Below are 225837 nucleotides of genomic sequence, written 5' to 3' on the forward strand. Positions count from 1 at the left end.
GTGGCGAGACCCAGAACATTGATGTGCAGCATCTCGCCCGCCCGCCGCGCCGCCTCGAGATCCTCGCGGCTGTAGTTTCGCAAGCCCAGGTCCAGGCTCTTTCGCGCCGTCGACTGCTTGACCACGTCGGCATGGCGTTCGAGCTGGTTGCGGATGGCGGTCCGGATGAAATCCGTGCGGTTCGAGTAGAAGCCTTCCTGCACCATTAAATCGACCTGACCGAGATCGACAAAACCAAGATTGATCGTGATTTTCTCCGAGTCGGAGGGCTTTGGTCGGATCTCGTACACGTTGCTGGCCATCGTTACCACCATCCTTTCGCCATCTGACCAGATGGTATATGGATGGAATTTGTCAGCCCGCAAGACCCCACCCGTTTGCGAAAGTGCGATCCGTCGGGACGGCCAGTGCTACCCGCATCGCCTTCTGCAGTAGCAGCAGCCGGAGGCTGCGGCTGATTTCGGGAGCAGCTCATCGACAGATTAGAGGAGCAGAGGCGTGACGCTCCGGAGGGTTAGGCCCGCGATCGGGCGTGGCGGCCCCCCGGATTCCTACGGTCGTCTCGCTGCGTGATCGTTTACGATCCGCGATTATATTTCAGCCCATGGAGGTACAGTACGATCCCGAGCGCGAGGCGTTTGCGGCCATGAAGCTCGCTGCCGAAGCCGATGGAGCTGAACGGCAGAGATGGATCAACGCCGCGCTGGCGTGGATCGAACTCATTCGCCTTCGTGCCTCGGCTTGCTGCGAGCGCGGCATGACGGACGAGGCGGCTTAGTCGGCCTCGGGCGGGCACTCCGGGCAGGTGTCGCCGATCGAATCCAGGACATCGCGCACCTCGGCCACGGCTTCCTCCGGAGAGACATCGGGCAGCTGGTCCTGCCGCGCGATGTCGAAGGCGCGCTCGCGGGCGTGCGGGTCGGCACGGTCCTGCGTCCAGCCGTGTGGTCACCCAACGTTTCCTCGATGGCTCGCCGGACCCTGGGGAGCCGTTCCTTGATGTGCTCAATCATGGCGTTCTTCCCCAGACGGGTTCCCCGAGCGACGTGGAGCGTAACGTTGCTGTAGTCGCGCGCATGACTGGGCACGGGAGGGCACACATGCCGCTCCTCAAACAAGTCCCACAGGAAGTTGCTCTTGGCGGTCGCATCGAGCACCACGGGCCCAGGGGTGTTCAAGGGCACGGCCAAGGCTGCGGAGTTGATCGAATGATATTTCCCCTCCTCGGCGTAGTAGGCGAATTGGTCTAGGCACGACTGAACGGCCTCCAGCGTCTCTGCTACACGAGCGGCCAACCAAGCATGGTTCTTGTGGTTGCTGCGCGTGCCCACGAGGCGGTCATAGCGCAGCTCGCTCATCGCGGCTCGGAGCGGTGAGAGGTCTACGGCGCCTGGGGCTTCCCTTTCTCCCCAGATCATCGACATTGCACTGTCACCGTCTTGCTCAGACACATAGGAACGTGCCCACGTACGATATCGGCATCCGTTCACGCAGTTGAAAGAACAGGTCTGCGACATCGAGCACCACCGCTACGGCATACCGCTGTGTTTGTAGTGGCAGCTGTTGGCTCTCGTCTTCGAACATTCGGCGCCCCCTCGGCTTCCTAAGGTCCGCAATGAACCACAGGATGGCCGAGGGGAGACCAATAGCTGCCAGATGGTAACTACTTTCCCCAGTTCTGCGCAGGCATCAGGTCTTCACAGCGAACACGAAGGCGATTGCTTCAGGGCGCGTCTCGGTCGTACCGCTGTTCGCAGGGGTGCTCACGGTGACCGTGTGGTTGTGTGAGGATGAGCGTCCTGACGTGGTGCCGCTGAAGGTGTGCTGGTGATCCGTGTTCGTCGCTGACGTCGAGAGGCCACTCTGCTGCGGGCCGAATGCACCACCACCACCGACACCCCCGCCACCAGCGTTCATAACAGCGCTGTAGGTGTGGGCATGCGATGCGTTCTGGTTCATCGACCCAGTCGTTCCTGAGAACGAGTGCGTATGCTCCTGCGTCTCCGCAGCAGTCGTAGCGGTCACATCGGGATGAACATGGGGACCCCCGGTGTTCGCTTGAGCCGTGCGCGCAGCAACCGTCGAGGTGCGTGAGCGCGGGAAGCGCCCGGTCGTGTACATGTCGTCGAGCGTAAAGGTGCCAGAGGCAACTCCGAGGAACGTGGCGAGTGCCGGGTAGTCGCTGACGTTGTAGCTCGCCCCATTCAGCTCCAGCCAATCCTTGCCGGTGTCGGCGGTAGTCCGGCCGAGGCTCGCGGGCTCCTTGAGGAACATCACGACCTCGCCGACTTCACGGGTGCCCTTCAGCTTGCCGCCAACCACCGACATTGTGCCAGCCGCGCTGCGCTGGATGCCTAGCGTTGGCTCCGCAGCGAAGCTGTATGCCGGTTTAGTGAACGTTCCACCAGCGGGGATCAGCTGGTTGTCGGTGTTCGTGAGCTGGCCAGTGTGGGCCAAGGTGTTCTTGAGCGTCGCCTTGATGAGGCGGAGGTGGTCGTCGGCTCCCGCCAACGGGTCCGAGGCGGCCGGATTGGACTGGACCAAGTCCGAGATGTAGGTGGCAATTTCTAAAGGCATAGGTTGATGAATGTTTCTTAGGGTAGCTTCGTTGTCGGATGATGGTGGCGGAGAGACGCCAAGGTCTCCACCGCGGACGGATGATCGGCGCCTTTCTCGATGGCATATCGATAGGAGGCGCCTGTGGAGTGGGTCTGCCTGGGGGAGCGCAGTGCTGCCGGGCGAACTCAGCGAGTTCAGAAGGTGACCACCCGGCCCTAATGAAGCCGCCGAGGGCTTCGCGCTGCTGGATGGTGCAGAGGAAGGAGCGGACTTTCTTGAAGTCGGGCGCCGCTGGTGGCCCAGTGGGTGTGGATGACGACGGTTCAGTGTTCACGATTGAGGGTTGAGCTGAGCGTAGGGGCGAGGGGCAGCCTGAGGTGTCCATCGGGTGATGGTGGCTGCGTTTCTGGTGAAGGTGCGTGGGCTTGGTCGCTAAGTGCTTGGCATCGTGGTCGAAGATGCCCAAAAGAGCGGCGTTTCATATGCAGCTAACGAAACGGCGCGATAAGGCCTTCCCGCCTCTCTGGCCAGAACGCCGGGGGTTTGGTCGCTAAGCGATTGAACCATCGTTCAAACAGCCGCAGTACCGTGCTTGTTGTGTGTAGCTAGCGAAACAGTGTATAGGGGCGCTCGCCAGAACACCGGACCGCTCATCGTTCATGCCGTCTCCCTTTGAAGACAACACCGCGGCCCGTGCTCTCTTAGAGCGCCTAAGGTGGTCCGGCGATCCCCAATGCCCTCGCTGTGACGCAAAGGAGCGCCAGGTATTCCTGATCGGCGGAGAAAAGCACAGCCACCGAGATGGGCTCTATCAGTGCAAGCGGTGTCGCAAGGGCTTCAGTGTCACCGTGGGCACGCCCTTAGAGCGCCTGCGTATCCCGTTGAGCACTTGGGTGCTCGCGGCTTATGCCTTTAGCTGTGATGTCAAGCTGCCGCTCTTGAAGATACAGTCGGAGCTTGGGGTAAACTATAGAACCGTCCTGCGCATGCGGGATGTCATCAAGCGTGCCGTAAAGCCCTATCGGGGACTGAAGCGCGTCTTTGGCGGATGGCCTCGTGACCTGATGGTCCATCAAAGGGAGAACCGCGAGAAGACACTGAAGGCGAGCGGGGCGCTCAAGGAGATGCTGCCGGCCCGCAGCGCAAAGGACATCCTGATGCGCACTGAGTGCTTGCTGATGCTCCTGCTACAGGCGCCGAGGGGCAAACCGCGCAAGAAGCGGCGGCGCTCTCTGGTATAGGTGGGGGTGCTTGACCAGTAAGTCATTGGCGCAGCACGTAAAGACATCCGAAAGAGCGGTGTTTTGTGTGCAGCTAAGAAAACGGGCCTGCGACACGCCCCGAAGGCCTTGTGTGGGGTGCCAGCGCGTGCCTAACCAGCAACATTGTTGGGCCATGCGTCCAGATCCGCAGCGGCACGGCCCTTGCGTTTTCCTCTTTGCCTCCCCCAAGTCTCTCGCTCTCCCAGCCGCCTCGTCCGAACCTCGCCCAGCTGGCCGAGGTTGCAAGGAGCAGACGTCGGGCGGCTTTCGTTATTTCTGGGGTGCTGAGCCGTCCTTTAGGGACGCGTTGTAGTCGGCCTGCGAACTGTTCATGTTGGACTGATCCGTGGAAGTGCTGCTGCCACTCGACGCTCCAACCGTGTTTGTTGACTCTCCTGCTGCATGAGAAGCCGCGCCGGGTTTGTCCTGATTGGCAACATAGCCGGATTCACCAGAATTGCGCGTTTTGATCCCCTTATCGGCTTCCGTTTGCAGCCGTTGGTCCACCCCGGCCTGGGACGGTGAGCCGGTTTGCTGCTGAGCGGCAGCGGGTACCGAGATTAGCGCAAGCGACGCGAGTACTGCCATAAAAAGTGGGCGCATCGGCTTTCCTCCGTTGATCCAGCCCCACGCGTCAACGTGCGCATCTCCGAACATTTCCGCCAACGCTCCCAAAAAACTTGCGACTGCATCGCTGACACAGTTCTCCCATGGACTGGTAACAGGGGAGCGCGAGGACAGTGGTTTACGCGTCCGCACCTCGCGCACCGAGAAGCATCGCAACGAGCATCCGTCCATGTATTAGACGTACACTTCTTCTGGATGAATGACACTGCTTCTGGATGAATGACACTGCGGATAAAGGGAGGTCTCGTGACTACGTCCCGCTCCTCTTGCGTACTCCAGGGGAACCAGTGACCCAGTCTTTCGTTAGGTGATCGAAAAGCGAAGGAGCACCGTCATGGACCGCGAACATGTTAAGGGCGCTGCAGACAAAGCAAAAGGCGCAATCAAAGAAGGTGCTGGCAAAATTACTGGCGATAAGGAGATGGAAGCCGAAGGCAAGATCGATAAAGCCAAGGGATCTGCTCATAACGTCGCGGGAGATGTGAAGGATGCTGCGCGGAACGCGGCTGACGCTCTCAAAAAGTAAAGCATAAGGTTAAACTGCCTTCCCGGTTGCTGCCTCACTTCCAGCCTGCGTCTCTGACGACTGGGCAAGACTATGTCGCCCTCGCCTGATCATATACTTCCGTCATGTCCCAGCTGCGAAGCTTGGCCGATGGCCATCTCGGGTCCTGTCGCGGGGGGGGGGGGTGGCCGCCAAGTTGAGTTTCGCTGCCCGCGGTGCTCGCGCCGCGAGGTGTTCGACCTGCAATCTTCTAACGTCCTTGCCGAGCATCGACCGGCGACCACAAGAGCCTTTCGGAGTGCCGTGCGTTTTCGCTTGTCGCAGTAGCGACGCTGCCTCCGCGCTCTTACATTGGCACCCATCCGTCCAGAAGCCTTCCGTCCCACGAGATGACGCCTTCGTCTTGTTTGACGGAATGCTCTCGGTAGTGCGCGGCCCAGGAGGGGTCCCATTCAATGAACTTGTTGTTTAGTCCGTCGTGAACGCGGCACGGCTCGTCGGGATTAAACGTGTCCATCGGGTTCATGCAGAACCAACATTCAGGGAAGTTAGCTCGTTCCAAGCAAAAGGCCCCCAGCGAACCGAGGGCCTCAGCGATATCTAGGTGTACATCCGCTCTTAGTGGTGCCAGAAAAGCGCCAGAAGCAGAATGATCGGCAGCGGAATGCCGAGAAGCCAAAGCAAAGCACCTCTACCAAATCCCATCTCGTCCTCCTCAGTTGACTACCAATAACTCGGAAGCCGGGCCAGACGTTCCACTTTTAGGAACTACGGATGGCTCCGCGGGTTGTGCGCCGGAGAACAAGATGGCTGTTAAGCGCAATAAGACGGGCGGACAGTTTATGGTCGTCAAGGAGACGGCGAAGCCCGAGGGTGTTCGGTGGCTGGAGTCATGGCAAAGGTCGTCATAGCCGGCGTGGTCTTCCTCACCCTACTTATCGGATTTTCCGTGTGGGTGATTGGGCTATGACCTGCGACGTGTGCGACGCTTTGTGGCCTTCGGTACGGTCATAGGCGCATGGGACGGTTAGAGTCAGTCAAAGAACAGCCCCGCGACCATGTGAGCGAACGTTATAACGAGGCCGGACATGCAAACGGCTATAGCGATGTCGATGTAGAACAGCAGCCACTCGCGGACCTCATTGCGCATCGGCCTCTTTGTCCAACTCCTTGCGAACCGTAGCTGCGGAGTTGCCCACCTTGTCGATTGCTTTCTGAAGCTCCTCATGGGTCACCCCGAGCGCATGGGTCCAGTACTTCACCTCGTGAGCCTCATGCATGTGTATTTTGCTGCGGTCGGGCTGGCCTCGCTTGGTGAGATTATCCGTCACTTTTTGTCCTCCCTATTTGGGCCTGTTGCGCTACTGCCTTTTGCGACAGCAGACGTAAAGAGAGAGGCTGTGTTCGGTCCGATTTGGGGGCGAGACGGTAGTTTGGTGCCCTTGGCGGGCGTCTCACGCGGCGATTGCGGCCCAGCGCCTCATGTTGAACGCGATAGAGGCAAGCAGGATTTGTCCGCTTGCCTTGGCGAGACCGACGTAGCGGATGCGTGAGCCGCATCCGGCGTTTGAGGGTAGCGAAGGTCGTCTCCACCGTTGCCCGTCGTCGTGCGATGAGGCGGTTGTAGCGCTTGAGCCTCGGCGGCAGCTGCGGGTGATGCCGGTTCGGACGACGTGCGATGCGGGGCTTCTTGCCTTCCGCTTTCAGCCGAGCCCGCCGGGCATGGGTGTCGTAAGCCGCATCGGCCCACACCACGGCTTCATCGCCGCGGATCAGTTCGTCGGCCGGCGTCGTGTCATTGATGTTGGCGGGCGTGGTTAGGACTGCGCGGATCAGGCCGGATCCCTCGTCGACACCCATGTGAGCCTTGTATCCGAAGGTCGAACCACCCTTGCCCTGTCGCTTGACGAACCGGGCATCTGGGTCGTTTGACGGACGATCCTCCTTCGGAGGAACTGAGACGGCTTGGATCAAGGTTGCATCCAGCATCGTGCCGCGCTTGAGGATGACACCAGCATTCTCAAGCTGGCGATCCAGCTCGCCAAACAACTTCTCCAGAAGGCCATGTTCAACGAGCTGGTTCCGGAAGCGGTTCAGAACCGTATGGTCGGGCGTCGCATCCTCAAGGCTCAGGCCGACGAAGCGCTTGAACGACAGCCGGTCGCCCAGCGCCTCCTCGAGCTCGCGCTCCGAAAGACCATAGAGTGACTGCAACAACAGCGCGCGAAACAGCACCAACACTGGGTAACCCGGCTGGCCTGGTCCCTTCTCATCTCGCAAATGACCGATCAGCTTCTCGAACCGGTACCATTTGACCAAGCCTGCCAGCCGATCCAGAGCCGCATTGGCGCCGGCTCCCTTCGGCATCAGCGCGTCCACAAAGCTCGGTTGGCCCGTCTGCTTCACCGCCATCATCATTCCCCCAAAAGCCTCGCCTTAGGGAATCACAATTGGCGAATTACGCAACTGGCCCTATTTTGGAGAACTGAACGCAGCTAGGAACGGCGCGTTCCTTTGCTTAGTCCCTTGAACGAGCTGGCGCGGAGCAACCCCTCAGAGGTGATGTCCCGATACTCGACGTCGGCATAGAACTTCGGCTCGACCCAAGTGGCCTTGGGCTTCTTGACGGGCAAAGTGAGCTTCTGCTTTGGAGTGACGACGGTATCCAAGGCCTTCCGGATCTCCGCCGACTTCGTTCGGCTCCAACCCGTCCCAACCTTGCCCATGTAGCGCAACTCTTTCCCTTCCATTTTGCCGAGGTAGAGTGCCGCCACGCCGGTCGGGTCTTTGATGAAGCCGACTACTGGGAATTTCTCGCGCTGGACTGCCTTCACCTTGTGCCAAGCTTCCACTCGCTCGGACCGATACGGCGCATCGATGCGCTTTGAGACGATGCCCTCATAGTTCAATCGGCTGGCTGCAGCAAACAGCTCCTGGCCGTCGCCTTCATGATGCTCGCTATAGAGAATAGGCGGGTCCAGCAAATCGATCAGCTCTTTCAAACGCTGCTTGCGGGCAATCTGGGGCTTGCCCCGGAGGTCCTCGCTGTTGTGGAAGAGAATATCGAAGGCATAGAACAGCATCCGGTCTTGCCGGCCCTGAGCAAGATCTGCTTGGAGTTCTGAGAAGTTAGTCCGCTGCTCATGCACCACAACAATCTCGCCATCGAAGATAGTCTGGCTCTTGAGCCTGAACGATCCAGCGATCCGCGAGAACCGGTGAGTCCAATCGTGGCCGTTGCGCGTGAAGATTTTCGAGGCGCCGCGGTCCACGTGCACTTGAGCCCGGTAGCCGTCGTATTTGATTTCGTGAATCCATTGGGCACCCGAAGGTGCATTGTCCTTCAGGGTCGCCAACTGGGGTTTGATAAACCCCGGCATTGACGCCTTGGTACGCTTCGCCACGCTACGCAACCCACAAAAATTCCGCCGCTGGAGGCGGGCAGTGTACTCGACTCTTTCCCGTGAGACTCCCCAACGCTCAGGGTATGTCGCTGTTCCTGCGGCTACCGCCGATGCTATAGGACTTGTTGAGGAAAAACTCGCGATTGCCCAGCGCTGCCTCGGCGTACTGATCGATAGCGAAACGCAGAGTCAAGAGGCCGCTGTCCAAGAACCAGGGCAGGTGCGCTCTCGCTGCAACAAAGGGCTGCTCAGGACTCGCCGGCACGCAGGGGCCACCGCAGCCTATTCAATTACCTCGTCGGCGCGAGCGAGAAGGGCGGCTGGCACGTCAAGATCGAGAGATTTAGCGGTCCGCACGTTGACTACTAATTCGAATTTTGTCGGTGCTTGGACTGGTAGTCCGCTTGGCATCGTTCCCTTTAAGATGCGGTCCACGTAGGGAGCAACCTGGCGGAACAACTCCCCGACCTCTGGTCCATAGGACAGCAAGCCGCCATCGGTTGGAGCGACTCGAAACGGGTATACCGCCGCCAGTCTATAGCGAGCCGCCTGTTCGATCACAGTTCTACGATGCACCGCCATGAAGCTGGCAGCCATGATCACAATACCTGCACCCGGTTCTTTGGCCGCTGCCGAAATTGCAGCAGCGATCTCAGCGTCACTTCGAACCGGATTGAGCATTGGCGTCATTGCAGCGCGGCGGGCGGCGTCTTCGAACGCGCGAGCAAAGAACGAGCCGCCATTAGGTGACGCATCGGGGTTAAAAAGACCTGCCACTCTTGAACACGACGGTCGATTTCTTTGAGAAGGCTCAACCACTTTCCTGCCAAGGAGGCTTCAAAATTGACAAAGCCGGTCATGTTGCTGTCGGGACGCGCCAAGCTCTGTACAAACCCTTCGCCGATTGGATCAGAGACAACCGTGAAAACTATCGGAATTGCTTGAGTTTCGCGCTTGACGGCGGCGGTGGTAGGGGTGGATGTGGTGACTATCACGTCGGGTCGCAAAATGACCAACTCCTTTGCGAGCTGTGCCGTTCGCCCTGCATCAGCCCCACCCCAGCGAACGTCGATGAGCACGTTCTTGCCGTCTACCCAGCCGAGGATCGCTAAAGCTTGCTCGAATATCTTGAAACGAGCGCGCCCCAAGGGGTCGTCCTCGGAGTAGAACATCAGAATCCCAATGCGGCGAAGGCCGCGCTCCTCCCTCGCCAGCGCCACCCGTGTCGGAGAAGCGGCCACAGCACATAGGATACCGATTATCTCCCGCCTGTTCACGTCGCCTCCTGAGGCCAGGGATCGCTGATATTAGCCGAGAAGGTCTCCATCTCCAGAGATAATGTGTGAGTGGCTCATCAAGCGGAAACCACAATGGCCGTGAGCTAGACAGCTAAGGAGCTTTGTGGCGCCCGAGGCTATGAGCGATGCACCCTGTAGGACAGCGGTGGTCCTGAATGTCTCACTTGTCCTTTTCGCTGGTCCCGACTGCGCGCAGCGGTGCAGGCTTATTCGCCCGCGGGTTGGTCGCGTCGACAACCAAGCTGTCAAGCTCCATGTTAGGAGCAGCCTTGATCACGAGATCCTTCGGTGTGCCCTCGGCGGGCTCATACCAGGGCGATTTTTCGATTGCACCGCCCTCAAGCGCTTGAGCCATCAACTGCCCGATTTCCGGCCCCGTCAGCGGGACTAGGCTGCCGTTCTCGTTTTTGTAGAGCTGAGGACAAAAATAGAGTGCATGTATCCGTGGATCATAGCCGTCTATAACAACGAAATACTGCGGCTTACCGAATAGCCTGCGTTTCTTTACGAGCTTCCGCTCTTGCGTGGTCAGTGCCACCCGGAGCTTGTCACGTTGCTGGCCAACGATGGTGGCCGCCTCCAGAAGGACAAGCCAATCTTTTGATTTAGCGTTGTCTGCGTGAACGGGGACCAGAGTACCGTGCTGCTTACCGAAGATGCTCATGCGGCCAGCCTACCAACGCGCCCTGTGACGTCAAGGCCAGCGGCAGCAGCGCCAAAAGTAGGTTCAGGATGCACACTTTCGCACATGTAAGTGGACCGCTGCAGCAGGCCGCCAGTGAAGTCAGCTCGGCGGCGGCGAACCTTTAGTGGAGGAAATTTGAAGTCGGCAGGGGGGCGACGCCAAATTAGGATCCCCCACCCGGGATGGGACCCAAGGTTTGACTAAGTGTGTCCCAGCCTTGCCTGGATACGCGATCCATAATCCTTTGGTAGTGCAGTCGAGGCGACCTGCAGAGCATCGCGGTCAGGTGCCACACGTCACCCCGAGACGAGAAGCATGAAGCTCGGCAACCCAAAGCGACGCGATGGGCTCTTCCTTTTTCTCCTTGCGTGCCCGAGCTTGGGAACCTTTGGCCGGTGGATTGATCGCTGCCGCAGAAATCAGGCGACGATCCAACGGTGCTTCCAAGATTCCGTGGCTTGGCTGGGCGTTGGTCGCGGTTTGTATCGTCTATCCGCTCCCTGAATCGCGATGGCCGGGCGTTCCTACAGTCCTGCCGATTCTGGGCGCAGCAATGATAGTCAGGGCGCGGCAGTGGACCGGGGAAGCGAGCTTGCTCGGGATGTCTGCCATTCAGCGCTTAAGCGATCGTACAAGCCGGGGCCTTGGGAGGGCGTGCTGCGCAGATATGAGCGGATACCGGCGCTGGCCGGGCGAGCTACATCCGGATCGCCTGACCGTCGGCGCCGCCGCTCGCGAGCGCAACGAGATACAATCGTTAGTATCACTTGGATCGTTTAGTCCGCCGGTCGCTTCACTGCTGGCTTGCGCGAGATGATCGCCTCCACCTTCTTCAGCGTCTCTGCAAACTCAGCTCGGAGATATTGTTCGTGTTCTCGGTCTTTCGGCTCCGAGAGGAATGCGACCTTCACGAGGAAACGGTTTAATAGCGACGCAATGGCAAGATCGTCAGAGTGTTGCGAGCGCAGGGCCGTGAGTTGACGACGCATCTCGATGAGATCAAGTCCGTAGTCTGACTGCTGTTTCAATAGAATAGCCTGCAATGACAACGAAGCCGCCGCGTCGAGTATGATGGCGCGACGGCTTCGCCATCGGGGGGCCGGACCAACGGCAATGTCCGGCCGTGAGAAGCTAACGCTCCGCAGCTTCGCTGCAATCAAAGTCTGGAATTAAGCTTGATGTCGCGGTGGCGGGTTAATTCCGGAACCGCGACGGTGAGCATTCAAACGCGACCGAGTTGTTTAGACCGCGGCTCACACGATGCACGCACCTCTGCTCGTTCCCGCTCGACTTCCTCAGCATCCTTGTCATCAATATTCATAAGCGAGTTTTTGGCGTCCCCATGAACCTTCAGGAGTTCGTCCAGCTTGGCATGAATGGCTTGCGTGTCGCGGTGCTCGGCGCGCTGGATCACGAGGGTCATTCCCCAGGTCGCGAGAGTGGCAAGCGAATGCCACTCTAGGCCCTTGCCGAAGACCATCCAAAGCGCGGCATAAACGAGAAACACGACGAACGCGGCTGGCCGCGCAGCCAGCACGCCGATATTGGTCAACCAGCCTCGGACTTCCTTCAGGGCCATGGCAATCAACGTGGCGCTGCTTTTGTCGGTTCCACGACCCTCTACAGTTCGAGATGCCGGCGGCTCTTCACCTTGATCCAATGCTTTCGGCGCCCGAACACGCGGTAGGTTCCTGAGCCAGAGCGAAATTCCCATGGCCGCGCCGGGGAACGGAGCGTGACCTCGAGCGGTTCATTGACTTCCAACGAGCGAGGATGGTTATGACGACGAAGACGAAAAAGGATCTGGCGGTTTTGACCCTGAGTACATTGGCAGCTCTGCCGGCATTCGGCGCTGTTGGCCTTTTTATGTTGGGCGTAATTGCTTGGTAATGTCGGTTGGCTGGAGGGCACGCGGGCCCATGCCATCCGAAAAAAAACGACGACGGGTGCTAGCGGAAGCTGAACCATCATGCCGTCAGCGAACGCCAATGCCGTTGTAGGGGTCCTGTTGGTCGCGGCGCTCCTTTATCTCGTTTTTGCGCACTGATTACCCTCGACCGAACGACGCCGGATCGCGCCGAGGCGCGTCCAGCCAATCAGCGCGCTGCACGCCTTAGTTAGCGCTTGCTCTTCGGAAACGCTCCGCAGAGCTTCTGAGCGCGCCGTGCCCTATCGCAGTAAATCGAACGGAAGCGGCCTTGCTAAATAGACTTTGCACCCGCTGCTGCAACAGCAGACGGCTAGCACAATGTTCATGTGACGTTGCGGACGAAAGGTTACGCGGCGAGATCGAAGGACGCGATCAGGGCACGCATATCATCAGCCAGTTCACGATAGTGCCGGCTAGCCCGCCGGTACAGATCGCGATTGCTTCCTTCCGATTTCTTGGCAATTTCCTCGCACTCGGCGGCGAGGCACTCAAATCGATCCAGTTTCGCCTGAAAAGCACTCATGAAAAACGCCTCACACATTGGTGATCCGACGTTTAGCCGCAGCGATCGGCGAGAGTAAACACAATTCGATGCTGCGCTGCGGCGGCTGATGGTTCTCAGCCATGGGAATCGGGTCGGCACTTTATACCGACCTAGCGCGGGCCTCCCTCGCGCCGGATAGGCGGCGAGCAGCCGCCGGCTCAAACTCTGCTATCGTTGACGGCGGCTCCCGCGTGGGCGCGATCGGGCACCGATCCTTTGCCTATCTAGCGACCGCCGACAACAAGGCCCCAGAAAAGTGCCTTCAGTTATTCTCAGCTCTTTCTCCGGCAACTGAGCCCGGCGGCGGCTTCAATTGCTCCATACCTGCTTCAATGATCGCGAGTTCGTCTTGGACATCCTGAATGGCCTTCGCGGCATCGACGCTAGAGATGCCGCGAAGGTCGTCGAGCATTTTGCGCCGGTGTGCAAGCAACTCGGAGAGCGCTCGTTCGTCTCTTGCAGTGACGTATCCGGCGACAATCAGCTCCATCGCTTTCGACATTTGGATCGCTCCTTGGCGCCGGCTAATTCCTGGTCTTTGAAAGGTGGACGGCTGATGTGTGGCTGCGCCGTTCCTTTGCTTCGGTGCTGAGGCGCGCGACCGTTGTGACAATCGCCGCAACGAGCGCGATCCAGAAACAGACACCGAAGATGTACAAAAGCAATTTGCGCATATCGCTTTTCGCGCATAGGGACGGAGCCGACGCGCCGAATATAATGGCGCGCCGACTTCGCCACGGGGGCCGGACAAGCAACATCCGGTCGCGGTAAACCTAGTGGAGCCGGCTGCCGTCGCAACCAAAGTCGCGAATTAAGCTTGATGTCGCAGCTGCGAGTTAATTCTGGAACTGCGAATTTGATGCACGGCAGTCTTTGGTACGTCCGTGATCTGATGACCGATAAAAGCTGCCGCGAGCGAGGGCCTGTTTTGATTGAGGAAACGAGCGCGCACGCAAGCTGCGCGCGGCGCCTACTCCTATTCAAGGGCCGCCGATGTCAAACGCGCCGAGGCGAAAATCCTCGTCGGACTGCTCCACCGTGGAGCCCGCGATTAAAGTGAATGCAGCTTCCGGGTAGCAAGCCCAGACTTCGATGTCCTCTGACGTGACGGTTTCGGTCCCGCAATCTCCGCACGGCGAGTGCTGGGATGTCTCGACAATCCAGACTCCCGATCAGAGTAAAGTCCTCATCACCCGCTTGGTCCAGGCAAATCGAATCTAAGATTTGTTTGCGAACGTGCTTGGTGCGATCATCAAGCGACGAAAAGGTTTCGCTCTCATCGTAGTACCATTCTACAAGCCATCGAAGCGAACCGGTGGGCGCCTTCTCTTTGGCTTTGGCCCTCGCTGGCAGCTAGGGTTAAATCCGGACGAAGATTCCGGCTTCTAGGCGGTGACCAAGCATTTGAGAAACAAGGCGGGAGGTGACAGCTCTCTGTGCGAGGCGCTTATGCGCAGTGATTAGGGAAGGTGCCCCCGTCCGAGTTGTCAACTGTGTCGGAGCGAACGAGCACGCGAGCGCTTCGCCGATACTGCGTGGAATGCACCTTATCTGAGAGCTAGTGGGAATTCCCGCTCCGACAAGCAACGCAAAGTGCACGAATGTCCACTTCATTCTGCGTTCTGCTTCGAAGCAATCCATAGTGCAGCAGTTCTGGCGTAACCGTCCGGTGAGGGCCGCGGGATGATCGCGCGGTGCGGTGGCCCGATCAGGCTGCAGACTGAACGGGGCTATTCTTCCATTCCCAAGGCAGCAGCTCATTGACCCGACCTTGCGGCGTGCTGGCGATGCGGGCCAAGACGTCCGCCAGCCAGGCTTGCGGATCGATGTCGTTGAGCTTTGCCGTCATGATCAACGTCGCCATGATGGCGGCGCGGTCAGCGCCGCGTTCCGAGCCGGCGAACAGCCAGGACTTGCGGCCGAGAGCAAAGCCGCGCAGCGCGCGCTCCGCCGCATTGTTTGTCAGGCAGATCCGCCCTTCATCGATGACGCGAGTGAACCGATCCCAGCGGCGCAGCATGTAGTCGATTGGCTTGGCGACCGATGAGGAGCTCGATAACTGTCTGGCCCTTGGCCAGGATCGGCACCGTGGTGTCATCGCCGTGCAGCCGCTCGGCGGCGAGGACATGGCGCTCAATCAGCCCATAGATCGGCTGTAAGGCAGCCGCGCAGGCGCCGACCTGATCGGCCAGTGTCGACAGGCTCAGATCGATGCCCTCCCGGGCGTAGCGCTCGCTCTGCCGGTTCAAGGGCTAATGCTGGCCGAACTTCTCGAACAGGATCATGGCCAGCAGGTTGGGCCCGGCAAAGCCGCGCGGCGTCACGTGGAAGGGGGCCGGCGGCTGGGTGATCGTCTCGCAGTCCCGGCATGAGAACTTCTCGCGCACCGTCTGGATCACCTTCCACTGCCGGGGAATGACCTCCAGCGTCTCGGTGATATCTTCGCCCAGCTTTGATAGCTTCGATGAGCCGCAGCAAGGGCAGCTCTGCGGTGCGGCGACCACGACACGCTCGCGCGGCAAATGGTCGGGGAACGGTTTGCGCGACGGACGCTTGCGCTGGAAGGATTGTACCGTCTGCGCCTTGGCTGCCGCCCTCTCAGCCGCCAACTCGTCTTCGGTTGCGGTTGCTTCCAGCTCTTCGAGTTGAAGCTCCATCTGTTCCAGGAGCCGTGCCTTGCGCTCCGAGCGGCTGCCATAAATATGGCGACGCAGCTTCTCGATCTCGAGCTTGAGGTAACTGATCAGGGCCTCGGCCGCCGCGTCGGCAGCTTCCGCTTTGGCGCTCGCCGCGACCGCTTCCGCTTGAAGACGAGCGGCGCGCTCCGCCAGGATCATCGCATGCGCGGCGGCAAGATCGGTGGGGAGCGATTCAGATGTGGTCACGACGATGATGGAATCACATCCATCACAACCGCAAGCTCAAAGCCTCATCCGACCGATGTCGGCCGCCACGTCTCTTGTGGGTGCCGCCAGTCGATCCCGGACAAGAGATAACCGAGCTGCGCCGACGAGATCGTCACCACACCCTCCGCCGAGCTCGGCCAGATGAAGCGCCCCCGCTCCAGGCGTTTCGTGAACAAACAGGCGCCCTGGCCGTCATGCCAGATGACGTTCAAAAGATTGCCCCGGCGACCGCGGAAGCAAAACAGGTGGCCGCCAAGCGGGTCGCGATGCAAGATCTCCTGAACCTGCAAGGCTAGCGACGGAAAGCCCTTCCGCATGTCGGTATGGCCGGTCGCCAGCCATACCCGCACGCCGGCAGGCAACGGGATCATCGTGGCCGTCCATCAGCCAGCGCCGCCACGACTGCGCTCAGCGTCGCCGCGTCAACCGCGCCTGTGATCCGCATCCGAGCCCCGGCCGCGAACTCAATCTCGATCGCACCGCAGCTTCCTGAGGGCGCCCTCAACGGTTGCCGGTCTGGCGCAATGGAGACTGCCGCAAAACGGACCTCGTCATCCTGCCGCTGTATTGGCTCGGGCCCGCAAGCGAGGACGCCGGTCCGCGCCTGCCGTCGCCAAGCCGTAACCAAATTGCGGTGAACGTCATGCCGTCGAGCGACCTCGACAACACTGGCCCCCGGCGCCAGACTCTCCTCCACGATCCGAAGCTTCTCGGCACTCGTCCACCGCCGTCGCCGCTCAGGACCGGACAGAACCGTAACCGTCGTCACGTTTGCTCATTTGCTTGCGAATTAATGAGCAAACCATCTCACGCTCGAGCGCTATCCGGGAAGGCGGCCTTCACCGGAGGCTTACGTTCTGGCTTCAAGGTGCCTGGGATTAGCCCGGCAAACTCTGATCGGATTCAATTCAGAGAACACATTGGAACAATCAAGGCCTGCCGCTCTTAAGAAGGCAGGAGGCCGGCTATGTTGCGAGCAAAATCGTCTCGCCCGATCCGCACGACGCTCAACCTCGCCGACGCAAAGCAGGTGAAATCTGTTCGGAGGCGGCTAGACATCTCTGATGCCGACTTGGTTCGGATCGTGAATAAGATCGGCAACGCCTTAGCTGCGATCAGCAAGGAGGTTGAGCTCGAGAGGCTTTCGGCGCTTGAGCAATCCATTTCAAAGAAAGAACCCGTAGCGTTGGCATAGGGCGCTCTCGACCCAAGGAGAAAAGCGATGAACGGTCTCATCTATCTAGTAGGGTTGATCGTCGTCATCCTCGCCATTCTTTCGTTCTTGGGCTTACGATAACGCCGGGCAAGACCAGAGTGTCCGTGCCCGCTTGAGGGAGCCGCCTCTAGCGGCGCAGCAAATGGATGATCCGCACCAGGTGAACTCCATCATTGCCACGGCAATTTGTGCTTTTTTCAAAGGACATCCCGACGCGCAATGTGGAATTGAAGAGGCCAAGCTTCTTGGAAAAGCAAATTGTTGAGGCTCTAAATGAAGCGGGCCTGCGGATTACCCCGATTGATCCGGAGCGGTCCTCTCGCTAGCTCTGCCCTGAAACGATTTTGGCGACGGATTAACATGAAAGTCGTCATAGGTTAATCAGCAACTTAGCGAGATCCGAGTGTGTTTGACTGGATTAAAACTGACCCCCGGCGGAAGGTAATCCGAGAGGATCGGAGATACGTGGTTGCCCGAACGCGGCGTTTTCTGCGAAGTTACTTATCAGCAGACGAACCACGCAAACAGCAATTTTACGAGGCGGTTGAAGGCGCATCCGCCGCTTGCCGTCCAGTCATTGATCCGTTTGCCGATGACGCGCAGATCGCCAGAGACACTGCTGAAGCCGCGCTTGAGGTTGTAAAACGACGCAGCCAACGAGGAAATGACGGCAATGACCGTTTGGCAATATTCATCACCGATGCCTACGCCACAGTAACGATGGCATATCACCGCGCCGCGGGCATATACACGCTCGATAAAGAAATGCAGCAGTTGGGCACCGCTGCCGTCCATCTTCTGACGATTGCAACATCCTACATGACAGCCTACCCACCGGCCGAAGCACCTCATGAGGAAGCCAGGCCAAGCTCTACCGGCTAGCAGATTGTAGATTTGAGCTGGAGCAGCCGGCGGCTCCCCAATGCGCGATCTTGGTCGTAGGCTCGCCGGCTGTGCTGCAATTGATGCTTGGAATTGGACGGAGGCATGCTGGGCTGGTGGCCGAAGCTGCCGTAGTTCATCGGCCGACTTCTTCCATAACGTATGATAGGCGAAAGGCCGGCGGGTGCAGCGATCCTCAAGCGATTGCTCACCTTCCGTCGGAGCCTGTGATTAGCACTCGCCGCTTAAGGTGTAACAGTCACGCTCTTAAACACTGTCCCACCATTGTTGGACCAGCCGACAAAGCGGACGGTCTGCGGACCTCGCGCGTTCGCACTGAACTTCCAGAGCGCGGAACGCGTATCCGCCTCCGTTACAGTACCGAGTGTGAGACTGGCAGCATTTGGAAAATCCATCGCCACCCCGTCCTCGCGAGTCGTCGAGACTCCAAGCAGGCTTATCCCGCCTGATGCAGCGGCCGCCGATACCTGAACCCCGTACGCCTCGTAACTCGGGTTGGAGATGGTTGTTCTGATTGTGAAAGTCGATCCGACCGCAGGGGACGTTGTGCTCGGAGTAGCAGTCATAGAAATCGCAGGGGTTGGATCGCCACGAATGATCTTGGCCGCGATCGCAACCGGTAAGCCGAATGATGGGGCTCTCCAGTTGATCGCTTTGAGCCGAAGAACGCCTGGAGGTGGATTGTCAATAATAAGATATTCGACGTTGTCGATGTTAGACTGCGAAGCCCACGCGCCGCATTGTCCAACTGCGTCCGGCGTGCAGCTCGCGCCAGGATCGGCCCACAGGTCGACGTCGTATGTCACCGCCTGTGATGCTCCCGCACTCGCCTCGGGCTCGTCCCAGGTCAGTACGGCGACAACGCGCTTGGTTCCTCGAGGCACGTCGATGTCGAAAAAGCCCCAAGACTTGTCCGTGATCGTCATCCACGCCCAGTGGCCGCTCCAGCCATTGGGGTCGAGCCGCGCCCAGTGCGATTGATAGTCGGAGACGCGTCCGAGCCCAAAATCATTGCGTCCACCGCCGGTGTTGTTTGACGGGCTGGCTTCGTCAGAATGCAGCATAGCGGAAGCCATGAGGTGGGCACGAAGTAGGTGTGGTCGATTTCTGAAATCGGGATAGTGCTCTAGCAGCGTCGCCGCAATGCCACTGACATGTGGCGTCGCCATGCTGCACCCGCTTTTATCCACATAGCCATCCGTCGTTCCCGCTTGCGCGGAGGTAACCACCGCGCCCGTTGCAACGAGGTTTGGCTTCATCCGATTGTCGCCGGTCGGGCCTCGGCTGCTGCTGTTGGACAATTCGCCAACTTGGCTTGATCCTGAGTCCTGCACGTTCCCGACCGTCAGCGCATTCTTGGCAACGCCAGGAGACCAGATCGATTGCGCCCCCGGACCGCTGTTGCCCGAGCAGACTATATAGGCCTGGCGTGTTTCCCAGACTCGGGCATCTAGCTTGCGCGATTCGGAATCGGTCCCCGTCTGTCCCGAGCCGCTCGCCCCACCGCTCAGATTGATGACAGAGGGCCTTGGCGCACCGCAGCTGGTCGCGTCCGCCATGTAGTCGATCGCGTCGCGCAACCAAGAGTTCTGTCCCGTATTAGTCGATTTCCAAATCTTTCCGACCCGGATCCGTTCGCCTGAACCAAGAGCAGTTGCGACGCCGCGGAATCGAGCTTTTGCGGTGCCTGTCCCCGAAATGGTCGCAAGAACATGAGTGCCGTGGCCATTCTGATCGTTCCAAACGCCTGCTGCGTCAGTGGTGAAGTTGATCCCACATCCGTTCTTGTTGAGATCTCGGTGCATGGTCGCAGCCGCGCTGCCCAGCATGGCGCCAGTATCGAGCAAGCCCAAGACGGTTCCAGCACCCAGGAAGCCAGACGCGCGAATGTAATCAACGCCATTCGTAGCCATGCTCTGATCGTGCCCCCCACCACCTCGGCGCTCGACCTCGATGAACAGGACGAAGTCCAAGCCGGACAGGGAGCGAATTTGGTCGGGCGTTGCGAGAGCCTCATAGCTTCGCAATCGTGGATCGTACCGACCGATCTCGGCACCAGCTGCCCGGAGCCGTTCGGCGAACCCTCCGTTGAAATCAGTCTCGAACAAGCTGATGATAATTGGGAACCGAGCCACCGCGGCGCCGAGGCGCTCAATCGCAGATTTCAGCTCCGGCGCTAATTTTTGATCGGGGGAAGGGTAAGTCAGCGACTTAAACCCGGGCAATCCAGCGATGCCCTCCAACGTTTGTGCACTTAAGAGGAGCCGAACCTTGAGTGCGGTTCCATGCAGTCCTAACGATGCGACGCCGAGCTCGCTCATCAAGGCGCGCTCAGTAGACGCGTCGGGGAGGGATTCCATCAGCAGAAAAGCATACGTTTCCGTCCGCTCGCCTGCCGCAAGATCGGATCGTATGCGTGGGTCGATCCCGGGGGGCGGTGTTGTTGATCCTCCCGAGAATCCGATGCGATAAACATCGAACGGCCGAACTTCCGTGTCGCTGCGCGAAGGATAATCGGCCGGCGGGGCCGGCCGAGCTTTCGGCGCAGACACCGGCCTGTTAGGTGCTTCTGTCCGGACTGCCGTCGCTTCCACGCCTTCGTGGGGTAGTGCGTCGCGAGGCGGCTTGCGATCAATAGGGGGGAGGGACCGATCTGCCACTGCACCGTCGGACTTACTCGCGCCCATATCGCCCCGTTTGACTAGGTCTTCCGCACCTGTCGCGCCAAGTGGCCCAATGTCAGTCTGCCGCAGCTGAAAGTTTCTCACCCCCTCTTGCATCGCTTCGAGCGAAATGGGGTCTCCCTCGCTATCCCGCTCGAGGGGCATGACGCCACTCTGACCGGCAGTCCTTTCGGAGTGAGTAATGGATTGCGCGGACGCAATAGCCGTAGGCCCACAGGCTAATAGGACCGCGATTGGCATTCTCGATAGCACCAGACGGCAGCAATCAGCCAAATTGTGGGGCAAGAAGACTTCGTACATTGGCGCTCCTCCAAATGAACATCTCTTACGAGCCTACTTGATGAGTTGAATCCAGATTGGTCGGTAACGCCGACAAGCCCGGAGGGACTAACTCTATCCGAACGTAACCGCTCGCTACGCCTCACTCCACCGTTTTGCATGGTAGCAAATTGATAAGCGGACCCTAACAGCATAAACAGGAATTATGCAGTGATCCAATTCACAAACGGTCTCGATGCGCGACCCAGAGCCTCACGAGCAGCACGAACAAGGCGAGCCAGAGCAGGATGATGCCGAGCGCTACAAACCAAATCGTTGGCAATCAAGCTTCGCCATCTTCCCTTGAGCAGTTCTTACGTCCCCGCAAAACGGACGGGCTCCAGCCTCTGGATGATGGCTGGAGCCCGCAGAGCCGCCGTTGGGCTTAAGCGGCTCGACCGGGTGAACCGGATGGGGGACCCCGGTCGCGTTAAATCATCGGGATTGCCAGAACGTCGGCTTGACCTAGGTCAATCGCGCCGCGTGCGGTCCTAAGTTTTCCACTGATCGCACAGGGGACGGCCCCAGCCAATGGGGCTTGGCCGAGGCCGCATTCCAGAGCCACTCCAGGTCTGTAGCTCACCGGGTTTGTCAGCAGCCCGGTGCAGCGAGGATTCAAATTGCCAGATGTTCCCGCTATACTTATGCAAAATGTAAGTTCGTTTTTTGCTGTTCCCGACCGTCTCGTAAATCGCTAGAGGGCGGATTGATGCGCCAGAACGGATATGCCGCCAGTTCTTTCGAATGCTGCCCGAACATATCGAACCGCCTGTTTGTAAACTCCGTAATCACGCCGAAAAATTCAATTGGTGACCTGATCGACGCAAGTCTGAGGCCGAATTCAAAAGCTAACTGCGCGTTGGCCCCGGCAATCTCAAGAAGCTTCGCTTGATACGTCTGCATGTTTGCGGTCGCTAAAGCAAAGCCTTTCATTCGATCGCTGCCCGTCATTCTCTGACTGAGGTCATCAGGTAAGGTATCTACCCGAGGCTCTTTAGGATCATCATGAAGCCCAAGAGGCGGCTCAATCGGGAGTGCCGTAACAGAGCGAAGTAAATCCTCTTTCTGGCTTCGAACAAGGGCCTGCTTGTTCCGTTGGGCCCGAGCGGCCGATTTCGGATTGCGGGCGCGCTTCAGCGCTGTCGCCGGTTTGCGTTTGCTCATCTGACGCTCCAAGAAATGGGGGTGCGACTTCATTTCTGAAGGTCAACAGGCACTGTTATGAGGCGTTCCAAACCGTGGATTGTTGGGAGTCTCCCTTCGAAGCCGTGTCGGCTCTTCCATGTCAGAGCAGGATGAGTTGGACGTCGGGTCGACCATGGGCGTCGAGGAACGCCTCCAGCGATGGCGGGACGTCACCACGCGCGGCGCAGCGCTGCTGCAGCTCGTCGGCGATCTCCTCCGAGGCATCGCGGCTCCAGCCCTCCGAGGTGTTGAAGCTCACCACGCGGACCGGGTTGCTGTACTGCCCCTCCAACAGGTGCCGCACCAGCGTCTCGCGGTCGGTGTGCTCCTCGTCGGTCTCGGTCCATGCCCGGCCAAGGTGGCCGCCGAAGTCATCGAGCACGAGATAGATGTCCCGGTCGGAGCCGGGCACAATCGACGGGGAAGAACGCATAACACAGCTCCACCGAGGCGAGATCGATCGATCCAAGCGGTCGCGCCAGATGCGTCAAGCTCGGCTATTGTTTCGTGGCCTTGCGTAGAAATGGACGCATGACGTCGGTGGTCGTAAAGCCGGTCTCGAACCCGTTTGGCAGCAACGGCAACTCGTCGGGCCCGACCCTGTTGCAGACGGGGCAGATCACACCCGCGCCGCCGCAGCCGCAGGCGTTGGGCCCTTCCCACGGGCGCTCGGGGTGGTTCTCGCAAACCCAGTGCGTGCCGTCGCAGCGCGCGCAAGTCATGTCGGACCTCCCTTCAATGCTATGCGCTCGGTAATCTCAGCCCGAGAGTTCTCTTCGTCTGTACGAAATGGACCGGATTGGAGATTAAATTCGAGGCGACCGGCTTTGAGGACGGCTCCGGTTGATCCGGCAAGGACCCGGAGCCGCCGCCAACCCTTCATGCCAGCCCGCGTGAAGGGCTAACGAGCAACCAAATTTTTCCGCCCGTGTGTTGTTCCTGCTGGGCGCGATGAAGAACAGCGCGATGTGATTGAAGCGGCCCCGGCCGCCATGACTGGAGGGGACAGGTCGGTCGGTCCGGGGCCGCGCTTGCTGGCTTAGCGGCGAGCCAGTTGAGCAAAAAATGGGACCCGTTGTGCGTCGTTCCTATCTCCGTTCTGACCGCGTTACCTTGTCCCAGTCAGATCCGCTGACGTTAAAAAAGATCGGCCATTCTTGAACCACCGCAGGGTGTCCGCGAGACCTACGTCCGAGGGGCTGGGATGGAGAGTTTCCATGACCAAGCAAATTGCCGCCTTTGCTCTCGTTATTGCTGCCGCCGTGACTGCGGCCATGGTTCCTATTCACCGCGCCGTGCCTGCGAGAACGATATCTGTTGCGGCACTAACAGCAGCCGCAGGCAATCTCCCAGTCAGTGAATTCGAGGACCGATCAGTGATTTTTCTCACGGAGCGCTAGGTGACGATCGGACTGGCGATCACGCTACATCGGATGCCTGCAAGGCTCAGAAGATGACTGGGTCGTCAGGCTTATCGCGTAGCCGCACATAGGTGCCGCTCTCGTGCAATTCGAGCCAGCCCTTCTCGATTGCATACTTGATCCCAGCGCCGAACTCCGGACCGCTCGCCTTGAGCTGGAAGAGGAACGGTGGGTTGATCTTCTCGATGTGAATGCGCCCATCCTGAACCGGCGGGATGCTGGCGGCCAGCTCGATCGGTTTGCGTGCGGCTGCCTCCGGGTCGGCGTAGGGACGGTCCCCAACGTGCTTCATGCGCCGATCCCCCGGTGAGCGGTGTGAACGTGCAACTCGCAGGCAATCGGGATCAGCTCTCCGCAGAAGCACCTCGACCAGCCGTTGGCGCTTTGCGTTGGCATCCGGTACCCCCCAGCTTGCATGCGATACTTCCACGAGTGGAAGTCGCGGTCTCGCCGCCAAGCTTCAAAATCGTCCTCGCGAAGCGTCGGTTCTACGTCCTGCCACGCGCGCTCGAATGCGGCGCGGGCTTCATCGAATGTCGCGGACGAGCCGGAGCGCTGCGTGCCGGGTTCCATGCCCGGATAGAACCCAAGTTTCCAGCCCCACTGATCACCGCCTGTCGGAACGCCAGCGCGGATGCCGATCGTTCCGATGAGGACGTCGCCGAAATAGATGTGCCAGGTCTCGTGTTGGTCGTTGTCGCTTCGGCGATGCGTCAGATCGGTCATGGCGGCGTATTAGCAGGAACGGAACCGATCGCGCCACCCATACATCTATTGCCATATCGCCCGAACTACCGCGCCCCGTACACGTTGGGCTAGTGACCAGCATGATCTGGCTGGTACCTGCGTGTGATTGGCCCCAACTCCGCCCCCCTGAGTTGGGGCCACTTTTTTTCGATCCGCGATCAGCACCGGTCGAGGTCTGCTTCGGCACCAGTCCGAGCCAGGCGCCGAAGTCGCGGCCTTTCGAGAACACCTCTGCAGTGCCGATCGCGGCCACCATTGCTTGAGATAAGCGGGCCAATGCCGAGCACCGTCATCAGTCGCTCGCAGGCCTTATCTTGACGGGCCAGTGTTTCGATCTCGCTAGACAGCCCCTCGATACGTGCATCCAGCCGGCGCCAGTCGCCCGCCAGATCCTCGATGATGCGCAACATGCGAGGCAAGAGCACATCGGTGCGCGTCGCGAGGATACCCGGCAACTCGGACCGCAGGGAATGCAGGCCTTGCCGCACGGCGATGCCCCGCTCCAGCAGGAACGCACGGATCTGATTGATGACGCCGGTACGCTGACCGACCAATCGATCGCGGACACGGTGCAGCGCCTGAAGGTCGAGCTGATCGGCGGTCCTGCTCGCGACGAACTTCATAGTCGGGCGTTGGACAGCCTCGCAGATGGCTTCCGCATCTCGGAAGTCATTCTTCTGGCCCTTCGAATAGGAGCGCACGTATTTCGCCGGCATCAGGCGGGCGTCGTGGCCAAGCCTTTGGAGCCTGCGACTGAGATGATGGCGCGCCGACGCAGGCCTCCATACCGATCAAGCACGGCGCCAGGTTTGCAAGCCGCGTTTCCACCTGGCCGCGTGACCACTTCTGCCGCAGCACGATGGCACCGCGCTGATTCTGGCCAACGATGTGGAACGAGTTCTTGCCGATATCGATGCCGATCACGGTGATCGATGCGTTGAGTTTCTGAGACATGGCGCGCTCCTTGTCTTGAACGCCCCTTGCCAGCTTCTCGTGCTGGCAGGGCCGGAGCACGGCCGGACCATCCCATTAGCAGTCAAATTAGGGCCAAACCCCTGTGGCTGGCCCGATGCTCCACCGTCGTGCTTAAGAACATTTCTCCCGTCGCCGTCAGGAGCAATCATGAATCGTCAGGACTGGCGCTTTTACGGATTTGTGGGCGGATGCCTGAGTTGAGGTTGTTGCGCTGCATGGTGCCGTTCCTGACACCAGCGAGCGTCGACATGGCTGGGCGGAAACCGCGACCGGCTGCGGTTCGCATAGTCTGCTCCGTGGTTCGCTCCGGTCTAAGGATGTACAGGGTTTCAGCGGTGGCGTTTCAGGGGTCGCAGCGAGAGGAGGCGTTCTAGTCTTGATCCAGAAGATGCTGATTTTGGCGGGAAATCTCGCGCGCGTGTCTGACTCTGCCGCTTCAATTCAATTATCAGCGCCTCTTGTTCGGCCAGTCGTCGCTCCCCTTCGACGACAGCAAGTTCAAGTCGCCGCTACTCGTCATAAATCGGAGCTCTGTCCAGAAGTACGCTCCGCGGCGCAAACGCCGCGCGGCGCCTTCAAGCGCGCTGGGGATCGGCTCCGCGACGCAGGCATCATCGGAATTCAGAAACCATTTTGGTGGGCCACCGGCAAACCGGTCGCTGGGATGGGGGGCTGACCATGCCGGTGATCAAGGTGCAGTTGCCGGTCGCGACCAACGACCCGACCAGGAACGCGCTGGCGCTCATCTATGCGGAGGGCCGCAAGTTCATGAAGCAGCAGGTGCTCCTATCAGGCGACCAGGGCTCTCACGGGCTCCGACGTCAAGGCGTTTTTCGACGGCAACTGCCGCCGAGGTCGCTGGGACATCGGCAAGCGCATGGAGGATCAGGATTGGTGATGCTCCGCCGTGAACGCAAGGGGCGCATCATCTTCGAGAAGCTGAGATCGCGATGACCGCTCGCGCGAGTGGACGTCATTGACGCAAAGCGCTGCACCGCCGCTTCAAATGACGAAGGCCGCAGCGAACTCAATCGCTGCGGCCTCTGTCATACCAAAGACCCGGGTGAAACGATTCTTACGTGAACTATGCGCCAGCCCCGGTATTGCCAAGTTTTCCCGATGCTTGCCGTTCCCGCTATTACATACGTGAATCCTCGGGTGCGAAAGCGCTACGCTCTCCTGTTGGGAACAGTGCGAAAGCGAACTGAGCGCCTTTTGATCTGGGAGTAGCCTTGCCTCCGCTTGGTGAAACCGACCAAGCACCTCCAGTTGCGACCGGTCAGTCAGTCTGCCAACTGTACTGACTGGGGCGTAACAGGGGCGTTTCCGGACGCGAAAAAAAGACCCCGCCGAATTGGCGGGGTCTACTTCGTTCCACGGCGTTCCGCCGCAACCGCGCGCGCGTGATCCGAGTTTGCGTTCATCCTTTGCCGCCAGTTATCATCCCGGCAGACCCGTGTTCCCTCGGGGCGGATTGATGCGCCAGAACGGATATGCCGCCAGTTCTTTCGAATGCTGCCCGAACATATCGAACCGCCTGTTTGTAAACTCCGTAATGACGCCGAAAAATTCAGTTGGTGACCTGATCGACGCAAATCTGAGGCCGAATTCAAAAGCTAATTGCGCGTTGGCCCCGGCAATCTCAAGAAGCTTCGCTTGATACGCCTGCATGTTTGCGGTCGCTAAAGCAAAGCCTTTCATTGGATCGCTACCCGTCATTCTCTGACTAAGGTCATCGGGCAAGGTATCTACACGAGGCCCTTTAGGATCATCATGAAGCCGAAGAGGCGGCTCAGTCGGGACTGCCGCAACAGAGCGAAGTAAATCCTCTTTCTGGCTTCGAACAATCGCCTGCTTGTTCCGTTGGGCCCGCGCGGCCAATTTCGGATTGCGGGCGCGCTTCAGCGCTGTCGCCGGTTTGCGTTTGCTCATCTGACGCTCCAAGAAATTGGGGGTGCGACTTCATTTCTGAAGGTCAACAGGCGTTGTGATGAGGCGTTCCAAACCGTGGATTGTTGGAGACTCCGCGAGGCGCGCAACGGCGTGCGTGCAGCCAAGGCCTCGCTGGAGGCCGCACGGAGGATCACAAATGACGAGCCGAGCTGATGGCAAAAAGCGGCCCCAACTCGCTGGCGGGCAAAGCTGGGGCCGGAGCACAGGCCCAGCCACTTCGCTAGGCCCTATGAAAGCATGCACCGGCACCGAGTCGATTCGCGATATGCCAAACGGATATCTGCGAGCCGCTTGCGCGGCGAGATCGAGGACGCGGCGGAAGGCGTCGCCAGTCGCTTTGCGGGCGTTGGCGGGTGCGGTCGGTGCTGATCGCGGATCGAAAAAGCGGCCCCAACCCGGGGACGGAGTTAGGCCAATCACACGCAGGGACCAGTCAGATCATGCTGGTCGCAAGCCCAACGCGTACGGGGCTCGGTCGTTCGGGCGATATGGCAATAGATGTACGGGTTGGCTGTTCGTGAGCCTGTGGTCGCGTGTCGATTGGTGATTTTCTTCAACAAGGTGCTCAACCGAACAGAGGAACGGCGCGCAGGTCCAGTAGGCTTCGAGCTACTTGGCACTGGCACTGGCAATGCGCCAAGTCGGCGGTCCCGGCCTCAAACCCTCAACCGCGCCCACGGCCGGGGCCGTTCCAGTGTCTTGCGATGTCCAACATGAAGCCTGATGCGGGAGAACGCGCGCGCACTTCAAAGGTCGAAGGCCGCAGCGAAACTCCGGACGCTTGCTGTCCCCGTTCTAACCTAGGTGAATCGCGTCGCACGTTCCTTCGGGGGACAGTGCACAAGTGAACAGAGCGGCGCTTGGATCTGGGAGTAGCGTGATCTTGCTTGGCTGCAACCCAAGCACCTCGCGTCGCGGCCCCGGCACTCTCCTTCAGCAGCATTGTCCCTGCGTTGGCCGGGGCCGTCGTCGAGATGAAAAAAAGGGCCGCCGTTGTGAGCGGCCCTCTGTCAGTCCAGCGCCTCGATCTCGCGCATGAAGCGCATCACGTTCTCGCTGAAGCCGTCGGTATGGGTGCTAGACCTCACGCGCCGCCGGTCAATCTGTCCTCGGGGTCACCACGGCACAACGAACAACATGACCAAGATCACGGCGATCGGAAGGACGAGGCCGAGTGCTACAATCCAAAACGTGGCTGGAGCCCGCAGAGCCGCGGCTCGACCAGGCGAACCGGATGGGGAGTCCCCGGTCGCGTTGAATCGTCGGGATTGGCAGAACGTCGGTTTGACTTAGGTCAATCGCGCCGCGTGCGGTCCTAAGTTTTCCACTGACCGCAAAAAAGGGCCCCAGCCAAATGGGGAATGACCGGGGCCGCATTCCAAGAGCCACTCCAGGTCTGTAGCTCACCGGGTTTGTCAGTAGCCCGGCACGCTAGCATTCGAATTGCCAGATGTTCCCGCTATAACTTATGAAAGAGGTAAGTTGGTTTTTGCTGTTCCTAACCTGAACCGCGTCTGGTCTTCGGCCGCTCAGGGCGCCGGTCAACCGATCTTCCAGAGCAGCAGGCAGATCAAAACGACCGGCACAACGTCGAGCAGGACGACCAGAACGGCGAACCAGTCAACTTTGCGCATTTGACACTGTGTGTTCAAAAGTGGACAAAGTGAGTAATCGGCACAGTTGGCACATTACGCGGAGATGTCGAGGTTTGGCAACTCGGCCGGAAGGTAGCAGTGCTAAAGGGGCCGCTTCCACATGACAGGGACGTAGGCGCAGCCGAAATCAGCGGTGACGCTAAGACCTCAGGACCTCAAACGCGAACTTGACCTGCATCAGGGGCCCAAGTTCATCGCGGACCTCGATCGCCATGGTTTGCCGACCCGTGGCGGGCGGGAAGCTGTGCACAGCGTCACGCGCCATATCGGCGAGCGACTTGGCGGCCTCGGCCTGTACCGCGCGAAGGCTGGAAAGCTCTAGGCCTTCCTCATCTACGGCAACGACATCGTTCTCCAGCAAGTCGAAATAGTAGCGCGGCATGGCAGGCATCCTTACGTCAGGGACGCGACAGAACGTTAGTATCAATCGGTCCCGACAGCAAAACACAAACGTTGCGCTCAAACACTCGGGTCAACTACGGCCGTGGTTTCTCGGTGCTAGCTAGAACGCTGACATCTACTAATCTTGAGTACGCTACTCATGCCTAAGGCAAAGGGCCGCATTTGGCGATACGAACAAAGCTGGCGCCAGATTTTGGACGGCATGGAACGTTGCGCTATGTTGCTCACGCACGGCGCTGCCAGTGGCGCTCCAGCTTCGCGAACTTCTTAGCCGACATGGGCCGTAGCCAGCATCGTTCGCCGCCTGAGATTCGTTGATCACAAAGTCGCTTACGATCAACCATTTGGTGACCATTGGATGCTTGGCAAGGAATTTTCTGAATTCTCCGATGGCACTTGTGCCAAACCCCGAAATCAGTTGGTCCACTAGGTAGTCAGAATGGATGCGTTGTGTAGTCGAGTTCACGAGAGCGGTCTCTCATAGTTGCCCGCTTCCATCCTCTCACTCCAGAAATTCGCCAACAAGGCCCATGACACATTTGCTGCGGCCCGCAGACCGAAGAATAGTGGCTTTTTGCCCTTCTGCGACCTCCAGCGATGTCTGCTTTCGCGCCGCTGTTGAGAGGCATAGCGGACATCAAGCTCGCTTACCACGGATAGGGTTTCATTTATTGAGGCGGACGCTTGGTCCTTGGATCTGCCCCGTGCGCTTCGACTGGACTTAGACGCAGCCTGTGGGATCGCGAAAACAAAAAAAAGCCCCGCCTGAGCGGGGCGCTGATCAGGCAGCTATGGGGACCACGTTATCGGCAGCTGGTGCGGCCTGGTGATCGAGCAGAGCGCGGCGCGAGAGGTTGCCGGAATGCTCGGTGATGAACTTCGAATAGGTCCGCTCGATTTCCGCGACGCTCGTGTTGTGGCTTGCCGCGACGACCCGGATGGGGACGTTGAGCAGCAGGTTGCGGACAATCGAGCTGTGGCGCAGCGCGTATAGCGTGACCTCGTCCGGATCGAGGCCGATGGCCATTACGACCTCGGCAACGTCCTCGCGATAGTCGTCCGAGACGCCCTTGCCATCGACGCCCCAGGTCTTGCCGTTGCTCCGGACGAGAAGCGGCGCGCTCGCGGGCCGACCCTTCGCGGCCTTCGCCAGCCTTTCCGCCAAGGCCGGGGTGATGTGGACCGAATAGCGCTCGACCTTTTTGCTGGTCCGATTGAGGCCGCTGCCCTTGGCCGACTTCGGCATCATCAGCCGGGGCTCGGTCTTGTGCGCGATCAGGTCCCGCACATAGAGGCGAGCGGCCTGGGATGGCCGCGCGCCGCTTTGCGCCAGCACGTCGGTAAATTCGCCAAGCTTTTCATCGTGGGCATAGGCGGCCCGGACAAAGCTGACGACCTGCGGATCGGTCAGGATGACGTTGTTGACCTCGTTGGCATCGGGCAGCAGCTGGAGGCCGGTCGTCCAGGCGTGCTCGTTCTTGATGCGCCGGTCGGCCTTGGCAGCGAGATTGAGCGCGGCCTTGATCACCTTGCAGTACCGGTTGACGCTGGCCGGTGCCATCTTCGCCAGCATGCCATCGCGCCACTTGCGCAGCTCCTGGGAGTCGAGCAGCGGGACCGGCTTGGTCAGGAGGCTGGCGGGCAGATGGCCCTTCGGGGTGGTCGCGTTACTCGCGCCAGCGCCGCGCGAGACCAGATCGTCCTTGTAGCGGTCCATGGCGATCCCGAGCGTGACCGGCTTGTTGCCTTGCTCCTCTTCGACCTCGTCCTCGTCGCCGCCGCGCACCAGCTTGCGCGCTTCGGTGACCGCTTGGCCGTAATTGAAGACGGCCTTGCCATCGGCCTTGGCGAAGTCGTCGGCGATGCCGAACTTCTTCAGCCATTCGCCGCCCTGGCCATCGGCGGCGCGGATCGACCAAGTGCCTGCGCCTTCGTTGCGCCGATAGCCGAGCGAGAGGCCGGGGCCGAGCCGTTGCCAGTGAGGGAGTCTCGAGAGAATAGTTACGGGGCTTCGCCATGATCTTGCACATTCCTGTTTGTTTTAGTGTCGGGAAGTGCGGGGTGCAACCTCTTGCGCCCCGCTTCAGGACTGTGCAGAATTTACTATGGATATCAGGGGGTTAGAAGCCCTCCGGTTTACGCAAGACACTGCAAGGAAATGCAAAATTCTCCCACAAGGGGAGAAGGAAGTAAGCTCACCCCTTCAATCTCTCCGCGTGCCAGTGCAGATGATCGCTCATGAACGTCGAGATGAAATAATAGCTGTGGTCATATCCCGCCTGCCGCCGCAGCGTCAGCGGGATGCTCGCCTTGGCGCAGGCGGCCTCCAGCAGCTCCGGCTTGAGCTGTTCTTTCAGGAAATTATCGGCCTCGCCGACATCGACCAGAAAGCCGGAAAACTTCGCGCCGTCCTCGATCAGCGCCACCGTGTCGTGGTTGCGCCAGGCATCCTTATTGGGGCCGAGATAGCCGGTCAGCGCCTTGATTCCCCAGGGCACCTGTGAGGGTGCGACGATCGGCGCGAATGCGCTCGCGGCGCGGAAGCGGTGCGGGTTGCGCAGCGCGACCGTCAGCGCGCCGTGGCCGCCCATGGAGTGGCCCATCACCGATTGCCGCTTGGCATCGACGGGAAAATTTCCCGCCAAGAGCTTGGGCAATTCGTCGGTGACATAGCTCCACATGCGATAATTGCGCGCGAACGGCTCCTGCGTGGCATCGACATAGAAGCCGGCGCCGAGACCGAAATCATAGGCATTATTGGCATCACCTGGCACGTCGGGGCCGCGCGGCGAGGTGTCGGGCGCGACGAAGATCAGGCCGAGCTCGGCGCAGGCCCTGCGGAATTCGCCCTTCTCGGTGACGTTGGCATGCGTGCAGGTGAGGCCGGAGAGATACCAGACCACGGGAAGCTTGGCGCCGTCGGCATGCGGGGGAACATAGACCGAGAACACCATGTCGGTGCCGGTCGTCTGGCTCGCATGGCGATACACGCCCTGCACGCCGCCGTAGGATTTGTTGGTCGAGACAGTCTGGATCGTCATGCCTTTTGCTCCGTGGCATCTAACCACATCAACATTGCAACGCTTGTGTGACCGAATTTGCGGCGGTGTGTTTCGTCAGGCGACGCCGCTGTCGATCGCCAGCCGCACCAGCTCGACCGAGGTCTTCACGCCGAGCTTCTGTCGCATGATCGAGGAGGTGTTGGCCACCGTCTTGTAGGACGACTGCACCAGCCAGGCGATTTCGGACAGGCTCTTTCCGGCGCTGAGCAGCCGCAGGATCTCCATCTCTCGCGCGTTCAGCTTCGACAGCGGGCTTTGCGCGAGCGTCGGCCCAGCGAACGCGATACTGCGCGCGATCGCGGTCGGCAGATATGTGCCGCCGGCTCCGACCGCGCGGATCGCCTCGACGAGGTCGTCGGGGTCGCCGGTCTTTGAGACGTAGCCCTTGGCGCCGCACTCGATCGCACGCGCAGCGAAAGCCGGGTCGTCGTTCATGCTGAACATGATGATGCGCGCCTCGGGCGCGCGCTCGAGGATGCGGCGCGCCAGCTCGAAGCCGGAAACGGTCGGCAGGTTGATGTCGATGATCGAGAGGTCGGGGCGCTCGACGATGAAGATGCTTTCGCCGTCCTCGGCGTCGGCGGCCTCCAGGATTTCGATCTCGCCCTCGTCGGCCAGCACGGCACGGCAGCCGGAGGCCACGATAGGATGATCGTCGACGATCAGAATGCGCATAGGCGTTCCCCGTGACAGTGCCGGACTCTTTATTTCGCGCCGCATGATCCCGAATGAGGAAACGTGTCTCATGTCGGATCATGCAACCCGGCCGGGATTGCTGTACGCTTTCGATTAGATATCGGGCGCTTCGCCCCTGTCAACGTCATCGGACAGGTGCGGCCCAACCTTCGCGAGACACGAGCAGCATCAATGTGGCAAAATCTATCGTTGCGTGGGCGCATCAATCTGCTGCTGGCGCTGTTGCTGGCACTGGGGCTCGCCGTCAATATCGGCCGGCAGGTCGCGGAAGCAGGTCCCCGCGTGCAGGCCGAGGACCAGAGCGTGATCCGGCTTGCGCGCGAGTTCATCGAGATGATCGTTGCTGATCTCAATGAGGCGCCCGATCCCGATGCCAGGCTGAACCAGATCGCGCGCGATCTCAGCCGGCTCCGCCATGTCAGCATCGCCCTGATGGATTCCAGCGGGAGCCCGCTGACGCCACCCCGTCCTGATACCGACGACGACGCGCGCGGGCCGCCCGCCTGGTTCGTGAGTCTGGTTCATCCCGAACAGACCGCGGTTAGTGTGCCGGTCTCGGTCCATGGCAAGCCCGGCTCTCTCCTGATCACCTCGCATCCCGATGACGAGATCGCCGAGATCTGGGACGGCATCGTGACCCAGCTCGAGGTCGGCTCGGTGATCGCGCTCGCCCTGTTTTTCCTGATGATGACGGTGGTCGGCCGCGCGCTCACCCCGCTGCAATCCCTGGCGGACGTGATGGCCGAGCTCGAAGGCGGCCGCTATGAGGCGCGCGTCGCGCCGGGCGGCGCGCCGGAGCTGGCCGCGATCTGCACCAAGCTCAATCACCTGGCCGCAACGCTCGGCGAGGCCGTCGAGGACAAGCGGCGTCTTGCCGAGCGCGCGGTGTCGCTCCAGGACATCGAGCGCAAGGAGATCGCGCGCGAGTTGCACGACGAGTTCGGGCCCTATCTGTTCTCGCTGCGGGCGCATGCCAGTGCGCTGGCGAAGCAGGCGGACGGGCGCGACCCGAGTGCGCAGGCCGTGCGAAAACACGGCAGCGCGATGATGGAGCAGATCAACGCGCTCCAGCAGTTCAATCGCCGCGTGCTGGAGCGGCTTCGCCCCGTCGGCCTTGCCGAGCTCGGCCTGCGCCAAGCGCTGGAATCGCTGTCGCGGCTGTGGCGGGAGTCGCATCCCGACGTCGCGATCGAGACCTCGATCTCGCCCGCGCTGGGTCCGACGACGGGCGAGACGGCCGATCTCACCATCTACCGGATCGTGCAGGAGGCGCTCACCAACGTGTTCCGCCACGCTGGCGCGACTTCGGTCAATGTCGTGATCGAGCCTGTCGAGCAGGCCGGCGGCCGCTCCTGTGCGCGGGTGCGGATCAGCGACAATGGCCGCGGCATGGAGCCAGGCCAGAAGCTCGGCTTCGGCCTCGTCGGCATGCGCGAGCGGATCCTGGCGCTGGGCGGCACGCTTAACGTCGTCTCTGGCGACGGCGGACTGACCTTGGAGGCGCTGGTTCCCACAGTGGTGTCCTGATTACATCGGGAAAAATTCCCGATTTGGCCGGGAAGGCGGGTTCGGATATTGCCCGACCTTTTGTGGCTGGTGCATGGGCTCTCGCCGATTACACTCGTCTCGACCAAACGGCGACATCAAAACAGCCGGGGGGTGGGGATGGGAAGGCTGGGATGGGCAAGCGTCTTTGGTTCAAGCGTCTTTGGTTCAAGCGTCGTTGGTTGATGGCCTCGGTTTCGACCGGGCTGGGGCTGGTCTGCGCGAGCCAGGCCGGCGCCGCGCAGGACGAGGAGACCAACGTCCAGAACCTGCCGGCGGTCGAGGTGACGGCGCCGCCGTCGACACCGAGGCGCACCGCGCCTTCGCGCCCGGTCGCGCGCGTGGCGGGAGCATCGTCGTCCGCACGCCCTAAGACGCGCATCTACGTCTACCCGACGGCCCCCGGAGCCGGCAGCGCCATCGAGGTCGACAAGATTCCAGCCAGCATCAACGCGGTTGATGCCAACCAGATCAGGCGCACCCGCTCGCCAAATATCGCCGATGCCCTGCAGCAGTATGTGCCCGGTGTCAGTATCAACGAAGTGACCGGCAATCCATTCCAGCCCGATGTGCAGTTTCGCGGTTACGTCGCTTCACCTCTGGCCGGCACGCCGCAGGGCCTTGCCGTCTACCAGAACGGCGTGCGCATCAACGAGGCGTTTTCCGACATCGTCAATTGGGATTTGATCCCGACGGCAGCGATCCGATCGGCAGTGGTCGTGACCAATAACCCCGCGTTCGGCCTCAACGCGCTCGGCGGCGCCATCGACCTGCAGATGAAGGACGGCTTCAACTATCAAGGGGCCGAAATCGACGTCATGGGCGGCTCATTCGGCCGCATCCAGGGCTCTGCACAATGGGGCAAGCAGGTCGACAACAACTGGGCGGTCTACGGAGCGCTCGAAGGCATTCACGACAATGGCTTCCGCAACTTCTCGGCATCGGACGTGCGGCGCTTCTACGGCGATGTCGGGTACCGCTTCGAAGGCAACGAGTTCCGCCTCAATGGCGGCGTCGCCAACAATTCCCTGGCAGGACCCAGCACCGTTCCGGCCGAATTGCTCCAGCAATATTGGGGGGCGACCTATACAACGCCACAAACCATTTCCAACAAGGTCGGCTATCTCAACCTGACCGGCAAGGTGGAGGCGACGCCGACCTGGACCTTTGAGGGTACGGCGCATGTGCGGGCCTTCAAACAGAATACCGTGGACGGAAATCCGACCGATACGGTGCCCTGCGACGCCGATGCGACACTGCTTTGCTTTGGCGATGTCGACCCTTTGACTGGCCTCCAACCGTCGGCCAATGGCCTCAATGGCGTTCAGCTCGCCAATACCTTTGCGCCAGGTGCCATCCTCAGCGAGATCGATCGCACCAGCACGAAATCGACCACGTTTGGCGTGTCCGGGCAGGCGACCAACAGCGATCAGCTGTTCGGTCATGAGAACCGCTTCGTGGTCGGCGCAAGCTATGATGTCAGCAGCACGCGTTTCACTGGTAGCGCCGAGTTGGGCACCATAGGCACGAACTATGTCGTCTCGGGCAGCGGCATATTCCTGGGCGCCTCCGGCGAACCGACTAAGATTGGCCCTGTGTCCCTTCGCACCGTCAACCAATATCACGGGCTCTATGCGCTCGACACGTTCAACGTGGATGAGCGCTTCGCGATCACGGGAGGTGGGCGGTTCAATGCGGCCCATATCTCCCTGATGGACCAGCTCGGCACGGCGCTCAACGGCGATCATAACTACGATCGATTCAATCCGATCATCGGCGGCACCTACAAGATCACGTCCGAAGTGACCGCCTATGCGGGCTATTCCGAAGCCAACCGGGTGCCGACGCCGCTCGAACTTGGCTGCGCCGATCCGGCGAGGCCTTGCATCATCGGGCAGTTCCTGATCGCGGACCCGCCCCTTCAGCAAGTCGTATCCAAGACCTTCGAAGCGGGCTTCCGCGGCACCAAGGAATTGAACATCGGCTCGCTCGGCTGGAAAATCGGTGCCTACCGTGCCACCAACTACGATGATATCCTCGCGACCCCAATTCCGGGCCTGACGGGCTTCGGCTTCTTCCAGAACGTCGGACGGACGCGCAGGCAGGGTATCGAAGCCGAGGTGAGCCTGAAGTCGAATGTGCTTCAGTTCCAGGCGAGCTACGCATTCCTGGATGCGCGCTTCCTCGATGCGCTGACGCTTGGCTCAGACAGCCCGTTCGCCGACGCAGGCCACATCCAGGTCTTGCCGGGCAATCACATTCCGCGCCTGCCGAGCCACCTCATCAAGGCCAGTGTCGAATATGCTGTTACCGACGTGTGGAAGGTCGGGGGCGACGCGCTCTTTGTTTCCAGCCAGTATTTCGTCGGCGACGAGTCCAACCAGTTTCCGCAGCTGCCGTCCTATACCGTGTTCAATCTCCACACCTCCTACCAAGTCACCAAGAACGTCCAGCTTTACGGTCGCGTCAACAACATCTTCGACAACCGCTACTCGACCGTCGGCACCTTCTTCGACCGCGAAGCCTTGCCCAATTTCACCAATGGCGGCGCAGAATTCACCGACCCGCGCTCGCTGAGCCCGGCAAGGCCGCGCGCGTTCTATGCGGGCATGCGGGTGACGTTCTAGGTCGTCTCAATGCCTACTCAGCTATCGCCGCGCGCGGGCTTCCTGCCCTCTCCTCTTGTGGGAGAGGGTGGCTCGCCGCATAGCGACGAGACGGGTGAGGGGTATCTCTCCGCGAGTCCACTCCAAGTATAATTCGCGGAGCCGACCCCTCATCCGGCGCTTCGCGCCACCTTCTCCCACAGGGGGAGAAGGGAAGGCTATCATGCCGAGCGTTCAGTAATCCCAGAACACCGGCACCCACCGGAACGCATCGCCGTCGGCCGCGACCCGACCTACGGACGGGAACGGCAGGTGCGTGGCCACCAGCAGCCCTCCGGTCTCAACCAGCTCCTTGAAGAGCTGAACCCGGACGCGGGCCGCTTCCTCGGGATCGTGCTCGAACCCGTTGTACCAGTCGGGGTGCTCGAATCCGACTGCGAACACGGCATCGCCCGCGAACATCAGCCGGTCGCCGCCGGACACCACTCGAACCACGCTGTGTCCGGGGGTGTGACCGCCGGTGCGACGGACGACGACGCCCGGGGCAATCTCATGCTCCTCATCGAACTGGCGCAGCTGACTGCCGTATTCCTTCACGAAACGCTTGGCGGCCGAGCGAAGCGCATCCGGGAATCCCGGCGGCATGGAGACGTGGGAGAAATCGGGAGCGTTCCAGAACGTGACCTCGGCGGCCGCCACGTGGATGCGCAGGTCCTTCCGCAGCCGCTCCTTCACGCCGTCGACCAGCAACCCGCCGACATGGTCCATGTGCATGTGGGTGAGCACCACGTCGGTCACGGACGAAAGATCGATGCCGGCGGCCTCCAGTCGCTTGATCAACTGCCCGGCCCGCGGCAAGTGCAAGTCCGGGTCGAATCCCAGCCCGGCATCGACCAGAATGGTCTGCTTGCCGCTCCGCACCACCACGACGTTCAGCGCCCAATCGAAAGCGTCCGGCGGCAGGAACATCTCCTTCAGCCAGGCCGCCCGGGCGGAAGGATCGACATTGTGGGCCAGCATGGCGGTTGGCAGCGGCAGCACGCCGTCGCTGACCACCATCACGTCGATGTCGCCGATCTTCAGCGCATAGCGCGACGGGACCAGCTCTTCGGGCTTCGACTTCACGGCGGATGAGGTGTTGTGCATGCTCATGTTGGTCTCCTGTTTCAGGGAGAAGACTTCCGGCTGGTCATGGTTGAGCAGGCCGCGCCGCCGGGAGAGCGCGGCTGCCGTCGCGAGATGCGACTAGAGGCTGGTCACGCGTTCCGGATCGGCTGATGCTAACGCCGCGGCGCGCTCGGCGCGGGGCGGGTAGATCCAGACGGTGTTGATCTCCCGCTTGGTCTTCTTGGCGACGTCGCCGACCAACTCGACCGCGCGCTCCCAGCCGCGCGTGAACAGCGCGCCGGCTTCGCCGAGATCGAGGCAGGTGACGTAAGCCTTCTGGTGATAGGGCCTGGTCGCAACGCCGAGCAGCTCGGCGGCGGCGTTGTTGCCGGCAAAGGCGCCCATGCGCGTCGCGTGCTGGCAGGACATCAGCGCGTAATTGCCGTCGCCATCGCATGCGGCCCGTGCGGCATCGCCGGTGGCAAAGACGCTGGGGATGGCGGGCACGCGCAGGTCGCGGTCCACCAGCAGCCGGCCGAAATTGTCGCGCTCGGCGGGAATCTGCGCCGTCAGCGGCGCGGCGCGGATGCCCGCCGCCCACACCACCGTTTCGGTTTCGATGTGCTCGCCGGTCGAGAGCGTGACGCCGGATTTGTCGAGCGAGGCAACGCCGGCGCCGAGCCGGGTCTCGACGCCGAGCTCGCGCAGCGCCTTCTCGATCACGGGGCGGGGACCTTCGCCCATGTCGGGGGCAACCGCGCTGTTGCGCTCGACGATGATCACCCGCGCCCTTGAATCCTTGCCGAGGATCTGGCGCAGACGCGCGGGCAGTTCGGTGGCCGCCTCGATGCCGGTGAAGCCGCCGCCGGCGACGACGACGGTGTCGCGTCCGTTGACGGCCGGCCGGCCGGCAAGGCCGTGCAGATGCTTGTCGAGTGCGATCGCGTCATCGAGTGAATCCACGCTGAAGCCATGCTCGGCGAGGCCTGGAATGTTGGGACGGAACAGGCGGCTGCCGGTGGCGACCACCAGCCGGTCGTAGGACAGCATCTTCGTGCCCCTGGCCGTGGCGATCTGCACCGTCTGCGCCTTGGCGTCGATCGTCTCGGCGCTGCCCTGGATGTAATCAACGTCGATCGCCTCGAGGACGTCGAGCAGCGGCGCCGTCAAGGTTTCCGGCTTCGGCTCGTAAAGCCGCGGGCGGATCACCAGCGTCGGCTGCGGTGCGATCAGCGCGATCTGGAGATCGTCGGGCGAAACACCCTGAATGTCGCGCAGGCGGGCGGCGGAGAGGGCGGCGTACATGCCGGCGAAGCCGGCACCGATGATGAGTAGTCGCATGTGATTGTCTCCCATGTTTGGTTGGTTCGAAACGCGCGCGCCATCGTCGCCGCTCGATGCGAGCGGAGCCTGTTGCGACCAGTGATGACGCGAAGAGGTGAGACGGAGGGCGCCGGGCCGTTACGGCGCGGTGCAGTTCGGTAGCGAGGACAGCAGGGCGGGGCCCTCGCAAGCCGCGCGGCAGCTGCGCGGGCCCAGCGGCCAGCCGCGCAGGGCGACCGGCATCGCGGGCTTCCCGAGCCAGCCGCGATCGAGCAGGATCGACGTCACGGCATTGGCGCTTCGTGGGCCCTGTAACCCCGCCTCTTCGGCGATCGGCGAGGTGAAGCGCACCGTCAGCGAGAGCCCGTAGACGAGCGCCGAGGCGGCGGCCTTCCGTTTCGGTGCGATTGCAAGCTGTTTCCAGTCCATCGTTCGTCTCCGTCCGGATGATGTGACGTTGCGATCTTTAGCGAACCGGATAGTCGACTGCGCCAGAGCGATTGCCGCCCCTGTCGAGAGATTGCTGCTACCGCATGCGCCTGCGCCAATCGCTCGGCGTTTCGCCCGTCAGCTTCTTGAAGGCCGCGGCGAAGGCGGTCTGCGAGGAATAGCCGAGCGCTGCGGCGATCGAGACCACCGGCTCGTCGCTCCCGCGCAGCATGTCCATGGCCTGCTCGAGCCGGTGCTGGCGCAGCCAGGCATGCGGCGAGAGCCCGGTGCTCTCCTTGAAGGACCGGCAGAAATGGAAACGCGACAGTCCGGCGTCGGACGCGAGCGCCGAGAGCGAGACATCTGCATCGCTGTCCGAGCGCAGGCGTTCGATCGACCGGCGCAGGACCGAAGGCGAAAGACCGCCGATGATCGGCTGCGGCGTAGCCGCAACGCCCGCATGGGCGGCCAAGAGCCGCGTGGCGAGCAGATCCGTCAATTGTTGCCTGAACAGCGCGTCCAGCGCGGCGCTGCCTTCGAGCGAGTCGGCGGCGCTCAGCAGCAGCCGCGACGTGATGGCGTCGGGATGCCCGGTTCGCTCCAGCAGATCGCCGGGGTTCGTCGTGTTGGCCTCGTCGGCGATCCGCAGCAGCGTCCGCTGCGGAAGATAGAGCTGAACGACATGCATCGGGCGGTGGATGTCCCATCGCGATGTCGAGCCGGCCGGAATGATCGTCACGACCCCGGGACGCGCCGTCGAAATCGCGGCCGTCCTTCCCGTGCGACGCTCCAGCGCCTGCGAGCCGGCGGGATAGGCCATGACGACATGATCGGCCATGGGCTCGACGGTGTCGTGCAGCGGTTCGTGCCTCCAAAAGGCGATGGCACCGCTGTTGCAATCGGAGGCCATGCGAAGCGGCTTCGTCTTGAGCACGCGTGCCATCTCGGCATCGGCGGCGCGACGCTCGGACGTCGCGTGATCGTCCGGCCTTGCGCCAAGTATGGGTGGCAAGCCCTTGGGGGAGGGATTGCGCATGAGTGTGGTGCTCCCGGTCATTGCGTGGCTCCTCCCGATCGCTTCGAGCTCAGATCAGGTGTCCGTGTTTCTACGGGTCGAGCGCGTTCTAGGCGCTGCCCGGGCCGAGCGTCTTGCCTGAAGCGCCCATGCTTTGCCCGATCCTGCTCCGAGCCGGCGCGCGCTTTCGCAAATGCCCGATGCGCAGCGCCGCGTCGTCGCGGTGCCGGTTTCGTGAGAGGAATAAATTCGCTGAAAAGGCCGGGTGCCGGCGGCCGAGGCGGGGCCCTTGGCCGGCGGCACCGTGGGCGGACGGCTTGCACAGAATATCCCGCCTCCGGCATGATAGGCTCGGAGGTTCACGTCACCGTGTCATTGAAGAATCCGGACGCAGTCGCGGCCATCGTTGCAGCGCTTCGGCACGTTTACGGTGACGAGGTCGCGCGAATGATGCTCGTTGGCGGCATGAGCCTCGCCACCCTGATCGATGCGATGTTTTCGGCGCCCTTGACGCATCGACAGGCCGTCCGGGCGATCACCGACGGATTGGACGATTTTGTCATCTCCCCGGACCTGGGTCTGATGTGGCACCTCAAGTACATCTATGGAGACGAGCCCGGTTCGCTGGATGTCGTGGACATGGAGATCGCCACGATGAACGGCACGCTGGCGAGCAAGGACGTCTGGCTGCGTCTGTCCTCCTAGAGCAGAACTCGGCCCGGTCTTGAATTGATCTATGTCAACGCTGCCTCTCCTCCGGTGCTCACGTCATACAGGGCGGCGCATGCGGCGGCTTTCGCCGCCCGTCAGTTCGCAAGCGCCCTTGGGGAGGACCGTCATGCGTCACAGCCATCACCGTTCGATCAAGTCCGTGACCGTTGCAGGAATCGCAGCCAGCGCACTGCTGGGATTTGCGACCGTCACGCTCAGTCCGGCTCCTGCTCACGCGGTGGTCTATTGCCAGTACATCGACTATCCCCCGAGCTGCGTCGCCAGGGCCGGCGTCGTGCTCCGTCCGCGTCCGGTGGCACGCGCCGCGGTCCGGGCCGGCACGGCGAGCTCGACCAACTGGAACGGCGGCGTCAATCGCGTCGGCGTGCGGCGATAAATCAGCGCTGGCTTGCGGCGCAACGCCCTCAACGGGCCGGATTCACACGGGCCGCGTGATTAACGGTTTCTTAGCGCTAATCATGCGGATGATCTGCGCGGGAATACCAAGGGAGACTGCTCCCATGCTGAACGACGGTACCTACGCGGCGTGGTACAAGACGCCGCTCGAGCAGGGCACCGGCATCGTCCATGTCGCAGACGGCCAGATCTGGGGCCGCGACAGCCTGATGACGTATCATGGTTCCTGTCAGGTCGACGGCGATCACTTCACCGCGACCGTGTCGACGAAGCGTCATACCGAAGGACGTGATACGGTCTTCGGCGTCTATGATGAACTCACGCTGAACATCGTAGGGACGTGCCCGGGCAAGATCGCGACGTACACGGCGACGGCGGGACAGGCGCCGGGAGTCGTCCTCGAGGGAACGCTGATCCTGACGGAACGGCCGGTGGCGGCACCCGAACGAACGGCGCAGATCCCCGCGTTCAATCCCGACAAGCTTCCAAAATTGCCGAAGCGCTCCCGCTGATCGGCAGCGTGCGCTGATCGGCACATCGGGCGCTTCGACGCGTCGCGCCCCCGGCCGCGCAATTCTGCATCCTCAAATTTCCGCTCCGGCGCTTCTCAAATTGCCCGCCAGGCGTCATTGTGACGCGGACCAGCATCACCCTCGGAGCAGCATCACATGTCGGACAAAGTCTCACGTCGCCAGTTCGCAAAACTGGCGGGATTGTCCGCAGCCGGAATCGCGGGTCCCGTCGAGGTCGCCGAGGCCAAGCCGGAGCCGGCGCCGCGGGGCATGGATGGCTTTCCGCCAGGCTTTCTCTGGGGCACGGCGACTTCGTCCTACCAGGTCGAGGGCGCGGTCAATGAGGATGGGCGAGGGGCCTCGATCTGGGACAAGTTTGTCCGCATCCCCGGCAAGATCGAGGACGGCACCACCGGCGACCGCGCCAATGAGCATTATCACCGCTACAAGGAAGACATCGCGCTGATCAAGGATCTCGGCTGCAAGGCCTATCGCTTTTCGATCGCCTGGCCGCGGGTGTTTCCGGACGGTGACGGCAAGCCGAACCCGAAAGGGCTCGACTTCTACAATCGCCTCGTCGACGAGCTGTTGAAGAACGGCATCGAGCCGTGGGCGACGCTCTATCACTGGGACCTGCCGCAATCGCTGCAGGACCGTTTTGGCGGCTGGCGCTCGACCGAGACCTGCAAGATCTTCGGCGATTATGCGGGCTATGTCGCCGAACGCCTGACCGACCGCGTCAAGAACGTGTTCACGTTGAACGAGAGCGGCCGTTTCGTGCAGTTCGGCTATGGCCTCGGCATCGATGCGCCCGGCGCGACGCTGCCGCAAGCCGAGGTCAACCAGATCAGGCACAACAGCGCGCTCGCGCATGGGCTTGCGGTGCAGGCTGTGCGTGCGCGCGGGCGCCGCGGCACCAGGGTGGGGCCGGCCGAGAACATCGACGTCTGCGTTCCCGCGATCGACACGCCCGATCATGTCCGCGCCGCCGAGATCGCGCTGCGCGAGATGAATGCCGGCTATCTCAACGTCATCATGACGGGCCAGTATACCGACGCCTTCGTGAAATACGCCGGCGCCAATGCGCCGAAATACACCGACGCAGAGCTGAAGATCATCTCCTCGCCGGTCGACTTCCTCGGCCTCAACATCTATGCGCCGCAGAACTACGTGGTGCCGTCCGACCAGGGCGCGGGCTTCATGCCGCTGCCGATCCCGAAATCCTTTCCGCACATGAATTCGAACTGGCTCCGCGTCGCGCCGGAGACGATCTACTGGGTGCCGAGGCTCGCGGCAAAGATCTGGAAGACGGATGCGATCTACATCACCGAGAACGGCACCTCCGGAGAGGACGAGATCTCGCCCGACGGCAAGATCTACGACACCGACCGCATCATGTACCTGCGCAACTATCTCGCCCAGCTCCAGCGGGCGACGGCGGAGGGCGTGCCGGTGCGCGGCTATTTCCTCTGGAGCCTGATGGACAATTTCGAATGGGTGTTCGGGCTGAACAAGCGGTTCGGTCTCTACCACGTCAATTTCGACACCCAGGTGCGCACGCCGAAGCTCAGCGCAAGCTTCTACCGCAACGTCATCGCGAAGAACGCGGCGGGGGTGTGATCTTTTCCATCGCATAGCGTCGTCATGGCCGGGACAAGCCCGGCCACGACGTCCCTGAAGCTTTCGCGCCCGATTTTACGCGCAGCGGAAAATCCGGGTGGGACGCGCGCCCGTCTGCCGCGTTTGAGTCGCCCTGACGCAAGATTGCGCGACAATTGCCGTTTAGCCTGACGGACCAATCGCTTCACAGGCATCACCGCGTCTCACGCGGAACCGGTGCTTCTACTGTGCATGGGGTTGTTTTTCACTTTTTGCAGAGAGGCCGTCCGGCGCCGCAGATTGACTCAACTCGCCCCCTGATTCACAACGCCCCTCAACACGCAAAACAAGAGGACAACGCCCATGACCGACGCACTGATCATCGATGCCTGCCGCACCCCGCGCGGCGTCGGCAAGGCCGGCAAGGGAGCGCTCTCCGGCATTCATCCGCAGCAGCTGGGTGCAACCGTGCTGCGCGCGCTCGCCGACCGCACCGGCATCAACACCGCCGACGTCGACGACATCGTCTGGGGCTGCAGCGCGCAGGTCGCGACGCAAAGCGGCGATCTCGGCCGCATGTCGGCGCTCGATGCCGGCTATGACGTGCGCGCCAGCGCCGTGACGTTGGATCGCTTCTGCGCAAGCGGCATCACCAGCGTCAACATGGCGGCATCCTCGATCATGGCGGGCGCCGAAGACCTCGTCATCGCCGGCGGCTGCGAGATGATGTCGATGGAGGGACGCCGCGGCGGCGGTCCGATGATGATGGACAGCGGCAATCTGCGCCTGCGGGCGAAGCATCCGCAGTCGCACCAGGGCGTCTGCGCCGACGCGATCGCGACGCTGGAAGGCATCACCCGGCAAGACGTCGACGCGCTCGGGCTCGAAAGCCAGAAGCGCGCCGCGCATGCGATCGCGAACGGCCACTTCAAGAAGAGCCTCGTGCCCGTCCATCGCGAGGACGGCAGCCTCGCGCTCGACCACGAAGAATATCCGCGGCCGCAGACCACGATGGAGAGTCTCAGCAGCCTGAAGCCGGCATTTCCTGCCGTCGCCGACTATGCGCTCGACGACAAGGGCACGACCTATCGCGGCCTGATCCTCCAAAAATATCCTGACCTCGACATCGACTTCGTGCATCACGCCGGCAACTCATCCGGCGTGGTCGACGGCGCCGCCGCGATCCTCCTGGCCTCGCCGTCTTACGCCAAGGCGCATGGCCTTAAAGCCCGCGCCCGCGTGGTGGCGATGGCCAACATGGGGGACTCGCCGACGTTGATGCTGAACGCGCCAGTGCCGGCGACGCGCAAGGTGCTGGCGAAGGCCGGGCTCACCATCGACGACATCGACCTGTTCGAGATCAACGAGGCGTTCGCGGTGGTTGCGGAAAAATACATCCGCGATCTCAAGCTCGACCGCGCCAAGGTCAACGTCAATGGCGGCTCAATCGCGCTCGGCCATCCCATCGGCGCGACCGGCTCGATCCTGATCGGCACCGTGCTCGACGAACTCGAACGGCGCGACCTCAGGCGCGGTCTCGTGACCATGTGCGCCGCCGGCGGCATGGCGCCGGCCATCATCATCGAGCGCCTCTAACCAGCCTCCGCTTCACCTCTCCCCTTAAAAACCGGGAGAAGAAGCGGCTGCAGTGCGATCCAACCCTTATTTTTCAGGGTGAATCGCACGCGGTCGTTCGGTCGTCGCTTGTCGAAAGCCGCGAATCAGCTTTAGCAAGGTTGCGTGCGGGCCTTTGAAACAAGGTAAAATCCGCTGCCAGAGGCTTCGTCCGCTCCGGAAGTAGCTAAAAAGCAGGGTTTTTTGCCACAGGGGGCCAAAAAAGCCCGTAAAATCGCGACAAAACTGTGCAGAAGGCTATAGGCCTTCGCCGGTTGGTCTAATATGCAACCGGCAACGAATCAGAGGAGACACGATGCCGACCCAACTTTCCAAATCGCAGTTGATCGAAAAGATTGCGACCGCCACCGAGCTTTCCAAGCGCGACGTCAAGAACGTCATGGAGACGCTGACCGACGTCGGCCACAAGGAGCTCAAGAAGAACGGCCTGTTCCTGGTGCCGGGCTTCGCCAAGTTCGTGGTCATCAAGAAGCCCGCGACCAAGGCGCGCAAGGGCACCAACCCGTTCACGGGTGAAGAGATGATGTTCAAGGCCAAGCCGGCCCGGAAGATCGTCCGCGCCCGCCCGGTCAAGGCTGCCAAGGACGCCGTGGCCTGATAACGCAAAGGCCCCCTCGATGAGAGGGGGCCTTTTGGGGCAGTCGCAAGGGCCTGAGACGGAGGGCTCAACCCTTGCGGCGCTTCACCCGGACCGGGACCGGCGCAAACCGCGGCTCGGGTCCCGCGACCGCATCGCGCACCCGGTCGATGGCGCGATCGAGCAGCTGGCGCAGCCGCTGCGTCTTGCGCGATCTCCTTGCTTTCTCCAGCAGCTTCTTCATCGCATTACTCCGCCGCTTCGATCTTCGGATCGACCTTGGCTTCCGCCGGCTCGAGCGCTGCGGCGATGGCCTCGTCGACGCGCTCCAGCCAGATGAATTCGAGGTTGTCCCGCGCGCTCTTCGGGATGTCGTCATAGTCCCGCTTGTTGCGCGCCGGCAGCATCACCCGCTTCAGGCCGGCGGCGGCCGCGGCCACCACCTTCTCTTTGATGCCGCCGACGGGCAATACCAGACCGCGCAGCGAGATCTCGCCGGTCATCGCCGTGTCGCTGCGCACCGTACGGTTGGTAAGCAGCGACGTCAGCGCCGTGAACATCGCAACGCCCGCGCTCGGTCCGTCCTTCGGGGTGGCGCCCGCGGGGACGTGAACGTGGATGTCGCTCTTCTCGAACAGCTGGGGATCGATGCCGAGCTGCGAGGCTCTGCTCTTCACCAGCGTCAGTGCCGCCTGCACGCTCTCGCGCATGACTTCGCCGAGCTGGCCGGTCAGGATCATGCCGCCGCGGCCGGGCACGCGCGAAGCCTCGATGAACAGGATGTCGCCGCCAACAGGCGTCCAGGCAAGGCCGGTGGCCACGCCCGGAATGCTGGTGCGCTGCGCGATCTCGCCTTCGAAGCGCGGCTGGCCAAGCACGGTGGCGATGTCCTTTGTCGTCACCATCACCTTGGCGGCCGTGCCTTCGGCGATTTGCACCGCGGCGTGGCGGAACACCTTGCCGATCTCGCGCTCGAGGTTACGCACGCCGGCCTCGCGGGTGTAGCCCTTGACCACCAGCTTCAGCGCCTCCGGCTCGATTTCGGCCTGCTCGGCCGAAAGGCCATTGGCCTCCAGCTGCCGCCGCACCAGATACCGCCGCGCGATCTCCAGCTTCTCGTCCTCGGTGTAGCCGGCGAGGCTGATCAGCTCCATGCGGTCCAAGAGCGGACCCGGAATCTGGTCCAGCATGTTGGCGGTCGCGATGAAGACCACGCGCGACAAGTCGAATGGCACGCCCAGGTAGTTGTCCCGGAACGTCCCGTTCTGCTCGGGGTCGAGCACTTCCAGCATGGCGGCGGAAGGGTCGCCCTGCACGCCGCGGCCCATCTTGTCGATCTCGTCCAGCATCATGACGCAGTTGCGAGCGCCCGCCTTCTTGATGCCCTGGATGATGTTGCCGGGCAGCGCGCCGATATAGGTGCGCCGGTGACCGCGGATCTCGGCCTCGTCATGCACGCCGCCGAGGCTGACGCGCACGAAGGGGCGAGCCATCGCGCGGGCGATGGACTGGCCGAGCGAGGTCTTGCCGACGCCGGGCGGGCCGACGAAGCACAGGATCGGGGCCTTGCCCTGCGGCGCCAGCTTGCGCACCGCCAGATATTCGATGATCCGGCTCTTGATCTTCTCCAGGCCGAAGTGATCGGCATCCAGGATGCGCCGCGCCTCCTTGATGTCGATCGGCTTCTCCTCGGGCAAGGCCCAGGGCAGCTCGATCAGCCAATCGAGGTAAGTGCGGACCATGCCGGCTTCGCCCGCAGCCTCAGGCATGCGCTCGTAACGGCGCAGCTCCTTCTTGGCATGCGCTTCGGCTTCCGGCGGCATGTTGGCCTTGGCGATCGCAGCCGTCAGCTCGGTGACCTCGGCGGCCTTGCCGTCGCCTTCGCCCAGCTGGCGCTGGATGGTTGCCATCTGCTCGCGCAGGATCGCCTCGCGCTGCCGCTCGTCGAAGCTGGCGCGCGTCTTCTGGCCGATCTCGTTGGAGATGCGCAGCACCTCCAGCCGCTCGGCCAGGTGCCTCGACACCTTCTCGACGCGCAAGGCGAGGTCGATGGTCTCGAGCACCTCCTGCTTGTCCTGCGGCTTGATGTCCATGAACGAGGTTGCCAGATCCGCCAGCGCGCCGGGCGCGGTGGTGCTCTGGAACATCGCGACCAGCTCGGGCGGCGCCTGTGGCAGCAGCTCGACAGCCTCGATCGCCTGGCGCTGCAGGTTCAGCGCCCGTGCTTCGATCTCGGGCGAGCTCGTGGTCGGCTCGGGGATCTGCTGGATGCGCGCGGCCGGGAACGGCGTCCCCGGCAGGAAGTCGAGGATGCGCGCGCGCTGCACGCCCTGGCAGACGATGTGATGCGTGCCGTCGGGCGCGGTGATGTAGCGCACGATGTTGGCGATGGTCGCGACCCGGTAGAGGTCGTCCGGCCCGGGCTCCTCGATCTCGGGGCTGCGTTGCAGGACGATGCCGACCGGCCGCTGCTCGCGCAGCGCCTGCTGCGCGGCGGCGATGGACTTCGCCCGGCCGATCGCGATAGGCGCGATGGCGCCCGGAAACAGCACCATCTCGCGCACGGGGATGATGATCAGTGCGTCTTCGGGGATCTTCACGTCGGGACCGTTTTGGGAATTCGTCTGTTCGGTATTCATCTGTTCGGTGGCCATGATCGACCTCAGGATTTGGCGAGGCGCAGTGCGACGCAGCCGTCCATCACGAAGCGGCTGATGGCGTAGCGGCCAAGGGGCAATGCAATGCGGCGCTCAAAACGCCCCTGCGGCAGCTCGAGGCGGTGGATGCGGGCGTTGCGAAGCTCCGGCGGCAGCGTGCGCTGGCCTGAGATGACAAGCGCGCCGTCATGGATCACCGTCTCGACATTGTCCGGATTGACGCCGGGGAGCGCGACCAGGATCAAAAGCTCATGCTCGGTCTCGAGCACGTCGATCGGCGGCTCCCAGCAGGCCTCCTGCCGGCCGAACTGCTGGCGCAGCCGTTCGGCGCGGGTGAGCGAGTCCAAAGCTTCGGACAGCATCCAGTCGAGGGGATTTTTGGGTTGCATGGCAAAACTCGGGGGAAGGCGCTGCGATTGGAAAACCAGCATATGGGGATGGTTCCCCGGAATTCCAGCATCGCGCGCCTGGAGCATGCCTGGCCCCTCGAAGCGAGGAGGCCCTTGCCGCCGGACGCATCGACGCCGCGGAGATGTTCCGCGGCGTCAGAGGCAATAGTTGGGCGCAGGCCGCAGATCAGGCGGCGGCGCGGTACTCTTCTTCCGCTTCGAGGTTGATCACCGAGGTGGCAAGCTCGGTCAGCGTGTGATCGGTCGCCTCTTCCTCGTCCAGCGTCTCCTGGAGCAGCCTCGCCGCGTCCGGCATGCCGAGCTCCTCGGCCCAGGTGCGCAGTGTGCCGTAACGGGAGATCTCGTAGTGCTCGACGGCCTGAGCCGCGGCGAGCAGGCCGGCGTCGAGGGCAGGGGCGTTCTTGAACTCCTTCATGATCTCGGCGCCCTCGTCGGTGATGCCGTTGATCGCCTCGCACGGCTTGCCGCGGGCGGGCTTACCCAGCATCTTGAAGACCTGGTCGAGACGTTTGACCTGACCCTGGGTCTCGCGCAGATGCTTGTTGAAGGCCGCCGCAAGGTCCTTCGAATGCGCGGCCTTGGCCATCTTCGGCAATGTCTTGATGATCTTGTTCTCGGCGAAATAGATGTCCTTCAGCGTCTCCAGGAACAGGTCGCTCAGCATCTTGGGCGCCTGACGCGGGCGGCGCGATGCGGTCTTCTGCTTGGTTGCACGTTTCTTTGCTCGTTTAGCCATAGATCCTCCTCATGAGGCGACACGGGAAGGCATGCCCTTCCTCAATCCTCACGCGATCAAGAGTCGTGATGAGCAAATGTTCCTCGCGAAGGCCTTCGCGAGCCGCTATGGCTTGCGCCTCGCCCATCCGGGACCCCTTCCATGATCGACTTCGCCCTGTCCGCCTTCGTGACGCTGTTGCTGGTGGTCGATCCCGTTGGCCTCGCGCCGGCCTTCCTGGCTGCGACAGGGGGCATGCCCGACAAGGTCAAGCGCACGGTTGCGCTGCGCGCGCCGCTGATCGCGGCCTCGATACTCGTCGTGATCGCGCTGGCCGGAAACTGGCTGCTGCGCCAGCTCGGGATCGGCATCCCCGCCTTCCAGATCGCCGGCGGACTGCTGCTGTTCGGCGTGTCCTACCAGATGATCTTCGGCGACCGGCCGCATCGCGAGGCCCGAGAGGCCGACAAGGCAACATCGGAACACGCGTCCGATGTCGCGGTGTTCCCGCTGGCCATCCCGATGATGGCCGGCCCCGGCGCGATCGCGACCACGCTGCTGCTTTCAGGCGATGCCGGCTACGGGGGCAAGCTCGCCATCATCATTACGATCGTTCTGGCGGTGTGCCTGCTCTGCATGCTGTGCTTTGTCTCGGCTCACCTGATCGCCCGCACGCTGGGGCGTATCGGAAATGCCGTGCTCTCGCGCGTGCTCGGCATGCTGCTCGCGGCCTATTCGGTGCAGTTCGTGATCAACGGCATTGCGGCCGTTAAAGTGAGCTTTTCCTGAGCCTGCGACAATCTGCTAATATGCTGATTTTACAATTGGTTTCTCGATGTAACGGTACAGCCGGCAGGACCGTGCCTAATCCGGTCCGCTTTCTCTTGCACTGCCATATTGCTTTGACGTACTTCGGGTCTAACAAGCGCCCATCGCCAAGAAATCGAGAAGAAATCGAGAAGAAACTGAGATGTCGATGACAGCGGACGAGCTCGCCAAGAGACAGGCCATCATCGACGCCTGCCGCCGCATGAATGCGCTCGGCATCAACCAGGGCACATCGGGCAATATCAGCGTCCGGCATGCGGACGGGCTCCTGGTTACGCCGACCAGCGTGCCCTATGAGGCCATGACGCCCGACCAGATCGTGTTCATGAGGATGGACGGCGCGCATGCGCCCGATCAGAAGCCATCCAGCGAGTGGCGCTTCCACCGCGACATCTTGAAGTCGCGCGAGGACGTCAACGCCGTCGTCCACGCCCATCCGACCTATTGCACCATCCTGGCGATCATGGGCATGGCGATCCCGCCCGTGCACTACATGATTGCGGCCGCCGGCGGCGACAGCATCCGCTGCGCGCCCTATGCCACGTTCGGAACGGCGGAGCTGTCCGAACATGCGGTGCGGGCGCTCGCGGGCCGGCTCGCCTGCCTACTCGACCATCACGGCATGATCGCGATCGGCAAGACGCTGGACAAGGCGATGTGGCTCGCCGTCGAGGTCGAGACTCTGGCGCGGCAGTATCACGGCTGTCTCCAGATCGGACAACCACCGCTGCTGTCGAGCGAGGAGATCGAGCGGGTTCGCCAGCGCATGGCCGGCTACGGCCTGTCGGAAGGGTAGGGCGGACAGACAGTGTTCGTGCGGCTCAGACATATCGTCGATCGCAAGGGGACGAACCGCACCATGGTTCGGCTCCGGGCGCTCTTGCGCAGCAACGAGTTCTACCTGATCCCGCTGGCGCTGGTGATCGGCACGCTGGCCGGCGCCATCGTGACGCTGATGGCGGAGATCGCGCAGATCGCGCATGTCGTGATCTATGGCATTCCCGTCGACGTCCGCCTGTCCGCCAATGCGCGGGTCAGTCCCTGGGCGGCGCTGCTCGCGCCGGCGCTCGGCGGATTGGCGCTCGGCATCATGGAATGGTCGCGCCGGCGCATGAAGATCTCGAACGCGGTCGACCCGATCGAAGCCAATGCCCTTCGCGGCGGCAATCTCTCGATGCGCGACAGCGTGGTGGTGTCGAGCCAGACGCTGATCTCCAACGGCTGCGGCGCCTCGGTCGGCCTCGAGGCCGGCTATACCCAGATCGGCTCGGGCATCGCCTCGCTGCTCGGCAAGTTCTTCAACCTGCGCCGCAACGATCTGCGCCTGATGGTCGGTTGCGGCGCCGCCGCGGCGATCGCAGCGGCATTCGGCGCGCCGATCACCGGCGCCTTCTACGCCTGCGAGCTGATCGTCGGCGTCTATTCGGTCGGCAGCGCCGCGCCGATCCTGGCGGCCTCGCTCGCCGGCGCGCTGACCGCGCAATGGCTCGGCGGCGCGCCGTACTCCATCGAAATCCCCAAGGTCAGCTCGGTCGGCATCGAGCAGTATCTGGCATTGATCGGGCTCGCCCTCGTCACCAGCGGCGTCGGCATCGCCGTGATGCGCTCCTCCTCGACGTTCGAGCGCCTGTTCAAATGGCTGCCGGTCTGGCTGCGCCCGGTGATCGGCGGCCTGATCGTCGGCTGCTTTGCGATCCTCACGCCGCAGGTGCTGGCGGCCGGCCACGGCGCCATGGTGCTCGATCTGTTTCACGACATGACCATCGGCCTGATCGCGCTGATCATCGGCCTCAAGGTGACGGCCTGCCTGATCTCGCTCGCGTCGGGCTTCCGCGGCGGCCTGTTCTTCGCCTCCCTGTTCGTCGGCAGCCTGATCGGAAAATTCTTCGCCGCGTTGCTGCTGCTGGTCAGTCCGAACTTCGTGATCGATCCGTTGGTCGCGATGCTGACGGGTATGGCGACGCTCGGCGTCGCCATCGTCGGCGGCCCCCTCACCATGTCGTTCCTCGTGCTCGAGATGACCCGCAATGTCGACGTCACCGCCGTGGTGTTGGCGGGCTGCATCGTCACCTCGATCTGCGTCCGCTTCATGTTTGGACATTCCTTCTCGACCTGGCGCCTGCATCTGCGCGGCGAGACCATCCGCAGCGCCAACGATGTCGGCTGGCTGCGCAACCTCACCGTCGAGCGGCTGATGCGCTCCGATGTCGGCAAGGTGCCGTCGACCACGACGATCGCCGCCGTCCGCCGCGAATTCGCGCTCGGCTCGCGGCCGGGTATCGTCATCGTCAACAATGCTGACGAATATGTCGGCCTCGTGCTGTTGCCTGACCTGTTCTCCAGCGACCTCGACACTATCGCCGACGACATCCAGGTGATCGAGCTCGCTCGCCTGATCGACATCGTGCTGATCCCGGAAATGAACGTGAAGTCGGCGATGGCGGTGTTCGACGAGGCGGAAGCCGAGATGCTGGCGGTGGTCGATTCCACCGATAGCCGTAAGGTGGTTGGTTTCCTCACCGAGACCTTCACCCGCCGCCGCTATGTCGAGGAGATCGACAAGGCTACGCGCGGCGTGCTGGGGGCGCTGTCGTAAGGGTCTGCGGCCTCTGGGTCGAGAGAGGTATTGGAGGAGGGCCATGGCACCCGCAGTCGCCTCTGAATTTCCTTGAAGACGTCTTGCTTTGGACAAACCGCGTCAGCGATGATCGGGGCAAGCAAATGCGACGGACGCCTTCGGGCGACATTGGGCTGGGAAGGGGCGCGCCAATGAACTCCGTAACGACACCGATCGAGCCGCCTTATGAGCTGTCCGCGCGCATGGACGCACAGCTCACGCATACCTTCGCGAAAATCAAGAGCGTGGATGACGAGATCGCGCGCGCCAACGAGCAGCTTGCCCGGCTGGAGCGCGATGCCGTGCGCACTCGCCCGCGGCGTGGCAGGCCAGCGCTGCGCGGCCTCGCCGGTCTCGGGCTGGCTGCAGGGATCGGCATCGCAGCCTTCGTCTCGCAATCATCCCACGGTGATACGGTCAGGCAGATGATCGCAGGTTGGGCGCCGTTGCACGCTGCGACGTCGTCGCAGTTGCAAGCAGGGCCGGTGCGCGAAGCCGAGACGAGCCCGATTGCTCAATTGGCCGAGGCATCGCCGCAACCGGCATCTGCCGCCGAAACCATACCGGAGGTCGTCGCGCCAACCGGCAGCACGCTCCCGCCGGAGTTGACCGAATTGCTGCAGAAGCTCGCGAGCGATCTCGCAAACGTGCAGCAAGGCATCGATCAGCTCAATGCGAGCCAAGCGCAACTGAAAGCAAATCAGGAGCAAATGTCGCTCGACAATCTCAAGCTTGCTGATGAGTTGAAAGCAGGCCAGGAACAAATGGCGCGGCTCGTCGCCAAGATCCCTGAAGACAGGGCATCTGAAAGCAAGGCGTCGGATAACAAGAGGCCCGAGATCGCCGGGAAAACGACCGACCGGTCGAACGCGGGGCAGAAGACGAGCGCAGCACCAGTGCCTGCGCCACGCTCATACGCCCAAGCCGGCGCCGGCAACGTCGTCGCCGCATGCCGCGGTGCGACGGGCGCCCCCGGTCCAGCTGCAATCGGCGCGACAATAGTCGCGATCGATACGGGCCCGTAGTCGCGGCCACATTCACGGCAACGATCGCCCCACATCGATGGTGCCGACGCCGCCGAGAACTCCGCCGGCATCGCGCCGAGTAAGACGACGGTCATGCCGCTTTCGAATTCGCCGAGCCGCACCAGCGCGACGCGGACCACGCCGATGATCGTATGGCGCCCATCGATCCAAGGTGTCGAGTCATCATGGAAGCGGGACGGCGTGCTTCATGCGCGCCGCCCGCGTCCGGCTATCGGCCTGGTTGAGATGGCGCTGCCACGAGGCAGGCTACGATCCGGCGGACCAGTGGCAGCACCATCAGCAACGTAGGAAAGGCGACCAGCCATGATAGCGCCCAGGCGCCCGGCCAGGTCGCCAGGAACGCCGGCGTTGCGCCGAGGCTCCGCAGCGTCGAAATGACTGACACCACGGCCGTCATGAGGACGGACAGCACGAATGGCATCACGATCGGCGCATAGCGCGCCGGTAGTTTGCGAACCGCAATCATCTGATTTCTCTTGGGGAAAAAGACGCGTCAGTCACGTTGAACCCATTAAAATGGCATCGATCCCGACGGCGTCGGTTGATGCGTTGGTTCACGTAAACGCTTACGGCGACCGCAAAACGGCGCGGCTGTTCATTATCCGCTCAGGTTGAGTGGTGCAAGCTGGATCAGGTGGTTCGGTTTACAATCGGTCAAAGCGTGGCAGATTGCCGCGATCCTGAAACCATTTCAGTGGTTTGCGGGTTAGATCACGTTTGAATTTTTTTTGGCGAGAACAGAGGACGCTCAAGATGAGCAATCGACCCGTCAGTTCCAGGTTTGGGCGCACCGCTGCGCTGGCCGCGTTCGCAAGCCTCGCCCTGGCTGTGGCTTCGGTATCGCCGTCGGTTGCGGCGTCCCCTGTCGCGGCCAAGACCTTGCGCACCACCGCCGCGGCAGGTCCGGCCTCGTCCAATGCCACCGATTTCAGTGCAGCCCGACGCCATCGTTATTATCGACGCGGGCCGAGCGCCGCAGGTCTCGCCTTCATGGGCGTGGCGGCAGGTCTGATCGGAGGCGCGATCGCCGAGAGCCGGCGCCAGGAGTACTACGACAACTATTACTATGGCCCGCGTCCTTACTACGGCGGCCCGGGCTATTATGGCGGCGGTCCTTATTACGGCCCGCGCTACTATCCCTATTAGGTGACCGGTTTCGCAAAAAGGGCCGGTGCCTTGCACCGCCCTTTTTTGTTGCTTCCGGCATCCCGGGATGCCGCGGTTGATGATGCTGTGTCGCTCGTCCGTCAAGCGGCGCAGCCAAAAATATTTAGATTTGCCGAAATTCGGATTTGTCGTATATGTTGCCCATCCCGGCTCATCCTTGAGGGGCGATCATGCGGTCGTCAGGGATGACGGATCCGGCGCCGACGATGTTCGAGCTGGCGCTCTACACTTCCGGCAAATCACCGTCCCGCTGGTGCCGACATCGCGCCGTTGGCGTAGCGCGACCAGTCGGGTTCGGTCGGCTGCGAGGGCCACATCGCCGCGTTGGAGTTACGCACCGACTGGGTGATGGGGGCGGGATGCGCCTTGCGGACGTGGTGGCGGTCACTTGCCGCTGCGGTCTGGATGGTGGCCGCGGCAATCAAGGTGGCGCCGAAAATGGCGAAAGATTTTTGCATGTCGTTTCTCCCGTGACGACGCTCCGGCAGTGGTGTCTTGTGTGTTCGTCGTCGCCGCTGACATGGCGATGCGCCTTTCCGAATATCAGCGGCGCCGCCTTCACGTTGGAGCGAGCAAATTCTTTGGTCCCGGCTAAATATTCGGCAATCACGCCCGTGACGCGGTGGACTTGCCCGCCGCAATCCGGTTCAATGGGTCGAATTCGGTTTCCAGGCGACGACGATGTCGAGATATCTGCTGGTCCTGTTGTTGATGGCCTCACCGGCGGCCGCGCAGGTCAAATTGACCCCGAAGGCCACGGCTGCGCATCCGGACCCCTGCGCTCCGATCGGGCGCACCGCGGACGGCAAGCTGGTCTACTCCATGAAATGCGAGAACCTTCCGGCACCGCCCGCGCCACCGCCGCAGGCGGAACTGAAGGAGGCGCCGCCGCCTGCCACTGAGGCGGAGCCGGAGGCGCGGCGGAGCGGCATTTTCGGCTGGTCTTACGACCGTCGGTGACGGCGCCCGCCACTTGCGCGAAGGCCCATGGAATGCTCTTTGCTTGGAAGTTCCCGTGGGGCCATCGCCCCCGACCCAGAGAGATGAGATGAGCAAACTCGTTATCCGCGCCGGCGACTTCACCTTCGATGCCCGCTTCGAGGAGCAATTGGCGCCCAAGACCGTCGCCGCATTCCGCAAGGCGCTGCCGTTCGAAAGCCACATCATCCATGTGCGCTGGAGCGGCGAGGGCGTGTGGATGCCGCTCGGCGATCTCGATTTCGGTGTCGGCTACGAGAACCACACCAGCTATCCGGCGCCCGGCCAGATCATCCTCTATCCCGGCGGCATCAGCGAGACCGAGATCCTGCTCGCCTATGGCGGCGTGCATTTCGCCAGCAAGATGGGTCAGCTCGCAGGCAACCATTTCATCACGCTGACCTCGGGCCTCGAGAATCTCGCGACCCTCGGCAAGAGCGTGCTGTGGAAGGGCGCGCTGCCGATCCGCTTCGAGGAAGTCTGAGTGACTGACGCCCGCTACCCGCGCGATCTCCGCGGTTACGGCCGCAACCCGCCGCACCCGCAATGGCCTGGCGATGCGCGGGTCGCGGTGCAGTTCGTCGTCAATTTCGAGGAAGGCGGCGAGAACAACATTTTGCACGGCGACCGCGCATCGGAAGCGTTCCTGTCCGACGTGCTCGGCGCGCAGCCCTGGCCAGGCCAGCGCCACGCCAACATCGAATCGATGTTCGAGTACGGCTCGCGCGCCGGCTTCTGGCGGCTGTGGCGGATGTTCAATGAGCGAAAGTGGCCGACCACCGTGTTCGGCGTCGCCACCGCGCTGAAGCGCAATCCCGAGATTGTTGCCGCGATGAAGGAGTCCGGCTGGGACATCGCCAGCCACAGCCTGAAATGGATCGAGCACAAGGACATGACCGAGGCGCAGGAGCGCGCCGAGATCGCCGAGTCCATTCGCGTCCACACCGAGGCGACCGGCTCGCGGCCGCTGGGCTGGTACACCGGCCGCTCCTCGATCAACACCAACCGCCTGCTGGTGGAGGAAGGTGGCTTCCTCTATCTCTGCGACTCCTATGCCGACGACCTGCCCTACTGGGTCAAGGGCGGAGGCGGCAAGCAGCTCATCATTCCCTATACGCTAGATGCCAACGACATGCGGTTCATCAACCCGCAAGGGTTTGCCGAAGGCGAGCAATTCTTCACCTATTTGAAGGACGCTTTCGACGTGCTCTACGCCGAAGGCGAGACTGCGCCGAAGATGATGTCGGTGGGGCTGCACTGCCGTCTCGCCGGCCGGCCCGGCCGCGCCGCGGGACTGATCCGCTTCCTGGACCACATCGGCAAGCACGATCGCGTCTGGGTGCCAACCCGGCTCCAGATCGCGCAGCACTGGCACGACAAGTACGCGCATCTCGCGGCCGACGCGTTCGAGATCGGGTGAGAGGACGATGCCGCAGATCTCGCTCGCCGATCTCAATGTTGCAAGCAAGGCCGATTTCGTCGCCGCGCTCGCCAACGTCGTCGAGTATTCGCCGTGGATTGCGGAGAAGCTTGCCGAGCAGCGGCCTTTCATCGGCATCAACCAGTTGCACACGGCGCTGATGGCGGCGATCCAGAGCGCCGAGCCTGACGCGCAGCTCGCGCTGATCCGCGCGCATCCCGATCTCGCCAACAAGACCCAGCGCGCCGTGGGCCTGACGGCGGAATCGACCGACGAGCAGAACAGCGCCGGCCTCGACCGGTTGTCGGACGCCGAATACGCGGCGTTTGAGCGCGTCAACAGCGCCTATCGCGACAAATTTGGCTTCCCCTACATCGTCTGCGTGCGCCGTCACACCAAGGATTCCGTGCTGCGCGATTTCGAGACGCGGCTGCTCAATATCGCCAAGACCGAGACGCGGCGTGCAATCGAGGAGATCGGCCGTATCTCGGCGCTGCGGCTCGATCAGCTCGTCGCTGCCGACGACAAGCTGAAGGTGCACGGCCGGCTCTCGACCCACGTGCTGGACAACCACGCCGGCAAGCCCGCGCCTGGAATTCCGGTCGAGCTGGTCGAGCTAGCGAACCTCGGTGAGAGCCGCGTGATCGCGCGCACCGTAACCAATGCAGACGGCCGCACGGACCAGCCGCTGATCGGCGGCCGCCCGCTGCCGATCGGCCGCTATGAGCTCCGCTTCAGCGTCGCCAAATATTACGCCGCGCGTAACGTGCCGCTCACCGATCCACCGTTCATCGACGAGATCCCGCTGCGCTTTGCGATCAGCGAGCCGGAAGGCCACTACCACGTGCCGTTGCTGGTCACGCCGTGGAGCTACTCGACCTATCGCGGCAGTTAGACATGCTGGGCGGATGAGGCGACCGTCGCGGCATCGGCCTCCGCCTGAGCGCCGCCGCTCAGGCCGTTGAGGAAGGCATTGAGCAGAACCGAAACGACGGCGCAGAGCAGGATGCCGGAGTCCAGCAGCGGCTGGAGATCGTGCGGCAGATTCCGGAAGAAGCCGGGGGCGACGAGCGGGATCATGCCGAAGCCGATCGAGATTGCGACGATGAAGAGATTGTAGCGGTTGGTGCGGAAGTCGACCGAGGTGAGGATGCGCGCACCCGTCGCCGCCACCATGCCGAACATCACGAGTCCCGCGCCGCCGAGCACCACCAGCGGCACGGCCTCGACCAGTGCGGCGAGCTTCGGCAGCAGCCCGAGCACGAGCATGATGCAGCCGCCCGTGATCGTCACCCAGCGCGAGCGCACGCCGGTGACCGAGACCAGGCCGACATTCTGCGAGAACGAAGTGTAGGGAAAGGTGTTGAAGATGCCGCCGAGCAGCGTACCGACGCCGTCAGCGCGCAAACCACGACTGAGGGACTCGCGATCGATCGTTTTGCCGGTGATGTCGCCGAGCGCGAGGAACATGCCGAGTGACTCGATCATCACCACGATCATGACGACGCACATGGTGACGACAGGCACCAGATTGAATTGCGGCATGCCGAAGCGAAAGGGGATCACCATCGCGCCCCAGGATGCGGCGGCGACCTTGTCGAAATGCATCACGCCCAAAATGCTCGCGAGCACGGCACCGGCGATGATGCCGAGCAGCACCGAGACGTTGGCGAGGAAGCCGGAGCCCCATTTGATCAGGGCGAGGATGAAGAGCAGCACGAACAGCGAGATGCCGAGGCCCTGCAGTTGCCCATAGGCCGGATTGGGAAAGCTGCCGGCGACGCCGTCGACCACCCTGGTCAGCGTCGGCAGGCCGCCGCCGGCCCAGTTGATGCCGACCCGCATCAGGGAGATGCCGATGATGAGAATGATGGTGCCGGTGACGACGGGCGGAAACAGCGGCAGCAGCCGGCTGACGAACGGGGCGACGATGATGCCGAACAGGCCGGCCGCGATGACGGAGCCATAGATGCCGAGCAGGCCGATATCGGGCGCCGCCGCCATCGACAGCATGGGCCCGACGGAAGCGAAGGTCACGCCCATCATCACGGGCAGGCGAATGCCGACGCCGGGGAAGCCGAGGCATTGCACCAGCGTCGCGAGCCCGCAGGCGAACAGATCGGCGCTGATCAGGAAGGCCACGTCCTCCGGCGGCAGCTTCAGCGCGCGTCCGATGATCAAGGGCACCGCGACCGCGCCGGCATACATCACCAGCACATGCTGGAGCCCGAGTGCAAGGAGACGAGAGACCGGCAGAACCTCGTCGACGGGATGCCGTTCGCTGGTCATGCATCATTCCCCTGAAATATGCCTATCCAAACTTATCGAGCAGCGCCGGAAACAGCCGGTCCGGCTTGAACGGCGGCGCGGTGAAGCGGATGCCGGTGGCATCGGCGATGGCGTTGCCGAGCGCTGCCGCGACGGGATTATAGGGACTCTCGCTCATCGACTTCGCACCCAGCGGCCCGATCGTATCGGACGTCTCGGCGAACAAGACCTCCGTGCGCGGCACGTCGGCAAAGGACGGCAGGTGATAGTCGCGGAATTTCGAGTTGGTGACGCGCCCCTCGGCGTCGATCACCATCTCCTCGTAGAGCGCGGCGCCAAGCGCCTGCGCCACGCCGCCTTCGACCTGACCGCGGCACTGCATGGGATTGGCGACGACGCCCGCGTCCGCCGCCTGCACGCTGCGGAGAATCCTGAGCTCGCCGGTGCCCTTGTTCACGGCGACGCGAAAGCCCTGCACGTTGAAGCCGACCGAGCGCGGCGTGCCGCCGGAATTGCCGGCAGCGGTGAACGGCTGGCCGCGTTCGCGCGCGAGTGTCGCAAGCTCCGTGAAGGGCATGCGCCGCACGCCGCTGACGACCGCCTCGTCGTCGAGCGTGCAGCTCGCGATGTCGCAGAGCCACGCGTCGGCGGCTGCGGCTTTCAGCTCTGTCGCAAGCTGCGAGGCGGCGGCGTGCGTGGCCTTGCCCGCGACGAAGGTGCCGGCACTGCCATAGGCGCCGGTGTCGTGGCCGCCATGGGCGGTGTCGGACTGGCGCAGGCGGATGCGGTCGACGGTGGTCGCAAGGATCGTCGCGGCGATCTGGCGGTGCACGGTGCTGGTGCCGTTGCCGAACTCGGCGGTGCCGACGGTGAGGTCGAAGCCGCCATCGTTGTTGAGCCCGATCATGGCATCGGCGATGTGGCCGGCCGGCGGGACCGTGTCGATCATGGTCAGCGCGACGCCGTCGCCGATCAGCCATTCCGGCGATAGCTCCGGCTGCGAACCATTGGCCTGCATCGCGCGCTCGACGAGGTCGATGCACTGGTCAAGCCCGTAGGAGCCATAGAGCACGTCGTGGAATTCGGACGGCGGGGGCGACAGCATGGGATCGCCCGGCTTGACGACGTTGCGCCGGCGCATGTCGTAGGAGCTGATGCCGAGCTGCCTGGCCAATTCGTCGATCGCGGCTTCGATGGCGATCTGCGTCTGCGGCAGGCCATAGCCGCGAAACGCGCCCGCCGGCACCGTGTTGGTGTAGACGGCGTAGCCGTCGACCCGCTTGTTCGGGCAATTGTAGACGGCGATCGATTCGGACAGCGAGTGGAACATCACGGGGCCGGCGTGATTGCCGTAAGCGCCGGTGTTGGAGAGCACCTCGAGCTGAAGCGCGGTCAGCCGGCCGTCGGCATCGGCGCCGGCCTTGATGTGGACCCGCATCGGGTGCCGCGTCGAGGTCGCGATGAACTGCTCCTCGCGCGTCAACTCCAGCTTCACCGGACGTCCCGTCCTGAGCGCAGCAAGCGCCAGAATGTCCTCCACGAACATCTCCTGCTTGCCGCCAAACCCGCCGCCGACGCGCTCGCAGAACACGCGGACCTTGTCCATGGGAAGCTGGAAGATGTCGGACAGCGCGCGGCGAGTCAGGAACGGCACCTGCGTCGAGGTGCGGACATTGAGCACGCCTGCGGCATCGAGCCAGGCGAGGCCGCCATGTGTCTCCAGCGCGGCATGCTGCACGCGGTGACTGTGGAAGGTGGCCTCATAGGTGGCGGCGGAGGTGGCGAGTGCTGCGGCGACGTCGCCGAATTCGCCATGCGTCTCCGCCGCAAGATTGCGCTGGGGATCGGCGATGCGGTTCGCGGTGGTGCGGTCAGGATGAAGGACGGGCGCGCCCGGCGCCATCGCCTGCTCGGGATCGATCAGCGCCGGCAGGATGTCGTAATCGACCTTGATCCGGCGGCACGCCTCCTCGGCGGCGGCCTCGCTCTCGGCCACGACCGCAGCAACCCTCTGGCCGATGAAGCGGACAACGTCATCGAGGATGCGGGTGTCCTCGGGATCCATCCAGTCCTTCTCATGCCGGGCGGTCGAGATCAGGACCGACGGCGCGTCCTCATGCGTCAGCACCGCGTGCACGCCGGTGACGCGCAGTGCATCCGAGGTGTCGATCGCGACGATCCTCGCATGCGCATGCGGCGAGCGCAGCAGCTTGATATGCAGCAGGCCTGCGATGGCAGTGTCGAACGTGTAGCGCGCCTTGCCGCGCACGACGTCCGGGCCGGCGGGCGCCGGCAGGCTGCGGCCGAACGCAGCGCCGGCCTCGACGCTGTCCTCGACATTGGTCTTGCCGAGCAGCGCGTCCTCGATGGACCGATAGCCGGTGCAGCGGCAGATATTGCCCTTGAGCGCCGATCCAAGATCGGTGCGCTGCGCCTGGTTCAGCGAGGCGCAGGTCAGGATCATGCCGGCGGTGCAGAAGCCGCATTGAAAGCCCTGCGCGTCGAGGAAGGCCTGCTGCATCGGATGCGCGCCATGATCGCCGCCGAAACCTTCAATCGTGGTGACGGCACGCCCTTCGGCGCGGAACGCAGGGATCAGGCAGCTATGCACGGGCTCGCCGTCGAGCAGCACGGTGCAGGCGCCGCAATCGCCGGCATCGCAGCCCTTTTTCACGCCGAAATGCCCGAGCTCGCGCAGGAACGTCCGCAGGCACTGGCCCGCGCGCGGCTCATCCGAAAAGACCTTGCCGTTGATCTCGAAACTCATGACGGCGTTGCCCCCAAGAGTTCGGCGCGTATCTCCTCGGCAAGCCGTAGCGTCATGTGCTTGCGCCAGAGCGGCTTGCCGTGGATGTCGGTGTGGTACAAATCATCCGTGATCTGCTGGGCGATCACCTCGCGAAGCGCGCTGGCGGCCGGGGCCTTGGAGAAGGATAGCTGGATCGGTCGCACCGTCGATGCCGTGACCGTCAGCGTCAGCGTGCCGTCGGCATCGAGGCTGCCGATCAGAAGCGCCGCCGAACGGCCGACCGGCGCCAGCGATATTTGACGAAACGCGGTGCGGCGCCTCAGCGCGGCGAGCGGGATGTTGATCTGCCGTATGAGGTCACCTGGCGTCAGCCGATTACGCTGGTTGCCAAGGACAAAATCGACCACAGCGATCTTCTGCTCGCCGCCGCCGGCCTTCCAGATGGTGCAGACGCCGTCGAGCGCCGAGGTGAGCGAGATCATCGGTCCGGCCGGCAGCGACATGCAGAGATTGCCGCCGACCGTTGCCGTCTTCCAGATCTTGAACGAAGCAAGGAAGGCGCGGCAGCACTGGCCGATCAGCGGCGCCGCTAGCCAGTCCGGTGGGCAGGCGAAACCATCGAGCTGCGCCACGGTGCAGGTGGCCGCAATGGAGAGATGGCTGTCTGTGATCGTCAGCGCCGGCCATTTCAGGTCAGTGAGGTCGATCAGCCGCCGCAGGTGGATTTGCGGCTCCGAGAACAGCCAGGTGCCGCCCGCGAGCCAGGCATCGCCTGCCGTCCAGGCGGGCAACTGCGCGCGCGTTTGCGGATGGGCGACCGTCGTGATGGTATTCAAATCCATGGCTGTGCCAGCGCTTTCGCCCGATGAATCGTGGGATGAGTCTTGCAAGACCGGAGCCAAGTCGCAACAAACAAGTCGCGGCAGAACGGCGTTTGGGCACTTGGCCGATTGGGGGCCCGTCGCGCGAATGTGAGGAGAGGTGAGATCATGAGCGACGCAAAGCCGATCTGGGTCAGGGATCCCCTCGCTATCCTCGCCGACGGCGCCGAGCGCGGGATCGTGGTGAGGGATGGCCGGATCGTCGAGCTCGTCCCCACCGGCGGCGCGCCGGCGACGGCCGACGTCGTGGTGTTCGAGGCGGGCGAGCATGTCGTGCTGCCGGGGTTGATCAACACGCATCATCATTTCTATCAGACGCTGACGCGGGCGCTGCCGGCGGCGATGGACCGAGAGCTGTTTCCCTGGCTCAAGGCGCTCTATCCGGTGTGGGCGAAGCTGACGCCGGAGCGGCTCGAGCTCGGCGTCACCGTGGCGATGTCCGAATTGCTGCTGTCCGGCTGCACCACGACGACAGATCATCACTATGTGTTTCCGGCCGGCCTGGAAGACGCCGTCGATATCGAAGTCGGCGTCGCGACGCGGCTCGGGATGCGCGTGTTGCTGACGCGCGGCTCGATGAACCTGTCGCAGCGCGACGGCGGCCTGCCGCCTGACAGCGTCGTGCAGGACGAGGATACGATTCTGGCCGACAGCGCCCGCGTGGTCGCAAAACATCATCAGCGCGGCGCGGATGCGATGGTGCAGATTGCGCTGGCGCCATGTTCGCCGTTCTCGGTGACGACCTCGCTGATGCGCGCGACCGCCGATCTCGCGGACAAGCTCGACGTGCGCCTGCACACCCATCTCGCCGAGACCGAGGACGAGAACAAGTTCTGCCAGCAGATGTATGGCTGCCGTCCGCTCGACTATCTCGAGCAATGCGGCTGGCTCAATGCGCGCACATGGCTCGCCCATGGAATCTTTTTCAATGACGCGGAGATGAAGCGGCTCGGCAAGGCCAGGACGACCATCAGTCACTGCGCGTGCAGCAACCAGATCCTGGCCTCCGGCTGCTGTCCCGTGTGCGACATGGAGGAAGCCGGTGTCCAGATCGGACTCGGTGTCGACGGTTCGGCCTCGAACGACGGATCGAATCTGATGCAGGAGGTGCGCGCGGCGTTCCTGCTGCAACGCGCCCGCTATGGCGTGAGCAAGGTCAGCCACAAGGATGCGCTGCGCTGGGCCACAAGGGGCTCGGCGGCCTGCGTCGGCCGGCCGGAACTCGGAGAGATCGCTGTCGGCAAGGCCGCGGATCTGGCGCTGTTCAAGCTCGACGAATTACGCTTCTCGGGCCACGGCGATCCCTTGGCCGCGCTGGTGCTGTGCGGAGCGCATCGCACCGACCGGGTCATGGTGGCGGGACAATGGGCGGTGGTCGACGGGGCGATCCCGGGCCTTGATGTCGCCGATCTCATCCGCCGCCACAGTTCGGCGGCGCGGGCCATGCAGGCGGGATGATCGAGGCAGAATAGATGGAGGGGGCGACCACAAGTGCCGGGTGCTTCTGGCCACCCCCTCCGAACCTCCTCCGGGAGGAGCAGGTGATTTAGTCAATGCAAGAAGCGTGCTACTTGCCCGGCAGCTTGTCGTCGATGCCCTTCACATAGAAATTCATGCCGAGGATCTGGCCGTCGTCGAGGTGATCGCCGCCTTTGCACTCGATCGGCTTGCCGTCCTGCCCAACGACCGGGCACTTGAACGGGTGCAGCTTGCCCGCGGTGATCGCGGTCTGGGCATCCTCGGCCATTTTCTTCACGTCGTCAGGCATGTTGGTGTAAGGCGCCATCGCGAACATGTGGCTGTCGAGGCCGCCCCAGCTGTCCTCGGACTTCCAGGTTCCGGCGAGCTCGGCCTTGACACGCTCGATGTAGTAGGGGCCCCAGGTATCCAGGATCGAGGTCAGCTGGGTCTTGGGACCGAACTTGATCATCTCGGAATCCTGCCCGAAGGCGAGCTTGCCGCGTTCGCTGGCAATCTGCATCGCCGCTGGCGAATCCGTGTGCTGCATGATCACGTCGGCGCCCTGATCGATCAGCGCCTTGGCGGCATCGGCCTCCTTGCCCGGATCGAACCAGGTGTTGGCCCAGATGACCTTGACCTTGATGTTCGGGTTGATGGTCTGCGCCGCCAGGATCGTCGCATTGATGCCGGAGACGACCTCCGGAATCGGGAACGAGCCGATATAGCCGAGCACGCCCGACTTCGACATCTTGGCCGCGATCAGGCCCTGGATGTAGCGGCCCTGATACCATTTGGCCGAGTAGGTCGACATGTTCGGGTTGCGCTTGTAGCCGGTGGCGTGCTCGAAATGCACGTTCGGATATTTCTTGGCGACCTTCAGCGTCGGGTCCATGTAGCCGAACGACGTCGTGAAGATCAGCTTGTTGCCGGCGCGGACGAGCTGCTCGATGGCGCGCTCGGCGTCGGGGCCTTCGGGCACGTTCTCCAGATAGGTGGTCTCGATCTTGTCGCCGAGCTCCTTCACCAGCGCCTGGCGTGCCAGCTCGTGCTGGTAGGTCCACCCTAAGTCACCGATCGGACCCAGATAGATGAAGCCGACTTTCAGCTTGTCGGCGGCGGAGGCCGCGCTGACGCTTCCGGCAAGCAACAGTCCGGCAGCCAGCGCAAGAAGTGATTTCCTCATCATCGATCTCCAAACATCAGGGGAAAGCCACGATCCGCAACATGCGCGCCCCATCGCGCACCTCGCGGAAAAAACATCAGCGGTCAGGCACGAACACTGTGCCGAGCGCGGCCGGCGCGGTCGAGCCGCCGGTGCGCGCGCGGGACAACAGAACCAGGACGATGACGGTTGCAAGGTATGGCAGCGCCGACATGAACTGCGAGGGAATGCCGACGCCCCAGCCCTGCGCATGCAGTTGCAGGATCGTCACCGCGCCGAACAGATAAGCGCCGATGACGAGCCGGCCCGGCCGCCAGGACGAGAACACGACCAGCGCCAGCGCGATCCAGCCGCGGCCCGCGGTCATGCCGGGAATGAAGAACGGGGTGTAGGCGAGCGGCAGATAGGCGCCGGCAAGACCTGCGCAGGCGCCGCCGAACATCACGGCGAAGGTGCGAATGCGCAGCACCGGATAGCCGAGCGCATGTGCCGAGACGTGATTGTCGCCACAGGCGCGCAGGATCAATCCCGCCCGCGTGCGATACAGGAACCACCAGACGCCGATGATGAGCGCGATGGAGAAATAGACGAAGGCGTCCTCGCCGAACAGCACGCGGCCGATGAGCGGAATGTCGCTGAGGCCGGGAAGATGCAGATGCGCGGCCGGCGTGATGCGCTCGCCGACGAAGCCGGCGCCGATCAGGCCGGAGAGTCCGATGCCGAGGATGGTCAATGCCAGTCCCGTCGCGACCTGGTTGACCGCGAGTCCGAGCGCCATCAGCGCGAAGATCAGCGACATCAGCGTGCCCGCAACGATGCCGAACAGTGCGCCGACCAGAATCGACCCGGTCAGCCAAGCGCCGGCAAAGCCGCAGGCCGCGCCGACGATCATCATGCCCTCGACGCCGAGATTGAGCACGCCGGAGCGCTCGGTCACGAGCTCGCCGGTCGCCGCGATCAGCAGCGGCGTCGATGCGGCGAGCACCGAGAGGATGATGGCTTCAACCAGCTCCACGGGCCACCTGTCGGTTCGGGAAGACCAGCTTGAAGCGGTAGAGGATGAGGGAATCGCAGGCGAGCACGTAGAACAGCAAAATGCCCTGGAAAACCTTGGTGACATCCAACGGGATCTTCATCGCGATCTGTGCCTGCTCGCCGCCGATAAAGGTCAGCGCGAGGAAAAGGCCTGCAATTAATATTCCAAGCGGGTTCAGCCGGCCGAGGAAGGCGACGATGATCGCGGTAAAGCCGTAGCCGGGCGAGATGCCGGGCTGGAGATGCCCGACGGGACCGGCGACCTCGATGATGCCGGCAAGCCCCGCCAGCGCGCCCGAGACTGCGAAGGTCAGGATGACCAGCTGGTTGGCGTTGAACCCGCCGAACCGGGCAGCGCGGGGCGCGGCACCCACGACGCGAATTTCGAAACCCTTGATGGTGCGCCCGAGCAGGATCGCGGCAGCCGCGACGACGAGCAGGGCGATGATCGAGCCGAGGTGCAGGCGGCCGCCTTCAATCAGCAGCGGAACGGTCGCGACCGGATCGAACTCGGCGGTGGTCGGGAAATTGAAGCCGTGCGGATCGCGCCAGGGGCCGCGCACGAGATAGTCGAGGAGGAGATCGGCGACATAGACCAGCATCAGGCTGGTCAGGATCTCACTGGCGCCGAACTTGACCTTGCAGATCGCCGGGATCAGCGCATACAGCGCGCCTGCGCCGGCTGCGAGCACGAGCATGGCCGGCAATACCCAGGCTCCCGCGTCGGTGCCCTGTGTCTTCACGGCGATCCAGCTTCCGGCGACGGCACCGATCAGGAATTGACCTTCGGCGCCGATGTTCCAGGCATTGGCGAGATAGCAGAGCGACAGCCCGATTGCGATCATCACCAGCGGCGTCGCCTTCACCGCGATCTCCTGAAGCGAATAGCCGTCGGTGAGCGGCGCGATGAAATAGGCGTGCAGGGCGAGCAGCGGATTCTTGCCGAGGATCGCAAACAGGATGACCATGGTTGCGATCGTCAGCCCGATCGCGATCAACGGCGAGACCAGCGCGATCGTGTTGGACCGCTCGGAGCGCTTCTCAAGCACCAGCTGCATGCGCGGCCTCCTTCGGCTCGAGGCTGCTGCCGCCCATGAGAAGGCCGAGCTTTTCGCGGGTTGCTTCGCTGGTGGCAAGCGGCGCGGAGAGCCGGCCATGGAACATCACGGCGATGCGGTCGGCGATCTCCGCGAGCTCGTCGAGATCCTGGCTGGTCACGAGCACGGCGGCGCCTGCGGTCGCGAGATCAAGCAGCGCCTGGCGGATCACGGCGGCCGCGCCGGCGTCGACACCCCAGGTCGGCTGGCTCACCACCAGCACCGCCGGGTTGCGCAGGATCTCGCGTCCGACGATGAACTTTTGCAGATTGCCGCCGGAGAGGCTCGCGGCCTCGGGATCGCGCTTGGCCTTGCGGACGTCAAACGTCTCCGTCGCGCGATCGACGGTGTTCAGCGTGGCCGCGGTGTCGATGAAGCCGTGATGGACCATGCCACTGGCGGCATGCCCGGTGAGCAGCGCGTTCTCCGACAGTTTCATGCGTGGCGCGGTGCCGTGGCCGAGCCGCTCCTCGGGCACGAAGGCGGCGCCGAGCTTGCGCCGCTGCGTGATCGAGAGGTGACCGGCGGCGATGCCTTCGATCACCACCGTCCCCGGGTCCTTCGACAGGCGTTCGCCGGACAGCGCGGCGAACAGCTCGTCCTGGCCGTTGCCGGCGACGCCGGCGATGCCGAGGATCTCGCCGCCCTTCAGCTCGAACGAGATGTGCTCGAGCCGCACACCGTGCGCCTCGCCTGGGGCGAGCGAGAGATCGTTGACGACGAGCCGCGGCACGGTGGTCTTCCGGCCCGCGGGCGCCTTCACCTGCTTGATCTCGCCGCCGACCATCATGCGCGCGAGCGAGGCGGCGGTCTCGAGCCTGGGATTGCAGGTCTCGACCTTCCTGCCGCCGCGCAGGATCGTGGCGGTGTCGCAGAGCCGCTTCACCTCCTCGAGCTTGTGGCTGATGTAGAGGATGGCGCGGCCTTCCGCCTTGAGCCGCTCCAGTACGATGAAGAGCTGGTCAGCCTCCTGCGGTGTCAGCACCGCGGTAGGCTCGTCCAGGATCAGGAATTGCGGGTCCTGCATCAGCGCTCGGACGATCTCGATGCGCTGGCGTTCGCCGACCGACAATTGCCAGACCTCGCGTTTGGGATCGAGCGGCAGGCCGTAGGTCTTCGACACCTCCTCCAATCGCGCCGACATGTCCTTGAAGGATTCCCTGCCGTCGAGGCCGAGCGCGACGTTCTCGGCGACCGTGAGATTGTCGAACAGCGAGAAGTGCTGGAACACCATGCCGATGCCGCGGCTGCGGGCTTCCGAAGGGCCGGACAGCACGAGTCGTTCGCCCCGCCAGCGAATCTCGCCGGCGCTGGGCTGGATCAATCCGTAGATCGCCTTGACCAGCGTCGATTTGCCGGCACCGTTCTCGCCCAGCAGGGCATGGATCTGCTTCGGCCAGATCTCGATGTCGATGGAATCGTTGGCGAGGAAATCGCCATAGCGCTTGGTGAGCCCGATCGTCTGGAGCAGAGGGGGCTCGCCGGAATGCGGGCTGGTAGGCGTCGGATCCAACATTCGCTGATGGGCTTGCATGGGATGGAGTGCCTCAATTGTGGGCTAGTTTGTGGCGCTGCGTAAGATGCGAAAAAGCGTCATCCCTTGCTCAACGCTTCGGCAGGCGGTTCGGCCTCGCGAGTCGCCAGCCTCGCCAGGCCCCATCATCTCCGATCGACCTCAAGACGGTTGGCGCCCGCAGGCAGCCTGTTGCAAATTTGTGACGGTCTACGCCAAATCGGAACCCGCTGTGCAGGGGTGAGGTGAAGTTGCGCAAATTCGCGCCAGCACGCGTATGCAATTCTCGGCCGGCTCGACAGCGGTCGTGCGCGATCGTATTCCAATTTTCAGAAATTCGCTAAAGCCTGACAATATCAGGCAGGAATGTGTGGCGCGGGTCGGACGTCGCGCTGCTGCCCGCAATCAGCGGCGAAGCACAACAAGCGCCAAAGCTCGTAGGAAATTGCTGTCCGCTGCCGAAACAAGCGGCATGCGCTGAAAAAAGTTGAGGCTTCTCACTCCGAAAGATCGGCGCAAGTGTCGCACCCAAGGGCGTTGATTTTTACGTGCACAAACTTGGGGGTATTCAGGATGTCGTTTCGTTCTAGGGCAATTGCAGCAACGGCGCTGTCACTTGCTATGCTGGCCACCGGTGGCCGGGCTCTCGCGGCGGACCTGCCGGTCAAGGCGGCCAAGAAGGCGGCCGACCTGCCGTTCTTCCTGGTGATCGACGACCGAGTCACCTTCTCCTACATCTTCAATGCCTCGCAGCCTGGCGCGTTCACCAACACCAACGGTGTGATCAACGCCAAGACCACCAAGCAGGTCTACTCCTTCACCCACTTCGACCTCTGGGCTTACGGCACCAACTTTTTCACCATCTCGATGTTCAAGTCGGACCACAACGATCCGGCCGGTCCCTGCACGCAAACCGGGGGCATCGTTTCGCCGGCGGCGGGCTTCGCGTTCACACCGGCGAGCTGCGCCGGCGCGACCGAGATCTACGGCCTGTTCCGTTCCACTTTCGGCTGGAACGAGCTCTTCAACACCAAGGCATTCACGCAAGGCCCGCTGCATAACATCTCGTTCGAGGTTGGCATGGATGCCAACACGGAGAACCGGTATTTCGGCGCTGCCAAGCGCGACGTCGTCGGCGGTCTGCAGTTCGCCTTCGACCTGCCCTACAAGGGCTACTTCAACGTCGCGCCGCTGGTTTACTGGGAGTTCTCCAACCACAACTCCTTCTCGCAGTGCGGGGCCGGCTTCTCCGCTCCGTGTCTGACCGACGGCAACACCTCGTTCAAGCCGACCTGGGCGATCGAAACCAACTACTACATGGACCTCGGCTTCCTGCCGCCGAACATGCAGTATTTCTCGATCAGCGGCCGTGCCGCGTGGTACGGCAAGAAGGGAACGGACACCGAGCCGCTTCCGGCCAGTGTCGCCAACAACGTCTATCCGACTAAGGTTGAGTTCAACTCGGAGCCGATCCGTCTGACAATGGATGCCTCGAAGGCGATCTGGGGCGACAAGTACTCGCACTTCGTCGATGTCTGGGTGGCCTATCGTTACTGGCAGAACAAGTTCGGCCTCGATCACAACAATGCCTTTGCTTGCACCACCTTCGTCGGTGGCACGAAGGTGAGCACCGGCTCCTGCACCGAGTCCTCGCTCTACTCCGGTATCACCGTGAAGTTCTGATCGAGGGATTTCGAGATCGAATGACGCCGCGTAGAGATGCGCGGCGTCATTCGTGTTTGCGAAAAGAACCGCTGCCATAGGGTGGGCAAAGCGAAGCGTGCCCACCACTTCTGCTTCCATGCCTGCTGATGGGGGGCACGGCGCAAGGGCGCCTTTGCCCACCCTACGGTTCCGATTGCTGGAATAGCTACTTTGTCCAGACGCCGTCGTGCAGCGCTGCGGCTTCATCCTCGAGCAGCGGGCCGACGACCTCGGTTGCCCTCTGACCACTAGCAAAGACCTCGCGGCAGGGCAGGTCGAGCGTGGGGTTCTCCGGATGGTTGCCGGTGATGCCGCGCAGACGGTGCTCGCTGAGGCCGTAGACGAGGCGGCCGATGCCGGCCCAGTAGATCGCGCCGGCACACATCGCGCAGGGCTCGGCGGAGGAATAGAGCGTGGCCTTGGCGAGGACCTCGCGGCTGAGCGAGCGGCAGGCCTGGGTGGCGGCGAGACGCTCGGCATGCGCGGTGCCATCATGGTCCGGCATGTAGCCGTTCTCGGCTTCGATCAGGACCTTGCCGTCGGCGTCAACGACCACGCAGCCGAAGGGATGATTGCCATGGGTGCGCGACCGGCGGGCGACCGCGAAGGACAGGCGTAAGAACTGTTCGTCGCGTTCGGCTGCGCCGCTCATCGCTGTCCCGTGCTCAATGCCCCGCCATGTGCCGGCCGACCACCGTAAGATCGGCCTCGCTGGTCCGTGCTTCATACACGAATTCGCCGTGGAACATCACCACCAGCCGGTCGGAGAGTTCGAGCAGTTCGTCGAGATCCTCGCTGACCAGCAGCACCGCCGCGCCACGGTTGCGCGCGGCCATGATCTCGGCATGGATCTGCGCCACGGCTGCGAAGTCGAGGCCGAAGCAGGGATTGGCCGCGATCAGCACCTCGACGTCGCCCGCAAGCTCGCGGGCGAGCACGGCGCGCTGGACGTTGCCGCCTGATAGCGCCGAAATCGGCGTCTCCGGTGTGCGGGTCTTGATCTTGTACTGGCCGATTTTCCTCTTCGCGTCGTCGCGGAAGGCGCCGCGGTTGAGCCACCAGCCGCCGCTGGCAAAGGGCGCACGGTCGAACTCTCGGAAGGCGATGTTGTCGGCGACGCTCATGCCGCCGACGCAGGCGTTCTTGAGCGGTTCCTCGGGCAGCAGCGACATCTTGTGGCGCCGCATCTCCTCGCGGCTGGCGTGGTATGGATCGCCCGCGACGCGGACCTCGCCGCTCTCGGCTTCGCGCTGGCCGGCCAGCACCTCGACCAGCTGCCGTTGGCCGTTGCCGGAGACCCCGGCGATGCCGACGATCTCGCCGGCGCGGACGGTGAGGGAGACGTCATGCACGGCCATGGCGCCGGCATCGTCCAGCGCGCGGAGCTTGTCCAGCTCAAGGCGCGCCTTGCCGACCTCGCCGGTACGCGGCGGCTGCACGGTCAGCTCCTCGGCGCCAATCATCGTGCGCGCCATTGCGTCGGGCGTCAGCTCTGAAACCTTGCCGGAGCCGGCCAGCTTGCCACGGCGCAGGATCGTAACCTCGTCGGCGAAGGCCATGACCTCGCGGAACTTGTGCGTGATCATCAGGATCGTCAGCTCGCCCTTGACGACCATGTCGCGAAGCATGCCGAGCACCTCGTCGGCCTCGGCCGGCGTCAGCACCGAGGTCGGCTCGTCCAGGATCAGGAAGCGGCGCTTCAGATAGAGCTGCTTGAGGATCTCGCACTTCTGCCGCTCGCCGGCGGAGATGTCGGAAACCTTCGCGCCGAGCGGGACCTTGAAGGGCATCCGGGCAAGGAACGCCTCGAGCTCCTTCATCTCCTTCGGCCAGTTCACCACGGCGGGCACATCATCGCGGGCCAGCACGAGATTTTCCGCGACCGTCATGGCCGGTACCAGCGTAAAATGCTGGTAGACCATGCCGAGGCCGAGCGCATGGGCGTCCTTCGGGTTGGCGATCGCCTGCTCGCGGCCGCCAACGAGGATGTCGCCTTCGGTGGCATGGTAATAGCCCATGATGCATTTGACGAGCGTGGACTTGCCCGCGCCGTTCTCACCGAGCAGGGCGTGGAACGAGCCCGGCCGCACCTTCAGCTCGACATTGTCCAGCGCCAGGAAGTCGCCGAAGCGCATGGTCATGGCGATGGCGTCGACGCCGAAGGCGCCCGCCGGAGGTGGCGTTTCGCCGATGATCACGAAATCGCTCCGATGAAGGCGTCGGAGGTCGAAACCGCGCCGAACACGCCGCCCTGCATCTTGATCATCTTCAGGGCGTGATCGTGGTTGCTCTTGTCGGTCGCGCCGCAGCAATCGTGCAGCAGCACGCATTCGAAGCCGCGGTCGTTGGCCTCGCGCATGGTGGTGTGGACGCAGACGTCGGTGGTGATGCCTGTGAGCACGATGTTCTCGATGCCGCGGACGCGCAGGATCAATTCGAGGTCGGTGGCGCAGAACGAGCCCTTGCCGGGCTTGTCGATGATGGGCTCGCCTAGCAGGGGACTCAGCTCTTCGATGATGTCCCAGCCGGGCTCACCGCGCACCAGGATGCGGCCGCAGGGGCCGGGATCGCCGATGCCGGCGCCGATCTGGCGCGAGCGCCAGCGCTTGTTGGCGGGCAGGTCGGAGAGGTCGGGTCGGTGGCCTTCGCGGGTATGGATGATGTGGAAGCCTTGGGCGCGCATGACGCTGAGCAGCCTCTTGATCGGCTCGATCGGCGCCCGCGTCAGCGAGAGGTCGTAGCCCATCTTGTCGACGTAGCCGCCGACGCCGCAGAAATCGGTCTGCATGTCGATGATGATGAGCGCGGTGTTTTGGGGGCGGAGATCGCCGTTGTAGGGCCAGGCATAGGGCTCGGACTTGATGTAGCGCTCGGGCATGATTTCGCTTCCTAGCGAGTGATCGACAATTCGGCCGGGGCTCCGGTCAGCGTGCGTTTCGGCGAGCAGGTGATGATCATGATCGCCAGCGTCAAAATGTAGGGCGCGGCGTTGAAGAGGTGATAGCCGGAGGTCACGCCGACCGATTGCAGCGCCGGTCCCAGCGCCGCGGCGCCGCCGAAAGCGAGCGAGGCCCACAAGCAGAGCAGGGGGTCCCAGCGGGCGAAGATGACGAGTGCGACCGCGGTGATGCCCTGGCCCGAGGACAGGCCCTCGTTCCAACTACCGGGATAGAACAGCGACAGGAACGAGCCGCCGATGCCGGCGAGGAAGCCGCCGACCATGGTTGCGCGCAGGCGGATCAAGAGCACGGAATGGCCCATCGCACGCGCGGCATCCGAGCTTTCACCTGCGGTGCGGATGAGAAGGCCCCAGCGCGTGGTGCGGAAGGCCCAATAGAGGATTGGCGCCAGCGCGACGCCGATCAGGAACAGCACGTTGACCTGCAGCGCGGCGCGCACCTGCGGGATGTCACTCCACCAGCCGAAATCGATCGCGGGCAGGCGCGGCGCGGTCGGCTCGATCAGTGGCTTGCCGAGATAGAACGCAAGGCCGGTGCCGAACAGCATCAAGGCGATGCCGACCGCGACGTCATTGACGCGGGGCAGCGAGCAGATGCCGGCGTGAAGCGCGCCGAGAAGTGCGCCGGTGATGCCGGCAGCGAGCACCCCTAGCCACGGCGATCCCGTGAGATAGGAGATGCCATAAGCGCTCATCGCGCCCATCACCAGTGTGCCTTCGAGGCCGAGATTGATGCGGCCGGATCGTTCGGTGATGCATTCCCCCAGGCTCACGAACAGGAAGGGCGTCGAGACGCGAATGGCGCCGCCAAGCACGGCGAGCGGCACGGTCCACAGTCCGATCGATCCGTCTGCCATCAGGATTTGCCTTTCAGGAATCCGATGCGGCCGTAGAGCGCATCACTGGCGAGCACGAAGACGAAGATGATGCCCTGGAGCACCAGAACGGATGCGTCGGGCAAGCCGAGCCGGCGCTGCAGCAGGCCGCCGCTGGCGCTGATGCCGCCGAGAAGGATTGCGACGGGAATGATCGCGAGCGGATTTTGCCGCGCGAGGAAGGCAACGAGAATGCCGGTGAAGCCATAACCCGCTGCAAGGTTGGCATTGGTGCGCCCCTGCACGGCCGCGACCTCGACCATGCCGGCAAGGCCGGCGGCGCCGCCGGCGAGGAAGCAGATGGTCAGGATCAGCTTGCTGACGCCGAGACCGACGATTTTTGCGGCGCGGATGTTGCCGCCGGCAACGCGCGCCGCGAAGCCGAACACGGTGTGATAGATCAGGATATAGGCGCCGATCGCGGCGATCAGGCCGAACAGGAGACCCCAATGTACGTCGGTGCCGGGAATGCTGCCGATCATGTTGGCGGCGCCGATCTCGCGGGTGGACGGCTTGTTGAGGCTGGCGGGATCGCGCATCACGCTTTCGACGAGATGGTTGAGGATCGCGAGCGCGATGTAGACCAGCAGCAGGCTCGAAATGGTTTCGTTGACCCCGCGATACTGTCGCAGTGCACCTGACAGCGTGATCCACAGACCACCGCCGACTACGCCTGCGATGACCATGGCGATCTGCACGACCAGCGGCGGCATGCCCTGGAGCGCGAGCGCGGCGCTCGTCGCCGAAAGCGCGCCGATCAAAAGCGCGCCTTCGCCGCCGATGATGACCATGCCGAGCTGCGCGGGCAGTGCGGTGCAGAGTGCGGTGAGGATCAGGGGCGCTGCGCGCGTCAGCGTGTTCTGCCAAGAGAACCAGGTGCCGAATGCGCCGTAGTACATGTAGAAATAGAGATCGAGCGGGTTCTTGCCGAACATCGCCACGAAGATGCCGAACACCACGAGTGCGCCGGCCAGCGCCGCGCCCGGGATCAGGACGTATTCGATGCTCGCGCCGTAGCGCTGGGGAAAGCCGGGATCGGCGGCCGGGGCGATTGCCCCGACTGCTTCTGCAGAATCCGCGGCTTCCGTGGTCACGAAGTCGCTCCGATCACGCCTTCGACCAGATAGTCCATCTTCTCCAGTTCAGGATCCTTCTGGCCGCGATCGGTGCCGGCTGGGATAACCGTCTTGCCCTTGTTGTCGACGAGGCCGCCCTTGAAGATGGCAAAGCCGTCTGCAGACAGGAATTTTGCCTTGGCCTCATCGGCCGCCTTGCGCGCCTCGGTCGACACGGCTTCGCCATAGGGCGAGACCTTCACGATTTCTTCCTTCAGGCCCCCGCGGTAGAAATTCGGGATGCCTTCGCCGGAGGCGATCATCTTGACGAACTTCGGATAAAGCGCCTCCCAGTTCCACTCGGCGCCGGTGAGATAGGCCTTGGGTGCCAGCGCCGACTGGTTGGTGTGATAACCGCAGACGGAGGCGCCGCGGCGTGCGGCGTTCTCGACCATGGTCTTGGGTCCATCGACGTGGCAGGTGAGCACGTCCACGCCCTGGTCGATCAGGCTGTTGGTGGCTTCGGCCTCCTTGACCGGCATCGACCAGTCGCCGGTGAAGATCACCTGCGTCGTCGCCTTCGGATTGACGGACTTGGCGCCGAGCGCAAAGGCGTTGATGTTGCGCAGCACTTGCGGGATCGGTTTGGCCGCGACGAAGCCGAGCTTGCCGCTCTTCGATGTCAGGCCGGCGACGATGCCCGAGATGTACTGGGCCTCGTCGATGTAGCCGAAATAGCTGCCGGCGTTCTTCGGGTCCTTGTCGCTCCACAGGCCGCCGCAGTGCTCGAAGCGCAGCTTCGGGTATTTGGCGGCCATCTTGATCATGTGCGGATTGTAGTAACCGAACGAGGTCGGGAAGAGCAGGGTCGCGCCGTCGAGATTGATCATGGACTCGATCGTCTTCTCAACCGCGTCGGTCTCCGGCACCTTCTCTTCCTCGATGACCTTGAGGCCCGGAATTTTCTTCAGCGCCGCGGCGCCCTGCGCGTGAGCCTGATTGTAGCCGTAGTCGTCGCGCGAGCCGACATAGATGAAGCCGATGGTGGTCTCGGCCGCGAAGGTCGGACGGAGGCCCGCTGCAGCGCCGAGGGTGAGGGCCGCGCCGCCCTGCAACACATGACGTCGTGAAATCCTGCCAGAATCCATTGCTCACTCCCCTTGGCGGCTGGCCGCCTTCAATCTCGCGGCTGCGCCGGACTGGCGGAGCCCGGGAGAGGTGTCGCAAGCTTCGTGCCAGAGGTTAGGAGATAGGCAATTTGAAATAAGACTTTGATCAGTATGAATTATTTGTCTGACGCAAATTCTGACGAGGAAATCGGCAGATGAATTTGTGAGCAGCGCAGCCTTATTGTATGCAAGAGAGCTAAGCAGCATTAACCCGCTCACGATGTGCAGATGTGAGCCGGACCGTCTGCCGGTCGGCCGCATTCATGCTAACCACGGCGTCGGCCGAGCGATTTTCGCTGGCACCGAACTTGTATCGATTGTTGTCACGATCGCCGCGTGCGGTCTTCAGGATGGAAAGCTCGACCGAGATGGGTGCTGCTACCGCTGCTCAAGACGCATCGCTCGGAAATGAGATCGTCCGCCGCATCAACGAGCTCGCCGCGATCTCGGAAGACGGCGACAAGCTCACCCGCATCTATCTCAGCAAGGAGCTGCGCAAGGCCGCGGATCTCATCCTGAGCTGGATGCGCGACGCCGGCATGAGCGCGCATCTCGATGCGATCGGCAATGTCTGCGGCCGCTACGAAGGCGCGCGGCCGGGCGCGCCCTGCCTGATGCTCGGCTCGCACTATGACACCGTACGCGATGCTGGCAAATGGGACGGCCCTCTCGGCGTCATCACGGCGATCGCCTGCGTCGCCGACCTCAACCGTCGTGGCAAGCGGCTGCCGTTTGCGATCGAGGTGGTTGGATTCGCCGATGAAGAAGGGGTGCGCTTTGCCTCCACGCTGCTCGGCAGCCGTGCGGTGGCCGGCACTTTTGACGAGAGCGTTTTGAACACACGCGACCGCGATGGCATCTCGATGCGCGATGCGCTGGTTCAGTTCAGGCTCGATCCGGAGCACATCGGCAAGGCGGCGCGGACGCGGCGCGAGCTGCTCGCCTACCTCGAATTGCACATCGAGCAGGGGCCGGTGCTGGAAGCGCAGAACCTGCCCGTCGGTGTGGTCACGGCAATCGCAGGCGCGACACGGCTTGCGGCGCGGCTGATCGGCATGGCAGGCCACGCCGGTACGGTGCCGATGGCGCTGCGTCGCGACGCACTCACGGGCGCGGCCGAATGTATCGGCGCGATCGAAGAGTTCTGCCGAACCGACGAGAGCGGGCTGGTCGGCACCGTCGGCTACATCCAGGCGCGGCCCGGCGCCACCAACGTCATTCCGGGTGAGGTGTCCTTCACCATCGACATGCGTGCGCCGACCGACATGCATCGCAAGCGCGCGGTGGCCGATGTCGTCAGGCAGATCGAGGCGATCGCAAAGCGCCGGCAATTGACGCTTCAGCTCGACGTCACCCACGAGAACCGCACCGCGCCTTGCGCGCCATGGCTGAAGGACCAGATCGCGCAGGCGATCGCCACGGAAGGCCTTGCCGTGTTCGAGCTGCCGAGCGGGGCCGGGCACGACGGCATGGCGATGATCGACATCGCTGACGTCGGCATGATCTTCGTCCGCTGCCGTGGCGGCATCAGCCATCATCCGGACGAGCATGTCGAGCTTGCCGACGCCGATGCCGGCGCGCGGGTGCTGCTCAGGGTGATCGAGCATTTCAGGCCGCGCCAGGATCACGCCGGCGCGAGCTGACCGTCATGAAGCCCGCAAGTCACCGGGTAGAGACACGAATCAGACATGTGTAAAATGGGTGACCGCCGTCACCGGGATCTCGAGACATCACCGACCTGCACAGATGAACAGCGATATTTCCTTTGCGTCACATCGGGAGAACCGGTTTTACCAGGGCATGGCTGCGACCTTCGTCGCCAATGCCCTTCAGGCGGTCAATTTTCTCGGTGATCGATTCCTGAGACAATCGCCCCATTCGTTGTCGGCCATCGAGGACCTCTTCCGGCACTCGATGGACAGCGCCTTTTCGGTGACCGAGGCCTTTCTCGTCACCGGCGCGCCGCACGCATCGGCCTATTACCCGCGCGACTTCGCCTGGTTCTATCCTGATGTCCTCGATCCGGAGACCATCATGGATGCGCAGGACGCGGTGCGCCGGGCGCGCCTGCTCGAAAAGAGCGTTCGTCTGCTGCTCGAAGCGGTTCGCGCCGACGTCGTTACGACGACCATCGTTCCGGCGGGACGCGGCCGCTACCTCGGCGTGAACTACTTCTCGCGCCCCTCGGATACGCTGCTTGGTGTTCTCGCCGGTCTCCGGCAGATGATCTCCGCGGAGGAGAGGGCATCGTCCTATCTTGCGATGTCGCAATGCGCCCATGCCGGCCGCTTGCTGTTGGCCGAATACGGTAGCGATTTGAAGCGCGCAATCCTGAAGCTTGCGAGCGAGCTCGAACCGTTCGACGCCGGCGGCACCAGATATTTGCTCTGCGACGCCAGCGGGCCGCGCTCTGCGGCAACCGACACACGCGCCGAGCGACGGCGTTTCGTCACCAATGCCTGCGTTCACACGACATTCGTGTGGGGCGCGCAGCTCGGCATCGTTGAGGAGAACGAGCTGAAGCGGGTGCTCGGGCGCGATCTCGCAGCGTACAAGAGCGGCCTGCTGCATCTGTTCGGCAAGGACGGCTATATCAGGCATTCCCTCGACAGCCCGGCGGGCACGCCGGTGTCTCAGGTCGCGCTGGATTTCGTCAGCGTGCATCGCGGCTTCTGGAATATGAACGATGCGAGCGAGCGCGCGCTGTTCGCGGCGACGACCGATCTGATCATCGCCGAGCCGCGGTTTCGCATCCCCAGCACGTTTCACTTCCTGGTGTCGGCGGATAATCCGCGCAACAAGATGATCCACAAGATCGCGGCACCCGCCTACCAGGGACGCTCGTCCTGGCCGACGTTCAACGTCGAGTTCGCCGATCGCATGCTGGACTTCGATGAATTCTCAGGAAGCGATACCTACCGCGCCTGCGCGCAAGGGATATTGAAGGACATTCGCACCGCGACCGAGGTCCACGGCGGCTATCAGGAGCTGATCTCGGAGCAGGGTCTGAAGTACCGCACCTGGGCCTACAAGGGCGCGGTGGCGCATTCCTGGTTTCCGCGCTTCCTGTCGGTCTGGAGGAGGGCGTATGGAACGCCGCTCCTCCAGTGGAATGACTGAGCCTCAAGGGCGCTATCCCGCGGTCACGTCCACAAGCTCGCCGCCCTCGAGCACCTTGGCCGCCTTGGCGCGGTCGAGGTCGCCTTCCCAGGCGGCCACGACGACCGTCGCCACGCAATTGCCGACGAGGTTGCCGAGCGCGCGGGCCATGCCGATGAACCAGTCGACCGACAGCACCAGCACGAGGCCGATCGCAGGAATGCTCGGCACCGCGTTCAGCGTCGCGGCAAGGATCACGATGGCCGAACCAGGCACGCCGTGAGCGCCTTTCGAGGTGATCAGGGAAACGCCGAGCACCAGGAGAAGATCGCCGAACGACAGCGGTGTGTTGGTCGCCTGCGCGATGAAGACGACTGCGAGCGTCAGGTAGATCGAGAAGGCGTCGAGGTTGAAGGAATAGCCGGTCGGGATGACGAGACCGACGACGGAATCCTTCACGCCCATGCGCTCCAGCTTCTTCATGATCTGCGGCAGCACCGCGTCGGATGAGGCGGTCGCGAGCACGATGGTGAGTTCTTCGCGCAGGTAGGCCAGGAACTTGAGAATGTTGAGTCCCGCGAGCGCCATGACGCCGCCGAGCACGCCGAGCACGAAGATGCTGACCGAGACGTAGAACAGCATCACCAGGGAGACGAGCTGCTTGAGCGAGCCGACGCCGTATTTGCCGACCGTGTAGGCGACCGCGCCGAGCACGCCAAGCGGGGCGACGCGGACGATCAGGCCCATCACGCGGAACAGCACGGTGGAAGCCGCATCGATGATGGAGGTGACGAGCGCGCCCTTCTCGCCGCCGACCAGTGCGAGGCCGACGCCGAACAGCACGGCGAAGAACAGGACCTGGAGCACGTCGTTGCGCGACAGCGCATCGAAGGAGGTGGTCGGGATCACGTTCATCAGGAAGGCGCCGATGCCGCCGCCGGACAGCTTGTGCGCGTTGTCGGCATAGGTGTTGAGCGCCTTGGCGTCGAGCGTCGAGGGATCGATGTTCATGCCGTGGCCGGGGCCGAAGATGTAAGCGAGCAGCAGCCCGACCACGAGGGCGACGGTCGTCATGACCTCGAAATAGACCAGCGCCTTGACGCCGACCCGGCCGACCTTCTTGAGGTCGCCGGCACCAGCGATGCCGTGCACGACGACGCAGAACACGATCGGTGCCACGATCATCGAGATCAGCTTCAGGAAGGCGTCGCTGAGGATCTTGAGGCTGACGGCGAAGTCCGGGGCGGCCATCCCCAGGATGACGCCGAGCACCAGCGCGGCCAGGACCTGGACGAACAGCGAGGTGTAGAGCGGCTTCGGTTCGGCGGTGGGTGCCGCGGTGATGGTCGACATGTTGAAACTCCCCCGGTTTGACGCGTCTTGGACGTCAAAAAGGAGCAACAACCGTGCCAGAATGTCGCGGGACGCCAGTGAAGGCGGTCTATTCTGCCGCTTTCGCCGTTTTGCCGAATATCCGCGCCGGTGCCGGGAAACCGCAGGAGGTGCCGTCGGTGATCTTGACCTGGTCTTCCCACGGCAGGCGGAATGTGCCGGCGACCATGTCCTGCATGAAGGTGTAGGGGCAGTCCATCGCGCCGCCCTTCACCGCGACGTAGCCGCGGTGCCAGAGCTGGTAGATGTTGTTCTCCACACCCCAATTGATGCGGGCCTCGCGCACGAGATCGGGCCGCACCTCGGCGGTGATGATCTCGTCGGCGCGGCCGGTGGTGCCGTGCGCCAGCACGGTGCCGTCGAAATTGACGATCATGCCTTCGCCCATGGAATCGAACGAGCCGTCGGAGCCGCACATGCAGACGTTCGCCGTAACCATGAGGTTCTGGAACGAATTGGCCTGGTTGGTGAAGCGCCAGGCCTCGCGGATCGGCGCGGTGTAGCCGGCGGTGCGGATCATGATCTCCGCGCCCTTGTAGGCGCATTCCCGCGCCATCTCCGGGAACATGCCGTCGTGGCAGATGATAAGCGCAATCTTCGCGCCTCTTGGCCCCTCGATGACGGGAATGCCGATATCCCCGGGCTCCCACGGCTCGACCGGAATCCAGGGATGAAGTTTTCGGTAGTAGAGCTTGATCTCGCCGTGGTCGTCGATGATCAGACCCGAATTATAGGGATTACCGTGTGGATTGAACTCCATGATGGAGAAGCAGCCCCAGATCTGGTTGTCGAGGCAGGCCTGCTTGAAGGCCGCAACCTCGGGGCCGTCGAGACGGCACATGATCTCGGGATTGGTATCCATCGAAAGGCCGTGCAGCGAATATTCGGGGAAGACCACCAGATCCATGGTGGAGAGATTGCGGCGCGCTTTGCCGACCATCCAGACGATGCGCTCGGTCTGCTTGGCCAGATCGGCCCTGGTCACGACGGTTGGCAGCTGCAACTGCACCAGCCCGATGACCACGCCCTCAGGCGATTTGTTCAGCCCGCCCAGTCCGTTCATGGTCAGCTCCCTCATCGGCTTCGTCGCCGCCTTCGCACGACGTCGTTGCGCGCGATCCCGTGATGGAAAGCAAATCCGATTTTGGCAGGGAGCAAAAGATTATATTTCAGGCGTTCGCGCAGTTCCGCTGCACGCAGGCAGCCGCTTCACGCGACGAGATCCAGCAGCCGGCACGATCCGCGCACAAGCACCTTGCGTCCTGTAGGCGTCATCGCAGGCACGCCGCCATCGACGACAACGAGGCCGAGCTCGACCAGGCTTCCGACGACATACGCCTTGGAGAGGCGACCGTTCGACACCGGGTTGCGAAGCGCCTTCAGCGCTTCCCACTGGTCGGGTGAAAGATCGAAGTCGAAATCGTTCATGTTGCCTCAAGCGATAGTACCGTTCGCGCGCCCCTGTTAGCGGCGCTGCATGAAGACCGTGCGACGACAATGAGTCGGGAATTCGGTAAAGTGTTTAGAACTTCTCTTCACGAATTGCGGCACTTCGTTGCGCCACAAAAGTTAAGATCGCGCGGGTGCACATATCGTCCTTCAACGCGATCACATATTGATGATCCGGACTTGATGTTGCGCCGCAAGCTACCGCGCTGCACGGGAAATGCTGCTGTCCCATTCTGCGTCGCAATATGCACAGAAATTACGAGACGACGGGTTCGAGACTCTGTTAGCTTGATTCGTAGGGAATGGCTTCACACGGCAGGAGGTGGAGTGCATGAACAGGCTGGTGGCAATTCGCAGTCAAGAATCCCTGTGCCGGGAACGTGCCGCGCTCGATTCGGAGCGTCGGATTTTCTGGCTCGCGCAAGCCCAGGAATGGGAGCAGCGCGCGCTCGACGAAATCGCCTATCACTTCCGAGAGTGCAATGCCTCTCACGCGGAGCTTGCGCGAGGCTGATTTGTGCCGCGCCTTCGCGGCTTACTGATAAGTCGCCACGATATCGGACACCGCGCGCTCGAGCTGCTGCGCGGTGGCGCATTGACGCACGACCGTGCAAAAGGTCGCGTAACGCGGCATCTCTGAATCGCCAAAGCCCCAGGCGAGCCTTCCTTCCGGATTGAGCCAGACCAGCCGCTTCGAGCGTTCGGAGATGCGGCGCAGGATGTCGGCGCGCGGATCGAGATTGTTGCTGCGGGCGTCGCCCAGCACGATCACCGTGGTCTGCGGTGTCAGCGTGCTCATGAAATCGTGCTCGAAGTCGACCAGCGAAGAGCCGTAGTCGGACGAGCCGAAGCCGACCTTGGACATGATCTCAGCCATCGCTTCTTCCGGCGATTTCTTTTCCAGGATCTCGCTGACCTCGATCAAGTGCGAGGAGAAAGCGAAGGAGCGGACGTCGTCCACGACGTCGTGCAGCGAATGGATCAGCAGCAGGAAGAAGTCGGAGACCTGCGCGACCGAGCCGGAAACGTCGCAGAGCGCAACGATCTTCGGTCGGTCGCGATGCTTGCGCTTCCATGCGGTGAGGAACGGCACGCCGCCCCAGGCGGCGTTGCGGCGGAGCGTGCGGCGGACGTCGAGATGGCCGCGGCGCTGGCGCTTGCGCGGCTTCGAATAGCGCTCGCGCAGGCGGCGCGCGATCTGGCGAATAAGTGCGCGCATCTCCGCGACCTGGCGCCGCTCGATGCGGGCGAGCGGCGCGTTGCGCAGGATCTCGTTGCGGAGGTTTTCGGCCTCCTCGCGGGCATAGAGTGCAAGGCCTTGCGAAACCGTGTCGCGCACCGCCTCGCGCAAGCCGTCGAGCGCGGCACGAAGACGCTCGGCCAGCGACGGATTCGTCGTAGTCAGCTCGTCGAGATCGTCGCGCAGGCGCTGGAGGCCCATGGCGTCGAGGATACGGCTGGAGAAGATGCCGCGCTGGGTGGAGTAGCGGATATCGGACAGCGAGGCTGCCCCGGAAGCGCTGGCGATGGCAGCTTGGATCGCGTTGCGGTCCTGCGACAGCAGCATCTGCGCGAGCGGACTTAATCCTTGCGGAGGCTGTTCTTCGCCGGACTCGCCAGCCGAGCCGGACGAGGGCGACTGATCCGAATCCTGTGAGGCGTTGTCGTTGTCGTCGGCCTCAGGCTGATCCTGCCGCGGCTCCGGCTGGCTGAAGAACAGATCAAAGCAATCGCCGAGCGCCAGCTTCTCGTCCTGCGATTTGGCAAGCGTCAGCAGCAGCGCGTCGCGCAGGATCGCGCGGTCGGAAAAGCCGACCTGCGACACCGCGCGCATCGCATCGATGCTTTCGGCAGGCGAGACGTGGACGCCGACGCCTCGTGCCGCTCGAAAGAAACGATGGAGGTTCTCGCGCATCGGCGTCAACCGAAGACGTTGGACCGGGCCGCCTTGGCAAGGAAGCTCGTCACCTGCGGCGATGCGGCCTCGATGTCGGCCTCATACTTCAGGAGCACGTTGAGCGTATCCTTGACGATATCGGTGTCGAGCTCGGTCGCCTGAAGCAGCACCAGCACGCGCGCCCAGTCGATGGTCTCGCTGACAGAGGGCAGCTTCTTCAGATCGAGCGAGCGGATCTCGTGGATGAAGCCGACCATCTGCCGGCGCAGCGCCTGCGAGATGCCGGGCACGCGGCTTTCGACGATGCGTTCCTCGAGCCGCTGCTCGGGGAAGCCGATATGCAGATGCAGGCAGCGCCGCTTCAGCGCGTCGCCGAGATCGCGCTCGCTGTTGGAGGTGAGGATCACCGTCGGCGGCGTGATCGCCGATACGGTGCCGAGCTCGGGGATCGTGACCTGGAAGTCGGAGAGGATCTCCAGCAGCAGCGACTCAAACTCGGCGTCCGACTTGTCGATCTCGTCGATCAGCAGCACGCAGCCGCCCGGCTGCTCCAGCGCCTGGAGCAGGGGGCGCGGCTCGACGAATTCCTTGGAGAAGAACACGTCGCCGAAATCGTGGAGCTGGTCGAGCGCGGCATGCAACGTTTGCGCGCCGCCGAGCACTTCGCCGAGCTTGTCCTTGAGGATCTGCGTGTAGAGCAGCTGCTTGGCGTATTTCCACTCGTAGAGCGCCTTGGCCTCGTCGAGGCCTTCGTAGCATTGCAGGCGGATCATCTTCATGCCGCGCCAGGCGGCAATCGACTTGGCAAGCTCGGTCTTGCCGACGCCCGCGGGGCCCTCGACCAGGATCGGCTTCTCGATCTGTTGCGACAAATAGACGGCGGTCGCGATCTGCCGGCTCGCGATATAACCCTGCGCGGCGAGGCCGCTCTCCACTGCCTCGATCGACGTCGAGGCCTTCTGATCAGCCACGAAATGGCGCTCCCAAAGGTCCTATTTGAGGCTTGTTCTGCCTGCGTTCCCGGCAAAGAACAAGCCTCGTTTGGGAGACATCAGATCCGCGTGAACGGCGTTTTTTCCGCGAAACGCAAATACTTGCGCCGTTTGCTCGATCAGTGCCGCAACAGCTCCGGCTTGCGGATGGTTTGTCTGACCTCGGCGCCGCAATCGGCGCATTCATAAACGAAGTCGATCTTGGCAAGGCTCCAATGCGGCTCGACCTCGCGGACATACATCGGCAGGAACCCCATGCACGTCGGGCAAATCACAGGCGCGATTTCGATATCCTGATGATGCTGTACATAAGCTGGCATCTCGGCTCTCCTTCGCAGGCGACCCATCAAACCCCGCGCAAAAGCTACTGCCGGTTGCCTGAAGGCCGTCATCAACTCTTTCGAACAGAGGCGGAACGGCCGACGTTTGTGGTTCGCTGTGACATTCTTGTTACGGCTCTGTACTGTAACGGGCGGACTAAATGCCTATTTCACAGGCCGATCCGGTTTTCGGACTTCACCTCAACGATAAGGGAGCAACGCCCATGACGCATGCCATTCGCTTTCACAAGACCGGCGGTCCGGAAGTCCTGGTCTGGGAGGAGGTCAGCGTCGGCAAGCCTGGACCGGGCGAAGCGCGCATTCGCCACACCGCGGTCGGTCTCAACTTCGTCGACATCTACAACCGTTCGGGTCTCTATCCCGCGCAATTGCCGAGCGGGCTCGGCAGCGAGGCGGCCGGCGTGGTCGAGGAAGTCGGACTCGGTGTCACCGATTTGAAGCCGGGTGATCGTGTCGCCTATGGCGCCTCGCCGCTCGGCGCATATTCGGAAGCCCGGCTGATCCCTGCTGACCGCTTGTTGAAGCTGCCCGACGGCGTCGACGACAAGACCGCGGCGGCAATGATGCTGAAGGGGCTGACGACGCAATACCTGATCCGGCAGACCTATCGGGTGAAGGCGGGCGACACGATCCTGCTCCATGCCGCCGCCGGAGGCGTCGGGCTGATCCTGAGCCAATGGGCCAAGCATCTCGGCGCGACCGTGATCGGCACCGTCAGCAATGACGAGAAGGCGAAGCTCGCCAAGGCGCATGGCTGTGACCATGTGATCATCTATACGCGCGAGGATTTCGTGAAGCGCGTCGACGAGATCACCGGCGGCAAGAAGGTGCCGGTGGTGTACGATTCCGTAGGCAAGGACACGTTCCTGAAGTCGCTGGACTGTCTCGCGCCGCTCGGCGTCGTCGCGCTGTTCGGTCAGTCTTCCGGTGCGGTCGAGCCGCTCAATCTCGGTCTGCTGGCCCAGAAGGGCTCGCTCTACGTCACCCGGCCAACGCTGTTCACCTACGCCGCCAAGCGCGAGAACCTCGTGGCGATGGCGAACGAGCTGTTCGACGTCGTGAAGTCCGGCGCGGTCAAGATCGAGGTGCACCAGACCTATCCGTTGAAGGACGCGGCCAAGGCGCACGCCGATCTCGCCGCGCGCAAGACCACTGGATCGACCGTGCTGACCGTGTGATCTCCCGTTGGGCGTTGGCGCAGGCTCGCTATCCCTGCGTCACGTCCGCTCGTGCTTGCGCAGGTCGTGGGCGTGATCGAGCCGGATTGCTGGAGATCGATATCTTCGGGCGCGATCTGGGGGAGGGCGGCCTCGGTCAGAATGGCCTTGGTGACGTCATCGACCGAGTTCTCCGCGATCTCGTGAATGAACGAGATGTTCCGGTATTCACCCGAGACGATGCGCGAGATGACTTCGCGCCGCGTGATTTCGGGGTCGACGATCGCCTCGCGGCCGCGTCGTCCGTAGTCGATCATCACGACGAAATACTGCATAAAACGATCCTGCCGCGCCCCTTCGTCGGAAGCGCGGCAGATTATTTCCGAAAAACGGAATTAAGTCAAGTGCGATTTCCAAAAATCGGAAATCACTCGATCGCCCCTACTTGCCTTTCTTGCGGGGACGGGCCGATTTGGCACGCAGCCGCTCGAGTTGGCCCTTGGGCATGGAGAGGCAGATTTCCCCGACCCAGTCGAGCTTCACGCCGACGATCGGCTTGGCATTGAAGCTGGTGAGATTGACGACGGAAGGGGATTTGCCCCGCTCGATGGTCTTCAAATAGCGCTCCCCGGTCTTCAGCCGGACCACGGCCTCTTCGCCATAGAAGCTCGACAGCGGATGACGCTGATCCTTGTAGACCACGATCACATCACCGCTCTCGTATTTGGGCAGCATCGAATCGCCCACGATCTCGAATGCGATCGTCTCTTCCATGATGGGGAAGGGCAGCGCGATGTCGCCGAGCCCGTCGGGCGGAACCTGTTCGTAGTCCGGCTCGATCACCGCGCCGGCCCCGACGCGTCCCATGATCGGCGCGAGGTTCAGCTCGAGATATTCCATGATCGGAATGATTTCGGAGGCCTTCACCAGGCGCTCGCCGCCGAGGATCTCCGATACCGCGCCGGGCCGCACGCCCATCGCCGCCGCCAGGCCACCCTTGCTCTTGCCCGTCTTTTCCAGGCCCCGCTCGATCATCGCAACGTCCAACATGGTGATTCCCTCGATTGCCCATCGACTGTCCTCTTGTAGTCCGGAATTCGGAATAAATGCAATTATGAATATCAGAATTATTGCTTGACTCTCGCTTCGGAATACCGGAATGTGCGTCTCGCCTCCGGTCGTGCGACCGGAAAAGGCGCATCACAGGACAGCAGCATGGAACCGGGTCATTGGCCGTCGGAGCACTCCGACGCGCTTCGCGACTATTTTCTCAAAGGACTATCCTATGCGGAGATCGGGAGAGAGATTAACGCAAGGTTTGGAACGGCTTACACGCGCAATGCCGTGGCGGGCCGGGTCAAGCGGCTCGGACTTGTCGGGGTGGCACGGGTGACCAGCCCGCCGATCGTGCCGTCCTTGCCAAGCGAGACCTGTCTGCTTTCGGCACATCGCCCGGCATTGCCGAACCTGATGCTGCCGCCGAAATCCGCGATGAAGTCTGCCGCACAGGTGAAGCTGCGCTGCGTCGGCGTCCAGCCGCGGCTGATCTCGTTCGCCGAACTCGCAGCCGGCGATTGCCGCTATCCCTATGGCGGCGACAGGGACGGGGAGGAGATCACCTTCTGCGGACATCCGCGCCAGCCAGGCTCCAGCTATTGCACGCCGCATGCGCGGCTGACGCGCCGGTCCGGAGTTGCGCCCGTCCGTTCAGCCGGTCCCGTCGTGCTGAGGCTGGTTTTCGCCGCCTGAGGCGTCGGCCACCCGCCTGTCCAATCGTCAATCCTGCAAGGAGTATCCGAGTGGCACGTGCCCGACGCAACAAATCCTACAAATTGACCGGGATCTATGACCGGCGCTCGCGCGAGATGCCGTTCAATGCCGACGTGGCCGAGGTCGAGGTCGACAATCCATTGGCGCTCGATCCCGGCGAGAAGATCATGGCCATCCGCTCGGTCCGCAGCGATCCGCTCGGCCGGTTGCATTCGCACCATCAGATCGACGAGGCGCAATACCGCGGTGGACGCGCCTTTCAGAACGATTGGGAGAGGGCGGAGCGGGGGCCGCAGGCGGTGGATACGACGCGCGAATACGTCGATGGCACAAGCACGCGCGAGCCCCTCACCGAGAGCCAGCGCCAGGCGGTGCTGCGGCTGAACCGGATCGAGCGCGAGCTCGGCACCGACGGCGCGGCGTTGGTGCACGACGTGCTGGTGCTGGGCCTGACCATGGACCAGATCGGAGAGCGTCGCGCTGTCCGTACGCAGCGCTGGAACGACTATTTTGCACGCCGCTTTCGCGAATGCCTGGACCGGCTGGCGCTGATCTATGGCTTTGCGACGGAAGCGGGAACGAAGCGTGCAGACCGCCGCGAATGATGACGGCACGCCTGCGGCCTTCGGCCGTAGGCGTACCGGTCCGCCGCTTACGGGTGCGGCACGATCTGGTAAGGTGTCGTATAGGGCTCGACGCGGAGCGAGGCGTTGGCCAGAAGCCCGATCTTGGCGGTCGGCGCCTGCTGCAATTCGCCGCTCGGGCCGCGATGCACGTTGTATTGCCAGACGGTGAGGTCGCCCTTTTGCGCCAACGCGTGCGCAACCGCGCTCGCGTCATTGCCGCCGAGCGCCTGCAGCTCCTCCGCCGACAATCCGATGACGATTTCGTCCTTGATAGTGACGATCTTGAACAGATTCATCCTGGTCTCCTGCGCCCATGCGCCTTGTATCGAGAGGGTGAAAAGCGCGACCGCGGCGCCCTTGATGAGATCGCAGCGAGAAAGCATGCCGTCGTCCTTTGGTGCTGAGGCGCGCCCTAAACGATTGAGTCCGTCGGCCATGGCGCCCGTGATCTGCGTGGCCGTTTCGCAACCGCTTTGTCGCTCGATCTTGAATGGCGGTTCACGGGCGGAAACATATCCGCAGCGATGAACCTCGATGCCAGAAGACGAGTCCAAGCCCGAGAGCTTGAGGGACCGTCAGATGAAAATCACCGCCATCGTTTGCTTCCTGGCGCCGCTGGGCATGGCACTCCCGGCTGCGGCCGCCGATCCCTTCTACGTGGGTAGCTGGACGTTCACGACCGCGACGGTCGCGCCATGGGCCGATCCACACCGCAAGCCCGACGATACCGAGCGGACGCGGCTGATGGGCAAGGCAGTGGTCTTCAAGGCGAGAGAGATATCGGGGCCACGTCCCTTTGCCTGTGCGAAGCCGCAGTACAAGGTGACGGATTACGCTCCCGACATGATCTTCCAGGGAGCATTCGACGAGATGCAGCACGCCGACAAGAAAGCCGATCCCAAGGCGCTCGCCGCCTCGCTCGGCTTCACCGGCGCACGGATCAGGACGCTGGAGACCGGCTGCGAGATCGACGTTCATTTCGTCGACGATACAACCGCCGAGGTCGGACTCAACAATTACGTGTATACTCTGAAGAAACTTTAATCTGACCTCGCCAATCGCCGTTCACATCGGACACACCGTGAAACGCTGTGCCGATTGACAGCGGTTGAGGCCGTGTGCGTGATTGATGCTGCTTCTTGACGCAGGTGGGTGACGACCGCAGATATTCCTGTTATCCGGAATTGCCGTGGTCAGATGCGGACGAAGCATCGCTAGGCCGATGGTTGGGCTTGCCGGAACGGTTGTTCCTTGGCATAATTGCAACCTACTCGGTTGGGCCCGTCCGTTCGGACACGTCGTTCAGCGTGTTACCCTGCCGGGGCCACCCGGACGCGAACTGATCGTCACCGTGACGTCCGGTCACGGCGTTCGGTTCTGGAGTTGGGCTTCTATCGGAACACGAATGCCGATGCTTGTCATAGGTGCGAGATGAAAAACCTCAATTTCGCGGCTGAACTGCACCTCAAGCTCGGCGCCCCTGCCAGCGGCACCGTCGAAAGCCTGCGCCTGCTCCGCGCGTTTTTGAAGCTCGCGCCTCGACAGCGCTTCGAGGTCATCAAGCTCGTCGAAGACCTCGCGACCGAAGAAACCCTCCCCGAACACCCCCTGTCCTGAGTCCTGGCCGCGCCGGCCTTACGCCTGTTCCTTCGTTTCCTCCTGGAGCCGGACCGCGGGGCGACGTTTGTCCGGGGGCTGGCCGCTGGCAGCCGATCGGGCAAGTGTGGTAATCAGTTAAGAAAAAGGGAGGAGTGCGACCATGATCGAACCGAAGCTCGAAGTTCCGGCCGAACTGCGCGACCTGGCCGAGAAGACGATTGACCAGGCCGAAAAGGCCTTCGGCATGTTTTTCGAAGCCGCTACCAAGTCAATGACCACGGTTCCCGGAGCGGGCACCGAGGTCTCCAAGCAAGCGCTCGCTTTCACCGAGCAGAACATGAAGTCGGCGTTCGAGCATGCACGCAAGCTCGTCCATGCCACCGACTTGCAGGAAGCGATGCGAATCCAGTCCGATTTCCTGCGCAGCCAGTTCACCAGCGCCGGAGATCACATGCGCCAGATGACCGGCAGCTTCATGCAACCGGGCAAGGGCAAATCCTGATTCTCTGCTCGTGCAGGGCGTGCCCACAAATTGGTCTTGCCTGACGCGGCGATCCGCATTTCGATGCTGGTGCAGGTCCATGATGGGCCACCGAATGGATCCATTCGCCGTCCGTCATCCTTTCTGCTGATCCCTGTCGGTCCTCCGGCAGGGATTTGCAGTTCGTGGGATGTGTCGCGCTTGCGCAGTGTGCCGCTAGCGCAGTGATCCGATATAGGCCGCGATGTCGCCGGCCTCGGTCCTGCTCAAGGGGAAGTTCGGCATCTTTGGATGCGGGTCAAGGAGGAAGAAGGCGAGCCTCTCTGGACTGAAGTCCGGCCTGCGCGCAACCGACGCAAAAGAGGGGACGTCGGCGCTCGCCTGGGCCTGCCCGTTCCCCACGAGGTGGCAGCTCGCACACCAGCGTTTGGCGAGGTCGGCGCCGTGACCGGCGTCGGCGGCGAGGGCAGAGGACGCACCGAGGCTCGAGGCCACGACAACCATCAGACAGCTTCGTCTCAAATGCTGGCTCACCCAGTACCCCCATGCATGGCTTGCGGCCGTGCTCAGCCGCAGCACGATCCCGGAAATTGCGACAGATCGATGCGGGCGATGATCGATCGCAGCAGCTTGCGGGCGGAACGATAGAGATGCCGCGCGAATGCCGGCGTCCGTGTCGCGGGCAGACCCAAGCTTTTCGTATCAAGGCTTTCGATGGCGTGCGACACGTGCCTCTCCGGGATGGTGAGGCCCTTCCTAGCGCGGCCGGCCGGGGTCGGCCTTGATCTGCCGCAAAGGATTTCCGGCTAGTAATCGCCGGGGTTCATGATCATCGGGCTTCTCGTGTCGGCCGGGGCCAGCGCGCTGCTGGCGCTGTCGCGCAGGAAGCGGTCGAGCGTTGCCTGGATCTTCTCCTTGACCGCGTCGGGGCCGCGATCGCTCATCTCAGTGTGCTGTGCGCCGGTATGGACGATGTCGATGCCGCGCGCCTTCGCCTCTTCCGGCGTCGGCAGCACGCCGGGATCGGTCTGGAAGTGCGGATCCTTGGAGCGGAACGACAGAATCTTCAAATTGTCGCTGACCACGAAAGGCACCCGCAAATTGTCGAGCGTGATCACCTTCGACACCAGCTCCGGATGCTGATGGGCGACATACATGGAGACGTCGCCGCCGTTGGAATGCCCGACGAGGGTGACGTGGTCGTAATCGACGTTCTCCTGCCGCCGCTTCAGCTCGCCCAGCGTGAAGAGGATGTTGGTCTCGCAGCGCATATAGACCTCGCGCCGGCCGACATATTGCTGGCCGACATAGGTCATCAGCGGCGGATCGCTCGGCAGGTCCTGCTGGATGCTGGCAACGAGGTAGCCGCGCGCGGCGAGCACGTTGGCAAGGAAAGAATATTCGGTGGCCTTGACGGTGTTGCCGTTGCTGATGATGGCAAGCGGGAGCTTCCAGAGGCCGAGATTGGCCTTGTTCTCGTAATCGCGCCGCACGGCGATCTCGACCGAGATCGGCCGCTGGCGGGTGGCGTCGAACAAGGACAAAGTCTCATGGCGGATCGCGAACCGGCTGACCACGAAATACTGGCCGACGCCGAGGACGCAAAGGAACGCCAGGATTGCAAACACCCTTTTCATGGTCCCGTCTCAAATCACTTTCGGCTGAAACGTGGTCATTGGGAACTCCCGGATCGAGCGATCGTGAGCAGGTTACGGGATTAAATTTAGGCAAGTCTGTGAGAAGCGCCGCAAAAAGGCCGCATCAAGGCAAGCGCTCGAGGCCGCGCGGCTAGAGGCAGCTGCCCTTGCCGCGCTCGGGGCAGAGCCGGAACGCGCTCGACAGGGTGAACAGGAAGCGCGGGCTCCGGCGCTCGTTGTCCGGCGCCCGGTAGCTCAGGGGGACGGCCACGCCGAGATCGGCCAGGAAATCGTCCGGCAGGAAGAACCGCACGCCGGCGCCGGCCGATGTCAGCGAGAGGCCGTCGCTCAGACGGTAGCCGTCGTTCCAGACTGCGCCGGCGTCGCCAAAGGCGTAGAGTTGATAGCCGCTCCAGTAGCGGAAGTTCAGCTTCTGGTCGAAGCGCACTTCGAGCGAGCCGGCAAGACCGTTGTCGCCGCTGATCTCGGCTGCGCCGTAGCCTCGGCCGAAGGCCGCGCCGCCGAGATAGAATTGCTGCGAGGTGAACAGCGGCCGCGATGCGATCTGGCTGGCCGCCGAGAGCTTGAGCGACCAGGCGTCGTTCAGCGTCTGGTATCGCGTGAACCAGAAGTTCAGCAGGGAGAAGTTCGAGGACGCACCGTCACGCGACAGCAGATCGTCGTCGAAATGCGAGGCGCCGAAGATGTCGAGGCCCTGGCGGTAGGTCATCGTCGCGAAATTGGTGCCGCCGAGGCGATCCTGCAGCCGGTAGTCGGCGGTCAGGCTCGCGGTCCTGATGTGGTCGTTGTACCACGGGCCATAGAGATCATGCTCGGAGACGTTGCTGAAGGTCGTCGCCGCTGTCAGCGTCAGCGTTGAGGATTGCGACTGCAACGGCACGATGCTGGCACGCAGCTCGAAAGCCTCGGTCGTGGTGATGTCGCTGTCGAGGCGGCGGGCGTCGCCCGGCCGCACCGCGCTGTACAGGACCGACGCGCCGAGACGCACGCCATCCACGCCAACAGGCGCGTCATAGGAGAGGCGCGCAAAGCCGAGCTCGCGCGGATCGTTGGCAATGGTCGACAGGTTGACCGCCAGCGTGTCGCCGGGCGTGAGATAGGAATTGAACGCGCCGGTCGCGTAGGTCTGCCAGGGACCGACTGAGGACGAGCCGAGATTGTCCAGTCCGAACGACGTGAAAACGTGCCAGGTCTTCACATAGACCGTGAGACGAAAGCGGCCGGTTGCACCGCCAATCTCCTCGAGTGCGGTATCGGTGATCCGGACGCCCGGCCTGCCGTTGATCAGGAAGAGCTGGCGTTCGAGCGTTGCGAGGCATGACGGCTGCTCGGCCAGAACCGGAGCGAGCATCGGCCGCACGCCGAACTGCTCGGCGCCGTCGCCTTTCAGCTCGGCCTCCACGATGGCGCCTTCGATCACCTGGACGCGGACACGGCCGTCGGCGATGTCCTGCGGCGGCACGATCGCGCGGCTTAAGTGGAAGCCGGCGGCGCGGTAGAGATCGCTGATCGCGCCTGCGATCGCGGCGAGGTCGGCCTGCGAGACCTTCTTGCCGAGATAGGGTTGATAGACCGCAGCGATGCGATCGCCGGAAATGGCATGGGCGCCGCTGACGTTCACTCCGCGCAGGACGAATTGCGGCCTGGTGTCGCCGCCGGTGTTGGGCTGGCCGACCGTCGGCAACCTGACCGCCGGATGCCTCAGCGATTCCTGCTCGGATTGGTTTTCAAAGTATTTCTCCGGCTGTCGCGGATCGAAGCCGGGCTGGTTCGCCTGCTGCGCGAAAGCCTGCGGAACGCCCGTGAAAATTGGTGCTGCGAGCGCCAACGCGGTGAGGGTATGCCGCCTTGCAACCTGTGCGTCTAACCGCTCTCCGTAGTTCAACGGAGAAATTCCCATGAGGCGGTAAAGGTTCGCTAGCTGCATGATTTTTCATAGGTTTTTATGGTCAATGAATCGTTAATGGCACCTGCCGACCGGCTGCTTCGCGCTAATTCTATGTTGAGTGATTTCGGATACCTCGGGGTCCGCCCGCAACGGGGACTGAGGATCATCATGCTCGGCGGAGTTGGAATGCGGTGCGCCTTCGTGGCTGCGCTGATCCTGGGAATGGCTTCTGCTGCGCACGCCGCGGACGACGGTGTCTGGTCGGTCAGCAAGTCCTCGGGCGAGGTCTGGCTCGCCACCGATGGTGCGCAGCCCGTGTCGCTGAATCAGGACGGCACGCTCAAGCCGGGCGACACCATTCGCACCGGCCGCAACGGACGCGTGCTGCTCGTGCGCGGTGAAGAAACCATTCTGATCTCTCCGAACTCGGTGGTCGGCCTGCCGGCCGAGAAGAAGGAGGGGCTTTCAACGACCATCATCCAGCAGGCAGGCTCGATCCTGCTCGAGGTCGAGAAGCGTAACGTCAAGCATTTCGAGGTCGAGACGCCCTATCTCGCCGCCGTCGTCAAGGGAACGCAGTTCAGCGTCACCGTCGGAGCGGGCAGCACCAAAGTCGGCGTGCGGCGCGGCCAGGTCGAAGTCTCCGACTTCAAGACGGGACAGATCGCCCAGGTCATGCCGGGACAATCGGCAACCGCCTTCGAGCACGGCAAGCCCGGCCTCAGTCTGGGCGGTGCTGGGACCTTCAATCCGATCGAGCAGGGCAAGCCGCGCGCATCGACGATCGAGCGCGTCCCCGTGCCGAAGTCTGGCCTGTCGGCGCCGCGCAATGCGGCCAACGGCCATGCGATCCATGCGCTTGGTCCGATCGACAAGGGAGCGAAGGCAGCCGGCGCGCCGAAGCAATCGCACCAGGCGAGCGGAGCTCACGCGCCCAAAGCCGGCGTCGTGCGCATCTCGAGCTCGCTCGGCGAGGTCAAGCTGAACGTCCACAAGGTCACAAACGGGCTTGCTCACGGCGCGACTGCTCCCGGACAGGTGCGCAACGCGAACGCCAGCACCAATACCGCGACGGTCTGGAGCGATAGCAAGGCGAGCACGACGACAACGGCCGCGAACAGCTCGACCGTGACGGCCGCTACCACGAGCAGCAGCGCAGCTGCGGCCAGTGCCACCTCTTCGTCGGCAAGTGCGACGACGACTGTTGCGGCCAGCGCTGGGTCGACCAGCGATGCGTCAGGCAAGAACGGCAACAACGGCATTGGAAACGGCGGCAACAACGGTAACGGGAATAACGGCAACAACGGAAACGGTAACGGCAACAGTGGTGCCACCGGGAACGGCAAGGGCAATAACGGTAACGGCAACGGGAATGGCGGCGGTAACGGCAGTAACGGCCACGGCAACGGCCGACACTGACGCGAATTCCAAGGGGTGAGGGGGCGCACTCGCTGAAGCGGGTGTGTAGGTGGATCGGGTGAAACGTTATCGGCCGCATATTCTGGTCGTGATCGCGCTTGCGGTCGTGCTGTCCACGGGATGGCATGGCGCGCTTCGCAATGCGCTCACCGATCTGCGTTTCGCCTGGCAATCGCGTCCGGCGACCGGCAACGTCGTCGTGGTGGCTATCGACGCGCTCTCGATCGACCAGATCGGAGTCTGGCCGTGGCCGCGGCGGCTCCATGCCGAGCTATTGCACAGGCTCGAGGCGGCGGGCGCGCAGGACGTCGCCTTCGACGTCGATTTCAGCACGCCGTCGGATCCGGCCTCGGACGCGGCCTTCCTCACGGCGCTTCGCGAGGTCGGCGGTTCGACGATCCTGCCGTCCTTCAAGCAGCCGTCGCCGAATGGCGGCACGGCTCACATCAATCGCCCTCTGAAGCTGTTCAGCAACCAGTCGTGGCCGGCCGTCGTCAATGTCGCGATTGAATCCGACGGGCTCGTCCGCCGTTATCCGGTTGGCGAGAAGCTCGGCGAATCCCAGATGCCGTCGATGGCCGTCGTGCTGGCCGGGCAGGACGCCAATCGGCGGCCGCCCTTCCTGATCGATTTCAGCATTCGTGCGTCCTCCATCCCCACCGTCTCCTATTCCGACGTGCTGCGCGGCGACGCAGCCACTCTGGGCAAGTTGAGAGACAAGAAGATCATCGTCGGCGCCACGGCGCTCGAGCTGGGCGACCGGTTCAGCGTTCCAAACGGCAAGATCATCTCGGGGCCCGCCCTCCAGGCGCTCGCGGCGGAATCCATCCTCCAGAACCGCATGCTGCGCTGGACCTCCGATGTCGGCATGTTCATTGGCCTGGGCCTGATCTGTCTGCTGATGATGTATTCGTGGCGCCGCTTCGCACCCGGTGTCCGCGTCGCGGTCCTCGTTGCTGCGGGGGGTGGCGTCGAGCTGGTCGCTGCCTTCGTACAGGTAAAATGGCCGCTCATCATCGACACCTCGCTGTTTCATATCGCGATCATCGCCTATCTGACGGCGATCGCGCTCGACGAGATCGATTTCCGCAGCCTCTTGGGGCGCATCGCCGAAAGCCGCTTTCATCGTATCGCAATGTCGCTCGGCGACGGTCTGGTCTGCACCGACGAGGATCACCGGATCACGGTGTGGAATCCCGGCGCCAGCGCGATCTTCGGCTACATGCCGACCGAAATGATCGGGCAGCCGTTCGAGACGCTCTGTGCGGTGCCCGCGGGTGCTGGCGCAAAGGCTTTCGCCATGCGTGATGCTGCGCGCCAGGCGCTGCTGGTGCCCGGTGGCGCCGTCGTCGTCGAGTTCGTGGGCCGGCGCAAGAACGGCGAGACGTTCCCCGTCGAAGCCAGCTTCTCGGGCTGGCAGGGAACGGACGGTTTCCAGTACGGAGCCATCCTGCGCGACATCTCGGTCCGCAAGCGCGAAGCCGAACGTGTCAGGTATCTCGCCGAACACGACGCGCTGACGGGACTTGCCAACCGGAACATGCTGCATGCCGGGCTGGTCGGCTCGATTGCGGATGCGCAGCGGCGCTCCTGCGGGGTCGCGCTGCTGGTGATCGGGCTCGACGGCTTCCAGCGCATCAACGACATGCTAGGTCATTCCGCCGGCGACCTCGTGCTGCAGGCGGTCGCTGATCGCCTGAAGGAGCAGGCCGGAGATGGCTCGGTCGTTGCCCGGCTCAGCGGCGATGAATTCGCCATCGTGCGCGAAAGCGCAGATGTTGGCGAGCCGATTGCGGAGTTCGTCGAGCGCATCGCCCGCGCGTTCGAGGCGCCGCTCACAACGGGCACGCGCCAGCATCGCGTGCGGATCAGCGTCGGCGTCGCCGTCTATCCGGAAGGCGGGCACAACGCCGACGATCTCCTCAGCAACGGCCATCTCGCACTCAGCAAGGCCAAGCTGACGCGGCGCGGCAGCCATGTGATCTTCGAGAATGCGATCAGGCAGGAGCTTGAGAACAGGCTGACGCTGGAGAGTGAACTGGCGCTCGCCGCGGATCGCGGCGAATTCGAGCTGTTCTACCAGCCCCAGGTTCGGCTGGTCGACGGCGGCCTGGTCGGGGCCGAAGCGCTCATCCGCTGGCGGCACCCCGTGCGCGGCTACGTGTCGCCTGGCGAGTTCATGCCGGTGGTCAACACCTCGGCGCTGTCCGAGCGGATCGCGACCTGGGTGATGGAGACTGCCGCTCGTCAGGCGCGCGCCTGGGAATTGTCCGGCAACAACGTGCGCGTCGCGATCAACCTGTCGCCATCGCAGCTCCACTCCGGCGATCTCGCGCATTCGGTTGCGGCCCTGCTCGAAACGACGGGGCTCACGCCGTGGCTGCTCGAGCTCGAGGTCACCGAAGACATCCTGCTCCATGACGAGACCCGCGTGCTCGACATGTTCAAGCGGATCCAGCAGCTCGGCGTGCGCATCCTGTTCGACGATTTCGGCACCGGCTATGCAAGCCTGAGCTATCTGAAGAAATTCCCGCTGGACGGCCTCAAGATCGACCGGTCGTTCGTGCTCGACCTGCTCGCCGATTCCGACGACGCTGCGATCGTCGGATCGACGATTGGCCTCAGCAAGCAGCTCGGTCTGACGGTCATGGCCGAAGGCATCGAGAACCGCGCCACGGCCGACTTCCTGGTCAGCATGGGATGCAAGGAAGGGCAGGGCTACTTTTTCGGCCGTCCGATGCCTGTGGCGGCGTTCGAGACACAATTTCTCACGGCCGCACTCGCAGTCGTCACCGCGGCCTGAATTGCTTGATCTCGGCCGCTAGCGCCGGCGGGCGACCGCCACACCAAACAGGAAGGCGACGAACAGACTGGCCAAGGGCGCTTCGCGCGTGATCGCCGCGACAGTCGCGAGTGGTCGTCCGGGCTTTCGCGCCTCATCGATTGCATAGGTGAGACGGTCGACCGCTGCGCGCAAGCCTCCCGCGACCTCGCCGATGGTTTGGGAGACGTCGGTTGCGGCGTCGATGGCGCGTTCGGCCATGCCGGGCTGAGGATTGGGCTGCGGTATTTCCGTGCTCAAGCGCGCGACCTCCGAACCTGACGGAAAGATTGAGACCGGCACCTTTGGCTATCCGCGCGTGCGCTTGTTTTGGAACAGCGGGCCCGAAGACCTTTGGCTATCCGCGACAGGCGCCGTTTTGAACGGCGGGTGCCGGCCTTGCAGTGGAAATGCGCCGCACGGGAATTAGTTCCAGCCGGACGCATCTCGTTGCGAAATCCCCGGGAAACGACGGGTGCGAATCTCTGTTAGGCTGGTGCAGCCTTGCTGAACTCGGGAGATTGCCGTGACCGACCGGACCATGGATCGAGCCCGGCGCATCGCCTTGCTCGGCGCGCCCATCGACATGGGGGCCTCGCAGCGCGGTACCTTGATGGGCCCTGCAGCGTTGCGCACAGCCGGTCTTGCCACACTGCTCGAAAGTCTCGACTTCGAAGTCGTCGATTATGGCGATCTCTCCGTCGCCGAGGTCCCGGACCTCGCCGACAGGCCGCCTGAGAAGGCAAATCACTACCGCGAGATCCAGCGCTGGACGCGCGTGCTGAGCCGCAGAGGCCACGAGATCGCGCAAACTGGTGCGCTCCCGATCTTTCTCGGCGGGGATCACACATTGTCGATGGGCTCGGTCAATGCGATGGCGCGTCACTGGCAGGAGCGCGGGCGCGAGCTGTTCGTGCTCTGGCTCGATGCCCATGCCGACTACAACACGCCGGAGACGACGATCACGGCCAACATGCACGGCATGTCGGCCGCCTTCCTGTGCGGCGAGCCGGGCCTTGACGGCCTCCTGGGCGACGATCCGCGCGCCTCGATCGATCCTGATAGACTGGATCTGTTCGGCGCGCGCTCGATCGACAAGCTCGAAAAGGAATTGATGCGCGCGCGACGGATCAGGGTCGTCGACATGCGGCAGATCGACGAGTTCGGTGTCGCAGTGCTGATCCGACGCGTCATCGAACGGGTCAAGGCGAGCAATGGCGTGCTGCATGTCAGTTTTGACGTCGATTTCCTCGATCCTTGCGTGGCGCCAGGCGTCGGCACCACCGTACCGGGCGGTGCGACCTATCGCGAAGCGCATCTGATCATGGAGCTGCTGCACGATTCCGGCGTGGTCGGATCGGTCGACATCGTCGAGCTCAATCCATTCCTCGACGAGCGCGGCCGGACCGCGCGCACCGCGGTCGAGCTGATCGGCAGTCTGTTCGGCCAGCAGATCACCGATCGGCCGACGCCGAGCAATGCGATCGCCCCGGGGGAGTGAATCAAGCTGCTCGCGTTTGTGCACTGCAAGGAAAGGAACTGCTCCTGCGGCCGCGAGATTTAGATCAGCCCCGATCGAAATCGCCGGCTTTTGAAACAGCTGCGAATTGCAAATACCGCAGTCGGATTGTTTGATGCGGGCTCAGCGCCAGCCGAGGGCCCGCAATGAGCAGTACGATGCATCCTGACGACAATCCCGTGACGACCACGCGCCGCCGTCTCTTGACTGCCGGCTCGGCAGCCATTGGAGGCGCCGTTCTCGGCGCGGGCCCTGCTGTTGCCGCGGAGACGGACAATCTCCCGCCCAACGTTCCTGAGTGGATGAAGGCGCCGGGCGACCCCATGGGAAGCCAGCCTTACGGCGCGCCCTCGCCGTTCGAGAAGGGCGTGGTCAAAAACATCTCGAAGACTCTCAAGCAGTACATCTCTGCGTCCAGTCGTACGCCCTTGCAGGAGCTCGATGGCATCATCACGCCGAACGGGCTGTTCTACGAGCGGCATCACGGCGGCGTCCCCACCATCGATCCGGCGCAGCACCGGCTGATGCTGCACGGGCTCGTCGAACGGCCGCTGATCTTCACAATGGAGGATCTCAGGCGATTTCCATCGGAGTCGCGCATCCACTTCCTCGAATGCTCCGGCAATCCCGGCTACAGCAAGCCCTACGGCAAGACCGCATCGGACCTCGTGGGTCTGGTGAGCTGCGCCGAGTGGACCGGCGTCAGCCTGAAGCTGGTGCTTCAGGAGGCCGGGCTGAAGCCGGAGGCCAAGTGGGTGATCGCCGAAGGCGCCGACGCGGCAGCGCTGACACGTAGCATCCCGATCGAGAAGTGCCTCGAGGATGCCATGCTGGTCTACAGCCAGAACGGCGAGCGGCTGCGCCCACAGCAGGGCTATCCGCTGCGCCTGCTCCTGCCGGGCTTCGAAGGCAACATGAGCGTGAAGTGGCTGCGGCGCCTGCATGTGACGGCAGAGCCCGTCTATTCGCGCGAAGAGACGTCGAAATACACCGATCTCTTGCCGGACGGCACCGCGCGCGAGTTCTCCTTCTACATGGAGGCGAAGTCGATCATCACGCGTCCATCGGGCGGCGAGCGTCTGAGCGCGCCGGGCTTCCACGAGATCACCGGCATCGCCTGGAGCGGACATGGCAAGATCGCGCGTGTCGACGTGTCAGTGGACGACGGCAAGAGCTGGCAGGAAGCGCGCTTGCAGGAGCCGGTGCTGACGCGTGCCCTGACGCGCTTCCGTCTGCCGTGGCAGTGGGACGGCAAGCCCGCCGTGATCCAGAGCCGCGCGATCGACGAGACCGGCTATGTGCAGCCGACGCTGGCCGAACTGCTCGCGGTGCGCGGCGAGAATTTTTTCTACCACAACAATACGATCTGGCCCTGGCGCATCGCTCAAGACGGCGAGGTGGCCAATGCGCTGGCTTGACACTTGCGGCGTCGTCTCTGCGATCCTCGCCGGCATCTGGGTGAATGCGGCGCAAGCACAAAGCCCCTTCGGTATTGGTCGGCCGGCAACGGCCGCCGAGGTCGCAGGCTGGAATATCGACGTCGGCCGCGATGGCAGCAATTTGCCGAAGGGAAGCGGCTCGGTCGCGCATGGGCGTGAGGTGTACGCTCAGCAATGTGCCTCGTGTCACGGCGACAAAGGCGAAGGCGGCCTCGGTGACCGGCTCGCCGGCGGACAGGGCACGATCGGAACGGCAAAGCCGGTCCGAACCGTTGGCAGCTACTGGCCCTATGCGCCGACACTGTTCGACTACATCCGCCGCGCGATGCCGCAGAATGCGCCGCAATCGCTGGGCGACGACGACGTCTATGCGGTGTCGGCCTATGTCCTGAACCTGAACGGGCTTGTTGGGGCGGATGCGATCCTCGACGCTAAATCGCTCGCGGCCATCAGAATGCCGAACCGCGACAAATTCGTCGGCGATGCGCGCCCGGATGTGAAGAAGTGAAGCCGTGGGACCGATCAAGTTCCGCGCAGAAACGGGGAACTGGCCAAAGTATGCGGGAACTCGCGGGACCAATTTGAATTAACCTGCGAGAGGAAACAGCGTTGGATTTTTCGATGACGACGGATCGTTTCGCGAACTCCATGTCCTCGGCGCTTCGCCATCCCGGCGTGATTGCGCTGATCGTGGCCGGCTTGACGATCGCTGCAATGTTGATCGTCGACCACGGTCCTTGGAATCGCGCCAAGACCCAGCCGGCCCATGTCGCGATGTATGCAACCACCGGCGAGGCTGCGCGTGCTGCAGGTGCCGCAGTGCTTCCGACCGAGCCGAAGTCGCCGCTCGAACCGGCGCGGCCGGGGCCGAAGACATCCCCGACCGTCAATCCCGTGACGCCGTAGCCCGGTCGCAAGCCTCGCTCCAGCCACAACTGCCAGCCTAACGGCGGATCGCCGTGACCTCGAAGGACGCGGCGGCCGCAACGATCAGCACGTCGCACAAGGGGTGGAGTAGCGCGGCGGGCGAGGGCGCTTTTGTCTTTGGGGGACGACAGCAATGCTTTCGATTGATCAGTTCCTGCGGTTCATCGCCGTGCCGGCCGTGTTCGCGGCCTTCATCATCGCCTCGCAGATCTCGGCGGCATTGTCGCCGCTCTAATCAGCCGATCAGGGACGAGCCGAGCAGGGCGAGGACGGCCAGCGCCATCAGCGCTGTGCCGAGCCAGCCCAGCGCGATCAGCCACGACCGCGCCCTGAAACGGCCCATGATCGCGCGGCTCGAGACGATCAGCATCATCATCGCCATGATCGGCACCGCGACGACGCCGTTGAGCACGGCGCTCCACACCAGCATGTGGATCGAGTCGATCCCGGTGAAGCCGAGCCCGAAGCCGATCGCGGTCGCGGCGGCGATGATGGTGTAGAACCCGGCCGCCTCGTCCGGCTTTGCCTCCAGCGTGGCGCGCCAGCCGAATATCTCCGCAACGCCGTAAGCCGCCGAGCCCGCCAGCACCGGAATCGCGAGCAGGCCGGTGCCGATGATGCCGGTTGCGAACAGGGCGAAGGTGAAATCGCCGGCGAGCGGCCGCAGCGCTTCGGCTGCCTGCGTCGCCGAGCTGATGTTGGTGACGCCGTTGGCGTGCAGGACCGACGCCGTGGTCAGGATGATGAAGAAGGCGATGCCGTTCGAGAGCAGCATGCCGGAAATGGTGTCGGCCCTGATGCGCGCAAGCTCCGGACTGCCGCCGCGCTTCAGCTCGCGAAGCGGCTTGTCGCGCTGGCCGCAATTCATCTCCTCGACCTCCTGGGATGCCTGCCAGAAGAACAAATAAGGGCTGATGGTGGTGCCGAGCACCGCGACCACCATCATGAAATAGTCGGCGCTGACATTCGTCTGCGGCCACACCGCGGCGAGCACTGCCGTGCTCCACGGGATCTCCACGGTGAAGGCGGTCGCGACATAGGCGAACAGCGCCAACGTGAGGAATTTCAGCACCGGCGAATAGCGGCGATAGGGCAGGAACACCTGGAGCAGGGTCGAGCCGGCCGCGAAGATGAGCGCGTGCTCGTGGTTGAGGCCGCCGATGACGAGCGAGAGCGCCTCCGCCATCGCGGCGATGTCGGCGGCGATGTTGAACGTGTTGGCGGCAACGAGCATCGCCACCAGTCCAAGCACCGCCCAGCGCGGCGCGATCTGCATGACGTTGGCGGCAAGCCCCTTGCCGGTGACGCGCCCGATCTGCGCGCTGACGAGCTGGATCGCGATCATGAACGGCGTGGTCAGAAACACCGTCCAGAGCAGTCCATAGCCGAATTGCGCACCGGCCTGCGAATAGGTGGCAATGCCCGACGGATCGTCGTCCGCCGCCCCGGTGACGAGACCCGGTCCCAGCCGTTGCAGGAAGGTCCGCTCGGATTTCGTCGGGGTCAGGGCGCTGTCGGTCATGGCGGGGGGCTCCGCTCGGTGCTGCGTCTCCTTGGCCAATGCAAAGCAGGGAACAAGAGTTCCACGGGCCTTTTCGGATCTTCATATTTTCTGATTATACTAAATTCGGTTGACCCGTCGGGCAAAACACCTGTAGATTGGCACCATCCCGAAAGCTCTCGAAGCGTGCCGGCCGCCCGCGGGCCTGGCCGCATCCGCCGGCGGAATTCCAGCGCCGGAGACGAGCGCAGCGCCCTCGCCATCTATTTGACGCTGACGAACATGCCCCAGGCCGCGGCGAGCGCCGCCCCGGAAAAGACGATCAGCGGATTCTCGCAGAACGCGCTGCCATAGCTGCACATGTTCGCGCCGAACTGGCCGAGCTCGTGATGGCTCGCGGAGTAGAACAGTCCCGACAGCACCAGCAATGCAGCGGCGACGTAATACATCGGCAGTCTCTCCAGCCCGCTTAAAGCCCGGGCGCCGTCATGTCGCCCGCCATGTCCCAGCATGGCGCGAAGAGATTGCATTCCGCCGAATCCGCATCGTTGCATTTGAGTTAAAGTTTGACCCTTCGGGGAAAGCCAGCAGGGCGCCTAGGACATTGGAACCATTGTCCACTTTGGCACTTGGGAACCCGCGAAGCGAGGTTTGAGTCGTGACCGAACAGAGGGAAGCAGAGCGAACGATGCCCGGCCGTCCGCAGCCGGGGCCACCCTGTCCGAAATGCAAGATGCCGTCGCGCTACATCACGTCGATGCTCGACGTGAAACGGGACAGATCGATCCTGATCTACCGCTGCGAAGCTTGCCGTGAAGAGATCTGGCGGCGAATCCGCCGCTGCCGCGCCAGGGAAGGCGCCATGCAGGACTATCGAATGCAGCTCGAGAAGCTGCGCAAGGATGCCGCCGAATGCGCGTTGATCCGCGATCTTGCGACCGGCAAGGCCAAGCGCGAGTTGTTCGACACGCTCGCGGGCCATCTCACGGTGCTGGCGGACCAGGTTGAAACGGCCATGCACGACCGCAGCGCCGGCACCGCGGCATGAGCGCCTTCGAAGCCGAAGCTGAAGCCGTGCCCGAAGGGAAGCGCCCCATTTGCCGCCTGGATGCATAGTTTTCCCGATCGGGGTCACCCCCAAAAAGGGCCCCGGGAGGGGCCCTTTCTCTTGGGTTGGGGGTCTCCTGGGTCTGGCGCACTCTATCGCCGGGTGCCGTAGAGTTCACGCTCGCGGCGGATGTCGTCGGGCGCGAGCGGAGGACTTGCGGCGTCAAAGTCGGTCCAGCCGGTTTTCTGCCAGGCGGAGCTGCGGTCCTGAAGGTTGACGGACCTTTCGTCGAGCAGCGCATCCAGGCGGGCGCGGTCCTGGTCGGGCACCTTGGCGGACACGAGCGTGCCGCCGCGGCGAACGCCTTCCGCATAGCGCGAAGCGTCTTCCCGCGAAACGCCCGCCTCGGTCAACGCGCCGACGATTCCGCCCGTGGCCGCGCCGGCAGCCGCGCCGACGGCGGTGGAAGCGAGCCAGCCCGCCGCGACCACCGGGCCGAGGCCCGGAATGGCGAGCAGGCCGAGGCCGGCAAGAAGGCCGGCCGCGCCGCCGAGGCCCGCACCGATGCCGGCACCGGTCCCGGCACCCTCGGCGCGATCATCGACGCCGTCGCGGTCGCGGTCGACTTTGCCGCGCGAAGAGCCGAACCAATTGTCCGAGTTGTTGGCGACGATGCTGATGTCCGAATGCGGCACACCGGCGCCTTCGAGCCGGGTCACGGCGCGCTCGGCGTCGGAATAATTGTCGTAGAGACGAGAGATGGTGATCGTCATTCCTTAAGTCCTTCTGGTTCTATTCGCTCTGGTTCTATTCGCTGCTTGCTCGTCACTTGGTGGGGTTCACGTTGCCCTGGAAGTCCACGCTGACATCGGTCTTGGTACCGGCCTTGTCGGCCTTGCCGCGCCAGACGCCCTCGTTGTCCTTCTGCAGGCCGGAGACGTTGGAATATCCCGCCGCCTCGATCCGCGACTTCGCCTGGCCCTCGGTGAAGCTGTTGCGGCCGGCGACCGGTGCGTTTGAATTGTTTTGATCGGAACTGTTGACCGCGTTGTTTCCCGGCCCGCTTTGCGCTGGCTGTGACTGGGCGCCCGCGGGCACAGAGCCGAGCAGCAGCAAGGTTGTGACCAGCAGAGTTAGACGTGACATGTTTTCGTTCTCCGGCAGTTGATTGTGCCGGCGACAACAAGCGAGATTCGAATTGGTTGCTCCGGTTCGAAGTGCGGAGTGCCGCAGGGCAGGCGTGTTCGGGAGAGACGAACGATCGCTTTCGGCTCAGGAACTCTTGCCGCTTCTTCCCGTTCTGCGGCTGGGCCTGAACCCCTCCGGCAATTCAAGAGGCAACGCGTGCAAGACCGCTATCCGTGGCTGAAGAGATGGACCGCGGAAGAGCACGAGCAGTTGAAGGCGATGGCAGAGGCGGGCCGGTGACCGGACGAGATTGCCGGGGCCCTCAAGCGCAGCGAAGCGGCGATCAGGGCACGTGCCTGGCAGCACGGGATCGCGCTACGCCTCGTCACGCAGAAGCGAAAGCCTTGATCGGGTTGGTTCGAAGGTTCGCAGCTCAAGCGGTCTGGACCGGGCCGTGACCGATGGTGCACGCAAGCCGTGGCGCTTGCGCGGACCCTAGCCCTCAGATTTCGGCAGCCGCGTTATCCGCTCTTCCTGATCCGCCATGGCGTCGTAGGCTTCCGCCATCCTCAGATATTGCGCGCGCGTTGCTTCGTCGGCCATCAGTTCGGACTTGGCGCGCAGCTCTTGGGCCTAGTGGCGGCGCCGGGCTGCTTCGCTCACAAAGTCCATGGGTGAATCCCTCCGGGACGGGTCGAGAGACCTATCTTAACGCATGTGAAGGCGGAGGTTTCCATGGCTTGGCATATATGCTCGATGCCCGACCCGTTGCACGCACACGCCCTTCTTGTCATCGAAGAAAATCGCAAGCTGCGCGAGGACAGGATGCGTCTCGACCGTGAATATGCGGAGCAGATCGAGGCGCTTCGCTTCGCGATCCTCGAAAGTGCGATGTCGCGCGTCGAGAGCAAGGCGCGCCGCGACGACAGGAACTGAGGCTGCCCGTCGCACCGACGCGGGCGGAAGACGGCGACGAAACACGCCTGAAACAGTCCTGAAACCAGATCATCCTGAACTCCTTCGCCCCCGGGCCCGACCAACGGAGCGACAAGGAGACAGTCATGATCCAGATCGGTTCGAAGGAAGAAGTCGCGTTTCTGCTGGCCCTGTTCGGCACCCATACCCAGCCGGTGAAGAAGCCGAAGCCGAAATCGCAAAAAAGGTGAAAGACACAATGCCTGGCCTCGCCGAATGCCAGAGCCTCTTGCGCCTGTTGATCGCGAGGGGGGACCCGAAGGCCATCCCACTCGCCAAAGGCGCCATCGACCAATATCTCAACACGGCGCCGGTCAGCGCTCGCGGGCGCGGCCTGCGCGTGCTCCAGCGCGACGCGCTCGATCAGTATGGCGTTGCGGTCGGCGTGCAGCGTTCGTTCGCCGAGACGGTGGATGCCTATATCGAGCGCAAGCTGGCCGAGGAATGAGGCGAGCACGGCCGGCCGATCCAGGCGATCGGGAACCAGTCGGCTTAACATGAGTTAACTTGCCGGGCGTCCTGTCCGGGAGCGGTTGCGATGTTGCCGAATGACCGGGAATGGCTCGCGATGCTCGTTCAGGCGAGCACGAGCCGCATTCGCGCCGGCAACGAGGTCACGCTCCAGATGCTGCACCGCTCCATCGAGATGATCGCGTCCGCCGAGGCGCTGCTGGCCGCGCCCATGCCGCAGGTGTGGCCCAAATCGCAAGATCGGTCGGAAGATCGGTCCGAAAGCGGGTCCTGAAACCAAAGTGGCCCCGATTAACCTGGGGCAGGGCGCGCCCCCGCAAAAGCTGCTTTCTTCTCAGCATGACAAATGACGACGAAAAACGTGTGGAGTCGGCGGTGCACCTCTGCCGCCCCTGTCCGGAATGCGGGGCATGGCCGAGGCTCACGCACAAATTCATGGACCCGCGCAGCGGCGCGACGGTTCGCCTCTATCTGTGCGCGTGCGGCAAACACGTCTGGGGCGACTGAAATACCTCTGCAGCTTTTGCTCGAAAGGTATATTGTCACGTCATCACCGGCCGAGGCTCTGCCCGTAGGCGTCGGTGGCTGAGAGACCGATCGCGCTCCCGCCTGCATAAGCGAAGGGAGCGCCGCCATGGCCCGCAGATCACTCATCGACAGCGTGCACGAACTGGCCGCCGAGATCAGGGCGCAGAATGCCCGCATCCGCGAGATGACGGCGCAAGCAGCCAGTGTGCTGAAGGCGCCGCAGCCCGACACCTTCCTCGGCCGCAAGACCTATGAGCCTTTTCCGAAAGAGGAGGATGTCAGGACGGGCGTGACGGATTGAGGATGCAGGCCGGGGCGGCGGCGGACGTCGCCTGCTTCAAAAGCCCGATCTTGCGGCCGAGCTGCCAGACCTCGACATTGCCTTGCCGGGTGAACTGCCGCGCGAAGGCGAGTGCCTTCTCGTCCGACAGGGCCTCGAACGCTTCGGCGGAGCGGAAGACACCGTTGTCGCCGACCAGGTAAGCGCGATATTGCTGCATCATGTCGGAGCCCTCAGGCCCGGCGAGCGAAGCCAGGCCTCGATCTGGATCGCCGTCTCGTCCTGCCGCGCCTTGCGCAGCAGCATCTCGCGGCTGCGGCCCGGCGGCAGCGCGCGCGCCTCATCGCGCAGGCGCATCACCTCTTCGGCCAGCCGCTGGTCGAGTGTCTTGGTTTGCTTGAATCGACGCCGCTTCAGCATGGCGCTGCTCCCTTGTTCGAGTAGGGCGGGAAGCGCAATTGGCGTTCTCATCACCGATCGATGCCTCGGGCCTTGCGGTGATGCGTTAACTTTACGTTCTGTGCAGGCGGAGAGTCCGCATCATATGATACGTAACTGCAAAGAATCTTCGACCAAGTCTGAGACGTTTGAGCGAATTACTCATTTTACTGCGGTGCGATTTCCCGGGTTCAATTTTGAACAATGACGACCCCAGGTCGTTGGCCAGACATCACCGGCCAAGGCTTCGTCCGTAGGCGTCGGTGGCTGAGAGACCGATCGCGCTCCCGCCTGCAATGCGAGGGAGCACGCGTCATGCGGATTTATCGCCCATTGCCAATCGACCATGAGCAAGCCGAATTCATGCGGAAGTTGGCGCATGAATGCCGAGAGCTGTTGAGACAGCCGCTGCCCGATACGTTTCTCGGACGCAGGACGACGGATGCGCCGCGGAGGGAAGACGAGGAGGGTGGCGGCGAGCGGTGACCACTGCGCGGAATGAGCTTGCGGGGAGCACGACTTTGCATTGCGCAGAACATCGAACGACCGTTTGACGTTGCTCTCTATCTCTTCCAAGTGACGGCAGCATCTCAACCTTAGGGCGAGCCGTGATTGATCATCAGTCGCGCCTCGAACTTGCGTCGGGCGGCCGATGAGTACTTCGTTTCTCGCCTTGGTCTTGTTGGAATCCCCCGCAACTCCGGACATGGTCGCGCTTGCCAAAGCCATTCGCGCGCGACATCCCGAACTGCCGATGGCGGTGGAAGGAGGCGGCGAGGGCGCTCGCCAGAATTCGCCGCTCATTCGCTGTGGCAACGAACTTGTTGCGGTGATGTCGATGCCCGCGCCCGTTCCAGAGGATTCTGGGCTATGGTCGCGCGCTTCGACGACATGGCCGCAAGCCGATGCAACCGATTGCGAGCGAGGACGGTAAGCCCCTCGAGTTTATTCACCGTATCGAGCGGGTCATTGTGCATCCCGGCGATAACGTGACGATGGAAGCGGAGATTGAGGAGAGCGTGCATCGAGCACCAATCAGTGTTCTCGGAAGCCTCGGTGCAATAAATGACTTCGATGCCTCTCACGAAGAGCTCTGGCTGCTTTCACAGGAGAAGGACGAGGGCTAACTTGCAACTGGTCAAGCTCGCCTTGTGACCTCGATCACGCCTCGGCGCACCCCGGGCGTTGTTGTATGGATCGCATTTGAGATCGTTGGACGCTACGCCGCAGCGGCAGGGCCGAACCAAGTTGTCATCGCCTCCGTGAGTCCGCTTTCGCTCTTGTCTCCAACCCATGCCACATGCCCGTCGGGGCGCACCAGAACCGCATCGGGCGCGCTGACTTCTCCGATCGCGGGAAGTTCCCACGCGCCGTCGTAGCTGGCGTTGATCGCGCTGATGCGATTAGTCCAGGGCGCGATGTCGAAATTCTGTGCCTCGCCGAAATTGATCAGCACGCCTCGCGCGCCGTGCAACAGCGTGAACAGCCTCGCCGGACCGTCGTCAACGATCAAATCGAGATCGGGCATGCGGCGCCCAAGCAGCGGATGGCCTTCGCCGCAATCGTAGCGGATGTCGAGCCCGCTCATCGTCGCGCCAAGATGCTTGCGTGGCTCGTCCATGGCGAGCAGCTCGGACACGATATCGCGCGCGGCATTGAGGCCGTCCTCGGCGCGGCGGAGCAGGGCGATCTGCGCCCTGGTGTTGCGCAGTACGCGCGCGGCGACGGGATGACGCTCGGCGTGGTAGGTGTCGAGCAGATTTTGGGGCGAGATGCCCTTGACAACCTGCGCCAGCTTCCAGCCGAGATTGACCGCGTCCTGCACGCCGGTGTTGAGGCCTTGCCCGCCGACGGAGTGATGGATGTGCGCGGCATCGCCGGCGAGCAGCACGCGCCCTTTGCGATAGGAGGCGGCCTGCCGCGCCGCATCGGTGAAGCGGGAGATCCAGGCAGGATTTTTGAGGTCAAAATCGGTGCGGTAGACGGCGACGAGCGCCTCGCTGAGATCGCGCAGCCCGGGCTCGCCGGTGCGCGCGAGCGTTGCTTCCGTCACGACGACCAGAACGCGCCCGCTCTCCGCCTTGCTGAGGCCGTGAAAGCCGAGCGCGTCTTGACGGAGGCCCCAGGCGGGTTCCTGGCTCATCTCGACCTCGGCCATGAGATTGCTGAGCGTCGGATCGGACCCGGCGAAGTCGATGCCGGCCGCCTTGCGCACCAGGCTGCGGCCGCCGTCGCAGCCGACCAGATAGTCCGCCCGCAGCGCCTGTCCGCTGGACAGCGTGACGTCGACGCCGGCCTCGTCCTGCGCGAAGCCAGTGACCTCCGTGCTTCGATAGATCGGCACCGCCAGCTCAGCGACCCAGTCGGCCAGGATGCGTTCGATATGGTTCTGTCGCAGTGCGAGCCCGTAAGCATGTCGTGTCGGGAGATCGCTGATGTCGAGCCGGGTCCAGGCGAAGCCCGCGAGCTGGGCAATCTGTCCTTCGCGCAGGAAACGATCCGCGACGCCGCGCTGATCGAGGATCTCGATGCTGCGCGCGTGCAGGCCGCCGGCTCGCGTGCCGACGAGCGCATGGTCCGCGCGCCGCTCGACGATCGCGACGTCGACCTGTGCGAGCGCGAGCTCGGCGGCCAGCATGAGCCCGGTCGGGCCGCCGCCGGCGATGATGACCGCATGGCCGCCTGTCCCCGCGCGTGTTGCGCCGGTTCGGCCGCGCGATCTGGATGTCGGAAGCAATACAGGCATGTCGTGACCCGTCGGCTTGTGGTTGAGCCCGCGGGTTCTACGGCAGGAACAGGGACTTGAAGCAAGCCCCTTACGCACCACATATTGAGTTGGGAGGAGCGGCTTATGCGTCCGCGCTCACTCCGTTGACGCGTCGGGCAGAACACCTGCAGAAGGCATCGCCACGATGCACCCCGATCGCCGGTCCGCCTAATCGTCCTTCGACACGTCGCCGCGCTTGGTGGGAACATCTATGGTGCCGCCATCGCCGTGCACGAGATCGCGGCCGTTGTCCTCCGTTTCGCCGGCGTCTTCGACCATTGCCTCTTGCGTGTCGCGCTCCTCGTCGATGCGCGGCTTCGGTCCCGGCAGATCTCGCGATGTCCTGGGTGGAGACGTCTCGACTGTCATTGGCGTTCCTCCTGATCGGCTAACGCTGCTTTCGCCAATTCGTTCGTTTGACGCGTCGCGCAAAACACTGGCATACTGGCATCATCGAACGAGTTTGGTTCAGCCCGCGCGGACAATCCGCGACGGGCTTTTTCGTTTTCGATCCCAGAATCGGACGGTGGCCTACGCGTCCCGGCCACGCACTCGCGTATCCGCGCTGAGCGATCGGCGTGCCGACGTCGCAACCAGTGCTGGCTGTGCAGTGCGAACGTACCGGCCTCGCGACGCTGGTGCTATTCGCTCGTGCCGCTACGGCCTCCGAGGCCGGAAATAGGGTTCGCGCTCGAAACGATTGCGCTTCGTCACGCGATCTGCCGCGCATCTTTTTCTGAAGGAGAGATGATGAGCGCTCATCTGATAGCGCTCGCGCTCGCCGCCCTTGTTGCAATCGTGCTGTAGGAGGCGTTCTCGTGAACGAGGAAATCATCGAATGCGAACTCGATCGTGCACCAGTTCGCTTACCCGCAACCAGGAAGATGTCGAGGTCGCGCGCCCTGGCCGAGATGCGCTCGCTCGCGCGCAGACACACCAGAATGGCTATCCGTGTGCTCGTCGGCATAATGCACAGCGATAACGCAACGCCGCCGGCGCGCGTCTCGGCCGCTAACGCGATTCTCGATCGCGCTTGGGGTCAAGCTCCTTGTCTGGGACAATGTTCTCGACCTCATTACCACCAACGCATTAGTCGGCTTTGCCGCCATTGCGGCCAATCTCGTGGTGTCCTTCTACTTCGCCAATCGCGAGGTCGAGAATGTTGCGAAGATCATCAAGCGGTGAAGGTTCAAGTTGACCAGATTCGAGCGATCGTTGCCGAAACGCTCGCTGAGCAGCACAGGATTCAGCGGGAGAGCATCGATGCGATCGTGTTGAAGGCTGTCGCGTCGGTGCTGGCCTCTTTTGGAAGCGAAGTGGACGACCGTAAGGAACTGAGGGTTGATTTTCAGCACCTGCGGAGATGGAGAAAGGGCGTGGAGCAGGCGCAGAGCTACACGTTCAAGGCTGTGATCACGGGGATTGCCACCGGTCTGATGGGCGCCATCTGGCTCTGCATCAAGGTCGTGCTGGGCAAGTGATGCGTCCGATGAGGACATTTGCCGATACCTGGACGATCTGCATCAGATGACGTCGTTCTTCGATGGCGCTGCTATGCCGCAATTCGAGCTGGGAGCGTGGTGGCTGGCCTATCATGGTCGCGAGGCGGTCGCGTTTGCCAGCGTGGTGCCGTCGACGCACGCTCGCAATGGAGGTACTTCTCCAGGGTCGGCGTGTTGGAGCCGCACTGGGGGCGCGGCCTTCAGTGCAGGCTGATGCGAGCAATTGCGGCGAGGGGACGACGTGTGGGCTGGGATAGCATCGTGTCCGACACGACGGACAATCCTGTCTCCGCGAATAATTTCATTCGGGCGGGCTATCGACTCTTCGAGCCCGAAGTGCCCTGGGCCTGGCCGCACAGCCTCTATTGGCGGAAATGGCTTCGCTGAACAATGGAGCGGGTTTCCCGTGATGCGGAAGGCAACTTTTCAACATAGAAAAAAGGGCCCGGTAGCTTGGCGGCTGCCGGGCCCTTTTTGCGTATTGAAGCGATGCGGGTGAAGCACTTGCGAAGCCGGCGGCGCCGGGCTTTAAGTTGGTGCTGCAGGAAATTCGGCGACCATAAGCCGATGTGAGGGAGCGCTGTCTATGCCCACCAAGCCTCAATTGCCGGAACGTCCGTCGCGGGCGCCAGGCGGACCGACTGCGCTCGACGGTCTTCTGGTCGTCGACTTCACGCGCGTCGTGGCGGGGCCGGCGTGCACGCAGACGCTCGCCGATTTCGGCGCGCGCGTCATCAAGATCGAGAATCCGGACGGCGGCGACGATACACGCGCCTATGAGCATGCCGAAATCGGCGGCGAGAGCGCGGCCTATCTCAGCCTGAACCGCAACAAGCGCGGCATCGCGCTCGATCTCGCGGTGCCGGAGGCTCGGGAGATCGCGCTGGATCTGATCCGCAAGGCGGATGTGGTCGTGGAGAACTTTTCCAGCGGCGTTATGAAGAAATTCGGCCTCGACTATGAGTCCGTCGCGCCACTGAACCCTCGGCTGGTCTATTGCTCGATCTCCGCTTATGGGCGCACCGGACCGTTTGCCTCACGCCCCGGTTTCGATCCCATCACTCAAGCAGAAAGCGGGTTCATGTCGCTCAACGGGTTTGCCGATGGCCCGGCGGTGCGAACCGGCCCACCCATCGTGGATATGGCAACGGGGATGTCTGCCTGCAACGCAATTCTGATGGCGCTCTTGGCACGGGACCGGCTCGGCCGCGGGCAGCATGTCGAGGTCGCGCTGTTTGACGTTGCGATGGGGATGACCGGCTTCTACGGCATGGCCTATCTCATCAACGGCGAGAACCCCGGCCGGTTCGGCAATTCGCCGAGCGGGTCTCCCACCGTCGGCGTCTACGAGGCTTCCGATGGGCCGCTCTACATGGCCTGCGCCAACGACCGGCTCTATCGCCGCCTGGTGGTCGAGGTGCTGAACCGGCCCGATCTGATCACCGATCCGCAGTTCGCCACGCGCAAGGCGCGCTCCGAGAACAAGGAGCTTCTGCGTGCCGCCATCGCGGAGGTGTTTGCGAGCGATACACTCGAGAACTGGATGGCGAAAATGAAGCTGGCCAATATTCCGGTCGGCTATCTCCGCACGGTCGAGGAGGGATTCAACGCGCCGGAGGCTCGGGAGCGCCATCGCTTGAGCCGGATTCCACACCCTACCGCGGCATGGGTCCCCAACATCGAACCACCGATCAATATGAGCCTGACCGGAGCGATTGACCCTGTGGCGGCACCCTTGCTGGGCGAGCATACCGAAGACGTCCTGCGTGATACGTTGGGATACGACGAACGTCGAATCTCGGAGTTCACACAAAAGGGCGCTTTTGGATCGGGCAAGCAGTCGGCACCGCTTTGAACCTGCTCGGTCGGTCCCGAGCAATCAGGCGTTACGCCTCCGAGGGCCGCATCCGCTTGCTTTGGCGATGCTCTCGCCGCATAACTAAGCGACAGCGAGGGACACGAATGGCGCCCGATCAGGAGCCGAGCATGGGCCAGCCGACAGGACCGGAAGGCAGCGCCTATACGACCATGATCGCGAAGGCCCGGACGCTTCTGCCGCAGCTTCGCGAACGGGCTGCGCAGACGGAGGAGCTGCGGCATCTTCCGCCTGAAACCGAGAAGGACCTCCACGACGCCGGCCTGTTCCGTATGCTTCAGCCGAAGCGCGTTGGCGGCGCCGAGCTTGACTACGTCGCCCTAGTTGACTGCGCGGAGCTGCTCGGACGGGCGGACGCATCAGTTGCGTGGAATCTTGCCAATCTGGCGAGCCATCATTGGATGCTCGGCATGTTCGAGCAGAAGGCTCAAGATCTAGTCTGGGGGCGCGATCCGGATGCGCTGATTGCGTCCTCGTTCATTTTTCCGGCCGGTCGCGCCACGCGGGTCGAAGGTGGATATCGGCTGCACGGCAGCTGGCCGTTCTCCTCGGGCGCTGCTTCCTGCGAATGGAACATGCTTGCGAGCGTCGTCTACTCTGACGACGAGGCGGATGGCATCGAATATCGAATCTTTCTGCTGCCGAAAGACGATTACAAAGTGCTGGACACCTGGAATGTCGCGGGATTGCGCGGTACCGGTTCGTGCGACGTCGAGGTCAAAGATGCCTTTGTGCCCGATTACATGACGGTCGCCGTCGGCGATCTTGCCGGCGGTCCGACGCCCGGAAGCAGCGTCAATCCCAATCCGTCGTATACGCTGCCGGTATTTTCGCTGTTTCCCTACGTCCTGTCCGGTGTTGCACTCGGGAATGCGCAAGCGTGTCTCGACGACTATGCGGAGGTCGTGCGTCATCGCATCTCGACCTACAACCGCGCCAAGCTCAGCGACTTCCAAAGCACGCAGATCAAGATCGCGGAGGCTTCGGCCAAGATTGATGCTGCCCGCCTGATCATGCGTTCGGCCTGTATCGAAGCCATGGGGAATGCGAGGCGCGGTCATGTTCCCGATATGGCGACGAAGACCAGGTATCGGCGCGACGGAGCCTTTTCGGTGAATCTGTGCACCGAAGCGGTCTCGATGCTGTTTGCGGCGAGCGGAGCGCGCGGCTTGTTCACGACAGGCGTATTGCAGCGGCAGTTCCGCGACGCCCACGCCATCAACTCGCATCTTGCGTTCAACTTCGATGCGGCCGGAACCAACTATGGACGCGTGGCTCTCGGGCTACCGTCCGAAAACCTCACGTTGTGAGGCCGGCCAATGACTAACCTGCCGAAGCAGCCGGCCGTCCCCGATCCAGCCAATGAACTTGCGAGCGACAGCTCGCCGATCGATCCTCGCGATTTTCGCAGCGCGCTCGGCACATACGGAACGGGCGTGACGATCATCACCGCCACGGCCGCCGACGGAAAGCCTTATGGCATTACCTGCAATTCGTTCGCGTCGGTCTCTTTAAATCCCCCTCTGGTGCTCTGGAGCCTCGGGGTCTACTCGTCGAGCCTAACCGTGTTTCAGAACGCCAGCCATTTCACCGTTCACGTGCTCGGCACCTCACAGCAGGCGCTTGCGAACAAGTTCGCGAAATCGACCGAGGACAAGTTCGCGGGCGTCGACTGGACGGCGGGCCTCGGCAATGCGCCGGTGCTCGCCGAGAGCGTCGCCAATTTTCAATGCCGATCGGTCAATCGCTATTATGGCGGCGATCACGTAATCTTTCTCGGCGCGGTCGAGGCCTATGCCTACAACGCCAGCGAGCCGCTGCTGTTTGCACGTGGGACGTATGGCCGGTTCCTGACTGACGACGAACGCAAGAAGTAGCCGTGATGCGCTGCGAGCCGCGCGACGGCCTAGCGCTCTGCTGCTGAAAGCTTGTAGATTTCCAGCGCATCCGCTTCTGCGCCGCGCGCGGCCTTGGCCAGCCTGAAGAGCTGCCCCGCCAGCGACGCCATCGGCACCGGTGTCGACGTCGCCTGCGCGACGTCGGCGACCGTATCGAGATCCTTGAGCATCGTGGCAATGTGCCCAAGAGGCGGGGAGTGAATACCCTGGACCATCCGCGGCACGAACAGCTGAAGCGGAATGGAATCCGCAAAGCCGCCCGCGAGCGCTTCGGGCAACCGGTTGGCGTCAATGCCGGCATTCACCGCAAGGCGTGTTGCTTCCGCAAGCACAGCCATCGCGCATCCGACGATCACCTGATTGCACAGCTTTGTGGTCTGTCCGGCGCCGGTAGGGCCCATGTGGGTGAACCTGCGGGCCATGGCCAGCACATAGGGCCGCACCCGTTCAATGTCAGCTGCTTCGCCGCCGGCCATGATCGCAAGCGTGCCTTCCTCGGCGCCCTTGGTGCCGCCGGACACCGGCGCGTCGATCCATCCCGCACCGTTTGCCGCCTTCAACCGCGTCGCAAGGTCGCGCGCGGCGTCAGGATGGATCGACGAGAAATCGACGACGAGCTTTCCTGCGCCGGCCGCCGCAGAGAGTCCGTCGGCCCCGAAAATCACCTCTTCGACGGCGGCGGCATCCGTGACACACATGAAGACGATGTCCGAGATCGCCATGACGTCACGAGGCGTGGCTGCACGCCTTGCACCGGCCTCGACGAGTGGAGCGACCTTGCCCTCCGAGCGATTCCAGACGCTGACCTGATAGCCGGCCTTGAGCAGGCGCCGGGTCATCGGTGTCCCCATCAGCCCAAGGCCGAGATAGCCGAGCCTCTCGACGCCTTGCGGGTTTGTCTTGCTCGCATCAGCCATAGGTTGCCTCTTTCTGTCGCAGCGCAAACTCCGCCTTACCATACATTGCAGGCCGGGCAGCGAAACCGTCCAACCCGCATGGCTTGCCTGATTGTTTGAACCATGAAACATTTGCGGCAGTCGGGTTGGGTGGCGCCGGTCGGCGCCGGAGCAGCGGAGTGGGCACGATGCGAACCGTTTCGAAGTGGATCCTGACTTTGGGAGCGGCAGCAGCCGTGAGCGCTGGAGCAAGCTCGTCATGGGCACAGCAGACGATCCGCGTCGGCTGGACGATCCCGGCCGAGGAATCCAAGTACTGGATGATGCGCCGCCCGGCTGAGTTTCCCAACCTCGGCAAGACCTACAACATCGAATGGACCCAATTTCAGGGCACTGCGCCGATGACGCAGGCATTGGCTGCCGGCGCGCTGGACTGCGCGACACAGGCGCCACTGTCGCTGGCCAACGGCGTGGTCGGCGGCAACCTCAAGGCCTATATCGTGGCGCAGCACGTCTTCGAAAAGCCTGGCGGCTTCTCGGTCTATTGGGCGGTGATGGATGACTCGCCGATCAAGACCATCGCGGACCTCAAGGGCAAGACGGTCGGCATTTCCGTCATCGGCGGCGGAACGCAAGGGCCGTTCAATCTGCTGCTGAAGCAGAATGGCGTCGATCCGGCCAAGGATATCAAGCTGGTCGAGGTCGGCTTTGCCGTCTCCGAGGATGCCCTGCGCCAGGGCCGCGTCGATGCGGTCAACATGAACCAGCCCTTTGCCGCGCGTGCAGAGGCCAAGGGCGGAACAAGAAAACTGTTCTCGCTGTCGCAGGCCATGCCGAACATCGTGCACATCCTGGAGGCCTGCCGTGCCGATTTCGTCGACAAGAACCCGGAGGTGGTCAAGGCCTATGTCCGCGACATCACCGCGGGCATGAAGAAGGCGCTGGCGAACCGCGAAGAGACGCTGAAGGTCGTCAATGAGGTCCTGAAGGCGCCCGTTCCGGTGCTGGAGACCTATCTGCTCAAGGATAATGATTTCGGCCGCGATCCTGGTGCCGCGCCGAACTTCCCGGCGATCCAGAAGATGCTGGACATCTATGCCGAGACGGGAATGCTACCGAAGCTGGACGCGGCGCAGTTCAAGCATCCGACGATCGTCGCGCCGCTGGAATAGGTGAGCCGCGGAATTATCCCGAACAAGGAAGTCGCAGCGTCCCGGCTGATCCGGGACGTTGCATGAAGAAGATGTTCGTATGAAAAAGTTGCGATCACGAGTCACGACAGACGGCCTCGATCGGGCCCCGCACCGCGCCTTCATGCGCGCAATGGGGCTCGACGATGCTGCGATTGCCAAGCCTATGGTGGGCGTCGTCAGCATGAAGGGCGAGCAGACGCCCTGCAACATGACTCATGATTTCCAGGTGGCCGCGGCCAAGACAGGAATTGAGGAGGCCGGCGGCACGCCGCGCGAATTCTCGACCGTCTCGGTGTCTGACGGTATCAGCATGAATCACGAAGGGATGAAGTTCTCCCTGTTTTCGCGCGAGCTGATCGCCGACTCGATCGAGGCCGTCGTCCACGGCCTCGCCTATGACGCACTGATCGGATACGGCGGATGCGACAAGACGCTTCCCGGCGTGATGATGGGCATGGTTCGTTGCAACGTGCCGTCCATTTTCATCTACGGCGGCGGTTCGCTGCCGGGCCGCGTGGATGGCCGGACGCTGACGGTGCTCGACTCCTATGAAGCCGTCGGCAGCTTCATGACCGGTGACATCGACGGCACGACGCTCGAGCGGATCGAGCGTGCCTGCTTGCCGACCATCGGCGCGTGCGCCGGCCAATTCACTGCAAACACGATGGGTATGGTGTCCGAGGCGATGGGCCTGACCATTCCCAATGTGTCGATGGTGCCGGGTGTCTATGCCGAGCGTGCGCAGATCTCGCGGCGCGCCGGCCGGCTGATCATGGAGATGCTGGAACGCGGCGGGCCGCTCCCGCGCGACATCGTGACGCGGAAATCCCTTGCGAATGGCGCGGCGATCGTCGCCGCGACCGGCGGCTCGACCAATGCCGCGCTGCATCTGCCGGCGATTGCGAACGAGGCCGGCATTGCATTCACGATCGAGGATGTCGGCGAGGTTTTTGCCCGAACGCCGCTGATCGGGAATCTGCGGCCGGGCGGCAAGTACACGGCAAAGGACGTCTACGACATCGGCGGCGCTGCCGTGGTGATCCGCGAACTGATCCAGAGCGGGCATATCGACGGTAGCTGTATCACCATCACAGGCCGCACACTCGTTGAAGAATATGGTGCGGCCAATGCGCCCGACGGCGAGATCGTTCACGCGGCCCGCACGCCGATCATGCCCGATGGTGGCGTGGCGGTGCTGAAGGGCAATCTCTGTCCCGACGGTGCGGTCATCAAGGTTGCCGGCTTGAAGAGCCAGTTCTTCGAGGGCGTCGCGCGCGTCTTCGAAGACGAGGAAGCCTGTGTCAAAGCGGTTCGCGACCGCAGCTACAAGGCGGGCGAGGTTCTCGTGATCCGCAATGAAGGGCCGGTCGGCGGCCCCGGCATGCGCGAGATGCTCGGCGTCACCGCGCTGATCTACGGGCAGGGCATGGGCGAGAAAGTGGCCCTGATTACCGATGGCCGGTTCTCCGGCGCGACCCGCGGCATGTGCATCGGTTATGTGTCACCTGAGGCATTTGTCGGTGGTCCGCTGGCGCTCGTTCGCGACGGCGACAGGATTCGGATCGATGCCGCAAACCGGCGCATGGACATGCTGGTCGACGAGCAGGAACTCGCTTCACGTCGACGGGATTGGAAGCAACGTCCGCCGCGTCACCGTGCGGGGGCGCTTGCAAAATATGCGCGGCTGGTCGGGCAGGCGCCGGGCGGAGCCGTCACGCATGAAGGCCCGGCAGAATGGCCCTGGTTCGAATGACGCGCCGCAGCCTTGCGAAAACGTCCGCCTATCTGGCAGGTTTCTTGCTAAGCTCGTGCCGCTGATGGAGGATATTCAGCAGATCCGTCGCGTAACGTTCGCGCACGAGTGAAGCGGGAGACGGGATGACGAGGGTGGCTTCGAGATCGAGCGAATGGGTGGGGCCGGCGACATCAAAAAAGCCGGCTTCTGCGATCATCGAGATCGACCGCGTCTCGCAGGTCTTTCAGACCTCGGCGCGTAGGGATCATCTGGCGCTATCGGATATCTCGTTGACGATCGACGAAGGAGCCTTCGTCTCCATCCTCGGTCCGTCCGGTTGCGGCAAGTCGACCTTGCTTTACATCGTCGGTGGCTTCGTTAGTCCAACCAGCGGCGCTGCGAAGATCAAGGGACAGGCGATTACGGGGCCCGGGCCGGATCGTGGGCCGGTGTTCCAGGAGTTCGCACTGTTTCCCTGGAAGACTGTCCTCGGCAACGTGATGTATGGCCCGCGCCAGCAAGGTGTGCACGCCAGGGAGGCGGAAGCCCAGAGCCGAGCCTTGATCGAAATGGTCGGCCTCAAGGGCTATGAGAATTTTTACCCCAAGGAGCTGTCAGGCGGCATGAAACAGCGCGTCGCGCTGGCTCGGACGCTCGCTTATCATCCCGAGGTCCTGCTGATGGACGAGCCGTTCGGCGCGCTGGACGCGCACACCCGGACGCGGCTGCAGAACGATCTCCTGAACATCTGGGAGCGTGATCGCAAGACGGTGCTGTTCGTCACGCACTCGGTCGACGAAGCCGTCTTCCTGTCGGACAAGGTCGTGATGATGTCGAAATCGCCCGGCCGCATCAGGCAGGTGATCGACATCGATCTGCCGCGGCCGCGCCGGCGTAACGAGCTCTTGCTCGATCCGCGCTATCAGAAATACGTCGTCGACATCGAACGCATGTTCGACGAGAGCGACGAGGCCGGGGCGCCCTCATGATAACGCCGGCCGCCTTGGTCAGACGCGCTGCCCCGGTGCTCGCATGCATCGTATTGCTGGCGGTTTGGCAGGTCGCCTCTCTCGCGCTGAAGAGCGACAGCTTTCCGACAGCGATCGAGGCGATCCGCGCGATCCCGGACATCCTTGGTGACAAGGAGTCGCTGATCAACATTCTGGCCTCGCTCCGCCGCATGGCGATCGGGTTCGGCATAGCCGTGCTGGTTTCGATTCCGCTCGGCCTGTTGATGGGCCGCAGCCGGGCTGTCGCGGCCTTCTTCAATCCGCTTCTGATGGTGATCTACCCGGTGCCGAAAGCGGCCTTGATGCCGATCATCATGCTGTGGCTCGGCGTCGGTGACGTCACGAAGACCCTGGTGATCTTCCTTGGCGTCAGCCTGCCTGTGATCTACCACAGCTTCGAGGGGGCCAAGGCAGTCGAAGAGAAGATGCTGTGGTCAGGTGCGGCGATGGGGCTCTCGGCCGTGCAACGGCTGGTGCGGATCGTGCTGCCGGCGGCATTGCCGGAGATCCTGACCGGGTGCCGTACGGGGCTCGTGCTGGCGCTGATCACCATGATCACCAGCGAGATGATCGCGCGCCAGTCCGGCGCCGGCAACATCCTGTTCAACGCGCTCGATATGGGACAGTACGACACCGTCTTTGCGATGATCATCATCGTCGGAGCGATGGGCATCTGCCTCGATGCGATCTTCGAGCGGATCCGCGCGCGGCTGGTGCGCTGGTCCGAGCCTCAGTTCGACATGCCGCTGAGCTTCTCATGATGTCGCGCCTTCTCCCCACAAACGTCATTTTCGGGCTCGCGCCGATCGTGCTGGTGATCGCGCTGTGGCAAGGCCTTGTATCGTTCGGTTTTGCGCCTGCGGTCTTGCTGCCGCCGCCAGGCTTCGTCTTCAGCCGGTTGCTCCAGCAGCTCGTGACCTGGACATTTCAGCAGGAGATCGCGGCGACCCTGATCCGGCTGTTCGCCGGCTTTGCGATCGCGGTCGTGCTCGGCGTCGGCATCGGCATCGCCGCGGCAGCCAGTCCCGCGATCAATTCCGTGGTTCGGCCGATCGTGCGCGTATTGGCGCCGTTGCCCAAGGTTGCGCTCTATCCGGCACTTCTGCTGCTGCTCGGCTTCGGTCACGGCTCGAAGATCACGCTGGTGGCTGCGGACGCACTTTTTCCTATCCTGCTCTCCACCTATTATGGCGCGTCGACCGTCGAGCAGAAGCTGATCTGGTCGGCGATGGCGGCAGGAACGCCGCGCTACGAAGTCCTGTTCAAGGTGGTGTTGCCGGCGGCGATGCCGTCGATCCTGACTGGCTGCCGGATCGGCCTTGTCATTTCCTGCATCGTGGTGTTTCTGGCTGAGATGATCACGTCGACCGACGGGTTGGGCCATGCGCTGGTGACAGCGGCCCGGACCTTCCAGGCCGTCGACATGTTCGTGCCGCTGATCACGATCTCGCTGCTGGGCCTGATCCTGAATGGCCTGCTCGGGGCGGTGCGCTCGTATCTGCTGCGCGGCTTCCCCGAAGCGTAAACTGACGAGAAGAAACCAAAGACCGGGAGTGAATCATGCTGGCTGACCGCATCGAAGCAAAATGGATCGACGCGTTTTGCGAGATTTTTGAACGATGCGCCGTCAAGCCCGGCGATACCGCGGCGATCCTCTCGGAAACCCAGTCGCGTGCGCTAAACGTGCATCTGACGGAGCTTGCGCTGCTGCGCATGGGGGCGCGGCCATTTCATGTGGTGATGCCGACGCCGCGCAACCGGAATATCGTTCCAGTTCGTTCGACGGGAGCGAGCGAGGCGATCCAGAAGCTTGGCCCGGTCATCACGGCGCTTCAGCAGGCCGGCTTCGTGGTCGATTGTACCATCGAAGGCTTGATGCATGCCGTGGAGACGCCTGAGATCTTGAAGGCCGGCGCGCGAATCCTCGTGATCTCGAACGAACATCCCGAGGCGCTTGAGCGCATGGTGCCGGATCCTGCGCTCGAGAAGCGTGTGCGCGCGGCTGCCAAGATGCTACGCGGAACCAGGCGAATGAGGGTGACTTCGAAGGCCGGCACAGCGCTCGACGTAGATATGGTCGGTGCCTCCACAGTCGGCGTCTGGGGCTGGACCGACAAGCCAGGCACGCTCGCGCATTGGCCCGGCGGCATCGTCGTCAGCTTCCCCAAGAGCGGGACGATCAATGGCACGCTGGTGATGGCGCCCGGCGACATCAACCTCACCTTCAAGCGCTACCTGACTTCGCCTGTGAAGATGACTTTGAAAGACGACTATGTCGTCGATCTGGAAGGCGAGGGCACGGATGCTGCGATGATGCGCGCCTATCTCGCCGCCTGGGGCGATCGCGAAGCCTATGCGGTCTCGCATGTCGGCTTCGGCATGAACCCCGGCGCGCGCTACGAAGCGCTATCGATGTACGATCAGCGCGACACCAACGGCACCGAGATCCGCGCCGTCTCCGGCAATTTCCTGTTCTCGACCGGGGCGAATGAATTTGCCGGCCGCTATACGGCAGGCCACTTTGATTTACCGATGATGGGAACTACGATCGAGCTCGATGGTGTCGCAGTCGTTCGTGAAGGCCTTCTTCAGGACGTCTTCGGCTAGTTGCGATCGAGCACGGGCGGGCGAGCCAGGTCGAAGTGCCGGAGCAGGTCGACCATGGCCTGGAGCCGTTTGGCGCGGTAAGCGTCGACGTCCATGCCTGAATAATCGAGGAAACCCGCGCCCGTGCGCAGGCCGATCCGCCCCTCATGCATGTTGCGTGAGATCACCTCCGGCGCGCGATAGCGCTCGCTGCCGAGCGCGCCTTCGAGATAGCGGCTGGCATAATACAGAATGTCGCCGCCGCCCCAGTCGATGAATTCGAGCAGTCCGAGTACGGCATAGCGGAAACCAAAACCGTAGCGGATCGCCTTGTCGATCTCCTCGGCGCTGGCGACACCTTCCTCGACCATGCGCGCAGCTTCATTCATCGCCAGCGCCTGGATACGCGGAACGATGAAGCCGGGCGTCGCCGCGCAAACCACCGGTACCTTCCCAATGTCTTCAAGCAGAGCCTTGACTTCGTCGATGATGGAAGGGTCTGTGGCCTTGCCGGGTGAAACCTCGACCAGCGGGATCAGATAGGCCGGATTGAGCCAGTGCACGTTGAGGAAGCGGCGGGGATGCACGATCGCACCGGAGAGATCGTCAACCAGGATGGTCGACGTCGTCGACGCGATGATCGTATCCGGGCCAACCTCTTTTGAAGCCGCCCCCAGCACCTCGCGTTTGAGCTCGACGACTTCAGGAACACCCTCGAAGACTATGCCGGCTTGGGCCAGTGCTGCGCCGCTCTGGCTCGCCGGCATCACCGACACCCGCGCGATGAGCGGATCGACATCCGTCTCGGTCAACAGCCCCAGCTTTGAGAGGCTGGCAAAGGTCTTCCTGACCTCGCCGAGTGCGTCGGCCTCCAGCTTGGCAAAATCCTCCGCGGAACGGGCCTTGACGTCGATCATCGTGACCGTGTGCCCCGCGTAGGCGAACGCGACGGCGATGCCGCGTCCCATGCGGCCGGCCCCGAGACAGGTAATGTTGACGCGGCTGGTCATCGGTTAGAATCCCGTGCGCAGAAGTGTCTGTAGTTCGGCCTTGCCGAGCTTTCCAAGCCCCAGCGTCTCGAGCGTGCGCCCGCTCTGTGCAAAGTCCTCCCCGCAGATGGCGCCACCGATAGCGAGGAAAGCCTTGGCCAGTGGCGTGGGCACACCCGCCAGGGCGGCGACAGAGACCAGCAGCGATAATCCAAGCCGTAGATCCTCGCGCATATAGCGATGCTCGGTCAGCACGAGGCGCTCGCGCCAGTCGCCGGAGTCGGTCAGACGGTCGTGCGAGCCGCGGCCATACATCCAGATCTCCCCCTCCTTCGCATAGTGATGCGCCAGCGGAAAATGCGGCGCGCCATATCCGAGCGCCTCGCGTACGGCGATCCGCTCGCCGTCGAGCGCGTCGGTCACCCGTCGGATCGCGGCCTGCGTGCCCTCCTTGTGGATGTCCCACTTTTCGAAATGCTCGATCGGACCTGCGTTCATCACGATCAGCGGCGGGTGGATGATCGGACCCGCGTTCATCAGTGCGCCGGAGAGAGCATCTCCGCATGGCTCGATCGCATCGGGGAAGGCGCGTCCAATCACTTCGAGTGCGTGCGGTGCCTGGTCGAGCGGAAACACGCCAACCGGCAGCCGCTTCGCACGGATGGTGATCGCAACCTCGAACGGTCCGTGTTTCCGCGTCAGCCAGGGCAGTGTGCCGGTCTCGGCAAAGCTCGCCTTGGCATGGTTTCCAGCATACCGCGCGGCCTGCGCGAAGATCATCGAGCCGAAGGTCGCCGGCGGCAGAAACACGACTTGGCCATCCCGCAAATGCGGGGCGAGCAGGCGGGCGATGTCCGGTTGCGCGAAGGCGGGGGCAGGGCAGAGGATCAGCTCGACCCCGCTGACGGCTTCGCCGATATCGGTCGTCACCAGCGCAAGCTTGACGTCGTGGCGGCCGTTATGATCCTTCACCAGAATGCGCGAGCCGGCGGCGCGATGTGCTGCGACCTGATCGGCATCGCGACGCCAGAGCCGGACCTCATGCCCGGACAGCGCAAAATCGCCTGCGGCCGCGAAAGAGCCGTTTCCCCCACCTAGGACTGCAATCTTCAAGATGCTTCTCCTTGTGCGCGCGACTGCGTATCAAGCTGCCTCAGGAGGAAATGCTGGACCTTGCCCAGCGCCGTGCGCGGCAAATCGGTAACGAAGACGATATCGCGCGGAACCTTGTAGCGCGCGAGCTGCGCGTGAAGGTGCGCTCGCAATTCCTCCGCGTCGAGCCGGCAGCCGGATCGCGGGATCACAAAGGCGACGGGCACCTCGTCCCAGCGCGGATCGGGCCGGCCGATCACGGCGCATTCGCTGACATCGGGGTGCTCGAGCAGGACGCGTTCGACCTCGGCCGGATAGACGTTCTCCCCGCCGGATATGATCATGTTCTTCTTGCGGTCGCGCACCCAGAAATAGCCGTCCGCGTCGCACAAGCCGATATCGCCGGTGCGATACCAGCCGTCGTTCAGAGCGTCGCGCGTAGCGTCCGCATTGCCCCAATATTCGAAGAACACGTTGGGCCCGCGCACCGCAATTTCGCCCGGGGTACCTGCGCGCACTTCGTGGCCCGCTTGGTCGATCACCTTCGCCTCGCAGCACAGGCCCGCAAGTCCGGTCGATCCCGCCCGCGAGAGATCGCCGCCGTGGCGTGTGTAGATGGCGATGGGGCAGGTCTCCGTCGAACCGTAGACCTGGAGCACCGGCACACCACGCGCGACGAAACGGTCGATCAGGTGCGGCGGTACGATGGTCGAGCCGGTCGCGACCGCCTTGAGTGATGAGAGATCGGTCGCCGCCCATGAGGGATGCTCGCTCACGGCTTGGATGATCGCCGGCACCATCACGGTCAGCGTCGGCCGCTCGCGTTCGATCGCAGTGAGCGCCGTATCTGGTGCGAAGCGGGCATGGATCGTGACGGTCGCGCCCAGCTGGAGCGCTGCGGTGGTCTGGATGTTGAGGCCGCCGACATGGAAGAACGGCAACACGGTCAGCACATGATCGTCGGACGTCATGTTGTGCATGTGCTGGCTCATGACGCCGTTCCAGAACAGCGCCTCCTGGCGCAGCACTGCGCCCTTTGGTCGCCCGGTCGTTCCTGATGTGTAGACGATCAGGAGCGGGCAGGAGAGATCGGTGTGCGGATTGCGGCCATTGCCCTCGCTACGAGTCAGCAAGCTCCCAAACGTCGTGCCGCGCGGTGGCGCGAAATCGAGGCCGACGACGGCAGTCCCCGACGCGAGTTCGGGAAGAATACCCGCAAACGCCTGCTCCAGCACCAGCACCTTGGCGCCTGCATCGGTGAGGATGAAGAGCTGCTCGGCGGCCGCCAGCCGCCAGTTCAGCGGCACCAGCATCGCACCGAGCCGCGCGCACGCGTAGAGCAGAACCAGATAGTCAGGCCGGTTCAGGCTCAGGATCGCGACGCGGTCGCCGCGCCCGACTCCGAGCTCCTGCTTCAGCGCCGTAGCCGTCTGTTCGATGCGCGCGGCGAATGCCGCGTAACTCAGCCGCTGCCCCTCGAAGGCGATGGCTGTCTTGTCCGGCGAAAACGCCGCGTTGCGATCGATCAGACTGCAGAGGTCCACCGTCAGTCGTCCGTCTCACCGCTCTCGTACAGCGCCTCGCGGCCGATGCGGTCGAGGCAAAGTTCGGCGGTCCAGGGCAGCATCAGCGAGCCGCAACGGCTGTCGCGATAGATGCGCTCGAGCGGCAGCGAGCGGAGCATCGCCTGTCCGCCGCAAGTGCGGATCGCGAGCGCCGCGAGCTCATTGGCGCCCTCCATCACCGAATATTGCGCGGCATAGGCGCGGAGCACCTGCTCCTTGCTCGGATTGGCGCGCGCTTCAGTGACCGCCTGGAACCAGATCGCCTTGATCCGCTCGAGCTTGATCTGCATCTGCGCGACCGCGATCTGCTTGGTTGGGTACATCCGCCGCTTGACCGGCGGCATGCCCGGCACCTCGCCACGCAGATAGCGCACCGTGAAATCGTAAGCGGCTTGCGCAAGGCCCATATAGGTCGGCGACAGCGTCAGGAACATGTGTGGCCAGCGCATCGCCGCCTGGAAATAGACGCCGCGCGGCATCAGCGCGGAATCTTCCGGAACGAAGACATCCTTGAACAGCAGCGTTCGCGAGACCGTGCCGCGCATGCCGAGCGGATCCCAGTCGCCGACGACGGAGACGCCTTCCGAGTTTGCCGAGATTGCGAGGTAGAGGGTATTGCGGCGCGAAGCCTTCTCGCCTTCCTCGATTTCGGTGCAGAGCACGCCGTAATAATCGGCGTGGCCGGAGAGCGATGCAAAGATCTTCTTGCCGTTGACGATCCAGCCGCCTTCGACGGGCCTTGCTTCCGTGCCGAAGGCGACGCCGCCTGCGGCTGCTGCGCCGCCTTCGGAGAACGGTTGCGAATAGATCGCGCCATCCTCGACGATGCGCTTGTAGTGAACTGCGCGACGGCGTTCGTGTTCGGCGCGGGTCTCTGCGTCCATGTCGAGATCGTCAGCGAGCGGGCCCGACCACAGGGTCGAGCAGACGTGCATGTTCCAGGTGAGGGCCGTCGCGCCGCAAAAGCGGCCGATCTCGGCGGCTGCCAGGGCATAGGTCTGGTAGTTTGCACCGAGCCCGCCGTGCTTCTTGGGGACGGCAATGCCGAGCAGTCCGACGCGGTGCAGGTCGCGATAGTTTTCGGTCGGAAAGATCGCATCGCGATCATAGGTCGCGGCGCGGCCGGCGAACACGCTCTGGCCGATCTCCCGTGCGCGCGTGATGATGCCGGCCTGCTCGTCGCTCAGGCGAAAGGCGACGGGATCGAAGATCGGCGCATCCAGCGCGACCTTGTCAGTCGTGCCGATCGTCTTGCTGACTTGCATGGTCATTGCGCATCACCTTACGCTTTGGTCGCGACGGAGTTCAGGAACCGGCTAAGGGCCTCGTTAAAGGCGTCAGGCTGTTCAAGGTTGGCAAGATGGCCGACGCCGGCGAGCTCGATGTATTCGGCAGAAGCAATGTAGGTCGCCGTCTTCGCCATCATCGGTGCGGGCGCATTGTTGTCCCTGGAGCCGGACAGCAGCAGTGTCGGCACGGAAATGTCCTTGAGGGTGCTGCGCTGATCAAAGCCAATCAGGGCCAGCATCATGGCGCGATAGCTGGCCTCGGGCACGCTTGCCATGCACTCACGCGCAAGTTCCATGCCCCGGGGATCGGGGTCGTCGCCGATCAGCTCTTTCACCAGTGAAGGCGCCAGCGATTTCATCGTCTCGCCGCGATCGAGCGGTCCGAGCCGCGCCGCAATGAACGATTTCTGCCAGTCGCCATCGGCCTTGCCGAAGGCCGGGCTGGTCTGTGCCAAGACGACCGCGCGGGCCAGTTTCGGCGATTGCACCAGCCATTTCTGAACGATCATGCCGCCGATCGAGTGGCCAACCAGAATGGGCCTGTTTGCGCCGATCTGTTCGATGAATTGCTGGAGCGCATCGGCCAGGGCAGCGATGCTGACGCTGGCGAGCGGCGCCGACCCGCCATAGCCCGGCATGTCCCACGCGATCGCGCGGAAGCGGTTGCCGAATGTGGCAAGCTGCTGCCGCCAGGCCCGTGCCGCGCCACCGATGCCATGCAGGAAAATCAGAGGGATCGCGCCCGGATCGCCCGCGGCTTCATAGGCGAAGCGTCCATCCCTTGTTATGATTGGCGCCGGCTGCGACACGCGACATCCTTTTGCTTGGCCCGGCGATGCTAACAGGCTTGTGGGCGATGGGAAGCGATAATTTTATACTTAAAGCAATTTTCGGGCCGCTCTTTCGTATGCAGGCGTTCAGGCGATGCTGATCGGCGATTTCATTGCAAAAATTTGAAGGTTAAAATATATCCGAGGAAACGATCAGCAGATTTCAGGGAGCCAGTGCATGTCCGGATTGCCACACTCGCCGCACGCGCTGGTGACCGGCGGCGGCCGCGGCATCGGCCGTGCGATCGCAGCCTCACTCGTCGGGGCCGGCGCCACCGTGACGGTGCTGGGCCGGAATGCCGCTACGCTCGAAGAAGCGATCAACGTGGGTGCTGCGCATTTCGCGGCCGTTGCTGACGTTTCGAACGAAGCATCATTGAAAGCTGCCATAGCCGAAGCGCATGCGCGAAAGCCGATCGACATCCTGATCGCCAACGCGGGTAGCGCCGAATCCGCGCCGTTCGCGAAATCGGACAGCGCGCTGTTCGCGCGCATGATGGATGTCAATTTCATGGGCGTTGTCCATGCCGTCCAGGCAGTGCTGCCGGGGATGAAGGATCGCCCGTATGGCCGGATCATCGCGATTGCATCGACGGCTGGGCTGAAAGGTTATGCCTATGTCAGCGCGTATACGGCCGCGAAGCACGCTGTGGTCGGTCTGGTGCGTTCGCTAGCCCTGGAAATGGCCGGCAGCAACGTGACGGTGAACGCGGTCTGTCCCGGTTTCACCGATACTGATCTCGTCGCCGGCAGCATCGAGAACATCATGAAGAAGACGGGGCGAAGCCGCGAGCAGGCGATCGCCGAACTCGCCAAGCACAATCCGCAGGGGCGCTTGATCGCGCCGCAGGAAGTGGCGAATGCCGTGCTTTGGTTGTGCAGCGAGGGGGCCGGAGCGATTACCGGTCAGGCAATTGCCGTGGCCGGCGGTGAGATCTAGCGCACGAAAGCGCGGAACGAGGAAAGCAAGGAGACCACATGAGCAGACCAGCCAATCCCGTGACCGTGCCACTTGCGGACTACTCGCCGCAGCATTTCCTGCTGGCCGTGGTCGACGGTGTTGCCACCGTGACGCTCAATCGGCCCGAGCGGAAGAATCCGCTGACCTTCGAGAGCTACCGGGAACTGACGGACTTCTTCCGCGCTTGCGCGTTCGATGACGCGGTCAAATCCATCGTCGTTATCGGCGCGGGCGGCAATTTCTCGTCCGGCGGGGATGTGTTCGAGATCATCGGACCACTCGTGAAGATGGATACCAAGGGGCTCACTGCCTTCACGCGGATGACCGGCGATCTCGTCAAGGCAATGCGGGCCTGCCCGCAACCGATCGTGGCCGCGGTCGAGGGCATCTGTGCCGGGGCCGGCGCGATCATCGCGATGGCCTCGGACATGCGGCTGGCAGCCAGCGGGGCCAAGGTCGCGTTCCTGTTCAACAAGGTCGGTCTTGCTGGCTGCGATATGGGCGCCTGTGCCATCCTGCCGCGGATCATCGGCCAGTCCCGCGCCTCCGAGCTGCTCTACACCGGCCGCTTCATGACCGCGGAGGAAGGCGAGCGCTGGGGCTTCTTCAGCCGCATCGTCACACCGGAGCAAGTCCTCCCCCAGGCGCAAATCCTGGCCAAGCAGGTCGCGGAGGGTCCGACCTTCGCCAACACCATGACCAAGCGGATGCTGGCGATGGAATGGGCGATGTCGGTGGAGGAGGCGATCGAAGCGGAAGCCGTTGCCCAGGCCCTGTGCATGACGACGGCGGATTTCGAGCGCGCTTTCGAGGCCTTCGCCAACAAGGTCAAGCCGGTCTTCAGGGGAGACTGAGCCGGCTGCTATTATTCGGAGCCAAGCCAGCCACAGGGACTTGCGTGAAATTATTTTAGGCTTAAAATAGTTTTCATGGCCGGGTGAATTGGCGAGGCTCCCATGAAAGTCGCGATCATCGGTGGCGGACCTGCAGGTCTCTACGCAGCGATCCTGCTCAAGAAGCAGCGCCCGAGCGCCGACGTCACCGTGTATGAGCGCAACCGCGCCGACGACACGTTCGGCTTCGGCGTGGTGTTTTCCGATGCCACGCTGGACAATTTCGAGAAGCACGACCTTCCGAGCTATCGCCGTATCACCCAGGAATTCGCCTATTGGGACGACATTGCCGTGCACTTTCGCGGCACCGTCCATCGGGTCGGAGGCAACGGTTTTTGCGGGTGCTCGCGGCAGAAGCTGCTTCTGATCCTGCAGGAGCGGGCGCGCGAGCTTGGCGTCAGCCTGCATTTCGAGGTGGACATCGACGACGAGTCCCGATTCGCCGACGCAGATCTCATCCTGCTTGCCGACGGCATCAACAGCCGATTCCGCGAGAAGCATGTCGATCACTTCAAGCCCGAACTCGATCTCCGCACCAACAAGTTCGCCTGGATGGGGTCGACCAGGCCGCTTGACGCTTTCACCTTCATCTTCCAGGAGACGGAGTGGGGCCCCTTCATCGCCCATGCCTATCAGTACGAGGCCGGTCACTCGACCTGGATCTTCGAGACCGATCCGGAGACGTTTGAGCGGGCAGGGCTGACCGGATTGAACGAGCAAGAGTCCGCCGCACGGATGGCCGACATCTTCGGCTGGTTCCTCGATGGGCACAAGCTGCTGACGAACCGCTCGATGTGGCGCAATTTCCCGATGATCCGCAGCAAGCGCTGGGTCAAGGACAACATGGTGCTGCTTGGCGATGCCAAGGCGAGCGCGCATTTCTCGATCGGCTCCGGCACCAAGCTCGCAATGGAAGACGCGATCGCGCTCGCCGAGGCGATGCAGAACGCGCCGAGCATCAAGGCGGCGCTGGAAGTCTATGAGCACGGCCGCCGCGAGGAGGTCGAGAAAACCCAGCATGCCGCCGACGTCTCGCTGGTCTGGTTCGAGCACGTCGATCGCTTCTGGGACTTCGATCCCGTGCAGTTCGCCTTCGGCGTGATGACGCGCTCGAAGGCGATCACCTACGACAATCTCAAGCTTCGTGCGCCCGATTTCGTCGCCGAAGTCGAGAAGTCCTTCGCCAGGCAAGTGCGCAGCAACGGCTTCGATGTCAGCACCGATAAGCCGTTGGTGCCGCTGTTCCAGCCGTTCCGTCTGCGCGAGATGGAGATCGCCAACCGCGCGGTGATGTCCCCAATGTGCATGTATTCGGCGAAGGAGGGCGTCCCGGGCGATTTCCACCTGGTGCATTACGGCTCGCGCGCGATCGGTGGCGCCGGCCTGATTTTCACGGAAATGGCCTGCGTCAGCCGCGATGCCCGGATCACACCCGGCTGCGCCGGCCTTTGGAACGACGAGCAGGAAGCTGCGTGGCGCCGCATCGTGGACTTCGTCCACGGCAACTCGGCCGCAAAGATCTGTCTGCAGCTCGGCCACGCGGGCCGCAAGGGCGCGACCAAATTGATGTGGGACGGCATGGACCGGCCGCTGGAGCAGGGCGGCTGGGACGTGGTCTCGGCATCGCCGCTGCCCTATTTCCCCGACAGCCAGGTGCCGCGCGAGCTCGATCGCGCCGGCATGAACGCAGTGAGGGACGCTTTCGTCGCGGCAGCCGAGCGCGGTGAGCGCTGCGGCTTCGACATGCTGGAGCTGCACTGCGCCCACGGCTATCTGCTGGCAAGCTTCATCTCCCCCTTGACGAACACCAGGACGGATGAATATGGCGGCTCACTTGAAAACCGCCTGCGCTTCCCGCTCGAGGTGTTCGAGGCGCTGCGCGCGGTGTGGCCGTCGCACAAGCCGATGTCGGTGCGCATCTCTGCGACCGATTGGGCGGATGGCGGCGTCACTGGCGACGATGCGGTGGCAATTGCGCGCGCCTTCGCCGAGGCCGGTGTCGATCTCGTCGACGTCTCGACCGGTCAGACCGTGCGCGATTCGCAGCCGGTCTACGGGCGCATGTTCCAGACGCCATTCTCCGATCAGGTCCGCAACGAGGCGCGCGTCGCCACCATGTGCGTCGGCAACATCACGACCGCGGACCAGGCCAACACCATTCTGGCTGCCGGCCGGGCGGATCTCGTCGCGCTGGGCCGGCCGCATCTGGTCGACCCCTTCTTCACCATGAGGGCGGCCGCCTGGTACGGGGCGAACGATGCGTTCTGCCCGCCGCAATACCTTCCCGGAAAGGATCAGATTTTCCGCAACAGCGTGCGCGACCGGCAGGATCTCGAGGAGCTGCGCATTAAGGCTAAGCCCAAGACCCGGGCCGAGCTCAAGGCGGAGGCGACAAAGCCGCTTGCGGCGGAGTGACCGCCCGTGCGACGTTAACCGCATTGCCTGGCGTGTTTCGAGTGGAGTAGGGGCGATGAAGGCGATTATCGTCGGTGGCGGTATTGGTGGTCTCACCACGGCATTGATGCTGCGCTCGCGTGGTCTGGACTGCGAGATATTCGAGCAGGCCGATACCATCCGCGAGCTCGGCGTTGGCATCAATACGCTGCCGCACGCGATGCGCGAGCTCGCCGGCCTCGGGCTGTTGCAGAAGCTCGACGACGTCGCGATCCGCACCGACCAGCTCTATTATCTCAATCGCCACGGCCAGGAAGTCTGGCGCGAAGCGCGCGGCATCGATGCCGGTCATGACGTGCCGCAATTCTCGATCCACCGCGGCCGCCTCCAGGGCGTCATCCATCGCGCGGTCGAGGAGCGGCTCGGCGCGGACGCAATCCACACCGGCTGTCGCCTCGGCGCCTTCACGCAGGACGAGGGCGGTGTCACCGCCTATTTCTTCGATCGTGCCGGTGCGCACATCCACACCGCGCGCGGCGATATCCTGATCGGCGCCGACGGCATCCATTCTCGCGTCCGCGACACGCTGTTTCCGAACGAGGGACCACCGTGCTGGAACGGCCTGATGCTGTGGCGTGGCGCGCGCGACTGGCCGCTGTTCCTCACCGGCAAGTCGATGATCGTGGCCGGCGGGCTCCACGCCAAGGTGGTGATCTATCCGATCGCGGAGGGATCGAGCCCGGCGAGCCGCCTCACCAATTGGGCCGTGCTGGTCAAGGTCGGCGAGGGCAATGCCCCACCGCCGCGGAAAGAAGACTGGTCGCGCCCGGGCCGGCGCGAGGAACTGATGCCGCACGTGGCGCGCTTCTCGGTGCCCTATATCGACGTGAAGAGCCTCATCTCGGCGACGCCCGAATTCTACGAATATCCGACCTGCGACCGTGATCCCTTGCCTTACTGGTCGTTCGGTCGCGTCACGCTGCTCGGTGACGCCGCGCATCCGATGTATCCGGTCGGCTCGAATGGCGCCTCGCAGGCGATTCTCGACGCGCGCTGCCTGGCCGACGCGCTGGTGCGCGCCGAGCATCCGCGCCAGGCGCTGATCGAGTATGAAAGGAAGCGCCTGCCGATGACCGCTGACATCGTCCGGTCCAACCGGCGGGGCGGCCCTGAGGGTGTCATCGATGCCGTCGAGCAGCTCGCGCCGGACGGCTTCGACAATGTCGACAACGTGCTGAGCTATTCTCAGCGCGAGGCCATCGTGCGCGGCTACGCCACCAAGGCAGGCTTTGCCGCCGTGCCGGGCTTGGCGGCGGTCCGCGCCTAGGGCAGGCCGCTAGCCGGCGCCGGGAGGCGGCGGCAGGAAGTGGATGTTGAACTCGGCGGCCATCGCCACGACGTCCTCCGGCTTCTGCTCCTTCATGTTGTGCAGGCCCCAGAACAGGTCGAACAGTTTCTTGGTCGGCGAGACCCAGAACAGCACCTTCGCAGTCTGCTCCGACTTGTTGAAAATGCCGTGCGGCACGCCCATGCCGAGGCGGATCAGGTCGCCCGCGGTCGCCTGCGCCTCCGAATTGCCGAGCATGAAGTCGAGCTTGCCCTCCAGCATGTAGAGATACTCATCCTGATCAGGATGAATGTGCGGCGGCACGAACGTGCCCGGCGGCAAGGTCGCGTGCCAGGAGAAGCTGTGCTCGGTCTTGCTTTTCGGCACGTAGGTCTGGCCGAGGATGTTCCAGGAGATGCCCTGGATCCCCTCGTTGGCCCGCGTGATGCCGGTGATTTCGCTGCTCATTGAAGTCCTCCCTTGACGCGACGCTCGGCTTAGTTCGCCGCCTTGCAATCCTTGGCATAGCGGTCGCCGTAGTTCTCGAAAACCTTCTGGACGATCTCGGTCTGGAATTTTCCATCCGGACGCTTGGCCACCTTGGTCAGGTAGAAATCCTGGATCGGATAGCCGTTGGTGTTGAACTTGAACGAGCCGCGCAGCGAGGTGAAATCGGCTTTCTTCAGCGCAGCTGCAACAGCGTCCTTGTTCGAGAGGTCGCCCTTTACGCCCTTGACCGCGCTGTCGATCAGCATCGCCGCGTCATAGGCCTGGAAGGCGTAGGTGCCGGGCACGCTTTTATAGGCGGCTTCATAGGCCGCGACGAACTTCTTGTTCTGGGGATTGTCGAGATTGGGCGCCCAGTTCGCGCCGCCGAACATGCCGACCGCTGCGTCCTGCTGCGCCGGCAGCGTCGATTCATCCACCGTGAAGGCCGAGAGCACCGGAATGCTGTCGGCAAGGCCCGCCTGTCGGTATTGCTTGACGAGATTGACGCCGAGGCCGCCCGGCATGAACGTGAACAGCGCATCGGGCTTTTGCGACGAGATCTTGGACAGCTCCGGCTGGAAGTCCAGCGTGTTGAGCGGCATGTAGGATTCTTCGACGATCTCGCCCTTGTAGTCGAGCTTGAAGCCCGCGACCGAATCCTTGCCGGCCTGATAGTTCGGCACCATCAGGTACATCCGCTTGTAGCCGCGGTCCTGCGCCACCTTGCCGAGGATCTCGTGCACCTGGTCGTTCTGATACGAGGTCACATAGAAGAACGGGTTGCAGTCCTTGCCGGCGAACGTCGACGGACCTGCATTGGGACTGATCAGGAACACCTTGGATTCCGTCACAGGCCGGTGGATTGCCTGAAGAATGTTGGAGAAGATCGGGCCGACCACGAAGTCGACCTTGTCGCGTTCGAGCAGGCCCTTGACCTTGGTGACCGCCGCATCCGGCTTGAGTTCGTCGTCAACCACGACGACCTCGACGTCGCGGCCGCCCATCTTGCTGCCGAGGTCCTTCACGGCGAGCGCAAAGCCGTCGCGCACCTGCTGGCCGAGCGCGGCGGCGGGCCCCGACAGGGTCACGATCACGCCAAGCTTGAGCTTCTCCTGGGCGAGGGCAGGGCTCATCGCGGTGCCGAGCAGCAAGGCGGCCGCAGCCAAGGTCGTTTGCGTCTTCATGATCTGTCCCCCGTGACATCAGGGCTTGCGCTGCAAGCCGCGTACTCCAGTCCAAGCTTATGCCGATGATGGCTGCCGCGGCAAGCAAAGTGCACGGCGTCGCCATCCCGCGCGCCAGGTGCATGCAAGCGCCGCGCCAATTATTTGAAGCCTAAAGAAACTCGCGTGCGGTCGATTGTTGCAGCTTTGGACTTGCGGCCGGCGCGGATTTATTTGAAGCTCAAAACGTTAGGCAATCCGCGCCGACGCCAATGCCGGCCGTGAGTGACTGCACCGAGATGCTCGATTCCGAGACCAAGGCCGTCGAAACGCCCGAAGATCACGCCGAAGAGCTTCGGCTGTGGCTGCGCCTGCTCACCTGCACGACCCTGATCGAGGGCGAGGTTCGCGGCCGCCTGCGGCAGCGCTTCGACGTCACGCTGCCCCGGTTCGATTTGATGGCACAGCTCGACAAGGCCCCCGACGGCATGACGCTGTCCGACGTCTCCAAGCGCATGATGGTGTCCAACGGCAACGTCACCGGCCTCGTCGAACGTCTCGTGGAATCCGGCCATCTCGACCGGCGCACCTCGGATACCGACCGCCGCGTCCAGGTGATCCGCCTCACGAAGCTCGGCCGAGCCGAGTTCCGCAGGATGGCTGCCGAGCACGAGACCTGGATTGCCGATCTCTTCGCCGACCTGACGCCGAAAGACGTGCGCGAACTGATGCGCCTCCTGGCGAAGACCAAGGCGTCCGCACAAAAATCGGCCGCGCGCGGGCGGCCCTGAGCCCGCATTCGGGCCGGCCCTCCAATCCCTTTTGCCGCAGGAAAAAGCACGCCGTGCCCAAAATCCCCTATTGCGCCAAATTGTTTTAAGCCTAAAATGTTTTTCCAGATAGTGCTGCCGGGTGCTTTCCATGCGCAAAGGAGCGTGCGATGGCCAACGCCGCCAAGGTTCAAGTCTCGGGCTCGCATGACGGCAATGCCGCGACAGCCCATGTCGATACATTCGCGCGGCAGCATCTGCCGCCGCCGGAATTGTGGCCCGAATTCATCTTCACGCGGCCGGAGCTGAACTATCCGCCGCGACTGAACTGCGTCAGCTATTTTCTCGATCGCTGGGTCGAGCAAGGGCATGGCGACGCACCTTGCGTCATCAGTCCCACCGTCAGCTACAGCTATCGCGAGCTGCAAGCGCTGGTGAACCGCATCGCCAATGTGCTGGTCGGCAAGTTCGGTCTCGTCACCGGCGAGCGCGTCCTGCTCCGCTCGGCCAACAATCCCATGATGGTCGCGACCTATCTCGCAGTGATCAAGGCCGGCGGCATTTGCGTCGCGACGATGCCGCTGCTGCGCGCCAAGGAGCTGTCCTATCCGATCCAGAAAGCGGCGATTGCGCTCGCGCTCTGCGACGGAAAGCTTTCCGACGAGATGGAGAAGGCGAAGCTGGCTGCGCCCGGTCTCAGGCACGTGGTCTATTGGGGCAATGGCGCGGCTCATTCGCTCGAGGCGCTGATCGCTGACGCGAGTCCGGAGTTTAGGGCCGTCGACACGGCTGCCGATGACATCTGCCTGATTGCTTTCACGTCGGGAACGACAGGCGATCCCAAGGGCACCATGCATTTCCACCGAGACATGTTGGCGGTCTGCGACGGCTATGCGCGCAATATCCTGCGCGCTGAGCAGAAGGATCGCTTCGTCGGCTCGGCGCCGCTCGCCTTCACTTTCGGTTTCGGCGGCGTGCTGTTCCCGATGCATATCGGCGCCTCCTTCGTGGTGCTGGAGAAGACGACGCCCGACGACATGCTGTCGGCGATCGAGCGGTACAAGACCACCGTCTGCTTCACAGCGCCGACCGCATATCGCGCCATGATCGGCAAGCTCGCTGGCCGCGACATCTCCTCGCTGCGCAAATGCGTCTCCGCCGGCGAGACGTTGCCGAAGCCGACATTCGAGGCCTGGCTCAAGGCCACCGGCATCAAGCTGATGGACGGCATCGGCTCGACCGAGATGCTGCACATCTTCGTCAGCGCGACCGAGGACGAGATCCGCCCCGGTGCGACCGGCAAGCCCGTTCCCGGCTATGAAGCCAAGATCGTCGACGATGATGGAAATGACGTGCCGCCGGGCACGATGGGGAATCTTGCGGTGCGCGGGCCGACCGGCTGCCGGTATCTGGCCGACGAGCGGCAGCGCAAATATGTCCGGAACGGCTGGAATATCACCGGCGACACCTATCTGATGGATAGCGACGGCTATTTCTGGTACCAGTCGCGCTCAGACGACATGATCGTGTCGGCAGGGTACAACATCGCGGGTACGGATGTGGAGGCAGCGCTGCTGACGCATCCTGCGGTCGTCGAGTGCGGCGTCGTCGGTGCGCCGGACGAGGCGCGCGGCATGATCGTGAAGGCCTATGTCGTTGCCGCCCCCGGCGTGACGCCGGACGCTCAGCTCGCAACCGAGTTGCAGGAGCACGTGAAGCGCGAGATTGCACCGTACAAATATCCGCGCGCGATCGAGTTCCTGACGCAGCTGCCGAAGACCGAGACCGGCAAATTGAAGCGCTTTGCCCTCAGGCAATTGGCGCAGGCCGCAGCGACGTCCTCGGGCGTCGCCGCAGAATGAGATGAGGATCAAGAATTGTCCGTGACGACGCCGAAAGGCCCACAGCTCGCGGTGCTGCCGACCGCGGCCGAAAACGACACCCGTCAAGGCGCGCAGGTGCTCCAGCCCTCGGGCTGGCCGATGCCGAAGGGCTACGCCAACGGCATGGCCGCCGAGGGGCGCATCGTCGTGACCGGCGGCGTGATCGGCTGGGATGCTGAGGAGCGTCTCGCCGACGGCTTCGTCGCGCAGGTCGCCCACACCCTGAGCAACATTGCCGCGATCCTGGCGGAAGGCGGCGCGCGGCCCGAGCATCTGGTGCGCCTGACCTGGTACGTCGTCGACATGGACGAGTACCTGACGAACTTGAAGGAGCTCGGCAAGATCTACCGTGCCGTATTCGGTGCACACTATCCGGCGATGGCGCTGGTTCAGGTCGTCCGGCTGGTCGAGAAGGCGGCGCGCGTCGAGATCGAGGCCACCGCCGTCATTCCCCGCTGAATCTGTTCAGCTCGCTTTGGCGAGGTCGTCGTCCTCCGGCGAGTTCAGGTAGACGCCCGACATCGTGTCGACCCAGCACAGATGGTCGTGCACCTTCTTCACGCCCTCGACATTCTCGGCGGCAACCACCGCGGCCTGCCGCGCCCGTTCCTCGGTGATGACGCCGCTGAGATGTACGATGCCGTCGCGAACGATGACGTTCAGCCCGAACGGGCACCAGTCGTTCTTCTCCATGGTATCGATGATGCGGACGCGAATGTGATCGTCGTCCGCGGTCGGATCCGGCACCTCGCGGGCGAGACCGGCCACCGCCTGAAGCAGATTGGCGCGCGTGACGATCCCGACGACCTTGTCGCCGCGCACCACCGGCAGGCGCTTCACATTGCTCCGTTCCATGAGATCGACGATCTCCGCGAGCGCGGTATCCTCGGTGATGGTGACGGGCGAAGCGGTCATCACCTCCGCGACCCTGCGGCCATGCTCGTGGACAAAGTCGCTTGCGGACTGGCCCGGCCCGAGGATGAACCGCAGCCAGCGGCCGCGCTTGCGTCCGGTGCCGATTTCGCTGCGGCGAATGAAATCCCCTTCCGAGACGACGCCGACCAGCTTGCCGGCTTCGTCGACCACCGTGAGGCCGCTGACATGCCGCGTCAGCATGATGTTCGCGGCCTCGACGATGCTGGTGTCGGGGGTAACCGAGATGACCGACCGGGTCATGATCTGGTGGGCGCGCATGGGAGAGCTCCGCAGGTTCGTTGGATGTCGAAGGAGAACCTAGCTCCGGCGTCGCGATGAGGCTTGACCCAGGTCAATCGGACGGAACCGCTTCTCCCTGGTTGAGCAATTGCGATCCGTGCCCGGAATTGATGCAGCTCAACACCTTTCCGAAATGCCTGAGCATATCCTGCCGCGAATATACATCAGCGTGCAGGAACCTTCCGTCATGAGCGTCGTGCAGATACTTCCGCGGGCCGGGCAGCCGGCGGCGCCGGAATCCTCCGTCGAACCTGTTGCGCGTGCCGCTTTCCCCGAGGGACCGGCCGGAAGGCCAGTCGCGGACTTGCAGCCTCGGGCAGAGCCACACCCGCTCGACCGCGCATTTCATGCGATGCTGGCTCGATTCACCGGCGGAATTTCACCGGCCGCCCTGTCTCTGGCCTGGCTCGATTGGAGTTCGCATCTCGCCGTCGCGCCGCAGCGCCAGATGGAGATCGCCCATAACGTCCTTCGCGACAGCGCCCGGTTCCTCGAAGCGTCAGTGCACGCGATCTCGCCGGGCCAAAAGCCGTGGTCGGTGATCCAGCCGCGGTCGCGGGATCGGCGCTTCAGGGAGCCGCAATGGGAGGCCGCGCCGTTCAATCTGCTGGCGCAAGCCTTTTTGCTCGGAGAGCACTGGTGGCACGATGCCACGACCGGCGTGCGCGGCGTCTCGCGCGCAAATGAAGCCATCGTCGAATTCTCGGTCCGCCAGATGCTCGATATGCTGGCGCCGTCGAATTTCGCGGCGACCAACCCGGAGGTGCTCGAGAAAACGTTGCGGAGCGGCGGAGAAAATTTCGTCTTCGGCTGGCAGAACTGGTGCAGCGATCTGACGCGCATGCTCTCGCTTGCAGCGCCGGCCGGCGACGAGCAGTTCGTCGTCGGGAAGACGGTCGCCGCGTCTCCCGGAAAAGTCGTCTACCGCAACGAGCTGATCGAGCTGATCCAGTATCATCCGACCACCGCGCAGGTACGGCCTGAACCGATCCTGATCGTTCCGGCCTGGATCATGAAATACTACATCCTCGATCTGTCGCCGGAGAATTCGCTGGTCAAATATCTGACCGGGCAGGGTTTGACCGTGTTCGCGATCTCCTGGCGCAATCCGGATGCAAAGGATCGGAACGTCGCCTTCGACGATTATCGCAAGCTCGGCGTGATGGCGGCGCTGGACATGATCGGGCGGATCGTGCCCGGCCGGACGATCCACGCGCTCGGCTATTGTCTGGGCGGCACGTTGCTGTCGATCGCAGCCGCTGCGATGGCGCGCGACGGCGACAAGCGGCTGGGCACCATCACCTTGCTTGCCGCGCAGACGGATTTCACCGAGGCGGGCGAGCTGACCCTCTTCATCAACGAGAGCCAGGTTGCCTTCCTCGAAGACATGATGTGGCAGCGTGGCTATCTCGATACGGCGCAGATGGCCGGTGCATTCGCGTTGCTGCGCTCCAACGATCTGATCTGGTCGCGGCTGTCGCGCGATTATCTGATGGGAGATGCGGGGCCGCCGAGTGACCTGATGGCCTGGAACGCCGACGCCACACGGCTGCCTTATCGCATGCATTCGGAATATCTGCGCAAGCTGTTCCTCGATAATGATCTCGCAGAGGGCCGCTATCGCGTCGACGGCAGGAGCATTTCACTCTCTGACATCCACGCGCCGTTGTTCGTGGTCGGCACGCTCGCCGATCACGTGGCGCCGTGGCGATCCGTGCACAAGGTTCACTATCAGGTCGATGCCGACGTGACGTTCCTGCTGACCAGCGGTGGACATAACGCCGGCGTCGTCGCGCCCCCGGACGAGCTCGGGCACAGCTATCAGGTCATGACCAAGCCTGCCGATGGGCCTTATGTCGATCCAGAAGAGTGGTTGAAGCTGGCACGGCATGTCGAGGGCTCGTGGTGGCCGGAATGGGCGCAATGGCTGGCGGCGCACTCGGGCGAGCCCTGCGCCCCGCCCCGGATCGGGGGCGATCTACCCGACGCGCCGGGCCAATACGTCCACACCTAGAGCATGATCCGGACCCGAAGGGCCGCGTTAGCGCAAAGTGCGTAGCGGTTTTCCGAACAGATCATGCTCAAACAACAACCTAAAGCGCGATGACGATTCGTCCCAATCTCATCGCGCTTTAATCCTCAGGCTCGGCATTCGGCGCGAGGTCGGAGGAGCGGAACGGCTTGGCCTTGTCCAGTTTGCGGTAGGCTTGCGCGGCGGTTCGCAGCAGCTTCTTTTCCCGCTTGCGGTTGAGGAAGCGGATGTGGGCCCCAGGGACGGCCTCGTTCAAGGATGCAGCCAGCGTCTGCCCTCGCGCATCGTCGTTCAGTTGTCCGAGGGACCTTTGCGCCTTGCGCAATTGCTTGAGGATCGACTTCTGCTTCGTCAGCGATTCCTCGGCAAAAAGATCCTGGAGCGATTCGATCGAATAGGTCAGTCGCTTGTTGAGCAGCCGCAGCTTGTGCCGCTTCTCGACGTCGAGCTTGCGGAGTTTGCGCGCTTTCTTGAGCAGCGTCTTTTCCCACTCCGTCAGTTTCGCCGTGGCATGGTCGGCGAGCGAGCAGCGGCGCAGCCTGATGGCCTCCTTGCTGCGCCGGGTCGACCAGGGGCCGCTCTTGATCCAGGCCGAGGTCTGCTCGACGAGGCGGCGATACCGTGCCGATTGCAGTGCGCGTGCCAGCAGGCGGTGGCTCTCGGCGCGCTTCTCGTCCCAGAGCTGGAGCTCGGCGATGACGGCGAGCTCCTCGCCGCTCTCGGCGACGACGCGCTCGATCGCCACGTCGAGGTCCCGCACCATGCCGAGCTGGCTGTGCAGCCATTTCAGCTCGGTCCAGACATTCGGCCGCAAGGCGTCGTCGACCATGGGCGCGAAAAAGCGGATCGCGGTGCGCAGATGCGTCAGTGCGATCCGGATCTGATGCAGCGCCTCCGGATCGCCGCGGCATGTGCCCTCATGCTGGGCGAGGACGGCATCGAGGTGACGGCGGGCAATGATCCGGAATGCGGTGTCGCAGGCCATGCCGGGGCTGAGGCGGCCGGGCAGGTCGCCACGTCGCGCCGCGGGCTTGGCGCGCGCGGCCGCCGTCGAACTCCTGGTGGGTCGCGCCATCTTAGCCCGCGCCAATCAGATTGCCCTATTTGCCCTCAGCGATCGCGTCGCGGCAGCGCTCCAGCGTCTGCGCTTGTGTCCCGGATGCATCGATGGTCGCCCAACCGACATGGCCGATATTATAGTGCTCTTGCAGCGCGGCAACCTCTTGCGTGGCGTCGGAAGCATCGGCCTGACGGCCGCCGATTCGCGCCTGGCGGGTGGCGAGGTCTGCGACCAGGAATAATCCATTGAGCGGCACGCCGCAGGCGCGGGCCAGGGCGGCCAAATCGTCCCGTTCGGATTCGCGCGCAAAGACGGCATCGACAATGGCAGAATGGCCTTGCGCCAGCACCTGCCGGGCGCGCTGCATCACCACCTCGTAGACGCGCGCCGTCACCTCGAGCCCATACGCGGAGGGCGGCAGCCGGTCGGTATGCCCGACCTGAAACAATTGCTTGCGAATGACGTCGCTGCGCAGCACGACAGCGCCCGGCTCGGGCGCCAGGGTGGGGGCCAGTGCGCGGGCGAGGACGGACTTGCCGGTGCCCGACAGTCCGCCAACGGCGATCAGGCGAGGGGCGGGCGGATGGATCAACGTCCGGGCAAGGTCGAAATAACGGCGCGCGTCGTCGAGAATTCCGGTCCGCTCGGCATCTGGCCGCTTCAGCCGCGCTAGCGCCACCTGCGCACGGATCGCCGCGCGGATCGACATGAACAGCGGCAGCGCGGCCAGGGCGTCGAGCGTTTCGACGGGCGCCATCGTCAGATACTGGTTCAGCACCGCGTTGGCCGCGTTCGTCTGGCCGTAGCGCAGCAGGTCCATCAGCGTGAACGCGAGATCGTAGAGCACGTCCACGGTTGCCATCTGCGCATCGAACTCGATCGCGTCGAACAGGACGGGCCGGCCGTCGATCAGCACGATATTGGCAAGGTGCAAGTCGCCATGACAGCGGCGCACGAAGCCACGGCGGCCACGCTCCTCGAGCGTGGCGCGCCGGCGCAGGAAGGCTTCGTGGGAGGCCTTGCCAAGCTGCTCGATCGCCGCCGCCTCGAGATGGTCGCCGGCGCGCAGCCCGGTGCTGTTGCCGTCGATCAGGTGGGGAATCGAAGTGATCCACGTAGCTCCATCCGCAATCGTGGCTTGCGCATGCGAGCCCGCGATCGCGTCCGCGATGGCTGCGGCCAGCTCGGCATCCAGCGGGCCCGCCTTGGCCAGATGATCAAGGGTGCGGCTTTCGTCGAAGCGGGCCATGTCGACCGCATACTCGATCGGCCGACCGCTGCCGCCGACCTGCACCGATCCGTCCGGCTCTTGTGTGATCGCCGCGACACGGTGATAGATTTGCGGGGCGAGCGGCCGGTTGATCCTGATCTCCTCCTCGCAGGCCGCCTTGCGCTTATCGAGCGTCGAGTAGTCGAGAAACGGAAATTTGACAGCCCGCTTGATCTTCAGCGCGCGTGTCCGGTCGAGAAACACCGAAGCGGCATGGGTGTCGATCCGTTTCACGCCGGGACGCGCGCCGAGCGCCTGGAAGACCCGTTCCTGGGTAGCAGAATCATCCGTCATCTCTGCGGGCATGTCCCGATAGGTCGGCGAGCGCTGAGGCGCCAAGCTACCCCTTAGAGCCGGATCGCGGCCAGTCCTTGACATCAATCAAGGCCCGCCGCCGGCGGCTGGTTCCTGCCTTGAGAAGGATCAAGGATCCCGACGAAAGGCAGCGTATCCTAACCGGCAAGGAGAATCCCGATGCCCATCAAGGATGTCTTTCTGCCACTTGTCGGCCAGCCGCGCGGGCCTCGCCTCGCAGCGATCGAGAAATGCGTGGCCGTGACCGCGGACCTCGGCGCCAGGATCACCGCGCTCGCGCTTGAGGACGAAGTTTTCGTGCGGCCGAAGGTCATACCCCCCGGCGATCCGGAGCCCGCGGAGGCCGGCGGTGCAAGCGTATCAAGCGACACGCAGCAACTCCTGAATGTCTTCACCGGTGCAGCCTCGCGAGCCAACATTCGCGCCCAGAGCCGATCGGCCAAGGTGCCGGCAGATCAACTCGCCTTGATCCTGGCCGAGCATGCGCGCTTTAGCGACCTCACCCTGGTCCCCGTAAAGCCGCATGACAGCGGAACGGAGCACATCATTGAGGCGCTGCTGTTCGAATCGGGGCGGCCGCTGCTGCTCTGCCCGGAGCAGCATGTGGACGAGCTGCGACCGGAATTCGAGAATGTCATGATTGCCTGGGATCACTCCGCCCGCGCCGCACGGGCTGTCGGCGATGCGTTGCCCATCCTTCAGGCCGCGGCGTCCGTACAGGTGCTCACGGTGGCGGACGACAAGACCGAGGCGATCACCCGATCCGGCATGAGTCTCGTCGATCATCTCAGGGAACATGGGATCCAGGCCTCGTTCGAAACGACGGAGGGCGGCGGCAGCTCGATCGGCAAGGTGCTCGGAAGCTGGGCGAATTCCCATGCCATCGACGCTATCGTGATGGGCGCCTATCATCATTCGCGCCTGAACGAGATCGTCTGGGGCGGTGTGACAAAGACCGTCATCGGCGAGCCACCATGCTGGGTTATGATATCGCACTAGCGCATGATCCGGACCCGAAGGGCCGTGTTAGCGCAAAGTGCGCAGCGGTCTTCCGAAAAGATCGTGCTCAAACAATAACCTAAAGCGCGATGACGATTCGTCGCAATCTCATTGCGCTTTAGGCGTGCGACCAGTCTTTCGACCAGACCTTCAACCATCGGAACCACCACCGGCCGGGCGCATTTGCTGTCATGTCCACCTATCGCCTGAAGAATCTGCTGTCGCCACGTTCGGTCGCGCTCGTCGGTGCGAGCGCCCGCCCGGTCTCGGTGGGGCGCGCCGTTCTGGAGAACATCCGCAAGGCGGAATTCAAGGGGCAGTTCGGCCTCGTCAATCCGCGCCATGCCGAGATCGCTGGCATTGCAGCGGTGAAGAATCTGGACAAGCTGCCTTTCGTCCCCGAACTGGTCGTCATCACCGCGCCGGCGCGCGAGGTTCCCGGCATTATCGACCAGGCGGGACGTCGCGGCTCGGCGGGGGCGCTGATCGTCTCGGCCGGGCTCGGACATGGACCGGGATCGCTGCAAGAGGAAGCCATCGCCGCGGCCCGTAAATACGGCATGCGGCTGATCGGGCCGAACTGTCTCGGCATCATGATGCCCGCCGTGAGCCTCAATGCCAGCTTCGCCGCGCACATGCCGGGCGCGGGAAATCTCGCGCTGATCTCGCAATCGGGCGCCATCGCGGGCGGCATGGTCGATTGGGCCGCGCAGCGCGGCGTCGGCTTCTCCGGCATCGTGACGATCGGCGATCAGATCGACGTCGATATTGCCGACCTGCTCGATCATTTCGCGATGGATCACAAGACCCGCGCGATCCTGCTCTACATCGAGGCCATCAAGGATGCCCGTAAGTTCATGTCGGCGGCGCGCGCCGCGGCACGGGTGAAGCCTGTCGTCGTGGTGAAGTCCGGCCGCATGGCGCAGGGGGCGAAAGCCGCGGCCACCCATACCGGCGCGCTCGCCGGCGCCGACGCCGTTTATGACGCGGCGTTCCGCCGCGCTGGCGTGCTGCGGGTCTCCGATCTGCGCGAGCTGTTCGATTGTGCCGAAACGCTCGGCCGCGTCGAATCGCCGGCCGGAAAGCGCCTTGCCATCCTAACCAATGGCGGCGGCATCGGCGTCCTCGCCATCGATCGGCTGGTCGAACTCGATGGAATTCCCGCTTCCATCTCGGCTGACGCTCGCGCGAAGCTTGATGCGGTGCTGCCGCCGACCTGGTCCGGCGCAAATCCCGTCGACATCGTCGGCGATGCGGATGCAGCGCGATATGCCGCGGCGCTGGAGGTGCTGCTCGCCGATCCCGACAACGATGCCGTTCTCGTCCTCAATGTGCAGACCGCGATCGCCTCGGCTGCCGATATCGCGGCGACGGTGACGGAGCTGGTCGGCAAGTACCGTAAGCAGCAGGGCCGATGGGCCAAGCCCGTGCTGGCCGCCTGGGTTGGCGCCGATCAGCGCATCATTCAGGCGCTCTCCGGTGCCGGTGTTCCGAACTACCCGACCGAGGATGATGCCGTGCGCGGCTTCATGCATCTTGTAAGGCATCGCGAAGTGGTGGAGGAGCTGAGCGAGGTTCCGCCGGCGATGCCCGACACGTTCGTGCCTGACGCCCGGGCTGCCAAGCAGATCGTCGCCGCTGCGATCGCCGACGGGCGCAGATGGCTCGAGCCGGTCGAGATCAAGCACCTGCTCGAAGCCTATGACATCGCGATGGTGCCGACCTATGCCGCTGACGACGTCGAGCAGGCGGTGGCCCGTGCGAATGAAGTGTTCGCGCAAGGCGCGACCGTCGTGCTGAAGATCTTGTCGCGCGACATCACCCACAAGTCGGATGTCGGCGGCGTCGTGCTCAATCTGACCACGCCGGAGGCGGTGCGCGCGGCTGCCACCGACATTCTCGCCCGAGCGCGCAAGCTGCGTCCCGAAGCCCGCATCGAGGGCGTCATCGTGCAGGCCATGGTGGTCAAGGCGAAGGCGCGCGAGCTGATCCTCGGCCTTGCCGACGATCCCACCTTCGGCTCAGTCGTCGTGTTCGGCCGCGGCGGGACGGCGGTGGAGATCATCAACGACAAGGCGCTGGCGCTGCCGCCGCTCGATCTGCAATTGGCCCGCGACCTGATCGAGCGTACGCGTGTGTCGCGGCTGCTGAAGGCCTATCGGGACGTGCCTGCGGTGAAGCAGGATGCCGTCGCCATGGTGCTGGTCAAGCTTGCCCAGATGGCGGCCGACATTCCCGAGATACGAGAGTTCGACATCAACCCGCTGCTCGCGGACGAGACCGGCGTAACCGCGGTCGATGCCCGTGTCGCGGTGGGGCCGCCGCAGCGCAAGTTCGCCGGCTCGGGACCTGCCAATTTCGCCGTTCGCGCCTACCCCTCGCAATGGGAGCGCCGCCTTGCGCTCAAGGACGACTGGCGCATCTTCGTGCGGCCGTTGCGTCCCGAGGACGAGCCGACCATCCACGAATTCCTGCGTCACGTCACGCAGCACGACCTCCGCCTGCGCTTCTTCGCGCCCATGAAGGAGTTCACCCACGAATTCATCGCGCGCCTGACGCAGCTCGACTATGCGCGCGCCATGGCCTTCATCGCGTTCGACGAGGCGACCAACGAGATGGTCGGCGTGGTCCGGCTCCATTCGGACTCGGTCTATGAGAGCGGCGAATATGCGATCCTGCTGCGCTCCGATCTCAAGGGCAGGGGGCTCGGTTGGACCCTGATGCAGCTGATCATCGACTATGCGAAGTCAGAAGGGCTGAAGACCATCTCGGGTGATGTGCTCCAGGAGAACACCGTGATGCTCGACATGTGTCGTCAGCTCGGCTTCGAGGTGAAGCCGGACCCGACCGAGCCGGAAATTTGCGACGTCAGGCTGAAGCTTCGCTAGAGCATGATCCGGATCCGGAGGACCGCGTTAGCGCAAAGTACGTAGCGGTTTTCCGCGAAGATCATGCTCAAACAATAACCTCAAGCGCGATGGTGATTCATTTTCATGCCATCGCGCTTTAGGACCGCGCCTCGGCCGACGTGGCAGCAGTGGCCTCCTTGGCCGTTTTCCGCACTCTTGACGATGATCGCGATCAGCGGCACCAGCACCGGCACGATCGTGCTGAGCGGATGGTGAACCGCGCCTGACACCTGGGCCTGAAGGGCGCGCGCCTCGAGCTGAAGGGCTTCGATGGACGTGCCGTGGATTTCATTGGCGAGCTCGATGTCGCGGCCGGACGGAGGACGACCGGCGACGACGAAGAGAATGCCCGCGATGAGGAAATTGGCGGCCCCGAGAATGGCGGCCGCCGCGATGGTGCTCCAGATCTGGACCAGCGCGAAATAGGCCGACAGCTCCAGCATCAGCAGCCCGAATGCCGCGATCAGAGCCGCAAAGGCGCGAAGGCCAAGGCCCGTCAGCAGATGGCGCAGCCTGATGTCCGCAATGATCCTGTCGGTGCGCCACAGCACGCGCAGGTGTTTGACGACATTTTCCGTGTTCACCTAGTGTCTCCTCAGCATGAAGCCGACGACCACGCCGAGCGCGAAGGCCGAGGCAAGCGATGTGATCGGGCGATCGGCAATCAGGCCCTGAAGCTGCTCCTGCTCGTCGCCGACGGTCTCGCCGAGCTCGGCAAGCGCGGCCTTGATCTGATCGGCGAGAATCTCAGCCCGCTCCTTCGAGCTGTCGAGCATCTCCTCGCCGGCGGCGCCTAGGAGGCGCGTGACATCCACCTTCAGCGCGCGAAGTTCGTCGCTCATCCTGTCACTGTCGAACATGGATATCGGTCTCCATTGAATAAAAAGACCCTAAGGGCCGCCAGCAGGGCCGTGCTTGATTTGCGTCAAGCCGCTCGGCGAGGGGATGGTCTTGAGGCAGGTCAAACCGGCCGTCATACCCTGGTCTAGAAATGCCGGTCGAATGGGGACCGGTTGTCCCGATGAGGTGAAGCGTGAACTCCGAACCGCTGTTGCTGGCAACGCCCTCCGGCGATGTGCTGAACCTGCGCCCGGAAGGGCCGTGGACCGCGGCCAATGTGTCGACGCTTGAAACGCTGTCCCGGTCGGTCGGAGCGGATGTCGATCGATCGACAGCCGTGACGCTCGACATTTCGGGCGTCAGCGCGCTCGACACGCTCGGCGCCTGGGTCCTGGAGAAGCTGTCACGCAGGGCCGCATCATCTGGCAGATCGGCGGAATTCGTCGGCGTCGCCGATCATTTCAGCGGCCTGATGGACGAGGTGCGCCAGGTCAACCGCCACACGCCGCCGCCTGCGCCTGCGCCAAATCCGGTTCTGCTCAGGCTGGGCGATCTCGGCAAGTCCACGGTCGGGGCGCGCGAGGACATCACCATCTTCCTGCAAATGCTCGGCGCCTTGTTCATGGCCGTGATCGGCGTGCTGCGCCGCCCACGGTCGCTGCGGCTGACCTCGCTGGTCTACCAGCTCTACCGCATCGGCTGGCAGGCCATCCCCATCATCGTGCTGATCACCTTCCTGATCGGCGCCATCATCGCTCAGCAGGGCTTCTTTCATTTCCGCAGGTTCGGCGCGGAGTCCTACACCGTCGACATGGTTGGCATCCTGGTGCTGCGCGAGCTCGGCGTCCTGATCGTTGCCATCATGGTCGCGGGGCGTTCGGGCAGCGCCTACACCGCCGAGCTCGGCTCGATGAAGATGCGCGAGGAGATCGACGCGCTCTCGACCATGGGCCTCGATCCCGTCCACGTCCTGATCCTGCCGCGCGTTGCCGCCCTCGTCATCGCGCTGCCGATCCTCGCTTTCATCGGATCGATCGCGGCACTCTATGGCGGTGGGCTGGTCGCGCAGTTCTATGGCGACATGGGGCCGGCGATCTACATCGCGCGGCTGCACGAGGCGATCTCCGTCACTCATTTCGAGGTGGGGATCCTCAAGGCGCCGTTCATGGCGCTGGTGATCGGGATCGTGGCGTGCAGCGAGGGCCTGCGCGTGAAGGGCAGCGCCGAGTCGCTCGGACGGCAGACCACGACGTCGGTGGTGAAGTCGATCTTCCTCGTGATCGTGCTCGACGGCCTGTTCGCGATCTTCTTCGCCTCGATCGGAATGTGACGATGGAGGCGACGCAAGAGGAGTTCGCGATCCGCGTCCGCGACCTCGTGGTCGGCTTCGGCCGCCAGACCGTGCTCGATCACCTGTCGCTCGACGTCCGCCGCGGTGAGATCCTCGGGCTGGTCGGCGCGTCCGGCGGCGGCAAGTCGGTGCTGATGCGGACCATCATCGGCCTCATTCCGCGCCAGGCCGGCACCATCGAAGTGATGGGACAGCCGATCGGCGGCCGCACGGAAGGCGCGGCCACGACATGGGGCATCCTGTTCCAGCAGGGCGCGCTGTTCTCCTCGCTGACGGTCCGGCAGAACATCCAGTTTCCGCTGCGCGAAAACCTGGTGCTGTCGCAGGAGCTGATGGACGAGATCGCGATCGCCAAGCTCGAGATGGTCGGGCTTCGCCCGCAGGATGCCGACAAATATCCGTCGGAGCTTTCCGGCGGCATGACCAAGCGCGTGGCGCTGGCGCGCGCGCTCGCGCTCGATCCGCCGATCCTGTTCCTGGACGAGCCCACCTCCGGCCTCGATCCGATCGCCGCGGGCGATTTCGACGCATTGATCGGGACCTTGCAAAAGACCCTGGGGCTCACCGTGTTCATGGTCACCCATGATCTCGCGAGCCTCACCACCGTCTGCGACCGCGTCGCCGCGCTTGCCGACGGCAGGATCGTCGCGATCGGCCCGATGCGCGAGCTGCTGCAATCCGAGCATCCCTGGGTGCGCGCCTATTTCCACGGCAAGCGCTCGCAGATGCTGCAACACGAGATGAGATGAGACATGGAAACCCGCGCCCCATATGTGCTGATCGGCAGTTTCGTGCTGGCCGCGATCGTTGCGTCTTTCGGCTTCGTCTATTGGCTGAACAACACCGGCGGCATCGGCCCGCGCACGAATTACCACGTGCAATTCCAGGGACCGGTGCCGGGCCTGCTGGTGGGCGCCGGCGTGCTGTTCAACGGCATCCGTGTCGGCGAGGTGACCCAGCTTGGCCTTGCTCCGGACAATCCGCGCTTCGTGAATGCGACAATCTCCGTGGCCTTGACGACGCCGGTGCGCACCGACACCAAGGTCGGGCTCGACTTCCAGGGACTGACCGGCGTGCCGGTGGTGACGCTGGAAGGCGGCACGATCGTTGCCAAATCCGGCGAGCCCGTGACCTTGATCGCGGAGGCCGGCGCAGGCCAGAGCATGACGCAGGCCGCGCGTGATGCACTGCGGCGGGTCGACACCGTGCTCGAGGACAATTCCGGTCCGCTGAAGGACACCATCGCCAACCTCAGGACGTTCTCCGACGGCCTCGCGCGCAACACCGGCAAGATCGACGGCATTTTGGCGGGCCTCGAGAAGATGACCGGTGGCGGAGCGCCCGCCCAGAAGATCACCTACGACTTGCGTACGCCGCAGGATCTCGGGCCGGCCGGCAAGACGCTGTCTGCGTCGCTGGCCATTCCCGAGCCGACCGCGGTCGCGATGCTCCAGACCCAGCGCATGTTGTTCTCGCCCGCGGGCGACAATCCGGGTTTTGCCGAATTCCTCTGGGCCGACAGCATTCCAAAACTGGTGCAGGCGCGCTTGATCGACAGTTTTGAGAACTACGACATTGCCCACGCGCCGTTGCGCACCACCGACCTTGGCCAGGCAGACTACCAGCTTCTGATCGACGTCAGGCGCTTCCGGATCGCCACGGAGGGCGAGAGGCGGGTCGAGATCGCCTTGTCGGCGCGGATCGTGGACAAGAGCGGCAAGGTAGTCGCATCCCGCGTCATTGACGCCAGCGAGAAGCTTGAAAAGGTCGAGCCGGCGGCAGCAGTCGCGGCATTTGATGCGGCTTTTGCCCGTATCGCCAGGGAACTGATCGGCTGGACGGTCCAGGCGGTCTAGCGGCATTGAGTTCCACATCAGAGCAAGGCGGCCATGCCCGCCAAAATTGATCTGGGTCAATCGCGTTTGTGGCAGCGCAGTAAAATGCAGCTGCGCGCGGTGACGCAGCTCCGGGGGCGGATCTGGACCGGCGCATGGAGCGGTGGATGAGAGCTTCCGTGGTGAGGATCGAGCCGAACGGGCATTTCTGTAGCGACTGCGCCGTACGCGGATCGGCGGTTTGCGCGTCGCTGGATGCAGCCGAGCTGAGGGAGTTCGAGCATCTCGGCCGCCGCGTCCACTTCGCCGCGGGCGAGACCGTGTTCTCCGAGGAGGACATCACGACCTCGTTCTACAACGTCCTCGAAGGCGTCATGCGGCTGTACAAGCTGCTGCCGGACGGCCGGCGGCAGATCGTGGGCTTTGCCTTGCCTGGCGCTTTCCTGGGGATGAATATCTCCGTCCGCCACAATTTTTCGGCCGATGCGATCGGCGCGGTGACCGTGTGCCAATTCGCGAAAACGCCCTTTGGCCGTTTCATCGCGGACCGGCCGCATCTGCTCAGGCGGATCAACGAGCTGGCGATTCGCGAGCTGAGCCAGGCCCGCGACCACATGGTCCTGCTCGGCCGCCGCTCTGCGGACGAGAAGGTCGCGACCTTTCTGCTCGGCTGGCGCGAGCGGCTGTTCGCGCTCAAGGGGGCGCCGGACACGGTCCCGCTTCCGATGAGCCGCCAGGACATCGCCGACTATCTCGGCCTGACCATCGAAACGGTCAGTCGTACCTTCACCAAGCTGGAGCGCCACGGCGCGATCGAGATCATCCAGGGGGGTATCGGCCTGCTCGACCCGGCTCGTATCCAGGCTCTGGCCGCGGCCTGACGGGTATTTTCGCGATGCTCGCGGATTTTTGATCCCGATCAATGACGCGGGCCGCCTGCGGCAAATAATGCCCTCGAACAATCCGGGAGGAGCATGATGCCGATTGATGCGGTGCTGATGAGCATTGTCGTCGTTGCGATCTTCGTCGCCTTCGCCGCAGCTCTGGCCTGGGCCGACCGGCAAACCAGCGCGGGCCGTCTCGGTCCGGATTCCAAGCGTCGAAGCTCCTGAGATCATCGTCAGGTCTGACGGTCGACTGCCCGATCCGCGCCTGAGCGATTCTGGGCCATTCGCCAGCGCGTCAACCCAACCAGCGGCTTGCGCAGCCCACAACTCTGCATCGATTCCGGCGCGTCGAGCATCCTTTGGATGCAGGCTTGCGGCATCTTGAGGGCATTTGCCTCAGACCATGCCCCGTGCTTTCCGGTTGAAAAGCCTGATAACGTTGACTACGCAGGAACCTCAGTGCCTCGAGTCTTAGGAGCCCGCGGCGTGCCTCAGGACAAGACCGGCGACCCCCGACAGTCGGCGGGCAACAAATTATCGGTCCTGCGCAAGCACCCGATCTTCGCGGATCTGGAGCCGGACGCGCTCGATCAGCTCTGCCGCTACGCCAAGCACACCACGGTGAAGCGCGGTGCGACCATCGCTGCCAAGGGCGATCCCGGCAACAATCTGTTCGCGGTGATCTCGGGGACAGTGAAGATTTCCTCTTCGTCGCCCGACGGACGGAACGCCATTCTCAATCTGATCGGCCCCGGAGAAATCTTTGGCGAGATCGCCGTTCTCGATGGCGCGCCGCGATCGGCGGACGCGACCGCCAACACCAATTGCGAGCTCTACATCATCGACCGGCGGGACTTCCTGCCGTTCGTGAAGAGCCAGCCGGCGCTGGCGATGAAATTCATCGAGTTGCTCTGCGCGCGGCTGCGCTGGACCAGCCAGCAGGTCGAGCAGGTGATCCTGCAAAACCTGCCGGGCCGGCTTGCAAGCGCGCTGCTCGGTCTCACCGAGGAGCGCAAGCTCGATTCCGGCAGCGGCACGCTCGCCATCACGCAGCAGGAGATCAGCGAGATGGTGGGGATGACGCGCGAGAGCATCAACAAGCAATTGCGTGCCTGGGCCGGTCGCAGCTGGGTCCGCCTCGAGCATGGCGCCATCGTCGTGCTCGACACCGATGCGCTGCGCGAGCTCGCCGAGAGTGGCCTCGACGGCGAGTGACGGCCTCGACCTAATTGTCGATGATGGCGACGGCGCGGGTCCAGCCCGCGGACGCCCGCTCGATCTTCACCGGAAAGCATGAGACGGTGAACCCGGTCGAAGGCAATTGATCGAGATTGTGCAGCTTCTCGAGATGGCAGTAACCGATGTGCCGTCCCGCCTTGTGCCCCTCCCAGATCAGGCCGGCATCTTTTGTTTCAGCATATTTCTTCGCGGTGTAGACGAACGGCGCGTCCCAGCTCCAGCCGTCGGTCCCGGTCAGCCGCACGCCGCGTTCGAGCAGGTACATGGTCGCTTCATAGCCCATGCCGCAGCCGGAATTGACGTAGTCGGCCTGGCCAAACCTGGCGCCGGCGCTGGTGTTGACGACGACGATCTCCAGCGGCGAGAGCGTATGGCCGATCCGCTTCAGCTCCGTCTCGACATCGCCAGCGGTCGCCACATAACCGTCAGGCAGGTGCCGGAAGTCCAGCTTCACGCCGGGCTGAAGGCACCATTCCAGCGGCACCTCGTCGATGGTCCACGACCGCTCGCCGCGATTCATGGTCGGATGGAAGTGCCAGGGCGCGTCGAGATGCGTGCCGTTATGGGTGGATAACGAGACCTGCTCGACAGCCCAGCCCTGTCCGTCAGGCAAATCCTGGGCCTTCAGGCCGTCGAAAAATTGCAGCATGCGGGGCAAGCCCTGCTGGTGATCGATATATTGGATCGCCGGATGATTGCCCGGCGGATCCGCCGTCACGTCGTTTCTGATCGGCACCGAAATATCGATCAGCTTCCGCGGCATGGGCATGTCTCCGAAATGGTCCGTTCTGCTTCGCAGCATCTAGAGGGGGCTCTGGCTGCGGCGTCAAGTAACGCGCCGGTGTGGATGACTTCGGAAAAACGTGATCACCCGCCGGCCGCCTCCCCGGGCACCGCGCAATCGATCGATGCAACTCAAGCATTGATCGATGCCGGATTTGGCTTGGACAGGGAATGCCGCCCGCCCTAGGGACGACAATGGCGCTTGACTTCGCACCTGGAGTGGAGCGACCCAAGGCGGCCCACAACCTGCCCGACAACGACATAATCACCTCAGGAGGAAAGCCCAGATGAAGACACTGACCGGTATCATCGCAGCCGCAGTGCTGGCGATTTCTGCGCCGCTGGCGACCGCACGCGATTTCCGTTCCGCCGACATCCACCCCGCCGACTACCCGACCGTCGAGGCCGTCAAGTTCATGGGCAAGCAGCTCGCGACCGCGAGCGGCGGCAAGCTCGGCGTGAAGGTGTTTCCCAACGGCGCCCTGGGCTCTGAGAAGGACACCATCGAGCAGCTGAAGATCGGCGCGCTCGACATGATGCGGATCAACGCATCGCCCCTCAACAATTTCGTGCCCGAGACCATCGCGCTGTGCCTGCCCTTCGTCTTCCGGGACACGCAGCACATGCGCACCGTGCTTGATGGGCCGATCGGCGACGAGATCCTCGCCGCCATGGAGCCCGCAGGCCTGGTCGGCCTTGCCTATTACGACAGCGGCGCCCGGTCCATCTACACAGTCAAGGCGCCGGTCAAGTCGCTCGCCGACCTCAAGGGTCTGAAGATTCGCGTGCAGCAATCCGACCTCTGGGTCGGCATGATCCAGAGCCTCGGCGCCAACCCGACGCCGATGCCTTATGGCGAGGTCTACACCGCGCTGAAGACGGGCCTCGTGGACGCTGCCGAGAACAACTGGCCTTCCTACGAGTCCTCGCGCCATTTCGAGGCGGCCAAGTTCTACAACGTCACCGAGCACTCGCTGGCGCCCGAAGTTCTCGTGATGTCCAAGAAGGTCTGGGACACGCTGAGCAAGGAGGATCAGGCGACGATCCGCAAGGCGGCCAAGGAATCGGTTCCGGTCATGCGCAAGCTCTGGGACGACCGTGAACAGGCCTCCCGCAAGACCGTCGAAGCGGCCGGCGTCCAGGTCGTGACGGTCGCCAACAAGCAGGAGTTCGTTGATGCGATGAAGCCGGTCTACGACAAGTTCGCCGGCGACGAGAAGCTGAAGGGCCTCGTCAAGCGCATCCAGGACACGAAGTAAGGCCACGGCATCGGGTCCGGTGTCGCCTGCGAGGCGACGCCGGACCTCGCGAGCAGACGCGCAAGGAGACGCGGGAATGACAGACCCACACGTCGCAAGCCACGAGCAGGAGGTCGAAGGACGTCCATCGTCTGGCCTGCTGTCGCGGATCAATGCTCCCGTCGCTCGTCTGGGCATGTATCTGTCGGTGACAGGCCTGCTCGTCATCGTCACCATCGTGTTCTACCAGGTGTTCGGGCGCTACGTGCTCAATTCCAGCCCGACCTGGACGGAGAACCTCGCGCTGGTTCTGATCCTCTATGTCACGCTGATCGGCGCCGCCGTCGGCGTGCGCGATGCCGGACACATCGGCATGGACAGCCTGCTGGTCATGCTTCCGGATCATCTGCGGGAGAAGATCGAGATCGTGATCCACGTTCTCGTGGCCGTGTTCGGCATTGCCATGGCCTATAACGGCTGGATCCTCGGTGCATCGGTCGGAACCGTCAAGATTCCCAATCTCGGCCTGCCTGAGGTCATCCGTTACGTGCCGCTGATCGCCTCCGGCATCCTGATCGTTTCCTTTTCCATCGAGCACATCATTGCTCTCCTGCGCGGCGAAGGGGTCGTCCCGTCATGGAACTGATCATCCTCGGCGCCACCTTCTTCGGCTTCCTGATCCTCGGTGTCCCCGTTGCCTTTGCGATCGGCCTCTCGGCGATCTGCACCATCCTCTACGAAGGCCTGCCGGTCGCCGTCATCTTCCAGCAGATGATGTCGGGGATGAACATCTTCTCGTTCCTGGCCATCCCGTTCTTCGTCTTCAGCGGTGAGCTGATGCTGCATGGCGGCGTCGCCGACAAGATCGTCAAGCTCGCCAAGAATCTGGTCGGGCACATCCGCGGCGGCCTCGGAATGTCGAACGTGGTCGCCTGCACGTTGTTCGGCGGCGTCTCGGGCTCGCCCGTGGCCGACGTGTCGGCGATGGGCGCGGTGATGATCCCGATGATGAAAAAGGAAGGGTTCGACACCGACTACGCCGTCAACGTCACCACCCATGCCTCGCTGGTCGGCGCCTTGATGCCGACCAGCCACAACATGATCATCTATGCGCTGGCCGCCGGCGGCAAGGTCTCGATCGGCGCGCTGATAGCCGCCGGCCTTTTGCCGGCGCTGGTGCTGATGGTCTGCATGCTCGTCGCTGCCTACGCAGTCGCGGTGAAGCGCGGCTATCCCGCCGGCAAGTTCCCGGGCTGGGCCGAGGTGTTTCGTTCGCTCGCCGCCGCACTGCCAGGCCTTCTGATCGTCGGCATCATCCTCGCGGGCATCCTCTCCGGCGTCTTCACGGCAACGGAATCCGCAGCGGTCGCGGTCACCTACACGATCCTGCTGACGTTCTTCATCTACCGCACCATGACCTTGCAGAACTTCCTGCGGGCCGCGGCGAAGGCGGTGAAGACGACGGGCGTGGTGCTGCTGCTGATCGGCGTCTCCACCATGTTCCAGTACCTGATGGGTCTCTATGAGGTGGCCGATTTCGCCGGCGACCTGATGAGCAAGGTGTCGACGCAGCCCTGGATGATCTTCCTGCTCATCAACGTCATCCTGTTCGTGCTCGGCACCTTCATGGACATGGCGGCGACCATCCTGATCTGCACCCCGATCTTCCTGCCGATCGCGATGAAGGCCGGCATGGACCCGGTGCAGTTCGGCATGCTGATGCTGATCAACTGCGCGCTGGGACTGAACACCCCGCCGGTCGGAACGACGCAGTTCGTCGGCTGCGCCATCGGCGGCATTTCGGTCGGCGCGGTGATGCGCACCATCCTGCCGTTCTACGCCGCGCTGATCGCAGCGCTGATGTTCGTGACCTACGTTCCCGCCTTCTCGCTGTGGCTGCCGCGCCTCCTGATGGGATACAAGGGATAGCTGCCGTGCGTGCTCCGGCACTTGGCCGGCGCATCACCCTTGCGTAGTTTGCGTCACAGTAACAGGGAGAATCTGTCTGTGACCGATTATCGCAAGCTCTTCGATCTCACCGGCAAGACGGCCGTGGTGCTCGGCGCCGCCTCAGGGATCGGCAAATCGTCGGCCGAGGCGCTGGCCGGGCTAGGGGCCCGCGTCGTCTGCGCGGATCGTGCGCTTGACGCGGCCGAGGCGACCGCCGCCGGCATCCGCGACAAGGGTGGCTGGGCGGAAGCAGCGAGCTGCGATGCCGCGAGCGCAGCGGACGTCAACGCGCTGGCGAAAACCGTGATGCAGAAGATCCCGCGGCTCGATATCGCCGTGACGACGCCCGGGCTCAACATCCGCAAGACCATCCTCGACTACACCGAGGAGGATCTCGACCGCGTCCTCAATCTCAACGTCAAGGGCACGGTCTGGTTCTTCCAGGCCTTCGGCCGCATCATGGTCGCGCAGAAGGGCGGCAGCATCATCGCCTGCTCCTCGGTGCGCGCGGTGACCATCGAGCCGGGCCTTGGCGTCTACGGCTCGACCAAGGCGGCGATCGGCCTCTTGGTGAAGGGCTTTGCCTCCGAGGTCGGCCATGCCGGCGTGCGCGTCAATGCGATTGCGCCGAGCATCGCCGAGACCGCGCTGACCGGTCCGTTCAAGCAGCGCCCCGACATCTACAATCTCTACGCCGGTCACACCGTGTTCAACCGCTGGAGCAGTGCCGACGAGGTCGCCACTGCTGTCGCCTATCTCGCTTCGGACGCCGCAAGCTATGTCAGTGGCAGCACGCTGTTTGTCGACGGCGGCTGGACCGCGGTCGATGGTCCGCCGACCGGTCTCACCCAGTTGCACAAATAGGCGGCCGTCTAGAGCGGAATCGCTTTGGGTTGAATCGATTGCCGCGGGCTCGCTCACCTCTCCCGCTTGCGGGAGAGGTCGTATCGCATCGAAGATGCGATGCGGGTGAGGGCTTTCTCCTCTTGGAGAGTCTTGCCAGACGAGAGACCCTCTCCCCAACCCTCTCCCGCAGGCGGGAGAGGGAGCCTACCGCCGTCACCACGCCTATAGAGCCTCATCTCATCCGTTTTAGCCGGCAAAGCCCACGCGCTGGCGCAGCTCCTTGTGATCTGCGCCGGTCAGCAACGCGACCAGCGCGGCCGCTTCATTCGGATGTGCGGCCCGCGCGGTCACGCCAGCCGTGTACATCGTCACCAGCTCGCAGCCGGGCGGCAGCGAGCCAGACAGCGCGATGCCGTCGGTCGCGATGATCTCGGTCGCCTGCGTGCAGCCGATCGGCCGCTTTGCGGTGGAGTTTGCGAGCTCCCGCATCGCGGTCGCGCCATTTGGAAATATCTTGAGGCGCGAGGCGACCTCATAGGCAATGCCAAGCCGATCCAGCACTTTTGCGACGTGCTGTCCCGCCGTGGACGCCTTGATATCAGGGACGTAGATGGCGTCTGCGGAACGCAGCACCTCGCGCAAATCGGCTTCGGTCTTCGCCGTCACCTTGGGATCACGGTTGCGGACTGCGAGTGCGGTCTCGACCCGACCGACATCCGCGATCGAGGAGGGGACGACAAGCTTCTCCTCGGCAAGCTTTAGGAGGAGCGCGTGCGTCAGGATCACGAGATCGGCTGGCGTGCCAGCACGCAGCTTGTCGGCCATGATGCCGACCGCGCCGAACTCGCCGTCGATACTGAGGCCGGTCTGCGCCTTGAAAGCGTCGGCCAGGCCGCGCACCAGACCTTGCGCGGCGCCGCCGCTCAGAATGTTCACTGCCGTCACGATGCAAGCTCCATGGCTGCGATGATCCTGTCGCGCGTGATCGGCAGGTCGCGGACGCGCACGCCGAGGCAATCGAACACGGCATTCGCGATTGCCGCCGTCACCGGTCCGTGTGCCGCTTCGCCGGCACCGACCGGCTCGATCTCCGGCCGCTGGATGATCTCGACGTCGACCGCCGGCACCTCGCTGAAGGTCAGGATCGGATAGTCCGTCCACGAAGTCGAGGCGATGCGCGTCCGGTCGAAGCGGACGCGCTCTTTCAGCACCCAGCTCGTCGCCTGGATCGCGCCGCCCTCGATCTGGTTGATCACGCCGCCCGGATTGATGGCCTCGCCGACATCGACCGCAAGCGTCAGCCGTTTGACGCGGATATCGTCGTCGCCTTCGATCTCGGCAATCGCGGCGCAATAGGCGCCCGTGTTCTTGTAGCGGGCAAAGCCGACGCCGTGACCGACGCCCGATCGCTTCTGGGGCTTCCACTGCGCGCGTCGCGCCGCGCTACGGATGACATCCTTCGCCCGCTCGTCTCGTAAATGCCGCAGGCGAAACGCGACCGGATCCTCGCCGCGCAAGGTCGCGATCTCGTCGAGCAGGGATTCGATGGCGAACACATTGCCTTGTCCGCCCAGCGTCCGCAGCGCCGAGGTGCGCACCGGCATCGTCAATAGCCGGTGGCTCGTGATCGTCCAGGCCGGGAGGTCATAGAGCGGAACGGAGTTGCGGTCGCCACCGCCGCCGTTGGCTGCCGGCGGATTGGTCGAGATCATGCGCGGGTAGGGATTTGCGATCTCGGTGGCGGCGAGCAACGCCGGCTGCGCCGCGCGCCCCGGCCGCGCCGCATGGCCGTTGCTCCAGATCGCATGACGCCAGCCGACGATCTCGTTGTCTGCGTCGAGATCGGCCTCGATCTCGATGGCCATCGCCGCGCCGAACGGTGCGTGGCTCATTTCGTCGTGACGGGACCACTGCACGCGCACCGGACGGCCACCGGCGGCCTTGGCCAGCAGCACGGCATCGAGCGCGACGTCATCGGCGGCATTGTGCCCGTAGCAGCCCGCGCCCTCCATGTGCTCGACGACGATGTTCTCGGCGGGCAGCTTGAGCACGATGGCGAGGTCGGCGCGCAGCAGGTAGACGCCCTGGCTGTGGGTCCAGACGTGGACGCGATCGCCGTCCCACTGCGCCATGGCACAGGACGGCGCGATCGAGCCATGGGCAATGTAGGGGCGGGTGTATTGCCGCCGAAGCGTATGCGCGGCTTTCGTTGTCGTTGCCGCCGCTCTGGTGTCGATGACGGCCGTCTCGACCGGCTGGCTCTTCAGGAAGCCCGCCAGATCGTCTTCGTCGGGCAGCGGCTCGCCGGCCGACCACGTCGCGCCCTTGCGCAAAGCCTTCAGCGCCGCTTCCGCCGCGGCTTCGCTGTCGGCAACCACGCCCGCAAATCCCCCGTCGCGGACGATGGCGACGAGGCCAGGGACAGCGCGTACAGCGTCCTCATTGAGCGCGATCAGCTTGGCGCCCGAGATGTCCGGCCGCAGCACGCGTCCGTGCAGCGAGCCGGGCAATGCCCGGTCATGGATGAAGCGCGGCTGGGCGAACACCTTGTCGGGAATGTCCACGCGCTGGATGGAATGTCCGGCGACGGTGCGCCTGGCGATGCTCTTCGCCTCGGCGCCAGCGGTGGCGTCGAGGTCGAGCGAGACGTCGCGAGCGAGCTCCCAATAGCTGGTTCTGACATTGCCGGGACCCGAGATCGTGCCGTCATCGACGCTGAGCAGCGCTGCGTCGACGCCGAGACGTTCCGATGCCGCCGCGACGAAGCGCTGGCGCACCTCGGCGCAGGCGTGGCGCAGCGCGCGGCCGGATTGCTGGATCGACAGGCTGCCCGAGGTGACGCCCTCGTTCGGGCTGGTCGCCGTCGAGGCGCGGATCATCTCGACCCGCGCCAGATCGACATCCAGCTCGTCCGCCGCGATCTGCGCCAGCGCCGTGACGATGCCCTGGCCGATCTCGACCTTGCCCGGCGAGATCGTCACGTGGCCTTCATTGGTGAACCGTACCCAGGACGACAGCTTCGGATTGGCTGCCAGGCTGACCGGCAGCTTTGGGGCGGGGGACGTCATGGCGTAGCCAACTCCGAAGCCGCGCGAAGGACCGCGCGCACCATGCGGTTATGCGACCCGCAGCGGCAGAGGTTGCGATCGAGTGCCGCCCTGACCTCCGCCTCCGTCGGTGACGGATTGCGCTTGAGCAGGGCCGCAGCACTGATCAAGATCCCAGAGACGCAATAGCCGCATTGCATCGCCTGTTCCGAGATGAAGGCGCGCTGCAGCGGATGCGGTCGCTCGGCCGTGCCGAGCCCTTCCACCGTGACGACGTCCTTGTCCGCCACCGACCACATCGGCATGTCGCACGAAGTCATCGCGCGGCCGTCGACCATGACGTGACAGGCGCCGCACTCACCGGCGCCGCAGCCGAAATGCGCCCCGGTGATGCCGAGCCGGCTGCGCAGCACATCGAGCAGCATCTGGTCCGGATCGGTGTCCACGGCGATCGCTGCGCCGTTGAGCCGGAATTGAACGGTGGGCATGAGCAGGCCTCAGGACTTGTCGAATTTCTTGACGACATCGGCCCATTTCCCGATGTCGCCGCGCAGGAATTTGTCGAATTCCTCCGGTGTCATTGACATGGGTACTGCGCCCTGCTCGGTCCAGAGTTTTACGATGTCGGGCCGCTTCACCATTGCGTTGACAGCGGCGTTGAGCTTGTCGACGACAGGCTTTGGCGTGCCGGCCGGCGCCATCAGGCCGAGCCAGATCGTCGCCTCGTAGCCCGCAACGCCGGCTTCGCCAGCGGTCGGCACGTTCGGCAGCACGGTGGAGCGCTGCTTGCCGGTGGTCGCCAGCGCGCGCACCTGGTTCTCGCCGACGTTCGGCGCCATCGCCGGCACCGCGTCGATCATCATCTGCACTTGCCCGCCGATCACGCCGCTGCGCGCCTCGCCGCTGTTGCGATAGGGCACGTGGACGACGTCGATGCCGGCCATCGCTTTGAACAGCTCGCCGGCCATGTGATAGGGCGTGCCCTGGCCGGAGGAGGCGTAGTTCAGCTTGCCCGGCTGCGCCTTGGCGAGGGCGATGAACTCGGCAAGCGTCTTCACCGGGACTTGCGGGTTCACCACGATGACGAGATCGGAATAGTTCACCGGCGCGATCGGCGCGAGATCGCGCATCAGCTCGTATTTGCGTTGCGCGGGTGTCAGCAGCGATTCGTTCGCGGTCTGCGTGTTGGACATCATCAAGAGCGTGTAGCCGTCGGCCGGCGACTTCGCAGCCTCCACGGTGCCGATGACGCCGCCGGCGCCGGTGCGGTTCTCGATCACGAAGGGCTGGCCAAAGCTCTCCTGGAGCACGTTGCCGATCAGCCGGGCCGCGACGTCGGCCGGGCCGCCTGCGCCGAACGGCACGACGATGCGGACCGCGTGGGTGGGATAATCTTGCGCCAATGAGGGGGCTGCGGCGCATGCGCCGAGCAGGCCGGCGACCAGCGCCAGCATGAATTGTCGGGCCATCACGCCCACCTCCCTGATATCGTTCTTGTTGGCGGCCACTGTAGCCGCAGGGGAGGGGGACTGTCGACGCTCACAAAGTCGATCGTATCAGGGAATGTCAGGCGGTTTTCGGTGTGGCTGCGCGCCCATTTCGCGGGCGCGATAGGAACCGGCGGCGCGCGCGGTTTGAGCAAATCGCATGGGCAATGCCGGCAAAATGCGCTCGGCGGGTCAGTATTTTGGTGTTACGAACTGGGACATGAATCAGCACGCCAAGATCGAAATCCGCCATTCGACCTGTCCGCATGACTGCCCGTCGGCCTGCGCGCTCGACATCGAGGTGGTCGAAGGCCGCAGCATCGGCCGCGTGCGCGGTTCGAAGAAGCAGACCTACACGGCGGGCGTCGTCTGCGCCAAGGTCGCCCGCTATGCCGAACGTATCCATCACCCCGAAAGGCTGATGTACCCGATGCGCCGCACGGGTCCGAAGGGCTCTGGGCAGTTCGCGCGGATCAGCTGGGACGAGGCGCTCGACGAGATCGCGCAGCGCTTCAATCAGGCCGAGCGCGAGTTCGGCGCGGAATCGATCTGGCCCTATTACTACGCCGGCACGATGGGCCTCGTGATGCGCGACGGGCTGAACCGTCTGACGCATGTGAAGAAATATTCACGCTTCTATCAGACCATCTGCGCCAATGTCGCGCGCATCGGCTATGCGATCGGTACCGGCAAGATCGCTGGCGTCGATCCGCGCGAGATGGCGCTGTCCGATCTCGTCGTGATCTGGGGCACCAATCCCGTCAACACCCAGGTCAACGTGATGACGCACGCCGCGCGTGCGCGCAAGGAGCGCGGCGCGAAGATCGCGGCGGTCGACATCTACGACAACGAGACCATGAAGCAGGCCGACATCAAGATCATTCTGCGGCCCGGCACCGACGGCGCGTTCGCCTGCGGCGTGATGCATGTCCTGTTTCGCGACGGCTATGCCGACCGCGCCTACATGGACAAGTACACCGATTGCCCCGCCGAGCTCGAGGCGCATCTGAAGACGCGCACGCCGGAATGGGCGTCGGCGATCTCAGGCGTGCCGGTGGCGGAGATCGAGGCTTTTGCCAAGGCGGTCGGCGAGACCAAGCGGACCTTCATCCGCCTCGGTTACGGCTTCACCCGCTCGCGCAATGGCGCAACGCAGATGCATGCGGCGACCTGCATTCCCGCGGTGACCGGCGCCTGGCAATATGAGGGCGGCGGCGCCTTCTTCAACAATTACGCGCTGTGGCGCTTCAACGAATCCATCATCGAAGGTCACGACGCGATCGACCAGAGCGTCCGCGCGCTCGACCAGTCCAAGATCGGCCGCATCCTCACCGGCGACGCCGAGGCCCTGCTCGGCAAGGGCCCGGTCAAGGCGATGCTGATCCAGAACACCAACCCGATGACGGTGGCGCCGGAGCAGGCGCTAGTGGCCCAGGGCTTTGCGCGCGAGGATCTGTTCGTTGCGGTGCATGAGCAGTTCATGACCGAGACGGCGCAAATGGCCGACATCGTGCTGCCGGCGACCATGTTCATGGAGCACGACGACCTCTATTACGGCGGCGGCCACCAGCACATCTCGGTCGGGCCGAAGCTGATCGATCCGCCTGGCGAATGCCGTTCCAACCATGAGGTGTTGCAGGCGCTGGCGCCGCGGCTTGACGCCAGGCACCGGGGCTTCGAGATGACGCCGCGTGAATTGATCGACGCGACGCTGCAGCTCAGCAACCACGGCGACATCGCCGGCCTCGAAGCCGACCTCTGGCGCGATCTGCAGCCGGATTTCCGGACCTCGCATTTTCTCGACGGCTTCGCCCATCCCGACAAGAAATTCCACTTCAGGGCGGATTGGACGCATCCGCCGTTCGGCCAGACCATGGGCGATGTCGAAAGCATGCCATCGCTGCCGGACCATTGGGCGGTGATCGAACAGGTCGACCAGGCTCATCCGTTCCGGCTCGCGACCAGCCCCTCGCGCAGCTTCCTCAACACGACGTTCAACGAGACGCCGTCCTCGCAGGCGCGCGAGGGCAGGGCGAGCGTGATGATCCATCCGATGGACGCAGCCGCGCTCGACATCGCCGATGGCGATGCGGTGACGCTCGGCAACCGGCGCGGCGAGACCACGCTGATCGCGACGCTGTTCGACGGCGTGCGGCGCGGCGTGCTGATCGCGGAATCCGTTCATCCCAATAAGAACCATATTGGCGGGCGCGGCATCAACATGCTGACCGGAGCCGAAGCCGTTGCGCCGATCGGCGGCGCCGCGTTCCACGACAACAAGGTCTGGATCAGGAAAGCCGCTACGGCCTGAGCACGCGCTTCGATCGCCTGCAATTTGTGTCGAGGCGCTAAAGCGGCGCCTCGCTGCAGATTGCCCTTGCGCCTGCCGCCCGCCCTGCCGCAAATGGCTGTAAACGGACAGCAGGGAAGCGACGTCATGACCGACAGCACAGCCGTCATCACCGAGAAGCGCGGGCAGGCGTTCTGGATCACCATCAACCGGCCGGAGAAGCGCAACGCGCTGAACGGCGAGGTCATCGCCGGCATCAACAAGGGTTATCGCGACGCCCATGACGACAAGGACGTCCGCGTCATCGTGCTGACCGGCGCGGGCGACAAGGCGTTCTGCGCGGGTGCCGACTTGCAGAATTCCGGCGCCGCTTTCGCGATGGATCATTCCCGGCCGAATGTCGACTATGCCGATCTGCTCCGCCTGTCGCAGAACGCGACCAAGCCTGCGATCGCGCGGGTCGGCGGCGTCTGCATGGCCGGCGGCATGGGCCTCTTGTGCATGACCGACATGGCGGTTGCGGCCGATCACGTCATCTTCGGCCTGCCGGAGGTGAAGGTCGGCGTGTTCCCGATGCAGGTGCTGAGCCTGTTGCAATCCATCGCGCCGCCGCGTCTCGTCAACGAATGGGCGCTCACCGGCGAGCCGTTCGATGCCAAGGCGGCGCAGGCTGCAGGCCTTCTGAATTACGCCGTGCCCGCGGCCGAGCTCGACGCCAAGGTCGACTGGCTGATCGGCCGCATCGTCGACAAATCCCCGACTGCGATCCGCCGCGGCAAATACGCCATGCGCGCGATCGCCTCGATGTCGTTCGACGAGAGCATCGCCTACACCGAAAGCCAGATTGCGCTGCTCGCCATGACCGAGGATGCCAAAGAGGGGCTGAAGGCGTTCGGCGAGAAGCGGAAGCCGGTGTGGACGGGGCGGTAAACCCGATGTTGGAACAAACTCGGAGAGTCAGCCCGGCCAAACGATGCCTATCTCGTTCGCACTACGAGCTGATCGTCCAAGTGGGCTGTTCCAGAACGCTGCAATCGGCGCTTTTTTGTAGCCGCAATTAGCTGCTTCCGCGTGCGCTTGGCATAAGTTGGCAATTGGTATTTCGAGCGATGACGGCCGGCGGTGCGCAGTTCAGCGTCCGTGAGATCGCTGTCGGCGCCCTCGGTGAAGCCGCCATGGCGAAATGATGTGAATGAAAGTTCGTTGCGAAGCCCGGCTGCGCCGATGATCTTTTTTACGACGAAGCGAAGATAACGCAGGTCTTTGCGTTGGGTGATCCATGGAAGCGGAATGCTCGATCTGCGATGAGGATGGTCACGCCGGAAGGCCAATCCGGAACTCTCCCTCGCTTTGATAGCGTCGAGTTCTGCCATCAACTCGGGGAAAAGCGGAGTGCCAACTTCGTCAAAGAGGGGCCACCATGCTTCCTCCCCATTCTTCGGATGGACAATCCGGACGCTATCGGATCGGCCCTCCGGCCGGTAGTGCGCTAAATCAAACGCTCCGAACACGTGTTCTTCGCGCTGTAGCCATTCCCAACTCAGCAAGGCGGCCGTAGCTATCGAGTAAAATCCGAGTTTCCTGGCAGCCACCCTAAACGCGACAAGTTCGTCCCAGTTAGCCGTGGGGGTCTCTCGCACCGGTCGGCCGGGAGCGCGAGACTTTAGCCCCATTCGCGAGAACGGGTTTATTTCTGGTACCTTTGTTTCGTGAGCGCGCAGGCCAACAAACCAAGCCCGCCTGCAGGCCGTCATGGCTGCGTTTGCGAAGCGCCGACGTTCGCGCTTGACAGCTTTGCCGTCGGCTGTCCTGCGTTCCACGACGAGCAACTTCGCATAGACGGCGTCGACAAATCCTCTAGAGAAGGCAGAAATCGGTTTCGATCCCGCTCGGCTACCATCCTTTAGTTCGTGATTAGCAAAGAGTGCTAAGCCTTGATCATACAGACGCTGCGTCTTGTGATCGAGTTCTTTCCACTTCTGGTGCGTTTTGAAAATCAATACGAGCCAGTCGAAAGTGCCGGGTACGATCGAAACCGGCGACATGTCACTTAGACCTCCGGAACGCCAACTATCAAAAGCGGGTAACAGGACATAGTTGGCGCGATCTACAGCCACAGTGAGATCCTCGCCCAGCGCTTCAGATGCGACGGTGCATCCTTGTTTGCGCGCCCAAGTGGGCGGCTCGAAAAAGTATGCCCAACCGCCACGCTTCAATGGCTTTCTTCGACAATAACGAGGCAGTGCACGTGCGTTGTGAGGTATATTCATACGAGCGAGACCAAGTCCAGTCCGTCTGAACTATTTGCATTCGTGGTCCTGTACGGCGTGGTGAAATGATCAATGGCTGCCTTGGACCAAGCGGGCTCTCGAGAGCGACCAGTGCCGTGATAACATGTGGGCGCAGGAGCTTCTCCGCGGACCACCGCGCGTGCAAGCTCCTCTGTATTGCGGTAGTCCAGGTAAGCAGCCACCATGTCCGCCCGCATGACTGCGGGCCATGTGCCGACCGGCGGGTAACGAGCAGGAACTGCAAGGCGTGATGCCATCTCTCAACCGACGCGCTAATGATCTAACCGGTCACCGTGCAGCGCATAAGGATGCCAAAACTTCGATATCATTTTCTCTCCGTCAGGGTTCGTGCCAGGCTTGGCTTTCACTAGCTGTACTAAATCCACGCTCTAATACGAACGCCGAAATTCACGGGGCGACAAGGCGCAACGATGGTTGGGGTGGGAATCGGCTGGGATGGAGCGAATTTGGGTTGACCTGCGAGCGGCCGGATCGGGGTCGGCGCAGCGCAACACTAGAACCGAATAGCCATAGTGAAGTTAGCTTGAGAGCTTCTTTCGCAAGTGATGACCGAAATCGATTGCAAATGACTCAACGGGTGGTCATCCGTTCGAACTGCCCTTCGGTAGCGCTGTGTTGCCCGCTGGACGAGAGGCACGTGATTTCCTTTAGCTAAGAGCGCTTATTCCGACAAACCATCACTCAACCCGCATGAACGGTGCGGTTATGGAGCTTCGATTGTCGGAATGACGTGCTCGAATTAAAGGGTCGCCGTAAGCGCGCCATTTCGAATCTGTAACTTATGGCGACAGCCGAGTGCATGCGAGGCAAACTCGGCTCCTCCAACTGTGGAATTTGTCATTTTCGCACGTCCGCTTCGCTATGCCGGGCTCTGTGAACGGACCCGCTTTGCGCTTCCGCCATGCGGCTTCGATCCCTCGCGCAAGGACGTTGCGGTGCTCCTCGCCGGAGGCACTAGGGAAAGGGGCTAGCCCGCGGCGATCGTTATCACTGCTCCGTGTCCGTATTGAACCGGTCTCGTCGCTGCACTCGGACCCGCGTGCCCGTCGGGCCGCTATGCGAAGTGCGGCTTGACGAAGATCAGGTCGGAACATGGCCGCTTCGCGGAGACCGACGCCATGGCAGACCGAACGCCGAATTTGCGGGCTACATGGCTCGCGGCGGCGACGACGCCCGCGCTCTGCGAAACCGCTTGTTCGCAACGATCAGCGCGCGAATAGCCGCACGCATATTGCCGCTGCAAACGGCGATCGCCTGTTCGACAGCGGCGTCCAGCCTGTCGTCCTGTTCGGTCGGCTCAGAGAGGAGGACACGGTCCTGTTCCAGGTTGACCGTCAATGATGTATCTTCTTATTGTGTCCTTATGGACCTAAGCCGCCGTTTCGAGCCGCCCTGGACCTTAGTCCGGGAAAATTCGGAGTGCTACGTGGTCACGGACGTCAACGGCGTAACCCCTGCGTGGCTCTATTGCGATGATGCGCAGCGCTACAGCTTCGGACCCGGCAAGCTTTCGTCGGATGAGGCGCGCCGGATCGGCAAGGTGACCGGGCGCACCCCCGAATTCATGATGCCGCGCCAGGGCTTTTATCCGCGTGGGGGCCGCGCTGGCGCGCCGACCGGCTATATGACTGGCTCTGGAGGATCGCCATATCCGCGAGCACTGGGATGAGATCTACGCTCTCTGGCCGAAATTCAATCCCCGCAATCTCCGGTACCCAACGCCATGAGCAAACGCCGAGTCCTTATATTGACGCTGCTGCTGTTATCGGACATGGCGCTTGCCGACAGTTTTGTCGGTCAGGCCAGCATCATTGATGGCGACACATTGGAAATTCATGGAACGCGGATCCGCCTTTGGGGTGTCGATGCTCCGGAAGGCACTCAGCTGTGTCGCGGTGAGGACAGTCTACAGTACCGCTGCGGTTCGAAGGCCGCGAACGAGCTCGACGCTTACATTGCCGGTCGCCCCGTCAACTGTGTCCCGCTCAGCCTCGACCGGTATGGCCGCACGGTCGCGACCTGTTCGGTCGCGGGCAAGGATCTCGCGGAATGGCTTGTGCGCAACGGTCTCGCGCTGGATTGGCCTCAATATTCGAAGGGCAGATATCACGAAGCCCAGCGCGAAGCTGAGCGCGCGGGCCAAGGGCTCTGGAAGGGCAGCTACGTCGAACCGTGGCTCTATCGAGCATGCATCCGCGCCAGCGGAAGCCCGTCCGCATGTTCGGACGATGCAAATGCCCATCCTTGAAGGGCCCACTGCGAGGTGTCAATCCACAACGTGCGATGGCCGATCACCGCACTCGGGCAAGTGGGTCTGGCGCGGTTTGGGCGACTCACGGTACCCATCATTCCAACCACCACACTGCACAACGGGAATGAAATGGTTGCAGCCAATCGTGAACTGCCGGCCTCTGGCTACGCACTTGAAGTGGACGGCCGACTCAAAGCCGAATTTGCAACCAGAGACGGCGCCAGGGCAGGTGGAGAAGAACTAAAGAAGCGGTTTCCCATGCTTCAAATCAGGATCTATGACGCGCAAACGCATGCGCGCGAGGAAATCTAGATCCTCTGACTGGTGGAGTTTCCGCTTCCCGCGTGCGGCTTCCGCCGCACCGTGCTCTCGTGTTGGGGTGGACGGCCCCCTTCCGCCGGTTTGCGTGGCAAGATGGGTCATCGATGACCTGAAACGAGGGAGCCGCCCGTGGAAATGATTGTTCGCATCGGTTTGGACACGTCAACGAGCGTATTTCAGTTGCATGGCGTTGACGGGATGGAGCAGCTGGTCCTTCGGCGTAAGTTGAGGCGCGGCCAGGTTCTGGCGTTCTTCGGCCGTTTGCCGCCGGCGCTCGTCGCGATGGAGGCCTGCGGAGCATCGCACTATTGGGCGGGAGCTGCGGTCGCTGGGGCATGAGGTGGCAATGATCCCGCCGCAATATGTCAAACCCTACGTGCAGCGCGGGAAATCCGATGCGGCGGATGCGGAGGCGATTTGTGAAGCGGCCAGTCGACCGAAACTGCGGAAGAACTTCGTTTCGATCGAAAGTGCCGAGCAGCAGGGCGCACAGATGCTGACACGTGTGCGCAACCAGTTTATCGGCAGGCGCACCCAGCTCGCCAATTCGATCCGCGGCTACGCCGCAGAGGTCGGCTTTACAGCGCCCAAGGGGCTTTCGCGGCTTCCGCAACTGCTGATCGACATTCGGGCCGACGCGACCGTCCCCGATTTGGCGATGGAGTTGGTGGAGGCGCTGGCGACAGAATTGGCACGCGTCGATGATCTGATCGCCAAGCTCGACAAGAAGCTCATGCAACTTCACAGGAGTAACGAGATGAGCCGACGACTGGCGACCATTCCAGGAGTTGGCCCGATCGGCGCGACGCTGCTGTCAATCAAGGTCGTGGATGCCCGCGGGTTCAGGTCGGCAAGAAACTTTGCCGCCTGGTTTGGCCTGACGCCAAAGAATCACTCGACGGCCGGCAAGAACCGTCTCGGTGTCATCACACGCGCTGGTGACGGCATGTTGCGAACCGTCTTGGTGGCTGGTGCGACGGCTGTGATCGCGGATGTGCGACGACGCGATCGCTCTTGGCCCTGGCTGAAAGACTTGATCGCGCGCAAGCCGCCGAAGCTGGTGGCCATAGCGTTGGCGAACAAGCTGGCGCGGATCGCCTGGAAGCTGGTGGTTAGCGGCGAGCGGTACAGGCCCGTTAGCAGTGCCGTACCGATGCCGACGCTGACCTAGACGTGAACGAAATACAGAGCTTGGCGCCAGGCCGGCAGGTTTGACGCTGGGGCCGGAACTTGCAGGACAGGAAGAGGTGGTACGTTCGGCGCGAGCCGGTCATGTGAGACACTCCGCTCGGTTTACCGGCAGGAAATGCCGCTCTCGTGTTTGGATCTCACTGTCCGCGAAGCCCATCTTGGCCAGTGGTCGTAGGACCCGAAAATAGGCCGGATATATGAGCGCGAGCGATCCGAGCATGCTGCCCGAGCCAATCCTTGTAGGTCGGGGGCCGTCCACATATGAACCGAGCCGCTTTGCGTCTCGGCCATACGGCTTCGATCCTTCGCGCCAGGAGATGCGGAGCTCCTCGCCGGGGGCACTCGGGAAAGGGGCTCGCCTGCAGCGATCGCTATCACTGCCCCGTTCCCGGGTGCCCTCTTAACCGGTCTTCTCTAACCGGGGTTGAGAGTCAAGCATCAAATCTCATCCAATTATCGCATTGCCGTTCTGCCTTCTGATCCTACCGTGGTGTCAAGCGATCCGGCGATCGCGCTTCTCTTCGAGGTCGGAATCCCCGCCTCATGATGATGTTCGTGAAGAAGTGGCGGGACCATCTCGGGGACGCAGTCGCGGGGTAATTTGCTCACGCTGCAGACCGGTTATCACCCTCGCCATTCCTCGTCCTGCCGGACTCCTTGACAGCCTCGCGGCCGTGTTCTGTTGATCAGTGCAATCGGGTGTCAGGCTGCCGCTGCGGCCTCTGATTTCTCCCACCGGAAGTCGCTGCCGTCGCACCACATACGGTGCAGGATGACTGATATCTTGCGAGCCACCGCGACCAGCGCATTTTTCATGGAACTTCGCTTGGCGATGCGGATGCCCCATGCCTTTAGCGAACACCACCGTCTTGTGTTGACCATCAATGAATGAGCGGCTTCGAATAGGTGTTCTCGAGCAAAGGCATCGCCGCATCGGGTGATACGCCCGTTGTAGTCGACCTCTCCGGACGCGTATTTGCCTGGGGTCAGTCCAAGATGGACGCCAACGTGCCGGGATTTACGGAAGCGGCCTGGGTCATCGATGGTCGTCTTGAATGCCAATGCTGTCAGGGGGCCAACGCCAGGAACCGTCATGAACCGGCGGCAAGTAGCATCGCTGCGAACCAGGCGCCCAATCAGGCGCGTCAACACGCGTGCTTGTTCGCCGAGTATGCGCCGAGCTTCCAGCAATGGAACCACGAGGGCCTGTAAATCTCCGTCATCCAAGATAAGCTCGCGTACACGCTCTTCAAAGCGGCTTTGGCCGATAAGACCCACTTTGAATCCGAAGGTTCGAAGTGCCGCCCGAATATGATTGTTGAGGTCGCGTTGCTTGTCGAGCAGGCACCGGCGACTGCCCATCAGAGCTCGGAGCTTTTGGCTGCCTTCAGATTTGATGTGAACCGCCTTAAACCACCCTGTTCGCATCATTTGCGCAAGCGCACGAGCATCGTTGCGGTCCGTCTTGACAGTTTGAGCTTGCATCACGCTCTTTGCGTGCCGGGTCTCAACACAAATGACGGGTAATCCGCCTTCCGAAAGCCCCTTGTGCAGCCAGGAGGAACATTGGCCGGCTTCTAGCCCAATGCGCTGCAAAGCGAAGCGGGTGTTTCTTAGCCAAGAAATTAGCGCCTCGGGTTCGGTATCCGTCACTCCTTCCCGGACGATATTTCCATCTCGATCAACGATGCAGATCGCGGTGCGCTTCAAAGACACGTCGAGTCCAGCGAAGTAATTCATCAGGATCTCCAGCTCATCTTGTTGGGCGATTCGATCGGCGTATTATGCGCCCGAGTGGTCGGTGCCCGGTTACTTCATCTCGTCGCTGCACTCGGTCCCGCGTGCCGCCTTCGGCATCGCTATGCTCACGCTCCTGCGGGTGCCATTTTGCGTTGAGGCGATGCGCCTTTGGCGCACGCCTGGTCGGGCCTGCGGTCCTAAAGCACCTCAAGGCCAAGTCCCGACGAATCGAAGACGGCGCGCGTCGCAGATTCTGCGTTCTGTCGTTTGTGTGCGTGCGGCGCTCTCGCAAATCACGCGGCGTCGACTAGCCCTGAAGAGGCTGAGAGTAAGAGCTTCGGCAGGGTTTTGCCGCAACGGGTTACAGGTTCCGAGAGAGGCTCGCGGCGCCCGTCGCGGAGACCCGCGATGTCCAGACACTATCTTCGGACGCGCACCGGCCAGGACCGGACAAGCCTTGACGACGAAATCACCAACAGGATCGTCGCTGAACTGATGACGGCCGAGTGCCGTGGCTGCAGCCCTGGGCACCGCCGCGGTGAAGACGTCGTTGAGTGACACAGAGCGGGATCGCTCCGGCCGTCCCGCAGTTGCTCGGGGAGCGGTGTGTAACGCCGGTCCCTATTTTTATGAGCGAGCGCCGAGAGGGAGAGGGGGGCCGGGAAGGTTTGAATCGCCCTGCTCTTAAGGAGAGCGCCGCGCGGTTCGACCGGTTCCTGCTCTCCCGAGATATCCTGTCATGACCGAATCTCTCGCGTGCGGCGCCGCCGCCGCGCCGCTTTCGATGCGTGCCGCTGCAAGTCTCACCTCTGCTGCCGTCAGGGCCGCCCGACAGCTTTTGACCGATCTCGAACACGGCTGCCGCATCGATGCCGCCGTCCTGCGTGGCGCCATGGAAGCTGCATTTGGTGCCTCCGACGCGGCAGGCGGCTGGAATTGGAAGACCACCTATGACCTGTGCGAGGCGGCAACCGTTCTCTTTCTTCGCAAGTTCGGCCCAGCCATGCGCGCCAAGGCAGGCTCGAAGGCCGCCATGCTGCCGATGCTCGCGAGAATCGCAAACTGTCTGCCGGCGCATACGCGGCGTTCCGAGGTCAGCCTGGGGTTTCAGCAATTCTCGACGCCGATCTCGCTTGGACTGGCCGCATGCACCGCAGCTGGTATTACGACTGCCGACCGCGTTCTGGAACCTTCCGCGGGGACCGGGTTACTCGCCATCTTAGCCGAGCGCGCCGGCGGCTCTCTGGTATTGAACGAGTTGGTCGAAAAACGCGGTGCGTTGCTGGATCATTTGTTTGTCAACGTCGAGGTTACGCGGTTGGACGCCGCGCAGATCATTGATCACCTGGACGCGAGCGTTGTGCCGAGCGTCGTTCTGATGAACCCGCCGTTCTCCGCGGCGGCGAATGCGCAGCGCGACTGGTCCGCGCTCGGAATGGAGCGGTTGCCGTCACACCTCTGCGGTTTCGCCAGGGCACCGCGATCCGGCTTTCGGAAGGCATCCCATTTACCACCTATGCCACGCTACGGACCGATGAGCGTGGCGAAAAGCTTTCGCGTGGCAAGCAGATCGTTGAATGGTTGGGCTCGGACTTCGACGGAATGATCGTCGTCGACGAGGGCCACGCCATACAGAATGCGGTCGGAGGCAGGGGCGAGCGCGGCGACCAGGCGGCCTCTCAGCAGGGGCGTGCGGGCCTGAGGCTTCAGCACGCCTTGCCGAATGCACGCGTGGTTTATGTGTGGGCGACCGGGGCCACCACGGTTCATGACCTCGCTTATGCCCAACGCGTCGGCCTTTGGGGCGGCGCCGACTTCCCGTTCGCCACACGCGTCGAGCTCGTCGAAGCGATCGAGCAGGGCGGCGTCGCGGCCATGGAGGTGCTGGCGCCCGACCTCACGATGCCCGACCGTCACCGGCCTTACGGCCTCTTTGGGGAGATCATCTCCTGGAAGCTGCGCATGTTCGTGCCCACGGACGCCGGCGGCGTCGAGACCCTTTCGAAGGTGCTCGACACGCATCCGGTAGCGCGCACCAGTGCGCGGGAGGCCGCGTGATGTCCCCCGTGCCTTGCGAACTGGCACGCCGCCTCGCGCGCGAGGCCGAGGCAGTGTGCCGATACTATCTCTCCAATGGCAAGCGGGCGGGGCGGTACTGGGTGGTCGGCGACGTCCGCAACACGCCGGGCCGCTCGATGTTCGTGCGGCTCCAGGAATCACCGAAGAGCCCCGCCGGCAAGTGGACTGACGCTGCGACCGGGGAGCATGGCGACCTCCTTGACATCATCCGCGAATGCCGGGGTTTGCGCGACTTCAGCGAAGCAGCCGAGGAAGCGAGGCGGTTTCTGAAGCTGCCTCGTCCTGAGCTGCAGCTAGCCTCGAAACCCGTTCGTTCGACGACGCCGAGTCGATCTAAGCAAGCCGCCCGTCGGCTCTTTGCGATATCGAGCCCGATCGAGGGGACCGTGGTCGAAACGTATTTGCGGCGTCGCGGAATAGCCCGCGTCCACCATGGTGGCAGCCTGCGCTTCCACCCTCGTTGCTTCTATCGACCGGATGAGCATCTACCGACCGAAACCTGGCCGGCGATGATAGCCTCCGTCACAGACCTCCATAGACGGATCACCGGCGTACACCGCACCTGGCTCGATCCAGACGGCTTTGATCGCGTGCGGCTCGGCAAGGCTCCGATCGAGACGCCACGACGCGCCATGGGCAACTTGCTCGGCAACGCCGTCCGTTTCGGCGTGGTCGACGACGTGCTTGCTGCCGGCGAGGGGATCGAGACCATGCTGTCGCTGCGCTACGCGCTGCCGACGTTGCCAATGGCCGCTGTGCTTTCGGCTAATCACCTCGCAGCCATGTTGCTGCCATCTGGTCTGCGTCGGCTCTATATCGCCCGCGATAACGATGCTGCCGGAGATGCCGTACAGGCGATTCTCACCCAGCGAGCGGAAGCCGTCGGCATTGAAGCGATCGCACTGTCGCCTCGGCTGGGCGACTTCAACGAAGATCTCCACACCTTCGGGATCGATGCCCTCCGAGCACGCTTGCGGCTTCAACTCGTACCGGAGGATGTCGTCCGTTTCCTGCATTCTCCGGTAGTCGGCGCGGAATAGCCGGGGCGCTTCGATCGGTCTCAGAGATCGGTCGCGGCGAGGCCAATGCCGGGCGAGACGCGACCACGGCCTTCTAGAGGGCGATCGGACGGCAAGCGGCTCGGGCCGGCAATGGCTGCGACCGGCTATTTTCCGCCGCGCGCCGGCAATGAGAGGACACATTATCTATATCTATCTGACCGGCGCGCTTTGCATCGCGAAGCAAAATAGCCGGCCTCCGCCATCCTCCGCTGCGCTTCGGCCCTCCGCTCTGCTCCGGGTTCTGGCCCGTTCCGCCTGCCGTCTGAGTGATCGCCACGAAGGCCGCGATGGTCGCGGCCGAGCCGGCAAAGGATCGCCTCCATGACCGACCACGATGACATCGAACCGCCGCACGCCGCATCTGCGACCCAACACGTTCTTACCGAATTACAGCTCTTCGGTTACCGCCCCTTCGACGACCAGCCAGATCCACGGCCGCTTCCCGAGGGCAGGATCATTGCCGGTGCCGTCGCTGACATCTTCGATGCCCTGGTAGCCACGTTGAGCGACACGCGGCTCGAGCCGGACCTCGACGATCTTCTCTGGTCGACTGTCAACCTATTCCATCGTGCCGTCGACCGCATCGGTCGCCAACTCGACGACAACGAACAGGCGCAACAGAAGAGTCAGCGCGAGCAGGACGGCTCCGAAGTTCGATCAGTCGAACTCGAACGCGTGACGGCGGAAGGCATCACACTGATTGAGCGCCGCAATTGCCTGGAACTCTTCCGCGACCAGGCCGTCGAACGCTTCGAGACTTACACCGGTTCATTCTGGCGCCCCCGATCGGGATCGTTGGTGAACCACCGCACGCTGACCGCAGCGATGATCGACTCCCGCGACTTCATTGCGGCCAAGCGCCGCGCCGAGACCGAGGTCATGTTGCCGGCTGGTCCGAAGATCGCGTTTACCGGCGGGCTCGATTTCAACGACCACAACCTCATCTGGGACCGCCTCGACAAGGTTCACGCCAAGCATCCTGACATGGTCCTGCTGCACGGCGGCTCCCCGAAGGGAGCCGAACTGATCGCCTCCAAATGGGCGGCGACCCGCAAGGTGCCTCAAGTCGCTTTCAAGCCAGACTGGACGAAACATGCCAAGGCAGCGCCGTTCAAGCGCAACGACGCCATACTTGAACTCCTGCTGACCGGCGTCATGCACTTCCCGGGCACGGGAATCCAGGACAACCTCGCCGACAAGGCGAAGCGTCTCGGCATTCCCGTATGGAGGTTCGGCGGAGCGTGAGCGCCGTTTGCTCACTAATAAAACAAGGTGGAGTTGCACGCCGCAACTCCGCCTCGTTTCGATATTACGGCCGAAGTTGCGCCGCGGTGGTGGTGGAAGGCGCGACCGTTATATCTTTGCACATGGAGCCACCACCATGATCGCCCTTGGGCTTGTTCTCAACACACTCGGCATCGGATTGTTCTGCTGGGCGATCTTCGCGCTCGCAGTGTATGCCCTGCCGTTTTTCGTCGCACCGAGTATCGGGATGACGGCGTTTCAGAGCGGTGCCGGCCTCATCGGCGCGCTGCTTCGGAACGGTCGGCGGCGCGTTGACGCTCGTCCTCGGCCAGGTCGCCGTCGCTATTACCCGGTCCTTGGCCTTGCGCATCGCGATCGCGACGGCATTCGCTGTTCCCGCCGCCGCCGGCTATCACATCGTGTTCGCCCTGTCCCACATCGGGGTGCCTTCGCTGGCTTGGCGTGAGGTCTTCGCTTGCCTGGGCGCGGTTTGCATTGGCGTTACGTCATGGACGCGCTTGATGGTTTTGGCCGATGCCCGCCCGTTGAAGCCGGTTGGGGTGTGGAGAACCCGTCCTAAGCAGTTCTTACGGCCGCATAGGCCGAGCGATTTCCCGCCTTCATCGAACAGGTGCGTAGATCGGCGCCGTTAACGGGAGATGATCGAAACCTGAGCGCGGGAAAGGCAGTTCTCCTCGGAACTCCTCAATCAAGCTGCTGGCATTCGGTCCGGCCCACCCAGCCGGGGCAGAGCGATGTTACCTCGATCGGTTCTGGGGAGACGATACCGCCTTTTGCAGTAGATTGTTTCTCTTTCCCCGCTGAATCGTTCCGGCCTCTTGTTCATCAAATCCGAGACAGCCACGCTTCTCCTGAAATCGTGGTTCAGCACGCGGACGCACGTGGCCTCGTTGATGGCTTGATCTGGCCGAAGACCGGCTTCGCCTCGATCGTCTGAGCCGCAACGCCGTTGATGCGACTTTCTTCCCCTGGGCTTCGCTCATTCCTCGCGAGACAAGAAAGTCGCCACAACGGCGTCCTCCGCTGCGCTCCGGCCCGTGCGGGTGCGTCGCCGATCGTCCTCGGCCCTAGATCGCCATCGAGGCCGCGGTGGTCGCGGGCTTGAAACACAACAGGAGAAGTGACATGGCTAACATCGGTTCTTTCAAGAAGGTCGGTAACGAATTCCAGGGCGAGATCGCGACCCTGAGCCTGAAGGCCAAGGGCGTCCGCATCGTCGCCGAGACCAACCGATCCAACGACAACGCTCCCAGCCACCGCATCTATGTGGGTCGAGCGGAGATCGGCGCGGCCTGGTCGAAGCGCTCAGAGGAAGGCCGCGACTATCTCTCGCTCAAGCTCGATGATCCTTCGTTCAACGCGCCGATCTACGCCAACCTGTTCGACGACGAAGGCGGTGAAGGCTACACCCTGCTCTGGTCGCGGCCGCGCAAGACCGGCGAGTAAGAGCGCTCAATTAAGCCCCCCCGACCAAATCGGGCGGGGCTTCTTGAAAGCCTACCCGCAGCGTAACGCCATTCGCTGCCGCCTGCTGCGAAACTGCGCTGTGTCTGTCCGAGGTCCGCTCATGGCGACAGAGCGGACCAGATTTGCTCAATCTGAGTTTTTCACATTGTAACCCTTAGCAGAACTGGCAGTATCGCTAGATGTCCGCTTTGCGCCGAGGCCGTCGACTCAAGATCTGCGCGTTCAGCGAACAGGGAGCAACGAGGGCTCAGTGCGGCCACGCTGAGCCAAGGATGATCGAGCAGAAGTTCTGACGGGCATAGTTCATGTCCTTCAGCGCAAGGACGTCGGCCTTCACGTTTCCGAACGTCGTCAGCGGCTTCTTGATGATGCCGCTAGCGAAGTGATCTATGATGTTTTCCTTGAAGTTCGGCTCGCGCGGATGATGGACGCAGACTTGGTGGCGCTGTTCATGCGTGAAGTCGGGATAGGCGATGCCGAGCACGTCCATCTCCACACCAGCGGTCACCAGCGCGATGGTCGGGCGCATATGCTCGGGGATTCCGGGCGTGGTGTGGAGCGCGATGGCAGTCCAGACATCCTCGACGTCACGCTCGGGCACGCCGTAGCTTTTCATGAAATTGCGGGCGGCATTGGCGCCGTCGACCTCGAAGCGCAGATCGGGGCTCGAGTATTTCTCGGTGAGGCCCATGTCGTGGAACATGGCGCCGAGGTAAAGCAGCTCCGGGTCGTATTTCAGCCCGCGGCGCTCGCCGGTAAGCGCGCCCCACAGGAAGACACGGCGACTATGGTTGTAGAGCAGGTCGTCTTCGGTATCGCGCACGAGCTGCGTGGCGGCGCGCGCGATGGCGCTGTCGGGCACGCGAATGCCGGCGATGATTTCGGACATGGAGCAATCTCCTTGGTTGGATAACGGCTGGTTGCTTGTCGGGATTAGGCAACAGAGCTCTGCTCCGGACAACAAGCGGGAGGCTACAGATCAGGACAGCCGTCCGTCGTTTTCTGACAAAGGGCAGCCGCTCGGAGCTCAGGGCAGTAAGAGACCGCAGTTTCGTCCTCGGATAGCTCGCGAACTATTCCGGTTCTGCTCGCCGGAAGCTGGCGCGGTATTGGACAGGGGTCACGCCGAGACGAGTGCTGAAGACAATCCTCATCCGATCCGCAGATCCGAAGCCGCAATCGAAGGCAATGGCCTTCAGCGGCCGCTCGCTTGCTTCGAGCATCATGCGCGCGGCATCAATACGGGCGCGCTCGATGAATTCGTGCGGTGTGGTCCCGGTCACCTGCCCAAAATGCCGAGCCAGATTCCGGGGGCTCATGCCGACCACAGCGGCAAGCGACTCCAACGTGTGGCGCTCCCCAATATTGGCCATGACATGGTCCTGGATGCGTGCGATTGGCGATTCCGGATCGGCAGGTGCCGTGAGATACGGACTGAACTGCGACTGTCCGCCCTGACGCTGGGCAACGACAACCAGCCGCTTGGCGACCTTGAGCGCCGTTTCCGCGCCGTGCCGCTGCCCGACGAGCGCCAAGCCCAAATCTATCCCCGCAGTCACACCAGCCGCGGTGATCAACCGTCCATCACGGACATAGATCAGATCCGGTTCGACTTTTGCCTTCGGAAACCTGGCCGCCAGCGCCCGTGCATCCTGCCAATGGGTCGTGACTCGCCGATCGTCTAGGAGGCCGGCATAGCCGAGCACAAAAGCCCCTGTGCAGATCGATCCATAGATGCTCGATCGCCACGGCAGCTCCTTGACCCACTCAAGCAGGCAGTGTTCCGGTTCCGCGTCCGGTGGCGTTGGGGTGCCGGCCACCAGAACAATGTCGAAACCGCCCGCGGCCTCCTCGAAGGTCATGTCGGCCACCATACGTATGCCATTCGACGCGCGCAGCGGATTGCGGTGAGCAGCAACCAAAGCGGTTTCGTAGCGGTCAGCGCTGCCGAGAAACGTGTTTGCCTCGCTGAACACGTCCATCGGCCCTACCACATCTAGCGCCTGGACCCCCTCACAGACGACGATCGCGACGGCTTGTACCGGCACCTGCTACTGCCTCTCCACTCTGGTGCCCTATTATGCAGGTAGTCCGGACCCTGCAAAAGGCCAGGCGTACTCCGGGAGGCAACAGAACGAACATTCAACCAGGCGCTATGGACTTCTATTGGTCGATCTTGCTCTCCACCAGCCAACCCGGCCCTTGTAACTCGAAAAATACCGTCAAGGCGACAGGCGAATTTGGCTCGCCATTATTGTCGTCCCGGCTCCTTGTCTGGCGTGGTCAGGGGGACGTCCTTGGAATCGACAACGAAGACTGCCAGTAAGCTGGCGGGCTCCTTGTCGCTCGCGTTCTCACTGATCCTGTGATGTGAACCGGTCATTTCGTAAAAGCTTTCGCCTGCGTGATAGATCTTCGCGGGTTCGTCGCTGACTTGACTGCGGACGGCCCCGGATAGCACATAGGCGTAGATAAAAGCTGTCGCTGCATGGTGATGAGCGAGCGATTTGGCTCCGGGAGGATAAGTCACCGTCACAGCAACCAGCCTCTTTCCTTCTACATTCGGCAGTGCATGCGCGAAGGCGACTTTCACCTGCTCCCGGTCCTCTGCGAACGCCGGCGAGGCTCCTAGGGCGATCGCTGCTGCTATCAGCGGGAGGGCGGCCGTTCGCAGTGCTCTTCTCGCTGCTTTTGCCGCCATGTTTGATATGGCACCAATTCGATTCGCAAATCCACTGATCGACATCATCGCACCTCCTCTTCTAACGACTTCACGCAATTGCTTGAAACCAGGACGCAGAGCCGAACCGGTGGTCATGGTGAAGCTTCCGATGAGAAGCCATCCCGGCTGCCATCAGCTTTGGCCTGATGTGCTGCCGCTGAGCAGCACCGACAACAGAGCTCTAGTCATGATGGTGAGCCTTGTGCTGGGAATCCGGGAAGGGCGAAGCAGCGATCAGGTCGCAAGCGTTGGGACTCTTGAACCCCGGGATGAAACGTTCGCAAACGGCGGCGTTGACGGTGCCATACGTGGTCGCTGGCTTGTGCGCAAAACCGGCGAAATACTCCTGGATGAAGCCTTCTTTGAAGTTTGTGCGCGGGTACTTGGCGACAATTTCCTCGCGCAGCTCCGCTGGGAACTGATCGAACCCCACTCCTATGACATCAAGAAGCACACCGGAGTTCAGGAGCGCCACTTCGGGCCCCATATGCTTCGGGATGCCGGGTGTGGTATGCAACGCAATAGCTTCCCAGACGATCTGCACCTGATCTTCAGCGATGTTGTGAGTGCTAAGAAACTGCCGTGCGGCATTTGCGCCATCGACCTCGAAGCGCTCGTCTGGACTCGAGAACTTCTTGATCAGGCCGAGATCGTGAAATGCGGCGGCCACGTACAAAAGCTCACGGTCGAAGCGCAGATTCCTCTGACGCCCCTGCTCAGTCGCGAACAAGAAGACGCGGATCGAGTGATTAAATAGCAGATCGGTGGAATGTTCGCGCAGGATGTCCGTCGCCTCTTTCGCGAGCAAGGAATCGGGAATGACGAGGGCCTGAGCGAGATTTCGGGGGGTCATTGTTGCGTCCTTCCAAGAATTACTGTGGGGTTTGGCTGCGCATTGCGCGCGAGCGCAACTACGCAATTGCGCTGATTAACTCGCTCCGACGTCGAGCACGATCTTTCCTTTCGGCTGAGGCCGCACGCGTTCCAACATCAAATGAGCCTCGCGCGCATCCGCGAGAGCTAAGACTGCCCCCACGTTTGTTCGTAGTATTCCACCATCGATGAAGCCAGCGATCTTGGTCAGATATTCGCTCGTGACGTTGACCAGAAAGAAGGCGGCTTCAACACCGTAGCGCTTTGCAAGATCCTGGTCCGGGCGGGACACTGCCGAGATCAGCTTGCCGCCGCGACGAAGGACCTGGAATGAGCGCTCTTGAGTTTCACGGCCGACTAAATCAATAACAGCATCCGCGTCCCGTACTTCTTTCTCAAAGTGCTGAGTGCGGTAATCAATAACGGTGTCTGCGCCGAGGTCGCGCACAGCGGAAATATCCCCCGTCGATACGGTTGCAACGGTTTGCACACCTGCCTGACGAGCCAGTTGAACGGCATAGGATCCCACGTTACCGGCCGCGCCGTGAATGACCACCGTCTGACCTGCTTTGAGTTGGGCGTGATCAAACAGCGCCTGCCATGCGGTGATGGCAACGACAGGAACGGAGGCGGCTTCAACGTGGGTTAGCGAGGTTGGCTTAGTTGAAACCATCCCAGCGGAAGCCACAGCGTGCTCGGCGTAGGCCCCGACAAACTGCGGGTTCGTAACACCATAAACCTGATTTCCCACAGCCAAGCCGGCAACGTCAGGGCCGATGGCGACGATTTCGCCGGACAGATCCGAACCCAGAGTGAGCGGAAGCGGTTGCGGCAAAGCGCTCTTCCCAGCTCTGATCCAGCCGTCCCACGGTCCGACCCCGGCGGCTTTGACTTTGACCAGGACCTCGCCAGGGCCGGGCTCGGGCCGCGGGATGCGCTCCAACTTCATGATCTCTGGTGACCCGAACTCGTGAACGCGCCAGGCCATCATTGTTGAAACAGTTTGCTCTTCCCTGGCATCAGGAATGAAGCTGCGCGTATCCATTTGAGGCTCCTTGAACTCAGCTCGTCATAATCGCCGTTCACCTTATGGAGACTTCTCGGCCCCATCCCCGAATCAAAGCAGCCAAGGTCAGGTTCGCCATCGCGACACTCGCGACGGCTTCATCACGCCGATTCCAGGCGCCATTCGGGGCGCGGGCTTCTTGACTGTGCTCGCTTCGGGAAAGTGCCAGGGGTCGCATGGATCGTTCTCCAGGCATAACGGCCTTATCCGTATTTGGCCACCGAGCTCTGGTCTAGGCAACGAACCCGATCCTACGGATCAGGACAGCCGCACGTCGTTTCCTGACAAGACAACCTCGCTCGAAGGGCTGAGCCCTCTTTCTGCCCAGGCTCTTATGAGCGGACCTGAATGATCGGCTTGCCCTGGCGTCGCTGAGCCGAGTTGAAGCTGGCGATAGCGTCGTCTAGGGAGGAGACCTTTCCGATGTTCGTCCGCAGTCTTCCGTCCCGCACCCTCTGGACGATCTCGCTTAATTGGCCACGATCGGCCTCCACGACGAAGTCGATGGCCAAACCGTCCAGCGGCCGAGCCTCCGCCGGGCCGACGACGCTCACCAGTGTGCCTCCGGCTCTAACGAGGGCTGCAGACTGTTTCTGGATGTGGCCGCCGATGACGTCAAATGCGAGATCCACCCCACCAACGTCTTTGAGCGCATCGTTCTCCAGGTCGACGAATTCATTCGCGCCGAAGTCGAGCGCCTTCTGCCGGTCGGCCGCACGTCCTGTTCCGATGACATAGGCACCAACCTCTCGTGCGAGTTGAACGACCATAGAACCGACCGCACCAGCCGCGCCATGCGCGAGCACGCTCTGGCCTGCCTGCAGACGGCCGTGCTGGAAAAGTCCTTGCCATGCAGTGAGGCCCGAGATCGGCAGACTCGCGCCCACCTTGAAATCGACGTCACCCGGCAAGGGAGCCAGATTGCGCGCTTCGATAGCAATATATTCGGCGAGCGAGCCGTCGCGATACCAGTCGGCAAGGCCGAATACGCGCTGCCCCACCGACAGTCCCGTCGTGCCGTAGCCAAGAGTGGTAACAATGCCGGAAAACTCGTGTCCAGGGATCGACGGAGTTCTGTCCTGTTCGCGGCGATCGGTCCACGTCGAGGGCCACTCCAATTCCGTCGGAACGAACCCCGATGCGTGAACCTCTACGATCACGTCGTTTATCGCTGGTTGCGGTTCGAGCCGTTCCACCAGCTTCATCCCCCCAAATCCGGCAGCCTGGTCCGTCACAACAATCGCTTTCATCGTCGACTCCTTTACCTGTGGTGTTTTTCAGACTCCGAACTTCCCGATCTGCGAACCGAGAGGACCGTGCTCAGATCGAGCCGGCCGGTGCCACCGCGGGGAAGTCCTTGTCGGGATGGAACACGTTGTTGAAGAAGTTCGTCAGCGAGTACATGGCCACAAGCGCGACGATCTCCATGATGTTCGCATCCGTGTAGCCCGCATCGCGGACGGCTTGCAGATCGGCGTCCGTGACATGGCCACGGCTCTCGATGATCTTGCGTGCAAACTGAACCGCGGGATCCCGCTTTGGATCCCTGGCATGACCCTTTCGGGCGAGAACAATGTCCTCGGCCGGCAGCTTGGCCATGCGCTGCGCCGTGAAGCTGTGTACCGTCAGGCAGTAGTCGCAGCCGTTGACTTCGGAGACGGCAAGGCCGATGCTGTCGCGCGTCTTGACGTCGAGCGCCTTGCTCAAGGAGCTGAGCAGAGCGGCCCATGCGTTGAACGCGATCGGGCTTTGCGCGAAGGTCGCCATCATGTTTGGCGTGAACCCGATGTTCCCAGTGAACATATCGAGGGTCGGTTTCGAAGCAGCCGGAACGTGTTCCGGCTTCAGAGCAGCAGCTCTGGCCATGATATTTCCTTGAATGATTGGCTTCGGGGTTGGTTATGCGAAGTGCAGCACATCGGCCACGGGCAGGCGCGGCTTCTGCGGCCAGTTGCCGGGCCGCTCCGGCCCGACGGTCAACAGCATCACCGGGATTTCGTCTTCGGCCAGGCTGAACTCTCTGTGCACGGCCTCTGCATCGAAACCGATCATCGGTGTCGACCCTAGGCCTAGCGAGCGGGCCGCATAGATAATAGCTGCCGCGCCGAAGCTCGCGGAGCGCACGGCCTCGTCGCGCATGGCGCTGTGGATGATCGTCGTACAGGCCGCGAGCAGGCCCCTCCCATTCCGGCACCAGATGTGCCGGCATGATTCCGGCTTCCACGACTGGGGCCAGGCGCTCAGGCACGGTACTGGCATCAGCCAATTGGCCGATGATGATGAAAGTCACGGCTGCTTCGGTGATTGCGGGCTGATTCCAGGCGATCGGAAGCAGCCGCGCCTTCGCTTCGCTTGAGCGCACGGCGATAAAGCGCCAGTTCTGCAGATGGAAGGATGTCGGCGCTGAAGTACCGATCCGCACCAGATCACGGATCTGATCATCGCTTAAGGTGGCGGTCGAGTCATAGTACTTCGCAGCACTGCGGCTCAGAATGGTTTCGATGACGGCGTTGGTCGGAAGCGGCCCCGCGAACCAGCGGGAGGTTTCGCGGTGGGAAGCGGTTGTAGCAGTGTCGTGCATTGGGTAACTCCCTCATCAAGTGACAACGGAGCCCCAACCTACTGATGGAGTTGATAATTTCGAGCCTCTATTTGGTCAAAATGATGCTCGAAAGGATCATTATGTCGCATCTCTGTAGCCTACTCGCCGTTCTGCGCCAGTCGGCGCCATTCCCCTGGCGTCATCCCCATCCTCTCCGCAAACACACGCCGGAATGCCGAAACGGATTGATAGCCGACCGCTTCAGCCACAGCTTCCGTGCTAATCGTTGGCTTCTTAAGCTCGTTGGCGGCCATGCTCATGCGAAGATCGGTCAACAGGTCGAGGGCGGAGCGGCCCAACTTGTCCTGAAACTGGCGCATGAATGTCGCGCGTGACATGCCGCATAGATCGGCCAGATCGGGAAGCTTCCAAGGTCGCGCCGGATCCGCGAACATCGCCGCAATGGCCGCTGCCAATCTCGGATTGCCGGCAAGGGCCAACAAGCCTTCGGTGGATTTGCCGGCTTCGCTCGCGGCGCGGAGAACCAGAGTGAACAGGACCGAAGAAAGCGCGTTCAGAATGGCGCGTCCTCCCGCTCTGTCACCAGCGGATTCCATTCGCATCAGGCCGACCAGTCCGGAAAGTTGACTCGATGCCGACGCGATGTCCGCTTCTTTATGTTTTTCCATAGCCCGCACGACCAGGTTTGCCGGCAGGTAGTTGCGGATCAATCGATCATGGGGCGGCACGACAAAAAACCGTCCGCACAGCAGATCGAGTTGCTCACCCGGTGCATCGTTCTCGCTCAACATCCATCCTGCGGAGCCCCTGGTTTGGCGCGTGCTGATCGGCGTTTCGCCGCTGCCGTCGTGCAGCATATGCGACGAACCGTGCGGGAGCAGCACGATATCCCCGCTCCCAAGCTCCTGCACTGTTCTCGAATCCGGGTCCTCGAAAATGGCCCGGCCCTTGACGATGACATGGTAGGGAATCTCGTTGGCCGCCGCTTTGGGCCAGATAATACGCCATGGTGCGCCGTACGCGCAGCGGACCTCGAGTTGGCCGGTAACGGTGATGATCTGCAGGAGATGACTCAGCCAGTCGACTTGAGACATAAGACCTCGAGAACGTGAATCGCCGACGCAGCATATCAATATAGCGCCGACTTCGGCGAAAGGCTTGGCGTTCCACCCTGCTTGATCGCGGCGATGAAGGCCGGGAAGCTCACTTGCTGATTGCCTCCATATCGGCGGTGAGTTCAGTCAGCATCAATGCTCACTTTGAATTGGGGGCTCGGGACTTGCGCAGGAGGTCCTGCGCCGTATTGCATGACGACCAGATCTTATCTCAACAGCAGCTTCCCCCGATGTCCAAAGCGCTGCTTGAACTCGCCTATCGGCTGACCTTGGACGGCCTCGATCTAGCTGTCAGCGGCTATCCGTTTTGCCGGATGGTGCCGATGCGAGTGATCGATATTTGTGGGCGCGGCACCAAAAAGAGGAAGTCGGCTCATCGCCCGGGCCTGACCCTAGCTCAAAGCGCCTAGAGGTCTGCTTCCGGTAGGTGACCTGAACTGTGCGATGTGAGCGGGCCAAGGCAGCTTTTGACCCAAGCGGAAGTCACTGTTGAAAGCAATAGTGCCCGCAACCCATCTGTCCGCCGGCACCTCACACCTCACGCTCATGTGTCCGGCGAGGAAGACATTTCCATTGAAGTACGATCGTAATTTAATATTATGGCCGTAATGGCATTGCTGAGCCGCCGTTAAGCGGCAGCGGGTGCCACCAAGCAGCTACTCTGCGAGGCTTTCATGGACGACACGACCACAGCTTCACCCCGCATCGCATCGCGAGAAACCACAGATGTCGAATCACTTGGGCTCGCAACAGCTGCAGCAGCGGTTCGCAACGGCGACATCACTTCGGAGTCTTACACCGCGGCGCTATTACAGCGCGCCCGAGCGCTTGCCGAGCTGAACGCCTTCATCACCATCGACGAGGCCGCGGTTCTGGCGGCCGCAAGGAACGCGGACAAATCGCGTGCGGCTGGATTGGCGGCTCCGCTACTTGGCGTGCCGCTCGGGGTGAAAGACAGTTATTTGACGAAAGGGCTGCCTACCAGCCTGGGCGTCGAAGGCCTCGCTCATTTCGTGCCGCGCGAGGATGCCGATGCTGTCCGGGCCATTAAGGGTGCGGGCGCTTTGGTCTTTGGCAAGAACAACCTCGTCGAGATGTCGTACGGCTTGACCGGTCACAACGCACGTTACGGTCAGGTGAAGAATCCGCACGCACCAGATCGCGTGTCGGGCGGGTCCTCGAGCGGCTCAGCCGCGTCCGTGGCCGCCGGCCTCGTTCCCGCGTCCTTGGGCGGTGACACCGTTGGGTCGATCCGAGTGCCAGCATCGTTCTGTGGCGTCGTGGGCTTCAAGCCAACCACTGGACGTTGGCCACGCGACGGCGTTGCGCCGATCTCCCATACGCTCGACACGACGGGTGTATTCGCCCGAATGGTTGAGGACTGCATTCTGTTGGATCAGGTCATGACTGATGAACTGGCTGCGGCGTCCACCGACAGCGGCGGCCTGAAGGGAGCGAGGCTGGCCTTTGCGCCGCGACAGTTCTTGGATCTGGTGGACTCGGAAATCGAGACCCGCTTCCGCGAGGTGGTTCGGCGGCTGCAGGACGCTGGTGCCGAGATCGTTGAAGTAGACTTCGGCGACGATTTCAATGCCCTCGTCCAGACCGCGACGTGGGGCATCTTCGCTCATGAGACGATGGCCGCAATCTCGGAATTTCTTCGCCGCCATGACATTCCGACTACCTTCGAGGCCATTTACGAGGGCCTTAAGCCCCAACTTCGGCAGGCGTGGGGGCACATAGTACTACCGGGTGGTGCAGGCGCTACCTCGGCAGAAGCCTATCACATGGCGCTCGATGTAAGCCGGCCGGAAATCAAGCGTCGGCTCGACAGGGCGTTCGTCTCTCATGGGGCGCTGGTCATTCTGCAACCCACCACGCCCTGCACAGCGCCTTTGATCGAGGAGCAGGCGACCGTCAATATAGCAGGGCGGGAAGTCAGCTACCTCGCTTTGGCGAACCACACCGTGTCGGCAAGCAGCGTAGGGCTGCCCGGTATCAGCCTGCCCGTTGGCTTGTCTCGCACGGGGCTGCCGATTGGGCTGGAACTGGATGCCCCATCGGGGAGCGACCGGAGGCTTCTAAGCCTTGCCCGCGGCATCGAAGGCATTTTGGGCGACAAATGGAGTGCGATCTAACGTCGGGGTCGCTTCGCGTGGAGAAGGGGCCCCGTTGGAAGAGACCGCAGCCTAACGGCTGCAGGATATTGGTGAACTGGGGAAAAGATGCGTTTCGAGAAAGGTCATAAGGCCGCGACGCGACGGCACATCATCGATGTGGCGTCGAAGTGCATGCGCCGAGACGGTATCTCCGCCGCTGGCATCGCCGGGATCATGGGCGAGGCTGGCCTGACCAAGGGCGCATTCTCTCCGCACTTCGAGTCCAAAGAGGCGCTCGTTCGCGAGGCGCTGGCGAGCGCGCTCAGCGACCAGCAGCATCGCCTCGATGAGGATTACCGGAGGGGCCTGGACCTTGAGGGCGCTGTTCGGAGATACCTGAACCGCGCCCACCTCCAAGACCCGACGGGCGGGTGCCCCTCGGCGGCATTGCTCCCCGAAATCGCCCGACAGCCCCTATCCACCAGGAAAGACTACGAGGAGGGGCTGCGAAGCTATGTTGCGACATTGGCCGCGCTGCTTCCTGACGCAGATGCAGAAGCGAGCCGCCGCCGCGCGACCGCCATCTTCGGCCTCATGGTGGGCACCCTTCAGTTAGCACGGGCTATGCCCAATGCTACGCAGGCAGAACAGATCTTGGAAGGCGGCGTTGAGGCCGCCTTGCACTTGGCAAGATTTGCATTTTCCTAGACTAGGAGGCCGGTAGAGGTTCAGCATGCAGATCGTCATCCGCTAAGAATCCGAGGTCGACTTCTGGCCGATTGTGTTGAAAAAGGCCGCTGTTGCGACGCAGAGGGATCAGTGATTCAGTCTGTCTAATTGGCAGGACTGAAGATCATGATGGGGCATCGGCAAGTCGAACAGGCTGCGTTGTTCTATGAGTTTTCGCTCGATAGGCATATTCCCGCCGACCACTTGCTCCGGTCGATCGATAGATTTGTCGACCTTGAACAGGTCAGGCAGGACCTGGCACCTTTCTACAGCAGTATCGGTCGACCTTCGATCGATCCCGAGCTGATGATCCGGATGCTGCTGATCGGTTACTGCTTCGGCATTCGATCGGAGCGGCGCTTATGCGATGAGGTTCACCTCAATTTGGCCTATCGGTGGTTCTGTCGGCTCGGTCTGGATGGCGCGGTGCCGGATCACTCGACATTCTCTAAGAACAGGCATGGCCGCTTCCGGCAGAGCGACCTCTTCCGTCGCGTATTCGAGAGCGTGTTGGGCCGCTGCATCGAGGAGCGACTGGTCGGCGGAGAAGGATTTGCCGTTGACGCGAGCCTGATCAAGGCCGATGCCAATCGGCAGAAGGGGATCGAAGGCGACAAGGGGCTTCCACCGGAGGCTGCCGGCCGAGCGATCGATGAGTATCTGGCTGTCCTCGATGATGCCGCTTTCGGAGCGGCGACTGAGGTCACGCCGAAGTTCGTGTCACCCTCCGATCCAGCGGCGCGCTGGACCGGGGCGCACGGTGGCCAAGCCTTCTTCGCCTACTCAACGAACTACCTGATCGACGTCGAGAACGCGATCATCGTCGATGTCGAGGCGACGACGGCAATCCGGCAGGCGGAGGTGTTGGCCGCCAAACGCATGATTGAGCGCTCGCTCGAACGGTTCGATCTCTATCCGAACCGGCTCCTCGGTGACAGCGGCTACGGCTCGGCCGAGATGCTTGCCTGGCTGGTCTATGAGCACGGCATCGAGCCGCACGTTACAGTCTTCGACAAGTCCGCCCGCACAGACGGGATCTTCTCGCGCGATGACTTCACCTATGACCATGCCGGGGACCTCTACCGTTGTCCCAGCGGTAAAGTTCTTACCACGACCGGAACGCTGGTGAATGATGGCGCCACCATGCTTTACCTCGCCAGCAAGTATGATTGTGATCGCTGCGCATTGAAGTCCCGGTGTTGCCCTAAGCAGCCTTCACGGAGGGTGCCGCGCTCGATCTACGAGGGCGCTCGCGACATGGCGCGCCAGATCGCAAGATCATTGGAGGGCCGCACTTCGCGTCGGCTCCGCAAGAAGATCGAGATGCTGTTCGCGCACCTCAAGCGCATTCTCAAGCTCGATCGCCTGCGACTAAGAGGCCCGAACGGCGCGCGTGACGAGTTCACCCTCGCAGCCACCGCTCAGAACCTTCGCAAGATGGCCAAGCTGATCCCGATGCAAATCCCCAGGCCCGCTTAGCGGGGGGACCAACCGCTAAGCCGCTTCGGAGCTGGCGCCAATACATCGGACTACTGCAGACTTTTTCAACGAAATCGGCCCTTCTGCGACTTCGTGAGCAGACATCAGGCGGCCAGCCACTTAATGAGTATACAGCCGTGCAGCGACTACTTGCTCTTAGGGCTGGGACGAATCCGTTTGCGGCCCTTGGCTAATGGCTTTGGCGTGGCGGCTCCCTTGGGCGGTTCAAGAAAGAATTCTGAGAGCCGAACACCTAGCGTTTCGGCCACTCGCTCGAGCAGATCAATGGTTGGATTCTCGGTTTGTCGCTCCAAGCCGCTCATATACGAACGATCAATCCCAGCATCATATGCCAATTGCTCTTGCGGAATACCGCGAGCGACGCGGATTCGGCGGACGTTCCAAGCCACAAGCGCACGAGCTTTCATGCGCAAAAGCAGCCATCGTGTAGACCATCAAACCACTGGCTATAACCGATCTATTCAGATACTTTGATCCTGGGTTTCCATCGAATAACACGCATAGATATGAATGGGCCGCCATTAGATCCTGACGTCGCGGATGTCGCGCCGAACGAGCCGGCGCTGACGGCCTACGACGAAGAGCATGTCGTCACGTACGTTCGCCTTCTGCAGGCCGAGGGTGAGGGGGCGGACTGGCGCGAAGCGGCTCGAGTAGTTTTGCATATGGATCCCGAGCGAGAGCCTGACCGTGCACTGCGCGCATATCAGAGTCATCTGGCGCGCGCGAAATGGGTGACGGAGCAGGGGCGACTCTTGCGCGGCGCCGACACAAAATAGAAGAAAATCGCCTGTTGGCGACTTGCAGGCAGAACTATTTTCTTTTGCTGATGGGTGGTCATTCCGGTGCACCACGTGGTGCCAAACTAGGGGCTTCCTACAACCGCCTCGTTCATACCTATTGCGCCGCAATCGTTGTTAGCAGCGTGCAATGGGGCGGAAGCAATGCCTGAATTCGACTGGCGGTCGCCGGATTCCTACAAGAGCCTACAAGACGCCGAAATCACCGACATCGCCTGGGAATGTCTCCGCCGCAATGCCGACTATCGGCGTGAGTACGAGGTGATGATTGCCAACAGTCCGAACGGCGACGTGACTGACGAATTCAGGAGGAAATGGGGTATCTGCTTTCGCTCATGACCCGCAGAGGTCCTTCGACGAGCAGACGATCTTTTGGGCGCCTGAGGTTTTAGCGGCGGTCGTTCCGGTCAAGGTCGCAGTGGCCGACGACGGCGGGGCGTCGTATCAGCCACTGCTCGACCTTACAGCAGGTGAGGTGCGCCGCGCTGTCGACGGCTGGCACGCCGTGCTGCGCATCGGTGCTGTAAATCACCGTGTTTGGTCCAAAGAGCCGCCGGTGCTCGGCGCGTCATATGCAGCCGAACTGCCGTTTGATGGCGATTTCGGCGCGCGTGCCTATGCAGCGCGGCGGCTGTGGCGCGCGATGAATGGACGCGCGCCAGGTCCGGCCTTTCACCAGTTATCCAAACAGCGGCGCGAGCGCCTGAGCGCTGCGATCCGCGCGCTCGATGTGCATAGCGCCGGCGGCAGTTATCGCGTTATCGCCGAAGCGCTATTCGGCAAAACGCGCATCCCCGATCGCGCCTGGAAGACACATGATCTGCGCAATCGAACGATCCGCCTGGTGCAAGGCGGCCTTTCGTTGATGCGCGGTGGTTACCGCAAACTCCTGCGGCCCGGACGCAAGGACGAGTAGTGCGGTCCCCGGGGAGTGCCGAAAATTGCCCCCTCGAACTTCGGCATCCCCCTCCGATACCGCGCTTCTCCATGATGACCGCACACACGCCAGCACCGCCATCCGTGGTGCGCTGTCCTCCTGGAGTCCTCAAATGCCCGATCCGATGGCCGGTCTCCCCCCGCGCTTCCTGCGTACACCTGAGGCCGCGCGCTATCTTGGCCTGTCCGGTCGTACGCTCGAGAAGCATCGCACGTACGGCACTGGACCGACGTATCGGAAAATCGGCGGACGTGTCGTCTACGCCGTCGATGACCTGAAAGCGTGGGCCGACCGCGGCGCCAAGACGTCAACGTCCGACCCTGGGAAGGGGACCGTGCTGCCGGCCAAGAAGCACCCGGTGCTGCGCCCGTATGCGGGCCAGGAACGTCGCTGATTGCCGCGTGAGAGCATTGCCATGCGGCGCAAACATCATTCCGAGTGCGACCAGCTTGAGCTCTTTCGGGCGCTTCCTGGTGATCTTGCGCCCCGCGACGCGCAGGATTTGATGGCTTATCCGTTCTTCTCGCTCGCAAAAACAAAGCGGATCGTGCCGATCGATTTCCGTGCCGGAGCGATCGCAATTCGTGTCGAAGCCGTGCCGGAACACGGCATGGCGACGATCTGGGATGCGGACGTTCTGATCTGGGCTGCGTCCCAGATCGTCGAAGCCCGTGACGCAGGCTTGAAGACCTCGCGTCTGATGGCCGCAACGCCTTACGAGATTTTGACGTTCGTGGGCCGCGGCACCAGCGCGCGTGATTACGACCGGCTGAAGGCGGGTCTCGACAGACTTCAGTCAACGACCGTGCTGACTTTGATCCGCCAGCCTGCAGAGCGGCGACGGCATCGCTTCTCCTGGATCAACGAGTGGAAGGAGACTGCCGATGCAAATGGTCGCCCATTTGGGATCGAGCTGATTCTGCCGGATTGGTTCTACGCTGGCGTCATCGATGATGCGCTCGTGCTCACGATCGATCGCGCCTATTTCGATCTGACGGGTGGGCTTGAGCGCTGGCTTTACCGCCTTGTGCGCAAGCATGGCGGTCGGCAGGACGGTGGCTGGAGTTTTGATCTTGTACACATTCATGCGAAGTCTGGCATCCTCTCGCCGCTCAAGCACTTCGCTTACGACGTCCGCCAGATCGTCCAGCGCCAGACATTGCCCGACTATCAGCTCGTGCTCACGCGCGACCCTGATGGCACCGAGCGGCTGAACTTCGCACCTAAGCCTGTTGATCCCTTAACGGCACGCCTGCGCCGGCGCGGTCTCATTCCAAATTCGGAGGACAACCTGTGAATCAGCTCGTGCTATCGAGGACCACAACCCTCGCGCTATGGGGGACCCGATCCTCGTGCTATCGGGGACTGGAACCGAGCTTAAGGGCTTGTTTCTCCGCGCTTTCCCGCCGCTCTGACTTTACTAACATACTGACACTAACTTCTTGTTGTGAATCAGTGCGTTGTGAACAAGTCGGCCGCGCGCGTAACGAGGATGCCTCATGCGACGACTCTCTCACGCGCAAGGCTTCGCTGCGATGCGATTCTTGCCGCCAACGCGCGCGCGCCAACGCGATCGCGCGCAAGTCTGCGCGATCACCAGCACCGGCATCACCGCATTACGTTCGTCGCTTTCCCTTGCGGCCACTCGCTCGTCGAGGAGAACTCGCTAACATCCGTGGTTGGCACGACGGCCACCACAAGCCGGAATCTGAGGAATGGGCGGTCAGGCTAACCAGCGCCGTGCTTGATGGCTTCAATTGTCTGCATGAAGCCGCCGGCAAGAAAAGTTGCGATCTCACCCAAATCCCCGTCTCCTCGGGAGACGCTGCTCCGCCGTGGAGGAAGGAAAAGGCGCGCGTGGAAGCGGCCGGGTCGCGGAGGCCCTTACATCGCCGCAGCCACCCGGCCGCGCTTGCCGTCGGCGCCAAACCGGAACGTCGTGCCATCGATTCAGATCTTGTGCAGCAGCACGGCGAGTGCGCGTGCGACGGCTGTTGCTGCGCGCTTCAGACCATTCTTCCTGGACAGCCGCAGGCCCCCCAGCCGCAACTTAAAGTTCTTCGGGATGCGCGTGAGGATCGCGATCGCTGCCTCGTACAGCATCGCCCGCGTCAGCTCATCACCGCATTTGGAGATGCTGCCGATCCGGTCGGTCTCGCCGGATTGGTCGCGCTGCGGCGTCAGTCCGAAATGAGCGCCAACGTTGGTCGACCTTTTGAACCGCGCCGGATCACGACGGTGGCGCGGAACGTCAGCGCCACGAGCGCGCCAACGCCGGGCACCGTCATCATCCGCCGCATCGCGGCATCGCCCCGGGCCGCCGCCAGCGCCAGGCGCTGCAGTTTGGCCAATTGCAGCCGCATCGCGGCTCGGGCGTCCAGCAGCGGCATGACGATGGCTTCCAATCCCTTCTCTCCGGCCAGAATCTCGCGCACCCGCGCGTCAAATCGCCCCACCGAGATCTCTCCGACTTTGAGGCCGAAAGGTCGCGACAGGCCGCGAATCATGTTCTCCATGTCCAGCACCCTGCCGAACATCGCTTTGCGCCCGACCAACAGCGCGCGCAGCGTTTCCGCGCCTTCCGATTTGACATGGACGGCACGGAACCAGCCGGTCCGCATCATCTGCGCGATGCCCTTGGCGTCGTTGCGGTCGGTCTTGCTCAGCATCGCGTTCAGCGCTGCCTTGGCATGCCGGGTCTCAATGCAGATCACGGGGAGACCTTCTTCGGCCAGCGCCGTGAACAGCCAGGTTCTGTACGAGAACGCTTCCAGCCCGAAGCTTGAGGTGGATGCCCCATTCTGCCAGGAACAGCTCGATCGCGTCCGGATCAGTCTCGAGCTTTGCCTCCCGGGCGACCTTGCCGTCCCCATGCACCACGCAAACGTTCGTCGCCTCCAACGACACGTCGAGCCCTGCATAGAAGTCCATCGTTCGCCTCCACCGCCGACCGCCGGACCGCACCGCGCGTTCCGTTCGCGAATCGTTGCAAGGCATCATCGCCGCATCGCGGCCGGCGAGGGGGCACCAGTCAGTACCCCGGCTAATCGGAAATCCTTCGGATTTCTTCTAACGAAGCAAGCCGAAAGCTGCGTTGGCGTGCGGCAACGACAGTCCGACAGTCTAGCCTGCCTTTGCAGGCCATACACACTCTCCACCGAGCCTAAGCTCGCGGCCGCCAGCTCCAGCGTCGGGGAGCCGGTGGCATGAGTGATCTCACGGAAGTGGAAGTGTTGTGGCTTGAGAAGCGCATCGAAAACCGAATTCGGTTCGGTCGTATTGTCAAGGAACGGAAGCTTGATCGCCATCGGCGCGTCCTGTCATTTGCACCCGGCAGCATCTTTGCCTTCGTCCGATGGACATCCAGCGACTTTGGGACAATCATTTCGCGGATCGACATCTTGCGCGCGGTCGCGCCGGGACAGCGCTGCTCGACCGTCCCTTATGTGACTCCCGGCGGAGAGATTCTGCTGCGTCTTTCCGGCTGGCCGAAGGTCGAGCGAGCGTTGCAGATGACCGATGCCGTTGAGGCGCTCGGCATCGATCCCGCCGATGTCGCGCCTGATCATTGGCATCACGTTCATAACCGCCTGTCCGTCAACGAAAACCCGCGCCCCTACACGAAAGCGCGCCATCAGGCTTGGCTCCATCGTCAAAGGGTGATGCGATGACGGGCCGCCTAATGATGCTGGCCGTGACGGTTGGGATCGCTACCGCGCTCATCACGACGATCGTCCCGGAGCCGCTTCCGCTTTACATCTGGAACGCATCCGGGAGCGTGCCGATCGGTCTATACCGCCTCCGACCAGCGGCCCAATTCCAGGTCACTGAATTGGTCGCCGTGCAGCCGCCGGAGCCGCTCGCGACCTTCCTCGACCTTAGCGGCTATTTGCCCATTGGCGTCCCTATGCTGAAGCGCGTGCTCGCCCTTCCGGGGCAGATTGTTTGCAGAACCGGCCTTACGATTTCGGTCGATGGCGTCGCGGTGGGCGAGCTGTTTCTGATGAACTGGCAGTCAGACGACTCTCTTGATGGCCGGTACTTTGGATTTCTTCCGGCATCTAGCGTGATCGGCCGTGCGATGCCGGTGTGGACGTGGGAGGAGTGATCGTGCGTATTCGACGTGTTCTCCTGGCCATTCCCTTGTTCAATCCATTGCGGGATCATTCCTCCCGTCTCGATCGATGTCTGCAAGGCTGGCGCGAGCCCGGTGTACTTGGATCGGTTGGGCACGCGCGTTTGTGCTGTCGTGCCCTGATGCTTCTTCTGACCGCGTTCGACAGCGCTACTTTGGCCCAGAGCGGATCAGCCGCCGAGCCGGCGATCAGTCAGACAGCTCACTCATTTGCCGGCTTCATCAAGGAAGCCTCACAACGCTTTGCGATTGCGCCGAACTGGATCCGGTCAGTCCAGCGCATCGAGAGTGCTGGTGACGTGCACGCCAGATCGCCAAAAGGCGCAATGGGCCTGATGCAAACCATGCCGGCGACTTGGGCGGAACTTCGCGAGCGCTACAACCTCGGGAGCGACCCCTACGACCCGCACGACAACATTCTGGCCGGCACGGCTTACTTGCGCGAACTGCTCGATCGGTATGGCTCGCCTGGCGTGTTTGCCGCGTACAACGCGGGACCATTCGCTATGAAGAGCATCTCGCGGGAGGAGACGAGACGCGAGCATACGTCGCAAAGCTTGCAAATCTGCTTGCCATCGAACTGCCGCCGAGGTGGACGTCCAGCGGACAGTCATCAGCAGATGCGACGCTATTTGTCATGCGATCCGATCTCATGAAAACGCGCGATCGGTCGCTTGCGCTCATGCCATCGGGCGGAGTCACGAGGGCAACCTCGGCGCCCGATGTTTCGCCCATGCTCCCTCGGCCTATTGCCGTGTTCGTCCACCTGATGAAGAGCATGCGACGGCCGAAGTGCTGAACGCGAAGGAACGCATCGGCCCGCCTGGTGAATGCCGCTCGCAAGCGCGATGGTGGGCACGTTTGCGCCTTGTCCATGCAGGGATTCAGTAATGGCTGAAGTTCGAAGAGTCGAAGAAAAGCGTAGGAACGAGTTGACTTTGCCCGCCCGATCACGGGTATGCGTCCGACCGCTGCACAGGCATCAGGTCTTGACATGATCGGCCGGCTTCCAACTCCACGGCAGCAATTCGTCGAGACGGTTGACCGGATGTCCGTCGATCATCCGCTGCAGCAGGTCACGCAGGTATGCGTAAGGTTCGACGTCGTTGAGCTTGCAGGTCGCGATAAGAGAGCAGATTACCGCCCAGCGGTGCCCACCGCCGTCGCTGCCGGCGAACAGGTGGTTCTTGCGGCCAAGCGCGACGGGACGGATCGCGCGTTCGACGGGATTGGTGTCGAGCTCGACGCGGCCATCATGCAGGAATCGCGTCAATCCATGCCACCGCGAGAGCGCATAGCGGATTGCTTCGGCGAGGGTGCTGCGACCCGACACGAGCCGGAGCTGCGCATCCAGCCAAACATTCAGAGCGTCAGCGATCGGCTTGGAGAACGTCCTGCGTTCAGCAAGCTGGTCGGCGGGCGATCGTCCGCGGATACGCGCTTCGATCGCGTAGAGTTGGCCGATCCGGCGCAAGGCGTCTGTCGCCACAAGCGATCCGGTGGCCTCGGCTACGTCGGAGAACTTGCGTCGCGAGTGGCTCCAGCACGCGGCGAGAGTGATGCCCTCCTTGTCGGCCAGCTGCTCGAAGCCGGCATATCCGTCGACATGCAGGATGCCCCTGAAGTCGGCAAGATGCGTGATGGGTGGCTCGGCTCGGCGATCCGGGGCGAACAAATAGATTGCGGCCGGAGGCTCGGGTCCACCCCATGGCCGCTGGTCACGGGCGTAGACCCAAAGCCGCGCCGTCTTGGTTCGTCCGCGACCGGGATCGAGCACGGGGATCGGCGTGTCGTCGGCAAACAGATGGTCGGACGTGAAGACGTTCTTGTACAGTCGTTCGTGCAGCGCCTCGAGCCACCAGCATGCGCCGCCGACCCAGCCGGCGAGCGTCGAACGACAGAGATCGACGTTGTGGCGGGCAAGGATCTGAGACTGTCGATAGAGCGGAAGGTGATCGCAGTACTTGCTGATCAACACGTGCGCGAGCAGCGCCGGCGTTGCAAGGCCGCCGGCTATCACCCGTTCCGGCGCGGGGGCCTGCATCACCTTGTTGCAGGCCCGACAGGCGCATTTGGGACGCGTGGTGCGCACGACACGAAGCTGAGCGGGCACCCAGTCCAGCATCTCGCTGACGCTCTCGCCGACCAGGTGAAGAGTGCCGCCGCAGCAGTTGCAGACTTCACTTTCGACATCGAGCCGAACGTCTTCGCGCGGCAGGTGATCTGGCAAAGCTCTGCGTCGTGGTTGCGTCGTCGGAGCTTCGGAGATGACCGTCGGCTGGCCTTCCTGAACGCGGGCAATGTCGCTGTCGATATCTTCCAGGCCGAGCGCGAACTGGTCGGGATCAATGCGCTCGGAGCTGCGCCCGAACTGCATTCGCTGCAGCTGCTTGATGATCGATTTGAGGCGCTCGATCTCAGTATCGCGGTGGTCAATAGCAGCGGCAATGTCGCACACCAGACGCTGCAGAAGCTCAGGATCGGAGGGGAGATTGTTGAGATCGAGCTGCATGTCGGATGGTACTCGAACAAGCTGATTCGTAGAAGAATCGCTGCCCAGTTCAGCCCTGTTTTTTGCGCGTCATCTCTTTGTTCAGCCGGCAATCGCGGGCTTCCAAACGCGTTCCGGAGCGCGCCAATCGATGCCCTCGATCAGCATCGCGAGCTGCGCCGGTGTGAGCGTAATCGAACCGTCATAGCCCGCCATCACCGGCCACACGAAGCCGCCCTGGTCGATGCGCTTGGTGAACAGGCAAAGCCCGTTGCCGTCCCAGAACAGGATCTTCAGCACCGATGCCTTCTTGCCGCGGAAGGCAAAGAGATGACCGCAGAACGGATCCTTCTTCAACACGTCCTGGACCAGCATCGCGAGCCCGTCCATGCCTTTGCGCATGTCGGTGTAACCCAACGCCAAGTGCACCTTCACGCCCGCCGGAACGAACATCATCGTGCAATCTCTCCGCTCTCGATCTGCGCTCGCACAGCATCCGGATCACTGCCAACTGGAGCAAAGACGCGACCTCCATCGGCAAGATCAACGGCCACCATTCCCTCGGGCGAACGGACGAGGTTGCGCAGAACCCGCGTCTCGGCTGCGCTCTCGGCGAGCGCGACACGCGCGAGCTTCGCGTGGTTCTTTTTTCCGATTCCAAATTGCACGCGCCAGCGGAACAATAGCCCGGTGACGATCCCATGCTTGCGCGCAACCGCGGATACTTTGGCGCCGGGTTGTTCGGTTTCCCTTGCGATCGCCAGCTTCTCCTCGTCGCTGAAGAAGCGCCGGAGGGGTGCGGCGGGCGCTGCCAGATCGCCGATTTTCGCGGCTGTCAAGCGGCGTTCGGGAGCTGAGTTCCTGGCACTAGTGCTAACGGCCGGGCGGGCGGAGGGATGAAGATGCGCGCGCCAGTCGATTTCGACCTCGCCGGCGGCCAACCGGTCACTCCATTTGCGCAACGCATAGGGCGACAGGGACAGCGCCGCGGCATATTCGCGTACGCCCGTGCCGCTCCAGTTCATCGCCTCGACGTGCATGGCCCAGAACGCCTGCATGGTGCGATTGCGCACGTCCGTGGTCACGCCAAAGCGTCGTCGCCGACGTCTTCGCAGCACGTTTTCTCGCTCTTCACGGCGCTGCTCGCGGCGCAATTCCGTCTGATATTCCGCGAGTTTCCGTGCGGTCTCCTCACCGACGAGCTGCTTCAGCCAACGCCGAAACGTATTCTCGGTGAGACGTTGCTGACGACAATATTTGCGGATCCCCAGACCGCTTCGGCGCCACGCTTCGATGTGCAGCGACCACCACTCGCGTCGAGCTTTGTTCTGGAAGTGTTTCGGTCCCACCGGAGAATCTCCACAGCAGCAGAGAACCCGAAATGGAACGACATCACACGAGGAGGAAGGTGTGCAGAGACCGGACGGTTACCGTAGATGGAGGGAAGCAGCGATGCTTATTTTGCGAGGACTCGAGGAAAAACCTAGGAATGAGTTGACTTTGCCCGCCCGATTAGGAAGGCGAGATAAAAGAGGCTCGCCGGTCGAACCGCAAGCCATTGGCATGGCTTGGGTTCTGCCGTGCCGGTCGGTCGGGGCGCGTGCCGCCAATTTCATTTTGACGAATGCAATCAAAGGCGTTTTCGGCACCGTGTCCGTTTTTTGAAGGTCGTGTCCCCAGTGATGGTGTAGCTCGGTAGAGCGAAGCCGTCCGCGCGCGCGCCCTCAGATAGCGCCGTAGCGGGCGGACGGCTTTGCGGTGGTCACCGGCAGTTCGCCGGTAGGGTCGGGTTGCTGACACCAACCTGATTCGAGGAACCACCGATGACCGACGAGATGATGAACCTTCGCGCGCTCGTGGAGAAGGCCCCAGACGCCGATCTGCTTCGCGAGATGATTGGCTTTGCCGCCCAGCGATTGATGGAGCTGGAGGTCGCCGGGCTGACCGGAGCGGCCTACGGCGAGAAGAATGCCGAGCGCCTTGCCCAGCGTAACGGCTACCGTGACCGGACCTGGGAGACGCGCGCCGGCGCGGTCGAGCTGCGCATTCCCAAGCTGCGCAAAGGAAGCTACTTCCCGGGCTTCCTGGAGCCGCGTCGGATGGCCGAAAAGGCGCTCACCGCGGTGGTGCAGGAAGCCTATGTGCAGGGCGTCTCGACCCGATCCGTCGATGATCTGGTCCAGGCTATGGGCATGACTGGCATCTCCAAGAGCCAGGTGAGCCGACTGTGTGCCGAGATCGACGACAAGGTGAAGGCCTTCCTCGCCCGACCGATCGAGGGTGACTGGCCGTATCTGTGGATCGACGCCACCTACGTGAAGGTCCGCCAGAATGGCCGGATTGTCTCGGTCGCGGTGATCATCGCGGTCGGCGTCAACAGCGACGGCCGGCGTGAAGTTCTCGGCATGGACATCGGTCCCTCGGAGGCCGAGACGTTCTGGACCGCGTTCTTGCGCAAGCTCGCTCGGCGCGGGCTTCGTGGCGTCAAGCTCGTGATCTCCGATGCGCATGAGGGCATCAAGGCCGCCGTCAGCAAGGTGCTCAACACCGCCTGGCAACGCTGCCGCGTCCACTTCATGCGCAACGTCCTGGCCCATGCCGGCAAGAGCGGAAGACGCGTCGTCTCCGCCTTCATCGCCACCGCCTTTGCCCAGGACGATGCCGAAGCGGCCAGGGCTCAGTGGCGCAAGGTCGCCGACCAGCTCCGTCCCAAACTGCCAAAGCTCGCCGCCTTCATGGATGAGGCCGAGCCAGACGTGCTCGCCTATATGAGCTTCCCGCCTCAGCACCGTGCCAAGCTGCATTCGACCAATCCGATCGAGCGCCTCAACGGCGAGATCAAGCGGCGGACCGAGGTGGTTGGCATCTTCCCAAATGAAGACGCCATCGTTCGCCTGGTCGGCGCGATCCTGCTCGAGCAGAACGACGAGTGGGCGGTTCAGCGGGCCCGCTACATGACGCTGGAAACCATCGCGCCGTTGAGCGATGATCCCATCGTCGGCTTGCCCGCCGTGGCAGGCTGATGCCTTCCGACCCGCCGGAAAATCGGCGGTGACCTGCCGTCAGCTACACCACGCCATGGGACACGATCTTTTTGAAGGCTTTGCCATGAGCGTGGGCGACAGCGATCTGCGTATTCGGCCTGGGCGCATTCGCAGCACCCGCGCGCCGGAACAAAAGAGCTTCATCAACCAGGTACTGCGAGCGGCAAAGAAAGCAGGACACACCTTGGGTCAGACAGGCTCGGGCAGGCGTTCGACAGCTTATGGACGTTCGACGTTTGGCCGCGGGCGCCTCGCCTTTAGCCGCGCCAGATTGTTCAGCCCCACGAGGCGCGTCGTGGTGAAGGCGCGTGTGGTTCGTCACAAATGGCGAGCCTTCCGCTCGGCACCGCTGACCGCCCACCTCTCATATCTGAAGCGCGACGGCGTGACCCGAAGCGGTGAGCGGGCCGAGATGTTCGATGCCGGCGGAGATCGTGCCGATAGCGCGGCTTTCGCAGAACGGTGCCAGGACGATCGGCACCATTTTAGGTTCATCGTCTCACCGGAGGATGCCGGCGACATGACCGACATCAAAGCCTTCACCCGCGATCTCGCGAGGCAGATGGAAATCGATCTCGGTACGCGGCTCGATTGGGTGGCTGTCGATCATTGGAATACCGACAACCCTCACGTCCATCTTCTCGTTCGTGGAGCAGATAAGGAAGGGGCGGATCTCGTGATCTCTCGCGATTATATCAGCCAAGGTCTGCGCGCGCGCGCCGAGGAGCTGGTCGCCATTGAACTCGGTCCAAAGCCGGAGCACGAAATCCGCAACTCACTGGAGATCGAGGTCACAGCTGAACGATGGACGCGACTGGACCGGGAAATCCGGCTGGCGGCTGATGAGACCGGCTACATCGATCTTCGGCCGGAGAATTCCGGCAAGTCCGATCCCGAGATCCGGCGCCTGATGGTGGGTCGCCTTCAACACCTGGAGAAGATGGGCCTTGCTGCATCCGCCACGCCGGGGGAATGGATAGTGGGGCTCGAGACCGAGCGCAGCTTGCGCGACCTCGGCATGCGCGGCGACATCATCAAGACTATGCACCGCGCCTTTAGCGAGCGTGGGGTAGCGCGCGGCGTTGCCGATTTCGTCATCGAGGGCGGACAGCCGGCGACCCAGATTATCGGACGATTGATCGACCGTGGACTGCATGACGAATTGACCGGCGAGGCCTATGCCCTGATCGACGGAACAGGCGGACGGGCGCACCACGTGCGCTTTCGAGGCATAGAGGCTTTCGAACATGCTCCGCCGGCCGGCGGCATCGTAGAGGTCCGACGCTTGGGTCAAGCCGGCGATCCGCGACCGACGGTGGTGTTAGCGGCCCGTTCCGATCTCGATCTCGGTGGGCAGGTCACGGCTAAAGGAGCCACCTGGCTCGACCACAGGCTCGTCGAACGCGACCCGATACCGCTCGCCATGGGTGGATTTGGCCGCGAGACCCGCGACGCCATGGAAGCCCGTACCGAGCATCTGATCCAGCAGGGCCTGGCCCGGCGGCAGGGCCAACGCATCATCTTGCAGCGAGACCTCCTGAACACGTTGCGCCGACGCGAGCTGGACGAGGTGGCAGCAAAAGTCTCGGCCGACGCCGGCTTGCCTCATGTGAACGCCGCCTCTGGGGAGCATGTGGCGGGCACGTATCGCCAGCGGCTGACGCTCGCCTCGGGACGCTTCGCCATGATCGATAATGGGCTCGGCTTCCAGCTCGTGCCCTGGTCGCGCGAACTCGAGAAGAGGCTCGGCCAACACGTCACCGGTGTCGTGAAGGACGGCGGTGGTATCGAATGGGGCTTTGGTCGCAAGCGCGACCTCGGCCTCTAGCAATCTCGTCAATTCAGTTGCGGAAGGACGCTCGGAATGTCCGGAACCAAAATCCTCTGGGGACAGGTGATCGTTGTCGGCCTGATCGTCTTGCTGGCCATCTGGGGAGCAACCGAGTGGACGGCCTGGCGACTTGCCTACCAGCCCGAGCTTGGCCGGCCCTGGTTCGAACTGTTGGGCTTCAAGATCTATTATCCGCCGATCTTCTTCTGGTGGTGGTTCGTCTACGATGCCTACGCGCCTCAGGTCTTTGTCGAGGGAGCCTTCATCGCGTCGTCGGGGACCTTTGTTTCGATCGCTGTGGCGATCGGCATGTCGGTCTGGCGGGCGCGCGAGGCCAAGAATGTCGAGACCTATGGGTCGGCGCGCTGGGCTAATGCGGAAGAGGTTCGAGCGGCCGGACTTCTCGGTCCGGATGGTGTGGTACTGGGCAAGCTCGATCGCGACTACCTCCGCCATGATGGGCCGGAGCACGTGCTGTGTTTTGCTCCCACCCGGTCCGGCAAGGGTGTCGGACTCGTCGTTCCCTCGCTGCTGGCTTGGCCGGGTTCGGCCATCGTGCACGATATCAAGGGGGAGAACTGGCAACTGACCGCGGGTTTCCGCGCGCGGCATGGCCGTGTCATGTTGTTCGACCCGACCAACCCGAAATCCTCGGCTTACAATCCGCTTCTCGAGGTCCGGCGCGGGGAATGGGAGGTTCGCGATGTGCAGAACGTCGCCGACGTCCTGGTCGATCCCGAAGGTTCGCTCGACAAGCGGAACCATTGGGAGAAGACCAGTCATTCGCTCCTGGTCGGCGCGATCCTCCATGTCCTCTATGCCGAGGCGGACAAGACCCTGGCCGGCGTGGCCGCCTTTCTGTCCGACCCGAAGCGGCCGATCGAGGCGACGCTGAAGGCGATGATGACCACGCTGCACCTCGGCGAGCAGGGCGCTCAACGGACGCTTCTGCGATCGCATCGTGCCGTCACTGCGATCCCCCGAGGGGCCGAAGGCGCCGGTCACGATCGACGAGATTTTGGAGGCGCTTTGCGCGCTGGACGAAGGCACACGGAACCCTCCCAGGGGTAAGCCGATGCGGATGCGGCCGTCCATAAACTGACATCGTCCAAAGTGAGCAATTGCGGACTGGTAGCGTGTACCGCCGACATAAAACCGCCCGCCGGCTCCCAGGTCGGCGGGGTCTTCACTCGAACTCTGCCCCTCCATCGCCCATGGCCGACGCGGCCCGAGAAAGCTTGCACCGTCCTATTAGAGCCGGCGAGGCCACCATTGACGTCCGCGACAGACCAAATCAACCGAGTGGATAATCTGCCCCTCAAACGTGACGACGAAAGCTCGATAAGTTCTTATCGGGCTCCGCTACAGGTTTTTCCGAAAGTAAGGCCCGATTGCCGGCCAAATTCATTTGAATATGGCGGCATCCGGCTGGGGCCAGCGCCGCTCCGGCCAGCTCGGCCGGCGAGCTCTCATGTTGATGTGCAACCTTAGATTCATGGCCAAAACCAGCCGCGCATGCGAAGCTGGCAGATATTTCGCGTTTCGGAGGGAAGCCGATGCGCCTCGTTTTGCCTTACCTTGGAATTGGCTTGTGCGCCTCGCTGGCCGCGTGGATGTCGCTAATGCTGCTCTACTGACGCAGCAGGCCTTCACCTGGCGGTAGCATCCGAACGTAAGTCCCGCTCTCATGAAGTTCGAGCCAGCCGCGCTCGATTGCGAACTTGAGGCCGGCACCGAACTCGGGCCCGCTGGCCTTCAGCGTGAACAGAAACGGTGCGTTGATCTTCTCGATATGGATCCGGCCGTCCTGGACTGGCTCAATCTGGCCAGCGAGCTCGAGGAGCTTGCGCTGCGGCGGCTTCGGAGTCAGCGAACGGACGTTCTCCGGTCGTTTTTAATTCAGAGCTCCCCGGCATCAGATAGACGGTGGGTTAGTGGCGGATGTCTTGGTGCCCCACAAGGCAATGCATGGCTCCGGTCAACGACCGTTCTCTCGCTCGAAGACTCAACGTCGAAGGCCGCAGCGATTGAGTACGCTGCGGCCCCGCCGTTTCAAAATCGCGGGCTGAAAGATCTAGATGGAGTATGCAGCCAACCTAGGTGTCGCAACCTGAGCACCGCAATTGAGGAACTAAGCGAATCTTGGCCCCTGGGTGCCTTCGATTGCTCACTTGCACGACAACAGCGCTTAACCAGACAGCCCGTCACGGCGATAAAATTTTTCGTCACCCTCTTGAAACTTCTTCGGTCGTGGCAGATTTTTTGATCGCCGCAGACATAGTGGCCGGGGCGCCTTCGGGGCCCCGCAATCAAGGCGGGCGCCGGAAGGTGTCCGGGGCCAGCTCGTACCCAACTTGCTCTTTGGAGGATTTGGCTATGAGGTATGATTGGACTCCCCTGTGGAGGTCGACCATCGGGTTCGACCACCTGTTTGACATTCTCGACGAGGTCCAGCGGACCGCCGAAGAGACCTATCCCCCCTATAACATCGAGCGGCTCGATGAGAACCGCTTCCAGATCTCGGTGGCGCTCGCCGGATTCTCACCGGACGAGGTGGGCCTTACGGTGGAGCAGAATGTCCTGACGTTGGAAGGCCACAAGGCCGAGAAGGACGAGAAGACCTTTCTGCATCGCGGAATGTCGACACGGTCGTTCAAGCGCCAGTTCACCTTGGCTGACCACGTCGAGGTCAAGGGCGCGCACTTCGAGAATGGTCTGTTGGTCATCGAGCTTCAGCGCGAGATTCCCGAGGCCATGAAGCCGCGGCGCATCGCCATCGCGGGCGCAAGCGCCGGGCAGGTCAAGCAGATCGAGGGCAAGGCCGCTTGACAAACCCGCGGCTCGTTCCGATTGCAGCCGCGCGGGTGCTCCCGCGCGGCCACCTTAATGCGACTTATGATGGGAGGTTTAGTCATGCGGACGCCGCCCGCCACGATAACGTCTTCGATTTAAATGCTCTTCTTCATCCCGGCATGGTGTTCTCGCATCCGCGCGAGATCGTCGCTGACCCGAGAGTCTGGTCGAGAAGCGGGCCATCCTCGCGTCATGGGCTTCTGACGCCTCGGCGATCGCGTCCTGTCCAGCGCTACGCTCGTCGGGCGGACTAAAGACGCCTGTTCATATCGACGAAATTCTGGAAGCGCTACGCGCGCGAGACGCAAACGGTGCACGCAACCCGCCGGGCGGCAGGCCCATGCGTCTGCGCTCGGCCGAGCGCCGCGCGGCGGCGTGAGCGAGAGGCCACAAAGATTCCATGACTGACGTCACACAGTTGATTCCAGGTCGCTTCTATTGGGTCCTTGTGCGCTCAAGCACGAAAAATCCCGAGTGGCAGCCGGCCCGCTTCAACGGCGCTACTTGCCAAAGCGACGGCGCGAGGTGGGACTTCATCGGCTTCAATAGCGACGTCGGTCATCATTTCGTCGAGGTCGTCGACATCGGCTCAGAACTACTGTCCTAAACGCTCGCGTTCTTTCTGAGGCCCGAACAGGGCAATGCGCGTGGGCTAAGGCAGCTTTTGGCCCCAAAGCGGACTTCCGTAGAGAGCGCCACCTGTTTCTAGCTTATGGTTGCATCCGGTGCTAGCGTACATCCTGTGATAGTATGCCATCATTCGTGGAGATAGATGAAAGCTTTTCTGCTAGCTGCCTTGGCCGCATTTTCAATCACGTCTGCCGCCGCGGCTCCCAAGACGGTTACTTCTGCCGGTAACCAAATCGCCAGTAGCTCGGTCGCATGTTCTACCCCGGGTAGCGGCTTCGGAAGCTATCCATCTGACTGCCGGAACGGCGCGAATTTCAAGAGCTATAACGAATGCAAGGAGGCTGGCGTCAAGCGCGGCTGGAGACACGAAGATATGGCCTGGTACTGCAGCGGATTGGGCCTGCAATAGGGGCCTAAATCTCAGAAAAAGCTCAACACTACATCCGTAAGGAACTTCATACCCCTCTCAGGTTGCATCAGTTCCGTCAACATCGCAGCGAAGGTACAATGGTCCAACTTTTTGCACGCAGTGGTTGCAGCGCCGGGATTCCAGGGCAGCCTTCTTTTTGGCCATATCCGGCGCGCTTAAAGCTAAGGCGGTCTCAGCGCCGCCAATTTACTTGCGCGAGCATTTCTCCGGCAGTTCCCGGTCGTTAGTCGAGTGGCTCACGATTACGCCCGCAGATCCCCCGCTCGAAGTCCGGGCGCACGTCCGCGCCGCGATGCTCATACCTCTGGCAGACAATCAGACTACGTCGTTTCTCGGCCGACCAAAAGAGATGCTTATGTCGCGCGCTGCGAGAAGCCGGCGAAGGAGGCGGACGCCAAAGGCCGACCGCAGGATCGCGGCGGAAGTTGGCTTGAAGTTTCAGGCGACGCGGGGATCAGATCGGTAGATCTAGCTGCGGCTCACTATCAGTGGGAGTCTGCTGAGACGACAGGGAGACGCCGAGCAGCCGCACCGATTTTGACAGATACATCTCGCCTTTAGCAACCCTGTTGCCAGCCCAGCGAAGGAGGCAACCGCCAAGAGCCGGCGGCCGGGGGGCGGCGGAAATCGGCGTGAAGTTTCCGGTGATGCCCGGATCAAATCGGCAGGTTGAGCTGCGGCTCAGGCTCTGTGGTTGTCTGCAGAGACGACAGTGAGACGCCGAGCAGCCGTACCGGTTTGGGTAGCGGCATCTCGGCCTTGAGCAGTCCGATTGCCAGCCGCTCTAGGTCGGCACGGCTCGACAACGAGGCGGCGACCGAGCGGCCCCGCGTCATAATCTCGAAGTCGGCGAACTTAATCTTGAGCGTCACGGTGCGCCCGCGGTCGCCGGTGCTTTCGCAGTGACGCCAGATCTTGTCGATCAGCGGCTCAAGCTCCGCTGCCATGACGTCGAACTCGCTCAGGTCCGACGAGAACGTGTTCTCAGCGCCCACTGATTTCCGGATCCGGTTGGCTCGCACGGGCCGCTCGTCCACGCCGCGCGAGATCCAATAGTAATAGGCGCCTGCCTTGCCGAAGTTCGCACTCAAGAAATCCATGGCCTGGTTGCGTAGATCCAAGCCCGTGAAGATGCCAAGCGCATTCATCTTCGCGCTTGTCGCCGGCCCGATGCCGTGGAATTTGCCGACCTGCAGCGTCTCGATAAAGGCGGGCCCCATTTCGGGCGAGATGACGAACTGTCCGTTCGGTTTGCGGTGGTCGGAGGCGAGCTTCGCCAGGAACTTATTGTAGGAGATGCCGGCGGAGGCGTTGAGGTCGGTCTTGGCCTTGATTTTCTCGCGGATGAGCAGTGCAATATCCCGGGCTAGCGGAATGCCTTGCAGGTTCTCGGTCACGTCGAGATAGGCTTCGTCGAGAGATAACGGCTCGATGATCGGCGTGTGTTCGGCAAAGATCTCGCGGATCTGCCGGCTGATCGCCCTGTAGACTTCGAAGCGCGGCTTGATGAAGATCAAGTCAGGACACTGGCGCTTGGCGGTCACCGACGGCATTGCGGAGCGCACGCCGAACTTGCGCGCCTCATAGCTCGCGGCGGCGACGACGCCGCGCTCGGCCGAGCCACCCACAGCGACCGGCTTGCCGCGGAGACCCGGGTTGTCGCGCTGCTCCACGGACGCATAGAATGCATCCATGTCAATATGGATGATTTTGCGCTGCGATGCCGGCGAGGGATCAGGGACCATTCTTGGATTATAGACCGTCGCGGTCGGTGCGGCTTCAGCAATCTCCGACCGGACAATCGGGACAAGTGTCGCCGATGGTGTCGAGGACGTCCTGGAACTCTGCCACGGCCTGCTCGGCGGAGAAGCCGGCCGGAAGATGGTCGCGCGCGACCTCAACGGCGCGTTCGCGGGCGTGATGGTCGGCGCGGTCCTGCGTCCAGCCGTGTTCCTCACATTCACCGATGGCGCTGGTCTCCTGCAGCACGGAGATGGCCCATCCGCGGAGGGTCCGTGTCGCTGGTCGTCGTTCCTTCGTCATCAGCATCGACTTGGCTCCTGCTGGGACGAATCCTTCCGCCCGCCCGCTCGTTCCGGGCGATTAGCACGGGGCAGGGATTCGCAATCGGCAGGGCAGGGGCTTGTCCACCTGTTCCGCAGCGCCTGTGCAGAACCTTATGTGGCTGAGACGGGATCTTCTTTCACGCCGCGGGCGACGATTTGCAGCGCCCCGTCCGGAAGAGGCCGCTGAAGCTTCAGGGCTTCGTCCGCCGGAGCCGCCATCCAGGTCTCGACCTCGTCAGGAGTTGTCAGGATCACCGGCATCGCCTTCGGATGAATGGCGCCGACCTCGGCGTTAGCCTCCGTCGTCAAGAATGCGAACAGGTCGTTAGTGGTCTCGCCCTCTTTGACTTTCCGCACCGAAGTCCAATTGGTCCAGATGCCGGCGAAGCACGCGAGGGGGCGGGACTCGTCCAGCGCGAGCCAGATGTCACCGCTTTCGGCCTTGTTGAACTCGCTGAACGAGTTGAACGGCACCACGCATCGGTGCTCTGGACCAAGCCAGCGCGACCAATGCTTGCTCTTGACGTTCCGTATGTTGGTCGTGCCGCTGTCGGGCTCCATTCGAAGCAATTCCTTGAAGTCGACAGGTTTGCCCTTGGATTGCAGCGTTTCGGCGCGTTTCTTGGTAGCGTCCATGAGCGCCTTTGACGATGACGGCATTCCCCATCGGGCGGTGACGAGTTCGCGGCCATTGGAGCCGGTCCGAATGATCGGCGCTTTATAGTCAGGAAAGACCCCGGTCATCGGCGCGAGATTGCCGACGTATCGATTGACCACGCGAAACAGCGCGCTGATCGCAGCTTGGTTCGTGGTGATGCTGTAGAGATTGCACACTGTCTAGGGCCTTCTTTCTGGGCTGCAACCTGCCGGCGGCTCGTAGGTCAGCGTGCAGCCTGCCGTTGGTCCGGTCATCTCCTCTACATGGTCGTCGATGGCCTTAACCAATTTCTCGCAGTCGCCGCGGCGATCCTTCCTGTCGAAGATGAGGCAGCGGCGCAACCGACTCAACTCGGCGAGGTCGGCCGCAACCGCTGCGGCGCACCTTTCTTCATCGAGCTCTCGCATCCGCTCTTGGTGGTAGGCCTTCGCTGCCGCAGGGTTCTCTGCCTTGGTCATAGCTGCCATCGAACCGCGCCGTCGGCGAGAGTCAAATTATCAATCCATTGGGCCTCGGCACGCGCACGAACTACTGCACATCGTGGGTGTGGAAAACGTGACTCGCTAGTTATCTGGAAACTTCGCAAGCAGCGGGGCGCTCTGGGAATACATGCGCGCAACATCCGCGGCATTGATCCGTTGATATAGAGGCAGCGGGATCGTTGTCCCGGTGGCGGTCGGCGGAAAGAAAAGGAAGTCTCGATGCCCACCGAGCCCAAATTTCGCATGCGGAATCTGCCACCCGACGCATCTCAACGAGATCGAGGGTTTCGCGGTTTGCATGCTTTTTCAAACGAAGCTCGCAAGTTGCCTGCAAACAAACGAAGCCGCCGCGCCTAGTATAATAGCCCGACGACGCCGGCATCGGTGTGGGCCCGGACCAGGCAATGTCCGGTGTCGAAGGGTTAGCGCCGTACAGGGCGATGCAATCGAAGCTTCGAGTTAAGCTTGATGTCGGTGCGAAGAGTTAAATCTGGACGGTTTCGCGCGACTGGCATCGGCTCGCCCGTTTCGACTGCGGTCGACCGAACATTACAAATAGCTCACAACCTTGACGCGATTTAACGAGGCTTCCCTGCATCGGGCCGATATACAGCGCGGCCGGGGGGCGTCATTCAATCGAGATGACGTCCATGAAATTTGATGAAAAAGAACGCGCGTTGCTGACGGACGCAGGCTTCGTGGTCGCGGACAACAACCGAGCGGCCTATGTCAAAGCGACGATTGTGGTCGCCGCACATGACGACGAAAGCTTTTGGCTGACGCTTTCGCTGCCTAACGAGACGCGCATTGCATGTTCCGTACCGCGCGACCAGATGACCTTGGCGATCCGGGGCGGCTTCGCAAGCCGACAGAGCGGCTTGCAATGAAGCTCTCCTTTCCTCATGGGCGGCTCAAAACTCTCTGGGCGGAAGCAGTGCAGCAGTGGCCAATTGCAGTACGTCCCATGAACGGCCGGAGTTCGCCGGGCTTTTGGCTCATTGGCGGCCATGGCATTTTTCTTATGCATAACGGCGCTAAACCTAAGGGCGGTCCCACATTGGCATATGCGACCGAATGTGACCCCTGCCTAATGCAATTCCAGGAGTGGTTGTGTGTGAAACGCGCCGTCTTCGGCAACGGCGGCATGGAGTTCGTTGAGGCCGTAATGATCGGTACAGCTGTCGATGCTGGCTGCGATATCGAGATCATGCTCGATCGCGACAGTATGACGGTGGCCTTAATTGAAGGTGGAAAGGCCGGCATACGTTGGCAATCATCGCGCTCTAACCTAGCGCTAGATCGATACTATTGATCGAAGCCTACTACTCCTGGCATGTTCTTTCGCTCACTGCTACGGTCGTAAGGACAAGCGCAAGCCCCGCGATCCAGAAGAGACGCCGGAGACGAAGCCGTCGCGCCGAGTATAATGGCGCGACGACTTGGCCATTGGGGACCCGGACCAAGGGCAATGTCCGGCGCTGAGAAGGTAGCGCTTAGCAGTGACACTGCAATCGAGTTGTAGGATTAAGCTTGATGCAGTGAGATCAGGTTAATTCTGGAACAGCAGCTGTGCCTGTGAGGGGCGGGCAAGGCAACCCTACAGCTCGCGATCCATCGCCGTATGCCGGCGGTTCTTCACCTTGATCCAGTGCTTTTGCTTTTGTCGCGCCGGATCACGCGGTAGGTTCCTGAGCCAGAGCGAAATTCCCATGGCCGCGCGTGGAGCGGAGCGTGACCTTGAGCGGTCATTGACTTTCGACGAGCGAGCAAGGTCATGACGACGAAGACGAAAAAGGAGTTGGCGCTTTTGGCCCTGAGCACATTGGCAGCTCTGCCGGCATTCCGGCGCTGTCGGCCTGTTTATGTTGGGCGTCATTACTTGGTAATTTTGGTTGGCTGGAGGCCACGCGGCCCCATGCCGTCAGATAAAACCCGGCGGCGGATGCTAGCGGAAAGCTGAACCATCATGCCGTCAGCGAACGCCAATACCGTTGCAGGGGTCCTGTTGTCGCTGCGCTCCTTATCTCGTTTTTGCGTACTGATTGCCCTTGACCGAAAGACGCCGGATCGCGCCTCGGTGCGTCCAGCCAATCGGCGCGCTGCATTCCTTTGTTTGCGGCGCTTGCTCGTCGGAAACGCTGCGCGCTCTGAGCGCGCCGCTCCATAGAAGGCCCTATAAGCGGCCCCGCTAAATAAACTTTGCAGCCGCTGCTGCAACAGCGGACGGAAAGCACACTGTCCATGTGATGTTGCGGATGAAAGGTTACGCAGCGAGATCGAAGGACGCGATCAGGGCACGCACATCATCAGCCAGTTCACGATAGTGCCGGCTAGCCCGCCAGTACAGGTCGCGACTGCTTCCTTCCGATTTCTTCGCAATTTCCTCGCACTCGGCAGCGAGGCACTCAAATCGTTCTAGTTTCGCCTGAAAAGCACTCATGAAAAACGCCTCACACATTGTGATCCGACCTTTAGCCGCAGCGATCGGCGAGAGTAAACACAATTCAATGCTGCAACGCGGCACCTGAACTTAGCGCATCGGTGTGATAGCGGTTCAGTCGCAATCGCAGGCTGGTATTGTTGAGAGCCGCCAATATCAAATGCGCCTAGGAAGTAATCCTCTCCGGCCGACGGCTCCCTCGCCGGCCGCCCGATCAATGTGAAGGTCGCGTCCAAACCTCGATGTCCTCTTGGGTCACGGTCAGATACCCGAAGAAGCACTTGTACCGACCCGGCTCTGTCGCTCTGCCGATTTTATCCCACGTGATCTTATTTACGCGCATTCTTGATTAACCCAAAAAGAAACCCGCTCACCTTTCGGGAGCGGGCTCCTCCTGCCCATGCGTGTCGCCCGGTCGGGTAGAAGGGCGCTAACAATCAGCGTCGCTGAGATTAGTTTCCAACCGGTTACGACGCGAGATGAGCCGGTCAACTGAGGCGATCTCACTGGCCCCACTCGTTCTCAGGTAGCGAGCCGGGCGGTGGCGCGAGCTCTTCGAGGCCCGCTTCGATCAACACCAGTTCTTCTTGGATCGCCTTGACCGCGTTTTCCGGATTGATGCCTGACACGGCTTGGAGCTGACCGAGCACCTTCCGGCGATGAGCCAGCAAATTCGTCAAGGCGCGTCGGTCGCGCATCTTCACGTAGCCAGCGACAATAAGTTCCATGGCCTTCGACACCTGCGCTTCCTCATCCATCCGCTTCTATTCGGCGCCCGCTACGGGGCTTCGCGCTGCCGCGGCCAACGCGAACCAATCATTTGAAGGGATTGCATCATTCAGCGAAACGTATTTCACGAACTTAGGATCGCAAACTGGGATCCGATCAGGCCGCTTGAAGAAGACGTTGCCGCCAGTCGTGACAACCGGTCGAAATGCGTTTTCGTAATGGGCCTGTGAAGCGAGAACCCAGCCGACACGAAAATGGCCGGCGGGCATCACCGCCGCCGGCCATCGCGTTCGCTGCCCTTAGGACGGGGGCGCCGGGGCAGCGTTGACCGTCAGCTTGACGACCCCCGATTAACGCACCGCTAACGAATTCGGGCAGTCGCGGGACCATTTGACGGCGTGAAATCGGCGGCTCGCGTCCTCGCGCAAGCGCAATTGACGATCGACGTCGGCAGCAAGCCGCATCGCCATGGAAACGATTATTTGACCGTGTTTTGGGACCTTGCCCGATAACCTGGAAGAGTTTAGCCAGCATTGAGCGCGTCACCCAGCGCCGGGGAGGGTTGGGCAGGGCCGCGAAAACCGGGCATGCGGGCATTCCAGGCCTGACAGGCGAGGATGTCGGCGTCCTTGCGGGCGTCGCGGGCGCGTTCGGCCAGAACGCGGACCGTGGTCCCGAACAGGTATTCGCGCGACTTCGTGCTCATGGCAGATTGATTCCGCCGGAAGGGTCCAGAAGCAAGCCGCTAGGCGTAGACGCGCCATCGGGCGGAAGGCCAGTGCTGGGTCAAGCGTGTTCGGGTGTCAGGCGCACACGCGCCGAGCCGGGGATCGAGCGGAACCTCCGGACCCGAAGTCCATTACTTCACTGTGAACGAACCAAGCGGGAAGTGGCGGCTCGGTTCGTCGCCAAGCCCGACTACTCGGCGCGCTTCTCTACAAAAATTAAGATGGCTAGGAACATGCTGCGCCCGGCCAGCTTGCATCTCCATGCCAAGGGAAATTGCAATTGCCCTCTATTCTCTAGCCGCAGCCTGTGTGGTGGCATTCAGTTTGGCTGCAATCGTCTCTCCTCATTAGCCGAACGGGAAAGGTCGCCGAGATCGGCGGCTTTTTTCGTTGCTCGTTAAGCGTCTATCGGCACTGCAGCGGAGTGAGGCCACCGCGAGACTCGCTCTCCGCGCTGTTTCGGCACCTCTGCGTGAATGCGCAGGACAAGGAGCGTATTCCGAAATTCATCCATCACTTCCAAACGCCATTCACGACCGGGCACGAGATTGCCATCGGTACTCTGCAAGGTCTGGCCGGCCACCACCGTGGCCTCCTTCCAAGCCGCGCGCTCATCGGGCAACTCTTCACCGGCCTCATCGATGATGGTGCGATGGTAGGTAACATGAAAAAAATAGCGGGGCATGCGGCCTAACTTGGACGAAGCGCGGCGGTCAGGTTGCGGGTCATTTCGATCTGTCGCGCCTTCCGCAACAGCGTCTCCCGTTTCCAGCTTTCCGGCTGCGACTTGGCTTCCTCTCTTAGCTTTTGCGCAGCCGACAGAAGCCTCTCTTCCAACGTTTGGCTTTGCTTGATGCGACGCCGCATTGTCCGTCCTCCCGCCAATCCGCCTGAAACGGCCGAATGCACCGGCAAAACGAATGATGTTAAAGAAGGTTCCGCCTTTTGGAACAGGGCTAGGACCTGTTTAGAAGTCCCACTATGCAGCGTTCGAGCTGGTCGGTCGTGTCGGCTACGCAGCGGCCTCGCCCCAGTTTTACACCTCTCGAGGTCGCTGAAGGGCCACTAAGCGAAATTGCCAAGTCGAGGCTATCAATTAAACCGCGGGCGTAGGGCGGCGCCGCAGGGCCCGCGGCGCGCTGATATGTGCTAAGCTTTTCTGGCCGGTTAAGCATCGGGAGAGGATTGTGACGCGACGCGAGTTCATCGCACTCGTCAGCAGCGCGGCGGCAAGCCGACCGCTCGGCGCGCGTGCAGGGCGCCCCCCAGAACGTGTCCTCTATTTCACATACTCGGCCGGCTATCGGCACGACGTCATACCCCTTTCCGAAGCAATCCTGACGCAGCTTGGAAGGAATTCCGGTGCCTTTGAAGTCATCGCAACGGAAGACTTGTCTGAATTTTCGACCGGAAACCTCGAGCGGTACGCCGCTATGATGTTCTACACAAGCGGTGAAATTCCGATGAGCGGCGCCCAAAAGATAGCACTTCTCAACTTTGTGCGCTCGGGCCGTGGCTTTCTCGGCGTTCACTCGGCCGCGGACACATTCTACACTTGGCCAGACTATCTCGATCTGATCGGCGGCTACTTCAACGATCATCCCTGGCATCAGGGTGTGACCATCGAGGTGGCTGATGTTGCAGATCCACTGGTGGCCTTTCTGGGGAATTCGTTGCAGTTGAACGATGAAATCTACCAGATCAGCGACTTCGACTATCGCGGATCACGCGTGCTCCTGCGCCTCGACCAAAGTTCAGTGGACCTCAATAAGGCCGGTGTGCATCAACGCTTCTATGGTTGGCCGCTCGCCTGGAAACGATTTTACGGCGAGGGGCGAGTATTCTATTCGGCGCTTGGCCACGAGGCGTCGGTCTGGCAGGATCCGCGCTGCCAGAAAATCCTCACTAACGCTATCCTCTGGTCTACGAGAAGGTCGGCCTAGTGCAACCGGTTTGCTATTTCCTACAGGCAAATATTGTAGCGGCTATCGATCATGCCGCTCGCCTTGACCGAGACTGGCTGTCGCCCGGCATGTCGGAGTCTCGGAAGTATCCGACGCTGCAAAGAACTCAATGCTGGTTATCACTTCGGGTTTGGGTCACAATGCGAAGAACTCAGGTTGAGCAAATCTGCCCCGCTCTGCCGCGATGAGCGGACCACGGCAGATTTATTGTACGAGGGATACTTCGGATTTAAATGAAAGCCAGTTTCGACAATCATCAGCTGAGTGATCCAGAGGGCAGAACCTCGACGGCAAATGATACGAAGGACACGTGCGGAGCTTTGAGATGCATTGGAGCAGCTTCACTGACGAATATAGATGGCACCCCCAAGGCCGAGTGTGGCAGCTACTAGCGAGCCGAAGAGTACGTCCAGTTTCGCTTGGTCGGAGAACGCGAGCATCGAAATGAAGATCGACATGGTAAAACCGATGCCAGCCAGCAGGCCGACCAGACAGACCCCACCCCAAGAAACTCCAGGAGCAAGGCGACAGCAGCCCAATCGCACCGCCGCCCAAGTCGCGCCGACAATGCCAAGAGGTCTCCCGACGATCAAAGCAATTGCAGTGCCCATCATCACCAGATGACCTGCGGCGGAAAGATCGGCGCCCGTTAAGCTGACGCCGGCATTCGCTAGCGCGAAGATCGGCATGACTCCGTAAGCGACCCAAGGATGGATCGCCATCTGCACGCGAGAGACTGGCGGCAATATTTCGCGGTGAGCTACGCGAAGATCTCGCAGCGGTTGCTCCAACTCACCAACTCATGCGGATCCCTTGCGTTTACCGCATCGCTGCTTCGCGGCTGTTTGAGCACGCGCGATACTACTTCCAGGGAGGGCTCCCGCATCGGTATAGGTCGTGCCGGAGTAATCAGTCCAAGCACGACTCCTGCGAGGGTCGGGTGAATGCCGGCGACCATAAATCCAATCCAAACCAAGGAGCCGGGCAGGATATAAAGAGGCGCCGAACCAATTCCAATTCGCTCAAAATCCCAAAGCAGCGACAACACCAAGCAACGCGAGAATGAAGCCGCCCGGCTGAAGGCTGGCGGTATAGAAGACGGCAATGATCAGCGCGGCAATGATGTTGTCGATGATTGCCAGAGCAAGCAGGAAGACTCGCACATTCACCGGGACCCTTCGTCCAAGCAGCGCGAGAACTCCGACAAAAGGCGATGTCTGTCGCAGGCACGGCCCAACCCTGCCCGCTAGCCGGATCGTTGTTGATGCTCAGGTAGATGAGCGCCGGCACGATAACGCCACCTGTCGTCGCAACTAGTGGCAGAATTGCTTGGTCAAGTCTGCTCAGAGCACCTTCGTGAACTTCGCGCCGAATCCCGGGCATCTTCGGGGCTGGAGGACCGAGACGCACCGAGACCGCCCGACGCACGTTACTCAACGCGGCACGCCGCTTGATCGCGTCGCGCCGGGGATTCACTTCGGGAGTCTCAAATGATAGAGCCCCTAAATTTAATCTGCGGGTGTCTCAATTAGAACAGCACCCATGGCTCGCTTCAGAAAGGCCGCGCTCCGTCTTTGTTGAGCAGCCTTACGTAAGTTCCGCTCTCGTGCAATTCGAGCCAGCCCTTCTCGACGACGAAGGCCGCAGCGAACTCAATCGCTGCGGCCCGCGCACGGGTCAAATGAACCGGGTGAATCGATCTACTATGGAGCCAGCCCCGGTTTGCCGAATTTTCCCGGCACCGCCAGTTCCCGCGACAACAAATGGAATCTCCTTGGCAAAAACACGCGCTGCTTATGTCCAAAGGGATACAGACCCGATTACCGAATCTTCCTAGACATTAGCTACCTCGACGGCCCCCCATTACTGTCGAGGCTCCAACGGCTCCCGAGGATGTGCGGGGGCCGTTTTTTTGCGGCTTGCAACAATGAGGGCATAAGCCGAAGAGCAGCTGTCGGAACGAGGCGTGCGTTGGTCGCCTCAATTGGCGGGTTTGGGTGGGCCTTTCGCTTTCCTACTGGTTGTGGGTGGGAACCAACCTTTTCGGGCGATGCGTTTAGGGTGCGCTTCTGGCCCCGCGTCCCCAACCTCGTGGCCACAAGATTGGAAATGACGGCTCCAGTGTTTGCCCAACCTGGAGCCGTAGTTATTTGTGCGCCAGCTAACTGCCACTTGTTCACGCTGGCGGCCGTGGCCATAGCCCCCGAATTCTCTTCGTCACCCGCCGTGTGTGGATTTGGACACACTTCTGGGAATATGGAGCAGCCCAAGGAACCCAGGAAGCAACATGCGCTTGTGTTGCCGGTGACGGCCTCAGTCCCACGAGGCAAGAGCCTGTCCGGAGGCCCCAGCATCATCATGCCCCCCGGCCCGATGCTGGGGCCGCCACGAACTTCAGTTTAGTTTCTGTACGAGGCGCGATTGGACGAGACTGGGAGAATCGCGGGCGGAGGATGCCAAAGCCTTCGGGCCGGCTTAGTAGCGAGGCTCTTCGCGCTCTCGCGAGCGCAAGGAATGTCAATCGGTAGTACTTGAAGGGGGCAGCCAATGGCTTCGGTGTTTCTGGTGGAGGACGAAGTACTCATCCGCATGATGGTGGCCGATATGGTGACAGATCTTGGCCATACCGTCGCGGCCGAAGCTGGTGATTTGCCTTCGGCGTTGGAGCACGCCAACAACGGTGTCTTTGACGTGGGTGGGTCGATCGGCGCGGCCGCGTGAAAAAGGCCGCAGTAGCAAGCCACCGCGGCCTGCCGGGTTAAAATGTGTAGGTGAAATAAGCTCGTGATCTCCGATGCGCATGAGGGCATCAAGGCCGCCGATGACCGACGAGATGATGAACCTTCGCGCGCTCGTGGAGAAGGCCCCAGACGCCGATCTGCTTCGCGAGATGATTGGCTTTGCCGCCCAGCGATTGATGGAGCTGGAGGTCGCCGGGTTGTCGTCGATCTCGGCACACAGTCGGCTCACCTGGCTCTTGGAGATGCCAGTCATGCCCATAGCCTGGACCAGATCATCGACGGATCGGGTCGAGACGCCCTGCACATAGGCTTCCTGCACCACCGCGGTGAGCGCCTTTTCGGCCATCCGACGCGGCTCCAGGAAGCCCGGGAAGTAGCTTCCTTTGCGCAGCTTGGGAATGCGCAGCTCGACCGCGCCGGCGCGCGTCTCCCAGGTCCGGTCACGGTAGCCGTTACGCTGGGCAAGGCGCTCGGCATTCTTCACATGGATTGCGGATTGATATCGCGGAGCTCCTGACATGCACCGCTTGTAAGGCGCGAAATCTCGCCAGGCACGGATTTCCGCAAGCGGGCCAATACGTCGTTTCGACGGAAGCGGGGTGCTGCTACCACCGGGGCTGGCATAGCGAGCCCTCAACCTCCACGCGCGAGCCGCCCACTTCGCCACGCAACAGTCTGCATGTCATCGCGTCAGTTTCGTGTCGAAACAACATCGAAATTTGGCGACGGGCGTAATCACCGCTGATGGCCCAAGCCGATACCCAACACGATAGCCTTCTGACGTAGCGCGCCCTCGGTTC

Annotated in this window: 214 protein-coding genes and 19 pseudogenes (2 of these 233 only partly in view); 112 read left to right on the top strand and 121 right to left on the bottom strand. The window is 62.7% G+C overall.

The features are described 5' to 3' along the window. Window positions 1-302: the 5' portion of a CopG family transcriptional regulator gene (locus tag AAFG16_RS15795; RefSeq protein ID WP_212496520.1), read on the bottom strand. The gene continues 118 nt to the left of window position 1, outside the view; 302 of the gene's 420 nt are visible here — the first part of the coding sequence; its start codon is at window positions 300-302; its stop codon lies off the left edge, out of view. 302 nt (window positions 303-604) lie between these two features. Here AAFG16_RS15795 and AAFG16_RS15800 point away from each other — a divergent pair, with 302 nt between their 5' ends. Continuing rightward, entirely contained in the window at window positions 605-778 is a 174-nt protein-coding gene (locus AAFG16_RS15800) for a hypothetical protein (protein ID WP_342739721.1), read from the top strand. A 911-nt stretch (window positions 779-1689) separates the two neighbouring features. Here AAFG16_RS15800 and AAFG16_RS15805 read toward each other — a convergent pair. Next, entirely contained in the window at window positions 1690-2577 is an 888-nt protein-coding gene (locus AAFG16_RS15805) for a phage tail protein (protein ID WP_342739722.1), read from the bottom strand. An 875-nt stretch (window positions 2578-3452) separates the two neighbouring features. Between AAFG16_RS15805 and AAFG16_RS15810 the strand changes: the two genes are divergently transcribed. Beyond that, on the top strand, window positions 3453-3800 hold the full coding sequence (locus tag AAFG16_RS15810) for a hypothetical protein (RefSeq protein WP_342739723.1): 348 nt from the start codon (window positions 3453-3455) through the stop codon (window positions 3798-3800). Between the two features lie 291 nt (window positions 3801-4091). Here the strand turns inward: AAFG16_RS15810 and AAFG16_RS15815 are convergent, their stop codons facing one another. Then, entirely contained in the window at window positions 4092-4478 is a 387-nt protein-coding gene (locus AAFG16_RS15815; RefSeq protein WP_342739724.1) for a hypothetical protein, read from the bottom strand. 304 nt (window positions 4479-4782) lie between these two features. On the opposite strand from AAFG16_RS15815, the gene AAFG16_RS15820 reads away from it, so the two are divergent. Beyond that, window positions 4783-4974 (top strand): CsbD family protein, encoded by a 192-nt coding sequence (locus tag AAFG16_RS15820; RefSeq protein WP_342739725.1) that lies wholly within the window; start codon window positions 4783-4785, stop codon window positions 4972-4974. Window positions 4975-6092: 1118 nt separating this feature from the next. Here AAFG16_RS15820 and AAFG16_RS15825 read toward each other — a convergent pair. The 13 genes and pseudogenes from AAFG16_RS15825 to AAFG16_RS15885 all read right to left on the bottom strand — a co-directional run bounded on the left by AAFG16_RS15825 (window position 6093) and on the right by AAFG16_RS15885 (window position 16489). Next, entirely contained in the window at window positions 6093-6233 is a 141-nt protein-coding gene (locus AAFG16_RS15825) for a DUF3606 domain-containing protein (RefSeq protein ID WP_342740914.1), read from the bottom strand. 174 nt (window positions 6234-6407) lie between these two features. After that, a pseudogene (locus AAFG16_RS15830) lies at window positions 6408-7371 on the bottom strand (IS5 family transposase). 77 nt (window positions 7372-7448) lie between these two features. Continuing rightward, window positions 7449-8357 carry a non-homologous end-joining DNA ligase gene (gene ligD / locus AAFG16_RS15835; RefSeq protein WP_342739726.1) on the bottom strand — a complete coding sequence of 303 codons (909 nt, stop codon included), beginning with the start codon at window positions 8355-8357 and terminating at the stop codon, window positions 7449-7451. A gap of 282 nt (window positions 8358-8639) precedes the next feature. Next, entirely contained in the window at window positions 8640-9038 is a 399-nt protein-coding gene (locus AAFG16_RS15840; protein ID WP_342739727.1) for an ABC transporter substrate binding protein, read from the bottom strand. Between the two features lie 5 nt (window positions 9039-9043). Then, complete coding sequence (locus AAFG16_RS15845; RefSeq protein WP_342739728.1) at window positions 9044-9634, bottom strand: ABC transporter substrate binding protein; 591 nt, start codon at window positions 9632-9634, stop codon at window positions 9044-9046. A gap of 181 nt (window positions 9635-9815) precedes the next feature. Next, entirely contained in the window at window positions 9816-10319 is a 504-nt protein-coding gene (locus AAFG16_RS15850) for a hypothetical protein (RefSeq protein ID WP_342739729.1), read from the bottom strand. Between the two features lie 797 nt (window positions 10320-11116). Beyond that, the gene (locus AAFG16_RS15855; RefSeq protein ID WP_342739730.1) at window positions 11117-11368 is read right to left on the bottom strand and encodes a hypothetical protein; all 252 of its coding nucleotides are present in this window, start codon (window positions 11366-11368) and stop codon (window positions 11117-11119) included. Window positions 11369-11562: 194 nt separating this feature from the next. Beyond that, entirely contained in the window at window positions 11563-12054 is a 492-nt protein-coding gene (locus AAFG16_RS15860) for a low affinity iron permease family protein (RefSeq protein ID WP_342739731.1), read from the bottom strand. A gap of 562 nt (window positions 12055-12616) precedes the next feature. Next, window positions 12617-12793 (bottom strand): hypothetical protein, encoded by a 177-nt coding sequence (locus tag AAFG16_RS15865; protein ID WP_342739732.1) that lies wholly within the window; start codon window positions 12791-12793, stop codon window positions 12617-12619. Window positions 12794-13076: 283 nt separating this feature from the next. Continuing rightward, complete coding sequence (locus tag AAFG16_RS15870; protein WP_342739733.1) at window positions 13077-13316, bottom strand: hypothetical protein; 240 nt, start codon at window positions 13314-13316, stop codon at window positions 13077-13079. A gap of 1206 nt (window positions 13317-14522) precedes the next feature. Beyond that, window positions 14523-15651 (bottom strand): annotated as a pseudogene (locus AAFG16_RS15875) (IS66 family transposase). A gap of 92 nt (window positions 15652-15743) precedes the next feature. Next, the gene (tnpB, locus tag AAFG16_RS15880) at window positions 15744-16091 is read right to left on the bottom strand and encodes an IS66 family insertion sequence element accessory protein TnpB (protein ID WP_342739734.1); all 348 of its coding nucleotides are present in this window, start codon (window positions 16089-16091) and stop codon (window positions 15744-15746) included. Next, window positions 16088-16489 (bottom strand): transposase, encoded by a 402-nt coding sequence (locus AAFG16_RS15885; RefSeq protein ID WP_128944731.1) that lies wholly within the window; start codon window positions 16487-16489, stop codon window positions 16088-16090. Before AAFG16_RS15885 ends, tnpB (AAFG16_RS15880) begins: the two co-directional genes overlap by 4 nt. Before the next feature lie 198 nt (window positions 16490-16687). Here AAFG16_RS15885 and AAFG16_RS15890 point away from each other — a divergent pair, with 198 nt between their 5' ends. Together AAFG16_RS15890 and AAFG16_RS15895 are read left to right on the top strand one after the other, a co-directional pair. Then, window positions 16688-16915, top strand: a complete 228-nt coding sequence (locus AAFG16_RS15890; RefSeq protein WP_342739736.1) for a hypothetical protein — start codon at window positions 16688-16690, stop codon at window positions 16913-16915. A 163-nt stretch (window positions 16916-17078) separates the two neighbouring features. Beyond that, a complete protein-coding gene (locus AAFG16_RS15895) occupies window positions 17079-17201 on the top strand; it encodes a hypothetical protein (RefSeq protein ID WP_342739737.1) in 123 nt (40 codons plus the stop codon). A 239-nt stretch (window positions 17202-17440) separates the two neighbouring features. Here the strand turns inward: AAFG16_RS15895 and AAFG16_RS15900 are convergent, their stop codons facing one another. The 4 genes from AAFG16_RS15900 to AAFG16_RS15915 form a co-directional block, all read right to left on the bottom strand. Further along, window positions 17441-17731 carry a hypothetical protein gene (locus AAFG16_RS15900; RefSeq protein WP_342739738.1) on the bottom strand — a complete coding sequence of 97 codons (291 nt, stop codon included), beginning with the start codon at window positions 17729-17731 and terminating at the stop codon, window positions 17441-17443. Between the two features lie 332 nt (window positions 17732-18063). Next, window positions 18064-20160: a S8 family serine peptidase gene (locus AAFG16_RS15905; RefSeq protein ID WP_342739739.1), complete on the bottom strand. Its 2097-nt coding sequence runs from the start codon at window positions 20158-20160 to the stop codon at window positions 18064-18066. A 1323-nt stretch (window positions 20161-21483) separates the two neighbouring features. Next, window positions 21484-22005, bottom strand: coding sequence for a Phasin protein (locus tag AAFG16_RS15910; protein WP_342739740.1), 522 nt, complete (start codon window positions 22003-22005; stop codon window positions 21484-21486). 121 nt (window positions 22006-22126) lie between these two features. Beyond that, window positions 22127-22459 (bottom strand): hypothetical protein, encoded by a 333-nt coding sequence (locus tag AAFG16_RS15915; protein WP_342739741.1) that lies wholly within the window; start codon window positions 22457-22459, stop codon window positions 22127-22129. A gap of 784 nt (window positions 22460-23243) precedes the next feature. Between AAFG16_RS15915 and AAFG16_RS15920 the strand changes: the two genes are divergently transcribed. Next, a complete protein-coding gene (locus AAFG16_RS15920; RefSeq protein WP_342733745.1) occupies window positions 23244-23426 on the top strand; it encodes a hypothetical protein in 183 nt (60 codons plus the stop codon). Window positions 23427-23472: 46 nt separating this feature from the next. Here AAFG16_RS15920 and AAFG16_RS15925 read toward each other — a convergent pair whose 3' ends face one another. From AAFG16_RS15925 to AAFG16_RS15935, 3 genes and pseudogenes are all read right to left on the bottom strand, one after another. After that, a complete protein-coding gene (locus AAFG16_RS15925; protein WP_342739742.1) occupies window positions 23473-23739 on the bottom strand; it encodes a hypothetical protein in 267 nt (88 codons plus the stop codon). After that, window positions 23736-24173, bottom strand: a complete 438-nt coding sequence (locus AAFG16_RS15930) for a hypothetical protein (protein ID WP_342741125.1) — start codon at window positions 24171-24173, stop codon at window positions 23736-23738. Before AAFG16_RS15930 ends, AAFG16_RS15925 begins: the two co-directional genes overlap by 4 nt. A gap of 175 nt (window positions 24174-24348) precedes the next feature. Then, window positions 24349-25148, bottom strand: a pseudogene (locus AAFG16_RS15935) (IS110 family transposase); the annotation flags it as partial. Window positions 25149-25847: 699 nt separating this feature from the next. On the opposite strand from AAFG16_RS15935, the gene AAFG16_RS15940 reads away from it, so the two are divergent. After that, window positions 25848-26123 carry a hypothetical protein gene (locus AAFG16_RS15940; RefSeq protein WP_342739743.1) on the top strand — a complete coding sequence of 92 codons (276 nt, stop codon included), beginning with the start codon at window positions 25848-25850 and terminating at the stop codon, window positions 26121-26123. A gap of 486 nt (window positions 26124-26609) precedes the next feature. Here AAFG16_RS15940 and AAFG16_RS15945 read toward each other — a convergent pair whose 3' ends face one another. From AAFG16_RS15945 to AAFG16_RS15965, 5 genes are all read right to left on the bottom strand, one after another. Next, window positions 26610-27101 carry a Phasin protein gene (locus AAFG16_RS15945; protein ID WP_342739744.1) on the bottom strand — a complete coding sequence of 164 codons (492 nt, stop codon included), beginning with the start codon at window positions 27099-27101 and terminating at the stop codon, window positions 26610-26612. Window positions 27102-28916: 1815 nt separating this feature from the next. Continuing rightward, window positions 28917-29159 carry a hypothetical protein gene (locus tag AAFG16_RS15950; protein WP_342739745.1) on the bottom strand — a complete coding sequence of 81 codons (243 nt, stop codon included), beginning with the start codon at window positions 29157-29159 and terminating at the stop codon, window positions 28917-28919. Between the two features lie 801 nt (window positions 29160-29960). Then, window positions 29961-30965, bottom strand: coding sequence for a site-specific integrase (locus tag AAFG16_RS15955; RefSeq protein ID WP_342739746.1), 1005 nt, complete (start codon window positions 30963-30965; stop codon window positions 29961-29963). A gap of 409 nt (window positions 30966-31374) precedes the next feature. Then, entirely contained in the window at window positions 31375-32220 is an 846-nt protein-coding gene (fghA, locus tag AAFG16_RS15960) for an S-formylglutathione hydrolase (protein ID WP_342739747.1), read from the bottom strand. A gap of 75 nt (window positions 32221-32295) precedes the next feature. Then, on the bottom strand, window positions 32296-32916 hold the full coding sequence (locus AAFG16_RS15965; protein WP_342739748.1) for a response regulator transcription factor: 621 nt from the start codon (window positions 32914-32916) through the stop codon (window positions 32296-32298). 192 nt (window positions 32917-33108) lie between these two features. Here AAFG16_RS15965 and AAFG16_RS15970 point away from each other — a divergent pair, with 192 nt between their 5' ends. Together AAFG16_RS15970 and AAFG16_RS15975 are read left to right on the top strand one after the other, a co-directional pair. Next, window positions 33109-34464 carry a histidine kinase gene (locus AAFG16_RS15970; RefSeq protein ID WP_342739749.1) on the top strand — a complete coding sequence of 452 codons (1356 nt, stop codon included), beginning with the start codon at window positions 33109-33111 and terminating at the stop codon, window positions 34462-34464. 152 nt (window positions 34465-34616) lie between these two features. Beyond that, window positions 34617-37109, top strand: a complete 2493-nt coding sequence (locus AAFG16_RS15975) for a TonB-dependent receptor (RefSeq protein WP_342739750.1) — start codon at window positions 34617-34619, stop codon at window positions 37107-37109. 213 nt (window positions 37110-37322) lie between these two features. Here the strand turns inward: AAFG16_RS15975 and AAFG16_RS15980 are convergent, their stop codons facing one another. The 4 genes from AAFG16_RS15980 to AAFG16_RS15995 all read right to left on the bottom strand — a co-directional run bounded on the left by AAFG16_RS15980 (window position 37323) and on the right by AAFG16_RS15995 (window position 41004). Beyond that, window positions 37323-38258 carry an MBL fold metallo-hydrolase gene (locus tag AAFG16_RS15980; protein ID WP_342740915.1) on the bottom strand — a complete coding sequence of 312 codons (936 nt, stop codon included), beginning with the start codon at window positions 38256-38258 and terminating at the stop codon, window positions 37323-37325. Window positions 38259-38333: 75 nt separating this feature from the next. After that, complete coding sequence (locus tag AAFG16_RS15985; RefSeq protein ID WP_342739751.1) at window positions 38334-39536, bottom strand: NAD(P)/FAD-dependent oxidoreductase; 1203 nt, start codon at window positions 39534-39536, stop codon at window positions 38334-38336. 120 nt (window positions 39537-39656) lie between these two features. Further along, entirely contained in the window at window positions 39657-39947 is a 291-nt protein-coding gene (locus tag AAFG16_RS15990) for a hypothetical protein (protein ID WP_342739753.1), read from the bottom strand. A 97-nt stretch (window positions 39948-40044) separates the two neighbouring features. Further along, window positions 40045-41004, bottom strand: a complete 960-nt coding sequence (locus AAFG16_RS15995) for an AraC family transcriptional regulator (protein ID WP_283085380.1) — start codon at window positions 41002-41004, stop codon at window positions 40045-40047. Window positions 41005-41304: 300 nt separating this feature from the next. Here AAFG16_RS15995 and AAFG16_RS16000 point away from each other — a divergent pair, with 300 nt between their 5' ends. The 6 genes from AAFG16_RS16000 (at window position 41305) to AAFG16_RS16025 (ending at window position 46434) form a co-directional block, all read left to right on the top strand. Further along, window positions 41305-41667, top strand: a complete 363-nt coding sequence (locus tag AAFG16_RS16000; RefSeq protein ID WP_342739754.1) for a hypothetical protein — start codon at window positions 41305-41307, stop codon at window positions 41665-41667. A 133-nt stretch (window positions 41668-41800) separates the two neighbouring features. Beyond that, a complete protein-coding gene (locus tag AAFG16_RS16005; protein ID WP_283085382.1) occupies window positions 41801-42070 on the top strand; it encodes a hypothetical protein in 270 nt (89 codons plus the stop codon). Between the two features lie 124 nt (window positions 42071-42194). After that, entirely contained in the window at window positions 42195-42602 is a 408-nt protein-coding gene (locus tag AAFG16_RS16010) for a hypothetical protein (protein WP_342739755.1), read from the top strand. Window positions 42603-42758: 156 nt separating this feature from the next. Next, entirely contained in the window at window positions 42759-44222 is a 1464-nt protein-coding gene (locus AAFG16_RS16015; RefSeq protein WP_342739756.1) for a GH1 family beta-glucosidase, read from the top strand. A 342-nt stretch (window positions 44223-44564) separates the two neighbouring features. Further along, window positions 44565-45797 carry an acetyl-CoA C-acetyltransferase gene (locus AAFG16_RS16020; RefSeq protein WP_342739757.1) on the top strand — a complete coding sequence of 411 codons (1233 nt, stop codon included), beginning with the start codon at window positions 44565-44567 and terminating at the stop codon, window positions 45795-45797. A gap of 334 nt (window positions 45798-46131) precedes the next feature. Further along, window positions 46132-46434, top strand: a complete 303-nt coding sequence (locus tag AAFG16_RS16025) for an HU family DNA-binding protein (RefSeq protein ID WP_027528369.1) — start codon at window positions 46132-46134, stop codon at window positions 46432-46434. A gap of 67 nt (window positions 46435-46501) precedes the next feature. On the opposite strand, the gene AAFG16_RS16030 is transcribed toward AAFG16_RS16025, so the two are convergent. From AAFG16_RS16030 to AAFG16_RS16045, 4 genes are all read right to left on the bottom strand, one after another. Further along, complete coding sequence (locus tag AAFG16_RS16030; protein WP_283085386.1) at window positions 46502-46657, bottom strand: hypothetical protein; 156 nt, start codon at window positions 46655-46657, stop codon at window positions 46502-46504. A 4-nt stretch (window positions 46658-46661) separates the two neighbouring features. Continuing rightward, window positions 46662-49067: an endopeptidase La gene (lon, locus tag AAFG16_RS16035; protein ID WP_342739758.1), complete on the bottom strand. Its 2406-nt coding sequence runs from the start codon at window positions 49065-49067 to the stop codon at window positions 46662-46664. A gap of 8 nt (window positions 49068-49075) precedes the next feature. Continuing rightward, window positions 49076-49459, bottom strand: a complete 384-nt coding sequence (locus tag AAFG16_RS16040; RefSeq protein ID WP_011088914.1) for an Hsp20/alpha crystallin family protein — start codon at window positions 49457-49459, stop codon at window positions 49076-49078. A 187-nt stretch (window positions 49460-49646) separates the two neighbouring features. Next, window positions 49647-50216, bottom strand: coding sequence for a ferritin-like domain-containing protein (locus tag AAFG16_RS16045; RefSeq protein ID WP_283085389.1), 570 nt, complete (start codon window positions 50214-50216; stop codon window positions 49647-49649). Between the two features lie 141 nt (window positions 50217-50357). Here AAFG16_RS16045 and AAFG16_RS16050 point away from each other — a divergent pair, with 141 nt between their 5' ends. From AAFG16_RS16050 to AAFG16_RS16065, 4 genes are all read left to right on the top strand, one after another. After that, complete coding sequence (locus tag AAFG16_RS16050) at window positions 50358-50984, top strand: MarC family protein (RefSeq protein WP_342739759.1); 627 nt, start codon at window positions 50358-50360, stop codon at window positions 50982-50984. 181 nt (window positions 50985-51165) lie between these two features. Continuing rightward, the gene (locus AAFG16_RS16055) at window positions 51166-51819 is read left to right on the top strand and encodes an L-fuculose-phosphate aldolase (protein ID WP_342739760.1); all 654 of its coding nucleotides are present in this window, start codon (window positions 51166-51168) and stop codon (window positions 51817-51819) included. 12 nt (window positions 51820-51831) lie between these two features. Next, window positions 51832-53619 carry a chloride channel protein gene (locus tag AAFG16_RS16060; RefSeq protein WP_342739761.1) on the top strand — a complete coding sequence of 596 codons (1788 nt, stop codon included), beginning with the start codon at window positions 51832-51834 and terminating at the stop codon, window positions 53617-53619. A gap of 224 nt (window positions 53620-53843) precedes the next feature. Next, entirely contained in the window at window positions 53844-54665 is an 822-nt protein-coding gene (locus AAFG16_RS16065) for a hypothetical protein (RefSeq protein WP_342739762.1), read from the top strand. Window positions 54666-54894: 229 nt separating this feature from the next. On the opposite strand, the gene AAFG16_RS16070 is transcribed toward AAFG16_RS16065, so the two are convergent. Next, window positions 54895-55152, bottom strand: coding sequence for a DUF2798 domain-containing protein (locus tag AAFG16_RS16070; protein WP_283085394.1), 258 nt, complete (start codon window positions 55150-55152; stop codon window positions 54895-54897). Window positions 55153-55439: 287 nt separating this feature from the next. On the opposite strand from AAFG16_RS16070, the gene AAFG16_RS16075 reads away from it, so the two are divergent. Further along, entirely contained in the window at window positions 55440-55832 is a 393-nt protein-coding gene (locus AAFG16_RS16075; RefSeq protein WP_283085395.1) for a hypothetical protein, read from the top strand. Between the two features lie 260 nt (window positions 55833-56092). Here AAFG16_RS16075 and AAFG16_RS16080 read toward each other — a convergent pair whose 3' ends face one another. Then, a complete protein-coding gene (locus AAFG16_RS16080; protein WP_283085396.1) occupies window positions 56093-56311 on the bottom strand; it encodes a hypothetical protein in 219 nt (72 codons plus the stop codon). Between the two features lie 223 nt (window positions 56312-56534). Here AAFG16_RS16080 and AAFG16_RS16085 point away from each other — a divergent pair, with 223 nt between their 5' ends. The 4 genes from AAFG16_RS16085 to uraD all read left to right on the top strand — a co-directional run bounded on the left by AAFG16_RS16085 (window position 56535) and on the right by uraD (window position 59146). Then, window positions 56535-56813 (top strand): hypothetical protein, encoded by a 279-nt coding sequence (locus AAFG16_RS16085; RefSeq protein ID WP_342739763.1) that lies wholly within the window; start codon window positions 56535-56537, stop codon window positions 56811-56813. 88 nt (window positions 56814-56901) lie between these two features. Continuing rightward, the gene (locus tag AAFG16_RS16090; protein ID WP_014493672.1) at window positions 56902-57315 is read left to right on the top strand and encodes a DUF3830 family protein; all 414 of its coding nucleotides are present in this window, start codon (window positions 56902-56904) and stop codon (window positions 57313-57315) included. Next, window positions 57316-58251 carry an allantoinase PuuE gene (gene puuE / locus AAFG16_RS16095; protein ID WP_342739764.1) on the top strand — a complete coding sequence of 312 codons (936 nt, stop codon included), beginning with the start codon at window positions 57316-57318 and terminating at the stop codon, window positions 58249-58251. A 7-nt stretch (window positions 58252-58258) separates the two neighbouring features. Beyond that, the gene (gene uraD, locus AAFG16_RS16100; RefSeq protein WP_342739765.1) at window positions 58259-59146 is read left to right on the top strand and encodes a 2-oxo-4-hydroxy-4-carboxy-5-ureidoimidazoline decarboxylase; all 888 of its coding nucleotides are present in this window, start codon (window positions 58259-58261) and stop codon (window positions 59144-59146) included. Here the strand turns inward: uraD and AAFG16_RS16105 are convergent. The 3 genes from AAFG16_RS16105 to AAFG16_RS16115 are packed head-to-tail and all read right to left on the bottom strand — an operon-like array spanning window position 59143 to window position 64110. Further along, window positions 59143-60540, bottom strand: coding sequence for a nucleobase:cation symporter-2 family protein (locus AAFG16_RS16105; RefSeq protein ID WP_342739766.1), 1398 nt, complete (start codon window positions 60538-60540; stop codon window positions 59143-59145). The two genes, uraD and AAFG16_RS16105, sit on opposite strands and share 4 nt — an antisense overlap. 22 nt (window positions 60541-60562) lie before the next feature. Beyond that, window positions 60563-63286, bottom strand: a complete 2724-nt coding sequence (locus AAFG16_RS16110; RefSeq protein ID WP_342739767.1) for a molybdopterin cofactor-binding domain-containing protein — start codon at window positions 63284-63286, stop codon at window positions 60563-60565. Then, window positions 63283-64110 carry an FAD binding domain-containing protein gene (locus tag AAFG16_RS16115; protein ID WP_283085402.1) on the bottom strand — a complete coding sequence of 276 codons (828 nt, stop codon included), beginning with the start codon at window positions 64108-64110 and terminating at the stop codon, window positions 63283-63285. The genes AAFG16_RS16110 and AAFG16_RS16115 overlap by 4 nt, the downstream gene beginning before the upstream one ends. A 147-nt stretch (window positions 64111-64257) precedes the next feature. On the opposite strand from AAFG16_RS16115, the gene AAFG16_RS16120 reads away from it, so the two are divergent. Then, window positions 64258-65607, top strand: a complete 1350-nt coding sequence (locus AAFG16_RS16120) for an 8-oxoguanine deaminase (protein WP_342739768.1) — start codon at window positions 64258-64260, stop codon at window positions 65605-65607. 109 nt (window positions 65608-65716) lie between these two features. On the opposite strand, the gene AAFG16_RS16125 is transcribed toward AAFG16_RS16120, so the two are convergent. The 4 genes from AAFG16_RS16125 to AAFG16_RS16140 all read right to left on the bottom strand — a co-directional run bounded on the left by AAFG16_RS16125 (window position 65717) and on the right by AAFG16_RS16140 (window position 70420). Continuing rightward, entirely contained in the window at window positions 65717-66793 is a 1077-nt protein-coding gene (locus tag AAFG16_RS16125) for a BMP family ABC transporter substrate-binding protein (protein WP_342739769.1), read from the bottom strand. Between the two features lie 76 nt (window positions 66794-66869). Further along, entirely contained in the window at window positions 66870-67787 is a 918-nt protein-coding gene (locus AAFG16_RS16130; protein ID WP_283085405.1) for an ABC transporter permease, read from the bottom strand. After that, a complete protein-coding gene (locus tag AAFG16_RS16135) occupies window positions 67774-68865 on the bottom strand; it encodes an ABC transporter permease (RefSeq protein ID WP_283085406.1) in 1092 nt (363 codons plus the stop codon). The genes AAFG16_RS16130 and AAFG16_RS16135 overlap by 14 nt, the downstream gene beginning before the upstream one ends. Continuing rightward, complete coding sequence (locus AAFG16_RS16140) at window positions 68849-70420, bottom strand: ABC transporter ATP-binding protein (RefSeq protein ID WP_342739770.1); 1572 nt, start codon at window positions 70418-70420, stop codon at window positions 68849-68851. The genes AAFG16_RS16135 and AAFG16_RS16140 overlap by 17 nt, the downstream gene beginning before the upstream one ends. Before the next feature lie 570 nt (window positions 70421-70990). Here AAFG16_RS16140 and AAFG16_RS16145 point away from each other — a divergent pair. Continuing rightward, on the top strand, window positions 70991-72100 hold the full coding sequence (locus AAFG16_RS16145; protein ID WP_283085408.1) for a hypothetical protein: 1110 nt from the start codon (window positions 70991-70993) through the stop codon (window positions 72098-72100). Window positions 72101-72287: 187 nt separating this feature from the next. Here the strand turns inward: AAFG16_RS16145 and AAFG16_RS16150 are convergent, their stop codons facing one another. Genes AAFG16_RS16150 through AAFG16_RS16175 form a run of 6 tightly spaced genes read right to left on the bottom strand, consistent with a single transcriptional unit; the run spans window position 72288 to window position 78158 of the window. Then, window positions 72288-72773: a nucleoside deaminase gene (locus AAFG16_RS16150; protein WP_342739771.1), complete on the bottom strand. Its 486-nt coding sequence runs from the start codon at window positions 72771-72773 to the stop codon at window positions 72288-72290. Window positions 72774-72786: 13 nt separating this feature from the next. Beyond that, a complete protein-coding gene (locus AAFG16_RS16155; protein WP_342739772.1) occupies window positions 72787-74319 on the bottom strand; it encodes an ABC transporter ATP-binding protein in 1533 nt (510 codons plus the stop codon). Beyond that, the gene (locus AAFG16_RS16160) at window positions 74316-74999 is read right to left on the bottom strand and encodes an isochorismatase family cysteine hydrolase (protein WP_283085411.1); all 684 of its coding nucleotides are present in this window, start codon (window positions 74997-74999) and stop codon (window positions 74316-74318) included. The genes AAFG16_RS16155 and AAFG16_RS16160 overlap by 4 nt, the downstream gene beginning before the upstream one ends. Window positions 75000-75010: 11 nt before the next feature. Continuing rightward, on the bottom strand, window positions 75011-75937 hold the full coding sequence (locus AAFG16_RS16165) for an ABC transporter permease (protein WP_283085412.1): 927 nt from the start codon (window positions 75935-75937) through the stop codon (window positions 75011-75013). After that, complete coding sequence (locus AAFG16_RS16170; RefSeq protein ID WP_342739773.1) at window positions 75937-77049, bottom strand: ABC transporter permease; 1113 nt, start codon at window positions 77047-77049, stop codon at window positions 75937-75939. Before AAFG16_RS16170 ends, AAFG16_RS16165 begins: the two co-directional genes overlap by 1 nt. Next, on the bottom strand, window positions 77046-78158 hold the full coding sequence (locus tag AAFG16_RS16175; protein WP_342739774.1) for a BMP family ABC transporter substrate-binding protein: 1113 nt from the start codon (window positions 78156-78158) through the stop codon (window positions 77046-77048). The genes AAFG16_RS16170 and AAFG16_RS16175 overlap by 4 nt, the downstream gene beginning before the upstream one ends. 389 nt (window positions 78159-78547) lie before the next feature. On the opposite strand from AAFG16_RS16175, the gene AAFG16_RS16180 reads away from it, so the two are divergent. Continuing rightward, complete coding sequence (locus tag AAFG16_RS16180) at window positions 78548-79822, top strand: allantoate amidohydrolase (protein ID WP_342739775.1); 1275 nt, start codon at window positions 78548-78550, stop codon at window positions 79820-79822. 103 nt (window positions 79823-79925) lie between these two features. After that, the gene (locus tag AAFG16_RS16185; protein WP_342739776.1) at window positions 79926-81299 is read left to right on the top strand and encodes a hypothetical protein; all 1374 of its coding nucleotides are present in this window, start codon (window positions 79926-79928) and stop codon (window positions 81297-81299) included. A gap of 12 nt (window positions 81300-81311) precedes the next feature. On the opposite strand, the gene AAFG16_RS16190 is transcribed toward AAFG16_RS16185, so the two are convergent. The 3 genes from AAFG16_RS16190 to AAFG16_RS16200 all read right to left on the bottom strand — a co-directional run bounded on the left by AAFG16_RS16190 (window position 81312) and on the right by AAFG16_RS16200 (window position 84098). Next, a complete protein-coding gene (locus tag AAFG16_RS16190) occupies window positions 81312-82631 on the bottom strand; it encodes a dicarboxylate/amino acid:cation symporter (protein ID WP_342739777.1) in 1320 nt (439 codons plus the stop codon). A gap of 88 nt (window positions 82632-82719) precedes the next feature. Continuing rightward, a complete protein-coding gene (locus tag AAFG16_RS16195; protein WP_342739778.1) occupies window positions 82720-83733 on the bottom strand; it encodes a formamidase in 1014 nt (337 codons plus the stop codon). Between the two features lie 146 nt (window positions 83734-83879). Beyond that, entirely contained in the window at window positions 83880-84098 is a 219-nt protein-coding gene (locus tag AAFG16_RS16200; protein ID WP_283085419.1) for a hypothetical protein, read from the bottom strand. A gap of 352 nt (window positions 84099-84450) precedes the next feature. On the opposite strand from AAFG16_RS16200, the gene AAFG16_RS16205 reads away from it, so the two are divergent. Further along, window positions 84451-84633 carry a hypothetical protein gene (locus tag AAFG16_RS16205; RefSeq protein WP_342739779.1) on the top strand — a complete coding sequence of 61 codons (183 nt, stop codon included), beginning with the start codon at window positions 84451-84453 and terminating at the stop codon, window positions 84631-84633. Window positions 84634-84654: 21 nt separating this feature from the next. Here the strand turns inward: AAFG16_RS16205 and AAFG16_RS16210 are convergent, their stop codons facing one another. From AAFG16_RS16210 to AAFG16_RS16220, 3 genes are all read right to left on the bottom strand, one after another. Further along, window positions 84655-86034, bottom strand: coding sequence for a VWA domain-containing protein (locus tag AAFG16_RS16210; protein ID WP_342739780.1), 1380 nt, complete (start codon window positions 86032-86034; stop codon window positions 84655-84657). Between the two features lie 5 nt (window positions 86035-86039). Then, a complete protein-coding gene (locus AAFG16_RS16215) occupies window positions 86040-86987 on the bottom strand; it encodes a MoxR family ATPase (RefSeq protein ID WP_342739781.1) in 948 nt (315 codons plus the stop codon). 140 nt (window positions 86988-87127) lie between these two features. Then, window positions 87128-87328, bottom strand: a complete 201-nt coding sequence (locus AAFG16_RS16220; protein WP_057749711.1) for a hypothetical protein — start codon at window positions 87326-87328, stop codon at window positions 87128-87130. 224 nt (window positions 87329-87552) lie between these two features. On the opposite strand from AAFG16_RS16220, the gene AAFG16_RS16225 reads away from it, so the two are divergent. Beyond that, the gene (locus AAFG16_RS16225; protein WP_342739782.1) at window positions 87553-88527 is read left to right on the top strand and encodes a quinone oxidoreductase; all 975 of its coding nucleotides are present in this window, start codon (window positions 87553-87555) and stop codon (window positions 88525-88527) included. A 39-nt stretch (window positions 88528-88566) separates the two neighbouring features. Here the strand turns inward: AAFG16_RS16225 and AAFG16_RS16230 are convergent. Further along, window positions 88567-88841 (bottom strand): annotated as a pseudogene (locus tag AAFG16_RS16230) (hypothetical protein). Window positions 88842-88947: 106 nt separating this feature from the next. Next, window positions 88948-89556, bottom strand: coding sequence for a S24 family peptidase (locus tag AAFG16_RS16235; protein ID WP_235544863.1), 609 nt, complete (start codon window positions 89554-89556; stop codon window positions 88948-88950). 165 nt (window positions 89557-89721) lie between these two features. Here AAFG16_RS16235 and AAFG16_RS16240 point away from each other — a divergent pair, with 165 nt between their 5' ends. Beyond that, window positions 89722-90255 (top strand): GcrA family cell cycle regulator, encoded by a 534-nt coding sequence (locus AAFG16_RS16240; protein ID WP_342739783.1) that lies wholly within the window; start codon window positions 89722-89724, stop codon window positions 90253-90255. Between the two features lie 50 nt (window positions 90256-90305). Then, window positions 90306-90881: a hypothetical protein gene (locus AAFG16_RS16245; protein ID WP_342739784.1), complete on the top strand. Its 576-nt coding sequence runs from the start codon at window positions 90306-90308 to the stop codon at window positions 90879-90881. Window positions 90882-90928: 47 nt separating this feature from the next. Here AAFG16_RS16245 and AAFG16_RS16250 read toward each other — a convergent pair whose 3' ends face one another. Continuing rightward, a complete protein-coding gene (locus AAFG16_RS16250) occupies window positions 90929-91285 on the bottom strand; it encodes a hypothetical protein (protein WP_027562450.1) in 357 nt (118 codons plus the stop codon). Window positions 91286-91481: 196 nt separating this feature from the next. Here AAFG16_RS16250 and AAFG16_RS16255 point away from each other — a divergent pair, with 196 nt between their 5' ends. From AAFG16_RS16255 to AAFG16_RS16265, 3 genes are all read left to right on the top strand, one after another. Then, the gene (locus AAFG16_RS16255) at window positions 91482-91946 is read left to right on the top strand and encodes a hypothetical protein (protein ID WP_342739785.1); all 465 of its coding nucleotides are present in this window, start codon (window positions 91482-91484) and stop codon (window positions 91944-91946) included. A 387-nt stretch (window positions 91947-92333) separates the two neighbouring features. Next, complete coding sequence (locus AAFG16_RS16260; protein ID WP_007612798.1) at window positions 92334-92519, top strand: hypothetical protein; 186 nt, start codon at window positions 92334-92336, stop codon at window positions 92517-92519. Window positions 92520-92661: 142 nt separating this feature from the next. Further along, window positions 92662-93003, top strand: coding sequence for a phasin (locus AAFG16_RS16265; protein ID WP_270161867.1), 342 nt, complete (start codon window positions 92662-92664; stop codon window positions 93001-93003). Window positions 93004-93198: 195 nt separating this feature from the next. Here the strand turns inward: AAFG16_RS16265 and AAFG16_RS16270 are convergent, their stop codons facing one another. The 4 genes from AAFG16_RS16270 to AAFG16_RS16285 all read right to left on the bottom strand — a co-directional run bounded on the left by AAFG16_RS16270 (window position 93199) and on the right by AAFG16_RS16285 (window position 96567). Further along, complete coding sequence (locus AAFG16_RS16270) at window positions 93199-93516, bottom strand: cytochrome c (protein ID WP_342739786.1); 318 nt, start codon at window positions 93514-93516, stop codon at window positions 93199-93201. Between the two features lie 32 nt (window positions 93517-93548). Further along, window positions 93549-93710 carry a hypothetical protein gene (locus AAFG16_RS16275; protein WP_342739787.1) on the bottom strand — a complete coding sequence of 54 codons (162 nt, stop codon included), beginning with the start codon at window positions 93708-93710 and terminating at the stop codon, window positions 93549-93551. Between the two features lie 78 nt (window positions 93711-93788). Beyond that, window positions 93789-94619, bottom strand: a complete 831-nt coding sequence (locus tag AAFG16_RS16280; protein ID WP_342739788.1) for an alpha/beta fold hydrolase — start codon at window positions 94617-94619, stop codon at window positions 93789-93791. 151 nt (window positions 94620-94770) lie between these two features. Then, a complete protein-coding gene (locus AAFG16_RS16285) occupies window positions 94771-96567 on the bottom strand; it encodes a POTRA domain-containing protein (RefSeq protein ID WP_342739789.1) in 1797 nt (598 codons plus the stop codon). Window positions 96568-96696: 129 nt separating this feature from the next. On the opposite strand from AAFG16_RS16285, the gene AAFG16_RS16290 reads away from it, so the two are divergent. Then, window positions 96697-97947: a FecR family protein gene (locus AAFG16_RS16290; RefSeq protein ID WP_342739790.1), complete on the top strand. Its 1251-nt coding sequence runs from the start codon at window positions 96697-96699 to the stop codon at window positions 97945-97947. Between the two features lie 58 nt (window positions 97948-98005). Next, complete coding sequence (locus AAFG16_RS16295; protein WP_342739791.1) at window positions 98006-100750, top strand: EAL domain-containing protein; 2745 nt, start codon at window positions 98006-98008, stop codon at window positions 100748-100750. An 18-nt stretch (window positions 100751-100768) separates the two neighbouring features. Here the strand turns inward: AAFG16_RS16295 and AAFG16_RS16300 are convergent, their stop codons facing one another. Next, window positions 100769-101029, bottom strand: coding sequence for a hypothetical protein (locus AAFG16_RS16300; RefSeq protein ID WP_283085433.1), 261 nt, complete (start codon window positions 101027-101029; stop codon window positions 100769-100771). A gap of 265 nt (window positions 101030-101294) precedes the next feature. On the opposite strand from AAFG16_RS16300, the gene rocF reads away from it, so the two are divergent. The 4 genes from rocF to AAFG16_RS16320 all read left to right on the top strand — a co-directional run bounded on the left by rocF (window position 101295) and on the right by AAFG16_RS16320 (window position 104632). Next, a complete protein-coding gene (rocF, locus tag AAFG16_RS16305; protein ID WP_283085434.1) occupies window positions 101295-102269 on the top strand; it encodes an arginase in 975 nt (324 codons plus the stop codon). 164 nt (window positions 102270-102433) lie between these two features. Then, a complete protein-coding gene (soxC, locus tag AAFG16_RS16310; protein ID WP_342739792.1) occupies window positions 102434-103705 on the top strand; it encodes a sulfite dehydrogenase in 1272 nt (423 codons plus the stop codon). After that, the gene (locus tag AAFG16_RS16315) at window positions 103692-104234 is read left to right on the top strand and encodes a cytochrome c (protein ID WP_342739793.1); all 543 of its coding nucleotides are present in this window, start codon (window positions 103692-103694) and stop codon (window positions 104232-104234) included. Before soxC ends, AAFG16_RS16315 begins: the two co-directional genes overlap by 14 nt. A gap of 113 nt (window positions 104235-104347) precedes the next feature. Continuing rightward, window positions 104348-104632 carry a hypothetical protein gene (locus AAFG16_RS16320; protein WP_283085437.1) on the top strand — a complete coding sequence of 95 codons (285 nt, stop codon included), beginning with the start codon at window positions 104348-104350 and terminating at the stop codon, window positions 104630-104632. Between the two features lie 256 nt (window positions 104633-104888). Here the strand turns inward: AAFG16_RS16320 and AAFG16_RS16325 are convergent, their stop codons facing one another. Together AAFG16_RS16325 and AAFG16_RS16330 are read right to left on the bottom strand one after the other, a co-directional pair. Then, window positions 104889-106175 (bottom strand): divalent metal cation transporter, encoded by a 1287-nt coding sequence (locus tag AAFG16_RS16325; RefSeq protein WP_342739795.1) that lies wholly within the window; start codon window positions 106173-106175, stop codon window positions 104889-104891. Between the two features lie 242 nt (window positions 106176-106417). Next, on the bottom strand, window positions 106418-106603 hold the full coding sequence (locus AAFG16_RS16330) for a hypothetical protein (RefSeq protein WP_027562464.1): 186 nt from the start codon (window positions 106601-106603) through the stop codon (window positions 106418-106420). 413 nt (window positions 106604-107016) lie between these two features. Here AAFG16_RS16330 and AAFG16_RS16335 point away from each other — a divergent pair, with 413 nt between their 5' ends. Beyond that, window positions 107017-107202: a hypothetical protein gene (locus AAFG16_RS16335; RefSeq protein ID WP_283085439.1), complete on the top strand. Its 186-nt coding sequence runs from the start codon at window positions 107017-107019 to the stop codon at window positions 107200-107202. Between the two features lie 152 nt (window positions 107203-107354). Here AAFG16_RS16335 and AAFG16_RS16340 read toward each other — a convergent pair whose 3' ends face one another. Further along, the gene (locus AAFG16_RS16340; RefSeq protein ID WP_283085440.1) at window positions 107355-107975 is read right to left on the bottom strand and encodes a hypothetical protein; all 621 of its coding nucleotides are present in this window, start codon (window positions 107973-107975) and stop codon (window positions 107355-107357) included. Between the two features lie 52 nt (window positions 107976-108027). Next, window positions 108028-108348, bottom strand: a complete 321-nt coding sequence (locus tag AAFG16_RS16345; RefSeq protein ID WP_283086898.1) for a hypothetical protein — start codon at window positions 108346-108348, stop codon at window positions 108028-108030. Window positions 108349-109065: 717 nt separating this feature from the next. On the opposite strand from AAFG16_RS16345, the gene AAFG16_RS16350 reads away from it, so the two are divergent. From AAFG16_RS16350 to AAFG16_RS16365, 4 genes are all read left to right on the top strand, one after another. After that, complete coding sequence (locus AAFG16_RS16350) at window positions 109066-109266, top strand: hypothetical protein (protein ID WP_342739796.1); 201 nt, start codon at window positions 109066-109068, stop codon at window positions 109264-109266. 238 nt (window positions 109267-109504) lie between these two features. Next, a complete protein-coding gene (locus AAFG16_RS16355; protein ID WP_027562466.1) occupies window positions 109505-109753 on the top strand; it encodes a hypothetical protein in 249 nt (82 codons plus the stop codon). Between the two features lie 90 nt (window positions 109754-109843). Beyond that, window positions 109844-110050, top strand: a complete 207-nt coding sequence (locus AAFG16_RS16360) for a hypothetical protein (RefSeq protein ID WP_342739797.1) — start codon at window positions 109844-109846, stop codon at window positions 110048-110050. A gap of 360 nt (window positions 110051-110410) precedes the next feature. After that, the gene (locus tag AAFG16_RS16365) at window positions 110411-110605 is read left to right on the top strand and encodes a hypothetical protein (protein ID WP_283085445.1); all 195 of its coding nucleotides are present in this window, start codon (window positions 110411-110413) and stop codon (window positions 110603-110605) included. On the opposite strand, the gene AAFG16_RS16370 is transcribed toward AAFG16_RS16365, so the two are convergent. Both AAFG16_RS16370 and AAFG16_RS16375 read right to left on the bottom strand, forming a co-directional pair. Then, complete coding sequence (locus tag AAFG16_RS16370) at window positions 110583-110807, bottom strand: hypothetical protein (protein ID WP_283085446.1); 225 nt, start codon at window positions 110805-110807, stop codon at window positions 110583-110585. The two genes, AAFG16_RS16365 and AAFG16_RS16370, sit on opposite strands and share 23 nt — an antisense overlap. After that, a complete protein-coding gene (locus AAFG16_RS16375; protein ID WP_342739798.1) occupies window positions 110804-111004 on the bottom strand; it encodes a hypothetical protein in 201 nt (66 codons plus the stop codon). Before AAFG16_RS16375 ends, AAFG16_RS16370 begins: the two co-directional genes overlap by 4 nt. A gap of 923 nt (window positions 111005-111927) precedes the next feature. On the opposite strand from AAFG16_RS16375, the gene AAFG16_RS16380 reads away from it, so the two are divergent. Next, window positions 111928-112149 carry a hypothetical protein gene (locus AAFG16_RS16380; protein WP_342739799.1) on the top strand — a complete coding sequence of 74 codons (222 nt, stop codon included), beginning with the start codon at window positions 111928-111930 and terminating at the stop codon, window positions 112147-112149. 92 nt (window positions 112150-112241) lie between these two features. On the opposite strand, the gene AAFG16_RS16385 is transcribed toward AAFG16_RS16380, so the two are convergent. Both AAFG16_RS16385 and AAFG16_RS16390 read right to left on the bottom strand, forming a co-directional pair. Beyond that, on the bottom strand, window positions 112242-113768 hold the full coding sequence (locus AAFG16_RS16385) for an FAD-dependent monooxygenase (protein ID WP_342739800.1): 1527 nt from the start codon (window positions 113766-113768) through the stop codon (window positions 112242-112244). A 189-nt stretch (window positions 113769-113957) separates the two neighbouring features. Then, window positions 113958-114158, bottom strand: a complete 201-nt coding sequence (locus AAFG16_RS16390; protein ID WP_342739801.1) for a hypothetical protein — start codon at window positions 114156-114158, stop codon at window positions 113958-113960. An 812-nt stretch (window positions 114159-114970) separates the two neighbouring features. Here AAFG16_RS16390 and AAFG16_RS16395 point away from each other — a divergent pair. The 5 genes and pseudogenes from AAFG16_RS16395 to AAFG16_RS16415 all read left to right on the top strand — a co-directional run bounded on the left by AAFG16_RS16395 (window position 114971) and on the right by AAFG16_RS16415 (window position 119044). Further along, window positions 114971-115270 (top strand): hypothetical protein, encoded by a 300-nt coding sequence (locus tag AAFG16_RS16395; protein WP_342739802.1) that lies wholly within the window; start codon window positions 114971-114973, stop codon window positions 115268-115270. Between the two features lie 16 nt (window positions 115271-115286). Next, window positions 115287-115678 (top strand): annotated as a pseudogene (locus AAFG16_RS16400) (GNAT family N-acetyltransferase). A gap of 199 nt (window positions 115679-115877) precedes the next feature. Beyond that, the gene (locus AAFG16_RS16405) at window positions 115878-117146 is read left to right on the top strand and encodes a CoA transferase (RefSeq protein ID WP_342739803.1); all 1269 of its coding nucleotides are present in this window, start codon (window positions 115878-115880) and stop codon (window positions 117144-117146) included. Window positions 117147-117253: 107 nt separating this feature from the next. Beyond that, entirely contained in the window at window positions 117254-118477 is a 1224-nt protein-coding gene (locus AAFG16_RS16410; protein ID WP_342739804.1) for an acyl-CoA dehydrogenase family protein, read from the top strand. Window positions 118478-118486: 9 nt separating this feature from the next. Beyond that, a complete protein-coding gene (locus tag AAFG16_RS16415) occupies window positions 118487-119044 on the top strand; it encodes a flavin reductase family protein (protein WP_342739805.1) in 558 nt (185 codons plus the stop codon). A 29-nt stretch (window positions 119045-119073) separates the two neighbouring features. On the opposite strand, the gene AAFG16_RS16420 is transcribed toward AAFG16_RS16415, so the two are convergent. Then, entirely contained in the window at window positions 119074-119982 is a 909-nt protein-coding gene (locus AAFG16_RS16420) for an NAD(P)-dependent oxidoreductase (RefSeq protein ID WP_342739806.1), read from the bottom strand. Window positions 119983-120149: 167 nt separating this feature from the next. Here AAFG16_RS16420 and AAFG16_RS16425 point away from each other — a divergent pair, with 167 nt between their 5' ends. From AAFG16_RS16425 to AAFG16_RS16450, 6 genes are all read left to right on the top strand, one after another. Further along, window positions 120150-121133, top strand: a complete 984-nt coding sequence (locus tag AAFG16_RS16425) for an ABC transporter substrate-binding protein (RefSeq protein WP_342739807.1) — start codon at window positions 120150-120152, stop codon at window positions 121131-121133. Between the two features lie 79 nt (window positions 121134-121212). Then, a complete protein-coding gene (ilvD, locus tag AAFG16_RS16430) occupies window positions 121213-122907 on the top strand; it encodes a dihydroxy-acid dehydratase (protein WP_342739808.1) in 1695 nt (564 codons plus the stop codon). Window positions 122908-123032: 125 nt separating this feature from the next. Next, window positions 123033-123878, top strand: a complete 846-nt coding sequence (locus tag AAFG16_RS16435; protein WP_342739810.1) for an ABC transporter ATP-binding protein — start codon at window positions 123033-123035, stop codon at window positions 123876-123878. Then, complete coding sequence (locus AAFG16_RS16440) at window positions 123875-124660, top strand: ABC transporter permease (protein ID WP_342739811.1); 786 nt, start codon at window positions 123875-123877, stop codon at window positions 124658-124660. Before AAFG16_RS16435 ends, AAFG16_RS16440 begins: the two co-directional genes overlap by 4 nt. Further along, a complete protein-coding gene (locus AAFG16_RS16445; RefSeq protein ID WP_342739812.1) occupies window positions 124657-125424 on the top strand; it encodes an ABC transporter permease subunit in 768 nt (255 codons plus the stop codon). The genes AAFG16_RS16440 and AAFG16_RS16445 overlap by 4 nt, the downstream gene beginning before the upstream one ends. Before the next feature lie 35 nt (window positions 125425-125459). After that, window positions 125460-126506: a peptidase M29 gene (locus AAFG16_RS16450; RefSeq protein WP_342739813.1), complete on the top strand. Its 1047-nt coding sequence runs from the start codon at window positions 125460-125462 to the stop codon at window positions 126504-126506. On the opposite strand, the gene AAFG16_RS16455 is transcribed toward AAFG16_RS16450, so the two are convergent. From AAFG16_RS16455 to AAFG16_RS16475, 5 genes are read right to left on the bottom strand one after another with little or no spacing between them, the layout of a single operon-like run. Next, entirely contained in the window at window positions 126503-127495 is a 993-nt protein-coding gene (locus AAFG16_RS16455; protein ID WP_342739814.1) for a 3-hydroxybutyryl-CoA dehydrogenase, read from the bottom strand. The two genes, AAFG16_RS16450 and AAFG16_RS16455, sit on opposite strands and share 4 nt — an antisense overlap. Before the next feature lie 3 nt (window positions 127496-127498). Then, window positions 127499-128587 (bottom strand): NAD/NADP octopine/nopaline dehydrogenase family protein, encoded by a 1089-nt coding sequence (locus tag AAFG16_RS16460; RefSeq protein WP_342739815.1) that lies wholly within the window; start codon window positions 128585-128587, stop codon window positions 127499-127501. Further along, window positions 128584-130110, bottom strand: coding sequence for a long-chain fatty acid--CoA ligase (locus tag AAFG16_RS16465; RefSeq protein ID WP_342739816.1), 1527 nt, complete (start codon window positions 130108-130110; stop codon window positions 128584-128586). Before AAFG16_RS16465 ends, AAFG16_RS16460 begins: the two co-directional genes overlap by 4 nt. Window positions 130111-130112: 2 nt before the next feature. Continuing rightward, window positions 130113-131402 (bottom strand): acyl-CoA dehydrogenase family protein, encoded by a 1290-nt coding sequence (locus tag AAFG16_RS16470; protein ID WP_342739817.1) that lies wholly within the window; start codon window positions 131400-131402, stop codon window positions 130113-130115. Between the two features lie 11 nt (window positions 131403-131413). Then, a complete protein-coding gene (locus tag AAFG16_RS16475) occupies window positions 131414-132229 on the bottom strand; it encodes an alpha/beta hydrolase (protein ID WP_342739818.1) in 816 nt (271 codons plus the stop codon). A gap of 199 nt (window positions 132230-132428) precedes the next feature. Here AAFG16_RS16475 and AAFG16_RS16480 point away from each other — a divergent pair, with 199 nt between their 5' ends. The 4 genes from AAFG16_RS16480 (at window position 132429) to AAFG16_RS16495 (ending at window position 137825) form a co-directional block, all read left to right on the top strand. Continuing rightward, on the top strand, window positions 132429-133190 hold the full coding sequence (locus tag AAFG16_RS16480; RefSeq protein WP_342739819.1) for an SDR family oxidoreductase: 762 nt from the start codon (window positions 132429-132431) through the stop codon (window positions 133188-133190). 38 nt (window positions 133191-133228) lie between these two features. Next, window positions 133229-134065, top strand: coding sequence for an enoyl-CoA hydratase family protein (locus AAFG16_RS16485; protein WP_342739820.1), 837 nt, complete (start codon window positions 133229-133231; stop codon window positions 134063-134065). Window positions 134066-134167: 102 nt separating this feature from the next. Next, a complete protein-coding gene (locus AAFG16_RS16490) occupies window positions 134168-136519 on the top strand; it encodes a bifunctional salicylyl-CoA 5-hydroxylase/oxidoreductase (protein WP_342739821.1) in 2352 nt (783 codons plus the stop codon). Between the two features lie 55 nt (window positions 136520-136574). Next, window positions 136575-137825 (top strand): flavin-dependent oxidoreductase, encoded by a 1251-nt coding sequence (locus AAFG16_RS16495; protein ID WP_342739822.1) that lies wholly within the window; start codon window positions 136575-136577, stop codon window positions 137823-137825. Between the two features lie 9 nt (window positions 137826-137834). On the opposite strand, the gene AAFG16_RS16500 is transcribed toward AAFG16_RS16495, so the two are convergent. Both AAFG16_RS16500 and AAFG16_RS16505 read right to left on the bottom strand, forming a co-directional pair. Then, window positions 137835-138293, bottom strand: a complete 459-nt coding sequence (locus tag AAFG16_RS16500) for a cupin domain-containing protein (protein ID WP_092215923.1) — start codon at window positions 138291-138293, stop codon at window positions 137835-137837. A gap of 29 nt (window positions 138294-138322) precedes the next feature. Further along, entirely contained in the window at window positions 138323-139498 is a 1176-nt protein-coding gene (locus AAFG16_RS16505) for an ABC transporter substrate-binding protein (protein ID WP_342739823.1), read from the bottom strand. Between the two features lie 251 nt (window positions 139499-139749). On the opposite strand from AAFG16_RS16505, the gene AAFG16_RS16510 reads away from it, so the two are divergent. From AAFG16_RS16510 to AAFG16_RS16520, 3 genes are all read left to right on the top strand, one after another. Next, window positions 139750-140268 carry a MarR family transcriptional regulator gene (locus AAFG16_RS16510; RefSeq protein ID WP_342739824.1) on the top strand — a complete coding sequence of 173 codons (519 nt, stop codon included), beginning with the start codon at window positions 139750-139752 and terminating at the stop codon, window positions 140266-140268. Window positions 140269-140417: 149 nt separating this feature from the next. Then, complete coding sequence (locus AAFG16_RS16515) at window positions 140418-142109, top strand: benzoate-CoA ligase family protein (RefSeq protein ID WP_342739825.1); 1692 nt, start codon at window positions 140418-140420, stop codon at window positions 142107-142109. 15 nt (window positions 142110-142124) lie between these two features. Further along, window positions 142125-142589 carry a RidA family protein gene (locus AAFG16_RS16520; RefSeq protein WP_342739826.1) on the top strand — a complete coding sequence of 155 codons (465 nt, stop codon included), beginning with the start codon at window positions 142125-142127 and terminating at the stop codon, window positions 142587-142589. A gap of 6 nt (window positions 142590-142595) precedes the next feature. Here AAFG16_RS16520 and AAFG16_RS16525 read toward each other — a convergent pair whose 3' ends face one another. Then, the gene (locus AAFG16_RS16525) at window positions 142596-143324 is read right to left on the bottom strand and encodes a CBS domain-containing protein (protein ID WP_342739827.1); all 729 of its coding nucleotides are present in this window, start codon (window positions 143322-143324) and stop codon (window positions 142596-142598) included. 208 nt (window positions 143325-143532) lie between these two features. Between AAFG16_RS16525 and AAFG16_RS16530 the strand changes: the two genes are divergently transcribed. Further along, the gene (locus AAFG16_RS16530; RefSeq protein WP_342739828.1) at window positions 143533-145359 is read left to right on the top strand and encodes an alpha/beta fold hydrolase; all 1827 of its coding nucleotides are present in this window, start codon (window positions 143533-143535) and stop codon (window positions 145357-145359) included. Between the two features lie 118 nt (window positions 145360-145477). Here AAFG16_RS16530 and AAFG16_RS16535 read toward each other — a convergent pair whose 3' ends face one another. Beyond that, the gene (locus AAFG16_RS16535) at window positions 145478-146452 is read right to left on the bottom strand and encodes a CHAD domain-containing protein (protein WP_342739829.1); all 975 of its coding nucleotides are present in this window, start codon (window positions 146450-146452) and stop codon (window positions 145478-145480) included. A gap of 25 nt (window positions 146453-146477) precedes the next feature. Continuing rightward, window positions 146478-148001, bottom strand: a complete 1524-nt coding sequence (locus AAFG16_RS16540) for an AAA family ATPase (protein ID WP_342739830.1) — start codon at window positions 147999-148001, stop codon at window positions 146478-146480. Between the two features lie 180 nt (window positions 148002-148181). Between AAFG16_RS16540 and AAFG16_RS16545 the strand changes: the two genes are divergently transcribed. Next, window positions 148182-149021: a universal stress protein gene (locus AAFG16_RS16545; protein ID WP_342739831.1), complete on the top strand. Its 840-nt coding sequence runs from the start codon at window positions 148182-148184 to the stop codon at window positions 149019-149021. 191 nt (window positions 149022-149212) lie between these two features. Further along, window positions 149213-151909: a bifunctional acetate--CoA ligase family protein/GNAT family N-acetyltransferase gene (locus AAFG16_RS16550; protein ID WP_342739832.1), complete on the top strand. Its 2697-nt coding sequence runs from the start codon at window positions 149213-149215 to the stop codon at window positions 151907-151909. A 118-nt stretch (window positions 151910-152027) separates the two neighbouring features. Here the strand turns inward: AAFG16_RS16550 and AAFG16_RS16555 are convergent. Together AAFG16_RS16555 and AAFG16_RS16560 are read right to left on the bottom strand one after the other, a co-directional pair. Continuing rightward, window positions 152028-152514 (bottom strand): annotated as a pseudogene (locus AAFG16_RS16555) (phage holin family protein). Next, window positions 152515-152790 (bottom strand): hypothetical protein, encoded by a 276-nt coding sequence (locus AAFG16_RS16560; RefSeq protein ID WP_342739833.1) that lies wholly within the window; start codon window positions 152788-152790, stop codon window positions 152515-152517. It lies immediately after the preceding pseudogene. A gap of 173 nt (window positions 152791-152963) precedes the next feature. Between AAFG16_RS16560 and AAFG16_RS16565 the strand changes: the two genes are divergently transcribed. The 6 genes from AAFG16_RS16565 (at window position 152964) to AAFG16_RS16590 (ending at window position 158058) form a co-directional block, all read left to right on the top strand. Beyond that, on the top strand, window positions 152964-154100 hold the full coding sequence (locus tag AAFG16_RS16565) for an ABC transporter permease (protein ID WP_342739834.1): 1137 nt from the start codon (window positions 152964-152966) through the stop codon (window positions 154098-154100). A gap of 2 nt (window positions 154101-154102) precedes the next feature. Further along, entirely contained in the window at window positions 154103-154870 is a 768-nt protein-coding gene (locus AAFG16_RS16570; protein WP_342739835.1) for an ABC transporter ATP-binding protein, read from the top strand. Between the two features lie 3 nt (window positions 154871-154873). Beyond that, window positions 154874-155977 (top strand): ABC-type transport auxiliary lipoprotein family protein, encoded by a 1104-nt coding sequence (locus AAFG16_RS16575; RefSeq protein ID WP_342739836.1) that lies wholly within the window; start codon window positions 154874-154876, stop codon window positions 155975-155977. 146 nt (window positions 155978-156123) lie between these two features. After that, window positions 156124-156837, top strand: coding sequence for a helix-turn-helix domain-containing protein (locus AAFG16_RS16580; protein WP_342739837.1), 714 nt, complete (start codon window positions 156124-156126; stop codon window positions 156835-156837). A 93-nt stretch (window positions 156838-156930) separates the two neighbouring features. Beyond that, entirely contained in the window at window positions 156931-157068 is a 138-nt protein-coding gene (locus tag AAFG16_RS16585) for a hypothetical protein (protein WP_283087169.1), read from the top strand. A gap of 261 nt (window positions 157069-157329) precedes the next feature. Next, window positions 157330-158058 (top strand): Crp/Fnr family transcriptional regulator, encoded by a 729-nt coding sequence (locus AAFG16_RS16590; protein WP_283085486.1) that lies wholly within the window; start codon window positions 157330-157332, stop codon window positions 158056-158058. 10 nt (window positions 158059-158068) lie between these two features. Here AAFG16_RS16590 and AAFG16_RS16595 read toward each other — a convergent pair whose 3' ends face one another. Then, the gene (locus AAFG16_RS16595; RefSeq protein ID WP_342739838.1) at window positions 158069-158845 is read right to left on the bottom strand and encodes a cyclase family protein; all 777 of its coding nucleotides are present in this window, start codon (window positions 158843-158845) and stop codon (window positions 158069-158071) included. Between the two features lie 307 nt (window positions 158846-159152). On the opposite strand from AAFG16_RS16595, the gene AAFG16_RS16600 reads away from it, so the two are divergent. The 4 genes from AAFG16_RS16600 (at window position 159153) to AAFG16_RS16615 (ending at window position 162917) form a co-directional block, all read left to right on the top strand. Continuing rightward, complete coding sequence (locus AAFG16_RS16600) at window positions 159153-160124, top strand: TRAP transporter substrate-binding protein (protein WP_342739839.1); 972 nt, start codon at window positions 159153-159155, stop codon at window positions 160122-160124. A 76-nt stretch (window positions 160125-160200) separates the two neighbouring features. After that, complete coding sequence (locus AAFG16_RS16605) at window positions 160201-160749, top strand: TRAP transporter small permease (protein ID WP_342739840.1); 549 nt, start codon at window positions 160201-160203, stop codon at window positions 160747-160749. Then, window positions 160740-162032, top strand: coding sequence for a TRAP transporter large permease (locus tag AAFG16_RS16610; RefSeq protein ID WP_080136263.1), 1293 nt, complete (start codon window positions 160740-160742; stop codon window positions 162030-162032). The genes AAFG16_RS16605 and AAFG16_RS16610 overlap by 10 nt, the downstream gene beginning before the upstream one ends. 78 nt (window positions 162033-162110) lie before the next feature. After that, window positions 162111-162917: an SDR family oxidoreductase gene (locus tag AAFG16_RS16615; protein ID WP_342739841.1), complete on the top strand. Its 807-nt coding sequence runs from the start codon at window positions 162111-162113 to the stop codon at window positions 162915-162917. Window positions 162918-163145: 228 nt separating this feature from the next. Here AAFG16_RS16615 and AAFG16_RS16620 read toward each other — a convergent pair whose 3' ends face one another. Genes AAFG16_RS16620 through AAFG16_RS16635 form a run of 4 tightly spaced genes read right to left on the bottom strand, consistent with a single transcriptional unit; the run spans window position 163146 to window position 167400 of the window. Beyond that, complete coding sequence (locus AAFG16_RS16620) at window positions 163146-163844, bottom strand: substrate-binding domain-containing protein (protein WP_342739842.1); 699 nt, start codon at window positions 163842-163844, stop codon at window positions 163146-163148. Further along, a complete protein-coding gene (locus tag AAFG16_RS16625; RefSeq protein ID WP_342739843.1) occupies window positions 163841-165967 on the bottom strand; it encodes a molybdopterin cofactor-binding domain-containing protein in 2127 nt (708 codons plus the stop codon). Before AAFG16_RS16625 ends, AAFG16_RS16620 begins: the two co-directional genes overlap by 4 nt. Beyond that, window positions 165964-166434: a (2Fe-2S)-binding protein gene (locus AAFG16_RS16630; RefSeq protein WP_283085493.1), complete on the bottom strand. Its 471-nt coding sequence runs from the start codon at window positions 166432-166434 to the stop codon at window positions 165964-165966. Before AAFG16_RS16630 ends, AAFG16_RS16625 begins: the two co-directional genes overlap by 4 nt. Before the next feature lie 9 nt (window positions 166435-166443). Beyond that, window positions 166444-167400, bottom strand: coding sequence for a tripartite tricarboxylate transporter substrate binding protein (locus AAFG16_RS16635; RefSeq protein ID WP_342740916.1), 957 nt, complete (start codon window positions 167398-167400; stop codon window positions 166444-166446). Between the two features lie 253 nt (window positions 167401-167653). Here AAFG16_RS16635 and AAFG16_RS16640 point away from each other — a divergent pair, with 253 nt between their 5' ends. Next, window positions 167654-169744, top strand: a complete 2091-nt coding sequence (locus AAFG16_RS16640; RefSeq protein WP_342739844.1) for a molybdopterin oxidoreductase family protein — start codon at window positions 167654-167656, stop codon at window positions 169742-169744. A gap of 126 nt (window positions 169745-169870) precedes the next feature. Beyond that, window positions 169871-170653: an enoyl-CoA hydratase/isomerase family protein gene (locus AAFG16_RS16645; protein ID WP_283085495.1), complete on the top strand. Its 783-nt coding sequence runs from the start codon at window positions 169871-169873 to the stop codon at window positions 170651-170653. A gap of 47 nt (window positions 170654-170700) precedes the next feature. Here the strand turns inward: AAFG16_RS16645 and AAFG16_RS16650 are convergent, their stop codons facing one another. The 3 genes and pseudogenes from AAFG16_RS16650 to AAFG16_RS16660 all read right to left on the bottom strand — a co-directional run bounded on the left by AAFG16_RS16650 (window position 170701) and on the right by AAFG16_RS16660 (window position 173373). Continuing rightward, window positions 170701-171939, bottom strand: coding sequence for a hypothetical protein (locus AAFG16_RS16650; RefSeq protein WP_283085496.1), 1239 nt, complete (start codon window positions 171937-171939; stop codon window positions 170701-170703). 1156 nt (window positions 171940-173095) lie between these two features. Further along, window positions 173096-173209: pseudogene (locus AAFG16_RS16655) on the bottom strand (DNA polymerase IV); the annotation flags it as partial. Continuing rightward, window positions 173182-173373, bottom strand: a complete 192-nt coding sequence (locus AAFG16_RS16660) for a hypothetical protein (RefSeq protein ID WP_342739845.1) — start codon at window positions 173371-173373, stop codon at window positions 173182-173184. The pseudogene AAFG16_RS16655 and the gene AAFG16_RS16660, both read right to left, overlap by 28 nt. An 88-nt stretch (window positions 173374-173461) precedes the next feature. Here AAFG16_RS16660 and AAFG16_RS16665 point away from each other — a divergent pair, with 88 nt between their 5' ends. From AAFG16_RS16665 to AAFG16_RS16680, 4 genes and pseudogenes are all read left to right on the top strand, one after another. Continuing rightward, the gene (locus tag AAFG16_RS16665) at window positions 173462-173704 is read left to right on the top strand and encodes a hypothetical protein (RefSeq protein ID WP_342739846.1); all 243 of its coding nucleotides are present in this window, start codon (window positions 173462-173464) and stop codon (window positions 173702-173704) included. 102 nt (window positions 173705-173806) lie between these two features. Then, window positions 173807-174283, top strand: coding sequence for a thermonuclease family protein (locus AAFG16_RS16670; RefSeq protein ID WP_283086901.1), 477 nt, complete (start codon window positions 173807-173809; stop codon window positions 174281-174283). A 132-nt stretch (window positions 174284-174415) separates the two neighbouring features. After that, window positions 174416-174598, top strand: coding sequence for a hypothetical protein (locus AAFG16_RS16675; protein WP_283085498.1), 183 nt, complete (start codon window positions 174416-174418; stop codon window positions 174596-174598). Between the two features lie 138 nt (window positions 174599-174736). After that, window positions 174737-175778 (top strand): annotated as a pseudogene (locus AAFG16_RS16680) (IS110 family transposase). A 722-nt stretch (window positions 175779-176500) separates the two neighbouring features. Here AAFG16_RS16680 and AAFG16_RS16685 read toward each other — a convergent pair. Then, entirely contained in the window at window positions 176501-177538 is a 1038-nt protein-coding gene (locus AAFG16_RS16685) for an IS110 family transposase (RefSeq protein WP_271611464.1), read from the bottom strand. Window positions 177539-178277: 739 nt separating this feature from the next. Here AAFG16_RS16685 and AAFG16_RS16690 point away from each other — a divergent pair. From AAFG16_RS16690 to AAFG16_RS16700, 3 genes and pseudogenes are all read left to right on the top strand, one after another. Continuing rightward, a pseudogene (locus AAFG16_RS16690) lies at window positions 178278-179437 on the top strand (strawberry notch family protein); the annotation flags it as partial. 158 nt (window positions 179438-179595) lie between these two features. Next, the gene (locus AAFG16_RS16695; protein WP_342739847.1) at window positions 179596-180657 is read left to right on the top strand and encodes a toprim domain-containing protein; all 1062 of its coding nucleotides are present in this window, start codon (window positions 179596-179598) and stop codon (window positions 180655-180657) included. 342 nt (window positions 180658-180999) lie between these two features. Next, the gene (locus AAFG16_RS16700; protein ID WP_342739848.1) at window positions 181000-181923 is read left to right on the top strand and encodes a DUF2493 domain-containing protein; all 924 of its coding nucleotides are present in this window, start codon (window positions 181000-181002) and stop codon (window positions 181921-181923) included. A gap of 64 nt (window positions 181924-181987) precedes the next feature. Here the strand turns inward: AAFG16_RS16700 and AAFG16_RS16705 are convergent, their stop codons facing one another. After that, a complete protein-coding gene (locus AAFG16_RS16705; protein ID WP_342739849.1) occupies window positions 181988-182293 on the bottom strand; it encodes a hypothetical protein in 306 nt (101 codons plus the stop codon). 776 nt (window positions 182294-183069) lie between these two features. Between AAFG16_RS16705 and AAFG16_RS16710 the strand changes: the two genes are divergently transcribed. Continuing rightward, on the top strand, window positions 183070-183390 hold the full coding sequence (locus tag AAFG16_RS16710; RefSeq protein ID WP_342739850.1) for a DUF736 domain-containing protein: 321 nt from the start codon (window positions 183070-183072) through the stop codon (window positions 183388-183390). Window positions 183391-183658: 268 nt separating this feature from the next. Here the strand turns inward: AAFG16_RS16710 and AAFG16_RS16715 are convergent, their stop codons facing one another. The 9 genes and pseudogenes from AAFG16_RS16715 to AAFG16_RS16755 all read right to left on the bottom strand — a co-directional run bounded on the left by AAFG16_RS16715 (window position 183659) and on the right by AAFG16_RS16755 (window position 191729). Next, entirely contained in the window at window positions 183659-184300 is a 642-nt protein-coding gene (locus AAFG16_RS16715) for an HD domain-containing protein (protein ID WP_342739851.1), read from the bottom strand. A gap of 184 nt (window positions 184301-184484) precedes the next feature. Next, the gene (locus tag AAFG16_RS16720) at window positions 184485-185459 is read right to left on the bottom strand and encodes a GlxA family transcriptional regulator (protein ID WP_283085502.1); all 975 of its coding nucleotides are present in this window, start codon (window positions 185457-185459) and stop codon (window positions 184485-184487) included. 203 nt (window positions 185460-185662) lie between these two features. Then, on the bottom strand, window positions 185663-186085 hold the full coding sequence (locus AAFG16_RS16725; RefSeq protein WP_342740917.1) for a cupin domain-containing protein: 423 nt from the start codon (window positions 186083-186085) through the stop codon (window positions 185663-185665). A 229-nt stretch (window positions 186086-186314) separates the two neighbouring features. Further along, window positions 186315-186986 carry an HD domain-containing protein gene (locus tag AAFG16_RS16730; RefSeq protein WP_342739852.1) on the bottom strand — a complete coding sequence of 224 codons (672 nt, stop codon included), beginning with the start codon at window positions 186984-186986 and terminating at the stop codon, window positions 186315-186317. Window positions 186987-187061: 75 nt separating this feature from the next. Next, window positions 187062-187997 (bottom strand): NADP-dependent oxidoreductase, encoded by a 936-nt coding sequence (locus tag AAFG16_RS16735; protein WP_342740918.1) that lies wholly within the window; start codon window positions 187995-187997, stop codon window positions 187062-187064. A gap of 407 nt (window positions 187998-188404) precedes the next feature. Beyond that, a complete protein-coding gene (locus tag AAFG16_RS16740; RefSeq protein WP_342739853.1) occupies window positions 188405-189322 on the bottom strand; it encodes an NADP-dependent oxidoreductase in 918 nt (305 codons plus the stop codon). A 70-nt stretch (window positions 189323-189392) separates the two neighbouring features. Further along, window positions 189393-189938: a carboxymuconolactone decarboxylase family protein gene (locus tag AAFG16_RS16745; RefSeq protein ID WP_342739854.1), complete on the bottom strand. Its 546-nt coding sequence runs from the start codon at window positions 189936-189938 to the stop codon at window positions 189393-189395. Between the two features lie 33 nt (window positions 189939-189971). Then, window positions 189972-190653 (bottom strand): annotated as a pseudogene (locus tag AAFG16_RS16750) (nitroreductase family protein). A 119-nt stretch (window positions 190654-190772) separates the two neighbouring features. Next, entirely contained in the window at window positions 190773-191729 is a 957-nt protein-coding gene (locus tag AAFG16_RS16755; RefSeq protein ID WP_342739855.1) for an AraC family transcriptional regulator, read from the bottom strand. Between the two features lie 113 nt (window positions 191730-191842). Here AAFG16_RS16755 and AAFG16_RS16760 point away from each other — a divergent pair, with 113 nt between their 5' ends. The 4 genes from AAFG16_RS16760 to AAFG16_RS16775 all read left to right on the top strand — a co-directional run bounded on the left by AAFG16_RS16760 (window position 191843) and on the right by AAFG16_RS16775 (window position 196057). After that, window positions 191843-192160 (top strand): hypothetical protein, encoded by a 318-nt coding sequence (locus tag AAFG16_RS16760; protein WP_342739856.1) that lies wholly within the window; start codon window positions 191843-191845, stop codon window positions 192158-192160. Between the two features lie 264 nt (window positions 192161-192424). Next, the gene (locus AAFG16_RS16765; RefSeq protein ID WP_342739857.1) at window positions 192425-193888 is read left to right on the top strand and encodes an amidase family protein; all 1464 of its coding nucleotides are present in this window, start codon (window positions 192425-192427) and stop codon (window positions 193886-193888) included. Between the two features lie 87 nt (window positions 193889-193975). Further along, window positions 193976-194557 carry a TetR/AcrR family transcriptional regulator gene (locus tag AAFG16_RS16770; protein WP_342739858.1) on the top strand — a complete coding sequence of 194 codons (582 nt, stop codon included), beginning with the start codon at window positions 193976-193978 and terminating at the stop codon, window positions 194555-194557. A 147-nt stretch (window positions 194558-194704) separates the two neighbouring features. Continuing rightward, window positions 194705-196057, top strand: a complete 1353-nt coding sequence (locus tag AAFG16_RS16775; RefSeq protein WP_342735506.1) for an IS1182 family transposase — start codon at window positions 194705-194707, stop codon at window positions 196055-196057. 146 nt (window positions 196058-196203) lie between these two features. On the opposite strand, the gene AAFG16_RS16780 is transcribed toward AAFG16_RS16775, so the two are convergent. Then, a complete protein-coding gene (locus AAFG16_RS16780) occupies window positions 196204-196485 on the bottom strand; it encodes a helix-turn-helix transcriptional regulator (protein WP_342739859.1) in 282 nt (93 codons plus the stop codon). Window positions 196486-196584: 99 nt separating this feature from the next. On the opposite strand from AAFG16_RS16780, the gene AAFG16_RS16785 reads away from it, so the two are divergent. The 5 genes from AAFG16_RS16785 to AAFG16_RS16805 all read left to right on the top strand — a co-directional run bounded on the left by AAFG16_RS16785 (window position 196585) and on the right by AAFG16_RS16805 (window position 199112). Beyond that, window positions 196585-196857 (top strand): DUF2285 domain-containing protein, encoded by a 273-nt coding sequence (locus AAFG16_RS16785; protein WP_342739860.1) that lies wholly within the window; start codon window positions 196585-196587, stop codon window positions 196855-196857. Window positions 196858-197022: 165 nt separating this feature from the next. After that, complete coding sequence (locus AAFG16_RS16790) at window positions 197023-197217, top strand: DUF6499 domain-containing protein (RefSeq protein ID WP_342739861.1); 195 nt, start codon at window positions 197023-197025, stop codon at window positions 197215-197217. Window positions 197218-197296: 79 nt separating this feature from the next. Beyond that, complete coding sequence (locus tag AAFG16_RS16795) at window positions 197297-197794, top strand: DUF2285 domain-containing protein (RefSeq protein ID WP_342739862.1); 498 nt, start codon at window positions 197297-197299, stop codon at window positions 197792-197794. Window positions 197795-197927: 133 nt separating this feature from the next. Then, complete coding sequence (locus AAFG16_RS16800; protein ID WP_092295092.1) at window positions 197928-198209, top strand: helix-turn-helix domain-containing protein; 282 nt, start codon at window positions 197928-197930, stop codon at window positions 198207-198209. Window positions 198210-198230: 21 nt separating this feature from the next. Next, entirely contained in the window at window positions 198231-199112 is an 882-nt protein-coding gene (locus tag AAFG16_RS16805; RefSeq protein ID WP_342740919.1) for a replication initiator protein A, read from the top strand. A gap of 653 nt (window positions 199113-199765) precedes the next feature. On the opposite strand, the pseudogene AAFG16_RS16810 reads toward AAFG16_RS16805, so the two are convergent. Then, window positions 199766-200746, bottom strand: a pseudogene (locus AAFG16_RS16810) (IS110 family transposase). Window positions 200747-201021: 275 nt separating this feature from the next. Here AAFG16_RS16810 and AAFG16_RS16815 point away from each other — a divergent pair. The 3 genes and pseudogenes from AAFG16_RS16815 to AAFG16_RS16825 form a co-directional block, all read left to right on the top strand. Beyond that, window positions 201022-201486 (top strand): DUF2840 domain-containing protein, encoded by a 465-nt coding sequence (locus AAFG16_RS16815; RefSeq protein ID WP_342738871.1) that lies wholly within the window; start codon window positions 201022-201024, stop codon window positions 201484-201486. Continuing rightward, entirely contained in the window at window positions 201483-201923 is a 441-nt protein-coding gene (locus AAFG16_RS16820; RefSeq protein ID WP_342739863.1) for a S26 family signal peptidase, read from the top strand. Before AAFG16_RS16815 ends, AAFG16_RS16820 begins: the two co-directional genes overlap by 4 nt. Window positions 201924-202159: 236 nt before the next feature. Beyond that, window positions 202160-202521: pseudogene (locus AAFG16_RS16825) on the top strand (lytic transglycosylase domain-containing protein); the annotation flags it as partial. Window positions 202522-202932: 411 nt separating this feature from the next. Here AAFG16_RS16825 and AAFG16_RS16830 read toward each other — a convergent pair. The 3 genes from AAFG16_RS16830 to AAFG16_RS16840 form a co-directional block, all read right to left on the bottom strand. Further along, window positions 202933-204462, bottom strand: a complete 1530-nt coding sequence (locus AAFG16_RS16830) for an IS66 family transposase (protein ID WP_342739864.1) — start codon at window positions 204460-204462, stop codon at window positions 202933-202935. Between the two features lie 81 nt (window positions 204463-204543). Then, window positions 204544-204897, bottom strand: a complete 354-nt coding sequence (gene tnpB, locus AAFG16_RS16835; RefSeq protein ID WP_283085517.1) for an IS66 family insertion sequence element accessory protein TnpB — start codon at window positions 204895-204897, stop codon at window positions 204544-204546. After that, window positions 204894-205790 (bottom strand): transposase, encoded by an 897-nt coding sequence (locus tag AAFG16_RS16840; RefSeq protein ID WP_342739865.1) that lies wholly within the window; start codon window positions 205788-205790, stop codon window positions 204894-204896. Before AAFG16_RS16840 ends, tnpB (AAFG16_RS16835) begins: the two co-directional genes overlap by 4 nt. Before the next feature lie 474 nt (window positions 205791-206264). Here AAFG16_RS16840 and AAFG16_RS16845 point away from each other — a divergent pair, with 474 nt between their 5' ends. The 6 genes and pseudogenes from AAFG16_RS16845 to AAFG16_RS16870 all read left to right on the top strand — a co-directional run bounded on the left by AAFG16_RS16845 (window position 206265) and on the right by AAFG16_RS16870 (window position 212776). Then, entirely contained in the window at window positions 206265-207464 is a 1200-nt protein-coding gene (locus AAFG16_RS16845) for an IS256 family transposase (protein ID WP_342732874.1), read from the top strand. An 85-nt stretch (window positions 207465-207549) separates the two neighbouring features. After that, window positions 207550-209313 (top strand): DUF3363 domain-containing protein, encoded by a 1764-nt coding sequence (locus tag AAFG16_RS16850; protein WP_342740920.1) that lies wholly within the window; start codon window positions 207550-207552, stop codon window positions 209311-209313. A 36-nt stretch (window positions 209314-209349) separates the two neighbouring features. Beyond that, a pseudogene (locus AAFG16_RS16855) lies at window positions 209350-210252 on the top strand (type IV secretory system conjugative DNA transfer family protein); the annotation flags it as partial. 1440 nt (window positions 210253-211692) lie between these two features. Next, the gene (locus AAFG16_RS16860; protein WP_283085664.1) at window positions 211693-212145 is read left to right on the top strand and encodes an Hsp20 family protein; all 453 of its coding nucleotides are present in this window, start codon (window positions 211693-211695) and stop codon (window positions 212143-212145) included. Window positions 212146-212288: 143 nt separating this feature from the next. Continuing rightward, window positions 212289-212548, top strand: a pseudogene (locus AAFG16_RS16865) (hypothetical protein). Between the two features lie 21 nt (window positions 212549-212569). Further along, entirely contained in the window at window positions 212570-212776 is a 207-nt protein-coding gene (locus tag AAFG16_RS16870) for a hypothetical protein (RefSeq protein WP_342739866.1), read from the top strand. A 1109-nt stretch (window positions 212777-213885) separates the two neighbouring features. Here the strand turns inward: AAFG16_RS16870 and dinB are convergent. From dinB to AAFG16_RS16890, 4 genes are all read right to left on the bottom strand, one after another. Continuing rightward, window positions 213886-214974: a DNA polymerase IV gene (gene dinB / locus AAFG16_RS16875; protein ID WP_342739867.1), complete on the bottom strand. Its 1089-nt coding sequence runs from the start codon at window positions 214972-214974 to the stop codon at window positions 213886-213888. Between the two features lie 34 nt (window positions 214975-215008). Further along, entirely contained in the window at window positions 215009-215278 is a 270-nt protein-coding gene (locus tag AAFG16_RS16880; protein ID WP_342739868.1) for a hypothetical protein, read from the bottom strand. Window positions 215279-215406: 128 nt separating this feature from the next. Further along, window positions 215407-216129: an SOS response-associated peptidase family protein gene (locus AAFG16_RS16885; protein ID WP_342739869.1), complete on the bottom strand. Its 723-nt coding sequence runs from the start codon at window positions 216127-216129 to the stop codon at window positions 215407-215409. 3 nt (window positions 216130-216132) lie between these two features. After that, window positions 216133-216411, bottom strand: coding sequence for a hypothetical protein (locus tag AAFG16_RS16890; protein ID WP_342739870.1), 279 nt, complete (start codon window positions 216409-216411; stop codon window positions 216133-216135). Window positions 216412-217085: 674 nt separating this feature from the next. Between AAFG16_RS16890 and AAFG16_RS16895 the strand changes: the two genes are divergently transcribed. Both AAFG16_RS16895 and AAFG16_RS16900 read left to right on the top strand, forming a co-directional pair. Beyond that, window positions 217086-217322 (top strand): hypothetical protein, encoded by a 237-nt coding sequence (locus tag AAFG16_RS16895; RefSeq protein WP_342739871.1) that lies wholly within the window; start codon window positions 217086-217088, stop codon window positions 217320-217322. Beyond that, on the top strand, window positions 217319-217747 hold the full coding sequence (locus tag AAFG16_RS16900; RefSeq protein WP_342739872.1) for a DUF3085 domain-containing protein: 429 nt from the start codon (window positions 217319-217321) through the stop codon (window positions 217745-217747). The genes AAFG16_RS16895 and AAFG16_RS16900 overlap by 4 nt, the downstream gene beginning before the upstream one ends. A 951-nt stretch (window positions 217748-218698) precedes the next feature. On the opposite strand, the gene AAFG16_RS16905 is transcribed toward AAFG16_RS16900, so the two are convergent. The 3 genes and pseudogenes from AAFG16_RS16905 to AAFG16_RS16915 form a co-directional block, all read right to left on the bottom strand. Next, window positions 218699-218875 carry a hypothetical protein gene (locus tag AAFG16_RS16905; RefSeq protein WP_283085673.1) on the bottom strand — a complete coding sequence of 59 codons (177 nt, stop codon included), beginning with the start codon at window positions 218873-218875 and terminating at the stop codon, window positions 218699-218701. A gap of 503 nt (window positions 218876-219378) precedes the next feature. After that, window positions 219379-219633, bottom strand: a complete 255-nt coding sequence (locus AAFG16_RS16910; RefSeq protein ID WP_342739873.1) for a hypothetical protein — start codon at window positions 219631-219633, stop codon at window positions 219379-219381. 497 nt (window positions 219634-220130) lie between these two features. Continuing rightward, window positions 220131-220310, bottom strand: a pseudogene (locus AAFG16_RS16915) (hypothetical protein); the annotation flags it as partial. Window positions 220311-220804: 494 nt separating this feature from the next. Here AAFG16_RS16915 and AAFG16_RS16920 point away from each other — a divergent pair. Then, window positions 220805-221026 carry a hypothetical protein gene (locus AAFG16_RS16920; RefSeq protein ID WP_342739874.1) on the top strand — a complete coding sequence of 74 codons (222 nt, stop codon included), beginning with the start codon at window positions 220805-220807 and terminating at the stop codon, window positions 221024-221026. On the opposite strand, the gene AAFG16_RS16925 is transcribed toward AAFG16_RS16920, so the two are convergent. Beyond that, window positions 221023-221199, bottom strand: a complete 177-nt coding sequence (locus AAFG16_RS16925) for a hypothetical protein (RefSeq protein WP_283085676.1) — start codon at window positions 221197-221199, stop codon at window positions 221023-221025. The two genes, AAFG16_RS16920 and AAFG16_RS16925, sit on opposite strands and share 4 nt — an antisense overlap. Window positions 221200-221519: 320 nt before the next feature. On the opposite strand from AAFG16_RS16925, the gene AAFG16_RS16930 reads away from it, so the two are divergent. Further along, window positions 221520-222275 carry a ThuA domain-containing protein gene (locus AAFG16_RS16930; protein ID WP_283085677.1) on the top strand — a complete coding sequence of 252 codons (756 nt, stop codon included), beginning with the start codon at window positions 221520-221522 and terminating at the stop codon, window positions 222273-222275. A gap of 362 nt (window positions 222276-222637) precedes the next feature. On the opposite strand, the pseudogene nhaA reads toward AAFG16_RS16930, so the two are convergent. Beyond that, a pseudogene (nhaA, locus tag AAFG16_RS16935) lies at window positions 222638-223670 on the bottom strand (Na+/H+ antiporter NhaA); the annotation flags it as partial. Window positions 223671-224843: 1173 nt separating this feature from the next. Here nhaA and AAFG16_RS16940 point away from each other — a divergent pair. Next, window positions 224844-224990 (top strand): annotated as a pseudogene (locus AAFG16_RS16940) (response regulator); the annotation flags it as partial. A gap of 127 nt (window positions 224991-225117) precedes the next feature. Beyond that, window positions 225118-225255: pseudogene (locus AAFG16_RS16945) on the top strand (IS256 family transposase); the annotation flags it as partial. On the opposite strand, the pseudogene AAFG16_RS16950 reads toward AAFG16_RS16945, so the two are convergent. Both AAFG16_RS16950 and AAFG16_RS16955 read right to left on the bottom strand, forming a co-directional pair. Then, window positions 225237-225512: pseudogene (locus AAFG16_RS16950) on the bottom strand (transposase); the annotation flags it as partial. The pseudogenes AAFG16_RS16945 and AAFG16_RS16950 sit on opposite strands and share 19 nt — an antisense overlap. 260 nt (window positions 225513-225772) lie before the next feature. Beyond that, on the bottom strand, window positions 225773-225837 hold the 3' end of the coding sequence (locus AAFG16_RS16955; RefSeq protein WP_283085684.1) for a hypothetical protein. Its footprint extends 118 nt past the window's final position; 65 of the gene's 183 nt are visible here — the last part of the coding sequence; the start codon falls outside the window, past its right edge; the stop codon is at window positions 225773-225775.

This window comes from Bradyrhizobium sp. B117, assembly GCF_038969555.1.
Lineage (GTDB): Bacteria > Pseudomonadota > Alphaproteobacteria > Rhizobiales > Xanthobacteraceae > Bradyrhizobium.

Bases quoted from the DNA above. Each gene is read 5' to 3' on its own strand.
- AAFG16_RS16090 (WP_014493672.1), top strand. From the start codon at position 56,902: ATGAGCAAACTCGTTATCCGCGCCGGCGACTTCACCTTCGATGCCCGC.
- AAFG16_RS16610 (WP_080136263.1), top strand. From the start codon at position 160,740: ATGGAACTGATCATCCTCGGCGCCACCTTCTTCGGCTTCCTGATCCTC.
- AAFG16_RS15800 (WP_342739721.1), top strand. From the start codon at position 605: ATGGAGGTACAGTACGATCCCGAGCGCGAGGCGTTTGCGGCCATGAAG.
- AAFG16_RS16380 (WP_342739799.1), top strand. From the start codon at position 111,928: ATGCAACCGATTGCGAGCGAGGACGGTAAGCCCCTCGAGTTTATTCAC.
- AAFG16_RS16805 (WP_342740919.1), top strand. From the start codon at position 198,231: ATGCGGCGCAAACATCATTCCGAGTGCGACCAGCTTGAGCTCTTTCGG.
- AAFG16_RS16200 (WP_283085419.1), bottom strand. From the start codon at position 84,098: ATGAACGATTTCGACTTCGATCTTTCACCCGACCAGTGGGAAGCGCTG.
- AAFG16_RS16370 (WP_283085446.1), bottom strand. From the start codon at position 110,807: ATGATGCAGCAATATCGCGCTTACCTGGTCGGCGACAACGGTGTCTTC.
- AAFG16_RS16585 (WP_283087169.1), top strand. From the start codon at position 156,931: ATGATGCCGATTGATGCGGTGCTGATGAGCATTGTCGTCGTTGCGATC.
- AAFG16_RS16265 (WP_270161867.1), top strand. From the start codon at position 92,662: ATGATCGAACCGAAGCTCGAAGTTCCGGCCGAACTGCGCGACCTGGCC.
- AAFG16_RS16455 (WP_342739814.1), bottom strand. From the start codon at position 127,495: ATGACCAGCCGCGTCAACATTACCTGTCTCGGGGCCGGCCGCATGGGA.
- AAFG16_RS16470 (WP_342739817.1), bottom strand. From the start codon at position 131,402: ATGACCATGCAAGTCAGCAAGACGATCGGCACGACTGACAAGGTCGCG.
- AAFG16_RS16480 (WP_342739819.1), top strand. From the start codon at position 132,429: ATGTCCGGATTGCCACACTCGCCGCACGCGCTGGTGACCGGCGGCGGC.
- AAFG16_RS16005 (WP_283085382.1), top strand. From the start codon at position 41,801: ATGCGTCACAGCCATCACCGTTCGATCAAGTCCGTGACCGTTGCAGGA.
- AAFG16_RS16195 (WP_342739778.1), bottom strand. From the start codon at position 83,733: ATGAACGGACTGGGCGGGCTGAACAAATCGCCTGAGGGCGTGGTCATC.
- AAFG16_RS16190 (WP_342739777.1), bottom strand. From the start codon at position 82,631: ATGTCGACCATCACCGCGGCACCCACCGCCGAACCGAAGCCGCTCTAC.
- tnpB (WP_342739734.1), bottom strand. From the start codon at position 16,091: ATGATCCCGTTGCCTGCCGGCGTGCGGGTATGGCTGGCGACCGGCCAT.
- AAFG16_RS16765 (WP_342739857.1), top strand. From the start codon at position 192,425: ATGGACGACACGACCACAGCTTCACCCCGCATCGCATCGCGAGAAACC.
- AAFG16_RS16010 (WP_342739755.1), top strand. From the start codon at position 42,195: ATGCTGAACGACGGTACCTACGCGGCGTGGTACAAGACGCCGCTCGAG.
- AAFG16_RS16020 (WP_342739757.1), top strand. From the start codon at position 44,565: ATGACCGACGCACTGATCATCGATGCCTGCCGCACCCCGCGCGGCGTC.
- AAFG16_RS16085 (WP_342739763.1), top strand. From the start codon at position 56,535: ATGTCGAGATATCTGCTGGTCCTGTTGTTGATGGCCTCACCGGCGGCC.
- AAFG16_RS16450 (WP_342739813.1), top strand. From the start codon at position 125,460: ATGCTGGCTGACCGCATCGAAGCAAAATGGATCGACGCGTTTTGCGAG.
- tnpB (WP_283085517.1), bottom strand. From the start codon at position 204,897: ATGATGTTCGTTCCGGCGGGCGTGAAGGTGCACTTGGCGTTGGGTTAC.
- AAFG16_RS16160 (WP_283085411.1), bottom strand. From the start codon at position 74,999: ATGCCCGAGCGCTACATCAAGTCCGAGCCCTATGCCTGGCCCTACAAC.
- uraD (WP_342739765.1), top strand. From the start codon at position 58,259: ATGCCGCAGATCTCGCTCGCCGATCTCAATGTTGCAAGCAAGGCCGAT.
- AAFG16_RS16080 (WP_283085396.1), bottom strand. From the start codon at position 56,311: ATGCAAAAATCTTTCGCCATTTTCGGCGCCACCTTGATTGCCGCGGCC.
- AAFG16_RS16910 (WP_342739873.1), bottom strand. From the start codon at position 219,633: ATGGATGAGGAAGCGCAGGTGTCGAAGGCCATGGAACTTATTGTCGCT.
- AAFG16_RS15840 (WP_342739727.1), bottom strand. From the start codon at position 9,038: ATGCTCAATCCGGTTCGAAGTGACGCTGAGATCGCTGCTGCAATTTCG.
- AAFG16_RS15900 (WP_342739738.1), bottom strand. From the start codon at position 17,731: ATGGACGGCAGCGGTGCCCAACTGCTGCATTTCTTTATCGAGCGTGTA.
- AAFG16_RS16710 (WP_342739850.1), top strand. From the start codon at position 183,070: ATGGCTAACATCGGTTCTTTCAAGAAGGTCGGTAACGAATTCCAGGGC.
- AAFG16_RS16740 (WP_342739853.1), bottom strand. From the start codon at position 189,322: ATGAAAGCGATTGTTGTGACGGACCAGGCTGCCGGATTTGGGGGGATG.
- AAFG16_RS16625 (WP_342739843.1), bottom strand. From the start codon at position 165,967: ATGACGTCCCCCGCCCCAAAGCTGCCGGTCAGCCTGGCAGCCAATCCG.
- AAFG16_RS16645 (WP_283085495.1), top strand. From the start codon at position 169,871: ATGACCGACAGCACAGCCGTCATCACCGAGAAGCGCGGGCAGGCGTTC.
- AAFG16_RS15965 (WP_342739748.1), bottom strand. From the start codon at position 32,916: ATGCGCATTCTGATCGTCGACGATCATCCTATCGTGGCCTCCGGCTGC.
- AAFG16_RS16075 (WP_283085395.1), top strand. From the start codon at position 55,440: ATGAGCAATCGACCCGTCAGTTCCAGGTTTGGGCGCACCGCTGCGCTG.
- AAFG16_RS16815 (WP_342738871.1), top strand. From the start codon at position 201,022: ATGAGTGATCTCACGGAAGTGGAAGTGTTGTGGCTTGAGAAGCGCATC.
- AAFG16_RS15940 (WP_342739743.1), top strand. From the start codon at position 25,848: ATGCCGGTGATCAAGGTGCAGTTGCCGGTCGCGACCAACGACCCGACC.
- fghA (WP_342739747.1), bottom strand. From the start codon at position 32,220: ATGACGATCCAGACTGTCTCGACCAACAAATCCTACGGCGGCGTGCAG.
- AAFG16_RS15915 (WP_342739741.1), bottom strand. From the start codon at position 22,459: ATGCGTTCTTCCCCGTCGATTGTGCCCGGCTCCGACCGGGACATCTAT.
- AAFG16_RS16350 (WP_342739796.1), top strand. From the start codon at position 109,066: ATGGCTTGGCATATATGCTCGATGCCCGACCCGTTGCACGCACACGCC.
- AAFG16_RS16360 (WP_342739797.1), top strand. From the start codon at position 109,844: ATGTTGCCGAATGACCGGGAATGGCTCGCGATGCTCGTTCAGGCGAGC.
- AAFG16_RS16045 (WP_283085389.1), bottom strand. From the start codon at position 50,216: ATGGCTAAACGAGCAAAGAAACGTGCAACCAAGCAGAAGACCGCATCG.
- AAFG16_RS16595 (WP_342739838.1), bottom strand. From the start codon at position 158,845: ATGCCGCGGAAGCTGATCGATATTTCGGTGCCGATCAGAAACGACGTG.
- AAFG16_RS15950 (WP_342739745.1), bottom strand. From the start codon at position 29,159: ATGCCGCGCTACTATTTCGACTTGCTGGAGAACGATGTCGTTGCCGTA.
- AAFG16_RS16415 (WP_342739805.1), top strand. From the start codon at position 118,487: ATGACTAACCTGCCGAAGCAGCCGGCCGTCCCCGATCCAGCCAATGAA.
- AAFG16_RS15905 (WP_342739739.1), bottom strand. From the start codon at position 20,160: ATGAGCGAGCTCGGCGTCGCATCGTTAGGACTGCATGGAACCGCACTC.
- AAFG16_RS16145 (WP_283085408.1), top strand. From the start codon at position 70,991: ATGTCGTTTCGTTCTAGGGCAATTGCAGCAACGGCGCTGTCACTTGCT.
- AAFG16_RS16355 (WP_027562466.1), top strand. From the start codon at position 109,505: ATGCCTGGCCTCGCCGAATGCCAGAGCCTCTTGCGCCTGTTGATCGCG.
- AAFG16_RS16135 (WP_283085406.1), bottom strand. From the start codon at position 68,865: ATGCAGCTGGTGCTTGAGAAGCGCTCCGAGCGGTCCAACACGATCGCG.
- AAFG16_RS16405 (WP_342739803.1), top strand. From the start codon at position 115,878: ATGCCCACCAAGCCTCAATTGCCGGAACGTCCGTCGCGGGCGCCAGGC.
- AAFG16_RS16560 (WP_342739833.1), bottom strand. From the start codon at position 152,790: ATGTTCGACAGTGACAGGATGAGCGACGAACTTCGCGCGCTGAAGGTG.
- AAFG16_RS16575 (WP_342739836.1), top strand. From the start codon at position 154,874: ATGGAAACCCGCGCCCCATATGTGCTGATCGGCAGTTTCGTGCTGGCC.
- AAFG16_RS16510 (WP_342739824.1), top strand. From the start codon at position 139,750: ATGCCGGCCGTGAGTGACTGCACCGAGATGCTCGATTCCGAGACCAAG.
- AAFG16_RS16700 (WP_342739848.1), top strand. From the start codon at position 181,000: ATGACCGACCACGATGACATCGAACCGCCGCACGCCGCATCTGCGACC.
- AAFG16_RS16500 (WP_092215923.1), bottom strand. From the start codon at position 138,293: ATGAGCAGCGAAATCACCGGCATCACGCGGGCCAACGAGGGGATCCAG.
- AAFG16_RS16775 (WP_342735506.1), top strand. From the start codon at position 194,705: ATGATGGGGCATCGGCAAGTCGAACAGGCTGCGTTGTTCTATGAGTTT.
- AAFG16_RS16440 (WP_342739811.1), top strand. From the start codon at position 123,875: ATGATAACGCCGGCCGCCTTGGTCAGACGCGCTGCCCCGGTGCTCGCA.
- AAFG16_RS16290 (WP_342739790.1), top strand. From the start codon at position 96,697: ATGCTCGGCGGAGTTGGAATGCGGTGCGCCTTCGTGGCTGCGCTGATC.
- AAFG16_RS16925 (WP_283085676.1), bottom strand. From the start codon at position 221,199: ATGCGGCGTCGCATCAAGCAAAGCCAAACGTTGGAAGAGAGGCTTCTG.
- AAFG16_RS16675 (WP_283085498.1), top strand. From the start codon at position 174,416: ATGGTTGCAGCCAATCGTGAACTGCCGGCCTCTGGCTACGCACTTGAA.
- AAFG16_RS16905 (WP_283085673.1), bottom strand. From the start codon at position 218,875: ATGAGTGCTTTTCAGGCGAAACTAGAACGATTTGAGTGCCTCGCTGCC.
- AAFG16_RS15990 (WP_342739753.1), bottom strand. From the start codon at position 39,947: ATGGACTGGAAACAGCTTGCAATCGCACCGAAACGGAAGGCCGCCGCC.
- AAFG16_RS16250 (WP_027562450.1), bottom strand. From the start codon at position 91,285: ATGCTTTCTCGCTGCGATCTCATCAAGGGCGCCGCGGTCGCGCTTTTC.
- AAFG16_RS16115 (WP_283085402.1), bottom strand. From the start codon at position 64,110: ATGGATTTGAATACCATCACGACGGTCGCCCATCCGCAAACGCGCGCG.
- AAFG16_RS16550 (WP_342739832.1), top strand. From the start codon at position 149,213: ATGTCCACCTATCGCCTGAAGAATCTGCTGTCGCCACGTTCGGTCGCG.
- AAFG16_RS16545 (WP_342739831.1), top strand. From the start codon at position 148,182: ATGCCCATCAAGGATGTCTTTCTGCCACTTGTCGGCCAGCCGCGCGGG.
- AAFG16_RS16770 (WP_342739858.1), top strand. From the start codon at position 193,976: ATGCGTTTCGAGAAAGGTCATAAGGCCGCGACGCGACGGCACATCATC.
- AAFG16_RS16880 (WP_342739868.1), bottom strand. From the start codon at position 215,278: ATGCTGATGACGAAGGAACGACGACCAGCGACACGGACCCTCCGCGGA.
- AAFG16_RS16695 (WP_342739847.1), top strand. From the start codon at position 179,596: ATGTCCCCCGTGCCTTGCGAACTGGCACGCCGCCTCGCGCGCGAGGCC.
- AAFG16_RS16335 (WP_283085439.1), top strand. From the start codon at position 107,017: ATGCAGGACTATCGAATGCAGCTCGAGAAGCTGCGCAAGGATGCCGCC.
- AAFG16_RS16530 (WP_342739828.1), top strand. From the start codon at position 143,533: ATGAGCGTCGTGCAGATACTTCCGCGGGCCGGGCAGCCGGCGGCGCCG.
- AAFG16_RS16900 (WP_342739872.1), top strand. From the start codon at position 217,319: ATGAAGCTCTCCTTTCCTCATGGGCGGCTCAAAACTCTCTGGGCGGAA.
- AAFG16_RS16445 (WP_342739812.1), top strand. From the start codon at position 124,657: ATGATGTCGCGCCTTCTCCCCACAAACGTCATTTTCGGGCTCGCGCCG.
- AAFG16_RS16120 (WP_342739768.1), top strand. From the start codon at position 64,258: ATGAGCGACGCAAAGCCGATCTGGGTCAGGGATCCCCTCGCTATCCTC.
- AAFG16_RS16425 (WP_342739807.1), top strand. From the start codon at position 120,150: ATGCGAACCGTTTCGAAGTGGATCCTGACTTTGGGAGCGGCAGCAGCC.
- AAFG16_RS16515 (WP_342739825.1), top strand. From the start codon at position 140,418: ATGGCCAACGCCGCCAAGGTTCAAGTCTCGGGCTCGCATGACGGCAAT.
- AAFG16_RS16255 (WP_342739785.1), top strand. From the start codon at position 91,482: ATGAAAATCACCGCCATCGTTTGCTTCCTGGCGCCGCTGGGCATGGCA.
- AAFG16_RS16000 (WP_342739754.1), top strand. From the start codon at position 41,305: ATGATAGGCTCGGAGGTTCACGTCACCGTGTCATTGAAGAATCCGGAC.
- AAFG16_RS16390 (WP_342739801.1), bottom strand. From the start codon at position 114,158: ATGACAGTCGAGACGTCTCCACCCAGGACATCGCGAGATCTGCCGGGA.
- AAFG16_RS16845 (WP_342732874.1), top strand. From the start codon at position 206,265: ATGACCGACGAGATGATGAACCTTCGCGCGCTCGTGGAGAAGGCCCCA.
- AAFG16_RS16505 (WP_342739823.1), bottom strand. From the start codon at position 139,498: ATGAAGACGCAAACGACCTTGGCTGCGGCCGCCTTGCTGCTCGGCACC.
- AAFG16_RS16330 (WP_027562464.1), bottom strand. From the start codon at position 106,603: ATGTATTACGTCGCCGCTGCATTGCTGGTGCTGTCGGGACTGTTCTAC.
- AAFG16_RS15910 (WP_342739740.1), bottom strand. From the start codon at position 22,005: ATGAGCAAACGCAAACCGGCGACAGCGCTGAAGCGCGCCCGCAATCCG.
- AAFG16_RS16050 (WP_342739759.1), top strand. From the start codon at position 50,358: ATGATCGACTTCGCCCTGTCCGCCTTCGTGACGCTGTTGCTGGTGGTC.
- AAFG16_RS16040 (WP_011088914.1), bottom strand. From the start codon at position 49,459: ATGCAACCCAAAAATCCCCTCGACTGGATGCTGTCCGAAGCTTTGGAC.
- AAFG16_RS16630 (WP_283085493.1), bottom strand. From the start codon at position 166,434: ATGCCCACCGTTCAATTCCGGCTCAACGGCGCAGCGATCGCCGTGGAC.
- AAFG16_RS15850 (WP_342739729.1), bottom strand. From the start codon at position 10,319: ATGAGCATCTTCGGTAAGCAGCACGGTACTCTGGTCCCCGTTCACGCA.
- AAFG16_RS16870 (WP_342739866.1), top strand. From the start codon at position 212,570: ATGACTGACGTCACACAGTTGATTCCAGGTCGCTTCTATTGGGTCCTT.
- AAFG16_RS16320 (WP_283085437.1), top strand. From the start codon at position 104,348: ATGACGACGGATCGTTTCGCGAACTCCATGTCCTCGGCGCTTCGCCAT.
- AAFG16_RS16150 (WP_342739771.1), bottom strand. From the start codon at position 72,773: ATGAGCGGCGCAGCCGAACGCGACGAACAGTTCTTACGCCTGTCCTTC.
- AAFG16_RS16670 (WP_283086901.1), top strand. From the start codon at position 173,807: ATGGCGCTTGCCGACAGTTTTGTCGGTCAGGCCAGCATCATTGATGGC.
- AAFG16_RS16640 (WP_342739844.1), top strand. From the start codon at position 167,654: ATGAATCAGCACGCCAAGATCGAAATCCGCCATTCGACCTGTCCGCAT.
- soxC (WP_342739792.1), top strand. From the start codon at position 102,434: ATGAGCAGTACGATGCATCCTGACGACAATCCCGTGACGACCACGCGC.
- AAFG16_RS16715 (WP_342739851.1), bottom strand. From the start codon at position 184,300: ATGTCCGAAATCATCGCCGGCATTCGCGTGCCCGACAGCGCCATCGCG.
- AAFG16_RS16495 (WP_342739822.1), top strand. From the start codon at position 136,575: ATGAAGGCGATTATCGTCGGTGGCGGTATTGGTGGTCTCACCACGGCA.
- AAFG16_RS15820 (WP_342739725.1), top strand. From the start codon at position 4,783: ATGGACCGCGAACATGTTAAGGGCGCTGCAGACAAAGCAAAAGGCGCA.
- ilvD (WP_342739808.1), top strand. From the start codon at position 121,213: ATGAAAAAGTTGCGATCACGAGTCACGACAGACGGCCTCGATCGGGCC.
- AAFG16_RS15975 (WP_342739750.1), top strand. From the start codon at position 34,617: ATGGGCAAGCGTCTTTGGTTCAAGCGTCTTTGGTTCAAGCGTCGTTGG.
- AAFG16_RS16110 (WP_342739767.1), bottom strand. From the start codon at position 63,286: ATGAGTTTCGAGATCAACGGCAAGGTCTTTTCGGATGAGCCGCGCGCG.
- AAFG16_RS16210 (WP_342739780.1), bottom strand. From the start codon at position 86,034: ATGCGCGAGAACCTCCATCGTTTCTTTCGAGCGGCACGAGGCGTCGGC.
- AAFG16_RS16895 (WP_342739871.1), top strand. From the start codon at position 217,086: ATGAAATTTGATGAAAAAGAACGCGCGTTGCTGACGGACGCAGGCTTC.
- AAFG16_RS16705 (WP_342739849.1), bottom strand. From the start codon at position 182,293: ATGCGCAAGGCCAAGGACCGGGTAATAGCGACGGCGACCTGGCCGAGG.
- AAFG16_RS16605 (WP_342739840.1), top strand. From the start codon at position 160,201: ATGACAGACCCACACGTCGCAAGCCACGAGCAGGAGGTCGAAGGACGT.
- AAFG16_RS15895 (WP_342739737.1), top strand. From the start codon at position 17,079: ATGGATGATCCGCACCAGGTGAACTCCATCATTGCCACGGCAATTTGT.
- AAFG16_RS16820 (WP_342739863.1), top strand. From the start codon at position 201,483: ATGACGGGCCGCCTAATGATGCTGGCCGTGACGGTTGGGATCGCTACC.
- AAFG16_RS16570 (WP_342739835.1), top strand. From the start codon at position 154,103: ATGGAGGCGACGCAAGAGGAGTTCGCGATCCGCGTCCGCGACCTCGTG.
- AAFG16_RS16580 (WP_342739837.1), top strand. From the start codon at position 156,124: ATGAGAGCTTCCGTGGTGAGGATCGAGCCGAACGGGCATTTCTGTAGC.
- AAFG16_RS16890 (WP_342739870.1), bottom strand. From the start codon at position 216,411: ATGACCAAGGCAGAGAACCCTGCGGCAGCGAAGGCCTACCACCAAGAG.
- AAFG16_RS16140 (WP_342739770.1), bottom strand. From the start codon at position 70,420: ATGTTGGATCCGACGCCTACCAGCCCGCATTCCGGCGAGCCCCCTCTG.
- AAFG16_RS16260 (WP_007612798.1), top strand. From the start codon at position 92,334: ATGAAAAACCTCAATTTCGCGGCTGAACTGCACCTCAAGCTCGGCGCC.
- AAFG16_RS16030 (WP_283085386.1), bottom strand. From the start codon at position 46,657: ATGAAGAAGCTGCTGGAGAAAGCAAGGAGATCGCGCAAGACGCAGCGG.
- AAFG16_RS15970 (WP_342739749.1), top strand. From the start codon at position 33,109: ATGTGGCAAAATCTATCGTTGCGTGGGCGCATCAATCTGCTGCTGGCG.
- AAFG16_RS16365 (WP_283085445.1), top strand. From the start codon at position 110,411: ATGGCCCGCAGATCACTCATCGACAGCGTGCACGAACTGGCCGCCGAG.
- AAFG16_RS16435 (WP_342739810.1), top strand. From the start codon at position 123,033: ATGACGAGGGTGGCTTCGAGATCGAGCGAATGGGTGGGGCCGGCGACA.
- AAFG16_RS16225 (WP_342739782.1), top strand. From the start codon at position 87,553: ATGACGCATGCCATTCGCTTTCACAAGACCGGCGGTCCGGAAGTCCTG.
- dinB (WP_342739867.1), bottom strand. From the start codon at position 214,974: ATGGTCCCTGATCCCTCGCCGGCATCGCAGCGCAAAATCATCCATATT.
- AAFG16_RS16535 (WP_342739829.1), bottom strand. From the start codon at position 146,452: ATGGCGCGACCCACCAGGAGTTCGACGGCGGCCGCGCGCGCCAAGCCC.
- AAFG16_RS15930 (WP_342741125.1), bottom strand. From the start codon at position 24,173: ATGACCGATCTGACGCATCGCCGAAGCGACAACGACCAACACGAGACC.
- AAFG16_RS16860 (WP_283085664.1), top strand. From the start codon at position 211,693: ATGAGGTATGATTGGACTCCCCTGTGGAGGTCGACCATCGGGTTCGAC.
- AAFG16_RS16790 (WP_342739861.1), top strand. From the start codon at position 197,023: ATGCCTGAATTCGACTGGCGGTCGCCGGATTCCTACAAGAGCCTACAA.
- AAFG16_RS16285 (WP_342739789.1), bottom strand. From the start codon at position 96,567: ATGCAGCTAGCGAACCTTTACCGCCTCATGGGAATTTCTCCGTTGAAC.
- AAFG16_RS16485 (WP_342739820.1), top strand. From the start codon at position 133,229: ATGAGCAGACCAGCCAATCCCGTGACCGTGCCACTTGCGGACTACTCG.
- AAFG16_RS16180 (WP_342739775.1), top strand. From the start codon at position 78,548: ATGGGTGCTGCTACCGCTGCTCAAGACGCATCGCTCGGAAATGAGATC.
- AAFG16_RS15890 (WP_342739736.1), top strand. From the start codon at position 16,688: ATGTTGCGAGCAAAATCGTCTCGCCCGATCCGCACGACGCTCAACCTC.
- AAFG16_RS16185 (WP_342739776.1), top strand. From the start codon at position 79,926: ATGAACAGCGATATTTCCTTTGCGTCACATCGGGAGAACCGGTTTTAC.
- AAFG16_RS16780 (WP_342739859.1), bottom strand. From the start codon at position 196,485: ATGAAAGCTCGTGCGCTTGTGGCTTGGAACGTCCGCCGAATCCGCGTC.
- AAFG16_RS16205 (WP_342739779.1), top strand. From the start codon at position 84,451: ATGAACAGGCTGGTGGCAATTCGCAGTCAAGAATCCCTGTGCCGGGAA.
- AAFG16_RS15865 (WP_342739732.1), bottom strand. From the start codon at position 12,793: ATGAGTGCTTTTCAGGCGAAACTGGATCGATTTGAGTGCCTCGCCGCC.
- AAFG16_RS16540 (WP_342739830.1), bottom strand. From the start codon at position 148,001: ATGACGGATGATTCTGCTACCCAGGAACGGGTCTTCCAGGCGCTCGGC.
- AAFG16_RS16635 (WP_342740916.1), bottom strand. From the start codon at position 167,400: ATGCTGGCGCTGGTCGCCGGCCTGCTCGGCGCATGCGCCGCAGCCCCC.
- AAFG16_RS16015 (WP_342739756.1), top strand. From the start codon at position 42,759: ATGTCGGACAAAGTCTCACGTCGCCAGTTCGCAAAACTGGCGGGATTG.
- AAFG16_RS16375 (WP_342739798.1), bottom strand. From the start codon at position 111,004: ATGCTGAAGCGGCGTCGATTCAAGCAAACCAAGACACTCGACCAGCGG.
- AAFG16_RS16420 (WP_342739806.1), bottom strand. From the start codon at position 119,982: ATGGCTGATGCGAGCAAGACAAACCCGCAAGGCGTCGAGAGGCTCGGC.
- AAFG16_RS15995 (WP_283085380.1), bottom strand. From the start codon at position 41,004: ATGACCGGGAGCACCACACTCATGCGCAATCCCTCCCCCAAGGGCTTG.
- AAFG16_RS16600 (WP_342739839.1), top strand. From the start codon at position 159,153: ATGAAGACACTGACCGGTATCATCGCAGCCGCAGTGCTGGCGATTTCT.
- AAFG16_RS16235 (WP_235544863.1), bottom strand. From the start codon at position 89,556: ATGTTGGACGTTGCGATGATCGAGCGGGGCCTGGAAAAGACGGGCAAG.
- AAFG16_RS16745 (WP_342739854.1), bottom strand. From the start codon at position 189,938: ATGGCCAGAGCTGCTGCTCTGAAGCCGGAACACGTTCCGGCTGCTTCG.
- AAFG16_RS15945 (WP_342739744.1), bottom strand. From the start codon at position 27,101: ATGAGCAAACGCAAACCGGCGACAGCGCTGAAGCGCGCCCGCAATCCG.
- AAFG16_RS16830 (WP_342739864.1), bottom strand. From the start codon at position 204,462: ATGCAGCTCGATCTCAACAATCTCCCCTCCGATCCTGAGCTTCTGCAG.
- AAFG16_RS15870 (WP_342739733.1), bottom strand. From the start codon at position 13,316: ATGTCGAAAGCGATGGAGCTGATTGTCGCCGGATACGTCACTGCAAGA.
- AAFG16_RS16065 (WP_342739762.1), top strand. From the start codon at position 53,844: ATGGACGCACAGCTCACGCATACCTTCGCGAAAATCAAGAGCGTGGAT.
- AAFG16_RS16755 (WP_342739855.1), bottom strand. From the start codon at position 191,729: ATGTCTCAAGTCGACTGGCTGAGTCATCTCCTGCAGATCATCACCGTT.
- AAFG16_RS16490 (WP_342739821.1), top strand. From the start codon at position 134,168: ATGAAAGTCGCGATCATCGGTGGCGGACCTGCAGGTCTCTACGCAGCG.
- AAFG16_RS15805 (WP_342739722.1), bottom strand. From the start codon at position 2,577: ATGCCTTTAGAAATTGCCACCTACATCTCGGACTTGGTCCAGTCCAAT.
- AAFG16_RS16105 (WP_342739766.1), bottom strand. From the start codon at position 60,540: ATGACCAGCGAACGGCATCCCGTCGACGAGGTTCTGCCGGTCTCTCGT.
- AAFG16_RS16730 (WP_342739852.1), bottom strand. From the start codon at position 186,986: ATGACCCCCCGAAATCTCGCTCAGGCCCTCGTCATTCCCGATTCCTTG.
- AAFG16_RS16410 (WP_342739804.1), top strand. From the start codon at position 117,254: ATGGCGCCCGATCAGGAGCCGAGCATGGGCCAGCCGACAGGACCGGAA.
- AAFG16_RS16685 (WP_271611464.1), bottom strand. From the start codon at position 177,538: ATGAATTACTTCGCTGGACTCGACGTGTCTTTGAAGCGCACCGCGATC.
- AAFG16_RS16025 (WP_027528369.1), top strand. From the start codon at position 46,132: ATGCCGACCCAACTTTCCAAATCGCAGTTGATCGAAAAGATTGCGACC.
- AAFG16_RS16735 (WP_342740918.1), bottom strand. From the start codon at position 187,997: ATGATGGCCTGGCGCGTTCACGAGTTCGGGTCACCAGAGATCATGAAG.
- AAFG16_RS16325 (WP_342739795.1), bottom strand. From the start codon at position 106,175: ATGACCGACAGCGCCCTGACCCCGACGAAATCCGAGCGGACCTTCCTG.
- AAFG16_RS15825 (WP_342740914.1), bottom strand. From the start codon at position 6,233: ATGCATGAGGCTCACGAGGTGAAGTACTGGACCCATGCGCTCGGGGTG.
- AAFG16_RS16345 (WP_283086898.1), bottom strand. From the start codon at position 108,348: ATGTCACGTCTAACTCTGCTGGTCACAACCTTGCTGCTGCTCGGCTCT.
- AAFG16_RS16070 (WP_283085394.1), bottom strand. From the start codon at position 55,152: ATGATTGCGGTTCGCAAACTACCGGCGCGCTATGCGCCGATCGTGATG.
- AAFG16_RS16800 (WP_092295092.1), top strand. From the start codon at position 197,928: ATGCCCGATCCGATGGCCGGTCTCCCCCCGCGCTTCCTGCGTACACCT.
- AAFG16_RS16240 (WP_342739783.1), top strand. From the start codon at position 89,722: ATGGAACCGGGTCATTGGCCGTCGGAGCACTCCGACGCGCTTCGCGAC.
- AAFG16_RS16785 (WP_342739860.1), top strand. From the start codon at position 196,585: ATGAATGGGCCGCCATTAGATCCTGACGTCGCGGATGTCGCGCCGAAC.
- AAFG16_RS16175 (WP_342739774.1), bottom strand. From the start codon at position 78,158: ATGGATTCTGGCAGGATTTCACGACGTCATGTGTTGCAGGGCGGCGCG.
- AAFG16_RS16850 (WP_342740920.1), top strand. From the start codon at position 207,550: ATGAGCGTGGGCGACAGCGATCTGCGTATTCGGCCTGGGCGCATTCGC.
- AAFG16_RS15985 (WP_342739751.1), bottom strand. From the start codon at position 39,536: ATGCGACTACTCATCATCGGTGCCGGCTTCGCCGGCATGTACGCCGCC.
- AAFG16_RS16165 (WP_283085412.1), bottom strand. From the start codon at position 75,937: ATGGCAGACGGATCGATCGGACTGTGGACCGTGCCGCTCGCCGTGCTT.
- AAFG16_RS16280 (WP_342739788.1), bottom strand. From the start codon at position 94,619: ATGAAAAGGGTGTTTGCAATCCTGGCGTTCCTTTGCGTCCTCGGCGTC.
- AAFG16_RS16220 (WP_057749711.1), bottom strand. From the start codon at position 87,328: ATGCCAGCTTATGTACAGCATCATCAGGATATCGAAATCGCGCCTGTG.
- AAFG16_RS15815 (WP_342739724.1), bottom strand. From the start codon at position 4,478: ATGTTCGGAGATGCGCACGTTGACGCGTGGGGCTGGATCAACGGAGGA.
- AAFG16_RS16055 (WP_342739760.1), top strand. From the start codon at position 51,166: ATGTCGATGACAGCGGACGAGCTCGCCAAGAGACAGGCCATCATCGAC.
- AAFG16_RS15925 (WP_342739742.1), bottom strand. From the start codon at position 23,739: ATGAAGCACGTTGGGGACCGTCCCTACGCCGACCCGGAGGCAGCCGCA.
- AAFG16_RS15860 (WP_342739731.1), bottom strand. From the start codon at position 12,054: ATGGGAATTTCGCTCTGGCTCAGGAACCTACCGCGTGTTCGGGCGCCG.
- AAFG16_RS16525 (WP_342739827.1), bottom strand. From the start codon at position 143,324: ATGCGCGCCCACCAGATCATGACCCGGTCGGTCATCTCGGTTACCCCC.
- AAFG16_RS16125 (WP_342739769.1), bottom strand. From the start codon at position 66,793: ATGAGGAAATCACTTCTTGCGCTGGCTGCCGGACTGTTGCTTGCCGGA.
- AAFG16_RS16315 (WP_342739793.1), top strand. From the start codon at position 103,692: ATGCGCTGGCTTGACACTTGCGGCGTCGTCTCTGCGATCCTCGCCGGC.
- AAFG16_RS16340 (WP_283085440.1), bottom strand. From the start codon at position 107,975: ATGACGATCACCATCTCTCGTCTCTACGACAATTATTCCGACGCCGAG.
- AAFG16_RS15920 (WP_342733745.1), top strand. From the start codon at position 23,244: ATGACCAAGCAAATTGCCGCCTTTGCTCTCGTTATTGCTGCCGCCGTG.
- AAFG16_RS16385 (WP_342739800.1), bottom strand. From the start codon at position 113,768: ATGCCTGTATTGCTTCCGACATCCAGATCGCGCGGCCGAACCGGCGCA.
- lon (WP_342739758.1), bottom strand. From the start codon at position 49,067: ATGGCCACCGAACAGATGAATACCGAACAGACGAATTCCCAAAACGGT.